Origin of the sequence: Chryseobacterium artocarpi, assembly GCF_001684975.1 — a bacterium.
GTDB lineage: Bacteria > Bacteroidota > Bacteroidia > Flavobacteriales > Weeksellaceae > Chryseobacterium > Chryseobacterium artocarpi.
Genome location: NZ_MAYH01000023.1, coordinates 403,700 through 634,385 on the forward strand (window position 1 = coordinate 403,700; position 230,686 = coordinate 634,385).

A 230,686-nucleotide genomic window follows, 5' to 3' on the forward strand; every position below is an offset into this window, starting at 1 on the left:
CGCTTGTCCCGCTTCCAATCCCATATACTTTAATGCCTTTGCTTCCGATTCATTTTGTGGCGCAGGAATCGTTTCATGAATTGATATCCCCATACCAGGATTAGTTCCGTAAGTAATCATTGGATAGATTTCTGAAGCATCAAAGCTTAATTCTTTATCAAAAACAGCACCTTCATCAGTTTTCAAGGTGTTCCAGTAAGCAACTTTTTCATCCCATTCTTCACCTTTTGGAGCAAACTTTCTACCCTGAACATATTCAAAAGTAACTTCATCAGGAGCAATCATTCCTCCTCTTGCTCCCATTTCGATGCTCATATTACAAACGGTCATTCTTCCTTCCATCGACATTTCTTCGAAAACATTTCCGGCATATTCACAGAAATATCCTGTTCCGCCATCTGTTCCGATCTTTGAAATGATATACAGAATCACATCTTTAGGCTGAACATTTTCATTAAGCTTACCATTCACGGTAATTCTCATAGACTTTGGTTTGTTAAGCAACAAACACTGGCTGGCAAATACCTGAGCTACCTGACTGGTTCCAATTCCAAAAGCGATGGCTCCAAAAGCGCCATGCGTTGAAGTATGGCTATCACCACAAACAATACTCATTCCCGGCTGGGTAATCCCCAATTCCGGAGCAATAATGTGAACGATTCCCTGGTACTGATGTCCCAATCCGAATAATTCTATATTATTTTTCTGACAATTTTCCGTTAATTGCTGAACCTGATTTCTTGATAATTCATCACGGATAGGTTGTTCCTGATGAAGTGTGGGTACATTGTGATCAGCTGTTGCTACAATCTGCTCAGGTCTGAATATTTCAAGGTTTCTGGACTCAAGCTCTGCAAAAGCCTGTGGACTGGTAACTTCGTGAATCAGGTGTTTATCAATATATACGATTTGTGGTCCGTCCGGAACCGTGTCTACAACATGAGCGTCCCAAACTTTATCAAAAAGTGTTTTTTTATCGTTGTTCATTTTTACTTTTACTTGAATTATATCAAACTCTATCCTATTTTTCGGCTACAAACTTCCATGATCAGAGCCAAATCATCGTTTCCTACTTCTTTCTTCAGGTCTGCTATTTTTAGAAACTCCTGATACAAATAATCCAGTTCATTCTTCGTAACATCAAAACCGATATGTTTAAATCTATAGGCAAGTGCAGAACGTCCGCTTCTTGCCGTAAGAATAATAGATGATTCATTCACTCCTACCTCAGACGGATCAATGATCTCATAAGTTTCCCTGTTTTTGATCACGCCATCCTGATGAATTCCTGAGCTGTGGGCAAATGCATTAGCTCCTACAATAGCTTTATTCGGCTGTACAGACATTCCCATCAGATCAGAAACCATTGCACTCATTTCATTTAGCATTCTTGAGTTTACGTCGGTATACAGATTTAAATCTTTATGTTGTTTTAAGATCATTACAAATTCTTCTAACGCTGTATTTCCGGCTCTTTCACCTAAACCGTTGATTGTACATTCAATCTGGCGTGCCCCGTTGATGGCTCCGGAAATTGAATTCGCAGTTGCTAACCCCAAATCGTTGTGGCAATGACATGATAAAACAGCTTTTTCAATACCTTTTACATTCTCTCTCAGATATTTTATCTTCTGTCCGTATTCTTCCGGAAGGCAATATCCTGTAGTATCCGGAATATTTAAAACGGTCGCTCCGGCTTTGATGACTGCTTCACAAACCCTTGCCAGATACTCATTATCTGTTCTTCCCGCATCTTCCGCATAGAATTCAACGTCTTCTACATAGCTCTTTGCATATCTTACAGCTTCTGCTGCGCGTTCAATGATATTTTCCCTTGTTGAGTTGAATTTATATTTAATATGAGAATCAGACGTTCCGATTCCGGTATGTATCCTTGGTCTTTTTGCATATCTTAAAGCTTCAGCTGCGGCATCAATATCTTTTTTATTGGCTCTTGTGAGTCCGCAGACCTTTGCATTTCTTACGAGTTTTGAAATTTCAGAAACAGATTCAAAATCTCCAGGGCTGGAAATCGGAAAACCTGCTTCAATGATATCAACTCCCAATTCATCAAGCTTTTCAGCTATAATAAGTTTTTGTTCCGTGTTTAGTTTACACCCAGGAACCTGTTCTCCATCTCGCAGCGTGGTATCAAAAATTTCAATTTTTTCGGAATTCATAAATGAAGTTTTTTACTTAATTTTGATCCAAAACTACAGCTTGCAATATTTTTTGATTTTTATTTTTCCTGAAAATTACAATATTCAATAGCTAAAGAATTCATTTTATCACACTGATATTTAATTATTTAAACCTTATAAATTTACAATGGCAGAATTGCAGAAAGATTTTTTGTTTGTATTGGTAAAGTCATTGACCACCTCTGAAAAAAGACAGTTTAAGTTGTATGTAAACCGTCTCGGAATTAATGTAGATGCAAAATTTTTACTTCTCTTTTCCGAAATGGATAAGATGAAGGAATATGATGAAACCGTCATTATTGAAAAGAAAATCTCTACGAAACAGCAACTTTCTAACCTAAAAGCACATCTTTACAAGCAAATTCTTGTAAGTCTCCGCATGAACCCAAGTCATCAGAACTATCGTATACAGCTTAGGGAACAGTTGGATTTTGCCAATATTTTATATCAGAAAGGGCTTTATAAACAGGCATTAAAAATCTTAGATAAAACCAAACAAACCGCTTTGGAACTGGATGAAAAAAGCATTGCTTCTGAGGTTATAGATCTTGAAAAGGTTATTGAATCACAGTTCATTACCCGAAGTATTGAAGGACGTGCTGAAGAACTAATCAGACAATCTCAAGAGTTAAGTAAACAGAACCGATACACTACCAAACTTTCCAACCTTTCATTGAAATTATACAGTGAAATGCTGACACATGGCTATGTGAAAAATAATACCGACCGTGAGGAAGTTATGGAGTTTTTTAATGCACAGATTAAAAATATCAGTTTTGACAAATTGAATTTCACGGAGAAACTTTGGTATTTCAAAGCACATGTCTGGAAAAATCAGTTGTTACAGGATTATAAATATACTTTAAAATACGCCTATCAATGGGTTGATCTCTTTCATAAAAGCCCGGAGATGATTTACAGCCATCCGGTTTGGTATATTAAAGGAAACACTTATTTACTGAAAATTCTTTTCCTGTATGGAAATATTGATATTCTGGAAGAACATTTTGCAGATTTCAATAAGATGGTAAATGCTGAAAACTTCGCTCAGAATGAAAATTTACAGTCACTTATCTTCCTTACCCATTACAATACACTGATGAATATTCACTTTGTGAAGGGTGAGTTTTTTACCGGAACAAAGCTTATTCCTGAGATTGAATTAAAAATGGAAAAACTCAGAGAAAGAATTGACGAACACCACTTTATGATCCTTTATCTTAAAATGGCAGCCATGTTCTTTGGAAGTAAAATGTACAAAAAAGCCATTGAATACTCTATGAGAGTGATTGAATCTAAAGGAAATGTACAGGAAGATCTTTTATTCCATACCCGAATTCTTATTTTGATGTCAAAATATGAGTCAGGAAATGATGAGGATTATGATGAATTCATTGCTTCTACGCTGAAATTTGCCAAAAAGATGAAAAAACCGGAAGATTTTCACTTTGAAAGTATTCAATTTTTTAAGAACCTGAATAATCAAGTTTTGTATCAAAGACAGAAAGCTTTTGAAGCATTTGATAAAAAGTTAGAAGAATTTTCTCACAACGAATATTACAGACGGTCTTTATTTTATATAGATATTCATGGTTGGATTCAGTCTAAAGTGAGGAATGTGGATGTGATTGAAATTATCAAAAAGAAGGTAAAGTATAAAAGGAAAGGTTGATTAGAATTCCTGTAATATTTTGGATATAAAAAAAACTTCAATAAAAGCCTTCCAACAATATAAAAAACAGAAATTTACATAAAGTTATTTAACGCAAAGATTCATAATAAAAATTTGCGTTAAATAATAAATTAAATAAGTTATTTATAAATACTTTCAATAAATCTTAAAGCATTTTCATGGCTGATCTTTTCCATCAATTCAGAAGAGAATCTTGTTTCAATTTCCTGATTAATGGCAGGGTAAACTGATGCGTTCGAATGCTCTTCAAAGAAGAAAGGGTGACGAGAAATGTCCGGATGATCTTTCCAGTAGAAATAATCTGCACCGTAAGCAAGGCTGTCTTCACCTCCAAGATCCAAGCCATATTGAATATGTTCATACAATCTTTTAGGATCTTCAAGATCAACATAGTCTTTGATGAAATTTAGTCCGATTAAGCCTTTTCTGCTGATAACTTCTTTTGCCAGCTCATCAGGAAGATTTCTATTGTTTTTATAGACAGACCTGAAGTTGGAATGACTTGCCAAAATAGGAATAGAATAGTTTCTCTGATCCACATAATTGAAAATATCATGCGCCAATTGATCACTTGTATGCGCCAGGTCGATTGCTATTTTTTTATCCGAGATATAATCAATCAGCACTTTTCCATCATCCTTTAGTCCTGTTGTAGCATTATTCCCGCCTCCGAAACGGTTTTCCAAATGATGGGTAATTCCAATATAAAAAACTTTGTGGGTGTTTTCTATAATGGTTTCCAGCTTTTTAAATCCAGAATCCAGACTTTCATTTTCATCACAGAAAGAAGAAGCATTTTCTATGGAAGCAATGACTCCAACCCGGTTTTTATTCTCAGAAGATTTATAATTTTCAGGATTAAACAGGAAGAAATTTTCGTTTTTTATCAAATCTGAAAACAATTTACTCTGTTCCAAACCGTGAACAGTACTGTTTGCACCCGTTCCTGAGTAAATAGCCATTACCTGCAGCTTTACATTCCCTTCTTGTAAATAAGGTAAAGAGCTGCCTAATTCTTTATCATCAATAGTTGAGTTCGATCTTAATAAATAGTATAATAAATCGCAGTGTAAATCAATGTTTATTGTATTCATAGTGGATGACAATTTATAGCTTTTATTACTTGTTTTGTGCCAACATATTATTGATAGATTCAATATCTGTATTTTCAAAAACTTCTAACAATTGAGGTACAAAACCTCCGAAAGTTTTGTATTTTTTCCTGTTCGAATTATATTCTTTAATCTTTTCTTCCAGCTGCGGAAGGAAAATAAAGTTCTCCTTCAGGTGATAGGCTTCCAGTCTTTTTGCTCTTTCAAAATCTTTTTGAAGCCTTGCAGTCTGAATTTCGCCCAGCCTTACAAGATGTTCAGCCACACAGGTCTGGTAATCTCCATAACCTCCGGTTTTGATCATTGCTTCCTTTAATTCTGAGTTTTCAAACAGATCTTTAAACTTTTTAAGGTTATCTTTATACTTGTACACTTCTTTATTCACAAAGGAATGTCCAAACTCATGAACACTTAAAAATCTAGCCTGAAATTGATTATCATAACCAAACTGTCCTTGCTTCTCAACCTTTACAAAGGGGCTTGCAATCTCATAAATATTCTTTTTTCCTGTTTTTAAAAGAACATCGGCACCTATTCCCCTTCCTTCATTATTGTCAATAGGCCACATCATTATTGGAGAGATAAGAATGGTATATGTATTAAAACTTTCACCATAAAACTGCTCCATTGCGTTGGTAAAACCCGCCGGGATCTGTTTGCTGTATTCATTTATTCCACCAGCATAAAAGTCTTTGTTTTCCTTAAAAAACTGTTCAAGATTCTCCTGTTTGTAGAATTTTGAGAGTTCTGAAAGATAATTTCTAATTAAATCGGTGGCTTCTTTGTTCTGTCCTTTGGTTAAATTATTGTTGTCAAATTGATATTCGTTGATCCAGCCCGTTGCCGGAAATTCTTTATGATACATCAATGGTTTCATCAGAAAATCATTTCCTGAACCGAATTTTTCGATCAAAGCATCATTTAATTTTGCTGTTAAAATAGCAATATCAGAATTTTTCAAATGGTTGTATTTAGCCAAAGCATTTTTTACAATTGGCTGATATACTGAACATTCTTTTATTTTATAAAGTTCAAAGTCTTTATTTGTTTTTCGGTGTTCTGCTGAAAGAATTTCGGCAAGAAAATAGGTTTCTACATTTTTGTTGTAAGTAACGGAAAACTTAGAGGTATTTTTCTGTGAAAAGGCAAATGTAGAAGCCAGTGAAACAAAAACTACGAATATCTTTTTCATCTATAATATTAATTATCATTCTAAATATATGCTAATATAGTATTTTATCTAAAAAATGCGTATTTTTGCATCTTAAAATTTCTTAGTAAACAATGATAAAAATTACACTTCCAGACAATAGTGTCAAAGAATTCGAAGGAGCAGTGACTCCTCTAGATGTGGCAAAATCTATAAGCGAGGGATTGGCTAGAAATACCATTTCCGCAATTGTTAATGACAAACAAGTAGAAACGACCACACCTATAACCACGGATTCTACGGTACAGCTTTTGACCTGGAATGATGACATGGGTAAGAAAGCTTTCTGGCATTCTTCTGCTCACCTTTTGGCGCAGGCAATCCTTGAGTTTTATCCAAATGCTAAGTTGACCATTGGTCCGGCAATTGAAAGCGGATTCTACTATGATGTAGATTTCGGTGATGAAAGCTTATCTGAAAAGGATTTTGAGAAGATTGAGAAGAAAATTCTTGAGAACGCTAAAAAAGGTTCTACTTTCTCTTTATACCCGGTTTCTAAAGAAGATGCTTTAAAAACATATGCAGATAATCCTTACAAAGTAGAATTGATCTCTAATCTTAATGATGGAGAAATCACTTTTGTAACTCATGATAACTTCACAGATTTATGTCGTGGAGGACACATTCCTAACACGGGAATTGTAAAAGCGGTTAAGATTTTAAATGCAGCAGGAGCTTACTGGAGAGGAAACGAAAAAAATCCTCAGCTGACAAGAGTATATGGTATTTCTTTCCCTAAACAGAAAGAGCTTACTGAATACCTTGAAAGATTAGAAGAAGCTAAAAGAAGAGACCACAGAAAACTTGGTAAAGAGCTTGGAATTTTTGCATTCTCTGAAAAAGTAGGTGCAGGTTTACCTTTATGGTTACCAAAAGGAACTGCTTTAAGAAGAAAACTAGAAAATTTCCTTTCTGATGCTCAGAAAAAAGGAGGTTATGAATTTGTAATGTCTCCACACATCGGGGCAAAAGAATTGTATGTAACTTCAGGACACTGGGATAAATATGGGGAAGACAGCTTCCAGCCGATTAAAACTCCAAATGAAGGAGAAGAATTCTTATTGAAGCCAATGAACTGTCCGCACCACTGTGAGATCTACAAGACTTCACAATGGAGCTACAGAGACCTTCCAAAAAGATATGCTGAATTTGGTACGGTATACAGATATGAGCAAAGTGGAGAACTTCACGGATTAACAAGAGTTCGTGGGTTTACTCAGGATGATGCTCACCTTTTCTGTACTCCGGATCAGCTTTCAGAAGAATTCGAAAAAGTAATTGATCTTACGCTTTATGTATTCAAATCTTTAGGGTTTGAAGATTTTGTAACTCAGGTATCATTAAGAGACCCTGAAAATAAGCAGAAGTATATCGGTACTGACGAAAATTGGGAGAAAGCGGAAAGTGCTATCATCAATGCCGCTCAGAAGAAAGGCTTAAAAACAGTTGTAGAATATGGTGAAGCAGCATTCTATGGTCCTAAGCTTGACTTCATGGTGAAAGATGCTTTAGGAAGAAAATGGCAGCTTGGAACTATCCAGGTGGATTACAACTTACCGGAAAGATTTGATCTTCACTATATCGGAAGTGATAATGAGAAGCATAGACCGGTAATGATTCACAGAGCACCTTTCGGTTCTATGGAGCGTTTTATTGCTATTTTATTAGAGAATACGGCAGGTGATTTCCCATTATGGCTGAGTCCTGATCAGTTTATTATTCTACCGATCAGTGAAAAGTATGTAGATTATTCAAAAAAAGTTTCACAATTTTTAGAAAATCACGATATTAGCGGTCAGATTGATGACAGAAACGAGAAGACTGGTAAAAAGATCCGTGATGCTGAATTAAAGAAGATTCCTTTCATGCTTGTAGTAGGAGAAAACGAAGAGAAAGAAGGTACAATTTCTGTAAGAAGACGTGGTGAAGGAGATCTTGGAGTAATGAAAATGGAAGATTTTGTGACTTACTTCAAAAAGGAAGCAGCGATCTAATTAGAATAAGAAAATAAGGTATTGAGAGATTAATATGTCTAATGCTCTCAATCCTTTATATAAAAAATAAGTAGTTAACCAATAAAATTATAATACAATAGCACAAAGATTTAACAACAGGGGCCCACAAAGACGTCCGGTACAAGAGGACTTACACTTGATCAACGATAAAATTCGTGTGAGAGAGCTTCGTTTGGTGGGCGATAACGTAGAGCCAGGAATTTATCCAATTGACAAAGCAAGACAGATTGCTGCGGAACAAGAATTGGATCTAGTAGTAATTTCTGACAAGGCAGAACCTTTCATTGCAAGAATATTAGAATATAAGAAATTCTTATATGAGCAAAAGAAAAAACAAAAGGAACTTAAAGCTAAGCAAGTAAAAGTGGTTGTAAAAGAGATCCGTTTCGGACCTCAGACTGATGATCACGATTATGAATTCAAAAAGAAACATGCTGAGAAATTCCTTGAAGAAGGTTCTAAATTAAAAACCTACGTATTTTTTAAAGGACGTTCGATTATCTTTAAAGACCAGGGAGAAATTTTGCTTTTAAAACTTGCTCAGGAACTAGAGCACGTAGGAAAAGTAGACCAGCTTCCTAAGCTTGAAGGAAAGAGAATGATTATGATGATGAGTCCTAAAAAACCAGCAAAATAATTCAATTATTTAAATATAAAAACCTCAAAATATTTTGAGGTTTTTTTTTGTTTAAGTTTTCACGGAAAAAGTTAAAAGATAATTAAAGTTGATTTAGCATAAAAGTTGGGGAGATTGCAATATTGCAAATATTATTATGTCCTTAGCTTATTTACAGATAAAATGACTATATATTATTTTGTGTTTTTTATATAAGTCAATCATTTTAAATGTAGAAGATCCTCCCCTAACTTTTAAGACTACTCTGTTGTTTTAATTAGTTTTTCATGGTGTCTGCAATAGATTTATAGGACTATTCTACCCTTCAAAATCCCCGCAGTCGTGTTCTGTAAAAAGAGGTAAAGCTTTTTGAGTTGTAAAATACTTCGATACTCTTTTATTTTTTAATTCTAGTTTATTTCCTTCTATACTGAGTTCGTAAACAGGAGCTTTATCTATTTGTTTTAAAATATAAGTTCTTTCCGTAGTTTTTATAGTTGTCTGGCTACCTTCGTTAGTAAATGAAAAATCATTAATTTTAAAAGTATCTTTTTCATCACACACATTCGTCCATACCATGGTATTGTTTGTTATAGATATACTTGCCAAATCACATGAATAACAGTTTCCTGAGAATTCTATTCCATATTTTTCATGTACGTTTGTACTTTTGGGGTTCAATACATCAATAGGAACCAAGGCTAAAAAATCGCCTGGCATCTCGGGCTTGGTGATCTCATTTTTTGCAGAACTCTGTGTAGCCACAGTATCTGCTTTTTTTGCTTCTGTAGAATCTGCCGTATTCACTTTTTTGTCTGTAGCAGGCGAACAGGAAGCCAACATAGTTATTAAAAATGAGCAATTGATTATTATGTTTTTCATCTATATAAAACGGTTTACAATACCTTTAATTTAGCTTTTGTAAAATTCCCTAAAATAGATCATTTATTATATCCCTGTTTTCAGCCATTTTCTATGATTTTATTTGCTGCGTGCCCGATTACCGATACTTTTGCAGAAAAAAATGAAAATCTTATATCCCTTATTTATATCCTCAATGGTAACCATAACAGGATGTAATTCTAAAAATAATACTTCTGAAATAAACAAGTCTGAAACTGAAGTCACAAAAAAAATCATAACTTTTACCGATTTCAAAAAAGTAAAAGGTGTAGATAATGTGCTTAATGTACCTTTTGAATTATTTACCAAACTTGATTCTGTACAGTTCTTTGTATCTCCAAATAAAGATGCACCCCGTCTTAAAGTGGCTTACAATAAACTTGATAACTATTATGGCTTTGAAGAGTTTGATGACTTCTACTCTATTCATTACAGCATCAATAACAATATTTCCAATAGTATTGAGGCGTTTGTTCTAAAATCAGAATTCACTCCGGCATCTGAGCTTACACTGAAAGGAATAGATCTTTATGAGATCCGAAGCAGTAAACTGAAAGGGAATGTAGATTTAAAAAATAAATCATTCAATACATACGGAACAATAACCGAAGTTTCTGAACAGGAATTTAAAACAGCTTCAAAAAACAGAATTGATGAAGTTTTTGTTAAAAATCCTTCTGTAAAACTTAAAGATAATAACTGGATCTTTACTGGGAATGGTAAGGAAACTATCATTACTCAACATGAAAATGTATCTACTGAAGATGGTTTGTTATCAAATGAATATATAGGAAAGTCTCCATCCTTGAATTTGGAGATCTTCAAAGAAAACTCAGCAGAGGTTTTAGATACATATTATACTTTTTATAATGTAAAGTCAACGGCGGATTTTGCACTCTTTACAGGTGGATTTCCTCATATCCTGCCTGGTAAAAACTGGATTTCTTATATTGGTTCCAATGACGATGTAGGAAGTAATTTTGAGATCAGTAAATACCCGGGACAGGGCTCTGGTCAGGAAAGTCTTTTCTATGTAAACTTCACTACCTTCAAAATTGCAGAGGAAACAAAAGCTTTTTGGGCAGATCAGGAAACGTTCTATGCTGAAGTATATCCTGTAAATTCTGCGGCTTCAAAAGGTAAGAAACAAAAGACTGCTTTTATAAAGATTAAATTGAAACCTAATTTGTTTTAGGTAAAAGCCAGAATGATAAATTGTTAAAGGGTAAAAAAGGAGTTATTGTTACTAATCTAAGCTTGGAAAAATAAAAAACCCCTGAAATCAGCCAGTGTTTATGGGGATAAAGTCCAATATCTTTGCAGCAGTTATTTAAAGATCAACCATGAAAAAAATAAGTTTAACCCTTCTCTTTTCTTTACTTGGTATCGTCACTTTTGCACAGTCATTAAAAGTGGTAATCAAACAGGATGGAAAAATAATTGAGCCTGTAAATGATGTTTATGTATTGAAAAAAACACCATTCCAATTTGAATTTACTTCGAATAATCTGGAAGGTTTTTTAATCGGGGCAACGACGGATAAAGATATTTATGCAGCTGCTTTGGGAGTTTACAATGCTGAAGTTCCATGGTTTCAGAATACAGGAATGGCTGAGGAATTATACAACAAGGATAAAGAAATGTTTTTGATGGATCAGGCACCATCGTATTGGTATTATACGGATGCAAAAGATCACAGATTTGATAAAAATCCTAAAGGGAATTTAAAGCAATGGACAGCTACCCGTACTGTTACCCGATTTTATGATGTAATGATTGCACAGCCAATCAATTTAAAGGATTTTAACGGAAATGTTTTTGTTTTGATGTATGAGCCTGTATATAATGATGATTATGATTTAACAGGAAAAAAAGATCTGTTTAAGGCTGCGCTGAGATTCAGAGATTAAATAATTGAACACCTAATTTTAAATTATATAGAAAAGGTCTGCTTTTACGATGTAAGCAGACCTTTTTGCTGGTTATATAAAAATTTTATGGTTTAAATTTATAAATGCTAAGTTTTATTTTTATTGATGCTTTATTTTAGGTAGGCTAAGAATTGAATCGATTGGTATCGATTCTGATGAAGCTTAAATTACTCCCTGCTTCTTTATTTTTAACCACATAGGTTTATAGATTTTAATGCATCTATAAATAAAATTCACAATATCATCTGTGAAATTGGTGTAATGTTTTTACAATCAAATATTATTCGATAATCAAACCATATTCGATTGCCAGCTTAATTGCTGAACTAAGATTAGCGGTTTGAAATTTCTCAATAAGATTTTTTCTGTGACTTTCTACGGTATGAGGGCTGATAAAAAGTTTTTCCGCCATTTGGTTTGTCGTAAGACCTTTTGCGGCTTCTGCTAAAATCTCTTTTTCTCTTCTCGTCAGCTTCGGAACCTGATGTAATCCTTCCGGTGATTTTTTCTCTAAAACAGAAGTAGTTTGTGAACATAAAAACCGATTACCTGTATATACGGTATTAATTCCTTCCAAAATCTCAGAAACCGAAGCATTCTTCTGGATGTATCCCAACGCTCCTTCTGCAAGAGTACTATTGATCACAGGCAGTTCATTGTGAACGCTAAGCATAATAATCTGGAGATTTTCATACTTTTTCTTTAAAGGTTTTATGAGTTCAATACTGTTGATATCTGCCAGATTAATGTCCAGCAATAAAATATCGATACTGTGTTTTGCCAAGCCTTCATTCATTTCTGAAACGCTTTTGAAACAGTCTACCACATCAATGGTATCGCTGCTTCCTAAAATGTTTTTCAGCCCTTCCAGCAAAAGTGGATGGTCATCTGTTATGGCTACTTTTATCATGTTTAATTAATAGGGATTTGAAGTTCTATACTGGTACCAATATTCTGTTCGGATCTGATATTCATCGTTCCTTTTAAAAATTGGACTCTTGATTCTATATTATGAAAACCTGCTGTTTTGCGTTTGTCTAATTGTGTCGGATCAAAGCCTTTCCCGTTGTCTTCTACAGTAAGATTCAATACGTTTTCCTCTTCACTGATCTGAATAATGATTTCGGAAGTATCGGCATGTTTTATCGCGTTATTGACCAATTCCTGAATGATTCTATACATAATCAATTGCTTTTCTTCCGGCATAGAATTGCTGTAATTGATAAATTCAGTATGAATGTCTAATGCACTGCTTGACATACGGGATGCAAACTCCTGAATAGCTGCTTCCAAACCATATTTTATTAATAGATCCGGCATTAAATTATGCGCAACACGTCTAAGTTCTTCCACAGCACCATCAATCTGATTAATAGATTTTGAAATTCCGTCTTCTATATTTCCGTCTTGCTGAGGATTTAAAGAGGATAACTGAAGTTTCGTTCCTGAAAGTAAACCTCCCAATCCATCATGAAGATCACGTGCCAGACGACCACGCTCCTGCTCCTGTCCTTCAAGCAAAGCGGTAAGCGTGGATATCTTAGAGTTCTGCTTTTCTTTTTCTAATGCCAAAGCATGAAGCTCATCTCTTTGTTTCATTGATTTTACACGCTGTTTATAAGCATATAACAATAAGATAATCAAAACAATGAAAATGAAAATAAAAGTAATATAATAAGTATTGATCTTTTCCTTGAAGGTCAATAGCTTTTTATAGCTGTTAATATCATTATTTTTCTGTTGGGTTTCCAGTTTTGCCAAACGAAGCTGCTGTTCTTTTTTCTCTGATTCGAGTTCTGAAAACTTGAGTCTTTCCCGTTGATTTTCTTCAACAAGTTTTAAGTTATTATAAACCTGTTCACGTTGTGCCCTAAGGATATTGATCAGCTTAATCTGTTGTGCTTTTTTATCACTTTCAAGCTGTAGCTTTATGTACTTTTGTTCCTGTCTTTCTTTCTCAAACTGAGATTCCAGTCTTTTGGTTATATCCAGTTTTTCCTGATCATAAATGCTTTTGTATTTATCTACATAGCTTTTGTAATACGTGAGTGCTTCTTTATAATTACCTTGTTCTTCACTGATTTCGGATAGGGATTCAAGGATGGATAATTCAATATTATGATCTCTTACCGGACCTCTCCCGATTTCCATAGAGGCTTTTAAAAAGTAAGATTTTGCCAGTTCATAATTTTTATCCTGTGTTGCAAGTTCTGCAAGAATTCCAAAGGAGGAAGCAATATGAATAGGATCTCCTGTTTCCAGACTTACCTTGTTGGCTATCTGGGCATATTTCATCGCCTTTTCCCGATCAAAGCTAATGTATAAATTGGCAAGATTAATCGCAGCATAAGAAAGGTTACTCTTATTAAGCATCGCATCCTGACTTTTATTGAAAGTAGTGATCGCCAACACATAATATTGTTCTGCCTTATTTCTCCAGTTTATATCTGTGGGATTTTGAATGTATTTTTGTTCATACACATACCCCATTCGCATGTAGGCATCAAAGGTAAGGTTGGGATCATTCTGCTTGGAAGCCAATAGCATGAACTGTTTGCTATATTTTTCTTCTAGCTGATATTCATTCAGGTTGGAGTAAATGGTGGATAATTCTTTAGCTACGTTTCCAAATCTTCCGTACAGTGTAGAAGTTGTGGGTGAATTTTCATAATAATCAATCGCTTTAAGATAAGCTGCAACGGCATCTGTCGTTTTGTTATTTCTTACCAGAATCCATCCCTTTGCATATTCAAAATAGCCTTTAGCTTCATTACTGTTTGTTTTTAAGCTGTATATCTTTGCTTTTTCCAGACTTTTTGAAGATTCGGACTCTTTATTATCCAATCGATAATTCATTGCCTGAACAGCATACAAAATGGTAGCATATTTTCCGTCAGCCTGCTTTGTGGCAGTAGGAATATTGGCTTCCAAAACCTGATAAGATTTTGATTTTAAGTTTTGTAGGAATAATGCTTTCGCATATTTGGGAGCCAGATTTAGCTGCTCTATTGTTTTGTCTGAAGCATTGTTATATTCCTTTTCTAATCTGCTTAAAGCATCTTGTGCCTGAGCAAAAAACGGACAAACACATAAAATGAATATAAATAATAATCTGTATATCAAACCTTTATATCTATTGAATTTTATTACCTTAAAGAACGTAAATATAGGAAAAATACCTCTGATGCGTTGAAGCTGGAAACTGGAAGAAAGAGGCTGGAAGTTAATTTTAATGATCAATTATACGAGTAGTTCTATTCTTATATTTTCCTTCTTGTGTCTATTTATTTCTTACCAATATGAGTTGCTTTCCATCTTTTGCAATATTAAATGACATCTCTTTTACGGGTTTAAAAATTTGTTTAGGCTCATCACAAGTTCCCCAATGGGTAATGCTATCAACCTGCATATCTATCCTATTGCTTTCTGTAAAATAGTATTTTCCATGGACTTCTGTAAAGCAGTCATTTCCACATTCCCAGCTATCATAACTTTTAAATTTCTCAGCATCCAGAAAATCTATAGCATGAAAATTTAAAATAAATGCAGTATCTATCCTCTTAGAAAGGTAATAGTCTTTTTCTCCATCTGGCTTGATCAATCCGCCAGCCTCAATAATCCAATGGGTATTTTTCAGGGTATTCGGGAAATTTGTTTTTTTTCTTTCAGGATCTTTACAACTGAGAACCGTTACCAAAGCGGCACTTAAAAACGAGAAAGCAAACTTACTTTTCATAGTCTTATTTTATTAAAGATAGCTGTATTATTTAGACAGGTTTTCTGAATATTTCAGGTATTTCCCAAGCAATTTTTTTCTTTTTGTAATCTACTTTTTCATCAGACTGAGGGTTGTAGCTTAATATTTCAGGATACCTATTGTTTAGGATATTATTAATAATTTCTTTCAGCTTGTCGTTTGTATCTGTATATAGAGAACATTCGGTATACAATCGCCAGAATGTCAGCACTGCAATTCCTTTATCACATAGCGGATGCTGTAATATCAGATCTGCATGTTCAGGTTCATTTATAAAATAAGCTATATTGAATAACTCTATCGAGGTTTCAGCACGGTTGATATTCTTTTTCCAATCTTCTTCAAACCAATAGTCTATATCATCTTCTTCATAATAAACATAGCTTTCCTCCCCCTTTGTTTTCTGAAAAATCCAATCGGGAATTATTAATTGGCTTTCATACAATGGTTTGGGATCAAATACAATAGTTGTTTTTGGGTAAAAGCCTTTCGGATAATTGACAAGAAGTGTTTTTAAAAGAGTAAAAACCTCGTTTTGAAATGCATTTTTTAAGGTTGAATCTAATTTATACTCCTCAAAATCTTGTGGTTGAGCCAACCAAAATAATTCTAAAGCTGTCGCCTCACTGCAAACCGGACTTTCCGCAATCCATTGTAAAACTTTTACTCCATGATCCCAATTGTGCTGAGTAGCAAGATAATGTAATTCTTCGGAAGTCTTTAATTCTTTAAATTTTGACTCATTCAACTCTCTTTTCGGAATGTTTTCATGGAAATTAGTATTAATAAAATTTTGTTGTTCTGAAGTAAGACTCATATTTGATAAATAGGATTTTTATATTCTGAAATCAGACATGTTTATTTAATGATTTACAATTTCATCATTCCCAAAATCGTTTTCCATCCATCCATGGAATCCCATGCACATTCCATCGCCATCAAGAGTATTGAGTTCTTCAATCACTTCTCCATCTTCATATAAAACAATAGTGGTTTGTAATGCTAAGTGATAGTTTTCATTTTCCAGAGGATCAAAAATTCCGTCCATTTGCATCATCATTCCGTAAATAGTATTGTCAATAGTTTTTAAATGAGCTTCACGGAGGTTTTCGTCAATCTCTGCTGGCAGTCTATCAATGGCATACTTCCTAATGTTTTCGAAAATAATATACCCTGCCCCATGCTGCATCCACAATTCGCGGTCACGTTCATTTGAAGGCGGGTTTGCTAATTCTTTCTTCATATATTCTAATTTAACTGAGCATCATTTTCCGCAGTGTATATATCAAAAGCCAAGGCAGCATCGCCAATCTCAACCACTCGATCTTTATGGATCATAAAACCCAGATCATGTTCATTATCCCATGAACAATTAAAGCTAAAACCGATGTATGGATAATCATCTTTCACCACTGATGTTACATAGAATACCGTTGGTGATAATAAACCGGAAAAACCTTTAATCGTTTTTAGATCAGGCATGAAATCTTTTTTGTAATCTTCCGAATAATCATAAGCCTTCTGTAATTCAGGATAAATCTTTAAAAGTTCTCCCAGCATATTTTGCAATATCCGCTCCTGATTCTCTTGCAGGTATTCAATGCCGTTTTCCTGTAAAGAGGTTGCTTTTTCCGTGATTTCACTATCATCATCTAAAAAACTATAGCAAAGTTCTCCCTCTTCTTCAAAGAATTTTTCCCAGTACTCTAATTGAATATAGAAATCTATTTCAGGTTCGTAATCTTCTGTTTTGGAGTTTAGATCTCTTGGATTTTCAAGATGCTTATTAAAAAACTCATAGCAAAAAGGAGCTCTTTCAAAAATATAGTCAGGATTTTCGGCATACGAAAGATTGAAAAACTCTAAAGCTTTTTCTTCATTTCCACACTCTAAACAACATTGTCCTTTATAATAATTAATGATATAAGGCTCATGTTTTTGAGAAGAGGTATGTTTTTCGTCTTCTGCCAGCCAGCGCATCATATTATCAAAATCTTTTGCCCAAATGTATTCGTTGGTCATCCTTCCAATATAAATATTTGCCTGATGAATATTGTATTTTTCATCATCTGCTTCCGCCCATTTTTCTTCAATTCTTCTTTGGTAATTTTTGATTTTTTGAAACTTGATTTTTCTAAATACAACCCAATTTCTTCTATTACTTTATCAGCATTTGACATTGATTACTAATTTAATTTTTTAGATGGCTCTACTTTAAACACTAAGATGGGGTTCAAAACAGTTAGATTTTCGCAAAGAAATTAAAGGTTTGCTTAGCAATAAGCTTAGGAGTCATATCAGATGTATTAATTTGGTTTTCATACAGTTCAATATTTATGATCTTAACATCTTTCGGTATTTTGTAATTTTCATCTTTTACATAATTATACCCCGTTACATTTGCATTTTCTTTGCCAGGCTTTCTCTTTATTTCAACATAATATCTTAATGTTATACTATTCCCAACTTGTGCTCCTTTTTCAAAACGAATTTTTTTAATTTGATGAATAGTATGCCCACCAGAGCTGATATTTCCTTGGATTCTAAATTTTAAGTTGTCCGCATTTTTAGACCGCATAAAAATTCTGGGATCAAGACGTTCCGTAATTTCCGTTGTCGTTGTGAGAGTATGGGTGGAATCTGTTCCCGGAACTTCTCTTGTAACCTTAGTCGGTTCCGTATAAATAGTAGATACCTCTAATTTCTGAGCATCAGTTTTACAACCAAAAAGAGTTAAGAATGAAGTTAAAATTATGAAGTCTTTCACTACCTTATTTTTAAATTAAAGATAATGAAAGGTTCCTGATGAAAATATCCCTGATAATAGTGGTTTTTTATGCTTTTTGATAAAACGTTGTCAATGATAAAAACATTTTAGTTTAGTCCTTTTTTAGCAGCCTTTAAGATCTTTTCCGCTTTCATTTTTATTGCATTGGGCAACAATTTGAAATTTTCATCTTTTTCTTCTCGATATTGATCTTCTTCCTGAAAAGGGATCCAGCCTGTAATTTTAGATTTCGAGAATTCTTTTTTACTCATACTTGTATATACGATCACCTTTAAAGGTTTAGCATCTAACCCGTCTGATTCTTCAAAATAAGTAAGATAAAACTCAGGAAAACCATCGTTATTGGCATCTCCAATCTCACAAAAATTAATGAGGTATCTGGGCTGTGACAACCCTTTTGCAAAGTCTTTAAAAGTAATTTGCTGAATTAATCCACCATGATCTTCCAGAAAAATACCTGAATGCAAATCTTTTGGTTTATTGTCTAAATAACCTTCATTTTTAGCTTTGCTTTCGTTCAGATACCAGACATAGCTTCCATGATTAGGAACAAATGTCTGTACAATCATCACAGCCTTTCCCGGTAATGGATTTCCTATGTCTTCAATAATTTCGCTGTATTTTTTATCTGAAGAAAAATATACTCCCGTTCTCATTTGTGCAAAAGATGAAAGACTTACGGCACAGGCAAGAACAGGTAATAACTTTCTGAAAGTCATAATTTATAGTATTTTGAAGTTGTTTTTAATTCTCTTTATATTCTTTTCCGGAGTAAATATCGATATAATAGTACATATTTTCACCAGAATTTTGCTTAACATTGACCAAACCATCAGAATTGACAGAAATATAAGCTTTGGAACCAATACTCTTTTTATTCTTATTGTCATACAATATGTACAAGCCGTCTTTCTCTTTTTGAAGTGCATAAATCTGCTTTTCTGTATCCAGTACTGAAATAGCATAATATTCAGGTTTGATTTCCCACACATTCTTATCACTATCCCACAATCCCATCGTTCTCAGTTGGTTTTTATCTTCAATAGGAATAATATACAGATCATTCATCCCACTATAAGAAGTAATCTTTCCGAACTTCCAGCTTTTATCTACAAATTGAGTAGGTATAATCATTTTTCGATCAGGCCAGACTATATTTCCAATCTGATCCAAAACCTTAAAATTATACTTATCAATAGAATCTGTAACGTTTCCTTTTGTATCAATATAAAGCCAATCGAATGCCCATACGTCATGATCATAATTAAAAACGCCAAGTAAAAAGTAAGGTGAATTGGTTATAGAATATACAAGTGATGTCTTTTTAATGAAATCAATCTGAGCAGCAGTTGCCTTTGTTATCTCTTTGGGAAATACCTTTTCATATTGTGGAAAAGGGTAAATATCATTGGTATTGTTATCTGTTAAAAGCTTAGGAACTTCCGGCTCATAACGTTCTTTATTAATTTCTTTCAAAATAATATCTTCCTTCCCAAACTTGATTGAAAGTGTTTCTGTACCTTTTAATCCGTTGTGAAGAGTTTTTTTTTGATCCAAACCATAGATTGAAAAAGAGTTCCCTGAAGTTTTGATATAACGTTTGTTTTCCAATAATTCAGCAATGTTATTTTCTGCTTTGCTTAAATGTCCTTTTTTGATTTGATAAAGAGTTCCGTTCCAAAAAACATGATTTTCATCTACGGAAACAAAATTCAGAGAATAATTGTCCTCCAGATAAGGAACATCCTTTTGAAGTAAAACCTGTTTGGTTTCTAAAACGCCAATCTCAAATTTATGATAGGTTTGCTCTTTTTTAATATCGCCTCCTAAAATATTCCAATCCCACTTCCATACAGGCATTTTCTTTTCATGTTCAATATCCTTTTTATAGAATGTAAGTCCATTGATTACATCCAAGCTGATTGGGCTTGCAGAAAAATCTAATACTACTTTTCCTGTTTCATCTATAACGGCATATTCATTTTTATCATTTTCAACTACTGCAAAACCTGTCGGAGTCAATACGGAAGCATTTCGGAATTTTTGATTATTAACAGGTTTCAAGCTGATTTTATCTACATATATAAAATCATTTTGCTTCGTTAAAAACGGAACTGTATAGATTGTCTTTGCTTTTGAAGGAATCCATGGAGAATTATCTTTTTTTTCTTGTGTACAAGCTGTAACGGAAGTCAACACACATAAGATACTGAATGCTATTATTTTCATACTTCAAAAATTCTATTCGTCTTATTAAGCAATATTAAAAAGATACATTACTTGAAACAATCCCCGCTATCAGCCATATTTTATCTGGCAAACAGCTTTTACGACTTCTAAATACTTTCACAAAAGACTGTATTATAAATTGTTATATTTTAAACTCTGCTGTTAAATTATCGTTAATGTATCTCTCGTTTCTTTTACAACTTAATCAATTATATTATCTTAGATCAACGGATAGGGAAGATTTTCCATCTACATTTGTGAATATAAAAAGAACAAACAAACTATTTTATTAATCGTAAAAAAAGAACCTATGAGCAAACTTACATTAAAAGACGGCACAGAAATTTATTATAAAGACTGGGGAAAAGGTCAAACTATATTTTTCCATCATGGATGGCCATTATCAAGCGATGATTGGGATGCTCAGATGTTTTTCTTTCTGGAAAAAGGATATAGAGTGATTGCCCATGACAGAAGAGGTCACGGAAGATCTGAACAGACCCCTTACGGGCATGATATGGATACTTATGCTTCCGATGTTGCTGAGATTGTAGCCGCTTTGGATTTAAAAGATGTTATCCACGTCGGACATTCCACTGGTGGTGGTGAAGTGATAAGATATGTTGCAAAACATGGTAAAGGAAGAGTTGCCAAAGCTGTATTGGTAAGCGCGGTAACTCCCATCATGGTTCAGAATGAAAATAATCCAAATGGAGTTCCTATTTCTGTTTTCGATGATATCCGAAATAATACAGCTAACAACAGACAGCAGTTTTTTATTGATATCACTTTCCCTTTTTACGGATATAACAGAGAAGGGGCAAAAGTGTCTGAAGGAATTCAGAGAAATTGGTGGCGTCAGGGAATGAACGGCTCCATCAAAGCCCATTATGATTGTGTGAAAGCCTTCTCTGAAACCGATTTTACTGAAGATCTTAAGAGTGTAGATGTTCCGGTATTGGTAATGCATGGCGAAGATGATCAGATTGTACCTTTTGAAACGACAGGTAAAATAGCTGCTACTCTACTTAAAAACGGAAAATTAATTTCTTACCCGGGCTTTCCACACGGGATGCCAACTACAGAAGCAGAAACGATAAACAGAGATCTTTTAGAGTTTATTAAGTCATAGATTCTTTACAGATATAAAGAAAAGCTACAGATAAAATGGTCTGTAGCTTTTTTTATTTTCGTTATTTTGCATCTGCTATTCCTAAAAAGCTTAGGAAGCCTCAGTATAAATATATATTAACCATGAGATTAGGATATTTATCCTTTTTTTTACTTGCAGCCATCATTTTTTGTCTTGGATGTTATTATTACTTTCCTTTTTTTTCCGATGACAGCTTAATATCACTTCGTTACGCGCAACGTTTCATAGAAGGAAAAGGTCTTACCTGGAACGAAGGTCATCCCGTGGAAGGTTATTCTAATCTACTTTGGGTTCTGGCAGTTTCAGCGTTGGGAAAATTAGGAATGGATCTTATTCTTGCCGCAAGAGTTCTGGGTATTCTGTGTTCTGTGGGAACTTTGGGAAGTATTCTTTACTATTTTAAAGATAAAAATATAAAAAAGGAATATGTTTTTCTTGGAGTAGCCTTATTGGCAACTACTCCATGTTTTCCAATTTGGGCAATCGGTGGTCTTGAACAGCCTTTATATGCTTTTCTGCTTACTTTGATAGTTATTGAAGTATCGAAAATCATTAATGATAAAAGCTTTAAAACAATCTATCTTTTATCCTTATGGCTTGGTCTTTTAGCACTTACCCGACCTGACGGATTCTTGTTTACAATCTTAACATCCGGATTTTTACTGTTGCGTTTTGGAAGAAACAGAAAGCAATTGATTACAATAGGCTTAGCGACAGCTATCATTCCTGCCCTATTTTTATTGGGACAGCTTGCATTCCGTTATAGTTTTTATGGAGAATTGGTTCCTAATACAGCTTTGGTAAAGGTAAAAGTGACTTTCCATCATATTCTGAGAGGTGGTTTTTATAATTTCAAGGCTTTCTTTGGAACTTTACTATTATCAGGATTGGGATTGGCTTCCCTTTATTTCCTTGTGAGAAAAAAACACCCTTTCGGATATTATTTATTATTGATTACTGCTGCATGGGTGGGCTATGTAACGATGGTTGGCGGTGATATTTTCCCTGCGTTCAGACATTATTATGTTGTACTGATTGCATTTACGTTCTCTATTATTTTCGGACTATCATACATTAAAAAGATCAATCTGAAATCAAAAAAGGTAAGTATTACTTTCATTTTCCTGGTAATTGTCAACGCTTTGGTTCAATCTAAAATACCTGACAATGATCGTGCTATTGATGAAAGATGGGAGTTTAGAGGAATGAATCTTGGAAAAACATTAAAGACAAAATTCCCTAATCAAACACTGGTTGCAGTAACTGCGGCAGGATGCATTCCTTATGCTTCTGAGCTTCCTACGCTGGATATGCTTGGGTTAAATGATTATTATATTCCAAGGCATCCGCCTAAAAACTTTGGAAACGGAGCGTTAGCCCATGAATTGGGTGATGCCAACTATGTCATGAAACGAAATCCGGATATTATCATTTTTCATATTGGTGGTGAACTTAACTTTAATATAGGGGATCAACTGAAAGCTAATAAGACTTTTAACAATGACTATGTTAAAGTGAAAACAAAGGAAAAAGATCAGGAGTATACTTTATTCTTTAATAAATATGGTAAGAATACAGGAGTTCAACAAAACGGAAAAAACCTGTCAATCCCTGCATATCTTTTCGATTCTTCTTCGAAAGATGTAAGTGTATTTTCGGAAAATAAACTTTTAAAAGAGATGGATAAAGGAAAAAAACACACTCTATCTCTTCATAATATACCTCAAGGAAACTGGTCTTTAGGAAAAACAACAGGTGAAAATTTAGATTTTGATGCTGATATTGCATACAAAAACGGTGAATTAACCATTATAATCACCCCAAAAAGTAAGATATTTTTAGAAAGTCTTGTTTTAGAAAGGAAAGATTGATATTTTTTTCGTACTTTTGTACACTATTATTCCTGGTGTCTTCAGGGATAACCAAAAACAGATATTGATAACAAAAACAATAAAAAAGCAGAACAATGCCAAAATTAAAAACGAAATCAGGTGCTAAGAAACGTTTTGCTCTTACCGGATCTGGTAAGATCAAAAGAAAAAACGCTTACAAAAGCCACATCTTAACTAAGAAAGAAACTAAGCAGAAGAGAAATCTTACTACTACTTCTTACGTAGCTAAAGTGGACGAGAAAAGCGTTCAACGTCAATTAGCAATTAAGTAGTTTTTATAAATCTATATTCGGTTTATAAGAATTCAAAAACAAATTCAACAATTTAACCCTGAAACGGTGCAAATAAGAGTAACATCAGTTGCCGCCCTTTTCAAAAAAACAATTTAAATTATGCCAAGATCAGTAAATGCAGTAGCTTCAAGAGCTCGCAGAAAGAAAATTTTTAAGCAAGCTAAAGGTTTCTTCGGAAGAAGAAAGAACGTTTGGACTGTAGCTAAAAACGCGGTAGAAAAAGCAATGCAATATGCTTACCGTGGTAGAAAAGAGAAAAAGAGAAACTTCAGAGCACTTTGGATCACTCGTATCAACGCGGGAACTAGAGAGCACGGAATGTCTTACTCTCAATTTATGGGAGCTCTTAAAAAGAACAACATCGAGCTTAACAGAAAAGTTTTAGCAGATTTAGCAATGAATCACCCTGAAGCTTTCAAAGCAGTTGTAGATCAAGTAAAATAATGTAGAATACTATTTTTGTTATCAATATAAGTCCCGGAATTTTCCGGGATTTTTTTTGTTTAATAGTGGATCAGTATAATTAAAAGTATTTCATTGGTAATAAGTATTTTTAAAACAAAATAATTATTAATTCACAAATCAAACAAAATAATACAGACAGAATATCCACGGAAAACAGTGATTAATTACTATATTAGCACCCGAAAAAGAGATAAATTATAAAATGAAAAAAATCGCTGTATTTTTGTTTACATCAATCGCAATGCAAAGTATTGGGGCTCAAAGTTTTATTCAAGCTTATAAAGACAGAGCTGAAGCGGTCTCCCAATCGGATATCATTACAAACTTACAGCAGTTTGCCGCTCTTGGAATAAAAACCACCGGTTCTCAGGAAAACGCAAACGCCTTAAACTGGCTGAAAGAAAAATATCTTTCCTACGGATACACTGCTGATCAGATTGTAGAAGATCCTTTTAGCTTTTCAGTAACTAATTCAAAAAACCTAGTTATTACCAAGCAAGGAACCTTATATCCTAATAAATATGTAATTATTTGCGGGCATTTTGACAGCCTTAACGGACCCGGTGTCAATGATAATGGTAGTGGAACTTCCATTATGCTTGAAGCGGCAAGAATTCTGAGAACGGTTTCTACAGAATACTCAATAAAATTTATTCATTTTTCTGGTGAAGAGCAAGGATTAAAAGGCAGTTATCATTATGCCAATAATGTAGCTTATCAGGGAAGTAATCGTGTTCTTGATATTAAACTGGTTTTCAATCTTGATCAAGTGGGAGGAAAAATGATTAACAGTGCCAGTAATAATGTAGTTTATTGTGATGAAGATCAGGGCGGGCTTTCCAGTAATAACGCAGCATCTACTGCTGTAACACAACAGCTTAGAAATTGTACGGCATTATACTCTCCTTTGCAGACAGAGGTAGATCCTGCTGAAAATACTGATTATATTCCTTTTGAACAGAAAGGAGAAGTCATTACCGGTTTTTTTGAAAGAATCAGAAGTAACTATCCTCATTCTTCCAATGATACTTTTGCCAATACAGATCCGGTGTATATATATAAGATCGGGAAAGCTTCTGTAGGCGCTCTACAACATTTTGCCGTAGCTCTGGAAACCTTAGGAACTCATGAGACAATTTCCAAGAATTCTCTGGAAGCTTTACAAATTTATCCTAATCCTGTAAAAAATACAGTTAATATCGAACTCCCAGACACCAAAATAAAGAATTTTAGTTTTGAGGTTACAGATTTTCAGGGACGATCAATGCTTAAAACTGAAAATAAGACAAAAGTAGATGTTTCAAATCTGGAAAACGGTGCTTATGTAGGAATTTTTAAATCAGGAGATCAAACTGTGGTTAGAAAAGTTCTTATAGCCAGATAGTTTTATTTAAAAATCATCTTTTATTGAAAATATTTTAACCCTTTGAATCCGATCAAGGGGTTTTGTTTTATAGCAATATATTGTTTATCAAAATATTAAATGACACTTTCTATTTTTTCTGTAAAATAATTATGGAATCCATAAAATTTTAAACACTTTATTGTGATTTATTTACTACATTCGCAATACCAAAACAAATAAATTATATGAAAAGAATTACCACATTTGCATGCGCTGCATTGATGATGCAGAGTCTTGCTGCACAAAATTTTATTCAGGCTTATAAAGACAGAGCTGATATGGTGACCCAAGCCAATATTACGGCAAACCTTCAGGATTTTGGAAATCTTGGAATCAAAAAAACAGGAACCCAAGCTAATACAAATGCTTTAAACTGGATCAAAAACAAGTATCTTTCTTATGGATACACAGCAAGTCAAATGGTAGAAAGCTCTTTTACCTACGGGTCGGCAACTTCCAAAAACCTCATCATCACTAAGACCGGAACACTTTATCCGAACAAATATGTGATTATTTGTGGACATTATGATACCATTAATGGTCCGGGAGTGAATGACAATGGAAGCGGAACCTCTATTATTCTGGAAGCGGCAAGAATATTAAAGGATGTACCTACCGATTATTCTATTAAATTCATCCATTTTTCTGGAGAAGAACAAGGATTAATAGGGAGTTCCCACTATGTAAATAATGTGGTTTACCAAGGAGGAGTACGTAAACTGGATATAAAACTTGTTTTTAATCTGGATCAAGTAGGTGGTGTAAAAGGTAATACTAACAATACCGTATACTGTGATGAAGATCAGGGCGGGCTTTCCAGTAATAATGCAGCATCTGCGGCTGTGACCCAACAACTTAGAAACTGTACAGCGCTTTATTCTCCTCTTCAGACTGCTGTAGATCCTGCGGAAGATACAGATTATATCCCTTTTGAACAGAAAGGTGAAGTTATTACAGGATTCTTTGAGAGAATACGAAGCAGCTATCCACATACTTCCAAGGATACTTTTGCTAATGTGGATCCGGTATATGTTTACAATATAGGAAAAGCAACTGTAGGAGCCTTACAGCATTTTGCAACAGCTTCCACTACTCTGCTAATGAATAAAACAGCAGCTAATAACTCTTTGGAAACAGCAAAAATATACCCCAATCCGGCAAGCAGTGTTTTAAATATTGAATTACCGGAAAAAAACGATAAATTCAGCTTTGAACTGACCAATTTGGCAGGAAGGTCTTTGCTTAAGGTAAACGATCAAACCAGCATCAATGTTTCAACGCTGGAAAAAGGTTTGTATATCGGGATTTTAAAAGTAGGTGATCAAACACTTGTCAAAAATATTCTGATTGACAGATAAGTATTTTGAGCTTTATAAAAAAGCAGAACAGAAATCAATCCTGTTCTGCTTTTCATTTATTAAAATCAGATTAAAGTTGTTCAATAATCTGTTCTTCTGTTTTATCATTTAAATCAATGATTTTTGTAGGAATAAGTTTATTCGGGGTAATATTTCCTGCTGGTCTTATCCATTCTTTAACACCAAAACGGAAATCAAGTTTCGTATTGGGTGTCTGGAATTCAATAAGTTCACCAAAATGGTTAGGATGTCCTTTTTCAGGGATCTCTCCTACTACTTCCGCCAGTTTATTATCCAAAACGATTGCACCAAACATCATTGCACTTGAAAACGTATTTTTCCCTACAATCACATAGGTCTTTTTATTAAATATTAATGGATTTTTTGAAGCTTTTACTGAATGTGACTTCATTGGATAATAGTCTCCGTTCTTAAGTTTTTCATAATCTGGTACGCTTTCATTGTCTTTTTTCAAATAGTCTACATACTCCTGGCTTTTCTTCCATCTTCCCTGATAAGTGTTATAAGATTTACCTGAAAAATAACTGATCAAAAGATTACCTATCGCAGAATTTCCGCCAGAATTGTTGTGCACATCAATAACTATTTTTTTTACGTTATCTTTTCTAATTTGGGTAAAAATGCTGTCGAATTTTATTTTCCATTCTTCAATAGGATATGTTTGTCTGTCATTGAAGGTATTCACAGCCAGATAGCCAACATCTTTAATTTCCTTATAATCAATAGGCTTAAACTTTTCCTGCTTTTTCTGTGGTGCATTTGAAGCGTTTTTCCTTAACTGTTCCAAAGAAATACTTTTGACAACCGTTTGATATCCGCTTTTGAATTTCAGATCATAATTATCTTTGATGAAATAGCAGAATTTATTGATCATAATCCAGAACTTGTCAACAGCCATCGAAATTCTTTCGTCTTTATCTCCGGGAATAGTCTGAGCACAGGTTTTCAATACTTCATTGATGGGAATGTTATTTAAAGAAGTTAATTCATCTCCAATATCCAGCTGGTTATCAGAATAATTTTCCGTCAAAATCATTTTACCACTACCATACTTAAATTTCAGTGGTAAAACCTTCATATTGTTTTTAATACTGTCTGTAACGCAATAATCAGATAGGCTGCTGTGTTCATCGTTTAATGTCACAATCAACGGTTTGGCAAGGTAATAGAAATCCTTTTGGGTCATTCCATCTTTCATGAACTTTCGGATATCTGTATATTTTTTCTCAAACTCTTCTTTTGAAATTTCCGTAAAAGGATTTACATGAGCATTCACAATCTTTTCTTTTATAAAATCCACATCCTGCTCCAATTGTTTCTGAGTAAATTTTTGATGATAAAACTCATTACATACTTTCTGAGCAAAAACGGAATTGGCAAGGAGAAGTAATAATAGCGTAGATTTTATTTTCATTTGACTTAGTTTTTGATGGTATTAGTGGGATGTTGGGGTGAATTTGTTACATTTTGGAGTATCTTAAATTTGGTCCTGTATTTTTCAAATGATTTTTATGGAGCTTAGAATAATAAAAACCACTGCAATGTTGCAATGGTTATTATTGTGTTAAAAAGCTTATTTATTTTATTTAAAATATTGAGCGACTATTTAATTTTTTAAAATCATATCTTTGATTTCGTCACAAAGCAAAATAACGTCCCTCCATTTTTCATTAGTTTTTATTAAATCTATTTTCCATAAATCTAATTCTTGTAGTTCTAATACTTGCTTTCTTAATAATAAACATTTATTATATACATCAAAAGTAATGAATTTTGAATCTAACAACTGCTTCAATGAATTTTCATGTAAAAAAGAAATAATTCCAATATCAAATTCTTCAAAAATTTGATATTCAATATCCTCTTTATTGGAATCAAGAATAAATGTACCACAATGGGATAAAGTATCTAAAAAATAATCATATAGTTTTTTTGTCTCCATGATATTTTTTTATAATATAGATAAGTGTCTTTTTTTAAATAAATTTTATATCTGGATAATCTTCATTTTCTCCAAGATCTTTTAAAACTTCACTTGCAAAAGTTTTAATTCTTATATTCTTTTAAATCATCATATTCTTTTATTATATATGATTCGCATAATTCATTTAATATCTTTAGACTATTATACTGCTTTTTAGATACTAAATTTTCTCGGAAAATTTGGGGAACTAATTCATAATCTGACATGTAATTCATTAATACATCAAATCTGATATCAATTTCAAAATCTACTTTTTGTTTATAGATTTCCTTTTGTATGTAAAAATCTAATGCAAGTAATTTAATACTCTGTATTAATCTATATTTATATCTTATAATATCATTTTCTAAATTCATAGTTTAAATTTTAATAAGCTGAAGCAGGAAATTATCCACTTGCATGATTACTTTTATTCATTGTCCCATTTTTTCAGAATTAACACTATTCCAAACATTCCAATTAAACCATAATATAGGGATTAGCAAAAAGGCTATCAGGAGTACATTTAGCAATTAATTATTGAATGGAAGGCAATAAGTTCTTACTTTTAATAATAGCATTATCTTCTTCAATCTTTTTTAATTTCATAGTAAGATTATTTTCATTTGATATTTCTATAGTTCCATCACAATCATTTCTCCTTAATTTAGTTATCATATTTGGCTTTATCATATAAATGTAGTTTTTATTGTTACATAATACCAGAAGACTTCCTGTGGTATGAGTTATATTTAATGATATACTATACATTCCATTAGCACCTTTGAATTTTGTATTATCCTGAAGATTTTCAATAGAAACAAGCTCACTAAACTCTTTTATAATCATTTCCTTTTGATTTAATGTAATTTCTTTATTATCATAGTAATAATCAGCAATTATTTGATTTAGATGACTCCTCGAAACAATTTGTCTTTTTTTAGAAATACAGCTACAAAATAGTAAGATTATAAGACTGTTCAGTAAATACAATTTTCTTTTATTCATTTCTTTGTTTAATAGATTGTTCCATTATTTCTTTTTCCTTCTGATCTGGGACCACTTCACTTTCAGGTCCTTTTAAATCTTGGTTAGCTTTGTCTACACTGATCTGAATAATCATTTTCTAATTTAACAAAAAAACCATTGTGATCACAATGGTTTTTATTTAAAGAGACTTTGTGTATTAATTCTTTTTACAGAAAAGATTTTGCATTGTTTGTATATTCAATCTTATAATGATTTTTGTCTTTATCTACATATATAAATTTATATTTTGGTAATTGTTTTTTATTTAATTTTATTGTTTGTTTATGATCAATTATAATTGTCGCCTCTTTATTATTTAAAATAAATGTAGAGGTTCTCTAATGTCTAAAATCTTATTTTTCTTCTGTTTTGGTTTTGGTTTTCTGGCTTCTGCACAGGAAAAGAAACAAGATTCTGGAGTTTACGAATATAAACGCCGCATTTTCTATCCTTATGACTGTTCTTGTCTGGGAAAAGTAATTTATAAAGAACTATCAGTATTTTTAGTCGACTGTGGTCCAACTTAAGTTCCTTTATTTGAAAAACCATCTCTTTCATCAGGAGCAATAATAGTAACGTCTTTCATTTCTTTAGAGCCTGACATTTTTTCTGCTACAGATTCTGTAAGATTTCCATTTTTATCAACTGTGGTTCTTCCTGTTCTGCAAGAATGCAATACAACGGTAAAACCTTCTTTGCTTTCAGAGTTTTTCAAAGTCACAAACTTTACGCGTCAAAAAACTTCTTATTTGTTCAAAGGCGGAAGATTATATGGAGAAAATAATTGTTTAATATAGCAAAGACTTTTTAAATTATCTGAAGTATAAATATTATCCATTCCTCGTTCTCTACACATTTGAGTTTGTTCATCCAACTTGATGCAATCGGGAACAAAAGACAAAGGACTTGCTGTATCAATATTTTTGGGTATATAGTCTTCAGGTCTAATCATTCTTTTTAAATTAAAAACATTGTATATGTCTCCAACTTTAATAGATTTGCATTTAATTGATGCATCTTTTTTTGAAACAATTTTATAATTTCTATCCTTAAAATTTAAGTAAACCAAATAATAATTATTAATCGAATCGATTTTATAAACAGTATATCCATCTACACTATCTTTTTCAAAATACACATTTTTATTTGTCTTGCAACTAATCAATGTTCCGATACATAAAATAAAAAAGAAGAAGATAAACAGATAATTTTTTAATTTAATATGTTGTAAATGTTCCATCTGGATATTTTGTAAAAATTGTTCTACCACTTGAATTAAACATAATTTTCTTAACATCTGTACCATTGGTACCTGTTGTTAGACCTGTTGGATTTTTAAGAATCAATCCATCATTTGTCATATATTGAAGTTCCATATTTCCGCCTGGTTGCTTAACGGCTGCATTATGAGCTCTATAATAAACACTATTTGAATCTAGGGCATCACTTTGTGTAGCTGCACCAACATAATTATTTTCTTTTCTGGAAATTAAAGCCCCCTCATAGGATTCTGAAATCTCATGTAGAACACCTTCTCCAGGTTTACCTGCAAAATCACCTAGTCTTCCCAATATTTCTGGATTAATTGCTTGTTCTCCTGTAACGATTTTTGTGGATGCATCTAAAGAATTTCCTAAAAACGCCCCTCCATTATGGGTCAAACCACTACTCGTAGTAAGTTTATTTTCGGCGCTTACATTAACTACAACTGAGTGATCATTAATAATTTTAGCTACATCTGCTGAATTACCCGATAAACTTCCTTTTGTATTTTGTACATAAGTTATATTTCCACTTTTAGTATCTCTTGATAACGTTATGTCACTTCCTACTGATTTTTGTAATTCTTTTAATGCATTATCTGACTCCGTCCCATTTATACGAATGTCAGCAACCCCACGTCCATCTGGATCAATAAACCTAATTGGGTTATTCATAGCATAATTATAAGGAGACCACCTTCTATATTTCTCCGCCAATGGATCCACCACACCCCATCTTCCTAGATCTGACATATACAACCTCGCTCCATAATCATACATCCCCGTCTCTTGCAATTCCTTCCCGTTGTATTTATAATTCTTATAATTCCCCTGTCCAAAGAAAGCATTTCCGGTTTTTAGGTGGTTCATTCCAAATGGATAATAATCATTGGCATCCGTAATTTCAAGAGCGCCTGCGCTGGTTCTGCCAAAGCTTATTCTTACGTTTCCAAGGTGATCCTTGTACTGGTAAATATACTGGTTTTTCTTGTAATCATAAAACCCTTCTGCGGTTGGAAAAAATTGCAGATCAGGCATTTTGTATTCAACATTTCCACCATCACCGCTTCCAAAAGGCGGATCAATATCAGGATCTGTTGGATTGACAGGGCCCTGCAGCGTAAAAGCCTGCCTTTCCATCGCCACAGAAGTTTCAGAAAGAGACTCCGTACTTCCCCCTCCACCCGGGCTTGTAGCTTCAGACTTCAGATACTGAAAACCATCCAGATAATCAGTGGTCTTTTTTGTAGTGGAAACCCCTGCAATGCCTACAATGGAAGATGTAAACTCTTTTTTAAGTTTTACCCCTGTAGCGGTGTATTTTGTCTTGACAGTGGTGGTTTCGATGTCACTTTTTTCAATCAGGATATCATTGGGCAAATTAAGATAATTATAGCCGATCCTTGATATGTTTTTATCCAGCATATCGGTCATATTTCCATTCACATCATAATTGATAGGTTTTCCGCCTCCTTCATAACCTGCCTTATTCGTGGAATTATCCCTGACATCCAAGAGGCGGTTTCCTATATTGCCGGGCGTTCCGTAATTATAGACCAGATTATCAATGACCATGGCTGTAGTTCCGTTCATCACAGATGTCCTGTACAGATTGGTAATGTTGCCATTCAGATCATAACTTAAAGATTCCGTATGCTCCTTACTGTTGGGATTCTGCGGGTTCTGATAATAGCCAGCTGTCAGTCTGTTCAGAGAATCATAAGCGTAGCCATATCGTTTTGGAGTAAGTGATGGGTTAGCGCCCAAAGATTCTACTGCTCGCCAATCTACTTCTGCTATATTTCCATTGTATTTAGGTTTTACATCTTTTCCGGGAAATAAAGCGGAATCCGGATTGGTAATTCCAGTTTTCTGATTGTATTTAATTTTGTAAGAAAATAGTTTTCCTCCAAGATCCGCAACTCCCATCTGATCTTTATTGATATCAGTCATCCAGCCTCTAATATTATAAGCGTAATCGATACTTTGAAGATTATTACCTACTTTTTTATTCTTAAGCTGTGACAGTTCATTGTATGTGTTCTCTGCCAGCAACTGCTCTGGTTTGCTATCCACTTTATGCCAATGCTGCAACAACCTGTTCTGGGAATCATACACAAAACGTTCCGCGATGGTAATCCCGTCATCACTGTCATATCTTCTATGGGTGGTAACGGTATTTAAAGGCAGCCCCACAAAATCAAGCCTGGATTCCGTTCGGGTATATCCTCCCAAGTGATTGATGGAATGGGTACCAATAACCCTTCCCTTCATATCGTAATAAGTATAATTCTTGGTCCAACGGTCATCTTCAATGTTTTTAATCAAAGTCATGACGGGAAGTCCTTTTGTACTTTTACCTTCTGGTGATGAAGAGTCCGTTAGAACAGGTTCTCCCTGAATATTAGACGGAAAAGGAGGTCTGAAACCATAGAACGGATAATTATCATAATAATTAATACTCAAAATATTTAGAAAGTTAAAATTCGGATAGGTACCCGTATGATCATAATAAATATCCATTCCACTATAATTCCAAAATACAACTCTTGACCTTTTTACGTTGTTTATTCCGAAACCAGTAGCAAGAGACTGTTCATCTAATCTATTTCCTCCAATGTTCGTTCCTGTATAAGCAACTCTTCCAAACTGATCATATTTTGTGTAGATCCACTGTCCTTTTGCCCGAAGGTTAGCGTCCTGAATTGCTACCGGACGATCCTGTATATCATATACCATATATTCCCAACCTTTGCCGGGAAGTTTCTTTTCTACGAGCCTTCCTCTGCCATCATAACGGTATTGATAATACAGTTTTTCTTTGGTTGAGTCCACTATTGTTGGCGCTGATGCTAAAGGAGGAATAACAAAAGCAAGCTGTCCATATTCGTTATAAACATAATAGGTATCCGCATTTTCTGAAGCATTTAGAACTTTTCTGGATAAAATAAGCTGCCCTTTTGTATTTTTAAATTCTATGGTCTTATTCCCATCTTCATCGGTAATGGTATTTTTGTATAACTGTGAAGGAAAAAAATACTGATTGAGCGCAATAGCTGTTTCAGTTCTGCCTTCAACCCATGTTGTGGTTGGTTCGTACATTCTTACATAATCTTCATGAAGATTGGCATCGTATTCAAACTTCACAGGTTTCCCCGTCCAGTCATTACCGACCTGATACTGTTCCTGAACTCTATTCAATGGAGAACTTTCCAATATTTTCTCACTGTGGATCTTTTCACCTGCATAGACTCCCGTGGGATCTCCCACAGGATATCCTGAAAATCCGGAGGTTTGCGTATAAATACCTCCATTTTGGGTTCCATTTTGAGGTACAGGAAGGTAATCCCAGGTCTGTCTTCCAAACGGATCATATATTACCGAGCTCACGACATCCCTTCCTAATGGAGAAGCTTTTACATTCACGGTTTGTTTGGGTCTGCCTAAACCGTCAAAATATTGAACTGTTTCTGAAACTTTGGTAGCCTGACCTGAGGCATTATAATCAAGATAAGTTTTGGTTTGCACATAGTTTTCTTCCTGCGTAAGCTGCCCGTATGCAGAATGGGCAATCAGCAACATACCTATAGGAATTATTATTTTTTTCATCAGTTATTAGTTTTTGTAATGGTAGTTGAATTCTTTTAATACTTTTCCGGCTTGATTGTTTTCTCTGATTTCTTTCAGCCTGTTACTTTCGTCATAGATATATACTTCCCTGATTCCTGAAGGCGGAGTTATACTTCTGACCCCGATTAATGGATCATAACTATAAGTAGTAATCTGAGAATTAATCAGGCTACTCTTAAAAAGTCTAAAAGCTTCCAACAAATTCGTTTCGTCATTATTTCTACCTGCGGCGGCATCCAGATTGGAAGCATCTACAATAGAAGTAATATATGACTGATCAATATCAGACAGTTTTGCATTTTCTATTTTAGCAATGGGCAGTGTACCATTATACCCCCAGATAATTACAGTAGAAGCACCATCTTTTGTGGTATATTGCTGGAGATTTCCTTTGGCATCATACAAATCGTACTTTAAAGCATTTTCCATCGTATTGGACTGAACATTTAATGCATTCACCGCATCAGGGAAGATCCCTGTAGGATAATTATAGGTAATTTCTGATTTTGATGTTATTTTTCCGGCATCAGCACTATTCTTCTTTTCCACAACTTTTGTTTCCAATGGAATACCGATCATATTGGCATTGATCAGCTTCTGGTTGTTCTTTTCTGTAGCATACTGATAACTCGTGATCGAAGAAACTTCACCGGGATGAACCTGAGTGGTTGAAGATGGATAATCATTAACATTATAAGTGCTGTTCGTGGTGGTAGTTACCGAATTCTGAACTCCGTTTCTGTAGAAGTAAGAGGTTTCTGTTTTCTTGGTGGGGAGTGTGATACCATATTTAGCAAAATGCTTATAAGGAGTAACCAAAATAGTTTGAGGATATGAGCCTTGGAAAGCAGTATAGGTTTTATATTTATATCTTTCAGGATCAATATTGTTATAATAAGCATCTTTCAATTTTACACTTTCCATTTTCTCAAAAACCTGGGAAGCGTATTCATTATTGACCTCAGAAAGTATTTTTCCGGCAGCATCATATTTCTTCTCAAAAATAGTCTGTCCTCTTAAATAATCATGGTTCGTTATAGGAAGTATAGGCATTTCCAGAAGGAAAACCTCCGGATTTGGAAAATCAATCGGAGATCTGAATTTGTAAACAGTCTTCCCTAAATCATCTGTAATATTATTGTTATTATCACGAATAACCTGCTTTATCGTAACATATTTATATCCCACATCTGATCCCTGGGTCTTTTCTGATGGAATAATATTAAAATTGGTTGTTGTATCTGAATCACAATGATAATATATATTAGCATCGGACAAAGAGGGATGATAATTATACGTAATGCTTTCACTATAATTAAAAACAGGAGGTGGAAAAACCAATGCTCCGCTGCTTTTTTGTGGATTCTCAATATCTCGGTAATCGTAGATCAGCTCTTTAGCTGATTTTCCTGTATTATCAATATACTTAATGCCGTTAACCCTTATCCCACCACCATTTTGAGTAATATAATTATTAAAATAACGCTCTTTAGTCTGTGCTGTAAAATAAAATGAAATTGGTCTATGAGTTACTCCATACTCCCCTTCTAATGAAACATAATATTCTCCTGGCGATAACTCTTCAGTCTCCATAAAAGACTCAGTTATTAGTTCGCCTCCAGGTCCTGGATTAAGGTCTGGGCATTGGAAGCTACTTGTGCTTATACAGGATTGCCATGACCTTCCAAAATTACTAATCACCGATGGTGAGTAAGTATTTTCACCTGTTTTTTTATAAACCTTAAATTCCCATGTTGAATAAATCAAATTCCCAAGATCAAGATTCAGTTTTACTGTTTGTGGTGATTGAAGTGTAAAAAATGGCTTTTTAATATCAGAGTTAAAAACATTTAAACCGGTTGCTTCAAAAAGATTATTCTGATCTACCCAATGCCCTGTCAATGCTTCCATGGGCTGAGTAAATCCTGCAAAATGGCTATATATATTTTGTCCAAAATCAAAAACTACTTTTCCCTTTGTTGGGTACGTAATGGACTTAACCACATCCTGAATAATATCAGCCGGATTATCTCCCTTATAATACCCCCAAGGGTCTTTTTCAAATGTTTTGGGAAGGTTATTATAATCTATTGTATAGACATTTAAATTATTTCCGGTATTCAACTTTGTAACCTTCTTCAGTAAGAGTTTTTTTAGGTTTTCAACAGGAGAATTCGGTTTTAGATAATTAGAACTTGTATAATCATAATCAAAAGAATACTTATCAATGTATTCTCCTGTATTCTGCCCGATAATATTACTTTGTACAGATTTAAGTTTATATAATTCTGAAGAATTTGAATAATTGGAGTCACTTCTCCCTTTTTCATATGTAAAATTGACACTCCCTTTATCCGTAATGGAAATACTGGTAAGAAGTTTGGTATAGGCTGTGTTAAAAACATACTGCGTCTCTATGGCTCCAGGCATCTGGCTGTCCGGATTCATCGTGGTATTGACATGATCATACAAGATATTTTTGGCAAGTCTGGTGGTCTTTATTTCAGGGTCTTGATATTTAACTTCTGAAGCCTGCTCATAATTAAAAGTAAGTAATACATTATTATTTTGATCCTGAACTTTTTCTAAATGATAAGCAGAAAAATACGGAGCTCCACCTGAGTTTCCTGATGGATTTCCAGAATTGTTAATCAAACCTATTTTTATATTAGACACATCCTTAGATGAGTTCTCCATCCCTTTGAACAGATATTGAATCCCTTTATCATCTGTAATGGTTATCGTCTGTACTTCACCTCCTGTATCGTGGGTACTGGTAATCTTCAAATTATTTCTATCCAGTTTTTCTGCTACATAATTTCCACTGAGATTCCTTTTAATAATAAATCTTCCCGATTGTCCCATAAAGTTGTATTGATACAAATCATATTCTGAATCATACTTACCAATTCCGGCATAAAAAGAATATTCATTGATATTCCAATTGGTCATATCATCAAATATCAGTTTATAGGTAGGGTTAAAATCATGTTTATAAATACCGTATTTTGAGGCGGGAGGTGAAGACATAAAAGTCGATTCCGTTCTTCCATCAGGCACGCCTCCTCTTACCGTTCTGGTAATAGTTCCTCCGGCAATCAAACTCCAACCCAGACCAGTTTCGCTGGCTCTGTCTTCTGGCTTGGCACTTAAAGGATGATATTTTAACTGAATATTCAGATTGACATTGGAGTTATTAGTAGGAATATTGAAAAGCGGAATATTAATATCTGGAATTCCTGTATAATAACTTACCGGCACTTCTTCAAACTTCATCAAGTTATTTGCTGTAGGAGCTGCAGGAAACATTTTATTGATATTGTCTACATCTTTATTAAAGTCAGTAGAGCCTTGTGCCTGTAAAAAATTAAAAAATGTGAACAGAAAATATGCGGTTATAATTTTTTTTCTCATGGTTATTTCTTAATCAGCTTCGCATTCGCTGTTTTGTTATCATTAGTTTTTATAGTAATCAGATAAGCTCCCTGAACCAATGCCTGGGTATTAATCTTAGTCACTCTATTCTTTGTTTTCAGGTTTTGTAACTGCCTTCCACCCATATCATACAGCATAATTTCAGCTTCTTTAAAATCAAAACCGATTTCTACATAAGCGTAATCTGTGACTGGATTTGGATAAATTTTGATGTCATATTTTTCAATCAGATCACTCACCTGTTTATCACCAAGCTTTACAATTTTCCAGTTCTCTTTGCCTAATTCCTCAGCACTGGTTCCGGCAAGAATAATAGAGCCGTCTCTGTTTAATTTTAAATCTGAAAGTCTTTCTTCTCTTTTTCTGGATTCGCCTTTCACATGTTTTCGCCACTGTTCATTGCCGTTTCCATCAAGATACAGCATCCAGAAAGTTTCATCATCCGTTTCTATTCTTCCTTCTGCTTGAGTATAACCACCTAATAAAATGCCTTTTGAAGACTTATCATCAGCGGAATGAATCACGCTCATTCCCATTAAAACATCACGGTTTTTAAAGCTGTAGGACTTTTGCCACTGCTCATCGCCTTTTTCGTTCAAAGCTACTAGCCAAAGGTCTGTCCCTTCTTCAATTCCTACTGTTTTATTTCCAGAACGATCAGATCTGGACTCTCCACCAATAACATACCCATTGGACGTTAAAGCAAGGGTTCTGAGGCGATCATCTTCTTTTCCGCCATAGTTTTTCTCCCATTCTACTTTTCCATTTTTATCCAATTTAACGATCCAATAATCACCCTCTCCGTAATTTTCTGTTTTTTTATGACCATTATTTCCGCTTCGTGAGTAGATTCCCAGTAAAGCTCCACCATCTCTGGTCGGAATCATTTTCTCTACTTCATCTAAACCTTTCCCGCCAAGGATAATTTGTGAGATTTCTTTACCGTCTTTATCAAGCTTAATGATCAATACATCTTTAGAGCCATAACCTTTTAATGAGTTTTGGACATTACCAGCAACAATAAAGCCCTGATCCATAGTTTGGATAACCGATCTCGCTTCTTCATCAGAAGAGCTTCCCAAGGTTTTCTGCCATAATTCATCCCCAAATTCATTAATCCTGATCAGCCAGATATCCGATCCTCCTTTTGCTTCATCTTTTTTATCCAGTCCTTTTCCTGAATAAGAAGTTCCAGCCAAAAGGAATCCTCCATCTTGCGTCGTGACGGTTGCTGATAAATAATCGTGATTTTGTCCTGAGAAATACTTTTCCCATGCCTGCTCGCCTTGCTGATTTAGTTTAACCAAATGAAAATCATAGCCATTATTCTGCTTACTGTCTGTAGCCTGAAGCTTATCGCTTTGTATAGAACTTCCTGTGATAAGATATTGCTGATCGATGGTGGTCGTTACCTGGCTTAAGAAATCCTGAGTAGAAGATTTGATGTCTTTCTGCCAGAGAACTTCCTGTGCAGACACACTTAAGACTGTGCATAATGTATATGCACCGAGATAGATTCTTCTCATATCATGGTTTTTTGAGTTTAATGATTAGTTTTTTAAGTTTGCGCAAATTTAATTTTTTTCACCACATTTACTACATTTAATAGAAGTTTTAATCGAAATAAAATATTTATTAAATAATTAATACTACTAAGCAAAAATATCACAGCAAAACGACAAAACCTGACGCATCATTTTATCGCACAAAAAAACCTTTGAAAAATTTCAAAGGTTCATTTATTTCTGGTTTGAAGAATCTCCTCAATGTCTTGCAGTGAAAATCCTTTTGTTTTCAGTAAAATCAAAAAATGATAAAGTAAATCTGCGGCTTCATTTTTAAAGAGCTCATCATTATTATCTTTAGCTTCAATCACGAGTTCTACAGCTTCTTCTCCTACTTTTTGTGCCACTTTATTGATCCCGCGCTGATAAAGTGAGCATGTATAGGACTCCTCTACTTTGTCATCTATTCTTTGAGAAATTTTCTCTTCCAATTCGTATAAAAAACCTTTGTCACTTTTTCCACTGAAGCAACTGAAACTTCCTGTATGACAAACAACATTCTTTGGGATAACTTTAATTAAAATCGTATCCTGATCACAGTCTATATCTATACTTTTAACCGTAAGAAAATTACCAGATTCTTCTCCTTTTGTCCATAATCTGTTTTTGGAACGACTGAAAAAAGTTACTATTTCTTCTCGTTTTGTTTTCTCAAAAGCTTCTTCGTTCATATAGCCCAACATGAGAATCTGCAACGTTCTGTTATCCTGAATTATTACAGGAACAAGCCCGTTATCTTTACTAAAATTAATCTTCATCGTACACTTATTTTTTGTTGTTTTAACTGTTGTTTTAAATTCTGAATATCAATTTCATTAAAATGGAAAATACTGGCTGCCAATGCACCTGTAGCTTTTGTTTCATTAAATACTTTAACAAAGTCTTCCACACTTCCCGCACCCCCAGACGCTATGACCGGAATTGTAATATTCTCTGAAACCAATTTTGTAATTCTCAGATCAAAACCTTTTTTAGTCCCGTCACCATCCATTGAAGTTAAAAGAATCTCACCGGCACCCAATGCTTCTGCTTGTTTTGCCCATTCCACCGTAGTAAGTTCTGTGGCTTCTCTTCCGCCTTTGATGTGGACAAGATCAGTTTGTCCAATTTGTTTTGTATCAATCGCAACAACGACGCACTGGCTTCCAAATTCATTGGCTAAGTCTGAAATCAATTTCGGATCTTTTACTGCGGAAGAATTGATGCTTATTTTATCTGCTCCTGCTTCCAGAAGTTTTCTGACATCTTCAATAGAGCTTATTCCGCCTCCTACGGTAAATGGAATGCTCAGCTCTTTGGAAATATCTTTCACCAGTTCTACAAATGTCTTTCTGTTTTCCAGTGTTGCGGTAATATCAAGGAAAACAAGTTCATCGGCACCTTCCTGTTCATATTTCTTAGCCAGTTCTATAGGATCTCCGGCATTTTTAAGACCTTCAAAGTTGATTCCCTTTACCGTATTTCCATCTTTAATATCCAAACATGGAATAATTCTTTTTTTAAGCATTTTCAATAAAATTTTGAAGTTGTTGGAGGCTTATTTTCCCCTCATAAATTGCTTTCCCGATAATAGTCCCGGAACATCCGATATCTTTCATTTTATAGACATCTTTGATCCCTGAGATCCCTCCACTGGCAATCAGTTGAACTGAAGTTTTAAATAAAATTTCAATATATAAGCCCGTTGAAGGTCCTTCCAGCATTCCGTCTTTGGCAATATCTGTGCAGATTGTTGTTTGAATACCGTTTTTTTGATAATCCAGAATAAAATCAATTACATCCTGATTACTTTCTTCCAGCCAGCCCGAAGTTTTAATCTTTCTATGATCACAATCCGATCCCAGAATAATCTTTTCTGAACCATATCTTTTAATTATATCATAACAAAACTGAGGGTCCTGAACAGCAATACTTCCCAACGTAATCTGCTTTGCTCCAGAACTGAAAGCCGTTTCTATATCCTCCTGAGTCTTCAGTCCGCCTCCAAAATCAATATTCAACGAAGTGGATTGCGCAATATTCTCCAATACCTTCTGATTCACAATATGTTTTGATTTTGCCCCGTCAAGATCTACCAAATGAAGAAACTGAACTCCATAATCCTCAAATTCCTTTGCAACTTCCACAGGATCTTCATTGTATATTTTCTTTGTGCTGTAATCTCCTTTTGATAAACGCACACATTTACCCTCAATAATATCAATAGCCGGAATGATTTTCATGATGATAAGTTTATAAAATTATTTAGTATCTGGCTTCCTATACGTCCCGATTTTTCAGGGTGAAACTGCATGGCATAAAAATTTTCCTTTTGCAAAGAAGCACTGAACGGCAAAATATAATCACATACAGAAGTTGTAAATTCTGATAACTCACAGTAATAGCTATGCACAAAATACACATCGTCATCAGGCTCAATGCCGGAAAACATTAAGTTTTCATTTACTGAAACAGTATTCCAACCCATATGAGGAACAAGATCTAAAGGAGGAAATTTTTTAACATTAATATCAAAAATCCCCAGTCCTTCTGTATTTCCTTCTTCGTTTCCTTTACACATCAGCTGCATTCCAAGACATATTCCCAAGACAGGCTGTTTTAGGGTAGGAATAAGTACATCAAGCCCTTTTTCCTTTAAAAGTTTCATCGTAGAAGAAGCTTCACCTACTCCGGGAAAGATTACTTTTTCAGCGTTTAAGATCTGTTCCGGATCATCTGTAATCACAGACTTTACATTGAGCTTGTTCAGTGCATTTTGTACTGAGTTCACATTACCGCCGTTATATTTTATTATGGCAATCATACATTTTAAAAGTTGTTATAAATGGTTAAGAATTACCGATTTCCTTACAAACTTCCTTTTGTTGAAGGTAAATTATAGTTCGCATCTGATTGATTAACTGCCATTTTAACAGCTTTTGCAAATGCTTTGAAAACAGACTCTATTTTATGGTGCTCGTTATCACCTTCTGCTTTAATATTTACATTAGACTTTGAAGAATCTGTAAAGGATTTGAAGAAATGAAAGAACATTTCCGTCGGCATATCTCCTATTTTCTCTCTTTTAAACTCAGCATCCCACACCAGCCATGATCTTCCTCCAAAATCGATCGCAACCTGTGACAAACAATCATCCATCGGAAGTAAAAAACCATATCTTTCAATTCCTTTTTTCTTACCTAATGCTTTTACAATAGCTTCTCCCAGTACAATTCCCGTATCTTCAATCGTGTGGTGCTCATCAACCTTAAGATCGCCATTTACTTTGACCTTCAAATCTATGTTTCCGTGTCTTGCAATCTGATCAAGCATATGATCAAAAAAGTGAAGTCCTGTTGAGATCTCGGATCTTCCTTTTCCATCAAGATTTACTTCAACTTCTATTTCTGTTTCGTTGGTCTTTCTGTAGACTTTAGCTTTTCTCATTCCGGCTTTTAGAAACTGGTAAATTTCATTCCAGCTGGTTGTTACAAGATCTGCCTCTTCATTAAAGTTTTTGTTTAGGAAAATAGATTTAGTCCCCAAGTTTTTAGCAAGTTGAACATCTGTATCTCGATCTCCGATTACATATGAATTTTCCAGATCATAGTTACCGTACATATATTTTCCCATCATTCCTGTTCCCGGTTTTCTGGTGGATAAATTTTCATGTTCAAAGCTTTTATCAATCAAAATATCACTAAAAATGACACCTTCATTTTCAAATGCTTTAATCATTTTTTCATGAGGTTTGATAAAATCTTCAAAAGGAAAACTATCCGTCCCCAAACCATCCTGATTGGTCACCATAACCAGTTCATAATCCAGCTCATTTGCTATTTTTGAAAGATTTCCGAAGACTCCAGGATAAAACTCAAGCTTCTCCAATGAATCTACCTGAAAATCTGTAGGTGGCTCGATAATCAAAGTTCCGTCTCTGTCTATAAACAATACTTTTTTCATAGGATTACGTTTTGTAAAAGATTAATTAATTTTTCATTTTCCTGACGGTTCCCAATATTGATTCTGATACACCCTGAAATGGCTGGATCTCTTCTGCTTGTTAAGATTTCCTGCACCAACATCTTTTCATATACCTTGTTTACGTCTTTCATTTTGATTAAAAAGAAGTTAGCATCTGTTGGAAATACCTTCTCAATACAATCAATTGTCTTAAGCTGATCCTGAAGCCATGCTCTTTCTACTAAGATTTTGTTTACATTTTCTTCAAGTTTATTTTCATTAAGACTGTTAAGAATCAATTCCTGACTTAATACATTCACATTATAAGGTGCTTTTACGGTATTAATCAGCTTGATAATTTCCTCAGAAGCATAAGCCATTCCTACTCTAGCTCCTGCAATTCCCCAAGCTTTTGAAAAGGTTTGAAGGACAATCAGATTAGGATACTGATCCAGAAGTTCTAAGCTTGATTTTTTACCTGAAAACTCGATATAAGCTTCGTCTACTACTACAATTCCATTAAAGTTCTGTAAATAAAACTCAATATCTTCCGTGCTGTTTCCCGTAGGGTTATTGGGAGAACATAAGAAGAAAACTTTTGGTAAATTTTCTTGGGTAATTTTTAAGAAATCATCCTTTACAATCTCAAAGTTTTCATCTAAATTTATTTGCAATACCTTGTTTTCATTGATAGTAGCGTAAAATCCGTACATCGCAAAAGAAGGATTCATCATCAGGATAGAGTCTTTTTTAGGCTCGCAGAATATTTTAATGATCAGATCAATCAGCTCATCGCTTCCGTTTCCTACTGCAATCTGCTTGGGAGATACATTTTTAAGGTCTGCCAGTTTGTTTTTAAGTGTTTTCTGAGTAGAATCCGGGTAACGGTTACATTCACCGAAAGGATTTTCATTGGCGTCCAAAAATGTAGGTGTATTGAACTCATTATGATCCCTGAAACTGATATAAGGCTGTAATTTCAGAATATTTTCTCTTACTAAACTATTGATATTAATTGTTGTATTGTTCATTATATTGATATTCATTTTAAATAATGTTTTGAATTTAAGATTTCAGGCGTATTGATACTGCATTTTTGTGAGCCAGCAGCCCTTCTGCTTCTGCCATGATTTCTATTGTTTTACCTAAATTCTGTAACCCTTCTTTTGATAAATGCTGGAATGTAATTTTCTTCACAAAACTGTCCAGAGAAACTCCGCTGTAATTTTTTGCATAAGCATTGGTAGGAAGTGTGTGATTGGTTCCGCTGGCATAATCTCCGGCACTCTCACAGGAATAGTTTCCGAGGAAAACGGACCCTGCATTCTGAACCATCGGAATATATTTTTCAAAATCACTGATCGCTAAAATAAGGTGTTCCGGAGCATACAGATTACTGAATTCCAAAGCTTCCTCAAGACTGTTCAACACTATAAAATTGCTATTCTCAAGTGATTTCCCTGCCATTTCATTTCTAGGTAAGTCTTTGATTTGTTGATCGACAGCACTAATTGTCTCATTAAGTACTTTAAGACTTGTGGTAAGAAATACAACCTGGCTATCACTTCCGTGTTCTGCCTGTGAAAGAAGGTCTGCCGCGCAAAATTCTGGGATGGCATTTTCATCAGCTATCACAAGAACTTCACTCGGTCCTGCAGGCATATCGATAGCAACTCCATAACGCTGGGCATATTCTTTTGCTGCCACCACAAACTGATTTCCCGGACCGAAAATTTTATAAACTCTTGGAACACTTTCTGTGCCTAAAGTCATGGCTGCGATAGCTTGAGCTCCGCCTGTTTTAAATATTTTCGTAATTCCGCAAAGCTTTGCCGTATACAAAATAGCTGGATTAATATTCCCATTTTTATCCGGTGGTGTGCAAAGAACAATCTCTTTACATCCTGCCAGATTCGCGGGTACAGCCAGCATTAATACTGTTGAAAATAAAGGAGCTGTTCCACCAGGAATATAGATTCCCACACTTTCTACTGCTCGATTTTCTCTCCAGCAAACCACTCCTTTTGTTGTTTCAATTTTAGAAATATCCGAAATCTGGGAACTGTGAAATTTGGAAATATTCTCTTTCGCTTCCTGAATTGCTTTTTTAAGATCATCACTAATTTGATTTTCAGCAATTTCAATTTCTGCTTCGGTAATTTTAATACTTTGAGTATCTGCTTTATCAAACTTTTTATTGAATTCTATTAAAGCCTGATCTCCATTAGATTGAACTTCTTTAAAAATCCCGGCAATCAATGCTGAGATTTCCTGTTGTTCTAACACTGGACGTTTTACAAGATCGAACCAAGTGTCTTTTGTGGGATATCTGTATATTTTCATTCTATTATTATTTTTCTAAATAACCATTTTATCGATTGGAATGATGAGAATATCCTGAGCACCGTTTTCCTTCAGTTCATCAATAACTTCCCAGAATCGCTCCTGATCAATCACAGAATGAATACTGCTCCAGCCTTCTTCTGCCAATGGAATAACGGTAGGACTTTTTAGCACAGGAAGTACATTCGCTACTTTTTGAATCTTGTCATTGGGAACATTCATCAGGATATATTTTGAATTCTTTGCTTTTAAAACAGCCTTAATTCTAAAAAGAAATTTATCCAGAATAGCCGCTTTTTCAGGGGACAATTGTGGATTTTGAGCAAGAACTGCTTCTGATTTCAGCAAGGTAACCGTTTCTCTTAATCCGTTTTTAAATAAGGTGCTTCCTGAGCTTACAATATCACAAATTCCGTCTGCTAATCCTATGTTGGGAGCAATTTCCACAGAGCCTGAAATAACGTGAATATCAGCTTCAATGTCTTTTTGATTTAAGAAATTTCTAAGTGTATTTGGGTAGGAAGTCGCAATCTTTTTTCCTTGGAAATAAGCCGGATCATCGGTCTCAATTTCTTTTGGAACCGCAATGGATACGCGACATTTTGAAAAACCAAGCTTCTCAACAGTCTGAATATTTTTTTGTTTTTCGATTAAGAGATTTTCGCCAACAATGGCAACATCTACCACTCCATCTTCCAGATACTGCGGAATATCTGAATTTCTAAGATACATGATTTCCATCGGAAAGTTGTCTACGGAAACTTTCAGTTGGTCTTTTCCGTTATTGACCAATATTCCGCAATCTTTGAGAAGTTGTAGAGATTCTTCGTAAAGTCGTCCGCTTTTTTGAATCGCAATTTTTAATTTACTCATTTCGTCTTTTTTGAGCCCGAGTAAATTAAAACTGATCTATTGAAAATTCTGAGGTGGATTCAGGAAACAAAAAAACCGTCTATTTACTCAGACGGTTTTTAATTATTTTTGATTTTAGCACAAACTTATATCAATCAATTCCGCCTAACAGAGATGATGATAATAATGATGTAATGCTAAAAAAATTGGTTTCATTGTATTGAATTATGATGCAAATGTAGGATTTATTTTTAAAATGCAAAGTTTTTTCAGATAATTTTTTGATAAAGATTCATCAATTCTTTGGCAATCGGTTCATCATTAAACTTCTGAACAAACTCGAAACCCTTTTCCTCACGGCGTTTTCTCTCAGATTCATTTTCCCAAAGAAATTTGATCTTAGCTCTGATGTCAAGTTCGTTTTTCGGATCGATATAAACAGAATCATTTCCTCCTGCTTCCGGCAGACAGCTTGTATTGCTGGTAACCACTACCGTTTTCGAGAAAAGTGCTTCAATAATAGGAATTCCGAAGCCTTCAAAGAAGCTTGGATACACAAAAATATCAGCCAGTTTATAGATGGCAGCCAGCTCATCCATGGAGACTCCTTCCAGAAAGAACACTTGCTTTTCTATCTTATTCTTTTTCAGAAAACTTTCTATTTTTTGGTAATATTTGGTTTTTCTTCCTACTACCACCAAAGGAATATTTGTTCCGTTGATTGCCTTCACAACGTTCAAAAGATTCTTACGATCTTCAATGGTTCCTACATTCAGAATAAATCTTTCCGGAAGATTGAATTTCTTTTTAGTTTCCTTAATCAATTCTTGAGACTGTTCTTCTTTAAAAGCCTTGTGACAACCTTGATAAATAACTTCAATCTTAGTTTCAGGAACTTTTAAATAGTCAATAATATCTCTTTTGGTCTGTTCTGAAATAGCGATGATTTTATCTGCCATATCAGCTGCTTTTTTAAACTTCCAAAAGTGTATTTTTCTGTCAAAAAAAGAATAATACTGCGGATATCTGACAAAGATCAGATCGTGGATGGTAACGATCTTTTTAATAGGTTTTTTGTCCCATTTTAAAGGTAATTCACCAGATAAACCATGGAAAATATCTGCATTTTGCTTCTGAGCATCTTTTCCCATCTTAAACTGACGGGAGAACTTTCCTTTTGAAGTTGGAATAAATTTAACATTGGAACGGTCAAGAATATCTTTACCACGCTCAGATTTGTTCTTATTGAGCAACAGATATTCATTCTCCGGTTCATACTCGGAAAGGATTCTTACCAGGTCTCTTGAATAATTGCCCAATCCAGATGTATTATGGAAAAAACGTTTGGCATCAAAGGCTATCTTCATCGTTGTACCTGTTTTTGAAATTCCTGAAATGTCCCGAAAGTATGTCCTTTGCTTTTCAGCCAGCCTACAAAAGAATCAAATCTTTCCACCATATCTTTTCCTGAGTTTTTTACAGTAAAACCAGGTAATTTGAATGCTTCGTCTTTAATCTCTGCAAATTCCCAGGGATGGAAATAGATATTAAGATATTTATCCTTTTTCAGGACATCGGAAGCTAGTTTTTTATAGATTGATAAAGGGAAATTATGAAAACTTAACCAAAATAAAGGAACTCTGAAATTCGGAGACACAGATGCCGGAATTTGCGTTACATTTCCTTCTTTGAAATAAGTTCTTGATACTTTTAAATTATTATATCTTCCCGGTAAAAATGTAGGATTGATGGATGAATTGTAAGAATAGCCTGCTTTTTCAACTTCTTTTTCGTTGACGGGCATCATTCTCGGCATTCTCAATCCGGTTACTTTGGTGGAAAATAATTCTTCCAGTTTTTCTCTTGATTCTTTCAGGTGTTTTTCTTCAAATTCTGAATGAAACCAAGTATGGGAAGCCAGCTCATGCCCCTCATTCAACAGCCTTTCAATAAGATTTTTGCTGTTTTCTGCAAAAATTACTGTTGAAAAAAAGGTAGCTTTTGCGCTATGTTTTTTAAGGATATCAAGAATTCTCTCTAATCCTGTTTGTGAAATTGAAATTTGCTTTTCAAAGGGGATTTCACCCTTATATTCTAATGGCATATCAAATTCTTCTATGTCAAAACTTAATAAAACCATTCTAAAAATTTTTGTTTTTAATAATATAATTAGGTCTGTCCTTCACTTGTTTAAATATTTTACCTAAATAGATTCCCATGATCCCTAAAATGATCAGTTGTAGTCCTCCAAAGAATACAATGGTCATAATTAATGATGCCCAACCTGAGATCTCTGTTTTTGCAATAAACGAATGGATAACATATGCTCCATATCCGATTACTGAAAGCGCTGAGAATAAAAAGCCCAGATAAGCTGCCAGATATAAAGGTTTCACACTGAATGCTGTAATTCCTGTAAAGGCAAAGGTAAACATCTTTTTAAGGTTATAGCTGCTTTGTCCAGACATTCTTTCTGCAGCAGTAAAATCAATTCCGATCTGCTTGAATCCCATCCAACTGGTTAACCCTCTGAGAAACAAGTCGTCTTCATTGAATTTCCGCATAACTTCAACAGCATTGGCATCCATTAATCTAAAGTCGGAACCTCCTCCTTTTGTTAGGTTTACATCCGATAAGCTTGATAAAAGCTGATAGAAAAGGTCTGAGGTTTTTCTTTTAAAGTAAGAGATCTCTTTTGGGTACGTTCTTACAGTAAATACGACATCATACCCTTCTTCCCATTTTTTTATCATTTCGGGAATAAGTTCTGGCGGATGCTGAAGATCGCCATCCATAGAGATGACTGCATTTCCTTCTGCACTATCCATTCCCGCTTTTACAGCGGGTTGATGTCCAAAATTTCTTGAGAATTCGATGAATTTTACTTCATCATAGATATTGGAAAGTTCTTCTAATTTTTGTTGTGTATTGTCTCGGCTACCGTCATTCACAAATATGATTTCAAAGTCATAGTTACTTAATCCGTCAAAAACCTCTTTGATTTTCTGATGGATCATAGCAACGTTTCCTTCTTCGTTATAGGCGGGAATTACGATTGAAATTTTTTTCATATTTATTATTTCAGGCTGTAATTTTTTTCAAAATCTTTGGTTAAAAGCTCATATGTTACCCTAAGCCAAATTACAATGCAAGGGACCGCTTTTAAAGAATATTTGATAATATAGTTCTCTTTTACAAATTTCGGGAATAAATCCGAGGTTGAAAAACAGGTGAAGATAATCACGAAAACTAACAATCCGATAATGAAAGGTGTTCTTTCCTTTTGCAGGAAAAACCACACCACAACTCCTACAACAGCAATGATATACGTTGGAGATTCTGAACTTGAACTGAACAATACTAAAAATAATAGTGTTGATGCCAGGATCATCAGTTGAAAAGCATAATGCTTGTATTGCTTAATTCTTACATAAGGCAACGCAAACAATGGTAATCCAAATGCTAAAAACACAAGGTTGGAAATAGAAGCATCTCCTAAAATTCTTCTTACAAAGCCCATCAATGAAATATCCTGCATGTTTCCAAGCACCTGATTTTCATTATTTTTTTCTACGATAGATTGAAACCAATCTGAGTAACATTGAATAACAAATTTCGGACTTGAATACGCCATTGGAAGCGCAAAAAATACAGCAGCAATAACGATTCCTGAAAGAATGAATTTTGTTTTATTTTTGATAAAGAAAAACTGTGTAAGACCTACAATTCCATAGATTTTAACAAATATCCCGATTAAGATTGCTGTTACTGACTTTACTTCTTTTCTTTCATAAATGTATACGGCTGATAAGAGTAAAAGCCCTGTAAGGGCTACATTAAACTGTAGACTCAATGCTGCTGTAATGTATTCCTGAAGGCAAAGCAATCCGAAAATAGCTTTCTTGGAATCTGAAAAAGGGAGTTTGTAGATTCCGTAAATAAAAATAAAGGTATTGGCAACATTCCAAAGGGAAATTCCTAACCAGTCAGGCATCATGGCAAATGGAGCAATCAATGCACTGAAAAATACTCCATAATGATTTAAATCAAAATAGAGATCCGGATAATGGATAAACAGGTTTTTCTGATCGATGGTATTAAAGAATACATTTTTAAAGATCAGATAATTATTGATCGCGTAATCTCCTCTCAGGTATTTGGAAATAGCGGTAACAACCGATATAATAAGATAAACCCCAAATATATATTTAGGGTTTAATAGTATTTTAAGAAATTTTTCTTTCAAGATTGTGGTATTAGCTTAAAAATTTAATCTTAAACAGCTACATTATTATCTCTCAAAGCATCATTCAGAGAAGTTTTCTTATCTGTAGATTCTTTTCTCTGTCCGATAATCAATGCACATGGAACCTGGTATTCTCCAGCTGGATACTGTTTTGTATAGCTTCCCGGAATTACCACAGAACGTGCAGGAACTCTTCCTTTAATTTCGATTGGTTCAGCACCTGTTACATCGATAATTTTTGTTGAAGCTGTTAAAACAACATTCGCACCTAATACAGCTTCTTTTTCTACGTGAACTCCTTCTACTACGATACATCTTGAACCGATGAAACAATCGTCTTCAATGATTACCGGAGCTGCCTGTAATGGCTCCAATACTCCACCGATCCCAACACCACCACTCAGGTGAACGTTTTTACCGATCTGTGCACAGCTTCCTACTGTAGCCCAAGTATCTACCATTGTTCCTGAATCTACGTAAGCACCAATGTTTACGTAAGAAGGCATCATAATAACCCCTGGAGCAACGAAAGAACCTTCTCTAGCAATAGCATGAGGTACTACTCTAACTCCTTTTTCCGCATAATTTTTCTTTAAAGGAATTTTGTCATGAAATTCAAACGGACCTACTTCAATAGTTTCCATCTTTTGGATCGGGAAATACATTACTACTGCTTTCTTCACCCATTCATTTACCTGCCATCCGTTTTCTGTAGGTTCAGCTACACGAAGTTCCCCAGAATCTAATAAAGATACTACCTCTCTAATCGCTTTCTGGCTGTCTTCATTTTGTAATAGATCTCTATTATCCCAAATGTTTTCAATAGTTTGTTGTAACGACATGTTTCTTATTTAAATTAGTTTGAAAAATTATACCCGCCAAAGATACAAAAAAGTTCAGCAAAACGATTTTTAAGTTTATGCTTTTAATAAAGGCTTAGCATACGCCCAACCCTCTTTTTATAAGTAAGATAAACAGAACCGTGCTGCTTCAGTAAATGTTCTTCTTCGAGACGGATCTGAATCTGCATCAGAATGCTTCCGATCAATAAAAAAAAGAATGCAATCACCGTGGGAGAAGTAAAGAAGAAACCTATTAAGCTAATGGTCATTCCCAGAAATATAGGATTTCTTGAAAATTGAAATAGCCCCGAAGTAACAAGATTTGTTTTCATTGTATGATCAATTCCTATTCTCCATGAATTTTTCATCTGAATCTGAGCTATTACCACTAAAATAAAGGCAAAGACCATAAGAGTAATGCCAATATATTTTAAAAGATTACGATCTAATATATCAATTCTGAAAATAATGGGAACGGTAGCAGGAAATAGTAATGACAGCATTGTATAAATAAACAAAGCAGCTAAAATTGTTTTAAAATAGCTTCCAATTAAAGCATAAGCGGAACCATCTCTCGGCAATACATTGGGGGTTTTGCCAATCTTTTTAGCTACTACCAGACTAATCCCAAGAAATGAAACAGTGAAAAAAAGTATAAAATAAATAGGAAGAAAGAATCTGATGAAATCTGTCATGATGTAATGTTTTTTGACAAATTTCAGAGATTTTGAGATGCAACGTTATTGCAATCTTTTTCTTTTTATTATGTTTTGGGTAAAGCCAACGGAAGGTGTATTTATTTTGTAAATGGGCTAAAGCCTTCTTTTATTGAATATATCAATTAATAAATACTGACTATAAATAATATACATTTTTCATTTAAACTTAAGATTTAACATTTGATTTTACTTTTTTAAATTCTGTCAGACTCATTTTATGCTGTTTTTTAAAGAACTTATTCAGGTGACTTTCATCTGAAAACCCAAATTCTGTGACAATCTCATTGATCCTCATATCACTGAAAAGAAGCCGATGTTCAATCAGTCTCATTTTATAATTCAAGATATAATGGGTAATCGTTTCACCAGACTGATTTTTGAAATAGCTTCCAAGATAAGTTTCAGAAAGCCCGAATTTTTGAGCAATTACAGAGACTTTTAATAAAGTCGGATCATGGATGTTTCCCTGAATATAATTGATAATTTCCAATATTCTTTTATCAGTATTGGAAGCAATATTCTCTGTTCGCATCTTTGAAATGTTTCGTGCAGCGATGACAATCAAGGCGTTCACATAATGCAGAGTCAGTTCTTCTTGATAAAGATCCGGATGATTGATACCGTGTAAAAGCGAATTTACAATAGAATCAACTAAAACAACATCAGGCTTATTCTGAAGTATACAACCGGAAAGATAGGATGCTCCATACAATAAACATCCTATGGAATTAATGCTGTTCCATTTATAATCTTTAATATAACGTTCACTGAACTTCACAAGCAAAAGTTCAGTCTTTTCTTTAATTTCCAAAAAATGCTGATCATTCGGTGTTAATAGAATAAGACTGCCCTTACCATAAGTAGCGAGATTATCATTTATCGTAAAAGATCCTTTTCCCGAAATAACATATACGATCTGAAAAAAGGATAACTGAGTACCTTTTAACGGGCATTCATCCGCCTGATGATATTCTACCTTTACCAATTGATCTATATTCTCTCTTTTCATAGGGTAAAAATACTTATTTATCATTAAAATATACTGATTTTTTACATTTTTTCTGTTCAAATTTGCTACATCAAAATTTTTAGAATCAATGAAAAGATCAATCTATGTACTGGCGTTGGGTGCATTCGGTATTATTACCACTGAATTTGGAGTTGTGGGAATTCTTCCTACGATCAGTCGTCAATTTGGAGTATCTATTGATGCGGCAGGATGGCTGCTGAGTGCTTTTGCAATAACAGTGGCTGTTTCTTCACCTTTTATTACGTCATTTACCTCCAAAATAAACCGTAAGTTCCTGCTGTGTCTTGTGATGAGCATATTTGTACTTTCAAATCTTATATCTGCTTTTTCTACTAACTTCACTATACTGATGATAGCCCGTATATTGCCGGCAATATTGCATCCGCTGTTCTGGAATATTTCCATTGCCATTGCATTTAAAGAAAAAGGCGCCAAAGGAGTATCTACTGTAATGCTTGGATTAAGCCTGGCTACCGTTCTCGGTATTCCAATGACAACCTATGCGGCTGATCTTTTTCATGATTGGAAAGCATCCTTTTTTCTGAGCAGCGCCATCAGTTTAATTGCATTTATGGGATTATTGCTTTTCATTCCCTCTATACCCGCAGAAAAAGAAAAATCTGAGCAAAGCCAGCTAGCCATATTGAGAAACCCTCTTTTATGGATTAACCTGATTTCTACCATTGGGACATTGGCAGCCATGTTCTCCAGCTATACGTATCTTACTGCTTATCTTGAAGAAATTACCAGAATGAATGGTGCTCAAATTAGTATTATGCTACTTCTTTTCGGAGGTATGGGAACTCTTGGGAATTGGTTGATGGGAATTGCCTTAAACCGAAATGTAAAACTAACAACACGATTGTTTTTACTATTATTAATTACAGTACAAATTCTGGCTTACTTACTGGGAGGAGCTTTTATTCCTATGGTCATTATTGTATCTTTTTGGGGAATGATTCATACAGGTGGTTTTCTGGTATCAAATATCAGAACTACACAAAACATTCCTCATCATGCACTGGAGTTTGTAAACAGCTTGCTTACATCATCTTTTAATATTGGAATTTCATTAGGTGCATTTCTTGGCGGAATTGTAAGTTCCTATTATGGAGTACAGCATATTCTTTCTGTAAGTGTTTTGCTCCTTATCGCCACTTTTGTTCTGAGTTTCTTTTCTTTTCCAAAAAGTATTGCCGCTAATGAAGAAAATGACGATGAAAAGGAACTTGCAGTACCTGCTTGTGAGCACATTTAATCAATACATTATATAGTAATTATATTTTAAATGAAAGCAATCCATCTCATAAAGATGGATTGCTTTGTTTGGTTATTATTAATTATGTTTTGGCTAAAGCCAATGGAATGTTTGATCTTTTTTGTCAACGGGCTTTAGCCCGTTGCTATTGAATACAATATTGAAGCTTTTTCAAATAAAGATAAAAATACGATTTTATGTATTGTGATTATCCATGAAAAGAATTTGAGTCATTAGCGTTTACATCAATAATGAATTCCATTGTTTTACCGATATGCTTTTCCTCGATAATACCTATTGCATATTTACTGTTATCGCCAAAGTTATATTTTTTAAGATATGCTTTATTGATTTCATCAGTGATTTGATCCAGATCATCAGGAATCAAAGCCTTTATATTGTAAATAGTACTTCCACACTCAATCTGCCCTTCTGAGTTCTCCAAAAAGGTGTTATACCAGCTCTTTTCTGCAAGTCCCCATGATCGGGCAAAAATTCTGTTTTCTACAACTACCATCCAGATGTTCAGGAAGTGTGGTCTTTGTAGTCCAGCTTTTATCCCGATGAGGTTCTTTTCTCTGATATAGTCTAATGCATTATTTATATTCATTCTGATAAGTTTTGGGTAAAACTAAAACAAGAAAAACTGAATGAAAACTTTTTTATACAGATGATCAGAAATAATATGCAGATGGATATTTTGTGAATGCGGATGATCTAAAGCATCATTTTACTAAGACTTTCCAGAAGGCAATCTTTATAACTCTTAGCAACCGTTATTTTTAAATCACCACATAAAAGCTGATTATCTTCAAAGTATTGAATATTGGTCAGATTGATAATATAAGAGTTGTGAACCCGCATAAATTCTTCCGGCAGGGTTTCAATCAAATCTTTGAGTGTTTTGTAGTAAATATATCTTTTCTGATCTGTGGTATGAACTTCCACATAATTTCCAAGCCCTTTGATGAAATTGATGTCTTTAAAGAAAATTTTCACCAATTTTTTGTCTGTTTTAATAAAAGCAAATGTTCTGTTCTTCATCAGACTTTAAATCATGGGTTGGTTATTGTTTATTTATAAAACTCTTTGAGCGTGAAGATAGGCTTTATTCCAGTATTTTTCGTTTAATGAGGAAATAATAACACCTTTAGATGTAGAGGCGTGGATAAATTTCACTTCTCCATCCGGACCGATATCATGTACAATTCCTACATGAGAGACTCTGCTTCCTCCTGCCGTTGCAAAGAATAATAAGTCTCCTGGCTTTACATCTGTAATATCAATATTCTTACCGGCACCAGCCTGATCTGAAGATCTTCTGGGAAGGTCAAGAGAGTTTTCTTCAAATACTTTTACTGTAAATCCGGAACAATCGAAACCTGATGAGGTGTTCCCTCCGAATTTATAAGGTGTGCCCAGATATTTTTCAGCATCCTTTAAAATATCATTAATTGATCTTGAAACTTTACCATCAAATCTTGAATCAAGTTTTCGGAGGTTTTCAGATTTTGTCACCGTCTTATTCCCTGATTTTTTATTGGATGAAACCTTCTTGGATGTTCCGCAAGACACTACAAAAGCAGATGCAATCAGTAAAACAGAAAGCTGCTTTATACTTATTTTATTTTTCAATAATCCCGATCTCATATTCCTCTGATTTTTACCTTATTAACGATTGATGTACAAATATACATTTTATATTTTAAATATAATAAAACTATACTACAACTATATGATAAATATATGTTAAAATTTTGATTTACATTATTTATTGCTATATTTGAATTCAATTTTGCAATATGGCAACATATGAAAGTATAATTAAGATCAAAGGAGCTGTAGGCGACCTTGTTTTTTATAATCTGAATGGAAAAAATGTTGTTCGGAAGAAAAGCGGGTTCAATAAAGCAGCTTTTAAAAAAAATCCTTCCTATGAAAAAGTAAGACAAAACAGTTCGGAATTCGGACATTGCTCCAAAGTGGGAAAAATTATACGAAACAGTCTTTCTGCATATATTAAAAAAGCTGGTGATCCTCTACTCTATCAGAAATTCGCAAAGCTAATGACGGAAATAAAGGATTTGGATACTGTTTCTGAGCGAGGAAAACGAACTGTTGAAAATGGATTACAAACCGAAGCTGGAAAAAAACTTCTGAGAGAGTTTCAGTTTGGAGAAGTAGAAAATTTGGTAAATGTTCTTGAAATTCAGAATCAGTTTCTTATGCTAAAAAAGAGTGATATTGCAGCTACTGTTTTCTTTTCTACAATAAAACTGAATTGGGAAACTTATACTACTGAATATACTGAAGAGAAAATTATTCTGGATCAGCAATATAATCCTTTTAAAATACAATTTGTAAGCAAAGGTTTACTGCATTTTGCTGTACTAAAAGATGATAATAATGAAATTACCCATATGGGATTTTTATAAAAAAGAAAAGTCTGCAATTCTGCAGACTTTTCTTTTTTATTTCTTGTCACCTTTCCAGGTACCATATTGAGCAGGTGTCGGAAGTGAATTGGACCAGCTTCCGTTTCCTTTTTTATCTGGATTCAGTTTTCCTTTGAACTCTCCTTTTGATGGTAATCCTACTGTTCCATTAAGATCTCCTGTATTATTTAAAGTTCCGGAAATATTATAGTTTTCATTACTAACCTCGGAATGCATTGTTCCTGACACTTTACCTGTATTGTCTACCACAAAGTTCCAGACTCCTTTATCAGCACCTTCATAAGTTCCTGACCATGTTCCTATATAATCATAAATCGTTTCATCGTCAGAGCTGCAACCGATAAATAAAAATCCTGTTAATAAAAGTAAAAAAAGTTTCTTCATAGTTTCAGTAGTTTTATAACTAAAAATCCTGTTATCTCCTGTTACAGAGAATGAGTTTAATAAGTATTTATTTTTTGTTCCGTGCAAATCTACTAATTTTTTAATTCAAATTATCTGAATTTTAATTAGTCGTCAATATATTTATTAAAAACAAACATATTCCAGCTAAAATACAAATATTTCCTAAACAAATTCGTCAATTTTAAAACACTAATAATACTTTTAAACATTTAGTGAAAATTTTTCATTATTTAATTCAATTTGCAATATCACTCAACAGCATTAAGTATATTTAATACTGATATTTTACGCTATCAACAATATTTCTTACCTTAGTGAAAAATTAATCGTATTCAAAATTTCACCATGAAAACAAAGACTTTTTTGTTATCAGCGCTTACTTTTTGTAGTTGTGTAAGCGCACAAGTGGGGATTAATACCTCCACTCCTACTAAAACCTTAGATGTAAATGGCTCTGTAAGAGTAAGAGACTTATCAAACCCTGATAAAATGATTGTTGTAGCAGATACACAAGGGGAACTCTCATTAATCTCACCTTCTGAAGTTTTATCTCCAAAAGCAATATTAAACAATTCTTCATCTGCTGCTGAGCAAAGGGCAGTAATATATGAAGGAAAATGTTTCCAGCCTGGCGATAATTCTTCTTCCTGTACTGTTTCTCTAAATCATTACACCTCATGTACAAACTTTGAAACTCCTATCCATACACAAATTGTAATAGGACAGGAAATTCTTTCAGGTAATGGTAATTTCTCCGGGATATGGAGAGCTAATTACATTGATAATAAAGGATATACGAATACAACGCCTATTCTTAATCAGGTTGCTCCTAGTTATCCAATCATTCATCATCCAAGTCCTAATTTAGCACGTTATCAGGGAAGTGGAGATTTTGCAGGACAATGTACTGCTGATCTTGTAACTACCATTACTCCAGCCACAGGTAATGTAAAGATAGAGTCTGTAAAACGCAGTATGTATTCGCACTTAGTGTATCTACTTTCAGTTGCACGATCAAGAAGTTTATAATAAAAATATTTACAAAAGAGCCACAATGATTTGTGGCTCTTTTATTATGGAGTTTAAAGATTTATTTTTTTTCAATAAGTAGTCTTTTTAATCTTTATTAGGAAAGTTTCTGCTATACTCTTTTGGGTTTTTACACCAATTCTTATATTAGTATCATTAAAACTATTTGTATAACCATGGTCATAGAAAGTCTTACATCTCTTTACCAACGCGATTTGGATAGATTAAAGAATGAAATAGAAGCTTATCAACAGGAAAATAATCTTTGGAAAACAGATCAAAAAGTTACCAACTCAGCCGGAAATCTTTGTCTTCATTTAATTGGTAATCTTAATCAATTTATTGGAGCTCAGCTTGGAAACACAAACTATGTCCGACAAAGAGAATTGGAATTTTCAACAAAAGATGTTCCCAGAATTGAACTTATAGAAAAGATTAAAGAAACTGCAATTGTTGTGGATAATGTTCTCAATCATCTTACTGAAGAGGATCTGAATAAAGAATATTCACGGGCTCCGGGTGAAGAGAAAATGTCAACTACTTATTTTCTGATTCATTATTTAGCACATCTGGATTATCATTTAGGGCAGATTAATTTCCATAGAAGATTGCTTGATATTTAAATGCTATTTTAAAATAAATATGATAATGAAAATAGGAATATCTTTAATTGCTGTGCTTTTTACCACCAGCTTTATATCCGGACAAAAAACAGAGGTTGTAAGTCCACATTTGGATAAATTTCAGAATATACGTGAATTTTATATCACTCCTGATGAGAATGAAGCCTATTTTACAGTACAAAGTCCTGGACAGGACCTTTCACAAATTGTATATGTAAAAAACAAAAAGTGGAAAGACCCGATATTATTGCCATTTTGTGATGGTTATTCTTATTTGGAACCTTTTTTATCAAACGATGGGAAAAGACTTTATTTTGCCTCAGACCGACCAAAATATGAATCAGAAATGAAGAAAAGTGATTTTGACATCTGGTATGTGGAACGGGAAAACAGGAATGAAAAGTGGTCCAAACCAATAAATATGGGACCCAATGTAAATAGTGAAAATAATGAGTTCTATCCTACTCTTTCTGATAATAATAATCTATATTTTACAATGGAAGCAAAAAGTGGGTTGGGAAAAGATGATATCTATTATTGTAAATGGAATGGTAAAGAATATTCTCAACCTGTTTTACTCAATAATAATATTAACAGTGATGGGTACGAGTTCAATGCATTTATTTCTAAAGATGAAAATATACTGATCTATACAAAATATAATGCTAAAGACGGATTAGGAAGCGGCGATTTATATCTTGCTAAAAAAGATAATTCAGGTGAATGGCAAAAAGCACAAAATATGGGAAATAGTATCAATACAAAATATATGGAATACTGCCCTTTTTACAATAATCAAACGGGAACCCTTTATTTTACCAGCAGAAGAAATAGTCTTACTCCAAACAAATTTAAAAGTCTGGAAGATTTTCAAGGATATATTTCATCCGGAGAAAATGGATTGAGTAAAATATACAAAACCGTTATAAAACTATAACAATCTAAAATAGCCATGCGCTTTTACATGGCTATTTTTATTGAAAATATTCTTTTATTTTTTCTTACCAATATTCAAGCTCACCAGCCAAAATTGTTGTTCCGCTAATCCTTTCATGGGATCTGAACCATAATTAAAGCTGCCTCCGATAGAGATATTTACAGGCTCATTAACAATGAAAATATCAGCTCCAGCTTTGAAAAGATCTGTATAATCTTCTTTATACTCTGAAGTGTTTACAGCATCTACCCTTCCTGTATAATCTAAACTCAATCGGATAAAAGGTTTTCCGGAATCATTCATGAATTGGTATTGTGCTCCCAATATATAAAGAGGTCTTATAATAAAACCTTTGGCATCTTTATCTTTTGCATTGAAAATTCCCTGAATCTGCGTACCTCCGTAAAGGGTCAGCAACAATTCTCTTTTTCCTTTATTGAATTTTGTTTCAGTATTCAGGTTCAACCCTTCTTCACCTCGTTTATACCAGCTGAAAAGTACTGTTGATGTTAAAGAGTTTTTTGTTCCCACAGCGTCATAAACATATCTTCCATCAGCATTGATATACAAAGCACTGTTTGCATTCGGAGTCAATTTTTCTACCATCCCGTAGCCTACCTGAAGATTATCCTGTTTTTTTTCGGTTAACGTATTTTTATGATATTCCAACATAATCTTTGAGATCCCGGTTTCTGAAGAGTCCCATTTGTAACCTAATCCCAGATTGATCAACCATGATGATGGTGCATTTTTAGGAAATGTGAGCATAAACTGAGCTGGTTTCTCTTTCTTTTCAGCTGTTTCCATTGATTCACTGATCAGGATATGCTTCCAAAATGCTGATTCACTCGTTTTTTTCTCTTCCGGTTCTTCCTGTGCCTGTAATGAAGTGCAAAACATGAGTGCAAATATTGTAATGGGTAACTTTTTCATTTCACATTAACTTTAGTGGGTGAAACATCGCTAACTTTTCTTACAAGCTCAACACAGTTTTTTACTTTTGCACATGCTCTTACTTCTTTCCGTAACAGCTTACGGGCAGACGCATTGTGACCCTTTGCAATTTTATTAAAGGAAGCGGTAAGATCATTATAATTCTCAGGATCACTAAAGCCATAAGCAGACATATCAATGTTATCATCAACTGTCAACGGATCTGTGTCTCTGTCTCCATATACCAACAGAATAGCTCTTTTTACCTGATAGGCAATTGTTGCTGTACTATTCTGATAATCGGAAACTTCAACCAAAAATTTACTCAGCTTCATATTCTTAACTTTTATGGCTGGATTGGTCTTCTCAAATTTCTTGACCGCTTTCATAAGGTTATCAAATGACTGCGGATGTACTTTAATAAATTGATTTTTTCTACTCATGATTTTTGTTTTTATGGTTAATGAAATATCAAATCAGTACTATGACATTGTAATACTTAAACAAGCTGATACAACTAAAAAATGAAAAATCATTTTAGCTCTTTATTTTCGTTACGGCACAATTGATGTAAAAAAAGATGAGGTAATGTAACAAAGCGTATGACTGACTATATCGTACACTCTATATTTATCCGGTGTTGACATAATTCGGTTACTAGTTTTGGATGCCTACTCTATTTAATACGGTTTTCGGCATTCCCGATATAGAAAAAAGCGAAGTTTTTGAATTCGTTTAGATATTAATAATCTTAAATAGAATGTAGAAAACAACTTAATTCTATGTAATAAATCTACGACTTTTTCTACTTTGGTGAAAAAGTTTCAACAATTATTTGTTAAATAAAACAGCCCCTGAAACGGGGCTGTTTTTATATTAATCTCTATCATATTTTACCAAAGTATCTCTATGAAATTCACCTATTTGCAAAATTTCTTGAGAAAACCAAATACATTCTAAATATTCTGGACCTCTCATTCCGATGTCATTGATGGTCATTATGGTTCTTGCATCTGATTTTAAGTAGACCGTATCTCCTATTTTTAATTCCATTCGTATTGAGTTTAAAAGTTAATATCAAATATAGGAAAATTGGGACTTATTTTATACTCAATTGTTTATAAAACTGCTGAAAATAAAATTTAAACAAAACATTTGCATATATCATATAAATACTTACTTTTGTACCGCTTCATATGGGGGATTGGCGCAGTTGGCTAGCGCGTTTGACTGGCAGTCAAAAGGTCACGGGTTCGAATCCCGTATTCTCCACTGGTGTAATTGAATGGTAGTTTTGGAGGGCCTAACTTAGATTTACTTGCGGCATTACTATAATCCGTAGTATAATTAGCATTTTGTTTTGTTCAGCTATTGCCCAAGGTTTAGTATCCAAAGGATTTCTTAAAGATTTGTTCCAATCTTCTACAAATTTAGCCTCAATAGCTACATTTTTTCCATTAATAACAGCAACATTATCAGCAACACCGTTTACTAATAGCCCATCAACTATCGCAGTATATTGTCTTGAATTAAAATTTGCAGCTCCCCCATATAAATCTTGAATATCATCTTCGTATTGCTGTGCTTTATCTATAGCTCTATATCTACCATTATGCACCAGAATCCCATCCTCGGTTAAATAATAGTTTTCATTATCCTCAATATCAAAATTATAAACTTCTTTAGCAAGAAATATTAGGAAAAAAAGCTATTCACATGAACAGCTTTGATAAGGACAACAATTTGTATTCAATAAGATTTTATACTATATTTTTAAATTTATCTATTGGTGGTAAACCTACTTTCTTTCTTTTCATATTAATTTGTTCGAGCTCATCATCTGAAAGAGGTATTTCATCGGAATCGTCATCTACTTTGATGAAAAAATTATCAATAAAATCATGCAATGTGTCCGCTAAAAAGTAATCATCCTCTTCATTATCACTTTCATGGTACCAATAATATATATTTCCGAAAGAATCTTCTTCTAAAGAATAATAAATAATATCACCTGGATATCCTTCAAATAAGGGAAAAAACCTAGCAGTAATCTGGTTTGGTGAAAAATATTGATTTATTATTGAGCCTACACCTTTATTTGAATCATCCCATCCGAATATTGTTCCAATTTCTATCTCTCCTGATTGTAAAAACCCCGACTTAATATCGTTTTTTGCATAAACATCGTTATTAAACCTACTGTTGCCAAATTTGGAAACAAATTCAATAATCTCAAGATCAGGAATTTTACCCATTATTGAATTTACAATAGATAAAGATTTATCTATTGATGATTCTAAATCTTCATTGCTTATATATTTAACACCACCTAAATCTTCAATTTTATCAAATAAGTTGTTCATGACTTTAATTTACACAATTACGGCACTATACGCCAGACAGCATCCTAACTATTATCAATTACTTTATGATTGGAGGAAGCCCCTTTTTAATAAGCCGTTTATTAACTTGCGTAATTGTCTCATCATCAAATTCTTTTAATTTCTCAACAGAAAGGAAATCTTCCCAAATAACCTCATCTAGCTTTTTTTCTTTTATTACATCTCCGTAAAGATTTGTTAGAACTTCAGTAAAACTATCTGCTACATAATCTAAGTAATAATAGTCGAATTCGTTTTCATGATCTTCAATAACGAGTTCTTTATCCTCAATAATGAATTTCTGTTCATGGTCCCACCTTAAAACTTTGGGATCGTTTTTACTTTCTCTATAGTCGAAACAGAGGAAATTACCACCAGGATCCATCGTTATAGGAAAAACATCAGTTGGTATTTTGTTTTTTATCTCCTCATATAGCGAAATGATATTTTCATCTGCATCGAGATTGAAGTTTAAAATTTCACCAAATGCCTTTGCTTTCTCCCTAGATGTATCAATAGTATTTGGAGTTGGCATCGCAGCATTGTGTTCCAGAACTATTTTTTTGTAATCTTCAGGAAATTTAATTCCAAAGCTATTCTCTACCTCTGAAATTGACATAGGATTTTTTAATTGTTTTTCGTAAAGCCAATTCATGTTTTATTAAATCAAAATTACGTCACTTTCCACTGCATGGAGTGCATCATCTTTAATGTAGCCCCTCCAGTACTAATTTATTAAAAAATTTAATTTGTTGCTTATTTGAAATTTATATCAATTTTTTTTGGATTAGTGTTGCTTTCTATTATTTTTTCTAAAGTTCCAGATTGTTGTTTAATAATTATAGCTCGCAACGCATTAAAAGAAGAGAACAAAACACCACTTTCGCTTCCGTAATCAATTACAGGTTTATTAAAAAATATAGATTTCTTGTTTGTATCAAGAATCCAGTTTCCTCCATAGATGTGCCTAAACAATTCCCCCAAATAACATGCCCCATCATAATAATCATTATCTTCAACTTTAATGTTATTCTCCAAAATATACTTTTCAAATTTTTCAATAGAGTTTTTTTCAAAATCAATATCGTATCCTTTTGAATTTATTCTTTTTATAAAATTCTGCACTATTTCGTCTAAATGAAATATGAAATTTTCAAACTTTTCGTTATCTGTAGTCTTCATTTAATGTAATTTTATGGTATTTGACTTCCTATTTTATATTTTATTCCAAGTTCGTCTAATTTATCTAAAAAAGGTTTGGAAGCCCCTCCTTCTAATATATATTCAACAGTATATTGTTGTTCAACAAGCCAGGCATCCTTTTCCAAATCTATCTTTGCTTGTTCACAATGATAAACCTTACCTGTTTTGAGTTGTCCTATATACATATCATCACCTTTATAAATGTCGATCTGTCTATTACTGGTAGGAGTTTTAAAAACTTTATTCTCTCCGTTCATTGCATCTCGATATTCAGCTTCTCTCTTTAAGCCATAAGAATTATTTTGTATACAAACATCATATTTTTTACTCCATGCGTTATAATCCAGATCTCCTTTATAATCTTCCCATCTTTGAGCTTTATGTTCTGGTGAACCAGGTATTAAGTAATCAGTTGTATACCCATTATGTACCAGAATTCCATTTTCGGTAACATAATAGTTCTCATTATCCTCAATATCAGAATTATAAACTTTTTCGTAATGAGGTAAAAAATTAGACTGTCATAACAGACAGTCTAATTTTTATAATATTTTTTCTTTTTCTACAGGAGTGTTGGACTTTATTAAATTACCTGTTTCATCATAAAAATTATAACGTTCAAACTGACAATCTTCTAATTTATATTTTTCTCCATTAAGTATAGAAAAATATTTTCCATCCTTAATTTCCCCTATATTTAGATCAAGTATTACTATCCCTTTTTCAATCTGTTGCCTCCATCCAATTAAATCTTTTGAATAGGATAACCCATAAAAGTGCTTGTTATCCGGAGTAATTATAATAAAATTCTCACTTAAAACACCACCTGTTTTGGGGATTAAAGGTGAATTGGCAGATGCAATTATATTAACAAAATTATCTTTTGTAATTTTTCCATTACCACTTTGAATATAAATGTATCTGTACTCTCTAAAATCAAATTCTTCTTTTCCTGGAAGAATCACATTTTCTATTTTCATAATAATTAAGGTGTTATTTCAAATCTTACGTTAGTAATACCATTTTGACTAAAGACCTGTGAATAATGATCTGCCAATTCTTGGCTATTTGTGTGATATATAACTTCATCAAAAGCATTAGAATATTTTTTTGCTTGGTCAAGCATTTTGTTTTGTTCAGCTATTGCCCAAGGTTTAGTATCCAAAGGGTTTCTTAAAGACTTGTTCCAATCTTCTACAAATTTAGCCTCAATAGCTACATTTTTTCCATTAATAATAGCAACATTATCAGCAACACCGTTTACTAATTGCCCATCAACTATCGCAGTATATTGTCTTGAATTAAAATTTGCAGCTCCCCCATATAAATCTTGAATATCATCTTCGTATTGCTGTGCTTTATCTATAGCTCTATATCTACCATTATGTACCAGAATCCCATCCTCGGTTACATAATAATTTTCATTATCCTCAATATCAAAATTATAAACTTTTTCGTAATGAGGCAAGACTTCCACGCTGATAACTGTTGTATAATCTCCACCTTTTAAATGCAATAGATCTCCGGCTTTAAGGCTTCCGGCTTCTATCCATTCATCATTACAGAAGAAGCGGTGTTCAGGTGTTACACGTACGAATTCTCCGGTAGGTAACTCAATAGTAAGCATTTGCTGGGTAAATCTTTCATGTTTTACCAGAATTGGTTTATATTCCTGTTGTTTGGTCGTTTCATTGTACGTTAGTACAAAATCCCCTTCATTAAGATTTTCGATGTTCTGTACTCCATCTGGTGTATGAACTTTTGTTCCTGCAGGAAAACACGATTTTGTTGCCCCATGAGCCGCAAAAATTCCTAAAACAAGACTTATTCCGCTTTCTTTAAGTTTATCAAGTACATCTTTATCGCTGCTCCAGATGTTATATTGGTCATAATAAGCTCCACCGATTCCCAAGCCCCGCAACCATTTGCACGCTGTAGGAAGGTTTTTAAAGCCCTTAAAAGTAAACTGTTCAATCAATTCCTTTTTGGCTGCATTTCCAAAGCTCTGCAGAGCAGCTTGTCCTCCTGCCCTTAGCGCCGCCATCCCGCCTCCTTCAGCCGCCGCAGCCGCCATTGCTCCTTCTCCTGCTATTGCCCCCATACCTCTTCCGGCAAGAAAACCAAATGCAAAGTTGGCTGCATGACCTAGATTGGTGAGAGCTGCGCTTCCCCATGCTTCCCAAACTGTTTCTTTTGGTGTAACCTGACCGCCCTCTTGGGGACAATCCATTATAGAATTAAGGGTAAGTGTTTTTTTATTTTCTATGGTAAACCTTTCTGCGGTTTGGGTCCATACACGACTATCCGCTGCCATTTTACACTTTATAATTCCGGCCACAACTGCTAATGCAAGAGCCGCTGCAATTATCAACGCCATTGCCCAGCCAGGTCCAGGAACCAAACAGCAACAGACCAGACCTGCAATTAGCCCTGCTGTAAAAGCAGTATTTCCGAGACAGACAAAGTTGTTGCCTTTCTGGGTATCTTTTTCAGTAGCGGCTTTGCTACCGCTAAACTTAACAAAATTCTGACTGCTTACTTTCACTTGCATTGGGGCAACTCCCTTAGTGCAGACTAGATAATGTTGTTCCGTAAGGTACTGTTCTTCTTCCATACTTTTACAGTTCTAAATGAGTATCCATATAGCAATGATAGTAGAAAAACTCTCCCAGCTTCTCAGTAATGGTAAAATCTGATTTTAGCATTATCCTATCATCATACAGATATTTACCTTTTACCTGATATTCGGGATGCATATAATTGTCTTTCGCAAACTCACGGAGTCTTCGGATGATTTTTTCATCACGGATCATTTTTCCCTCCGCATTCCATTCATCAAATCCCTGTTCTGTTTCTTTCTCAGACACGGAAAGATTAATGGGAATAACAACTCCAGCTCCGAATCTATCCATATCTTCTCTTTTGAGATAGCTTTTGGAACCTTCCTGTATAGGCTCCTTTCCGAAAATATAGAAGAACTGATAGATAAAATGGATATAACGTATGCTTTTTATTTCCATTTCTTCATTGGTCAATTCATATTCCTTAGCCCTAATAATTTCGTAAGCTTCAATAGGATGTGCATTATTGAGCCATTCTTTTACACCTTTCCACTTTTCACGGATCATATCTCCGTTATAGATCTTGGCAATTTCTCCCTTTTTATTAATACCAACCTCCAGAGTACTGTAGATACTACATACTTTATTGGTCATTTCAGTAATCTGAACAATTAAAGGATCTTCATACATTTCCAAATCATAATCTGTTTCCGTAATCTCAAAAATATGATAGTCTTCATCCGGATCTTTTCCTTTATATATCACGGACGTTTTAATATTAATCTTATAATCACTATCCAGACTATGTACTTTAGTTTTCCCGATTATAGCAGTATTGTACTGATATTCTTTTCCAATGTCCATCCTCCTACTTATTAATATTAACTTTTTTACCGTTTATCTGAACTTCTGTTCCTCCCGATATCTGGACTTCTTTTCCACCTATTTTATTACTGTTTTTCCCTGAAAGAGCAAGGCTGTCTTTGGCGTCTACCTTAATTTCTTTACCGTTTATAGTAATCTTGCCTTCCTTATCAATGATTACAGTACTGGCTCCAACTACAATTTTAAATTCAGTATTCGCAGTTAGAGAAACTTTTCCGTTTTTATCCATCTGAAGAACAGAAGCATCTCCTACATTGATCATATTGGTATTTCCTGCTCTTACTGTATTATCATTCCCTACATTTACTTCTTTGTTCTTATTGGCGTTAGTGGTTGCATTTCCTGCTCCGTCAAAGAACATGCTTGCACCCCCTTGATCTTTAAGGTTCATAGATCCGGCTCCATTGTCATACTTTAGCTCGGCACCGCTTCTTCCACTAAAGCTCATGATATTATTTCCTGTCCCGCCACCGGATCCAATACCACCATGGTACATTCCGCCCATAACAAAAGGTCGGTCAGGATGAAGATGAACAAAATTGACAATTACCTGATCTTCAACCTCGGGAACAGACATAAATCCTCTGTTTTTACCTACTTTTTCACTGCTTCCAGCATCGGGAGACATTACACGGATAAATTCTGTGGTATCCTGCCCACCTTGCCAGTCAAGCTGAACCTGCACTCGTCCCTGATTTTCCGGATCTGTATTGGAAATTACTTTTCCGAATTGAGGTTCTGCCACCGGAACCACAAACTCAGGTCTTGGAATAAACCCTGTATCGGATGCAATTGCCTGAAAAGAACCATCATAATATCCTCTGGCATCCACTTCATGAGTTACTTCTATCAGCATGAGTTTTGTAAAATACTCGGTCTCATTAGTATCTGTTTTCCGCATTTCTATATCTGCAATACAACCAGGATAAAGAAACGGAACTGTTGTATTTCCTGATGTAATGAAAACTTGTGATGCGTTACTTCCCGCGGTTCCTTTTTGGGAAGCATCAATATCCATAAATGATGATGCTTTAATAGGTGCTATTCTTAATGAGGGGGTTTGAAAGGTTTTTTCTGAAATTTCATAAGCCCGTTTGGCTATATCTGAAGTATGATTGATCTTTGAACTTCCTCCTTTAAATTTTTCATTTTTACTGCTATTGTATCCATAAAATGAAGGAGTAACATGCTGAGCCTTCATTTTGATTTTCACATCAGTCAGGTTACTTCCATAAGTAAGCATTATAGGCTTCTCCTGTGGTGGTAATTGTCCGAAATGTAAAACTTCTCCATCGTAAAAGAATTGTTCACCGTAAGCTTCAGCTATTCTGGCAAGGTAATTATAATGTGTTTCTTCGTATTGACAACTGTAGGAAACATTTCCGTGTCTTGCATCCACTCTGAAATCAAATTTACCTTGTCCCAATCCTTCTTTAATAACTTCCGAAGCAATACTGTTTAAGCTCATAGGCTGCCCGCCACCAAAACTTTGAATATGAGGAGCTGCATCTAATAAGACCGTTGGACTACATCCCGAAAGTACAAGGTTTCCAAGACTTCCTTTTTCCTGACTGAAACCAACTTCGGTAATTACTCCTACAAAGTTTCGTTCAGGACCTTCTTCCACATCTTTATATTTAAATACAACAGTAATTCTTTTGCCTAAGAAATTCTGTATCGTTTCAAGATTATGGTTTTCTGCCTTTCCCAGAGTATCGTGGGCTAGTATTAACTCAAATTCATGATGCTTTGTTGCACTTTGTGTGAGCTTGAAATGCTTAAAATACTTTATTGGAGTGCCTTCAACATGAATGTCCAGCTTCACAACACGATTGATCCCAGCAATTGCGTTCGATGGAATCGTCTCTGCTTTATAAATTTTTGAAGTAGGCTGCTTTGACCAAACCTTTTCTTTAATAATAGTGGACTCATTGGGTAATAATGGCTGATTGAGGATTTGTTTACCTGTATTAGCTATATTTTTTACCTGTGAAGTAACATGCTGAACATCCGGAATGTTCACTTTTTCTTTTATAGAGTCTACAAAATCTGGTTTGTCTGAATGTATTCCCGTTTTGGGAAGCTTTTTATCATCTTTAAACATGATATAATTTTTTCAGTTGTGTAAAATATGGTAATGATTGAGACCAGCTGGCTTAAATAACAGACAATAGTTTACCGGTCTCATGGTAAGGCTAATAATTAACTGTTATGAGCTAGGCATTATTAAATTTCTCTGAGAAAGAAATTATGCATTAAGTACAAGGATGTACTTCTTCAGAAGTTGGGTTCTGTTTTTTTTCATAAGTTTTTTTAGTGATTTGGTACTTGCAATATATATCGTTTAGAATTCACGACAAAATGAAATAGAAATTATTTTAAAAAGTGTCGTAGTTCTACGACTCTAAGTTTAAAAATAAAATAAACAACTACTTATCAGACATTTATATTATTGCAATATTGTTTATAATACTTCCTTTAACGTTATTGATAGAAAAAAATTAAGAGATATCAAAATAAATAATATTATTAAATATAAGCCAGATATAAAACTGAATCCGATGAAGAAAGATTAAATATAAAAGCGTCTTCATTGGTGTTTCTTTACTTTAATATCTATATATTCAATGAAATTTACCCGTTTTGACTTCTAATAAACTTTGTGTTTCAGTTATATTATTTTCATAGATATGTGCATTTCCTAAAAATGAAGTTATAGTTTTTACTTTTTTAGATATCCTAAGTAGAAAAGAGCGCTACGCTTTAAATGATCTAAGAACGATAACTAAAGAAGCTGAAGAGTTATTAAAACTAGTTAAAATGAGTAAAACAGTGGGTTAATACCTGATTTTGTGGTAAAAGCAAAAACAACGATATGAAAACTTCAATATCTTTCAGAAAAACAGTAATGTTAAGAACATATCATATAATGGAAGAAACAGGTAAGAATTGGGCTGATTGCATTCGTAAAGTCAGAATTAATAAAGCGATGCATCGGGGTGAGGTAACGTTTTATTTCGAGAAAGCTGGGGCGAAATTAGAAAGGCTACTGACAATTTGAAAATTGATTACGAATTTAAGACCCAAAAACCACCAAACCCAAAAGTATTTACGTATTTTTATGTAGATATAAATGACTTTAGATGTTTCAAAATCGCTAACTTTATCGGTCTGGCAGCTGGTGTAGCAGCGCACCCGGGAGACGGTGGTATGGCAGCATTGGGGAATGTGATATTTAATTCGCTTGGATTATAGATTTAAAAATTTCATTAGAAATATTTAGCATTCCGGTATTTCCTGGGTGTGCCGACACACCAGCAACGGTCCATTTTGATCTATCAGATCTATTGGGATCTTTAGCAGCTGTATTGGCTTTGTTCTTGGAAATACTGGAAATGTTTATGAATATTGAATTTGATTTTAAAGCAATTTTTTCTGACAACTAAATACAAAAGTGACTAACAGTACAATTAAAAGTTTTTTCATAGAATAAAATAAAATCTCCGGTTACAACTTCTTAAAATTTATTTTATTTGTTACAGTGATTACTGTTTACCATAATTTTCGTCAACGTTATTAGCTTATATTTACATTTCAATAATTATAATAAACCAACTTTTCTTGATGTAGATCATTGTTTTAAAGCAGTAAAAAAAGGAAATTTGATGATCTTTTCAATAACAGAAAGTGAAAAGACTAAATCAATTAGTATGGAAATAGGAATAGACAGTTTTATTGCTACCGGTGCGTATGATGGCGGATTGCGCCCGGAAGAAAATATGGTAGCCATGGAGAATTTGTTGTCAAAGATAGAATTTGCAGATCAGGTCGGATTGCATGTCTTTGGGCTAGGAGAACATCATAGAAAAGAATTTTTAGATGAATCTCCTGCAGTAATATTGGCAGCCGCTGCAGCCAGAACTAAAAATATTCGGCTGACAAGTGCTGTTACTGTACTCAGTGCTGCTGATCCTGTAAGAGTATTTCAGGAATATGCAACATTAGATATTATTTCTAAAGGTCGGGCTGAGATCGTAGCCGGAAGAGGATCATTTATTGATGCATTTCCTTTATTTGGATTCAATACTAAGGACTATGATGCACTTTTCGAGGAAAAAATCAAATTGCTTCTTGAAATCCGTGATAATGAAACTGTGAGCTGGAGCGGTAAATTCCGTCCTGAACTGAAACAACAGGCAGTATATCCGAGACCAGTACAAGACCAGTTGCCAGTTTGGATAGGAGCGGGAGGAACTCCCCAATCTTTTATAAGGGCTGGAATTCTCGGAGTTCCATTGATGGTAGCCGTTATCGGAGGCGAAACCCATCGCTTTCGCCCATTAATAGATTTGTATTATGAAGCTGGAGAAAAAGCCGGACATCCCCGGGAAAAGCTTAAAGTCGGATTACATTCACTGGGTTTTGTGGCAGATACGACTTCTAAAGCAAAAAACATTTATTTTCCGGGGTATCAGGAAATGATGGGGAAAATTGGTAAGGAGAGAGGGTGGGCTACACCTACACGGGAAATGTTTGAAGTTCAGGCCGAGCCGACTGGTGCTTATGTTATTGGGGATCCGGATGAAGTTGCAGAAAAGATTCTACGACATAGTGAAGCATTAGGTGGTATCTCAAGATTTACTTTTCAGATGGATAATCCGGGCTTAAGCAAAGAGGATATATTCAGAGCCATTGAGTTAATAGGAACAAAGGTTATTCCTATTGTGAACCGATTCTGATTATTTTATGATTGCCCGGATCGGATTCTACTCAGGGTTCCCTGGGTAATATCTAAAAAGGATGCAATCAGGAGTTGTGGAAATCATGCATCTCTGTTATTCTAGTAAATATGCGGCGACATCATAAAAAGAAAGGCTTATGAGAATGTAAAACTCATAAGCCCTTTTAATTTTTCTACTGAAGATAATCTTTATGTATTTTTTTCATATTGGTAATGCTGTAATTAGTAACAATAATAACATTACAATTAAAAAACCAGGTAAAGCACCAAAAACAAAATATCCAGAAGGTTGTATAGGATTTGATACTACGAAAGCTAATTATATTGGTCATTTAATGGATTATTTCTCCGTAAGAATAGATAAAATGCCCGAATTAGAAGGAGGGGTTGTGCAATTGTACAAACTTTTAAAACAAAACTTTTTAACATTATCAGCTGGTTCTATAGATTTTAAAGGACATGGAGCAGGGCCAAGATCAATAGATATGACAGTAAATGGCCTTTGGAAATTTAGGCCTTATCCCAAAGAAGATGATCCTAAATATGAAAAAGAACAGGTTAGAAAATGGAATAGTGAGACAGGCAACCCAATTTTTTATATTGAAGCAGGTTCTAATGATTGGCATGCAGAGCCAATTGTAGATCATGGAGCAGTAATTGTAAGTGAGTTTAGTGATACATGTTGGTTATTTACAACGATATACACATATGAAAGTGAAACTCAACCATTTTCAGGACACAGACAATTTGGTATTCACCAAGACGAAGAAGGTTGCTATCGTATATTTACAAGAGCTCTCGATAGAGTTTGACCAGATGAGAGTATCATAGGTTCTAAAAACGCAAACTTTGGTAATGTTAACGATACAGTAAAAGATTATTTCACCATAGCAAACGGCACATGGAATTCTTATATGAAAAATGTTTTGAATTTTATTATTAAGCTTGGAGGTACAGCAAAAATAATGGAGCCTGAAATTATCCGAACAAAATTTGCAGACTTTAATGCTAATTTTACAACATCACCTACAATACAAATTGGAAATATTCCGCAATACAAAGAAGATGAAAAAATAAGCTATTTCTCTTAAATATTATCTCCTTTATTATATTGTATTATATTGTATTATATTGTATATGAAATTATTTTTCATTTCTTTAATTATAGTGATAACCCAACTCCTTTAGGCTTTTTAATTTTTAATTTTAAAAATACCTCGAAAGATAGATTAGATCTTTTATTCATAACGATCAGTTTTATTATTAATATTTCACTAAGTCTGTTTTTTTGGAGATATATTTATAAATGGTATGGAAAGATAGCTTCTACAACATTAACTTTTAAGCTTTTACTTGTTTTTTTGATTATTAGCTTATTACTATTGATCTTATTTCTCTTATTAATGTATTTTACTAAGGGTTTAATTTTCATTATTCTTTACACGCTCTATTTACCAATGGGTATAATGATAATGCTAATGGTTCCTCTTTTTAAATTTAATAAAATGATATTGGGAGATAAAAATTAATTAATCATAAGAAATCGCAGTTGGAAGCATTTCAGAATGCAATAAAATTATATTATAAGACGAATTTGGTAATGAATAATATAAAAAATAACTCAAATTATTCAGTTTTAATCTATTGCTTAAAGTGAATTAGTCAACACTTAATCTGACAGTTATAATCAAATTAAATAACTTTCAAAAAGATATTTTATGGAATTTTCAATGTAAAAGAACAATGGTAAATAAACGATTCTGGACACGATTTAGAAGTTTTCGAAGCTTATGTCGACTGTGTTGGGATAATGGATTTTCAAAGTATTTATAAAGGTGTAGTAGATTGTTATATGGGATAGTATTCAGACAATGAAGTATTTGGGTACAAAAACAAAAAAGAGAAAATGTAATTATTTAAAGTTCAATAATTTACAAACTCTCTAATTTGAAAAGTGGAGAATACGGGATTCGAACCCGTGACCTTTTGACTGCCAGTCAAACGCGCTAGCCAACTGCGCCAATCCCCCGTATGAAGCGGCACAAAAGTAAGTATTTATATGAGATATGTATATCTTCTTAATAAAAGACTCAGCTTTAAAATGGCTAAACTATAAAATTTCCTTAATATTATTTCAAAGATTTCTATTTGTATTTATTATACAATTTTTCTTAGATTTAAAGATTATGAGAGTATATTTATTATTACTTAGCTTTTTCGGGATGGTTTCATGTGATTCACAGAAAAATAATCTTCTATCCATACCGTTTGATCAGCCAGTTACAGGACTTATTCACACAAATAAGCTACAAGAAACTCAGGATGTAAATTATGGGATTTATTCCTACCAGACGGATCAATTGGATAAATTCAGAATAGGTAGTATAAACTTGAAATCTTATGCTTATCCAAATAGCGCAGCAGCAGATTATAACAGTCTTCAAATATATGTGGATAATCGTAAATCTCAAAAGTATCTCGGTTTTCGGTATACTTCAGTAAAACAAGATGAAATAACATCATTAGTTGAACAACTAAAAAAACAATACCCTGAATTTGAACGCAGAAAAGACTCTTTTGGAGAAACTTATTTCTGGGATATTAAGTCATTAAATGCCTGGTTATTCTATTACCCGAGCTTTTCCACGGATAAAAATGATAAAAACTTTTTAAATTCCAATTTTCTATTTGTGAAAAAAGGAACTCGTGTAGAGAATTCAAAAGATGCTTCTGTTTTTACCATCTGGCAATTGATGGAGGCTCAATACCCTAAATAAAAAATCCCTCAGATAGAGGGATTTATATCTTGAAAATAAAATATTGTAAAACTAGTTACCATTCTTTTTAAACACTCTCTTTCGTGTCTCCACTACCCCAGCCTTGCTCAATTTAATAACAGAATACTTTCCATCGGCATCTTTAATAAACTCTACAGTTCTGTTATCATCATCTGATCTGAAGAATTTATTGTCTGACTCGGGAAACAATTCAATATCCAGATCATTATAATAAAGTTTTCCCTTGTTTTCAAAAATTTTAATATCTGCATAAGTTCCTGTGAAAAACTTGTAAAGTAAAATATTGTTTTTAACAATCTTATGGTGATACGGAAGTTCGACTTCTTTACCAAAGCATATCGCAGCTAATCCATAAGCAAGCATATAAGAAGGAGACTGATTATTAGAAAGAACGGTAATCAACAAATCATCATTTACATAACGATTAAAAGATGTCATTGCTCCAAAAAAACCACCATCATGGGCAATTAATTGATGCCCCTGACTATAGAAAGGATTAACCAGAACACCATATCCGAAATTTTGATCATTATAAGATGTGAACATCAATTTCTTCATCTTTTCACTTAAAATAGCAGTACCATATAATGCTTTATCCCATTTCAAAAGATCATTAACCGTTGAGTAAATTCCATCATGTCCTATATTGAATGTCCAATTGATATATGGATTCTTATGATAACTTTTTTCATTTCTGATATATCGGTCTGCCATATTATCAACGACTTCATCATTGGTCATAACTCCGGTTTCATTCATTTTTAATGGAGCAAAAATATTCTCTCTTAAATATTCAGAATAGCTTTTACCACTCGTTTTTTCTACAATACGTGCCAGCAAATAATAACCAATATTACTATAAGCGGTCTGCTGCCCTGGTGTAAATAAGAATTCTTTTTGAACAATATGCTTCAATACCTGATCCTCTGTTAAAGAAGCCTGATTAAGATAAAGTTCGTCAAAATCCATCTGAAGCCCAGACATATGGGAAAGCAGCATATGGAGTGTGATCTGGTCACCTTTTGGAAATTCCGGAAAATATTTATTTAATTGATCATCAATAGATAGAAGCTTACGCTCTGCCAACTGGAGAATAGCCATAGCCGTAAACTGCTTGCTTACAGAAGCCAAACTGTATTTTGTATTGATGGTTGTTTTTATTTTCCATTCATAATTTGCATAACCATAAGCATCCCTCAAAAGCATAGAATCTTTTCTGGCAATCAGAACCGTACCACTGAACCCATTTACGCCTGCCTGAGCTTTCATATATTGTGATAGTTTATCAGAAAGGCTGATTGGGTTCTTCGTTGATATGACATCTCCTGCAATTGCTTTGGTTTGTGAAAAACTTTTGATTGGGAGCAAACCAACTCCTAAAAAGAATATTAATCCTACTTTTTTCATCTTTTTGAAATTTAAGTATTTAAGACATTTTTAAATTAGGAAATTTATCCTGTACTATTTTCACAAACTTTTCACCTACTACCTGATATTTTGCTCTTGATTCTAATTGTTTTTTTAAATTAAGCATATCTCCGGGATCAACTGCATAGTGAAGTCTATCGTGAATTTCAAGAGATAGCGAACTTCCGTCAATTTCAAAAGTAATAATATATGTTTGAGGTAAATATTCTTCTGATGACTTTGTATACACTCCCAACTGTGACTTCAGAATCCCTCCATATTGAAGACTGGCTCTTTCTATTTTCAAATTATCAAATACAATCTGTTCGTCTAATTCTCCTACTGTATTGGTAGTGAAAAAGTGCAAATTGTTTCCACTTAAAACCCAAAAACAATCTGTTTCGATTCGGTTCAACTTTACGCCTATTGCAGATAAGGCTATGTTCTTTATTCCGTCAGTTACAATTTCCTGCACCTTACTTGCTGTTGATTGAGGAACAGATGCAGAAGTAAAAGCATCAATGGGATTGCCATTCATCCATTGTTTTAATTTTAAAAAATCCTGAGCTAAAAGTTCTTGCTTATATTGGTAATATTTCAATCTTTCAGCATCTAAATCAATTTCGGATTTCGCTATTTTGTGTTTCTTATTCATGATAATCATAAAAAATACACCTGCAATTATTACTGCGACTGGAATTAAAAATAATGGATTCATTCTGTTGTAGTTTAAGTTTTTCTATTTCAGGACTGTATCATAAATCTTATTCAGCAGATCCTGTCTCATTTTTGAATTTCTCTGATCAAGAAGTATGATAATTCCCCATTTTTTATTCCTGTTGTAGCAAATGATGGAAGACTGTCCCATAGAATCTCCGGACTTCATATAAATGGTATTTTTATCATCCGTTACAATATTCAGCCCTAGCCCCATTTCTCTTTTTTCATCTTTATACACAATTTTTTCTGTGATAATCGCCGCCTTGCCTATTGTAGTTTCTTTATTCAGAACTGCTTTTAAAAAAGTCACCATATCGGAAGCATTAGATTTCACCAATCCTGCAGGTGCTGTAATATTCCATTTGAAAAACTCCTGAATACCTCCATTTGGATTATGAGCAGTTGTTATATTTTTTACATTAAAATCCTTAGTTAAAGTGTCGTTCATGTGTAAAGATTTTATCATTTTAGCTCTGATAATTTCGTCATAGCTTTTCCCATACACTTTCTCTAATATCTGCCCCAGTAAAGTATATCCAATCGTAGAATATCTGTATTTACCATAATCTTTGAGCTCACTACAATTATTAATTATCGAAGTCAATGTACCTTGTGTCACATTACTTACAGGTTGCTGCGGATCTATTTCTATTAATTTTGCAAAATCTATATCCGGCAAACCAGACTGATGTGATGCCAGATCTGAAATCTTAATTTTGTTTCTAAGATTTTGCTGCAATACATATTCTTTGGGAAGAAATCCGTCTATATAATCATCTAACTTAAGTTTATGCTCCAAAACTGCCTGAGCAATCAAATTAGAGGTCAGGATTTTTGTAATTGATGCGATTTCAAAAATGGAATTTTTATTAATTTTCACTTGACTTTCCGCATTCAAATTGCCATAAGCCGTATAATATTCTTCATTGTTATTAATAAAGCCAACACTGATTCCTACTTCAGGATTTTTTTTATAATTATCGCTGATGATAGAATCAATCTTTTTAGTAATATTTTGCCCAAAAGAAAAGCTGCTTATGAATAACAGTGCTGCTAAAAGTTTTGATGAAATTTTCATTGTATCGTTTTTTTTGTGTTAAAAAATTATTTCGATACAAAGATGTGTGAGAAAACAGAAATAGGCGACCGAATAAAAGTATTCAATCCCTTTTGTTCAAAAAAATAAGTATGAATCTTTACACAAAAGAGTACGAATAATTACAAACCACTTATTTTCAAACTCTTACGGAAATCAGTTGGCGTACTGCCTGTATGTTTTTTAAAAGCGGTATTAAAAGAAGATTTTGAATTAAAACCCACTTCATATAGAATTTCAAGAATAGTTACCTTACTTTTTGTAGTATCTTTTAAAATATCCATAGCATTTTCTATACGGTATGTATTTACAAAATCGTAAAAATGCTGCCCTATCTGATGGTTGATTAAAAGAGACAAATCCCGAACCGGAATTTCAATATCACGGGAAACATCCTGAATGGTAAGCGAAGAATTGAGAAAGGGCTTTTTCTCCGCCATATATTTTTTTAGCTTCAAAAGATCTTCATTATATTCTCGTTCATCTGCTACTGGTAGTCCACTACTTTTTTCTTCAGAAACAAGCTCAGAAACAAGCTTTAATTTTGAGTCTATATTTCTAAAAAGCCCCGGATTATTTAACGCTTTGAATAGATACCAACAAAAAATAAAAAGAGAAGATACTAAAAGTACAATCTTAATTACCTCAGAAACATGTGGATAATCTGAGAATTTAAGAATATTTTTTAAAAGGGCAACCATGTATAAAACGGACAGAACAACAGTAAACTGAAACAGCCAATTATAAGAAGCAATACTTTTCCCTGCATAGTTTTCAACATAAAGTTTCTTTGATTTCCTAAGCACTCTAAATACAGCAATAATGTAGACAATAATCTGAAGATGTATTAAAATATGATTGAACTGGAATTCCACCATACTTTGACGATTCTGAATAAAACTTATTTTTGATGCGGTATCTACACCATAAAAACGTGGGAGTAAAGCCAAATTAGCAATTAAAAATGGAAGTAAATGCAGTAAATATTTTGGTTTAAGCTTGAAATCAGAGTAGCAAACTGATATGATATAGAGATAGAAAACCGGTATTTGAAGGAAAGCAAAAGAAGCTCTGAACATTCCCAGATTTGATGGACCATCAACAATCATATTAAATAAAGGTTCACTAATATCTATTGCATTTAATACCAGAAAAGCAGCAAACAAACCGTTACTGACTTTGTACTTTGTTTTGACGGTAATCAGAAAAAAAGCGAGAAACAATGAAATGAATAAAGAAATTATAGTTACAATGACTAACAAGTTAACATTATCCATTTTTTATTTTTATTGTTTTATGATTATTATATTTTTAATAGTATTTTGGACTTTCACATATATCTCCATATTTAAAATCCAACATATACAAATATAAAAATTAGATTAATGTTATTGGCTTTTTTTAATGTAAAGTATTTCTACAAACAAGTCAACCGCAATAATCCATTGATAAAAACCATATAAGACACTGATAATGAATTAATAAATTTTACTAAAATTATTATACAATTTTATAATCAAATAGGTAATGACATAAAAAATCCCTCGAATAGAGGGATCATTTTTATAATTCTGGACAAGCCATTTGATTATCGTGTGGAATACATACTTTGTCATCGCCCCAAGGCATAGGGCAATCACGGAAGCCTGGAGGGCATCCTCTTCCTCCATTGATGCTTTTTAATCTCTCTTTAGAAATTCTCTTTAAATTTTTCATGGTTTTAAATTTAGTTTTGTTGTCTACCAAATATAATAACTATTCTCCAAACAGGGATTTAACATGAAAAAATAATCATCTCTAAAATCACTAATGTAATAACATAATCTAATCATCTAGTTCTTTGTAAATTTTTCACTTTGAGTTTTTAAGTTGTAAAGCTCTTTGATAAAATGATTGATTGGCAATCTTCTCTTCCGCTTCATTAAGAGCAGCCAAAAGATTATTTTGATTGTCTGCAATATCTCCCAATACCTGAGACATCAGTTCCCATACCGGCTTCATATTATCTATAAGCTCATTTCCCTTGGAAGTAAGCTGAAACAGTCGTTTGCGCTCATCCTGCTTATCTTTTTTCCATTCTATAAGATTCAGTTTTTCCAATTCTTTGAGTAAAGTAATTGTTGAAGGATGGGTATACCCTATTTCGTTGGCAATTTCTACCACACTTGCCACGTCTTTTTTATAAATGGTAAAAATTACAGGAAACCATTTAAGCTCAAAATCAATCCCAAAAGCTTTATAGATCATGGCACCATCTTTTCTCAGCTGTTCACTGAGACGGTGCATTCTTGTAGATATGGCAAGGATTCCTGCTTCGTTGATTACATTCATGTTCAGTCAATATGTAAATGATAAAAAATATCGTCAGCACTCATTAAAGGAAAACGTATCGGAAGCTTTTCTTTTTTGATTTTTATAAAATTATTTCTTTCATAAAAACGTTGTGCAGCCTTTAAAACGCTTACTGTTCCCAAATATAAATCGTCAATTTCTTTTTCCCGACAGAAAGAGATTAATATTTCAAGCAGGATCTGCGCAATATTCAATTCCTTTCCTCTGAATTCTTTTTTTACAAACATTTTTCTGACCGCTCCTGCCCTTTCATCAAACTTTACTAAAGCAATAGAACCCACCAGTTCTCCATCAATAAAAGCTCCCCAAAAATTACCTCCGGCTTCATGATAAAAGCTTTCTATCTGCATCAGATCAGGCTGGTCCTCTATGGTTATAGGAACATTAAATTCCTTTTGCTGAATCGTCAGAATCAGATCAATCGCCTGTTCTGAATGTGAATTATCCAAAGACTGAATTTGTAGTTTCATCGTTTTTTATTTTTAAATGGAAAGAATTTAATCAATTGAAAATCAAAAAGTATTATATTTTTTTTCAATCATTATATTATTAAAGTACAAAACTACGTAGTTAAATACATATATACAAATTATCAATTCTTTTTTTTGAATTTTAACAGAAATTAAAAAGATGATTCCAAATAAAAACCGCGCATCATTTACTGATACACGGTTTTATTTTTATCCTGAAATATGGTTACTTCCAGCCTCCACCGAGAGCCTGATAAAGCTCAACGGCAGCTTTCATTTTACTGTATTGTGCATTAGAAATATTAAGTTCAGCATTCAATGAATTCACACTTGCATTCAATACTTCAAGATAGTTTGCCATCCCATAGTTGACCAATTCCTGGGAATAGTCAACTGATTTTTTGTAGGCATCCAGTTCTTTTTGTTTTAAATCAATAAATGAATCCTGAACGGAGAAAACTCTGATGGCATCAGAAACTTCTTTTCCTGCTGTAAGAACAGTTTTTCTAAAGTTTAAATAAGCTGTTTCCTGATTGGCAAGACTCACATCGTAGTTCGTCTTAATTGTTCTTTTGTTTAAGATCGGTTGTGCCAATCCTGCCACTACGTTTGCAAATAATGAATTAACGCTGAATAAGTGGTCAATATCCACAGACTGAAGCCCTCCTGTTCCGGTAAGCTTCAAAGTAGGATAAAACTGAGCTTTTGCTGCATTGGTTAATTCAAAGGCATTCATAAGGTTATATTCAGCTCTCATTACGTCCGGACGGTTGGCAAGCAATTGAGATGGGTATCCTAATTTAAGATCGATTGGAAGATTTTGTCCTTCTAAAGTAGATCTCTCAATAGTGTGTGACGATTCCCCCATTAAAAGGCTCATTGTATTTTCAAGCAGTTGAATTTGGGTATCGATATCAATCAATAAAGATTTTGCATTGAAAACAAGCGCTTCACTTTGCTGTACTGCTACTTCTGTAAGAGTTCCTGAAGCTTTTAATGCTTTTGTAGTCTCTAAGTTTTTCTCACGTACGGCAATAGTCTCTGTAATGATCTTTTTCTGAGCATCAAATGTCAGCAATTGATAATAAGCAGAAGCAATGGACGCTACAAGGCTACTTTTTACCGCTTTATGAGCTGCAACAGTTCCAAGATATGTAGCAAGCTGCGCTTTTTCCTGTGCTCTTAATTTACCCCAGATATCTGCTTCCCAGGTAATACTTCCTGTAATGTCAAACTGATTCACATATCGTCTTTCTCCAATGATCTGACCAAACTGAGTATTGATAGACTGGGTTTGGAAAGTATAATTAGGACCTATGGAAAGTGTCGGCTGATAGGCTGCTTTACTTTGTTTCAGATAAGCTTCTGCGGAATTAATGCTTTCTAATGCAATTCTGATATCAAGGTTGTTTTCCAAAGCCTTAGAAATATGCCCCTGAAGTATGGGATCTGTGAAGATCTCTTTCCAGGAAACATTCGCAATAGTAGCACTGTCTGAAGGAAGCATATCGGTACGGAAAAGCTTTTCGTCAACAACGTTCTTTGGTCTTTCATATTCTTTTCTTGCCATACAGGATGTAATGGCTCCCAATATGATCGCTGAGAAAGTTATTCCTTTTATGATGTTTAATAAACTCTTCATTGTTTAAAATTAGAAGTTAGAAATTTGAGGCTGGAAGTTGAATAATAAATGTTTACTCAACTTCCAATCCCCGAATTTTTAATTTTTACTCGGCTAAATTGATCTCTTCTTTTTTAATAGGCTTGATCTTTTCCTGTATGGTTTCAAAAATCACATACAATACCGGAATTACAAAAAGTCCTAAGATGGTTCCTATCAATAATCCAATAGCGGCACCAGTTGCAATAGACCTGTTACCTACAGCTCCAATTCCGCTCGCCAATACCAATGGCAATAGACCAAAGATAAAAGCGAATGATGTCATTAGAATAGGTCTTACCCTAGCTTTAGCTGCATTGATAGCTGACATAACGATCGTTTCACCATGATGTCTTCTCTGAACAGCAAATTCTACAATAAGGATCGCATTTTTTGCCAGTAGTCCTACCAACATGATCAGAGCGATCTGGAAGTAAATATTATTTTCCAAGCCCATCACTTTCTGTCCTAAATAAGCTCCCATTACCCCTAAAGGAAGAGAAATTACAACAACCAGCGGAAGGATATAACTTTCATACTGTGCGGAAAGAATAAAGTATACAAAGATCAAACTTAATGCGAAGATCAACAGGGTTTGAGATCCTGAATTTAATTCTTCTCTCGTCAATCCGGTAAATTCTACTGCATAGTTTTGGTTCAAGGTTTCGTTGGCTACCTGCTGTACAGCGGTAATAGCATCCCCGGAACTATATCCTTCAGAGTTTGCTCCCGTTACTTTCACGGATGTAAATAAGTTATAACGGCTTACAGATTGTGGTCCGTATGCTTTTGTTAATGTTACAAACTGTGAAATTGGTGACATGATTCCTGAACCTGTTCTTATATAAAGTTCGTTTAGGTTTTCAATATTCTTTCTGTTCTCAGGAAGAGCCTGAACCATAACTCTGAACTGTTTACCATACTTAGTAAAGTCGGCAGTATAAATACCTCCAATATACCCCTGCATAGTAGCTAAAATATCATTTACAGAAACCCCAAGCTGTTTAGCTAACGGAACATTAATTTCCATCTGATACTGAGGGTATCTTGTATTGAATGATGTTTGTGCAAACTGAATTTCCGGTCTCTGCATCAGCTTGCCGATAAATTCATTTGTTTTATTATCCAGATCAGCATAGTCTCCACCTGATTTGTCCAGCAATACCATTTCAAAACCTGCACTACTACCAAAACCTGGTACACTTGGCGGTTGGAAGAATACTACTTTAGCATCAGGAACTGCTCCTACAATTCCGAATAATTTTTTGGTGATATCTTCAGAAGTCTGTCCGTCTTTTTTTCTTTCTTCGAAAGGTTTTAGTTTCACAAAGGCAAGACCGTTGTTACTTCCGTTTCCTGATAAAAATCCTCTACCAGTAGAAATAGTCACGTTTTGTACTCCCGGAACTTTCATAGCTTTAGCCTGAAGAGTTTTCAAGGCATTGTAAGTTCTTTCCATAGAAGCCCCCGGAGGAAGCTGAACATCTGTAAAGATAATTCCTCTGTCTTCTGTAGGTACAAATCCTTTCTTCATACTGCTGCTAGCCCAGAATAAAATACCTCCGGTAACCGCGAAAATAATCAGCGTTACCCATTTATGTCTTAAAAGAAATACAAATCCTCTTCCGTAACGTTCAGTAGTTGTTTTAAAAGCAATATTGAACTTATAGAAAAACTTCTGTAGAATGTTTAAGTTTTGATACTCTTTATGATGCTCTGCGTGCGGTTTTAAGAATAATGAACATAAAACCGGGCTCAGCGTTAATGCATTAATCGCAGAAATAATGATAGCAATGATCAGCGTAATACCAAACTGCTGATAGAATACCCCTGTAGGTCCCGTAATGAAAGTCACTGGGATAAATACAGCCGCCATTACCAAAGTAATAGAGATAATAGCCCCTGTAATCTCGTCCATTGCTTCTACCGTTGCTTTTTTCGCATCAGAAATACCATGCTCCATCTTCGCATGGACTGCCTCGACGACTACAATCGCGTCATCCACCACAATACCAATGGCAAGTACCAATGCAAATAATGTTAAGAGGTTCAATGAATATCCGAAAAGATTCAGGAAGAAGAATGCCCCGACAATAGATACCGGAACCGCAATCGCCGGAATCAGAGTAGATCTGAAATCCTGAAGGAATATATATACTACGATAAATACCAGAATAAAGGCTTCAATCAGGGTATGTACTACCTTTTCAATAGATGCCTCAAGGAATTCATTGGTATCAAAGTTAAAAGTATACTTGATTCCCTGTGGAAAAGTACCCTCTGCTGACTTTAGATAAGCTTTGATATTTTTAATAATCTCCTGTGCGTTGGATCCAGGAGTCTGGAAGATCCCCATACTGATGGAAGGACTGTTTCCGTTTTCACCGATTCCTGTGTAAGACTGACCGGCAAGCTCTACTTTGGCAACATCTTTCAGCATCAGGTTTTGTCCGTTTGCCAGAGCTTTGATGATGATATTATCGTACTGTTCTTTATCGTTAAATTTACCTACATATTTGATAATATATTCAAAAGAACTACCACTGTTTTGTCCGATAGAACCAGCTGCAGCTTCCCTACTTTGTTCATTAATAGCATTAGTAACATCTGTAGGAGTTACACTGTAGGCAGCCATTTTAGCTGGATCCAGCCAGATTCTCATTGAGTAATTTTTACCTCCGAAAACGTTGGCATCTCCTACACCATTTACCCTTTTAAGGTTTGGAATAATGTTGATATTCAAAAAGTTCTGAAGATATACATCATCAAGATCTTTATTTTCAGAATAGAAAGACATATACATCAGGGCACTGGTCTGCTGCTTCTGAGTTACAACCCCTGAACGCGTTACCTCGGATGGTAAAAGAGGCGTAGCTCTTGCCACACGGTTCTGAACGTTTACCGCGGCAATATCCGGGTCTATTCCTTGCTTAAAGAAAACCTGAATCTGAGCAGAACCATCGTTTCCGGCACTGGAAGTAATATAATCCATACCTTCCACCCCGTTGATCTGTTCTTCCAAAGGTACTACTACACTCTTCATCACCGTTTCAGCATTGGCTCCCGTATAGTTTGCGGAAACACTCACTGTAGGCGGTGCAATATCCGGATACTGTGTAACCGGTAACGAGATCAGTCCTAGCACACCGAGAATCACAATCAAAATTGAGATTACGGTAGATAAAACCGGTCTGTTAATAAAGTTTTTTATCATTAGAATTTCGGTTTTATTGATTGAACAAGACTATCCATTTTAATTGGCTTCGGTTTTACTGCTGTTCCAGGTTTAAGACCTCCGATTCCGGCTGCAATAACTTTTTCACCTTTATTAACTCCTGATTTGATAAGAGCTAAATTGTCAATTCTGTCAATAACATTGACAACAACATTTCTGGCAGTATCTCCTTTTTCTACTTTGTAAACGTAAACAATACCTTGTTGTTCATAAGTAGCACTTTCCGGAACTACCAATACATTATCATAATGCTGAGGGAATCTGATCGTACCACTGTTACCGTTACTCAATAATTTTTGAGCATTAGGGAATGCAACTCTGAACTGAATAGTTCCAGTAGTTGGATCTATCTGACCTGTAATCGCTTCAATTCTTCCTTTTTCAGGATAAAGGCTTCCGTTGGCTAACTGAAGCTCTACCATTGGTAAGTTTTTGATTTTCTCAGGCATAGAAGCTCCCGGAGCTTTTTCAAGGAAATTGAAATATTCTTTTTCATTCATGGCAAAATAGGCAAAGATCTCAGAAGTATCCGAAATCGTTGTCAGTGGTGTCTGATCAGACGGTCCCACCAAACTTCCTACTTTTAATGGAAGTCTTCCAATCACCCCAGAAATAGGAGCTCGGATGATAGAATATTCAATATTCGCTTCTACTCCTTTATAATTGGCTTCAGCTTGCCTTTTTGCAGCATGTGCCTGTTGTAATTGAGCCTGAGCTTGAGCTAACTGAGCCTGAGCCGATTGTAACTGTACGTTACTGATAATGTTTTTCTGAACCAGCGGTTTTAGTTTATTCACTTCTACCTGTGCAGCATTTACAGAAGCCTGCGCAGCAGCAATACTGGATTCAGCAGCACCAATTCCTGCTTTGGAAGCAGCAGCATTTTCGGTAAGGATATTGGTTTCCAGACGGAACAATGGTTGTCCTTTGGTAACATATTGTCCTTCATCTACCAATAGCTGGGTGATATATCCCTGTATTTTAGCACGTACATCATTGTTTACCCTACCTTGAATGGTTGCCGGGAAAGTCTGATAACCTACTATATTTTTTGACTCCACAGAAACAACAGGATATGGCTTGGCACCATCCTGTTTTGGAGCTTCTTTTTTGCAGGCTGTGAGTGAGAGCGCTGCAATCGAAAGTATAACTAGCTTATTATTCATTTTATAGTTTATTAAGAGATTCCTGAATATTTTCTATGTTTTTATTTAAGAGTGCTTTGTAAACTTCTATTCTTTCATTGTATCCATCGTCTTTACTTTTTTTAAAATTGTTTAAATCATCTAATAGTTTTAATTCGTCCTGCATTTTCTGGACAATCTTCTCGAATCGAATTTTCTTGTATTCATCATTGATGAAAAAATATCGTTTCCGCTCATCCATCTTATTGTGATCTACGATGAGCTGCGCATTTAGCAATAATGAAATACTTGTGGAAACGGAACTTTTGCTTGCGGAGAGCACTTCAACAAACTCGTCAAAAGTAATTCCTACTTTCTCATAATCAAAAAGAAGGTAGGAATAGATTTTTGAAGCTAAAGGAGGTAAGCTGAACACGGTGCCATAAAACTTTACGGCATCCTGAAAAATTTTTTCATCAATTTCTATACTTTGGTGCATAATATAAAAATTTGAACAAATGTAAAAATTAGTTCAGAACCAAACGAACAAAGCTGATAGACATTATAAATACACGGCGTTTTAAAAATTCAATGAAAGTTGATTTAACTTTTTGCCTAAATAATAATCTTCTCAAAAGCCTTTCTCATTCCGTCCTTTAAAAGAACCTCTCCACAATAGGAATATCCTTTACCTTCCAGAATCTTCAGCATAGCAATATTGTCATGGTTAGTGTCTACCTTTACACTCTGAATTCCATGTGATTTCGTAAAATCTTCAATGTGATCAAATAGTTTTTTTACCATTCCCTGCCCGGCAAATTTTTCATCTATAGCGACTCTGTGAACAACTACAAATTCTCCGTTGCTCAGCCATGCCCCTTCTATTTTACTATATGCCGGTTCGTCATTCAGGATAAGAGCTGCATATACAGCAATTTCTCCATCTACTGTCAGAACGTATCCAAATTCTTTAGCAATATCACTTTCTACCGTATCAAGATTGGGATAACCATTTTGCCATTGTGTACTTCCATCTTGCCTTCTTCTTTCAATAGACTGCTGAATGATTCCCCAAATAATGTTTCTGTCTTCAATTTCCGCTTTTCTTAGTTTGATTTCTGGATTCATGTTCTAGATTTTGATTAAAAAAATAAAGTTTAAAGAATAGTTCTTCAAGTCATCTTTTAAACATTTATTTTTTTAATAATTTAATGATTAATTTAATTAAAAAACCGAAAATTAATTAAAATTAATTTTCGGTTCGAAGTAGTAAAATTTAAAATTATGAAATTGTTTTATTAATTTTCATTTTGTTGAAGATAAGCATCAATAATTTCAAATGCTTTCTTCTCATCTTCCAGATCTACCATTACCTTTAGCGATGTCGCAGTAGGGGTTGTAGTAAATGTCAGATAGTTATTTTCAACGGTATTTGTAATTTGTGCGTCATCCAATTTAGACTTAACCAACTGAATTTCTGAAGGGTTATCACTTTCATATACTGATACTCTCGTACTTCTTTCCATATTCTAATTGTTTGAGTATCTAAATTTACAATGTTTTTTTGAAAATTACAAATCTTTGGTTTTAAATTTTATTAATATTATTTTCGATTTTGTCTAATGCCAGCTGAATTTCTTCTTTGGTAACGTTCAGGTGTGGTCTGAAACGTAAAGACTGATCTCCACATGGAAGAATGATCAATCCGTCATTGAATAATTCGGTCATCATCTTATTTCTATCTTCACCTGATGGCAGGTCGATAGCACACATCAATCCTCTACCTCTTGCATTAGAAATTTTCTCAGGATACTTTTCAGCAAGTCCTTTTAAGCTTTCTAATAAGAAATCTCCTACTACTCTTGCATTTTCAACAAGGTTTTCTTTTTCGATCACTTCCATTACCAATTGGAAACGAAGCATATCAATAAAGTTACCTCCGAATGTAGAGTTGATTCTTGAGCTTTCTCTGAAAACGTTGTTTGGAACTTCGTCAAATTTCTCTTTATTGGCTAATACACCACAAACCTGAGCTTTTTTACCGAAAGAAATAATATCCGGTTTAGCTGTAAAGTGTTGGAACGCCCACATTTTTCCTGTAATCGCGATTCCGGTCTGAACTTCATCAAAAATTAGTAAGATTTCATTGTCGTCACAGATTCTTCTTAATCCTAATAGGAATTCATCTCTGAAATGGTTGTCACCACCTTCTGCCTGAATAGGTTCGATGATGATACAAGCTACTTTATCAGGGTTCATTAAGATCGCTTCTTCAATCTGTACTAAAGCTAATTGCTCGTTTTTGATTGTTTCTGCAAGATTCTCTTCTGTAATCGGGAACGATAATTTCGGATTTAAGATTCTAGGCCATTTGAACATTGGAAAATATTGGTATTTCCTTGGATCTGAAGTATTTGTTAAACTTAAAGTATAACCACTTCTTCCGTGGAAAGCCTGCTTGAAGTGAATACAGATTCCTGCTTCAGTTTCAATTCCTTTTGCAAAATTCTTGCGAGTTTTCCAGTCGAAGCAAGCTTTCATAGCGTTTTCAACTCCTAAAGTTCCACCTTCAATAAAGAAAGCATATTGTAATTCTTCAGGAATAACTACTCTTTCGAATACTTCTAAAAACTGAGCATATTCTTCTGAATAAACGTCAGCAAGGGTTGGCTTATTAACAGCCATTCTTCCCAACCATTCTGATCTTTCTACAAGATACGGGTGGTTGTACCCGATGGAAGCTGATGCAAACATAGAGAACATATCCAGATACTCTCTGTCTGTAAGTTTATCATAAAGCCATGACCCGTGAGATTTTTCAATATCCATCACGAAATCAAAACCGTCTGCCAACACATGTTTTCCAACTGTTTCTTTAACTTTATTTGCTTGTATATCTAATGTGTGTTCCATAATAAATTGTTGTGTGATTTAATAAGTGAATGATTAAACGATCAAAAGCTGAGCATTCAATCATTCAGGTTATTAAGTTTTGTAGTTTTTTTAATGCTTTAAGTAAAGCTTTTATAAATCAAATTTAATTCCTTGTGCTAAAGGAAGTTGTGCGGTGTAATTTATAGTATTAGTTTGTCTTCTCATATAATACTTCCAGGCATCAGATCCTGACTCTCTACCACCTCCGGTTTCTTTCTCACCTCCGAAAGCTCCACCGATCTCAGCTCCTGAAGTACCAATATTTACGTTGGCAATACCACAATCTGAACCTGCATGAGAAAGGAATAATTCAGCTTCTCTAAGGTTTTGCGTCATGATTGCTGAAGAAAGTCCTTGAGGAACATCATTCTGAATAGCGATAGCTTCCTCCAACGTTTTGTATTTGATTAAATATAAGATAGGTGCAAATGTTTCATGCTGAACAATCTCGTAAGAGTTCTTTACTTCTGCAACGCATGGTTTAACATAGCATCCTGATTCGTATTCTTTTCCAGTTAAAACTCCGCCTTCAACAGCGAATTTACCACCTTCTTTTTTACATTTCTTGATAGATTCTTCATACTGGTTTACAGCATCAACATCGATAAGTGGTCCTACGTGGTTGGCTTCATCTAATGGATTTCCGATCTTTAATTGTCCGTAAGCTTTTACTAATCTTGACTTCACTTCATCATAAACATCTTCGTGAATGATCAGTCTTCTTGTAGAAGTACATCTTTGCCCAGCAGTTCCTACCGCTCCGAAAACGGCTCCGATAATAGACATGTTAAGGTCTGCTTCTTTTGTAATGATGATCGCGTTGTTTCCTCCTAATTCAAGGATTGATTTTCCGAATCTTTCTGCTACTTTAGAAGAAACCATTCTTCCTACTCTTGTAGAACCTGTGAAAGATACTAATGCTACTCTCTTATCATCTACTAGTTTCTGTCCGATCTCATGATCTGCAACCAATACACTTGAAATTCCTTCTGAAAGGTTATTTTCTTTCAAAACTTCATTCATGATGTTCTGACATGCAATTGCACAAAGCGGAGTTTTCTCTGATGGTTTCCAAATGGTAACGTTACCACAGATCCACGCTAAAGCTGTATTCCAAGACCATACTGCTACCGGGAAGTTGAACGCTGTAATAATACCTACCACTCCAAGCGGGTGATATTGTTCGTACATTCTGTGACCTGGTCTTTCTGAGTGCATTGTATACCCCTGAAGCTGTCTTGAAAGACCTACTGCAAAATCGCAGATATCAATCATTTCCTGAACTTCTCCAAGACCTTCTTGTAATGATTTACCCATTTCGTAAGAAACAAGTTTTCCAAGATCATCCTTATATTCTCTTAATTTTAAACCAAGCTGTCTTACGATTTCTCCTCTTTTAGGAGCCGGAATCAGCCTGAATTCCTGAAATGCTTTTTGAGCTGTTTCAATTACTTTGTCATAATCACTTTCTCCGGAAGTCTTTACTTTTGCGATTAGCTTTCCGTCCACAGGAGAGATACTTTCTATCGTCTTTCCTGAAGCGAAATATTTACCGCCCACTGAAGTCCCTTTATTCTCTTCTTTAATACCAAGGTTTTTGAGTGTCTTTTCGATTCCGAAATCCTTTACTTTTTTTGACATAAAATCTTACTTTTCGTTCTCTCTAAAGATAAAAATATTATGCGAACCTCAAAACTTTAATTTTTATCTTGTTTTTTATTTGGACTAATTATAAACATGCTTATCTTTGTAGGGTAATAATTTTGACATTCACCAATGGAAAATTCACAAGAAAATAACTCAAAGTTTAAAAAATGGTTCAAGCGTGTAGGATGGGCAGGGTTTGCTTTCTTTACCATTAAAGGCTTGATTTGGCTCGTAATATTCTACTTTGGAGCAGATACTCTTCAAAGTTGTATGAAATAAAAAAAGCAGAGAAAAATTTCTCTGCTTTCTTTTTTGGTAAGGTTAATTGAATTGTTATTTATTCATTGAAGCGTTCAAAATTCACCTCTTTTTTGCATTTTATATAATTTGAAATTTGGTAAAAACAAATTATTTTGATGTCTGAATCTTCCGAAAACGCCTTTTAATCCTTAAAATTTGTCTTCCTAATCACTCTTTCTTTTTTCTTCCTGAATTGACAAGGCTCTGATGCAGCAGGTATTCAATCTGACCGTTTACACTTCTGAACTCATCATTTGCCCATTTTTCGAGGAGTTTATAGGTAGACTCATCTATCCTTATAACAAAGGATTTCTTCCCTTTGTTTTCCGAAGTGTTCTGAGCTTTTTCTGATTTCATCTTTTAAGTTTAAAAATTTAAATACGTTTACTTTCGCATTCAAATATTGATTATTATTCTTAATTATAAAGTGTTCCGGCATTCAATATTGGTGTCGCAGCTTTTTCACCACAAAGAACCACCATTAGATTGCTCACCATTGCTGCTTTTCTTTCGTCATCAAGTTCTACAATGTTTTCTTCAGAAAGTTTTTTCAGCGCAAGGTCTACCATTCCTACAGCTCCCTCAACAATTTTTGTTCTCGCTGCTACAATTGCGGTAGCCTGTTGTCTCTGAAGCATCGCTCCTGCAATCTCTGATGCATATGCCAGATGAGAGATTCTTGCCTCCTGAATAACAATTCCAGCTTTAGAAAGACGGTCTGTAAGCTCCTGTTCCAAAATAGAATTGATCTTATCACCTCCTTCTCTCAAAGTAATCGGTGCATGATCGTCTTCCAGGTTATCGTAAGGAAAACTCATTGCCAAATGACGTACCGCAGCTTCACTCTGCATTCTTACAAAGTCTGAATAGCGCTCTACATCAAAAGCAGCTTTATAAGTATCTCCTACTTTCCATACCATTACTACGGCAATTTCGATCGGATTTCCCATTTTATCATTTACTTTCAAGGTCTGTCCCTGTAAGTTTTCTGAACGTAAAGACATTTTCTGAGATGAATACAATGGGTTGATAAAAAACAATCCGTTATCTTTTACAGTACCTACATACTTTCCGAAGAAGTTCAATACTCTTGAATGATTAGGCTGAATAATCATTAAGCCTTTTAAGAAGAAGCATGAAAGTAAAAAGCAAAGCATAGCTAATACAACAAACGTAACGCTTTGGTCAACTCCTGAAATGAAGAAGTATACTGCAGCAACAAAGAGAACCAGGCAAATTACTAAGGTAAGATAACCTGACATAGGTTTTAATGTTTTTTCCATGATTGAATTTTTAATTTGATATTATTTTGATATCATAAAGATAATAGTAAATTTTGGATTTTGAATGATAAATTTTGATTTTTTGATGAAGCTGAATTTTGGAATTTGTGCAACAAGGTCTATGATTTTAATTCTTTACAGTGATTACGAGTTGAGATTAAAAGTTATAAACGCTATGTTCGCTAAGAATTTATGGATTATAATGAAAAAGATCGCAGAGGCGTTTCACTCAGCTAGGAAGAATATACGTTGCTGAACGAAAATTAAAAGCATATCATTTCCCTTGCGAACCTACCGTTAAAAATAACCTCATAAATACACCTTTATTATTCCATTATTCTCTCTAATTGGCATAAATAATCTTTCACTTTTGGCAAAAAAAATCCCGGAAGTGAATTCCGGGATTTTGATTTATATGTATAACGTTTTATTTCTTCGTTAAAGTTTTAAACTTGAAATAAGAAACGGCTGCTAACGTAATCATTGTAGCAATTCCGATGTATACCCAAGCTGGTACTGGTACCGGATCTCCTGCTGCATAAGAGTGAAGTCCGCTCAGGTAGTAGTTTACCCCAAAATAGGTCATTACCATTGAACAGAAAGCGAACATTGTTGCTACGTGGAACGCCCATCTGCTTCTTAATCCCGGAACTAATCTCATGTGTAAAACAAAAGCATATACCATGATGGAGATGAAAGCCCAAGTTTCTTTTGGATCCCAGCTCCAGTATCTACCCCAAGATTCGTTTGCCCAGATACCTCCAAGGAAGTTACCTACCGTTAAGGCAAAAAGACCGATTGTCAAAGACATTTCAGAAACAATAACTAATTCCTTCAAAGTAGTATCGTGGTGAATCTTATAAGTATCCTTGTTGGAAATAATATAGAACACTAATGATAATACAGCTATAATCATTGATAATGCAAAGAATCCATAACTTGATGTGATAATTGCTACGTGAACAATTAACCAGTAAGATTTCAATACAGGAACAAGCGGCGTAATCTGTGGATCAAGCGCTGAACCTCCGTGTGCAAATCCCATCATGATAACAGCTACCATAAATCCTGATGCAGGAATTAATGCGTTTGAGTTTTTATAAAGAACCAAACCTGCTGTAATACCTACCCAAGAGATAAAGATAATCGCTTCATAACCGTTACTCCAAGGAGCGTGTCCTGAAATATACCATCTTGCTACAAGACCAAGGAAGTGGAATAAATATCCTACTAAACCGATTGCAATAATTACTTTAATAGCTTTATTTAATGCTTTCTTCGGTTTGAATAATTCTACAAAACCTAAAAGTAAAATAAGACCTCCGATAATAGTATAGAAAATCAATAGTTTAAAATTGATATCCGCCTTATTCATGAATACTTCAAGATCTATTTTAGATTGATCAGGAACTACTGCTTTCCCCCATTTTCTCTGATATTCTGAAAGCTTTGCCAATTCAGCATCAGCTTTACTCCAATCACCAGATCTTTGTGCACCGATAACATTGGCAAAATAAGGTCCCATTACTTGCTGAGATTCCATGTCCGGTTCAAATTTTTGATCCAGCCAAGAGTGCCAAGTGTGGTTCGCATCATTTTTCACAGGAACAATTCTCAGGAACTGACCGCTGAAAAACTCATTGAAAATCTGAACTCTTTCATTCAGTTTAATTACCTGTTTGTCATACTCAGACTGATCTGCTGGTTTTTTAGCAAAAGCAGCATTGTAATCTCTTTCCAGAACATAAGTTAACATTCCTGTTTTCTTATCAACCGGGAAAAGATTTAATAAAGAAGTATACCCTTCCTCATTAGCTTTGGTTTTTTCAAGAAGTGCTTTTCCTCCTTTTTCGCCAACACTGATTAAAGGAACGGATGTCCAGCTTTCAGTATCTGTATTGATAGAAAGGAACCACTGGTTAGCATCCAGAGATTTTCCATCTGTACCTTTGAAACGATCGTGCTTATAAAGTTTTCTTAAAACCTCTAAAGCCTGAGTATTCATTGGAACAATTCTTCCTTCAAAGTTCTGAACTAAAAGGTATCCGAATTTCTCTGCGTGTTCCTTATTAATTTTATTTCTTGCAATAATTTCATCTGGTGAAATAGTTCTCATTTTCCCCATTGGAGAAGCTAATGAGTTCTGTCTTATCTCACTATCCTGATTTGTCTGAGCTGCGGGAGCTGGGGCTGCGTGTGTATGCCCGTCACCTTCTACATGTACATGTTCTCTGCTTCCGTCTGTTGTTCCGTGAGTTTCAATTTTTTGTGCATTTAACCCTAAGCTTAAAAACACTAAAAGTACTGCAGCCGCTTTCTTTTTATTAGCGTCTTTCAACATTTTATTTAACTTCCAGAAGTGTGTTCCTTTCCAGAAGAAAATCACAAACATTCCTAAGAATAATAGTCCGTATCCGATATAAGAGATCAAAGTTCCCCAATAGTCATGGTTTACAGATAATACAGTACCCATTCTGTCCGGATCAAAGCTTGACTGGAAGAAACGGTATCCTTTATAGTTTAGAACGTGGTTCATATAGATTTTATAAGGAGTTTCTTTCCCTTCGTCAACGATTTTTACGTGACTTTCATAAGCACTTGGAGAGTTACTTCCCGGATAAGTTTCCATAACGAAATCATCCAGTTTTAATGCAAATGGTGTATTGTAAACCTTTGGTCCGTATCCAACCATAATGTTTAATCCGTCCATTGTAATTTGCTTGTAAGCATTTGGGTTTCCTCTTTCAACAGAAAGATCTACCAATTGCTTTGTTTTTGGACCTTGCAGCTCAATCTGAAGCATATCCGGCACGTTAGCGTCTTTCTTTCTGTCGCCTTCAATTGCCATCAATTTTCCTTTTTTAAGCCCTTCAGGAATTACAAGCTTTAATTCATTGATTGTATATAAACTTCTCAATGCCAAAGGTTGGAATTCATCTTTCACAGTACTTCCCGTAGCCTGAGTTGCCATGGTCATGTAACTTGCATCTACCGGAGTTTTGATGAATAGTTTACCCCCTTCGTTTTTGAATTCAACAGCACCATCGATAGCTCTGTTGAAAGTTACCAAAGTTCCGTTGATTGATTTTGTCTCTCCGGCTTTGATGTAAATGTTTTGTCTTCCGGTTTTTCCTGTTGAAACCAGGTGAAGATATTCAGTTCCGTTAGATTCAGCCAACAAGCTGTCTTTTTTTCTCTGAATATATTCCTTCGCGAAAATTTTCACTTCTTTCCCGTGAAAGTCGTAAGTAGCATTCAGGTCTTTATGCAACGGAGACATTAGATAAGGAATATCCTGATAATTAAGAACATCACCCTTTTCTTCGATCTGAATTTTAAGGAAATTTTTATCAGTTACAATCTCGTTAGACGTCTCACCTTCTCTGATATGCATCTGTCCTTCAAAACTGATGTATCTTGTGATGGCACCACCGATAAAAATAAAAATAAAGGCAAGGTGAAAAACTAAAACTGGCCACTTTTCTTTTTTCCAAAGTCTATATCTTCCGATATTTCCTATGAAGTTGATAATAAGCAGCACCATGATGAGTTCAAACCATTTTGCCTCATAAATTAATGCTTTTGCTGTAGGAGTTCCGTAGTCGTTTTCTAAGAACGTTGCATAAGCCATTGCAAATGCGTACACCAGCAACAATACAGCCATTGTCCTGGTTGAGATAATAATATCTTGGAGCTTCTTCATGATATGATATATACTTGACATGCAAAAATAAGGATGATAAACCACAAAGTGCTGAAAAAAAGCTGTTTTTTGTCATTTTGGAGCCCGTTTCAGTTATTTTGAATCATTCTTAATAACATTAGAGTTATTGGGAAAAATTCAATTTTTAAAACCGGGAAAATACAGATTTATAATACCTATATTGGTGATTGAGAACTTCTATTTCAAAAATCCAATTTAATTTAAAACAAATTGAAAATCAACAAAATAAAAACAAGTGTTTAATTTTAGAATAGAAAAAAAATTTTGATATTATTTTATCTCGTTTAAAAAAACAACTTTTGAGTAGTTTAAATATACAACCAACTGCTTTTTAGTGATTGAAAAAAAGACAGATAAAATGTATTTCATCCTGTAAATTTCACTCATCAACAAAAACTAATGAACAAATTCAATCACAAAAAACAAATCAATAAACATTTTACTTAAAAATAATTCTAGTTCAAGCCTTTAAAAGCGTAAAACTTTAATCAATATGCGTAAAAATTAGTTTATTATCGTAACGACATCTTTTTCCTTATCTTACTTAAAAACTCATGGGTAATCCCAAGATAAGAAGCAACCTGCTGCTGGGTAAGTTTCTGTTCTAATCCGGGATATTTCTGAAGAAATTCCAAATAGCGTTTATCAGCTGTTTTACCCGTCAAGGATAAAACTCTTCTCTGTAATGCTACCGACGATTGTTGGTTCATGATTCTGAAAAGCTTTTCAATCTGTGGCATTGTTCCGTACAGATTTTCTTTATCTTTTTTTGAAATCATTAATACCTCACTGTCGTAAAGTGCTTCAATATTCAATATGCTTGGAACATGATTGATGAGGCTGTCTATATCCGTGATCCACCACCCTTCAACCGCAAAGTAAAGAGTTTGCTCAAAACCATTTTCATTAAGATAATAAACTTTGAAACATCCGCTCAAAACAAACCCTTCAAAAAGACAATAATCTCCTTCTTTAAGAACAGTCTCTTTTTTTCCAAAGCTTTTCAACTGAAACGGAACGGTAAACTTTCTGAATTCCTCTTCTGAAAGATCAATATATCTGCTGATGTTTTTGTAAAGTAGTTCGAACATGATTTCATTTAACAAAATAAAGATACCAATATTACTGATATCTTTATTTTTGATGATGTTGTATTACTCTTATTGTCTGTTTAAAAATTCGGACGTACTTACAATATTTGCGTAAAGATTCCCCAATGCTGATATTCCTGCTAAAAAAGATTTCTGTACATCAGCAGCTTTCACAATTTTTCCATCAAACTCTCTGTCTCTTGTAGCAGTAGCATCTCCGATAATTGTGTTATTGAAACCGAAATCAAAAGCTGCTCTTGTAGTAGATTCTACACAAACATCAGTCATCATTCCCGTAATGACCAGGTTTTTAATATTCATGGATTGAAGATATTTCAAAAGCTCAGTTTCCCTAAAACTATTGGGAAAATGTTTTACGATAACTTTTTCGTCTCCAACAGGTGAAACTAAAGGATGAATTTCTGCTCCCGAAGTTTCAGGTAAAAAGAAAGCAGCTCCTTCATTAGCTGAAATATGCTTGACATGAACAACAGGTAATTTATTTCTTCTAAAATACTCCAATATCTGCTGAACATTTTTGCCTGCTTTTTCGGATCCTTCCAAGATCATTTTCCCTCCCGGAAAGTAATCATTTTGTACATCGATAATTAATAATGCTGTGTTTTCCATTTTCTTTTTTTGTTGTGCGTTGATTTGTACCATTGATAATAAAATAAGAACTAAAGTCAGAATGCGTCTAAATATATTTTTCATTGATTAAACTTTATGAGACAAAATTATAAAGCATCCTATTCTTAACCTTTGAACTAGTTCAAAAAATCATCACCAATAAAAAAACCGAAGAATATGTCTTCGGTTTCAATTTTATAGTATTTATTTCCAATAGCTCCATTTTAATCCATCAAATACAGCCATCGTTTTGCTTACTGTATCATAACAGATCATACCCGGATATGGACTTTTAACGTTAATGTGAGGATTTGCTATTTTAGGTAATATTAAAGCTTTATCAGGTGACTCCAACACTAACACACCAGGAACTGTTGTCGCGGAATTCCCAATAATGACTCTATTGGGTCCGGATACTTCAGCATTGGTATTGAAAGTAGCATTATTAATAGAACCCGAATCACTAAGGGCTACCCAGCCAGAATTATCTTTCACCTTTATTATTTTATCGTTTTTATCCATAAGAATAGTTCCAGCTACTGCATCATTAGACAGCGTTTCTACTATCGGAAGCATAATTCCATTAGTAGTATTAGGCGCAAAATCAAGAATTCCATCTCCATCTATAGATTCTTTTCCTATACCAACTTGAGCACAAACAAGTCCTGATGAAAGAAATCCTATAAGTAATATTATATTTTTCATTGTCTTATTTTTTAATGTAAACAGTTAATCATTGCAAGATCTCACAATGCAATTCCATGAAGTTCCATTATAAAGTTTGATACAATTATCGGCAGTATCAAAGATCAACATCCCTTCTACAGGAAGCGCTATATTAGCTTCTGTAGTTCTTGTAATAACAAATCCTTTATTGGTAGATTCAAGAGCAATGAATCCATTTGGGATAATTGCCGGCCAATTGGGCTGTAATCCTGTATGACCTGTAATTCCGAATTTTGTTATGCTATTAGGTGTTCCTGTCGCAGGATCTTTAGTACAATACGTCTGAAGATTGTTTCCAAAGGTAAAATACTGATTGTTTGGAAATGAATAATTAAATATAGCTTTGCCATTTACAAAACTTGTGGCAGGAATCATCTGTACATTTTGTGTAAAACCAGAATCATCCGCTACCATCATAAATATTTTATCTGTAGGTAGTATTTCAGTATATCTTGAAAGATCGGCTTGCAACCATAATAAACCTGTATCATTTGTTTTCTGAGCGAACCATTTTCTTTGAATTATTTTCCCGGAAGTACCATAATTAACCAAAGGAAGTGCCTGTTCATTATTATCTCCCGTTACCAGAAAAGTTTTATCCTGAGCAAAAGGAGTTCTGCCAGCATCAGCGTTTGGTGAGATGAAATTATTAGTCGTAGCCAATGTAAGCATAATATTATTTTCATCATTAATACTATTACTTACTTTTTGGTTTAAAACCGACATATCATCTCGCGCTATCCCAAAGATATTATTGTTGAAAGTAATATTCAAACTGGAATCCCATGTTGCTACCTCTTCTGAGTTCAGGTAATTCTGAGGTTGCTGCAAAGTGATTCCATACTTAATAGCCAGATAAGAATTCACCCGCTGCCGTTCCACAGGAGTCTGTATTTCCGAATATAGAATAAACTCTCCTATTCTGTCTCCTGCAAGAGAAGTGGAACCTGATCCTCCGTCATTATCCATCAAAAGAACCATTCCCGGATAATTATTAAGGGAAGACACATTATTCGAAGGACCACCATAAACAAGACCATTATTATCAAAAAAATATTTTACATCAGCACCCACTATAGAGTTATAGTATGATTGAATACTGGGAACATCACTTCCTACCGTATTCATGATATCTGTTCCAAAAAAAACATCCCCAAATTCTTTTTCATTATAAAATTCAGGGCGATTTGTTCTCGTTCCAAAAAAAGGAGATTGCCATACTCCGGCAACATCGGTAGGATTTGAGCTCTGAGCAGTTCCGTTCATAACAAAAACAGTTCTATAGGTAGCGGATGCTGTTCTGGTAAGATGAGTATATGAGGTAAGTGACTTTGTCGTATTATCAGGAAAACCTGAAGGAAATTTATATCCGGATCTATATCCATTAGTACTTACAATTTCTATGGCTGGATTAAAATTGAAACTAGGGATGGATGTTGCAGAACGATAAATAGGTTTTGCCCCCACTCCCGGATCAGCATAATAGCCTGGCATTCCCTGATTGGCAATTCCGTTTACGCCTCCTGTTTTTTGATTTTCCCATATCGAAACCTGTGTATTGTCTGTTGAAGTACCTGTACCGGCATCGGCTTTCACCCATATCTGCAGATTGCCGGAAACACCACCCGGAGATTGTGCCCATAGTGTACAATTACCCAACAAGAACACAAAGAATAGCTGTTTTCTCATTGATGTATTTTTAATGTTTATAATCCGTTTCAACTTAGGCAATTCAAATAAAGAAATGCCAAATTGCAAAGAAAAGTGGAATATGGAAATTGATTAAAAAAGCAAAATGAATAAAGTTCTTTCATATAATGTACAATACCTGCCAAAATGGTAGAAAAGCACAATTAAAAACGATATTCACTTTATTATGAATTACAAAGATATAATATATTTATTTAATCCAATTACAACAATACACTCAATAACGTTAATATTTTTCACTTTTTTAATCAAAAACAGAATTAATCATCAACAACAAGCAAAATCAAATTTTATAGTATTAACCCCAACACCCAAATAAGATAATTTTATTTCTTTTAAATATATTTTAATCTAAAAATTATTCACCTTACTAAACTATATATTAAAAAAATAAAAGCCAATTAATATAAATTAACAGCACAGTATTTGGATAAACAAAAAAAATAACCTTATTTTTATTTCAGCCAATAGTATAAGACAAAATATTCTTTAATTAGTTCTAAATAATTGTAGTAAAAAGCGGCGATTATAAAATGTTTTTTGAGAAAAAAAGATTCCTTTTGGTATCGAAAAAACATTAAATTTGCCACATTGATATTTATGGATAAAAAGACACAAAAAAAAACGACTGAATCGCCTGAAAAAGGCAGAATTTTATCTAAGCCACGTATATTTTTCGGGCTTACTTTAATACTTTTCTCTGCTGTACTTGCCCTCTCTTTTATTTCCTATCTAATGAATTGGAAAGCTGATCAAAGCCAGGCAGGAACTATGCTGGATAAGACTATCAAATCCTCAAACATTTTCGGTAAAGCCGGAGACTGGTTTGGGAATATCTTCATATTCGAAAGCATCGGTATTGCCTCATTTATTATCGCATTTCTGTTTTTAGTAGTAGGAACTCTAGTTCTTAAGAAGAAAACCTTCAAGCCATGGAAAACAATTGGACATTCCCTGTTTTTCATTTGCTGGTTTCCTATTTTCATGGGCGCTCTTACAAAAGGACAAGGTGTACTTGGAGGAGTTTACGGATATCAGATCATGGATTATCTGAATGCTATTATCGGAACAGCAGGTTTATGGACGGTATTAGCAGCAAGCATCCTTTTATATTTTATTCTTGAATTCAATCTTCGTCCAAGCTCTATCAAGGCAAAGCTGGATAAAATCAACGAAAGCACTATCGGAAAAGTAAAATCCATGATGCCGGATTCCAATGAAGATTTTGAAGCAGATGAAGAATTAAAAGAAGAAGCAGAAGAAACGGAAACAGAGGACGAAACTATTCCTAATGTTACAGTAAGTGAAGTTACCAATACGCCTTCCAATACTACAATTAATAAAGTTAAAGAACCTGAAGCGGTAAATATTCCAAAAGGATTCCCTGAGGTACAGGCATCAACTAATATAGAAACAATTACAACTCCTAATCACACTTCATTTGATGATGAGCCTAAAGAAGTTTCTCAGCCTGTAAGCCTGAATCTTTCAACAAAGCCAATTGTTCCGGTTTCTACTCCTGAAGAAGCATTCGACATCAGACCTTCCACTCCGGCTCCCGTAGCTCCGGCTGCATCTGCGGTGAAGGAAGAAATCAAATTTAATGTAGAAGTAGCTCCGGTAATTGATATTTTAGATGATTCAGATAAGAAGTCTCAGGAATTGGTTGAAAAACACGGTTTATACGATCACAAACTAGATCTTGCCAATTTCCAGATGCCGCCTGTTGAGCTTCTTAAAGATTACGGTAGTGAAGAAATTTCTATTAACAAGGAAGAATTAGAAGAAAATAAAAACAAAATCGTTGGATTACTAAAGAATTTCAATGTAGGAATTGCAGAGATCAAAGCAACCATTGGTCCTACAGTTACTTTATATGAAATTGTTCCGGAAGCAGGAATCAGAGTGGCTGCCATCAAAAAATTACAGGATGACATTGCTTTGAACCTTTCAGCTTTAGGAATCAGAATTATTGCACCAATGCCAGGGAAAGGAACCATTGGTATTGAAGTTCCGAGAAAAAATCCTACCATGGTTTCTATGCGTTCTGTAATTGCTTCACAGAAATTCCAGAATACAGATATGGATCTTCCGGTAGTTTTCGGAAAAACAATTTCCAATGAAATCTTCATGGCAGACCTTTCAAAAATGCCTCACTTGCTGATGGCAGGAGCAACGGGACAAGGTAAATCTGTAGGGATTAATGCCATCCTTACTTCCCTACTCTACAAGAAACACCCAAGCGAATTAAAATTCGTAATGGTGGATCCGAAAAAAGTAGAACTTTCTTTATATTCAAAAATTGAAAGACATTATTTAGCTAAATTACCAGATGCTGAAGAAGCAATCATCACAGATACCAACAAAGTAATCAATACACTGAACTCATTGTGTATTGAGATGGATACCAGATATGACCTTCTTAAAAATGCATTCTGTAAAAACCTGAAAGAATACAACAAAAAGTTTGCAGAAAGAAAATTAAATCCTGAGAACGGACATCGTTTTCTTCCTTATATTGTATTGGTAGTAGACGAATTTGCAGATTTGATCATGACCGCAGGAAAAGAAGTTGAATTACCAATTGCCAGACTGGCACAGCTGGCAAGAGCCGTAGGAATTCACTTAATTGTTGCTACACAAAGACCATCTGTAAACGTAATCACAGGTATGATTAAAGCAAACTTCCCTGCAAGAGCTGCCTTTAGAGTAATTTCAAGTGTAGACTCAAGAACAATCCTTGATTCTCCTGGAGCAGATCAACTTATTGGTAAAGGAGATATGCTTTATTTCAACGGTAATGAGATTCTAAGACTTCAGTGTGCTTTTGTGGATACCCCGGAAGTGGAAAGGCTTGCAGAATTCATCGGAGAACAAAAAGGATATTCTTCAGCGTTCATCCTACCTGAATATGTTTCGGAAGACGCCAACAGTTCTTCTGTAGGTGCTTTTGATCCTAATGAAAAGGACGCATTATTTGAAGAAGCTGCAAGAATCATTGTTTCTACACAACAAGGGTCTACTTCAATGCTTCAGAGACAATTGAAATTAGGATATAACAGAGCTGGAAGAATCATGGATCAGCTGGAAGCTAGTGGTATTGTGGGAGGATTTAATGGAGCTAAAGCAAGAGAGGTTCTGATCAGCGATTTACATTCTTTGGAACAGTTTCTTGAAGATTTAAGAGGCTAATCCAGCATAAAAAATTATTAATATAAAAAATCCCGGGCATATTTCTTCAAATATGCCCGAGTAATATAAAATCATATTCAATTCAAAAATAATCATGAAAATTTCAACGATAACTAATATTCTTCCAGAAAACTTTGATGAGTATATTGAAAGAACGGAAGTAAGATAATTCATAAAACAATAACCATAAAACTTATATGAGAAAATTATTATTGGGGTTATTCCTCACTTCAGTTACTGTTTGCCTCTCAGCTCAGAATTCCTCTTCAAAAAGCATTAATAAGGACTATTATAAAGATAAAACACTCATTTTTAATTATAATACCTCAAGTGTTGAAAATTTTAATGTAGAAGGTCCTCATGCAGGAATGTTTATTCAGCCCGATGTAAAAAAAACATTTGAAGAAGCAGTTTCTGAAATGGCAAAAGAAACCAAAATCAATTTAATTAATAGTGTTGATTCAGGTTCAGATCATATAGATTCAAAAATACTGGATATTACATGGCAGTTCCAACTTTTTAGTGCGGAGCTAACCACCAAAGTAAATTTTAATGTCAACAACCAGAATTATATGAGTACCGGAAGTTTTAAAAACATGGGTGGAGGTTCTGAAAGAAAAAATCTCAAAAAAGCTTTAAAAAATTCAATTTATAATTTTTTACTTGAGTATCAAAAATAAGTTTTTTTTGGAACACTTTTTGGAAGAACAGCATTAATAAAGGGAAAAGCTCGATTGCTTTAACCTTGAAAGTTTAAAATTATCTAAAGATTATTAAATAAGAAAAATGAAAAATATTATTTCAAAAGTTATATTAGGAAGTTTTGTTGTAGGTGCAGTAGGAATGACAAGTGCGCAGAAAATAGATGCAAAAGCGAAAAAGATATTGGATGATATTACCGCTAACTACAAATCCAAAAAGAATTCCTACTTCAAATTTTCTTTTGGAAGCGGGCTGAACGGGCAGGTAAACAAAACAGAACCTGGTATTTATTATACGGCAGGAGAAAAGTATAAACTAAAGATCATGGATACAGAACAGATCTTTGACGGTAATAAAATATACAACATCAACGCTGATGACATGGAAGTTACCATTGCAAAACCTAACGGAAGTGCAACTATGTTCTCCCCTATCAATTATCTTTCCACTTACAGAAATGAGTATAATGTAACGTATAATGGTAAGAAAACAGTAAATGGTGTAAACGCTGATTTTATTAAATTGACTCCGGTAAAAGCCAACGGAATCCAATATGTTTATATTTTCGTAGACTCTGCGAAGAAACAAATGGTAAAGCTTGAGCAGCATGGAAGTAACAAAGATGTTGCTGTAATTGCTATTAAAGAATACAAGGAAAATCAGGACTTAGATCCTAATATGTTTGTTTTTGATAAAAATAAGTTTAAAAACTACGTAATTACTGAACTTTAAAAGCTGTAAATCAAAAAGGTAAATCTGCCTTTCTTTGATTTCGCTTCAGAATAAAAATAAGAAAATATAAAAGCCGCAAGTTTGCGGCTTTTTGATTAATTTTGGCGCATGTTAAAAATACTAGATCGATATATCATAAAAACCTTCTTTGGACCGTTTTTCTTTATATTCAGCGTATTGTTTTTCATTTTTATTGTAAACATTATCTGGGTTCAAATGGGACAGTTTATGGGAAAAGGATTGAGCTATTGGCAAATCCTTAAACTTCTTTTTTACCTTGGGGTAAATGTTATCAGTATGGTTCTTCCGCTTACAATCCTTTTGGCGAGCATTATGTCATTCGGAGAATTCGGAGAGCGTTATGAACTCGCAGCTATGAAAGCAGCAGGTATTCCTTTAACCAGAGTAATGACTCCTTTATTGGGAATTGCTACGGCACTTGCTATCATGTTGTTTTTCTTCTCCAATAATATCATCCCGGACTTTCAGAAAAAGGCAAAAAACATGTTATTCAACATTGCCCAGACGAAGCCGGCAATTAACTTTACCCCTGGACAGTTCATTGATCAGATTCCGGGATATATGGTAAAGTTTGATAAAATTTATGGAGAAAACGGTGAAAATATTGAAGGAGTATTTGTTCACAGAAAAGCCAGCATTTATGAAAACCAACGAACTGTTGTAGCTGAAAAAGGAAAATTCGTGCCTGCAGCCAACAAGAACTTTCTTAAGCTTGTTTTACATAACGGTTATGTATTTGAAGATGCCATCGAAGGTAAGGGTGATAATGTAAGACAAAAACAGCCTGACCAATCTATTAAATTTGATACTCTAGTGAATCACTTTGACATCAGTGAAATCATTAATAAAGCTATCGAGAAGGAACAGATTACGGACGATTTCCGTTTTGAAACCTATAATCAGCTGAACAAAACAATTGACAGAAGTAAAAAAGAAAACGAACTCTTTTTTAAAAATGTAGGAAACGAAGTTTTAAGCCAGACAAGTTCTACCATTCCTTATATGGATACGCCTAACAAACCTAAGGTAGCAGCAAAACAACAAATAAAACTGGATACAGTAAAAGGTGATAAAAAGCTTGAGCTTATTTACAATTCTTACAACAGGCTGGAGACAATGAAAAGCACGTTGGAATCTAAAAAGAATGAGTTCAGTTCTAATGTAAAGTATTTTAGTAAAGTTGTCATTCACCAGCAGAGAATGATTTCCTATTCTGTAACCTGTATTATTTTCTTCCTGATCGGAGCAAGTTTAGGTTCCATCATCAGAAAAGGAGGAATGGGTCTTCCGGTAATTATAGCAATCGTTATTTTCATCATCTTCTATGTAATGAATGTAGCAGTAGAAAACATGTCATGGAGCGGAAAAATGAACCCGTATCTGGCAGCATGGGCACCTAACTTCATTCTCTTCCCTTTTGGAGTATGGATGACGTATAAAGCACTTACAGACTCACAATTGTTTGATGCGGAAAAATACAAAACACTATTCAAGCCTATTACAAAAAGATTCTCAAAAAGTAAAGAACACAAGAGATATCAGTAATTACACAATAAAGAAAGCCTCCAGATTTGGAGGCTTTTATTTTTATTTAAACAAATATGATTAAAACTGATAAACAAAGGCATTGATATTCATTCCCGCACCTACAGAAGCAAACAGAGCGATATCACCCTTATTAATCTCATGATGCTCCAATTCACCCTTTAAAATCATAGCTAATAAAGAAGGGATTGTGGCAACACTACTGTTACCAAGCTTATGGATTACCATCGGCATAATGTTTTCAGGAACCGGAGTATTATACAACTGATAAAACCTATTGACAATCGCCTCATCCATCTTTTCATTTGCCTGATGAATGATAATTTTATTTAATTGTTCTATAGAATAGCCGCTATTATCCAAACATTTCTTCATGGCGTCGGGAACATTCAGTAAAGCAAACTCGTAGATCTTTCTTCCATCCATCTTAATATATCGGGTATCCGGGCATCTTTCATTATTGTAAGATTTCCCAAAATACAAGTAGTCTTTTTCTGTGAATGTATAAGAAGCAGACAAATGAGATTTTATTCCAGCCCCATCATCATTACTCACTTCCAGAACTGCCGCCCCTGCTCCATCCGCATAGATCATACTATCCCTGTCATGAATATCTACAACCCGCGAAAGAGTTTCTGCACCTACTACCAGACAACGCTTAGCAATACCAGATTTGATAAATGCATTCGCCTGTATTACGCCTTCAATCCAGCCGGGACATCCAAATAAAACATCGTATGCCACACAAAAATTATTACGAATTCCCAATAAATACTTTACTCTTGCAGCAAGGCTGGGAACCATATCAGACTGAACAGTTCCAAAACGAACATCTCCAAAGTTGTGTGCAAATATAATATAGTCCAACGTTTCAGGATCTATTCCTGCATTATCTATTGCTGCCTTAGCCGCAATCAATCCTAAATCTGAAGTAACCTGCGTATTCTGAGCGTATCTTCTTTCCTCAATACCTGTTATTTTCTTTAATTTTTCTGTAATAGAAGCATTATTTTCTTTTAATAAAACGCCTTGCTCATTCAGGAAGACATGTTGATCAAAAAACAGATTTGTTATCGTTTCTGACGGGATGTAATTTCCTACACCAATAATTTTAGTTATCATTTTTATGCTTTTTCCCTGTTCTTACATTTTGCAGGAATAATTGATAAATATAACGATAATACACATCAATATATTATAACAAACAGACTTAATACGGTAATTTTTTAAACAATTTCTCCAATTTATCTTTTATACAAAAAAAAGAGGACTCCAAAATAGGAATCCTCTTTTTAATATTTTCAAAAAACTGAAAATTATACTTTCATAATTTCAGCCTCTTTTGTCTTAAGATGCTCGTCGCAAAGCTTTACATACTTATCTGTATAAGTCTGGATTTCTTCTTCCACTCCTTTTACAACATCTTCAGAAACTCCGTCAAGTTTTTTAAGTTCTTTCAAACCATCCTGTCTCGCGTTTCTTACTACGATTTTAGTTTGTTCAGTTTCACTTTTAGCTTGTTTTGCTAAATCTCTTCTTCTTTCCTCTGTTAAAGGTGGTACATTAAGAATAATATTTTCCCCATTATTAGAAGGTGCAAAACCTAAGTTTGAGTTGATGATCGCTTTTTCAATAGCATTAATCGCTGTTCTGTCCCAAGGTTGAATAGAGATGGTCATTGCATCTGGAATAGAAACGTTCGCAACCTGATTAATAGGAGTCATCGCTCCGTAGTATTCAACCATTACATCCTGAACCATTGATGTAGAGGCACGCCCCGCTCTGATTCTTTGAAATGCATGATCAAGGTGCTTTACAGCTGCGTCCATGTCCTGTTTTACAGATTCTAATATTAAATCTAATTCTTCCATTATTATAGTATAGTTTGATAAATTACACATTAGTTATAAATGATGATTGATAAACAATAAATGATGAGTAATCATATAAGCAATGAGTCATATTAAACTCTTTTTAGCCATTATATTTTACTTATCATCGATGATCTATAAATCAACCAGAGTACCTACATTTTCCCCTTCTACGATTTTCACTAAATTCCCGTCTTTATTCATATCGAATACAATAATCGGTAATTTATTCTCGTGGCTCAAAGTAAATGCAGTCATATCCATTACCTTAAGGTTTTTCTCAAATACTTCATCGAAAGATAATGAATTATATTTTACTGCATTAGCATTCTTTTCAGGATCACTGTCATAGATTCCGTCTACTCTTGTCCCTTTAAGAATTACATCTGCTCCTATTTCGATTGCTCTAAGAGTAGCAGCCGTATCTGTAGTAAAATAAGGGTTTCCTGTTCCCGCACCGAAGATCACTACTCTACCTTTTTCAAGGTGTCTTACTGCTCTTCTTTTGATGAATGGCTCAGCTACTTTATCCATTTCGATTGCAGATTGAAGTCTTGTTTTGATTCCTGCATCTTCCAATGCACCTTGCAACGCCATTCCATTGATTACAGTTGCTAACATTCCCATGTAGTCTCCCTGCACTCTGTCCATTCCTTTTGCAGCACCTGCCACACCACGGAAAATGTTTCCTCCTCCAATGACGATCGCAACTTCACAGCCTTTTTCAACTACTTTTTTGATCTCAGCAGCATATTCCTGCAGTCTTTCGTTGTCAATACCGTATTGTCTGTTTCCCATTAACGCCTCACCGCTTAGTTTCAGAAGGATTCTTTTATATTTCATCTTTTATTTTTAATAACTTTTTACTAGAGTTGTTTTCTCAAAAATTTGATTTTGCAAATATAATCATTAAAAATATTGATATGAGAAAAATATTTAATTACAAATAATGTCAGAAATATTTTGAAAAGTACGAAAAAGGATTATTTTTGCATTAATTATAAATTGAGTTGAAGAAAATTATCATTTTTTCATTATTTCTATCAGGAATTGTTTCTTATGCGCAAACAGGAACAAATGTGTATCCGTTCTTAAACGTACCTGTATCTGCAAGACAGGCTGCTTTGGGTGGAGATGCAATTTCGATAAGAGATTATGATGTTTCCTTTGCTATTGCAAACCCAGCCCTGTTAAATAAAGATTCAGACAAACAACTTTCTGTAAATGCTACTGCTTATCTTGCCGATTCCAAATACGGAACCATTGCGTATGCCAAAGACTTTGATAATGGTCACATGGCAACAATCAATGCCAGGTATATGAGCTATGGAAGCATTCCCAGAACAGATGAAAGCGGTTTTCAGGATGGAGAGTTTAAAGCATCAGATGTTGCCATCGGTGCTGGATACGCCTATCAGTTTGAAGAAGACTGGACAATTGGTGGAGGATTAAACTTCGTTACCTCAAAAATAGACAACTATACTTCTTCCGCGATCTCAGGAACTGCGGGGATTACTTACCATAATAAAAAGAATAAAGAAGTTCTTTCCCTTGTACTAAGAAACTTTGGTTTTCAGCTGAAATCTTTCAACGGAACCCGTGAAAATCTTCCTTTCAGAGTAGATGTGGGATATACCAAAATTTTAAAGAACTTCCCTCTTGCCATTACCATTACAGCGCATGACCTTCAGCAATTCAATATTTCCTCGGAATATAATTCAGAAGGACAAAAAGTAAATGCCGGAAGAAAAATTGCAGACCATTTCTCTTTAGGAGCAGAATTGTTCCCGGAAAAAAACTTCAATATCAGATTAGGGTATAATGTAAAAAGAGGAAATGATATGGCTGTGGCAGATCAGAGAAACTTTTCAGGACTTTCGGGAGGATTCGGAATCAAGGTTTCAAGATTCCGTATAGATTACGCTCACATAAGATATCACAACTCTTCGAACGTCAACCAGATAGGAGTTTCTATGGACCTTTCAAGCCACAGAGGAGAATAGAAAAAATCTTAAATCCTTCTTAAAATTTTTTATTATTCCTTGATTTTCTAAAAAAAATCTTGAAATTTGCAGTATGAAAAAACCTGTAATAGCTATCGATGGGTACTCGTCTACCGGAAAAAGTTCTATCTCTAAAATCATTGCTGATAAGTTAGGACTTATTCATATGGATACAGGAGCGCTTTACAGAGGAGTTACCTGGTTTGCCTTACAACACTGTTTGAATAATGGCGGCGAGATTGATTTGAATACCTTATTCTCATCTTTTGATCAGATTCATCTTGAGTTTAAAAATAATGACGGAACTTTAGTTCTTTATCTTAATAATACTGATATTTCAAAAGAAATTCGTACCAATGCAGTGTCCGATAATGTAAGCCTTGTTGCCAAACAAAAAGAAGTGAGAGACTTTTTACTACAGTCTCAGCGCACTTTGGCAGAAAAAGGAGGTGTCATTATGGACGGACGTGACATAGGGACAGTAGTTCTGCCAAATGCGGACTATAAATTCTTTCTTACAGCAAGCATTGATGAAAGAACCAACAGAAGGTTTCTTGAGCTAAAAGGACTAGGAATAGAAGCTGATAAAGAGCAGGTAAAACAGAACCTCATTGAGAGAGATAAGATCGACAGTGAGCGTGAAATAGCCCCTTTAAGACAAGCTGATGACGCTACCGTTATCGATAATTCCAACCTTACCAAAGAAGAAACTATAGAACTTATTCTTTCTTACATCGAAAAGATTTAACAATTTTTAATAGGCATACAGCCTCCTTTGGTATACAAATTGTAAGTTTTATTAGTATAAAAAACTAATCTATTATTAACTATTAAAAAGCTTAAAATGTCTAAAAACGGAAAAAATACAGCAGGTATATTGGCGGGACTTCTTGCAGGTGCTGCAGCAGGTGTAATCTTAGGAATGTTATATGCACCTGAAGAAGGAAAAGAAACGAGAAAGAAAATCAAAAACAAAGCTAATGATCTTAAAGATCAGGCGAAAAACAAATACGGAGAAGTTTCTGAAAAAGTAAAAGACCAATATGGCAACATTTCTTCTACTTTTAAAGAAACAGCTAATAACGTCGCTCATACTATGAAAGACGGATATGATAAATACAAAGATCAGATTGTATCAAAAACTGCAGACGTCGTAAAAGATGTAGAGGCTGAATTGAACGATCTAAAAAAATAAGTAATTTATCTTTTTAAGTAAATTACAGAAAGGAACTTTTGTGCGAAAGTTCCTTTTTTTGTAACTTTAAAAAAAAACAATGATAGAAACTATTAAAGAATACGCATCAAAGAGAATAGATCTTCTGAAAATTGAAGCTACTGAAAAGTCGTCTCTTTCTGCCGGGCTCATTACCTACTTTGTAGTACTGCTTGTTGCTTTTGCTTTTTTTATTATCCTTTTCAATTTCGGGATCGCTTTTCTTATCGGTAAAGCACTGGATAATTATTCCTACGGATTCTTAATTGTTGCTGCATTCTATGCTTTAGTAATGGCTTTTGTCATTGCCTTCAAACATAAGATTGTGAATACTGTTGCAGACCAGGTTATTAAATTTTTAAACCATTCAAGCCATGAGTAGAAAATATGAAAGCATAGAAGAATTAAGAAGAAAGAAAAAACTGCTTCAGGGAGAAATAAACGATCTGGAAAACCTTCTTACTTTTAAAAATACAAAAGAGAGTCTCAGCGCTTTCACCAACGGCTTAAGTGATCAGTATCTTCAGGAAAAAGTAGACGAAGATGGTGATGAAAAGGTTGTTCTGAGAAAAGATGTCATTGCCAAACAACTTACTTCTGAGGTTAAGGATCTTCTTATTAGTAAAAATACAGCAGTTGGATTTGCAAGTTCTGCATTTAAAGGAAATATTACAGATAGTCTGGTAAAACTTGGAGTTACCGCTATCGTTGGAAATTATGCCAAGAAGAACATGAAAAGTTCTAATTGGAAAAATAAACTTGTAGGAGCAGCATTAATCTACCTCGCTCCTATTGCACTGAAATACGTCAGAAAAAAACTGGAAGTTTATCAGAAAAACAAAAGTGTTTCCAGTATGGAACAATTGATATAAATAGCTAAGGCTTAGAATGTGAAAATAGATTATTTCTCAAATTCTAAGCCTTAATTATTATATATTTTATTTTGAAAACAACTGTCCCAGAATAATACCTGCAGCCATCGATACATTAAGGCTTTCAGTAGACTGAGATTTTCCAAACCTTGGAATCGTGATGCATTTCTGGAGAAGCTTTTCTGTTTCCGGCCTCATTCCGTTTCCTTCGTTTCCAAGAATCAAATTAATTTTTGCAGGTTTATCAAAAGTATAGATGTTCTCTCCATCCATATCTGTTCCGATATTTATATTTTCAGTTTTTGACAGATATTCTACAAGGTCAGTATAAACCACGTTTACTCTTGTGAATGACCCCATCGTAGCCTGAATCACCTTAGGATTATAAAAATCAACAGTATCTTCACTACAGATGATCTGTTCTATTCCAAACCAATCTGCCAATCGGATAATTGTTCCTAAATTTCCCGGATCCTGAATTCCATCCAAAACCAGCTGGATATTTTTATCCTCCATCTTTTGTTCTTCTGCCAGATAACATACGGCAACGGAATCTTTCGGAGTTTTAAGGAAGCTGATTTTTTTTAACTCATTTTCAGAGATATGAGTCACAGGGATATCACTACGGTCCAATTTTTGCGGATCGGTTGATAATATTTCTTTAACTTTAAAGTTAGAATTGGAAAGTTCACAAATGATTTTATTACCTTCAACCAAAAACAAATTGTATTTTTGTCTGAACTTCTTTTTATCTAAAGATTGTAAAACTTTTATTGTATGAGCTGTAAGCATTATAAGAATTCTCCTCAAAAATATTATAAAATTATCTCATTTGCAACATTTGTTGGTCTCCTTTATGCTTGTAGTACAACAAAAAAAGTTCCGGAAGGCGAATATCTCCTTACTAAGAACAGCTTTGAGTTCGAGGATAAGAAAGAATTCTTCGATGAAGAACTGAAAGAATACGTTCAGCAAAAACCTAACAAAAAACAGGTTCTCTTTATGCCTTTGGGACTTATGTTCTACAATATGGCAAATCCGAAATATGATACTATTCTTAATGAATATATGACGTACCCCGGTGAAATGAGAAATCAGAAGCTGAGAGATTCATTATTCATTAAATATAATATGAAAAACAGTGTCGGGAAAAATCTTTTCTTTGACCGTTTGCTACATAGCTGGGGTTCTCCGCCTGTCATTCTGGATCAGACAAGAAGTGAAAAAAGTGCAGAGTCTATCAAAAAAAGGCTTACTTACAGAGGTTTTTGGGATGCTGAAGTAAAATACAGACATGATATTGATTCGGCATCAAAAAAAGCTGCTGTGAAATATTTCATAAAGCATAATGAGCCTACCTATATCAAAGATTATTATTACAATATTACTGATCCTGGTATTAAAGGATATTATACTTACAACCTTAATAAAACTTTTGTAAGATCTGGACAGATTCTTGATCAAACGGTTCTTGAAAAAGAAGTTACAAGAATTACAGATATGATGAGAGAACTTGGATATTATAAATTTAATGCATCCAATGATGAAGTTTACTTTGTCGCTGACTCCCTGAAAAGCAAAAAAAATGTCCCTTTAACATTAGAAATTCACAAAGATTCTCTTGACAGTCGTTATAAAGTGGCTACTTTTGGGAATATCGATGTTGCTATTGTAGATGAACCCGGAGATTATCCTAAGAATACCAAGAAAGACAGCTTAAGAAGAATCCGCTTCCATAAGATGAATGAAAATTATAAATCATCATCTATATGGAGAACCATTATTGCAGACAGTAAGCAGGTTTTTGATCAGAAAAAACTAGACGTGACAAAAAGAAATATTTTGTCTATGAACAACTTTAGTATTGTAAAAGCAAGAGACTCTCTGAGACAAGGCGGTATGTCTTCTCCTAATGACAGTATTGTAGATATTTTATATGTATTAAAGCCCCTTCCTAAATATGAACTTAAAGTAGGTACGGATATTAATTATTCTCAGGTATTAAACCTGGGAGTCTCTCCTTCTGTAGACCTTACAACAAGAAATGTCTTCAGAGGTGCAGAAAACCTTTTCACCAGTATTTCAGGGACATTTGGATCTATCAGAAGTACAAAGGATATTGACAAGAGAACGACGGCTTATGAAATTTCTGCTCAGGCATCACTGAACTTTCCAAGACTGTTATTGCCTTTTAATTATTATAAATTCTTACCTAAAAGATATACTCCTACATCATCTATTTTGCTGGGAGCATCTATACAGAATAATATCGGTTTGGGTAGAGTCAACTTTAATACAGGATTGAATTATCAGGCTAATATTAATGATCAGGTATACCATAAGTTGACCTTATTCAATACACAGGTCAGTTTAACGAAAAATAAAGATGCTTATTATTCTTATTTCCCTAATGATGAGAAAATCAGGGAGGATATTTTTTCAGATTATTTCGTTACTCATGACCAGCTTGGTAAAGACTTCAAAGACGGTAAAGTAGATATCGATTATGTTTCTAAAAAAATTGTAGAAGATGAAACATACCGACAATCCCTTAACCAAAGCGGAACCGATCTTTTAACGGCATTCAGAGGTGCGTTGGTGAATAAAGACAGACAGACTCAGGATGTTTTGATTTCTTCAATGATCTACAACTTCGTTTATAATGAAATTGGTAAAAAAGAATATCCTAATGCCTTCTATTTTAACGGAAAAGTTGAACTTGCAGGTAATATATTAAGCTTATTCAATAAAAAAGATGACGGCGGTGGAGTTCTAGCCTCACCACAGAGAACAATTTTTGGAATTCCATATGCACAGTTTGTAAAGTTTGATATTGATGCAAGAAAGTATTTCAAATTTAATGGTAATCAGACTTTAGTTCTTCGCCAGTTTATTGGTGTGGGTGTTCCTTATGGAAATTCTGAAGATATGCCAATTATCAAGTCATACTTTAACGGAGGTTCAAATGATATCAGAGCTTGGGTAGCCTTTGGTGGATTAGGTCCTGCAGACTCTCAGGTAGATGAAAGAGTGCGTACCTATATGACCGACAACGTAAAGCTTACCACCAATATTGAATATAGAATTCCATTCAACAAAATGTACGAGGGAGCTCTATTTACGGATATTGGTAATACTTGGAGCCTTCGTGACCATAATGATGGCTATGGTGATGAATTTAAATTCAATAAGTTCTTAGGACAAGTGGGTGTAGGTAGTGGATTCGGATTAAGAGTAAATATTGCTTATATCACCCTGAGACTGGATCTTGCCTATAAGATTTATGACCCGAACAAGCCGGAAGGTGACAGATGGAGATTCAAAACCTTCCAGCCTTTCAAACCTACTGTGAATTTCGCATTCGGATATCCTTTCTAATCCGGAGAAACTCCTAAAATAAAATATACTACAGCTATAACACGGGCGAGGATTTCCCTCGCCTGATTTCTGTAGAAACTTTCAGGTTTTGTGACATCCTGCGCATCAAACCCCAGTGCATTCATATCATTATTCCTTGCAAAAAACAGAGCACGAAGATTATGATATCCCTGAGAAACAATAATTACATTTTTCTTTTTATAAACATCCTTACAGCGAAGAATACTTTTATAGGTATTAAAGCCTTTCGGGTCTTCAATAATAATATCTTCTGGAACGCCTTCCTGATATACCAGATAATTCTTCATGGCAGCAGGTTCATTATAGCCTTTGCTTTTTTCACCACTTACCAGAATTTTTTTAATTTTTCCATGGTGATAAAGAAGAGCTGCGGCGTCCATTCTTTTAGTAAAATAAGGATTAGAAAGCCCCGATCTCATCTTTGGAGATGTTCCAAGTACTAACGCAATCTCTCTTGGGGGAATTTTAGAAATTTTAGTATAAGTACGTCCATTTGTAAGTCCAAAAACCCAGACATTACAAAAGCAGATCATTAAAATTCCTAATTCTAATGATACAAATCCCAGATTAAATATGTTCTTAATAATTCTCAACTAAGATCAAAGTTAAGCTTTATTTTTTGACTTTTCACTATTGACATACATGCTAATATATGCCCTTGACTTTCTTCTTTTTCAGTAAGATATTCATTTTCAATCAACTCTACTTCTCCTTCTTCCAATGAACATTCACAGCTTCCACAAATTCCGGACTTACATGAGTATGGTACAGGAAACTTTTGAATCAAAAGCTGCTGTAATATTTTATCCTTGTTATCAGGGAGTTGGGTCGTATATTTTTTTCCAAGCATGGTAAATTCCACCTCTATATTTTCAATAAGTGGAAATTCTTTTTCTACAGGATAAATATCATCATTAAATTCTTCAAAAAGTTCAAAGTGAATATTTCTTTTCGGAATTCCGTGATGATAGCAGGCATTAGCAAGTGTCTTGATCATCTCTCCTTTTCCACAGATAAGAACTTCATCCACTGCATCCCAAATAGTAGATTCTTCATCAGTATCATCAAGGTGAAGAATCTGATTAATGATTAAGTTTAATTTCTTTTCATCCAATCTGCCATAGAAAAACTGGTCTGCTGTTTTTTCCTGTGAAAAGAAATAAAAAATCTGAAGCCTGTCACCACAAGTTCTGGCAAGGTTATCCAGTTGATCCCGATACACAAGTTCGTCCGAGCTTTTATTTCCAAAAAACAGAAACAATCTCGTTCTTGGCTCATTGTGAAGAATATTTTTGAAATGGCTTAAGATAGGAGTAATCCCTATTCCTGCCGCAAAAGCAACAATGGTTCTGAATTCACTCGGTTTTGATACCAACGTGAATCTGCCAGCTGGTTCACTGATCCAAAGTTCATCTTCTTTATTATAATTTTGAAATAGCTGCGCGGTAGCTCCATCAGGAGAATTTACCTTTATTCCCAAACATATTTTCCCTTCATAAGGTGCAGAAGTCATTGAGTAATCATTAATAACCTCTTTTCCATGTGATTGAAATTTTACACTTACATATTGTCCAGCTTCGAACTTAAAATTTGCTTTCAAATTCTCAGGAATATCAAACTCCAGAGAAAAAGTATTTTTGGTCAGCTGTACCTTTTTCGCTATTTTTAACGGATGAAACTTTATAAGTTTCCCTTTATAGATTTGTTGTTCCATACTTCAATTCAAAAATAGATAAAAAATAATTTATGAAGAAGATAATTTTGTCAACGTTACTCCTAACTGCTCTTTACAGCTGCAAAAAAGAAGGTCAGAAAACCGAAGAAACAGCTACCGCAGATTCACTTTCTGTAACTCAAAACACAACAGCACAAGCGGGTACGTATATTCCTAAAGAACTTTCTCCTGAAAATGTAAGTTTACACCTTGCAAAAAATAATGATACTTTATATGTCACTAATTTTTTTGCAACATGGTGCGGTCCATGCATGAAGGAAATCCCTAGCTTTAAAAACAAAATGCAGGAATTAAAAGGTAAGCCTGTTAAATTTACCTTTGTAAACCTTGATGATAAAGCAGATTGGGATGGCGCCGTAAAAGATTTTGTTGTAGAAAACAATCTGGGTGGAAGCGTAATTTTATTGGACGGTCAGAAATTGGATCAGAATTTCTTTTCCAATAATTTCAAGCAATGGGATGGTGGCTCAATTCCGTTTACTTTCATGAGAAAAGGGGAACAAACTGATGAATACCTGGGAATGATGACAGAAGAAGTATTGAATTCAAAAATCGATTCTTTCTTAAAGTAAAACATACAGAACTCTTTCTGAATAATGTCAAAAAGATTTAAAATCCTGTGTTTATTATTGTCAATTGCAATTATTGCAGTTGCTATCATTAATCTGAACACAGGATTTTTGAGTTTAAGCCTTCAGGATTTTTTCCAGGACACAGATCAAAGTCAGATAGCGGAAATCCGTATCAACCGTGTATTGGTCATGTTATTGGCGGGGGTCTCTATTCCTACTTCAGGATTTCTGATGCAGGAATATTTTCAAAATCCTTTAGCCGGTCCTGATATTTTGGGAATTACATCAGTAGCCAGTTTATCAGTAGCCTTTTACATATTCTTTTCACATAATATTCTCCTCCCTGAATTTTTACAAAACAGTTTTCTCAGCTTATCTGCAATTGGAGGAAGCTTAGTTCTGATGTTGATTCTACTATCAATGTCTAATAGATTTCAGGACAAATCTTATCTTATTATTTTCGGTTTTCTCGTATCTGCTTTTGCAGGAGCAATTGTTTCATTACTACAATTTTATGCAGAAAATCAAAGTTTAAAAAATTATATTTTATGGTCTTTTGGCGCCAATAATATGGTAACAAGAAACCAGATCTATGTTTTATCAGGATTATTACTGATTGGATTATTTTTCTGTTTCAAATCTATAAAACCATTGATTGGAAATTCTTTAGGAACATCTTATGCTCAGAGTTTAGGCGTTAATTTAAGGACCCTAAAATTGTTAATTATCGCATCCTCTTCCCTACTTTCCGCATCCATAACCGCATTTTTGGGACCTATTCTGTTCATTGGAATCATTGTTCCTCACTTTTGCAGGTTGATTTATAACCCATCAAAATTATGGCAGCAATGGATATTAAATATGTTTCTGGGAATGCTGATTATGATGTTTTTCTCTGTCATTGCTGAAAAAACACATATTCCATTGAATGTAATAAGTTCTGTTTTTGGAATTCCTGTGATCTTGCTTATGCTTTTGAAGCAGAATAAAGTATAGTTTTTTCTGTTGGAAAACGCAAAGACGTAAGTTTTTTAAGTATTCACCTGCTTTAAGACGCAAAGGTTTTATCTCCGATAAAATTTAACAATACATAAATAAAACTCACACTTGCTGAAAATCTTCGATTTTCTTGCGCCTTAAAAATATTTACAATGTATAATAAATCTTTGCGTCTTTGCGATATAAAACAATTTAATCTAGTTCTCTTAAATAAGAACTGAATATTATTTTTTATTTTGTTGAAAAAACGCAATGACGCAAGGTTTTTAAGCATTCACTCTGCTTTAAGGCGCAAAGATTTTATCTCCGATAAAATTTAATAATATATTAGATAAAACCTTACACTTGCTGAAAATCTTCGATTTTCTTGCACTCTAAAAATAAATACAACAAAAAAACTTTCACCTCTGTGTTTATACAAACAATCCTTATATTTATAAGTATAAAAACACAACAAATGACAGAAAATGAAATATCAAAAATTGTTTTTGAGACTGGATTAAAGATTCATAAAAAGCTTGGAGCAGGATTATTTGAACACGTTTATGAAGAATGTCTATTTTATGAGTTAACAAAATCAGGGCTTTTTATAGAAAAGCAAAAACTACTTCCAATAATATATGAAGATTTAAGAATAGAAAATGCTTTCAGACTTGATATCATTATAGAGAACAAAGTTATTTTAGAAATAAAAACGGTAGATTATATCAGTTCTAATCATAAAGCACAACTTTTAACTTATTTAAAAATGACCAATTGCAAACTAGGCATGCTTCTCAACTTTCAATCTGATGTTTTCAAAAATGGAGTTACAAGAATGGCTAATCATTTATAATTAAAAAGAATTATTTTTATCTCCATTCCATTCTTTGCCTGATAAAACAGTATTTTTGTACAACATTTTAAAGCCTTACGGTTTAGTCAATACCAATCATGCACTTACAAATCAAACGAGCCAATATCGGATACAACAAAACTTTAATTTCAAATGCCAACGCAGGTTTGAATCTTGGAGATGTTTGCTTATTGATTGGAAATAATGGTGTAGGGAAAACTACCTTAATCAAATCTATACTTCATCAGATTCCTTTATTAAATGGTGATATATTGATCAATGATAAAAATGTAAAAAATCTTTCTGTAAAAGAAATTGCTGAGAATATTGCTATTGTCTTTTCAAAATCGGTAATTCCGCAACATTACACGGTTGAGGATCTTATTTCACTGGGAAAATACATTTACTATCCTTTTTATTTTGAACTAAAAAAAGAAGACCGTGAAGAAGTAGCGCATATCATTGACGAACTGGATTTAACTCAATACAGATATACCCTTCTCAAAAATCTTTCGGACGGGAATCTTCAAAAAGCTTTTATTGGTCGTGCTATAACCCAGAACTCTCCTATTATTATTCTGGATGAACCCACCACTCATCTGGATGAGAAAAATAAGATCATTATCCTTAAAACATTAAGAAGACTTGCCAAAGAACAGAATAAGCTGATTCTATTTTCCTCACATGACTGGCGACTTGCCAAGGAATTCGCTGATAAAATATGGTACGTCAAAAATATACAACTGCATACGGGAATTGTGGAGGACATTTTACTTCAGCATGATGAACTTACCAATGCTTCTTTATTTCAGATGCATGAAAATTTTGTTCCGCCTCATATTTCTGCACCTCCAGTTCAGAAAGAAATGTTGTATTCTTTACTACAAAAAAACTTCTCAAAAGACCTTTCAGCACTTAATTTTGAGTTTCAGAACAACTTTTGGGTAATTTCTAACGATTCCACGAAATACGAATGTGAATCTTTTGAAGAAATCATTAAATCACTCGTAAACATTTATTAATCTGCCATTTTCTTTGATTATTCCACATACTATGCATGCATAGTATTATGCAAATCATACAATTTAATCTGTTTATTTTCAATCTATTAACAAAATTTAACGTTAATAAATACTATGCATGCATAATATTTACTAAATTTGGGTAAAACCATTAGCGCAAAAATGATGGATAATAATAAGGAAAAAATAGAAAACGTAGACTTAATTTTAAAACAGACCTGGTTGGCTGTTTCTAAAATGTACACAGAATTGGCTCAGGAGCATGACTCCACAGCTGTACAAGCCCTCACCCTTCTTAAAATTGATCCCAAAGAAGGAACAAGAAGCACAAATCTTGGACCTAAGATGGCTATTGAACCCACTTCCCTCACGAGAATCATTAAACTTCTGGAAGACAACGGATATATCTATAAAGAGAAAACCACTACTGATAAAAGAGAAGTGATTATCAAACTTACAGATAAAGGATTAAACTCCAGAAATATGTCTAAAGAAGTCGTGGTTAACTTTAATAAGAAGGTAATGGAAAAGATTTCTCAGGAGAAGATGGATACATTTAAGGATGTGATGACAGAGATCATGAAAATAGCCAATGAGCTCTTAAATAATAGGAAATAATTACAATGAAACCGTAAGGTTACATAACCTTTCAAATAATTAAAATTTACATATGAAAAGAAGAATCAAACATGTAACGGTTCTTGGTTCAGGAATTATGGGTAGCGGTATTGCGGCTCACTTCGCCAATATTGGTGTGGAAGTGTCACTTTTAGATATTGTACCTTTTGAACTGACTGAAGCTGAACAGAAAAAAGGTTTGACCAAAGAAGATAAGGCAGTAAGAAACAGAATTGCTACCGAAAACTTTGAAAAACTTAAGAAATCAAGCCCTGCACTTCTTTACTCTCCAAAGTTTGCAGACAGAATCAAAGTCGGAAATTTCGATGATGATTTACAGAAAATAAAAAATACAGACTGGATCATTGAAGTAGTAGTAGAAAGACTTGACATTAAAAAGTCCGTATACGAAAAAATTGAACAGTTCAGAAAACCGGGAACATTAATTTCTTCTAATACATCCGGTATTCCAATCCATTTATTGACAGAAGGAAGAAGCGAAGATTTCAAAAAATACTTTGCAGGAACTCACTTCTTCAATCCGGTAAGATATCTTCCTCTTCTTGAGATCATTCCAACTAACGATACAGATCCTGAGATCATAGACTTCTATATGAACTATGGAGCTAAATTCTTAGGCAAAACGACCGTTTTAGCAAAAGACACTCCTGCTTTCATCGCAAACAGAATTGGGGTATTTTCTATGATGGATCTTCTTCATAATGTACAGAAATTAGGACTTACAGTTTCTGAGGTTGATAAATTAACAGGTCCTGTTATCGGTCGTCCAAAATCTGCTACATTCAGAACAGCTGATGTTGTAGGTCTTGATACCTTGGTAATGGTGGCTAACGGAGTTCGTCAAAGCGGTGCTGAAGCGAATGACTTTAATGATGTATTTGCTCTTCCTGACTATATCCAAAAAATGATGGATAATAAATGGTTAGGTTCAAAAACAGAACAAGGATTTTACAAAAAAGTGAAAAATGCGGAAGGAAAATCTGAAATTCACGGATTGAATCTTGATACACTAGAATATGAACTTCAAGGAAAATCGTCATTCCCTACTCTTGAATTAACTAAAGCTATTGATAAACCTATCGACAGATTCAAAGTACTGATTGGAGGTAAAGATAAAGCAGGTGAACTATACAGAAAGTCTTTAGGAGCATTATTCGCTTATGTTTCTCATAAAGTTCCTGAAATTTCTGATGAAGTTTACAAAATTGACGATGCCATGAGAGCTGGTTTCGGATGGGAAAACGGTCCGTTTGAAATCTGGGACGCTGTAGGTGTTCAGAAAGGTATCGAATTAGCTAAAGATGCTGGTTACGAAGTTTCAGACTGGGTAAAAAATGTAGAGACTTTCTATAAAGTTAATGAAGAAGGACAAAGCATTTACGTTGATAAAAATTCAGGAGAATACAACAAAATTCCTGGACAGGATGCTTTCATTATCCTTGATAATATCAGAAAAAATAAAACACTTTGGAGCAATTCAGGTGCTGCAATTCTTGATTTAGGTGATGGTATCATCAACTTCGAGATCCGTTCAAAAATGAACTCTCTTGGAGGCGAAGTTCTTGATGGATTAAACCGAGCAATTGATTTAGCTGAAAAAGAATATGATGGGCTTGTAGTAGGAAACCAAGGAGCGAACTTCTCTGTAGGTGCCAACCTTGCTATGATCCTTATGATGGCTATTGAGCAAGATTGGGATGATCTGAATATGGCTATTGCTTACTTCCAGAAATCTATGATGAGGGTTCGTTACTCTTCTATTCCTGTAGTAGTTGCTCCACACGGAATGACTTTAGGTGGTGGTTGCGAAATGACCATGCACGCAGACAGAGTGGTTGCAGCAGCAGAAACTTATATCGGACTGGTAGAAACCGGAGTAGGTGTAATCCCTGGTGGTGGTGGAACTAAAGAACTTACCCTAAGAACTTCCAGAGAATTCCACAGTGATGACGTTAAGAACAACAGACTTCGTGATGCTTTCATGAACATTGCAATGGGTAAAGTAGCCACTTCAGCATATGAAGCTTACGACATGGGAATCCTTGAAAAAGGTAAAGACATTGTTTCTGTAAGCAAAAACAGACAGATTGCTGAAGCTAAAAAAGTAGCAAAACTATTAGCAGAACAAGGATATACTCAGCCTATCGAGCAAAAAGTAAAAGTTCTTGGTAAAGATGCATTAGGAATGTTCTACGTAGGAACAGATCAGATGCTTACCGGAAACTATATTTCAGCACATGATAAAAAGATTGCAGACAAACTAGCCAACGTAATGGTAGGTGGAAACTTATCTGAGCCAACAGTAGTTACTGAACAATATTTATTGAACCTTGAAAGAGAAACATTCCTTCAGCTTTGTGGTGAAAGAAAAACTTTAGAGAGAATTCAGTATATGCTACAGAATGGTAAGCCGCTAAGAAACTAGCAGAAAGCTCCGTAGGAGCGAATCAATTGGCAGGAAGGATATGAAGCTTTTTCTTACTCTAAAAGCAGTGTTGATTCGGTATATTTATTTGAATGGATCGAAGATTAACAGGTCGCTCTTACGGAGCTCCCCAAAAAAGCATAAACAATCAGCGATGAACAGTTTACCTCTCCGAGGCAAAATCTTTCAAAAACAATTTAATTAAACAAAAAAATGAAAACAGCATATATTGTAAAAGGATTCAGATCAGCAGTAGGAAAAGCACCAAAAGGTTCCCTACGCTTCACTCGTCCTGACGTCATGGCAGCTACAGTGATTGAAAAATTAATGGCTGAGCTTCCGCAATTAGACAAAAATAGAATTGATGACCTTATTGTAGGAAATGCAATGCCTGAGGCTGAGCAAGGTTTGAACGTAGCACGTTTGATTTCCTTAATGGGTTTAAATACAGATAAAGTTCCAGGAGTTACCGTAAACAGATATTGTGCTTCAGGAAGTGAGGCAATTGCTATTGCTTCTGCAAAAATTCAGGCTGGTATGGCAGATTGTATCATTGCTGGTGGTACAGAATCTATGTCGTATATTCCTATGGGAGGTTATAAGCCAGTTCCGGAAACAGATATTGCAAAGACAAACCCTGATTATTACTGGGGAATGGGTTATACTGCTGAAGAAGTAGCAAAACAATACAATATTACAAGAGAAGAACAGGATCAATTCGCTTTTGAATCTCATATGAAAGCTTTAAAAGCCAATCAGGAAGGTAAATTTGCCAACCAGATTGTTCCGATCCCTGTAGAATATAACTTCCTTGACGAAAATCAAAAGCTTCAGACTAAGAAATTTGATTTCTCTGTAGATGAAGGTCCAAGAGCTGACACATCTTTAGCAGGTTTAGCTAAACTTAGACCAGTATTTGCTAACGGAGGAAGTGTAACTGCCGGAAACTCTTCTCAAATGAGTGACGGAGCAGCTTTCGTAATGGTAATGAGTGAAGAAATGGTAAAAGAATTAGGACTTGAGCCTGAAGCAAGATTAGTTGCTTATGCCGCAGCAGGACTTGAACCAAGAATTATGGGAATGGGACCTGTTTACGCTATTCCAAAAGCTTTAAAACAAGCAGGACTTGAATTAAAAGACATCGACTTAATCGAACTTAATGAAGCTTTCGCATCTCAATCTGTTGCAATTAAGAAAGAATTAGGTTTAAACCCGGATATCTTAAACGTAAACGGAGGAGCTATTGCTCTTGGTCACCCACTTGGATGTACCGGAACCAAACTTACTGTTCAGCTTCTTGATGAAATGAGAAGACGTGGTAACAAATACGGAATGGTTTCAATGTGCGTTGGAACCGGACAGGGAGCTGCTTCAATTTTTGAACTGCTTTAAGAAATTTTGAATTATGGATTTTAAATTTTGGATTAATGCAAAAAGAAAATTTAATCAAAGAAAAGACATTCAATTTTGCTTTAGCAATTATCGAGCTGTATAAAATCTGTAAATCTCAAAATGAATTTATCCTTTCAAAACAGTTATTAAGAAGTGGAACTTCTATTGGAGCGAATGTTCAGGAGGCTTTAGCTGGATTTTCAGAAAAAGATTTTCTCCACAAAATGTCAATTGCAAGTAAAGAAGCCAGAGAAACACAATATTGGATTGATTTATTATCACAATCTCAATTAGTGAAGTTTGATGAAATTAAATATAAAAAAGAAATACAAAGTATTGTAAATATTTTAACATCAATTGTTAAAACACTTCAAGATAAAGTAAAACTGAAAGCATAATTCAAAATCCATAATCAAGAATTCAAAATTAAATAACTAAAAATTTAAAATATAACATATGAGCAACATAGTTAAAGGCGGGGAATTCCTAATCAAACAAATTCCTGCAAACGAAATTTTCAGTATTGAAGAACTGAATGAAGAGCAAAAAATGCTTCGTGATTCTGCGAAAGAATTTATAGATAGAGAAGTCGTACCTCAAAGAGAACGTTTTGAGAAAAAAGATTATGCATTTACAGAAGAGACCATGCGTAAACTTGGTGAAATGGGAATGCTTGGAATCGCAGTTCCTGAAGAGTACGGAGGTCTTGGAATGGGCTTTGTGACAACAATGCTTGCTTGTGACTACCTTTCCGGAACTACAGGTTCATTGGCAACAGCTTATGGAGCGCATACCGGAATCGGAACTTTACCAATCGTTCTTTACGGAACTGAAGAGCAAAAGAAAAAATACCTTCCGGACTTGGCAACAGGGACAAAATTCGGTGCTTACTGCTTAACGGAACCGGATGCTGGATCTGATGCAAATTCAGGAAAAACTAAAGCAAAACTTTCCGAAGACGGAAAACATTATATCATCAATGGACAAAAAATGTGGATCTCTAATGCTGGATTTGCAGATACATTCACTCTATTTGCTAAAATTGATGATGATAAAAACATTACAGGTTTCGTAATCAACAGATCTGAACTTGAAAATCCTGAAAGCTTAACTTTCGGTGAGGAAGAGCACAAATTAGGTATTCGTGCCTCTTCTACCCGTCAGGTTTTCTTCAATGATATGAAAGTTCCTGTAGAAAATCTTTTAGGAGAAAGAAACAATGGTTTCAAAATCGCTTTAAATGCATTGAACGTAGGTCGTATCAAACTAGCGGCAGCTTGTTTGGATGCACAGAGAAGAATCCTAAACCACTCTATCCAGTATTCTAACGAAAGAAAACAATTTGGAGTTTCTATCGCTACTTTCGGGGCAATCAGAAAGAAGCTTGCTGAAATGGCAACAGGTGTTTTCGTAAGTGAGGCTGGTTCTTACAGAGCTGCGAAAAACGTTCAGGATAAAATTGACGAATTGGTAGCAGGTGGAATGGATCACCAGGCTGCTGAACTTAAGGGTGTTGAAGAATTTGCTGTAGAATGTTCAATCCTAAAAGTATTCGTTTCTGATCTTGCTCAGCACACAGCTGATGAAGGAATCCAGGTGTACGGAGGTATGGGATTCTCTGAAGATACTCCGATGGAAGCAGCATGGAGAGATTCAAGAATTTCAAGAATCTACGAAGGTACCAACGAAATCAACAGACTATTAGCGGTAGGAATGCTTATTAAGAGAGCAATGAAAGGTGAATTAGACCTTTTATCTCCTGCAATGGCTATCAGCAAAGAATTGATGGGAATTCCTTCGTTTGAAGTTCCTGATTATTCAGAGTTCATGAGTGAAGAGAAAGCAATCATTGCAAATCTTAAGAAAGTATTCTTAATGGTTTCAGGGGCTGCTCTTCAAAAATACATGATGGATATTGAAAAGCAACAACATTTATTGTTAAACGCTTCTGAAATCCTTAACCAGATTTATATGGCGGAATCTGCTGTATTAAGAGCTGAGAAACATTTCTCTCCTGATTCTGTAGAAGCTGCAATGGCTCAATTAAACCTTTACAAAGCTGTTGAAAAAATCACTGTAGCTGCTAAAGAAGGAATTATTTCTTTCGCTGAAGGTGATGAGCAGAGAATGATGCTTTCAGGATTAAGAAGATTTACAAAATATACCAACAACCCGAATGTAGTGGCATTAACTGAAAAAGTAGCTGCTCACTATATTGACAAAGGAGCTTATTAGTCTTTTAATAACATAAATTTGATTCAAAGGCACCCCACAATGGGGTGTTTTTTTTATGTCCTTAACTTTTGAATCAATACGACATTAAAGAGTTTTAGATTTAATTATTTTTTCTTAATTTTATTATATCTAAAAACTTTTAACTTAAAAAGTATTTCAAATAAACTATTCACAAAAATATAACGAAGGCAGGTCCTTTAAATAATAACCAAAAAACAATCTAAGACTATTTACTATGGGAAAATTTGTTATTTCAAAAAGAACAAACGGTGATTTTCAATTCAACCTTAAAGCTGCAAACGGGCAAGTAATTCTTACAAGTCAGGGATACAGTACAAAGCCATCTTGTGAAAACGGAATCAGCTCTGTAAAAACTAATTCTCAGGAAGATTCAAAATTTGAAAGAAACACTGCTAAAGACGGCAGATGTTACTTTAACCTTAAAGCCGGAAACGGGCAGATTGTAGGAACCAGCCAAATGTATGAATCTGATAACGGTATGGAAAACGGAATTGAATCTGTAAAAAACAATGCTCCGAACGCTTCTGTAGAGGATGAAACAAATATGTAAAATCATCTGAAATAATCTTGATAAAAATGCCTTATTTTTTAAGGCATTTTTTATTTTTGTACTCTATTTTCTTAGAAAAATGACAAAAGAAGAATTACTGAATAAAGCAATCAAAATCGCTGATAAGGCACATAAAGGACAAACGGATAAATATCACGCTCCATATATAGGACATGTAATGCGTGTAATGGAATACGGAAAGACAATTGATGAAAAAATTGTTGGTGTTTTACATGATGTTGTAGAAGATCATCCGTTGGAGTTCAGCCTGGATTATTTAAGGTCTGAAGGTTTTCCTGAATATATGATTTTTGCCATCAGCTGCCTGACAAAGTTTGATCCTGAAGAAGACTATGATGATTTTATTAAAAGAACAGAGAGATCTCTTCTGTCTGTTGCTGTAAAAATCAATGATCTTCGTGATAATATGGATCTTAGGAGAGTAAACAGAGAGCTTACTCCCAAAGACATTAAAAGGTTTAATAAATATCTTAAAGCCTATCGCTATCTAGTAGAAAAATATTAACAAAAACACAATGACTAATAACCTGCCTAAAATTTCAAAAGCTTATCAATCTAAGCTTATTTCCGCTATTGTATCAGTATCAGTTTTTTTTCTGATGTACTTAATACTTATTGTAGCTTCTCTTTTCATGGTCTTTCTCTTAGGCTATGGTGCTATAAAGCTGTTAAGTATTAACACAAATTATTTTACTCTTTTCGGGGCGGCAGGATTATTTAGTGTTGGGATTTTTGTGTTTATATTCCTTGTCAGGTTTATTTTCAGGAAAAATAATTACAGTACTCGTCATTTGATAGAAGTAACACGTACTCATCAACCGCAACTCTTCACCATGATTGATGAAATTGTAGCGGAAACAAAAGTACAATCTCCCAAAAAGGTATTTCTGTCTCCTGATGTAAATGCCAGTGTCAGTTATAACTCTGTATTCTGGAGTATGTTTTTACCTGTAAAAAAGAATCTGACCATCGGAATTGGGCTAATCAATACTACCAGTGTTGGAGAACTGAGAACGATCCTAGCTCATGAGTTTGGGCATTTCTCACAAAGAAGTATGAAAATCGGAGGTTACGTTAATCAGGCTGAAAAAATTATTTTTGAAACGGTATACAACAACAAGGAGTACGAAAATTTCATTATGGAATTTGCCGGAGGAAATCTTATTTTTAAGTTTTTCGGGCACATTTCAGTAGGCTTTATCAGTGCATTTCAATCTATCCTCAAAGGAATTTCCACTTTTCTTTTCAGAAACCATGCTTCTCTTCAAAGAGAAATGGAATATCATGCTGATGCTATTGCTACCTTTGTTACCAACCCTGAAGAACAGGCATCATCATTACTAAGACTGGAACTAAGTGATGCTGCCTTGAACTACTCTATCAATTTTTATATTGAAAGCAATCAAAAATATCAACCTCAAAACCTTTATCAGAATCAGGATTCACTGATGAAAATTTTCAGTGAAAGAAATAATCATCCATACATAAACGGGCTTCCTAAGATAGATCTGGAGGATACTACCCGTTATAATAAATCAAGGATAGAAATTGAAGATCAATGGGCATCTCACCCGGATATCGCTAAAAGAATTGAAAAAATAAAAACAAACCCATCTAAAAATACAATTCCTGATCCGAGACTGGCACGAGAAATTATTCAAGGATTTGACAGTATTTCTGCAACCATGACCAAAAAGTATCTGACGCTCTTACAAATAAAAAATGTTGGGGAATTTATTGATGATGAAAGCTTTGTTCAATATTATCTGAGCCAAAGTTCTTATCATGATTCAAACTCCAGTTTCAATGGATATTATGACAGATACAACCCTGTTTTAGAAAATATTGATGATCTTGTTCTGGTAACCGGTTCTTATGATAAAACAGCTCTTTTCAGTGATAAAAAAGTTTCATTAGTGTATGAAAAAATAGGAATAGAAAATGATTTGCAGACTTTAAACTATCTGATGTCCCATCCAAAAGAAATAAAAACATTTAGGTTTGATGGCAGCTTATATCGGTCACAGGATGCCAAAAGTCTTATACCCAAACTTGAAGAAGAATTAAAAAAACTAAAGGATGAGCTCAATGAAAATGACAAAGCCATTTTTCAGCATTATTATAAAGAATCAGATGAAAACAATAAGGTAAATCTTATCAATAAATATAAAAAATTTGCAGCGATAGATCGTGAGTTTGATGACTTTTATAGCAGTCTTAATGAATTTATGACCTATGTACAGTTTATGACTGTAACACTGCCTTTTGAGGAAATTCGTACACACAGAGCTAAATTACTGAAGGCAGAAAAACCCTTTAAACAAAAAATAAGAAGTCTTCTTGAAAATTCAGTTTATGGAGAATCTTTAACAACTGAGGACAGAACTCTTTTTCAGCAGTATGCAGATGCCGAATACATATATTTTAATAATGATCACTATCTTGAGGATGAAGTTAAAGTTCTTTCATCTCTTATTGAAAGATACCAGGCATTATTGAACGAATACTATTTAAGCTCTAAACAGGAATTATTAAATCTACAGATAGAACTGGATAAGGTTTCTTAATCTGCCCCAGGGAAATCATACGTCTTCACGTGATGATCTGTGCCATCGATATTGATGTTTAAGGCTAGATAAATGAAATGTAAGTTCTTGTTTCCTTTTGCTTCAAATTCACGCTGCCAAAGGTAACCGCTCACAATACCAAAGTAGTCATCGATCTGATAGCCGAAACCGCCATATACTCTATTTCTGGCAAAAGTAGGCTTCATTGGGCTTACAAGGAATATTTCATCATAAGCATTCGCGAAGATCGTTCCTTTCTGAATGGTTTTTGAATTCAGAGGAACACTCACATTCAAACGATAACGATAACGCATTCTTTGGGAAGTCTTGTCAATTTGTGGTTCATAAAACCAGCTTTTTTCTGCACGGAAACGGTTTTCAAATTTTACGATTCCTTTTTTGATATCAATAACATCCTGAAGCCATACCCTGAACTCTTCCCTGCTTAATTGGTGGTCTTTATAATTAACATATCTTCCAAGACCTACAAAAGGTTTATGATTTTTAGTAAGGTTATATCCCAATCCCCCCTTTATCTCATAATAATCCGGATAAGTGTAATCTTCATTACCTCGTAATTGACCTTCTCCATAAATGAAAAATTTTGGATGAAACTTGTAAGTTAAAGTCACGGCATTGAAGCTGGAGATGTGCTCTTGTGCTTTAAATAAAGATAAACTTAAAAGTAGACTTATTCCTAAAAGACGTTTCATACAAAATTTTTGCAAATGTAGATTTTTTAATGTTTTTTTAATATTTTTTTAATATTAACTTTCATTAATATCAAGTTAACAATTATTTAATATCAATAGTATAAGAAAACCCAATATGGAACCATCTTTGAGGCATTTGTACGCCAAATGCTTCCGTATATTTTGTATTGGTAACATTATTAATTAAAACATAGACAGAATAATCTTTTTTAGTGAAGCTTAACTTCTCATCCAGCAGCTGATAAGTCCCTAAATTTACCCTCTCATTATATCTGTACGCAACTTCATTGGTGAAATGTTTAAGAAACTTAAGTTCCAGTTTTGTAATGAACTGATGTCTCAGATTGTCCAGAATATACCTTGAAACAGACTCATTCGGCTCGTTATATTTGCTGTCGATATAAGTATATCCAACAGTATATTTAAGCCAATCCAATACTCTGTGATTAACTTCAGCTTCTACTCCTTTCACCTTGATGTCTCCCACATTTCCGGCAAACCAAGTAGTATCATTAATATCATTTTTAATCCAGTCAATAGAGTTTTTTGAATCTCTTAAAAACCCACTCACTTTCGCTAAAAGGTTTTTATTCTGATATTGATATCCTATTTCTGATGAGATTGCATTCTCAGGTCGTAAATTCGGATTTCCATGCTCGGTTGGACTTATATAATAAAGTTCTGTAAAGGTAGGAACACGATGCACTTTGGCAATATTTCCGTAGATTTTACTATTAGGAGTAAAGTTGTATCCTACATCTAGCCCCGGATAGAAAAAGTTTCCTTCTTTGGAATAATTTGCCCACGAAATCCCCGGACTGATGTTTAATTTTTTATCAAATAATGAGAAATGGTGCTCGAAGAAAACCTGAGAAACAAAACGATTCGGATTTCCAAGGTTGCTGCTCACCAAAAGTTCTTTTCTCAATTCCACACCTACTCCGGTTGTTCCCAATCCCCATTGATAGCTGGAATTTACTTCTCCACCTACATTATTTCCGATGTGCATATTTCTGTACCCATTAGGATTTTGTCTGGTATAAAGGTACATATCCTGTCCTCTTCTCCAGTACACATTGGAATTAAGCTTTAGCTTCCCAAAAGTCTGCTGATGTGCCACACTCACAATGGAAGCCTGCATTTCTTCATATTGGTCTCTTGCCTTACTTGATGCATAAAAACCATTTGCCCCGAATTTCTTCTCAGAAAAGCCTGCCTGAATTCTAACATCACCATCTTTAATATTCAGCTTTCCCTGGTAGAATACATTTCTGATCTCATAATCTGTATTATACATATATCCTTGTGATGCAGAAGAATTTGCCTGAAGCGTATTAGAAAATTTTTCATTTCCCATCTGCGCATTGAAGCCCAATCCGTAAGAGCCGTTATCACCACCTTCAGCGCTTATCTTTACTCTTTTTCCAATATGTGCTCTTGTAATAACATTGATTACACCGGCATAGGCATTCTGTCCGAAACGTCGAGCTGCAGGACCTTTTATGATTTCTATTTTTTCTACATCTTCTAGATCCACGGGAAGGTTCATAGAATTATGTCCTGTCTGGGAATCATTCATTCTAACCCCGTTCAATAGTAATAAAACCTGTTCAAAAGAACTTCCACGGAATCCGATATCACTCTGTACTCCATTCGCTCCTCTCCTTCTGATATCCATTCCCGGAACCTGCTGAAGGATCTCATCAATACTTTTGGAAGGAGAATTTGCTATTTCTTCTTTAGTAATTACCGTAATATTCTGATTGGCACTTTTATATGGTGTAGAAATAAATTTCCCCTGAAATTCAATGCTTTCTATATCCGTTGTCTTTTCCTGTGCATTTACCCAAAGTAAAGATCCCAGAAAAAAAGCACTTCCTATCTTTTTGATCATAATCGTTTCCGTAGTTTTCTTTTAACAGGATTCAAAAGTAAGGGAGTTCACCAAGACAGGCAAATGATACTTGTCATAAAAAAGACACAGCATTCGGGCTGTGTCAAGTTTTTTTCTGAGGGAGTAATTTTATCTTTTTCTCATTAAATGTGTAACTAGATCTCTGAATAATTTTCTCATTTCTATATTACATATTTATGAATGCAATTTTAAATAATTTTAAAACATAAAACAATACCTTAATAAAAAAACACAAACACATTCTCTGAGCTATTTATAGCAAGAACAATTAACAAAATAAGTCCACTAAATTCGATTATATTTTGCTTTTTCAGACACAATATTTTACACTTTACATCTTATTTTTCTATTCAACATATATAATTTTAGAAATATGACAAGCATAAAATTTTCACTAAAAATTTCGTAATTTTGTGGGTCTTAATTTTACGATGAAAGCATTCTTTTTCAATTGTATTTTCGGATAACATTTTTTTATATGTTGTCTCTAATCATATGATTCAGAAGTTGATTTACAAGTTCAATTGATGACACGCCCGGATAATTCCCAGGCAAAGCACCATTAAACTGACGGCAATATTGCTGCACAGTTACTTTTATGAATAAACAAAATATGGCTAATACTACAGAAATAGACATAAAAAAACAGATTTTCGTTAAGAACGCGCATCTTAACAATCTGAAACATATAGATGTACTGATTCCTAAAAACAAACTGATTGTTATTACAGGAGTTTCAGGAAGTGGGAAATCATCTCTTGCTTTTGATACTATTTATGCAGAAGGACAAAGAAGATACGTAGAAAGTTTGAGTTCCTATGCCCGTCAGTTCTTGGGTAAATTAGAAAAGCCTAAAGTTGATGACATTAAAGGTCTTGCTCCATCCATTGCAATTCAACAAAAAGTAATTTCATCCAATCCGCGTTCTACGGTGGGAACTTCTACCGAGATTTATGATTATATGAAACTTTTGTTTGCAAGGATCGGAAAAACTTTTTCTCCGGTTTCTGGAGAAGAAGTGAAGAAAGATTCAGTTTCTGATGTGGTTGATTTTATCAAGGCTTCAAAAAAGGATACTTCTTTTCTATTGACAGCACCATTAGAATATGATCTTGACAATTTTAAAGAAACTTTAAATATTTTAAAACTTGCAGGTTTTACAAGGCTTGAGATCAATGGAAATGTAGCAGGAATTGAAGATCTTGAAAGTTTCGGTTTTGCTCCGGAAAAAGGGATGACAATTAATCTTGTTATTGACCGTTTTTCCTATGAAGAAGACGAAAGTTTTTTACAACGACTTGCCGACTCTATTCAAATGGCATTTTATGAAGGACGAGGATATTGTTCTTTAAAAAATACAGACACTGAAAAAGTAAAAGAATTCTCCAATAAGTTTGAGCTGGATGGAATTGAGTTTCTTGAACCTAATGTACATTTTTTCAGTTTCAATAATCCTTACGGAGCTTGTCCGGCTTGCGAGGGCTACGGAAAAGTAATAGGAATTGATGAAGATCTTGTGATTCCTAATAAAACTTTATCTATTTATGAAGATGCCGTTGTATCCTGGAGAGGTGAAACGATGAGTGAATGGAAAAAAGACTTTATAAAGAAAGCAGGAGACTTCCCTATTCATAAACCTTACCACCAATTAACCAAGGAACAAAAGAATTTCCTTTGGAAAGGTGACGGTAAAAGTACTTTCCCAAGCATCAATAATTTCTTCAAGATGCTTGAAGAAAACCTTTATAAGATTCAATATAGAGTAATGCTTTCCCGTTACAGAGGAAAAACTCTTTGCCCTACATGTGAAGGTTTAAGATTACGTGAAGAAACAAGCTGGGTAAAAGTTGACGGACATAACATTCAATCTATGATTGAACTTCCGCTTGATGAACTGGCTCCAATGATCAACAACTTACAATTATCAGATCACGATAAAGAAGTTGCGAAAAGACTTTTATACGAAATCACAACCCGTCTGGAATTTTTATTAAAGGTTGGTTTAGGATATTTAACATTAAACAGAACATCCAATACCCTTTCCGGAGGAGAAAGTCAGAGAATTAATCTGGCAACAAGCTTAGGAAGTTCTTTGGTAGGTTCCATTTATATATTAGATGAACCTTCCATCGGATTACACTCTAAAGACACAGAAAACCTCATCGGAGTCCTTAAAAGCCTTCGTGACCTTGGAAATACAGTTATTGTTGTAGAACACGATGAAGATGTGATGCATGCAGCCGATTATATCATCGATATTGGTCCGGAAGCGGGTTACCTTGGTGGAGAACTGGTATTTGCCGGAGATTATAAAGATCTGAAAAAAGCAAATACTTTAACATCAGAATATCTTACAGGAAGATTGGAAATAGAAGTTCCGAAGAAACGTAGGAAAGCAAAAGAATGGATTCATATTAAAGGTGCTCGTCAGAATAACCTTAAAAATATAGATGTAGACGTTCCTTTAGAAAGTCTGACCGTAATTTCGGGAGTTTCAGGAAGTGGAAAATCTACTTTGATGAAAGAAATTCTTACCAATGATATTCAAATTCAATTGGGAATGGGTGGTAAGAAAGGAGACTATGATTCTGTAGAATTCCCGAAAAAACTCATCAAAAATATTGAACTGATTGACCAGAATCCTATTGGAAAATCTTCTCGTTCAAATCCTGTAACCTATCTGAAAGCTTATGATGACATCCGTGATCTTTTTGCAAAGCAGAAGGTTGCCAAAATGATGGGCTACAAACCCAAACATTTCTCTTTCAACGTAGATGGCGGAAGATGTGATGAATGTAAAGGTGAAGGAGTCATCAATGTTTCAATGCAGTTCATGGCTGATATTGAGCTTGAATGTGAGGTTTGTAAAGGAACACGATTCAAAAGTGAAATCCTTGAAGTGAAATTTGATGAGAAAAGCATCTCTGATATCCTTCACATGACTGTGGATGAAGCATTGGCATTCTTTAAAGATAATAATGAAGAAAAGATTGTTACCAAACTGAGACCTTTACAGGAAGTTGGTTTAGGATATTTACAGTTAGGACAAAGCTCTTCTACCCTTTCCGGCGGTGAAGCACAACGTGTAAAGCTTGCCTCATTCCTTGTAAAAGGAGTGACGACGGATAAAACATTATTTATCTTTGATGAACCTTCTACAGGTCTACATTTCCATGATATTCAGAAATTACTGAAGTCATTACAGGCATTGATTGATCTGGGACATTCCGTAATTGTTATTGAACATCAGCCTGATATTATCAAATGTGCCGATTATATTATTGATATTGGTCCGGAGGCAGGAAAATATGGTGGTGAAGTTGTTTTTGCAGGAACACCTGAAGATTTAACGAAAAATAAAAAGTCTTACACCGCAAAATACATCAAGGAAAAACTTGAAAAATAAATACAGACAGGGAGCCAATGAGCTCTCTGTTTTCATTTTAGCCAAGCTGATTTAATTTTTAATTTTTTACCACGAAGGCATGTGTTTCTTTTATTAGTCGTGTATCTGTCCAATAATAAAGTTTGTATATTAGGATTAGATTAAAACTTATCTTGGTACAACTTATAACCCGTGTAAATATGAGATATATCCAAACACTCATTCCTTTTTCTTCTTTTTTATTTCTTATCAATTGTTCTGTCAAGAAAAATATCAGTTCAGATAAAGACTATGAAGTTAAACGAGACACTTTAACCTTTTTTGACCAAAGCAGAAACAGGAAGATTCCCGTTGCTTATTATTTACCTAAAACCAGTAAGAAAATCCAGAATCAACAGATTATTATCTTTAATCATGGTTATGGATTCAACAAAGGCGGAGATTATTTTGTCTATTCTTACCTGACTGAAAAGCTGGCTTCAAAAGGATATTTTACGGTAAGCATTCAACATGAACAAAGCACGGATCAACTTTTACCAACGGAAGGAAACCTGCAAATTGTAAGAAGACCTTTCTGGCAAAACGGTTCTGATAATCTACTTTTTGTATTAAACGAACTCAAGAAATCAAACCCGGAACTTGATTACAAACATCTTACTTTGATTGGACATTCTAATGGCGGTGATATGGTGGCTTTATTCGGAAATCAATACCCTAATTTAGTATATAAGATCATCACAATGGATAACCGAAGAATGTTTCTTCCCAGAACCTCTGTTCCTAAGATATATTCTTTACGTTCCAATGACTATCCTGCTGATGAAGGAGTTCTTCCGACTCAAACTGAACAGGAAAAATACAAGATGATCATACAGCCTACCTCAATCAATCATAGTCATATGGACAATAAAGGAAATGATGAGGAAAAGAAAGTATTAAGTGAATTTATCTTGAAATATCTTGATGAACAAGACCTTAGCAAAGGATAACCGCAAAGAAGTGGATCATAGAATAAATTCAGATATTTTCAATAAAAGTAGAAAACTTGTAAATTTTAACATTAAATTCATATATTGTATTAAAAATATCACTACATTTACTATGTAATAAACATCGAAGTGGAAACTTTATTTGCTTTTCTTACTACTATTGAAATTGCAATTAAATTTGAAATAAAAATTTAAGCACAGCATTGTCGGCTGTGCTTTTTATTGTTGTCTAATTAAAAAAATGAGATGTCTTATCTACTGAATCTACTCCTAAAGAGTAGATTCTTTTATTTTAATCATCCTGTTTGCTCGGAAATCGCTAGAGTAATATTAAACTTTGAATAAGATTCACGATCTTTGCCCGAAAATTAATGTACAGAAGCCTGAAGAATGGAAGAATTTGAATTACCTGTAACTTATAAAGGGCAAGATTTGCTTTTCAATGTAAGACTAGCCACATTCACCTATGGTTATAAATTCTATGTAGAAATAGATGATAATGAAGTGGTTTTTGAACGGGATGATGAAGGGAATCTACGAGCAATAGTTCCGGAAGTGACTTCTAGTACAACAATAGAAAAAGGACTTATTGAAGCTATTATTGAAGTTTTCAGCAACTCATTGTAAGCCTGAAAGCTTTAAGAGTTTTACCAATAATAGCTTCCTAAATACGTTGGAAATCATCCAAACCTTTTGGCAATAAATTCTACCTTTAAATACGTTCTATACATGAAAGGAGATCACTAAGACCTCCTTTACTTTTATACTTATTTGCTTTTAATGAAGCTCAACAAAAAGTTCTTCGTTCGATCTTCTTACTTTCTTCAGTTTTCCCCACCAGTCACTGTCTTCATCTTTATATCCTAATGCCAACATTACGGAACTTTTTAGCCCCTGTTCCGGCAGATTAAGTAATTCATCCACAGCAGCATTATCAAAACCTTCAATAGGGGTTGCATCAATTTTAAGATCTGCTGCCGCCAGCAAACCAAATCCCAACGCAATATAAGTCTGTTGTGATGAATTGAGGAAATGATCTGCTTTTGTTTTCTTACTTAACATACCCAATAAATTCAGACGGTAATCATCTGTAGCTTCAGAAGGTAAATTTCTTTCTTTGTTACTGAACTCAAAAAAAGAATCTACTCTTTCCTGGGTATATTCGTCCCATGCAGCAAAAACCAGAATATGAGACGCCTGAACAATCTGCTGTTGCTGACAGGATATCGGCTGTAGTTTTTCCCTCAGGTCTTTGTTCGTAATCACAAACACTTTAAAAGGTTGCAACCCCGAACTTGACGGAGCTAAGCGGATGGCATTTAACACTTGTTCTATTTTATCTTTCTCAATAACATTTCCGTTGTAACTTTTTGTAGCAGACCGCCAATGTAATGCTTCCTGTAATGACATAATTTAAAATTTTACTTATTGTACTCTGAAAGACGACCATTATTTTTGTGTTCCTCTTCCCTATTTCTACTCTGCAAAGTTAGTCTGTTTCCAGTTGCAATAAGATACCTGTTACCTTTTAGTAACCAGTTACCCAGAAGTAACCAAGTAGCTTTTTGGGGTATTCTGTCAAATCAAATTTGTAAATTTGAAATATAATTCTCAAAGCATGAAAAAAGAAAAGATAGAGCTGGATACTGAATGTAAAAGCCACATCCGTGGCGTAAGAGACACTATCTATTTACTTGATGGAAAATGGAAAACTATTATCATCAGTCATTTGTATTATACTGGAAAAATGCGTTTTATGGATCTGAAAAGACAAATTGATGGTATCGCTGCCAAAACTCTGTCAAAAGAATTGAAAGTTTTAGAAATGAACAATCTAGTAAAACGCACCCAAAATAATACAATGCCAGTAACCGTTGATTACGAGCTCACAGAATTTGGGAAAAGTCTGCAGGGCATCATTGACACTATGGGAGAATGGGGAATAAAATACAGAAAAGAGTTGCTACAGAATGAATAATATTTACGTAAACATTTTCCTTAATCAAAAATCACATAGTTTACCTTATCTACACCTGTATTTCCTGTTTTTGCATGATAAGCATATAAAATAAGTTCATAATTTCCAGCTGTAGTAATAACATCACTTCCTTCAAATAGATTAGTGGAAACCCATGACATATCAACATTCTTAATAAACTTTCCGTCTTTCTTCAAGATCCCTTTCACTTCAATCTCATCAGAATTCCAGACACCTCCTTTTTCGATCACACAACCGCACATCATCACAACATTTGCCTGAAACAGGAATGGTTTATTTTTGATCGTATTCAATCCGATATATTGATGAGTTCTGGGCTTCAGAATATCAATAATGTATCCAGGGATTTCAAGAATAATCCCTTCTCCTACGATATTTTTTCCGGGGATCAGCCACATTTCTGTGCTTACAACAGCTTGCGCTTGTTTATTATTTAGTGGAGAAATCGCTTCTATGGTTACAAATGTAGGCTCATCAATGTCTACGGTTGCCAAAAAACCTCCCGTTTGCTCATCAGCAATTGAGTTTCCTCTTACCTTAGGCGTTTTCATGATCAAATCTGTGTTTCCTGTACTTCCGGTAGTATTTCCTTCTGCCAAAATCTGTTGATTCAGCTTATTTCTGATAATGATATGAGCTCCACCAAGAGAACTTCCAATAAACTTAGCATCCTTTGCTTTTGCTCTGATCATCACCTTCGTCTCTGTAGCAGAAACCATAAGACTGGAAAACAATAATGCAGTAGCAAGAAAAAGTGTTTTCATATTATATTGATTTTAAATATTCATTTTTAAAACGATGATGGAAAGATTCATTTTTCAGCTCCTGATCTATAGCATCCAAATAAGAAAAAACAGACAGGTCCTCTGCTAATAATTTTAAAATAGCTTTTTCACAACTATCCCAGATCTTTTCCAGCTGAGGAAGCATTTCTATAGCTTTGGGAGAAAGTGAAATCATCTGCTTTCGTTTATCTGTCTTATCTTTTGTGATCATGAGATAGCCTTTCTCTGTCATTTTCTTTATTATCACCACCACAGACGGATGAGAATATCCCAATGGTTCAGCAATATCTGTAATAGAGATTTCTCCTCTTTTTTGCAGTAACATAAAAACGAGATACCAGTTCGGTTCTACATCTACACCAAACTCCTTATAGAATTTCCTTACATCGTGTGACATCCGGTCGCTGATCCTTTTTAGTCTGCTATCCAATGCTTTGTATCCTAATTCTTTAATAAAGTCAAAATCCATCTTAAAAATATTTAATGTAAATATATAAAAAATACATAGTCAACTATATAGTTAATTATATTATTTACCAATTAATTTAAAATCATAAAAATCAACAGCTTATAAAAACAAAAAAAGAATAGCTTTTACAACTACTCTTTTATTTATTTCTCTTTCTGAATTCTCCGGGTGTAATCCCTCTATATTTCTTAAAAAGCTTGGAAAGATGGCTTTCATCACTGAACTGGAGCTCATAAGCAATCTCACTAAGCCGAACACTGCTGTATTTCAGATATGTTTCTACCAGCTTCATTCTATAATCCAACAAGTAATCTTGATAGGAAACACCTGTTTGCTGCTTAAAATATTCCCCGAAATAATTCCCTGAAATTCCAAAATGATCTGCAATAGTCTGAATTCCTGTCTTTTCTCTATCCTTTATATTTTGTTGAATATAAGTGATAATCTTCATAATAGAGAAAGCCTTTCTATTTTCCTGTAAATCTGAAGTTTCGCTTTGAATGATATTTCGCGCAATGAGGTTAAGAAGAATAGAAATACAATTTCGGATAATAAGATAATCCTCTGCTCTATTTTTAAACTCTCTGGAAATCTGAAGAATAAGCGTCTCTGCAAAATCTTCATCATTCTTGTTTCTGAAAACACATCCGGCACGGGCGTGGTAATTATTGCTGATGTATTGTAGTTTATATAGATTTTCACAACTTTCAATGCGGTCTGCTTCCAAACGGATTTTATCAATAAACTCAATAGGACATTCAATGCTGATCAAAGCGGCATCTTCACTTTCAAAACAATAAGACTGCTGCTGCGGAATAATAAAAAGCTTTCTTTCTGTAAACTCAATATTCCTTTCGTCATACAGCAATTCACCTTTACCTTTAACAATATAGACAAATGAAAGAAATGACTTTGTATTGAAGACAATTTTTTCTCCTGCAAGCTCTATTTCCTTCACTTTTATCCCTTCAAGATGTAATCCTTTCATATGAACACTATATTTTCCTCCAAAAGTACAATTTTACCAGAATGTACAGAGGTTAATTTTGCATAAAAAAATTATGAACACTTATCCAAAACGATGGCAGGCGCTCAATTTCTTAATTGCCGGAGCTTTTCTTTCACCATTGGATTATTTTATTGTGAATATGGCACTCCCTTCTATCAAGAATGCTTTCAAAGCAAATGATCATCAGTTGCAAATGGTAGTTGCTATCTATGGGCTTACTTATGCCGCGCTTGTGGTCTGTGGCGGAAGACTTGGGGATCTTTACGGACGGAAAAAAATTTTCACATTAGGGCTTTACACTTTCTTATTTTCCTCTCTTGCATGTGCTTTCTCTCCTACAGTTACATGGTTTATCATAGCGAGAATGTTTCAGGGAATCGGAGCATCATTACTTGCCCCTCAGGTTTTGGCATCTATAAAGGTTCTTTTCAATAGTCAGGAACAGCCTAAAGCGGTAAGTCTTTTCAGCTCTGTATTTGGACTTGCTTCTGTAATTGGGCAACTTCTTGGTGGGTTACTTCTCAGTATGCATTGGGGAAGTTTTTCATGGGAAATGGTATTCCTTGTGAATGTTCCTGTTACGATTCTCTGCATCACAGGAATTCACTTTACTATGGATAACAATCATAAGGAAAGGAATTCAGGAATTGATCTTAAAGGCTCTTTACTACTAATTATTTCATTATTAATGCTGATATTCCCAATTATTTTCGGACAGAAATACCATTGGACATTGTGGTTATTTGGTATTATGCTGATGGGTGCATTTTTATTGACTATCTTTTTAAGATATGAAATGAATCTGTTGAAAAATAATCAACCGATACTCGTGGATCCGACATTATTACAACATAAGCCCTTTGCATTATGTCTTTTAATCCTCTTTTTTTACAATTTTACGGCAGGTTTGTTTATTTGTTATCCTTATTATTTACAACAGTTTTTACATCAAACCTCTATGCAGACAGGACTTGCTATTATCCCTTATGGGCTTGCCTTTTTCCTGGGACCTTTGATTGTTTCTAAAGTAAAACTTTCACCTCATAAACTGATCTATATTGGTCTTTTACTCTTAATGGGGGGCTTTATTTTTACAGCATTGATCTTTCACTTTCAGGGAAAACCGTCTTTCATAAGTCATCTTACTTTATTCATGGCAGGATTAGGACATGGAACCATTATGCCGGTCATGATGCGTACAGCAATCACTTTTACCACAAAAGAAAAGGCAGGACAGGCATCTGGTCTGGTAAGCATCGGAATGCAGATAGGAAGTGTAACGGGAGGTGTTTTAGCAGGAACCTTATTCTTCAATCTGATTGAAACCCTTGGTTTTTCACAAGCTTTTGCATTCGCAATTGGATTTATTGGGGTTATTCAGATTATTGGAATATGGGGAAACAGCAAACTGGGAAAATATATTAACGGCTAATCTTTACAAACAATAAAAAATACTATAATTTTTAAATCTATGAACAACACAGAAAAAATCACCAAAGAATTAAATGAATTTTGTGAGAATATTGAAAAATGGTTTCGCGGTAATGAAAAGGATCAGGAAGCTTTATTTAAAAAAATTCTTTCAGGATTCTCTCCTGATTTCAAAATGATAAATGGAGACGGAAATACAGCAACTTTATCAATGTTTTCAGAATGGCTTCCCACTGTATTCGGAAAGTTCCCTGAACGAAGTGTACAAATTGAAAACATCCAGATTCATCACTCTGAACATCATGGATTGGCAACCTATACTGAAATTCAGACTACAGAAGACGTGACAAACAGACGAAAATCTTCAGCTGTTTTTGTTTTAAATGCAGAAAAAGCATTGTGGTTCCATCTTGTAGAAAACTGGATATAATACAATACGGACTGTTTTTAGAGCATCAAAATTCTAAAAACAGTCCGTTTATTTCTAATTTACTATTTATTTCTAAAAACAGCCATCTTTCCAGCCATAAAGGTCAATAAAATTCCGAAACAGGCAAAAAGTCCATAAGAATATCTAAGATCAAAAGCTTCCGCAATATATCCAATTAACGGAGGACCTATCAAAAAGCCTAAGAACGAAATACTGGATACAAATGATAATGCAATACTCGGCGCTACTGTATTTACTTTTCCAATAGTACTGTAAACTGAAGGTACGCTTAAAGATCCTCCCAACCCGACAATCATAAATGCAATAACACAAATCCATAGTTCAGGAAAGAAAATACTCAGGAAAAGTCCTGCGCTCATCATCATACCACAACACTGTAAAACCGTTCTTTTCCCATATTTTTCAATAATACGATTCCCAACGAATCTACCTAAAGTCATCATTAAAATAAAACTTGTATATCCCAATATAACAAGATTTTCCGGGGCTTTCACTATCGTTTGAAAATAGACACCGCTCCAGTCAAACATCGCACCTTCAATAGCCATACTCAAAAAACCAATGATTCCCAATCCTACCAATGTAGGGTTTACCGATTTAAAAATAGATCGCGTATTCGGCTCGGTTTTATGAATAATATTTGTCAGATGATTTCTACTGTATAACCAGATCAGCGTAACGAGGATAAAAATAAGTACAAAATGAGGAAATGTTTCCATTTTTAAGTTGATCACGAGCAAACCTACAACCGCACCAATCAATCCAGCGAAACACCAGGCACCATGATAAGATGAAAGCAATGTCCTTTTAGTTATTGATTCTATTTCGATTGCCTGCGTATTGACCGCAATATTGCAAAGATTTCCAAAAACACCGAAGAAGAATAAGACAACGCCCAAAATCCAGTAAGAAGGAGCAAGCCCAATCAATAAAAGAAAAGCAGGATACAGTAAAAAACAATATTTAATAACCCTACTGCTTCCATATTTACTGATCATTTTCCCTGACAAAACCATTGTGGACAACTGCCCAATAGGCATCAGAAGAAGAAGTGTTCCTAACTCTGCTTCATTGATGGAAAGAGCATTTTTAATGATAGGAATACGGCTTGCCCAGGAAGAAAAAACAAGTCCGTGAGCAAAAAAAAGTAAAAAACAAGCGCTAGGCATTTTGGCATTAAATGATTCTTTATCGTGCATGACAACAGTATATGATTAAAATTTCCGCTGCGAAGTTAGGCACACTCTTCCAATAAAAGATATTCCATTTTTGCTATTTTATATTCCATTTTAAACAACGCTTTTAAAAAGAAAAATTAACTGCTTACATTTGTCCGAAAGTTGATGAGGAAATATTATTATCAAACTTTAAACGCCCACCAAGAAGCCATCCACCTGTGAAATGATAGATATTAAGCCAAAATTTGAAGGATTATATATTGAAAAATATAAAGCTGATGAAATTGCAGAATTTCAAAAAAGAAGCACTAAGCTTAATAAACTCTTGCTTTGTTTCGTATCAGCAGGCAAACTGAATCTGCACATCAACGGACTTCCTTTTCACATAGATGATTATGCTGTGATCATGCTTCTCCCGGATACAGATCTGGAAAACGTTTCCTGTAGTGACGATCTGGAACTTTCGGTTTTCTATATTTCCCTGGACTTTATCAGCACCTACAGTTTTCTAACAGTTCTTTTGGCGAGTGACGAAATTAAATTCAACCCAGCAATACAGGTAGAAAACGCAGCAAAAAAACTTATCTGGTCTACCGTGAAACTCATACAGGATTACAACTCAAGAATTAAAGAAGAAAGCACTCCGGAATCTGTACAATATCTTCTTTATGCTCTTCTTGAACTTGTTTCAAAACTTTATCTCCCGGTCATTAAGAACAATAGTCTCTTACAAACCAGAAGTCAGGATATTATTGAACGTTTTTTTGAATTACTCAATGAACATGGACATCTTCAGAGAAGCGTATTATTCTATTCTAACCAGTTACATCTTTCACCGCAATATTTAAGCAGCCTTATCAAAAAAGAAACCGGAAAACCGATCAAGCAATGGATCAGCTATATCGTTATAAAGTATGCCAAGGAACTTCTCAAAACAACCTCGCTTTCTATCAAGGAAGTCAGTAATCAGTTACAATTTGTAGATTCTTCCCTTTTTTGCCGTTATTTCAGACGCTGTACAGGAATCACTGCCAATACATACAGAGAAAATTATAAGATCAGAAAATAAGCAGAAGACCATAGGTTAAAGATAGAGTCTTAGTGAGTTTTTTGTAATTTTGAGTACAGAAAAAACTATTTATGCCAAGAAAAACACTTTTGTTGTCTACTGTTTGCTTATTATTTTTACATTGCAAAAAGCAAGAAACACTCCCGAAAAATATCATTCAAGACACTATAAAACAACAAAATACCAATAACTCTCATCAAGAAACACAAGATAATTCCCAAATTGAAACAGTAAAATCTTTCTTGAAATGGTACAGAGATAATGAGGAAAAACTATACAATTTCAATACGATAAAAGGTGGAATTCTTGAAGAAAATGAAGCTCCGGAAAATTATTATGTAGATTTTGACGCGGTAGAAAAAGAAATCAGATTCATGGAAAGAAGCAATCTGTTTTCCCAAAAATTCCTGTCAGATTACAAACAAAATTATGTAAAAGGTGACGACCATTTCAAAAAAGACCCTGCTAACGACGGACCTCCATTCGGTTTTGATTATGATTATTTCTTTAAAACTCAGGAAGATTACCAATCTGATCTGAAAAATATTGAAAATATAAAGTTCACTGTAAAACAGATCAACAGTCAGCAATGTTTCGTAGAATTCCATTTGAAAAACTGCGGCATGACATACAGGTACACCCTGAGTAAAAAAAATCAATGGCAAATTGATTCTATTGAAAACATAAGCTAAATATTCTAAAATTAGAATAAAAAAATCAGGCGGAGAAGTTGAATAACCTTACGCCTGATCATAACATTCACACATATTCTGTGAAAAACCACTACAGAAACATGTTTTTTGTGTTTCTGTACAAACCCACCTATTTTTTTATAATTTTCTTTGATACAGAGGTTCCATCTTTTAATTCTCCCTGAAGCAGATATACTCCTTTAGGCAGCTTTGAAATATCAATATTTCTGGAATTCTCAACCGTTAAAACAACTTTCCCTTCCAAAGTCGTGATCAAAACCTTTTTAACAGCTTCTTTTGACGATAAAGTAACAATATCTGAACTTGGGTTAGGATACAGTGAAATCGTCGATTTTTGATTACTCAAATCAACTGTTGACAACACATCGGAATCTAAATAAGAGATCGTTTTCGCAACATTTGTATTTCCCTGAAGAACAAAAGTGTTAATAGCAAAGCTAAATACAGTGCCTGCCGATTGGCTTACCCACTGATAAGATTCATTCGTATAAGTTGCCGTCATAGGTATAGGAGTACTGAAAATCGTTTGAGTTGCCGTTCTCATTCTTTTTATCCTCAAAACATTTGGATACGTTCCTTTAGGCGTTATTACCGTTCCATAGCCATCTACGGTATAGCTTACCTGCCCCGTTTCATTGGTGTTTCCTATTGCCGTTGAAACGCTGTTAAACTCATATGTATCATCAAACTGTTGCATATAAGTAATTGGAAATTTGTATTCAATCAGGGGATTAACATAAGTTACCGTCACATCTCCCAATGCCGGTCCGGAATAAGATCCTATCATTGTAGCCTCAGTATCTGTCATGATATTAAAATCATGTGTATCCATAGAATTTGGTTTCGTGATTCTGTTCGCTCCCGGAAACCTGAAACAATTAGCTTGTCCCGGGCACATATTGGTTACAAAATCCATAGCATTAGTTCCTGTGTATGCTGAGAAATCCCAGGTAATATTCGCTCCGGAAGGACCGGCTGTGATAGAAGTTCCGGTCACATCCTCTGACTTTAATGAAATCGTGGTATTAATATGGTCTACACCAGATCTTGGTATCGAAGGCTGTCCATAAGCCATTTTTCCGACCATCAGGAATACAATAAAGTTTAACTTTTTCATATTATTTTGGTTTAAGGTTTGGTTCAAATTTTCATATTAAAATTAAGAATTCTCCATCAAAGGAAATATCTTTTATCTACCGAATGCGTTGTTTACTCTACGAACAGCCTTTACCTACAAAATCATGTATCATTCACTTGTTTTTCGTAGTTTTGCCTCTATCAATTTTTATGGCAGAATACATCCTTGAAAACATCAATATCAGCACACTTTCCGTATATGATCTGTTAAAGCATACTACAGAAAGTTCATTTGTTGCTGTCAAGGACTTTCGTGATATTTATCCGGTTAATATTGAAATCAATACAGGAATATTTACCAAAAATTCTTTACAGGAATTTCCGATGGTTACCATCAGCCGAATAAATAATACTCTGCTTTGCTCATGCACCTGTAATCATCCTAAAGACAAGCTTTGCTCGCATCAGGCAGAAATCATTCACTGCATTCTTGAGGACAAAAATTTTCTGATCTTTTTTGATGATACACTTCGCCGGAAAATGTTGATTCCTAAGGCAAAAGCTTATGGTCTGGAAAACGAACCTGATTTAGATACTTATTTCCAACTGGAATGGGTAAATCAAAAGCTTGAAATTTCACCAAGAATCAAAGAAATGCTGCCTATGGATGATCTTATGCTTAAAAGAGATCTCCTTCCCCAGCTTCCCTCTAAACTGGATGAACTTGCAGCTCTTGAAACCGGAAAAAAACAGATTTTGGTTATCGGAAAACACCGTTATTATAATCATCTTGTCTTTTCTCTCATGGAAGCGGAAATCACTCAAACCGGTAAGATTAAAAATCCGGTAAACGCTGTAGATGCCATGCAACTGATCTGGAAAGCAGAAATGCCTCAGGAGATCAAATTCTACACAGCAATTACTTCTTTTCAGAACAATTATAATGAAGATTATAACGCTGCAGAGCTGGAAGCATTAAAGCTTATTGCAAAAAATCCTTTGGGACTGGATGTCTATTATCACGACCGGGATATTGCAGAAACAGCCTCTTCTAAGTCATTACTCCCCATTACACTTAACACTTTAGATGCAGAGATACAACTATCTGTATTTAAGAAAGATCCATTTTATGAAATAACAGGAGAACTACTATTTAACGATACTTCTGTCCCCTTTAAAAATATAATTATCAGAAATGAATATTTTGTATATAACTCAAACACTTTCAGCCTTGTAGATCACCCTAACCTACTTAGAATAATTAAATTCTTTAAGTCAAATAATGAAATCTTATTGGTTCATTCGTCCAAATATGAAGATTTCATGACCAATATTTTAGCTAATATTGAAGAACATATTCACATCAATTACAGCTACATACAACCCGCAACGAAAGCACAACTTAAAGACAAGAATTATCAGGTTGAAAATGTGATTTACCTTCGTCAGCAGGAAAATTATATTGGAATTACACCCGTCATGAAATACGGAGAAGTTGAAGTTCCCGTATATTCCAGAAAGCAAATTTTTGATACAGACCAGAACGGAAATGTATTCAAAATAGAAAGAAATGATGCCGCAGAAGCACGCTTCACTTCTCTGGTGATGAAACAGCATCCTGATTTTGAAGAGCAAATGGATGGCTATCAATATTTTTATCTTCACAGAGATAAGTTTCTGGATAACAATTGGTTTCTTGAAGCATTTGAAACATGGAGAAACGAAGGAATTGTCATCCTTGGGTTTAATGAACTTAAAAACAATAAGCTAAACTCTCATCGTGCTAAAATCAATATTCAGATTACCAGCGGATTGGACTGGTTTAATGCTAAACTAAAAGTAAGTTTCGGACAAAAGGATGCTACTCTTAAACAACTGCACAGAACGATAAGAAACAAGAGTAAGTTCATACAATTGGACGACGGAACCCTTGGAATCCTTCCTGAAGAGTGGATAGATAAGATTTCTGCTTATTTCCAGGCTGGAGAAATAGATGAAGAACTATTAAAAATTCCAAAGATCAACTTTACTGAGGTTTCTTCGCTTTTCGAGAAAGAAGTATTGAGCACTGAAATACAGAATGAAATATCAACGTATTCCTCAGCGTTTTCCACAGACAAAAAAATTTCTGAAGTAAATATTCCGACTGAGTTACATGCAGAACTAAGAGATTACCAACATGAAGGACTCAATTGGCTTAATTTTCTTGATGATTATAACTTCGGAGGTTGTCTTGCAGATGATATGGGATTAGGAAAAACATTACAAATCATAGCTTTTATCCTTTCTCAGAGGGAGAAACGAGGATATACAACCAATCTTGTTGTAGTTCCTACTTCCCTTCTTTTCAACTGGCAGGATGAGGTCAGCAGGTTCGCTCCGTCTATCAAAGTATTATTGCATTATGGTGCAGATCGTCTAAAGTCGGCAGCTCATTTCGGAGATTATGAAGTGGTTATTACCAGCTATGGAATGCTTCTTTCGGATATTAAATTCCTAAAAACATTCCACTTCAATTATGTTTTCCTTGATGAATCTCAAACCATTAAAAATCCAAATTCAGAAAGATATAAAGCGGCACGTCTCCTTCAATCAAGAAACAGATTTGTATTAACAGGAACGCCTATAGAAAACAGCACATTTGACCTTTATAGCCAGCTTTCATTTGCCTGTCCCGGGTTATTAGGAAGCAAACAGTCTTTTAAAGATATTTATGCCATTCCTATTGATAAGTTTGAGTACAGCAAACGCGCAATGGAACTTCAGCAAAAAATAAAACCATTTATCCTTCGAAGAACCAAAAAGCAGGTTGCCAAAGAACTTCCGGAAAAAACGGAAACTGTGATTTACTGTGAAATGAATTCCGAACAGCGCAAAATATACGACGCTTATGAAAAGGAACTTCGTGAATTTATTGCTGCTAATGACGACGATGATCTTAACAAAAACAGTATGCACGTTCTTACAGGGCTTACAAGGCTTAGACAGATCTGTAACTCACCTGCACTGATTAAAGAGGGATATTCAGGGGAAAACGCTGTAAAAATTGAAATTCTAATGGAGCAGATCCTCGGAAAATCCAAAGATCATAAAATTCTGGTATTTTCACAGTTTGTGGGGATGCTTGATTTGTTGAAACCGGAACTTGAACGCCACGGAATTCCTTTTGAATATCTCACAGGACAAACTAAAGACAGGGGTGAAAAGGTTGCTAATTTTCAGAACAATGAAAATATCCGTGTGTTTTTAATAAGCTTAAAAGCCGGAGGTGTAGGGCTTAATCTTACTCAGGCAGATTATATTTACCTGATCGATCCCTGGTGGAATCCTGCCACAGAAAATCAAGCTATTGACCGTAGCTATCGTATCGGACAAACTAAGAATGTGATTGCTGTCCGCATGATTTGTTCTAATACAGTGGAAGAAAAAATTCTTACATTGCAGAAAAAGAAAACCCAACTGGCTCAGAATCTGCTTAAAACGGATGGAGGCAAATTTCAGGGAATATCTAAACAGGATCTTCTGAACATTCTTGAATCTAACTAATATTCAATATTTTACAAAACAAAACCGACAGATAAAATCTGCCGGTCAAAAAAAAACAAAAATTGATATGGATATGATTCGATATGTGTTTTACTTTTTGATCACCTTTTCAGTGGTCAGTTTCTTATCTTTTGTAAGAATTTTTATCAGATAAGTTCCGGGAACAAAATTGTTCATATTTACAATTTCAGAATTCCCTTCCGAAAGCTTTTGCCCCGAGATGTTATAGATTTCGTACTTCTCCAGTCCTTCTTTCATTTTGATCGTTACAGCTCCTGTAGTAGGATTTGGATATACTTTTACTTTCACTGAAGAATCTTTAGCCACCTCTGATGTTGAAAGACTTTCCGGCTGAATATTGATTGTATAATCTTCTGCCTGTCCAATAAACCAACCGGAAGGACATGGAAGATTTTCCAAAGTTCCCATCCAGGAATTTGATTCATAAGCTTTTACTACTCTTAAACGTGTATTTCCTAATAAGGCATTGGCAGGAATTGTAATCATTCCGGAAGTAATCCCGGATTGATGTCCTGAAACCGGATCTGAATTATCCAGATATCCCAGATTGAATTTTTCATCAGCATCAAACTGATTATTATGATTAAAATCAATATAAGCATATGCAGAAACCGTTGTCTGCCCATGAGTTCCTCCCGTTACCGAAACAGGATAAGTATTTCCTCTGTTTGCGTTAAAAACGGTACCTGTAAAGTCTTCAATAGTCTCAGCATTTCCATCAATAGAGCTGTCATTGCTTAATCCGTTAAAATCTACACGGGTTATTTCACTTACTGTAAGGCTTGTTACATTTTCAGCTCCGCAATAAGGGGATGGGAAACCAACCGTATTTCCAGTGATATTCACGGTATAATCTTCTGTTTGCCCTGTTCTTAAATTATCACATGCTGTATTGATTGAACTTGGAGCATTCGGATCTGAGTATGCTGCCAGATTACTATTTTTAAGCACTCTCATTCTTGTAAGACCTGAAGAAGCATTGACAGGTACGTTAATGGTACCATTGATGGTAAAAGCATTTGCAGGAGTTGCCGCATTCAGCTTTCCTATGTAAAAACTCTCTCCAGCATCATCAAAGTTTCCGTTTCTGTTGAAGTCTATAAAAACAACAACATCACTTGGAAACGAGCTGGATGGTCCTTTTACAGAGATCTGGTAGCTATTACCAGCCAATAAGTCTGTAGATATCGAAGTAAAGTCTTCATAGTCGGGCGTAATCCCGGATTGGAATGGTGAGGTATTATTGATGTTTCCAAAAGTGACATTGGTGATCATGTTGCTATCAGCTCCGTATTGAAAAGTCGGCGTACAATATTGTGCCTCCATCAATGAGCAGAGAATGACAGCAGAAAAGGTAGATAGTTTTTTCATTGAGTTCTTAATTTGATTGAGGCAAATTTATATTTATTTAGAATCAATAAAAATAAGAATGTAATGATTTTTGTCAGTTTAATAAAATTTAAAACATTTTACAATTTAATAACCTAAAACAAAATCCATTTAAATTAATAAATATTAATAGCTTAACTGAATACTATCCGGTAATAAAAATTTTCATGGAAAACATAAGTAAAACTACCATTCAAGAGTATTCATCAAAGAATTTTATGAATAGTTATAACAACAGGGCTTTAATTCATATGAATTAAGACACATATATACAATAATTTAAAGCAACTAATCTAATTGATTGCTTCAAGTAAAATAAAAAAAATAAATTGAAATAAAATAATAGAAAAGTATCAATGTTCACTTACTCCCTACTCAGCTGATCAAGCTTTTTCAGTAAGGTAGGAATTCTAAAAGGTCCGTGCATTTTTTCTACATTAAGACTAGCATGATCTACATTCATTCCTTTAGCTGTAACAAATAATGGTGTTTTACTTTCTCCACGCAGCACATTTCTCCTTTCAGAATCTGGAGTGGTAAATTCATTCTTAGCAATTCCGATTACAGGATATTTTCCATCCAAAGCTTCATAAAGATATCCTCCTAAACCTATTTTGCCCTCATTATTAAGAGTTACATAGCCATCCACAATGATAATATCTCCTTCTTTTAAAACAATCTTTTGCAGTAAACTCAAGATACAAGGCAATTCTCTTTTATAAAAAGCACCACTTTCATATTCTGAACTCACAGGAATTTGTTCTGTAAAAGTTTCTATTTCCTGATGAGACATCCAGTCTTCAAATGCAATGCAAACAGTATTCGCGTAGTCTTCGTAATAATAACTATCAAATGCGTAGATCATTAATAACTAATTTAAGTAGCAAAAATAAGGTTAAAGAACATAAACACTTCTATAATTAACTATAAAATGCCACAAATACACTAAAATAAATCGCGTATCTGTGGCATTAAATATCTTTATAGGCTTAATTAAAATTGCGCAGATTATTTTCTATCTACAACTATTCTTTCAGCTCTGTTGGCAATATCCCATGCTGTCGTAAAAATCAGCTGAGTTCTCTTTTCCAACAGGTTATAATCAATCTTTTCAGGATCATCCGTAGGTTTATGGTAATCTTCATGGATACCATCAAAGAAAAATGCTACAGGAACATTATTTTTAGCAAAATTATAGTGATCTGAACGGTAATACAATTGTTCAGGATCATTAAGATCGTCATATTTATAATTCAGTTCAAGGTTATTGGTTCTTTTATTGGCTGCTTCGTTGATTACTTTAAGCTGAGTACTTAGCATATCGGAACCAATCACATAAACATATTGTTTACCTCTGTTTGCGGGATCATCACGTCCAATCATATCAATATTAAGGTCTACAACCGTATTTGCCAATGGAAAAACAGGATTATCAGTATAATATTCAGAACCAAATAAGCCATGCTCTTCACCGGTTACATGAAGGAACAAAACAGATCTTTTAGGACCTTTTCCTTTATTTTTTGCTTCCTGGAACGCCTTTGCCATTTCCATTACAGCTACGGTTCCACTTCCGTCGTCATCAGCACCGTTATATACTACTCCGCCTCTTGTTCCCACGTGGTCATAGTGTGCAGAAACTACAACGATTTCTTCCGGTTTTTCACTTCCTTCAATGAAAGCAAGGATATTTTCCGAATCAGGAAGATTTCCGCCACCTCTTTTCTTCATAAAGTCAGACGGAACTTTCTGATAATATGAGCCCAATGCTTTTGGATATGAAATTCCAAGATTTTTATAATAGTTAACAATATATTCCCCAGCTTTTTTCTGTCCTTTACTTCCTGTATCTCTACCTTCCATCTCATCAGAAGCAATTACATAAAGATTTTTCTTCAGATCCTCTGCTTTAATCATTTTGTAAGCGTGGGTAAAGCCTTTGTCGTGTTTGGTAGAAATAGGATGAGAAGCTCCGTCAGAAACCTGAGCTGTACCACAACTCGTCATTAGAGTGATAGCAAATAGCGGAATAAGTAGTTTTTTCATACAGAATAAATTTCTTAAAAATAACAATTTTTATTGACTCCTGAGTCTTAAAATAAAAAACTTAAAGAATAGCGAATGCTTATCCATCATGGTTTTAAAATAAATAAAAACTTCATCATCTCCACATTGCATGATCATTGAACAGTAATAAGAAAACTCAAATCCACACTAAAGAAAATAAACAATTCATCAACAAACCAGACTAAACCTATCAAATCGTTATTGATTTTTTATTACATTTGACACAAATGCAAAATTGATGAAAAAAATTCATGAATTCACTCATTATTCTTTTTTCACAGAAATGTCTGAGTTGGCTGTAAAGAATAGAAGCTATGATCTTTCTCTGGGACTTCCGGATTTTGACATCGATGAACGTTTAAAAACTTTCTTAAAAGAATCGGCAGACCTTGATACACACAATTATGAGCCTCTCGCCGGTAACGCATTATTAATTAATAACATCATTAATTTTAATGTAAAACGAAAAAACAGCATTTCTTTAAAGACAAATGAAATAACGATTGTTCCCTGTGCTACTTTTGCTTTATATACAGCACTTAAATCGATTCTAAATCAAGATGATGAAGTGATTGTCATTCAACCTTCATACTATACTTATGCACCTGCCGTGGTCATGAACGGAGGAAAGCCGGTCTATTATGATCTCGAATTTGATTTTACGATTAACTGGGACTTGTTTAAACAATGTATTTCTGATAAAACAAAGGCTATCATTGTCAATTCACCACAAAATCCTACCGGAAAAATATGGAAACAAGAAGACTGGAATCAATTGTATGAGCTTATCAAAGACCGTGAAATTTACTTGATTTCGGAAGAGATCTACGACACTTATTGCTATGACGGGACTGAACATTACAGCTCGTTTATTCATCCTGAACTGAAAAACAGGACTTTCTGTATTTTTTCTTTTGGCAAAATGTTTCATACCTCAGGATGGAAAGTTAGCTATATGATTGCTTCCGAAGAATTAACCGCTTTATTCAGATGTCATCAGCAATATATTTCCTACAGTGCTAATGCTCCTGCTCAGTATGCTCTGGCAAAGTATCTGGAAATATTTGATCCTGAAACCAATCAAAAAATAATGCAACGGAAAAGAGATATCTTCAATGAATTACTGAAAGATACCCCATTACAGATCGAAAAACCAGCAGAAGGCAGTGTTTTTCAGGTGGTGAACTTCAGAAATGTATCAAAATCGATGACGGATATTGAGTTTTCAAAATGGTTGACAATTGATAAGAAAGTGGCTTGTCTTCCACTGTCTGCGTTTTATAACTCCCGACAAAACTCTGATTATATTCGGTTCAGCTTTGCTAAAAAGGATGAATTGATTATTCAGGCATTGGAATATTTGAGAAAGAATTTATAATGAAATCAAGTTCTTTTTTAGGTTGGAAATCGCAAAGTTTTTAAAGAATACTTTGTTTTAAGGCGCAGTAAAATCAAAGATTTTCAGCTAGGATCGTATTATGATATGCCACTAATGCACGAATGAATAATTTATTGATATTATAGAATTCAAAATAATGTGTTTTGCTTACATATTAGAATTTTATTTGTGTATTTGTGCGATAAAATCTTTGTCCTTTAAAAACATAATTACAATCTCTAAAATTTTCTAGTGTCCTTTATGTTCCCCAACAATATATACAGAAAAAGCACCGCCAATGCGATGCTTTAGTATTATTAATATTATTTATTAAAGAGTAAGAACTCTTACATCAATTCTACGGTTTTTAGCTTTACATTCTTCAGTATCATTCGCTTCACAGACTGGATGTTGTGATCCGTATCCTTCAGCTTCTACTCTATCTGCAACTATTCCAAGTTCCAATAATTTAAGTTTTGCAGTTTGTGCTCTAAGATTAGATAATTGTTGATTCCCTTCTTCATTACCGCTATTATCGGTATAGCCACCTAGCTTTACCTTAAGGTCAGGATAAGCATTTAAAATTTCGGCAAGATTATTCAATTGTACTTCATAACCAGCTTTCAGATCGCTTGATCCTGTTTCAAAATAAAGATTTTCAATCGTATACCATTTGTTGGTATCCAAAATAGATTTATCTTTTTTATCAACAGCATTATAAAGTTGATACAATTGGCTTGTTTCTCCTAATTCTATTGTTTTTCCGCCTTTCAGCTTTACTTTTCGAAGATTTCCAGTTTCATAAACAAAATCTCCACTTTCATTAAGATGTCCTTTTATTTCACCGGGAACAACTGGAAGTATCACAGCATTTGCTCCTCCTGAAGTATCTGTACTTGTAATACCTGTTAAACTTTCTATTTTAGCCTTTCTGTTCGCTTCTATTTTATCTTTGTGTAAAACGGCTAAAGTAGGTGCTATAACTAAAGAAACAATTGACATTAATTTGATCAGGATATTCATTGATGGTCCTGAAGTATCTTTAAACGGATCTCCCACTGTATCTCCTGTTACAGATGCTTTATGAGGTTCCGAACCTTTATAATACGTCTGCCCGTTAATATCTACACCCTTTTCAAATGATTTTTTAGCATTATCCCAAGCTCCACCAGCATTGTTCTGAAACATTCCCATTAATACTCCGCAAACGGTAGCTCCGGCAAGAAATCCACCAAGTACTTCCGGACCAAAAATAAATCCGATTAATAGTGGTGAAATAATTGCTATTGCTCCTGGCATCATCATTTTTCGGATTGATGCATCTGTAGAAATAGCGACACACTTTTCATATTCCGGAGTGGCTTTCCCTTCTAATATCCCCGGAATTTCGCGGAACTGTCTTCTTACTTCTTCTACCATTGCCATTGCCGCCTGCCCTACCGCTGTAATAGCTAATGAAGAGAATATAAACGGAATCATTCCTCCAACAAATAATCCTGCTAATACATCAGCTCTGTAAATATCAATCCCGTCAATTCCTGCAATTCCTACGAAAGCAGCAAAGAGAGCAAGTGCAGTTAACGCAGCAGAAGCAATCGCAAAACCTTTCCCTGTGGCTGCTGTTGTATTTCCCACAGCGTCCAGAATATCTGTTTTCTCACGAACTTCTTTGGGTAATTCACTCATTTCAGCAATACCTCCTGCATTATCTGCAATAGGTCCGAAAGCATCAATTGCAAGCTGCATTGCTGTAGTCGCCATCATTCCGGCAGCTGCAATGGCAACACCGTATAATCCGGCACACAAATAAGATCCGTAGATCCCTCCTGCCAACACAATTATCGGAAGTAAGGTAGATTCCATCCCAACGGAAAGTCCTCCAATAATATTGGTTGCATGCCCCGTTGAAGACTGTCTCACAATACTGGAAACCGGTCTTTTTCCCATCGCTGTATAATATTCTGTAATAATACTCATTAAAGTACCTACAACGAGTCCTACCATGATTGCTCCAAACACACCCATTTTGGTAAACTCATGTCCTCGAAGAATCATTTTATCAGGAAGAATATAAGTGACCAGGAAATAAGAAGCTATTGCTGTAATGACTATGCTTCCCCAGTTTCCTAGATTCAGGGCGTTTTGTACGCTGGATGTAGAAGAACCTTCATTATCATTAATTTTCACAAATAAAGTACCTATCATTGAAAAGATGATTCCGGTTCCGGCTATCAGCATTGGTAAAAGAATAGGTGCAAAACCTCCGAATGAATCATCCGAAATAGTTTCTCTTCCCAATACCATGGTTGCTAAAACTGTTGCCACGTAAGATCCAAAAAGATCGGCACCCATTCCGGCAACATCTCCCACATTATCACCAACATTATCAGCGATTGTGGCTGGATTTCTTGGATCATCCTCAGGAATTCCTGCTTCTACTTTCCCTACAAGATCAGCACCTACGTCCGCAGCTTTCGTATAAATTCCGCCTCCTACTCTTGCAAAAAGAGCAATAGATTCAGCTCCGAGAGAGAATCCGGTAAGAATTTCAATGGTTTTTTCCATTTCGTGGGAATCTACAGTAGCATCAGGGGCAAAAATCTGCTTAATAATGATAAAAAGTGCTCCCAAGCCTAGCACAGCTAATCCTGCAACTCCCATTCCCATCACGGAACCTCCGGTAAAGGAAACTTTAAGAGCTTTTGACAGTGATGTTCTTGCGGCTTCTGCTGTTCTTACATTCGCTTTTGTTGCGATCTTCATCCCAATAAAACCTGCTGAAGCTGAAAATATAGCTCCCATCACAAAGGCAATGCCTATACTCCAATGGGAATTGGCATTAGTTGATCCCATCACAGCCAACAGAATGGCTACCACTACTACAAAGTAGGTTAATATTTTATACTCAGCTTTTAAAAAAGCCATGGCACCGTCAGCGATATAGCCACTAATGGTCTTCATTTTTTCATTCCCGGCATTCTGTTTATTAACCCAGTTGCTTTGAAGAAATGTATAAAGCAAAGCTATGACACCAAAAATTGGCACTAACATAAATAGATCCATAGTTTATTATTTTATATTAAAAAATTAAGATTAGCCTTATAAATATAATAAAATTATAAATACATAGTAAAATTCACCAATAATAATATATTATTTTGTAAATTAGTTTTTCACTATGATTTGAATTAATTATTTATGAAAAGATTATTGTACATCCTTACTTTACCTGCAATCATAAGCAGCTGTCAAAATAAGATTCCAAAAGAAAAAGCTGAAATACTTTATTTTGGAGGACCTATTATAACAATGGAAAATATATCTTCCCTAGTAGAAGCAGTAGCAGTAAAAGACGGAAAAATACTTTTTGCCGGAACAAAATCAGATGCAGAACGTTATTCAGAACCTGCTACTAAAATGATTAACCTGAATGGAAAAACGCTTCTTCCTGGTTTCATAGATGTACATGGGCACCTTACTTCAAGAGCCGGAATGATGGATCCTGTAGAGCTAGCACCTGAACCTTATGGCACAGTAAATTCAATTAAGGATTTACAGATCGCTATTAAAAACTATATCAAAGACAATAAAGTTACAGCTCAACAACCCATTATTGGAAATGGGTACGATGATGCCATTATCGTAGAGCATCGCCATCCTACAAAAACAGAACTGGATGCCATCAGCAAAACCAACCCTATCATTGTTATTCACGCTTCGGGTCATGCCAGCGTAGCAAACAGTGCAATGCTAAAACTTCTTGGTATAACAGAATCATCAAAAGACTCTAAAGGGGGGCATATCGGTAGGGATAAAAAAACAGGGAAACTGAACGGAAAATTAGAAGAGAATGCAAGCTTCACTGCATTATTAACTCTAACGGAAAAGATGAATAAAGGTAAAGATACCCAGGCTGAAGCTATGGAAAATCTGATGAAAGCCCAGAATGAATGGCTCAGCTATGGGCAAACTACTATTTGTGATGGAAGAATTATGGGAGAAAGTGTTTCTTTATTAGAAAAAGCAGCATCTCAACAACTTCTTAAAGCTGATGTTGTTTACTTTCCAGATTATGAATATTTCAAAAAGGATCTCAACAGTTTCAAGCCCAAGTATATGAAATATGAAAATCACCTGAAATTAGCCGGATTCAAATTTTCTGATGATGGCTCTCCTCAAGGTAAAACAGCATGGCTTACTCAACCTTATTTAGTTCCACCCGACGGTCAGTCTAAAGATTACAAAGGATTTCCCATCTTCACGGATGAAACATTATATAACGATCTGAGAACACTTTTTCAAAATAACATCACTGCACAGCTTCATGTGAATGGAGATGCTGCGATAGATCAGGCTATACGTGTTATTAAAAGGCTAAAAGATGAAAATATTTACAAGCCGGAATTGCGGGCAACACTCATTCATGTACAAAACAGCCGCCCCGATCATATTCAAAAGATAAAAGAATTAGGAGTAATTCCTTCGTACTTTTCTACACATACTTATTTATGGGGAGACTGGCATTATTCAAGTGTTTTTGGTCCCGAAAGAGCTTCTTTTATAAGTCCGGCTAACTCAGCATTAAAGGCAGGAATTACTTTTACCATTCACCATGATGCTCCCGTAACACCTCCTGATCTGATTACAGCAGTATACGCGGCAGTGAATAGAAAGACACGATCAGGAATGATCTTAGGTCCCAACGAAAGAATCACTCCGCTTGAGGCTTTGAAAGCGATTACCATTAACGGAGCCTATCAATTGCAGGAAGAAAATAGAAAAGGTTCTATTAAAGCAGGTAAAATAGCCGACTTTGTTATTCTGGATCAGAATCCTTTAACGATAGCTCCTGAAAATCTCAGAAATATTAAGGTTCTTGAAACGATAAAAGAAGGAAATTCAGTATACAAAAGAGACTAAACCTATTTTATTGACTTATTTAGAAAATTATACAGGATTTATATACACAAAAAAGCAGATGAAAATTCATCTGCTTTTTTGTATACTGAGGAAGAAAATCTTATCCTCCGAATTTATCTGCATAGTCAGTTTGAGAAGCTTTAATCACTTTTCTTGCATGCTCAGCACCGTAAACCTCCTGAATTCTACATTTCGCAGGCTCGTCCGGTAAGTTTTTGTATGTTAAGAAGTAGTGCATCAATCTTTTAACTTCTGCTTCTGGTAATTCAGTAATATCTCTGAAGTGCCCGAAAGCATGGTCATTGATCATTACTGCTACAATTTTATCATCCGCTTCACCACCATCGATCATTTTAAAACCTCCGATTGGAATAGCTTCCATTAATAAACCTCCAGCGTGGATATTGTGAGAACTTAAAACACAGATATCAAGAGGATCATGATCTCCCATTGTTACATCTGTAGCACCTGCTTCAATAGCAAGCTTCATCACTTCCTGATCACAGTATGTTCTTGGAACAAAACCATACAAAGCAGGGATAATGTTAGAAAACTTCTGAGGTCTGTCTACTTTTAAATATCCTGTTTCTTTATCTACTTCATATTTAATAGTATCTGAAGGAACAATTTCTACAAATACGTTTACAACATTTGGCGCATCTTCTCCTGCAGAAACTCCGTGCCATGGATGTGCTTTAAAATTTGGAATCATTATTTTATCTCTTATTTTTTAAGTTATTATTAAAATTTCTTTTCTTAAATCCTCTATAGTTTCAGCAATATAATCGTTGCTTTCCATATAATTCATGATGAAAAGGGTCTTGAATTCATCAAGTTGTACTTCTCCTTTCAATCCGTCATATGTTTTATGAAGCAATTCGATGATTGCATTTTTGGAATCAACAATATTCTTCCACGAGTGCTTCGTTACATAAAGCTGTTGTGAAGAGTTGTATTCAAATTCTTCATTGATTGCTTTTTCAGTAAGGAAAATAAATTCATGAACGGCTAATCCCCTATCAAATCTTTGAATTAGATTGGATGGTTTTATCCTGTCAAGAAACAAGGTCATTCTTTCATAAGAATGTGCTTTATTCTCTGAATTTGACTTCACAGTAAGCAATTTGATTTCCTGATTTTTAAGAGTAATATACGAGTGTACAAATTGTCTTAGCAAAACCAAAAAAGGAATTGCAATGATTAATGCAAATGCATACGGCAGATATCCTGAAAAACTCGTCATAATTTTAGGATGCAAAATTACTAATATTTTCTGATATTACAGTTCAAATAGCGCAGGTCTTTGCGTAACTTCATGATAGCAAACACTGTTTTCATCAAAAAAATGGTATACCAGGCTTTTTCGGGTTCTGTTTTTGTCTGTATGAGGCTCTCCTCCATGAAGGATATTGGCATGCCAGATCAGCATATCTCCTTTTTTTGCTCTGAAAATTTCTTTTTTCAGCCCAAGTTCTTTCACTTTATTTTCAAGAAATTCTTCATAAGCTTTATAACTTTTCTTCCCGATTTTAAGAGAAGTACCTTCATTATCATAATCAGAATTAAGGAAATAAGGCAGTTTATGGCTTCCCGGAATATAATGTAAAGCCCCATTATTCTCATCTACATCTTCCAGAGCAATCCATACTCCTAAAAGTCCGCCTAAAGGATAAGTCGTCATGTGAATACTGTCTGAATGGGTCTTTTGTTGGCTTCCATTAATGAAGTTTATACTCTGAAATAACTTAGCATTACCATCTAATAAGACAGACAAAAAATCCAGTAATTTCTTATCATTTCCAATATTTCGGAGTATTTCTGAATGATGAATAGCAAAAACCAGCTTTCCTCCGTAGCGGAATTTTAATGTTCTGTCATTGACAAGTTTATCAATCTCCACATTGATTTTGTCAGCAGTATCAGGGCTGATAAAATTCCTTAGGATCATGTAACCATTGTCATCGTACTGAAGTGCACTTTCCTTATTTTCCTCTGATAAATTTTTAAAAAAATCTGTAGATGAAAGTTTGCCCTGTGCAATGCTTCTTTCCGTTTGAGGAAGATGAGCAAAGTCTTTACTGGAGATGCTTGAGAAATAACTTTTATTGATTCCGTATTTTTTATATAATGGAATGTTATGCTTTAATTTATTCTTTTTGAAAAAGTTATAAAGCATATATGATAATTTATAGCGACGAATTTGCTCTAACATAACGGTTATTATAAGTGTTTATAAAGGTACGGAATAATAGTTTAATTAGAACCAATCTAAACAACAGTTTTTATGATTAAAATACCTTTCCTTTAGCTAAAAGAACCCCAAATTTCTTAAAGAGTTCTTTCTTTGAACTTTCAATGATTCCATAGGGTTTTAATTCTGGACGAAATCCTCTGAAAAATTCTTCGATATTAGGAATATCTCCTCCTTCAAAATCAAAAGAATTAGTTTCAATAGTTTCTTTAATCTTTGTATCAATCAATACTGACGCTCCGGATAACTTTACATATTCTTTATCACTGAAAGTACCCAAAAGAGCAACTGTGGCGCAATCCGAATAGGTTGCAATAACGTTGATGATTTTTCCATGATAAAAGAATGCAAGAAATTTAAGATAATTTTTACGGTAGGAAGTTTGGAAAATCTCTAAAAAACTTGATAGATCTGTTTCTTTTCCTAAACCAATGATATTGGCTTCTATAAATGGTTTAACTTCCTGAAAAGAAACCTCCTTAATTTCCGAGTGATCTAAGACTTCCTGATCCAGTCGTAATTTTCTCTTTCTTTTTGGAGAATATCTTGCAAATACTTTCTCATAAGGCTCAGGATAAATTAAAAAATTTTTCTTTGTTCTAAAGCCTTCTTTTAATTTATTACCATCATTAAATGAGTAGATTCTTATTAGGTAATTATTTTCTAAATAGTTTAAAAATTGTGTATTAAGCTCCAGATCATCTTTTTTTGAAAAAACACCTAACTGTTGACAAAGTTTGGGATTATGAACAATTTTAACACCATATTTCCTTACAAAAGGTATAGGCATTACTGCTTCATAGTCTTTATACACTAATATTTCCCACTGTTCTTTTGCAGTAATATCTAAAAAATCTCTGGTTGCAGAGTACTTTCTCTGTTCGGAGTTCTCCAGACATTGAGTATATTTTTCAAAATCAATTTCATTGTATTTCAATCTTCTAATCATAATAATCCTGCGTCAGAAAAGCTAAAATATGAGTTTTGTGTAATAATAATATGATCGAGAAGCTGGATGCTTAATACATTCCCCGCTTCTTTTATTTTTTTGGTGATATTAATATCTTCTTTGCTGGGGTTAAGACTTCCTGAAGGGTGATTATGGGCAATAATGATTCCCGTTGAAAAATGTTCCAGAGCGGTTTTAAACAAAACTCTTACATCTACAATGGATTGACTTATCCCTCCCTGCGTCAGCTGTGAACTATGGATGACTTTATTGCTGTTATTAAGAAAAATTGCCCAAAATTCTTCAGTTCTTAAATCTGACAATTGATTTTTAAGTATAGCATATGCATCGTGGCTATTACCTATTGTTGGTTTTTCAGGAATTTCCTGCCCGGCTCTTCTTCGCCCAATCTCAAGTGCTGTAATTATTGAAATAGCCTTTGCTTCGCCTATTCCTTTGAATTTCATTAAGTCTTTTACAGAAAGAAGGCTTAGCTGATGCCAATTATTATTTACAGAAGCTAAAATCTTTCTTGCCAATTCCACTACACTTTCTTCCCTGCTTCCACTTCCCATAATAATGGCAAGAAGCTCAGAATCGGAAAGGGCATTCTTACCTTTTTGTAAGAATTTTTCTCGGGGTCTGTCATCTTCGGCAAGAAATTTTAGAGACATTTATGTATTTAAATCGTTAAAAGCCGTCTATTTTAGGGGTAATGGTAAAAGTAGCCTTTCCTCCTCCTATCTGTACAGGCATATTTCTTTCAGCCGAAATTAAAGTTTTTGTTTTACTATCAAAAATATATTTCCCTTCAATATCGGAATCTTTCATCATGCCACCACCACTCAATTTTGAATTGACTGAAATTTCAATCTTATTATCTTTTGTTCCTTTATAAGTATAATTATTGGTAACAGACATCGTCTTTACAATTGGATTCGGAGTAGTATCCTGCCATTTAAAACCATTTTCTACCGTTTCTTTAGGAAAAGCCACAGGGATAATATTATATTGATCTAAATGTAAATCTTTGGGCACCTCTTTAGTAAACTTTTGTTTTTCAATGATTTTTCCATATTTATCAATCTTAAATGTAAAAGGATTGTTGAGTATTGGCTTAAATTCCTCTCCCATTCCATCATCTGAACTGGAGCTTTCTCTAGAATCATAATGAATTTCTTCTCCAAACATTTTTTGATTATAAGTCATTCTTACAATTTCTCCCGTCACATAATAATTTGAATCTCTATCTACAGAATCTATAGTATATTTAACTTCTGTAGCATCATTCATTCCCCCGTTTCCGTTTCCTTCAGTAGAAGTAGAATAAATTAATGTTTGTTCAAAACCTTTTTGAAGATTAAGTGATAGGTTTTCTTTTTGAGTTTCCTTTTTCCCGCATGACACAATCATCATCAAAGAAATGGAAAGGATAAATATTTTTTTCATAGTTATTAGTTTCTAATAGAAGGCATATAAAATAATAGGCTGATCTGATTTATCAATATATTTTGCTGATTCCTTAAAAGCATTTATCGATAGCATTGGACAACCTAAGCTCAAACATGCCGGATTTTGAGATTCTATATCAGGAACACACTTTAATGAATGAAGAACAATTGCTCTTTGCATAGCTTTGCTATTGGTCGTATCTAAACCTTGTAAACGATAAGATTTACCGAATTGTCCAATATAACTCTTCCCAATTGCATATTTCCCTAAAGATGACTGATATGAGCCTTCAATATTACTGAATTTTAAAGATGCTGACCCTGGAACTACAGAACCTGAGCCATGAGATACAATAGCTTTGTACACTGTTTTCCCATTTTTCAGATCATAAATGAAATAACGATATTTTCCGGATGAAATCTTAAAATTGATGAAAATCGCAAGATCCCGATTATATCCTTTATCTTTTATATAATTTTTAACTTCTGAAATTTTTGTTTGAGGAATTTCCTCAACATTTGCCTGCTGAGACTCTGCTTTTGAACAGGAAATTAAAAGGATAAAAAGAAAAATAAAGTGTTTCATCATCTGTGTAAGTACTGCTATTCTATGATCATTCCGTCTTTCATAACAAGTTTACGGTCTGTAATTTCAGCAAGATTCGGGTTATGGGTTACAATCACAAATGTCTGATTGTATTTATCTCTCAGATCAAAAAATAATCTGTGAAGATCATCTGCATTTTTTGAATCCAGATTTCCCGTAGGTTCATCAGCAAAGATGATTTTTGGTGAATTGATTAAAGCTCTTGCTACCGCTACCCTTTGCGCTTCTCCACCAGAAAGTTGATTAGGCTTATGATTAAGTCTCTGCTCGATTTTTAGGTCTTCAAATAAAGCATATGCTTTTTCAATTGCCTCTTTTTCATTAGCACCGGCAATTCTTGTAGGAAGCAATACATTTTCCAAAGCGGTGAATTCGGGAAGAAGCTGATGAAACTGAAATACAAATCCAATATTCTGATTTCTGAACTTAGATAACTGCTTATCACTCATGTTAATAAATGATTCTCCTGCAATTTCAATTTCGGTATCATATTTTCCAGACTGAGTAGGATGATCCAATGTGCCTAAGATCTGTAGTAATGTAGATTTACCAGCTCCGGATTCTCCAACAATAGAAACAACTTCTCCTACTTTGATATGAATATCAACTCCTTTCAGTACTTCTAAATTCCCATAAGATTTATGGATATTTCTTGCTTTAATCATGAGTCAAAAATAGTAACATATTGTCGATTTTACAACAAATTGTAATAACATTATTTGTATTAAAATAAAAAACCTCCCGATTTGGGAGGTTTTATTATTTTTATTCTAGAAATTACAGTAACAGTGTTAATGGATTTTCTAAATATGTTCTTAAAGTTTGAAGGAACTGAGCACCTGTAGCACCGTCTACAACTCTGTGGTCACATGCTAATGAAAGTTTCATTGTGTTTCCTACTACAATCTGACCATTCTTAACGATTGGTTTCTCGATAATAGCTCCTACTGAAAGGATTGCAGAGTTTGGTTGGTTGATGATACTTGTAAATGTTTCAATTCCAAACATTCCAAGGTTGGAAATAGAGAATGTAGATCCTTCCATTTCGTTAGCTTTAAGACCTTTGTTCTTAGCTCTTGAAGCCATATCTTTTACAGCTGCAGAGATCTGAGTGTAAGACATTTGGTCTGTATTTTTCAATACAGGAACTACTAATCCGTCAGGAATAGCTACTGCTACACCAACGTTGATATTTCCTCTGTGAATGATCTTATCTCCAGCCCAGCTTGAATTTACCTGTGGGTGCTTTTTTAAAGCAATTGCTGTTGCTTTAATGATCATATCATTGAATGAAATCTTTGTATCCGGAATAGAATTGATCTCTTTTCTAGCTTCAATTGCTTTATCCATGTTGATTTCCACCATCAGATAGTAGTGAGGTGCAGAGAATTTACTTTCAGAAAGACGTTTTGCGATAACGTTTCTTACCTGTGAGTTTGGAGTCTCTGTATCTTCTCCCTGTACAAAGCTTACAGCAACCTGAGCAGCAGCACTTGCAGCCGGAGCTGAAGCAGCTGGTTTTGCCTGAGATGGCTGATAGTTTTCAATATCTTTTTTAACGATTCTTCCGTTTTCACCAGAACCTTGAACAGCATTGATATCAACTCCTTTGTCCTGAGCCATTTTCTTAGCTAATGGAGAAATTGCCACTCTGTCAGAAGATGAAGTATTTGCAGCCGGAGCAGCTTTTTCTTCAGTTTTAACTTCTGCTTTTTGTTCAGCAGGTTTTTCAGTTGATTGAGCAGCAGCTTTCGGAGCACCTACGGCTGAAACGTCAGTTCCTGCAGGACCGATGATAGCTAATACAGAATCAACCGGAGCAGCACCTCCTTCTTCTACACCTTGCTTCAATAGTACACCATTGAATTCTGATTCAAAGTCTTGAACTGCTTTATCTGTTTCGATTTCAGCAAGAAGATCACCTTCTTTTACTGTATCGCCTACATTCTTGTGCCATTTCGCCACTTTACCTTCTGTCATTGTATCAGAAAGTCTTGGCATTGTGATTACTTCTACTCCTGCCGGAACTTCTGCTGAAGCAGTTTCCACAGTTTCTGTTTTAGGCTGTTCTTCTGATTTTTTTTCTTCAGAACCTGCACTGGGAGCAGCAGCCCCGCCTGTTAATCCTGAAATATCTTCTCCTTCATTACCGATAATTGCTAAAACTGAATCCACAGCAGCAGCAGCACCTTCTTCTACACCTACGTATAAAAGGGTACCTTCTACTTCAGATTCGAAATCCTGAACAGCTTTGTCAGTTTCAATTTCAGCTAAAATATCTCCTTCCTTTACTTTATCTCCTACTTTTTTATGCCATTTCGCCACTTTACCTTCCGTCATAGTATCGGAAAGGCGGGGCATCGTAATTACTTCTGCCATAATTTATTTTAATTTGAAAATTTAGCAATCTGAAAATTTGAAAATTAAAAAAGGACATACTCTATCACATTTTCAAATTCTCAAATTGTCAAATTAACTCATTATCTTTTTAGTTTTCTAATTTGTCTAAGAATGGATAATTCTCCTGAGCATATACATACTCATAGATTTTCTCAGCATCCGGATATGGAGAATTTTCCATAAATTCGATGCACTCTTCAACAAAATCTCTGGATTTGTTATCTGTAGCTTCCAATTCCTGTTCGGTAGCCCATCCGTTTTCAAGGATTCTTTGTTTTACCAACTCGATTGGATCATCATTTTTATGAACAGCTACTTCTTCTTTAGATCTGTAAGGCTCAGCATCAGACATAGAGTGTCCTCTGTAACGGTAAGTTCTTGCCTCAATGAACGTTGGACCATCTCCTCTTCTGGCTCTTTCAATAGCCTCGTAAGCAGCTTCAGCTACTTTTACAGGGTCCATTGCATCTACAGCAAGACAAGGCATTTCATATCCTAATCCTAATTTATAGATATCTTCATGGTTTGCAGTTCTTTTCACAGAAGTTCCCATTGCATATTGGTTGTTTTCTACAACGAATACTACAGGAAGTTTCCAGTTCATTGCCATGTTGAAAGTTTCGTGTAATGAACCTTGTCTTGCAGCTCCGTCTCCGAAGAAACAGATATTTACAGCTTTTCTGTCAAAATATTTATCTGCAAAAGCAATACCTGCTCCCAAAGGAATTTGTCCTCCAACAATACCATGACCTCCGTAGAAACGGTGTTCTTTGCTGAAAATGTGCATAGATCCACCCATACCTCCGGATGTACCTGTAGCTTTACCACAAAGTTCAGCCATGATTCTCTTAGGATCTACTCCCATCGCCATTGGATGGATGTGACATCTGTAAGCAGTAATCATACTATCCTTTGTAAGATCCATTGCATGTGTAAACCCGGCTGGAATAGCTTCCTGCCCGTTATACAAATGTAAAAATCCTCTGATCTTTTGTTTTAGGTAAAGAGAACGGCATTTGTCTTCAAACCTTCTCCACATTGTCATATCTTCATACCACTTCAGGTATACCTCTTTAGAAAATTCTTTCATGTGTTAGCTCTTGCTTTTTTATGATGAAATAGTTGAGCAAAATTATGAAAAAAACTTTGTTTTTATTGTATGCATACATAACTTTTCGTTTTTTCTCTAAAATCTATTTGCAGGCGGAATGGATTATTCTTAATTTTCGAGCCTTGGAAATGCTTTTGGAACGGTATCTCAACTATTATTTTCTTGTTGCAATATCTAAGAAATCAGCCTGTCAGCATAGCCTTTCTTATATAATCAATAAGGTAGATTATGAAAAAAAATTACGTTTTGTTCTTATTTTTCTTTCATCTTTAATTATTGTTAACATACCTTTTGGTTATTTCAAGAACTCCTTTTCTGGTAAAAATTCTGCATTTTTTTAATTTTCGTGTTCTATATTAATATAAAAGGTATCAATAATATTATCATTTGAATCTCAATCTCTGATCTTTCTTTGCTGTAATAAAAATCCAAACCTTATTTATTATTGTCACATAGCAAGGCATCTGTCAGTGCTCATTTGTTTTTTGAGCTTATAATCTTATATTTGACTTTTAAACTTTTATATGGAAGAAAAACAATCCTCGCTTCTTTACAAAGTATCAAAGGTTATCTCTGACTTCTTCAATCCCCTGGTGTCACTGATCATCTTTTTTGTATATATGAGCGTCAGACAATACACAACTAAGGAGTCTTTCCTCTATTTTCTTCCTATATTATTAATGATCATCATCCCTGTCATTATCTGGCTGGTATGGAATGTGAAAACAGGAAGATACACCAATATGGATGTTTCCAACCGGGTTCAGAGAAAAACGCTATACATTTTCATTGCTGCCTGTGTGGTCACATATCTTATATTTAATTATATCAGAAACGGATACCTTGACCTCGTAATGCTGTTTATTTTAATATTACTTTTTGTATTACAGATCAGCAATTTCTTTATTAAAAGTTCTATGCATACTTCTTTTAATATTTTTGTAGCAGCCTTGTTTTTCACACTAGACTGGAAACTGGGGCTTGTCTGGCTGGGAATCGCTATTTTGGTGGGAGTTACCAGAGTTATCTTAAAAAGACATACCGTAAAAGAAGTATTTATGGGTGCAGGAATAGCTTTTATGGTATCTTTTATTTATCTTTATTGCAATATACAATTTCAACATTAGAAGAATACATGAAAATTAATCATCTTACTGCCGCAGAAGAAAACTTTATGAAGCTGTTTTGGAAAATGGAATCTTTCTATCTGAAGGACGTTATGGAACAGCATCCGGAACCCAAACCACACCAGAATACTGTTTCTACATATTTAAAAATATTAGTTGAAAAGGGATATTTATCTACAGTAAAAGAAGGGAGAATATTCAAGTACACGGTACTTGTTCCGTTCGAAGAATATAAAAGATTTTTGTTAACAGAACTTTCACACAACTTTTTTAATAATTCAGGAAAGGAAATTCTTGAGTTTTTATTTAAAGAGAATTTAATATCACAGGATGATCTTAAAGGTTATTTTGATCTTAAGATTGAAATCAAACCGACAAAAGTAAAAGTGGAAGATCCGAAGTTTGAGTTTGCTGATGAAATATTAAATCCCAAAAAGGATAAGAAAATCAAACCAGGGAAAGAAAAGGAAAAAGACAAAAAGAAGAAGAAAAAGAAACAATAAAAAAAGCGGCTTAAAAAAGCCGCTTTATTATTTTTTACCAACGATTTCCACCGCCGTTTCCACCACGGTTACCACCGCCGTAGCCACCACCATTTCCACGGTTGTTACCACCGTAACCTCCGCCTCTGTTGTTGTCGAAGCTTCTTCTTGGCTTCTCTTCTCTTGGCTTAGCTTCAGATACGTTTAATGTTTTTCCGTTGAATTCCTTCTGGTTAAGAGCTTCAATAGCTTGCTTTCCCTCTTCATCACCCATTTCTACAAAACCGAAACCTCTTGATCTTCCAGTTTCTCTGTCTGTAACGATTTTAGCTGATGATACATCACCAAATTCTGCAAATAGATCATGCAACTCATACTCTTTAGTTGCGTAATTGATGTTTGAAACAAAAATGTTCATTTTAAATAAATTAAAAAATTAATAAAAATTTGGTATATAAAAGAAAAACAACATAAATTAATGAACAAATATTGATTCCAAATATAAACGTATGCAAGATACAATTAAAAATTTCAAATCAAAGCTTTTTTTTAGATGTTTCTCACATTAGTTTGAATTTGATGTTACATCAATAATCATACAACAAAATAAATAACTAATTATCAAATAGTTAACATGAAAACAACTAAAAAAGTTAAAGTTAGTTAACATAATAAATTTATATTAACAGCATATCAAATACTTCCCTTTAATGATCAATCAGAAGTTATTTGAAAAACATTAAGAATAATATTACTTTTATAGATTGCTAATATTAAGCCTATTAGACTTTAAACTATTATTCATCATGAAACAACATACCACCAATTATATTAATACATTCATTCAAATTGCGGAAGACTGTCCTGTCTCTCAATCACAAATTCCACCTGAAAAGAAAGAGAAAACGCTCGCCAACCTTCAATACGAACAAATCAGCAAGAATCCTTACCAATACTCCTCCGATGATATTATTTTTGAATGTTACGTCTTCAAAAACGACATTCCGGAAAGCGAAAAACAGAATGAAAGAAATATATTTTTTTCTAAAGGACAAGCTTGCCTCCGATCTTCTCCTCTGGCAAAAAGATACGGTTTCGGAATCCATCATAATAAAGAAGGCAAAGTTGCAATATACCCTGTAGAAAGTAAAGAATATCAAAATTTACTAAACGATTCTTCCATCACGAAAACAAAAGCAATGCGCTCCAAAAGAAAATGATTGAGAAAATGAATAGTCCTGTTTTGATCAATAAATATTATTCTTTTGTCACGAAAGGCTTTTAATACTAAATTTGTAATGCAAATTATTAAGAACATGAACTACCATACAAGAAAATGGGTAAAACCCGAAGATTTAAATCCTAACCACTCTCTTTTTGGAGGAAGATTATTACAATGGATTGATGAAGAAGCTGCTTTATATGCTATTATCCAGCTGGAGAACACTAAGGTGGTTACCAAATTTATTTCTGAAATCAATTTTGTAAGCTCAGCAAAACAAGGAGATATCATAGAAATTGGAATTGAAGCAATTCATTTTGGTTCTTCATCTATTACGTTAAGATGCGATGTAAGAAACAAGATGACTCATCAAACGATCATCACTGTTGATAAAATTGTAATGGTAAACCTTGACAGCGAAGGAAATCCTGCACCACACGGTAAAACTCAAATAGAATTTGTAAAAGACAGGCTAAATAACGGATTATGAAAATCTTCATAAAGAACATGGTCTGCAGCAGGTGTATCTCTGCTGTGGAAACAATCTTCAATGATGCCAATATAAAAACAAGCTCCGTTATTCTGGGAGAGGTTGAAACAGAATCAGCAGTTCCAGCCACCATCATGCAATCCATTGAGGATAAACTTATTCAAACCGGTTTTGAAAGAATCATGGATTCTGCTCATCAGCTTGTGGAAAAAATTAAAAACCTCATTATTGTAAAAGTGGGTGAACTTGACATTGATGAAGATTTTCTTCTTTCTGAATTTTTAAGTTCAAAATTGCATAAAGACTATAGTTCCCTTTCGAAAACTTTCTCACAGAACGAGAACATCACCCTTGAACAGTTTTTTATTCTTCAAAAAATTGAAAAAGTAAAGGAACTTCTTTTATATAACGAATTCAACCTGACTGAAATCGCAGGAAAACTTGGATATAAAAGTGTACAGCATCTTTCTACCCAATTCCGTAATGTCACAGGATTTACGCCTACTGAGTTCAAGAAATTAAAAGATCATCACAGAAAACCTTTGGACAACCTTTAATTAAGATTGAGAGTATTTGAGTTTTAAAGCTTGATAGATCCTGCACTCTAATACTCTCAACCCCTTCACTCTCCTACCCTAAAACATCCCCACCTAAATTCTATAACTATTATCCTTAAATTTATAACAGCTTTAGATTTTCATTTTGGAAATTTGTAGTATAAATTTAAGAGTCATGGAACAACAGTATAAAATACTCGGAATGACCTGTTCGGGTTGCCAGAAAAAAATATCCAATCAATTGAACAGCATTGACGGAGTTTCAGCTGATGTAAATCTGGAAAACAATACCGCAACAATCACTTCTGACCACGAGGTTACACTTGCCGCTTTAAATGATGCATTAGCAGAGATAGGAAAATACAGACTTGAAGATCCTAATAATCCTGAAAAAACATTCATCAAGCCACAAGATCGCGTATCTCCCTCTTCCGTATATTATTGCCCAATGGAATGCGAAGGTGAAAAAGTATATTTCAAGCAGGGAGAAAGATGTCCGGTTTGTAATATGTACCTTGTTCCCATTGAAGAAAAATTAGCTAAAGACCCTAACCATAAGCCTACTTATTCGGCAACAAATCTGCCGGCAAACTTCAAAGACAGTATTGGCAAATATTACTGTCCGATGTTTTGCGAAGGAGACAAAACCTACGATGAAAAAGGAGATTGCCCTGTATGCCATATGCATTTAGAGGAAATCACAGAAGATCTTGCTAAAAATTCAGAATCACATTCTCATTCTCATTCTCATTCTCATTCTCATTCTCATTCTCATTCTCATTCTCATTCTCATTCACATTCACACACACATCATCATAATCATCACCATGAAGCGCCTAAAGTAACAGATGAAATGGCTGGCAGATATTATTGTCCGATGTACTGTGAAGGAGACAAAACTTATGATTCAAATGTAGGATGCCCTGTTTGTGGAATGGATCTTGTAAAATACCCAGAAAAGAAAACAGCAAAATACACATGTCCAATGCATCCGGAAATCATCAGTGATGAACCCGGAAACTGCCCGATCTGCGGTATGGATCTTGTAAGAATGCCTGACAGTGGAGCTGATGATGAAGATGAAACTTATACTATTTTAAAAAAGAAGTTTATTACATCGTTAATATTCACCGTTCCTGTTTTCATACTTTCTATGGGCGGAATGTTTATTAATTTTCCTTTCTCTCATAAAATCCAAGGCTTTATTGAACTTGCCCTCACCCTTCCGGTCATGTTTTATTCCGGCTGGTTTCTCTTAAAAAGAGGTTGGGTTTCATTCAAAACCTGGAATCTGAATATGTTCAGCCTTATTGCACTTGGAGTAGCGGCAGCATTTATATTCAGCATTGCAGCATTACTTTTTCCTGATATTATTCCACATGAAATCCGTGGACACAATCATGAAATTCCATTATATTTTGAGGCAGTCTGTGTAATCCTGACACTGGTTATTTTAGGACAGTTAATGGAAGCTGCTGCTCACAAAAAAACAGGAAATGCCATCAAAGAACTGATGAATCTTTCTCCTGATGAAGCCAATCTTATAGTGAATGGAGAAGAAAAAAAGGTATTACTTTCTCAGGTAAAAATTGGGGATTTATTAAAAGTAAAACCGGGTGAAAAAATTCCTGTTGATGGAAAAATCATAGAAGGAAATTCTATTGTTAACGAAAGTATGATCACAGGAGAACCCGTTCCTGTTGAAAAAAACATAGATGATAAAGTTTCTTCTGGAACCATCAATGGAAATCAGGTATTCATTATGAAAGCTGAAAAAGTAGGTGATGAAACCTTACTTTCTCAAATCATTAAAATGGTAAACGAAGCAAGCCGAAGCAGAGCTCCTATTCAAAAGCTTACAGATAAAGTTTCTAAGGTATTTGTTCCTGTAGTAATCCTTATTGCTACTCTCACCTTCGTTGCATGGCAGTTTTTTGGTCCTGAAGGAAAAAGAAGCTTATTTGCTTTCGTAAATGCTGTTGCTGTTTTAATCGTAGCATGTCCGTGTGCCCTTGGATTAGCCACTCCAATGTCATTAATGGTAGGAATTGGAAAAGGAGCTAAAAACGGTATTCTGATCAAAAACGCAGAAGCTCTTGAACAAATGAACAAAGTGAATGTTTTAATCACAGATAAAACAGGAACTTTAACAGAAGGAAAACCATCTGTAGAATATATAGAAACAGTAAACAACGAGGATAAAAATCAGATTTTAAAACTTGCATTTTCATTGAATCAAAACTCTGAGCATCCGCTTTCCAATGCCGTGATCAAAAGAGCAAAAGATGAACATATTTCCGCTGAAAAAGTAGATAAGTTCGAAAACATTTCAGGAAAAGGAGTGAAGGGAAATATCAATGGAAAAACAGCATACTTAGGAAATGAAAGTCTTTTAACCACCCACCAGATACAGGTCCCGGATGCATTAAAACAGAAAGCCATAGAAGTACAATCGAAAGCACATACCATTTCTTATATAGCACAGGATCAAAATGTACTGGGATTCATTAGTTTTACAGATAAAATCAAATCAAGCTCCAAAAAAGCTGTTGAAAGATTAATGAGTGAAGGCGTTGACATTATCATGATGACCGGAGACAACGAACACACTGCTAAAGCAGTTGCAGAAGAATTAGGCATCAAACATTTCAAAGCCAACTGTCTTCCTGAAGACAAACTTAATGAGGTTAAGAAACTACAACAACAAGGTAAAATTGTAGCCATGACCGGTGACGGAATTAACGACTCCCCTGCCCTTGCTCAATCAGACATAGGAATAGCAATGGGAACCGGTACAGATGTTGCCATTGAAAGCGCTGAAATCACTTTATTAAAAGGAGATATTTTAGGTGTAGCGAAAGCCAAACTTTTAAGTGAAAAACTTCTTAAAAACATTAAGGAAAACTTATTCTTTGCATTCATCTACAATGTGTTAGGAATTCCTGTTGCAGCAGGATTACTGTATCCTTTCTTTGGAATATTATTATCACCAATGATCGCAGCAGCAGCCATGAGTGTTAGTTCATTATCTGTCATACTGAATTCGTTGAGGTTAAACTCAGTAGATCTGGATATAAAATAGTATTAGAACAATAAATATAAGGAGACCCTTTTCATTATTTTGGAAAGGGTTTTCCTATTTCTTACAGTTAATTTTTACATTATCATTTAATTGATATTTTGTTATAATAAAAAATTTCCCTTTAAAAGAAATATTAAAAATTCATAATTAAAATTAATTCTCCAACATATGAAGAATATTAAAACCCTAACATAAATAGAGAAAAACTATCGTTTTTACATTTATAAATGTTAAGAATTATCAATAAACAAACCATTCCCTAACTATCAAACATTTAGCAAAAATCACCTTTAAAATAAAGTTCTTAAAATAACCTTAAAAACATATTCCCCCTCAATAAATGGCATATAATTTGTTAACATTTACAAGTTATTTTTAACGATTTTTAACATTTTAATTTCCATTATCTTTATGAGAAAAATTTTTGCGGGAAAGTCAAAAAATATGACTTTTCTCGGGATGGTTGTATTGATGAGTGCAACTTCGGTTTTATTGAACAGCTGTAATTTCAAGAATGAAGTGAATGACCAGGTCAATTCACAGGAACATCCTGCCGCAGAAAATGTCGTCACAACAGACGATGAAAGCGTAGATCCGGATAAAAGAGTGATCTATTTAACCTTCGATGATGGTCCCAACCAGGGCACCGAAAATCTTTTAAAAATTCTAGACAAAAGAAATGTTTGTGCCACTGCTTTTCTGGTGGGAAAACATGCCTATGGGAGCAACAGACAAAAAAAGGATTTTGAACTTTTAAAGCAAAGTCCATTGATTGAACTGGCAAATCATAGTTTTACCCATGCCCACAATAAATATACAGACTTTTATAAGAATGCAAATTCAGTGGTACGAGACTTTGATATCGCAAAAGACAGTCTTAAACTTCGTGATATGATCGCAAGAACTCCGGGAAGAAATATCTGGAGACTTAATAATATTAATGTAACTGATATTAAAAGTTCTACTGCAGCTGCAGACGGACTGAAAAGAGCAGGATATAAAGTAATCGGCTGGGATCTTGAATGGAGACCTTCCCAAAAAATGACTTTAAAAGGAAGCCATGAAGCGATGCTGAAAAAAGTAGACAGTATTTTCCTGAATGATCTTGAGAAAACGTCAAGACATCTTGTGTTTTTAACTCATGACCAATATCTTAGAGATACAGATTCTATTAATGAGCTGGACCTTTTTATTGAAAAACTACAGAAAAGTAACAAGTTTGTTTTCAGAAAAATCTCTCAGTACCCGAAGATCAATGAAGTTTTAAACTAATATTTTTTTGTAAAAAGTATTCATCACTGGGAACTGTCGTGGAATTTTCGGAAATTTGCATTTATGAGTATTAAGGAAAATTATAAAGCTATAAAGGATCAACTTCCGTCAGATGTACAACTGGTTGCCGTTTCAAAAACGCATCCAGTTTCTGCTATTCAGGAAGTATACGATCTGGGACAAAGAGTTTTTGGAGAAAATAAGGTCCAGGAACTGATGGAAAAATCTCCACTCCTACCGAATGACATTCAGTGGCATTTGATTGGGCATTTACAGACCAATAAGGTTAAATATATAGCTCCGTTTATAGACACCATACAAAGTGTAGATTCCGGAAAACTACTAGCTGAAATCAATAAAGAGGCAGGCAAGAACAACAGAACGATCAAGGTTTTACTTCAGGTAAAAATTGCTGCAGAAGACACGAAGTTCGGACTTGAAATCGTGGAAGCAAAAGATTTGTTTCAGCAATATATTGACGGGAATTTTCCAAATGTTGACATTACAGGTTTGATGGGGATGGCAACTTTTACAGATGATGAGCAACAAGTCAGAAAAGAGTTTTTAACTTTAAAAGGTCTTTTTGATGAATTAAATCAACTAAAAACAATAAATACCTTATCAATGGGTATGAGCGATGATTTCCCTGTAGCTATTGAGTGTGGAGCCAACTCAGTGAGGGTTGGATCTGCAATTTTTGGGAGAAGAGACTACTCTCAATAGAATTTTTAGGTACAGTTTTTGCTAATAATTGAAACAAAAAATTTAAATTTGCGACTATGCAAAAAATCCTTATAGTAGAAGACGAAAAAGCAATCTCGGGAGTACTTCACAGTATTCTGTCTGATGAACTTACAGATTATGAATTTGTTATCGCCGAAGACGGCCTTGAAGGTTACAAACAGGTAGAAAAAGAAGATTTCGCACTGGTGATTTCTGATATCAAAATGCCTAAACTTTCAGGAACTGAACTTTTAAAACAAAGTCTTGTCTTAAAGCCTGAAACAACTTTTATCATGATCTCAGGTCACGCAGACATTGATTCTGCCGTTTCCTGCTTGAAAGAGGGTGCATATGATTTCATTTCTAAACCAATTGACATCAACAGACTGATTACCAGTGTGAAAAATGCTTTGGTTAAAGAAACTTTGAAAAAAGAAAACAAAAATCTTCAGACTGAAAATAAAACTCTAAAGAAAAAAGTAAACAAAAAATACCAAATGATCGGTGAATCTGCAGGTCTGAAAAAGATTCAGGATATGATCGAAAAGGTAGCTGTTTCTGATGCAAGAGTTTTGATTACAGGACCAAATGGTGCAGGAAAAGAGCTGGTAGCGCATGCTATTCACAACCAAAGTGATCGCGCAAGAGGTCCAATGGTAGAGGTAAACTGTGCCGCTATCCCATCTGAACTTATTGAATCTGAACTTTTCGGACACGTAAAAGGGTCTTTTACTGGTGCTATCAAGGATAAGCAGGGAAAATTTGAACAGGCTAACGGAGGAACTATTTTCCTTGACGAGATTGGTGATATGAGTCTTATCGCTCAGGCTAAAGTATTAAGAGCGCTTCAGGAAAGCAAAGTTTCTCCTGTAGGAAGTGATAAAGAAATCAAAGTTGATGTAAGAGTAATTGCAGCAACTAATAAAAATATGCAGAAGGAGATTGAGGAAGGTAAATTCAGAGAAGACCTTTACCACAGGCTTTCTGTAATTGAAATCTATGTTCCACCATTGGATGAAAGAAAAGAAGACATTAAATTATTGGTTGAGCATTTTTCAGGTATGATTGCTGATGAGCATGGTACTGCTATGAAAAAGTTTGATGATAAGGCTATTGATGCTTTAAAAGCTCTTTCATGGACTGGAAATATCAGAGAATTAAGGAATGTTGTTGAAAGATTAATTATTCTTGGTGGAAATACTGTTTCTGCTGATGACGTTGCAAGTTTTGTAAGGAAATAATAAACCTATTATTTACAATATATAAGATTTGCAGTAACTACACTGCAAATCTTTTTTTTTGAACTATTTTGAATTATAAACTATATGAATCTTAAAATATTATGAATTTTTTAAACAAAAACTACACAAAAGAATGCCTGACTTTGGCTCTGCCTGTGATGCTCACCCAGGTAGGGCAAGTTTCAGTAAATTTATTTGACAATATTATTGTCGGAAAACTTTTAGGTGCTGACGCGTTAGCATCTGTCTCATTGGGGAATGCCGTATTTTTCTCCATTTTCGTACTTGCACTTGGATTTTCATTTGCAATACCTCCATTAGTTTCGGAGGCACACTCAAAACAGGATCACGATACTATTAATTCAGTATTCAGTCATGGTTTTGTTATTAATATGCTGGTAGGGATTATTCTTATGGTAGTCTTATTTTTAGGGATGCCACTACTCTATCATTCCGGACAACCAGCTAAGATCATTCCTGATACGGTAGACTTTTTAAGTATAATGGTAGTCAGTATGATTCCAATTATGGCTTTCCAGACGCTTCGTGAAGTTTCAGAAGGATTATCTTACACTATTGGGGTTACCAAAGCTACTATTATTGCGAATATTATCAATATCGCTTTAAACTATGTTTTCATAAAAGGACTTTGGGGAATTCCGCCAATGGGGGTAAAAGGGTCTGCATTAGCAACTCTGATTTCCAGAATTTTCATGGTGGTTTTCCTTTATTTTGTATTGCTTAAAGAAAAAAGAACAAGACGATATATCAAGGATTTCTCATTGAAAGTTCAAAATTTTTCAAAAGCAATGTTTGATAAAATGGTAAAATTAGGATTACCTACAGCTTTACAAATGTTCTTTGAGGTAACTGCTTTTGCCGGAGCTGCATTTATCTGCGGATTGATCTCTGCACATGATATTGCCTCTCACCAGATCGCATTAAGTATGGCTTCCTTTACCTTCAACCTTTGCGTTGGGTTCAGTGTAGCTTCTACGGTAATGATTGGAAGAAAACTAGGTGAGCAAAACTTTGTTGAATTAAGAAAAGTCGGGATCAATAATTTAAAGATAGCTTTTATCTTTATGTGTATCTGCGGATTGATCTTTATTCTTGGAAGAAATATACTTCCTACATTTTTCACAAAAAAGGAAGAAGTAGAAGTCATTGCTCTTGCTTCAAAACTGATGATTATTGCTGCTTTATTCCAGCTTTCTGACGGAATTCAGGTAACAGCTTTAGGAATGCTAAGAGGTTTACAGGATGTTAAAATTCCATCTATTTATACCTTTATTGCATATTGGGTTATAACCATTCCTTTGGGATATTTCTTCTGTGTAACATTAGAAATGGGCGCTTTCGGAATGTGGATAGCTCTCGGATTAGGATTAACAGTCTCTGCTGTTTTCCTGGTTAAACGATTCCTGAATATGTCTGCAAAGCGAATTAAGCAGAATGTATAATATTCAAAAGGCTGTTTCTATGGAGGCAGCCTTTTATTTTTCTCACAGATTTAGCAGATTACGCAGATTTTAATACAAGTTATGAATGGGCTAAAGCCTATTCATATTGAATTCTATATACTTAGACTTTATAAGAATTCATACTTACATAAATCTACATTCATCATAAGCATCTGCGTAATCTGCTCAATCTGCGAGAGACTTTTAAGCAACTGTAAAGAAAAAGGCTATTCAAAACGAGATAACCTTTTATATTTTATTTAATTCTTTTCCCTAAAATCTTCAGACTTCGTTCAATACCATCCAAAACAGCTACATCCGGAAGCGTCCCCCAATCTTCAAACCCAAAATGTCTGAATAATTTCAAACTCGGTTCGTTATGAAGAAAAATAAGGGCTACCAGATTATTGACTCCAAATTTTCCGGCATTCTCAATGCAATATTGAAGGATTGTTTTACCATAGCCTTTACCTCTGGAGCTTTCATCCAGATAAATACTCACTTCCACCGTTCCACTGTAAGCAGGTCTTTCATGGAATGAACTGAAGCTTACCCATCCTACAATCTCTCTATCAGAATCTTCTACTATCCAAAGTGGTCTTGTTTGTGGATTATGCTCATGAAACCATTTTTCCTTGCTTTCTACAGAAACTTCTTCTACGTCTGCAGTCACCATTCTTGAAGCAATGGTTGAATTGTAGATGGCTACAATTTTATTTAAATCGGCTAATTCTGCGTTCCTGAATTTTAAATTTCCCATGTAGATCAAGTTCAATATTTACAATGCAAAAATAATAAATTTCTAAAACACCCTATTTATTTTATGTAAATTATATCATTTTTAAAACAAAACTCAAACGCACCCCAGTAAAATAACACTAAAACACAAAAAAAACAAACAATTCCATGTATATTGGAATACGCAAAGGCGCAATTGTATTTTAGGAGTGGATATTTTTAAGGCGCAAAGATTTTATCTACGATAAAATTGAATACTGGATATTATTGTGCATGAATTCACGAATAATATATTAATGGCTAAAACCTATGTTGCTATGTGGTTTATATCAGTTTAATTTTTATCACATAGAATATATTATAGAATATATTATAGATAAATAAATTGCAGATATTTTTTGCATCTTAGTGTTTTCCAACAATCCTCATTGTAGATCCTTCAGAATCCTGTTTAAACTTCTTACCGCAATTCCAAGGTATGCAGCCATATCTTCTTTTGAAATCTGGATATTCTGTTTAGACTGCATTTTAAGCAATTGTGTAAGGGTATGTTCTACTGTATACAACTGTTGATAAGAAGCTCTGCTAGAAGTATTGATAATACGTTCTGCAAAGGAGTTTAACAATAAGTTATTGAGGATAAGATCTTTTTGAATCAACTCATTAAAATATGATAAACTTATAGTATAGACAACAACTTCGGTAAGCGCTTCAATGCCACACAAACAAGGAATATTTTTAATTAATTCTACTTCACCAAGGATTTCGCCGCTTCCTAGAAACTCAACGATATATTCTTTTCCGTTTTCTTCTTCAAAGTAGCATTTCGTAATTCCTTCTTTAATCAGCATCACTTTAGAAACAGAGTGATCCTGAATCAATAGCTTTTGTCCTTTAGAAAATGATTCCAGGATAATATTTTTTCCGTTTTGTTGATGATAAAGCTCTTCAAGATAGGTTAAAAATGATTGGTTGGTCCTTAACATATATATTCGGGACAATTGTCCTTTTCTGTTTTATTTATTATGTTGAAATTTGAATCAGAAATTTACAAAACTAAAATGAATAATCATATTACTACTCTTGCTTTTGATGCAGATGATACACTTTGGATTAACGAACCTTACTTCCAGGAAGCCGAAAAAGAATTTTGTAAACTCCTTGAAGATTATCTTCCACAGCATTCCGTATCTCAGGAATTGTTTAAGACAGAAATGCAAAACCTTCATTTATATGGTTATGGCGTAAAAGGATTCATGCTTTGTATGATTGAAACCATAAGCAGAGTTACCAACAATACTGCATCTTTACAACTGGTGAATAAAGCAATTGAACTAGGACAGGAACTTCTTCAGAAGCCTATTGAGTTACTGGATGGGGTTACTGAAACACTGGAAAGCTTAAAAGGAAAATACAGGCTGGTTGTAGCCACAAAAGGCGATTTGCTGGATCAGGAACGTAAGCTGAAGAATTCTGGTTTGCAGGAGTATTTCCATCATATTGAAATTATGAGCGACAAAAAGGAAAATGATTACAAGAAGTTATTAAAACATCTGGATTGCCAGCCGGAGAACTTCCTGATGCTTGGAAATTCCATTAAATCAGATATTTTACCCGTATTAGAAATCGGAGGATCAGCAGCTCATATTCCCTACCATGTTACCTGGAGCCATGAACAGCATGATGTAAATCTGGAGCATGAAAATTTTATGGAACTGAAAAGTATTGATGAAATTTTAAAATTTCTTTAATCATTCAAGTTGAATCAAATTTCAACACTAATTCTATAAAAAAAGGCTGCTTCAAATGTGAGACAGCCTTTCAAATTTATTTCTTTAAACATTTTTCAAGGAACTGATCCTGCTCCCATAAAACGTGGAAAATATTCTCTTTCGCCTGATATCCATGTGATTCTTTTGGAAGAAGAACCATTCTTACAGGGGCACCAAGGTTTTTCAAAGCCTGGAAATATCTCTCAGTCTGTAGGGTGAAAGTTCCCGGATTGTTATCTGCATCACCATGAATAAGTAGTAATGGAGTTTTCATTTTGTCCGCATTCATAAACGGAGACATTGTATTATAAATCTCCGGCACGTCCCAATAGTTTCTTTGCTCAGTCTGGAATCCAAATGGCGTCAAAGTTCTGTTATAAGCACCACTTCTTGCAATACCACACGCAAAAAGGTTGGAGTGTGTCAAAAGATTAGCGGTCATAAATGCACCATAAGAGTGCCCACCTACAGCCACTTTCTTTTTATTAATGTATCCCAGCTGATCTACCGCGTTAATAGCAGCATCTGCATTGGCTACCAATTGAGTGATGAATGTATCATTCGGCTCTGTTTTTCCTTCACCAATAATCGGGAATGCGGCATGATCTAATACGGCATATCCTTTAGTCGTCCAGTATACGAAAGATCCATAAGACGGGAAAGTAAAGTCGTTGTCATTCTGCGTATTCTGTCCCGCTGTATTTTTATCTTTATATTCTCTAGGGTAAGCCCAGATCAGAAGCGGAAGCTTTTCACTCTTTGCTTTTCTGTCATATCCAGCAGGTAAATAAAGTGTTCCGGAAAGGGTAACGCCATCATTTCTTTTATAGGTAATTACTTCTTTATAAACATCCTTAATACTTTCGAAAGGATTCGCAAAATGAGTTACCGCTTCAGCTTTATTAGATTTTATATTCTTTTTATAGAAGTTCGGGTATTGGCTTGAAGACTCCTGCGTTGTTAGGATCTCTCCTTTTGCAGGATTTAAAATATCTACGATACTTTCTTTAGCCCCTTTAAGATTGGAAGTATATAGTCTTTTTTTCTTTAAAGATTTAATATCCATCTCATCAATAAACGGATGCTGACCATCTTTTGTAAATCCATCTCCTATCAGATAGGCTTTCCCTCCCTTTAAGTCGATAACAGATTTTCCGTATTGGTTTTTCACTTTATTAAAATTTCCTGGATCGCTATAAACATCCTGAGAATTTCTGTCATCAATTATCTTTGACTCTCCATTGTTAAGATCAATCAGGAATGATTTTGTATTTCTGGTATCATACCATTCTTCGGAAACTACAGCATAATGATCATTCGTCCAATTCACATCATCAAATCTTTGTTTTGTTTTGAAGAAAGATTTTGGTGCAGCAGTAAACGGTGCATCCCAAGTGAAAATTTCATCTCTGTATTCTGCAGGCTTATACTGATCTCCACCATCAAGAGCTTCAGCAAAGACTAAAGTTGACGGCGCATCACTTCTCCACATCATATCTCTCTTTCCATTTCTTACTGATGAAAAACCTTTCGGCATAACTTCCGTTAAAGGAACTTCATTTACAACTTTTACAACATTTCCTTTTGTATCATAAACCGTTGTTGTTATAGGAAATCTATTCAATGGAACAATATATGAAAATGGTTTTTTGATTACAGATGCCATCAGATAATTTCCATCCGGAGAGAAGCTTAAACCTGCATACATATCCTGATTCATTACTTTTTTAAGGCTTCCGTTCAGATCAACATTATAAACCTCAGAAGTAATTAAAGTTTCGAAATTCTTTTCATCCTGTGGATTTTTCAAAAGATCCTGATAAGTTCTGTTTTGAGAAACTTTTCCATCCGCCGTAGAGACAATAGGTCCTGTCGGAAGATCTTTACTGGAATCTATTAATGCCGGTCTGTTTTTGGGAAGAGTCCTGATCAATAGACTCTGTGAATCATTATACCAGATATATGGAGTTCCCATGTTAGCATTCAGGAAATCTTCTGTAATTTTTTTTGCAGCAGCAGTTTCCATGTCTACAATCCATAGCTCTACTCCTTTATCTGTTGTATTGGTAAAAGCAAGTTTCTTTTCGTCAGGTGAAAACAAAAGCTGAGCAATCTTAGCATTTGCTGGTAAATTTTTAACCTGAACTTCATTCTTATCAGAAATCTTTCTTACTTTAAGATTATTAAAATAAATGGTTGTACTGGCTATGTTGGTTACCGGGTTGATTCTTAATCCACCAAGTTTCATTTCCTGCTGGTTAAGATCATCCAGTGTTTTATAGGTTGGTCGATAGGTAAAAACTACCCAATCTTTTTTATTGTTCATTAGAACAGATGGTGGTCTTTCATAATCTGCCAGTTTCAGGATTTCAGCAGAAGGTTTTTGATAAGTAATATTTTCCTGTGCATCATAAAAATTGAGAAAAGCCAAAAGGCAAATTGTCAGTTTTATCTTCATATAAATTCATTTTCTACGAAAGTAGTGAATTTTAAAAGATTTATAAAATTAAAAAAATAACACACTATTAAGTGTCATAATATCTTTTTTTATTACTTTTATCTTACAAATTAAAAATAATATGAAAAATTTAAGAAAATTATCAAAAAAGAACATGAAAACGATTAATGGAGGAAGTGCTCCGCTATGTGAATCAGGATATATGGCTTGCAGAGTAGGTAAAGACCAAAATGGTTCTCCAATCTGGGAATGTTTACCTCATTGTAATTATTAATAACAGAAAACGACACCTTTGAGGTGTCGTTCTATTTTATATCTATTTATATTTTACCAGTCTGAAGCTCTTTTCCTTCTCTCAATCATATGATCTACGGAAACTTTTCCCGCTCCCATCACCATCAGAAGTAGATACACAGAAAGATAGATAAGACTCATTTCTCTTTTTTCAAAAGGATCTGCGCCATGAACTACAAATCCGGCAATAACCATTGTAAAGATCAGAAAACCTAGAGAAACCCTGGTAAAAAGTCCTAATATCAGTAAGATTGAACAAACAAATTCAGCAAGTACTGTAAGAATAAGCGTAACCTGGGGACCCATTCCTAAAAAATCAAAAAATTCAATTTTTCCGCCAGCCAATAACATCTGGAATTTTGGATAACCATGAGAAAGCATTGCAAAACCTACAAATACCCTCACTGCTAATAAAATAATATCTTTAGGTATTGAGCTTGAATTTGAATTGTTATAGTTCATTTACTAAAAAATTTAGACTAAGGTAATAAAAATCTTTTAATACAACGGGATTCCAGCCTTTTTAGTTTATCTGTATCCAAAATTTTTCAGGTCTCTGTCATTCTTTCTCCAGTCTTTTTTCACCTTTACAAATAAATTGAGGTGAATCTTCTTTGAAAAGAATTTCTCAAGGTCTAATCTTGCATCTGTCCCAACCTTTTTGATAGCTTCTCCTTTATGCCCGATGATAATCCCCTTCTGAGTATCTCTTTCTACATAAATAATAGAATCGATGAAAATAATCCCTTCTTTTTCTTTAAACTGCTCAGTCACCACCTCTACAGAATATGGAATTTCCTTATCGTAATTTAAAAGAATTTTCTCACGAATTGCTTCATTTACAAAGAATCTTTCAGGCTTATCTGTGAATTGATCCTTATCGTAGTATGGTGGGCTTTCAGGTAATAAAGATTTTATTTTAGGTAAGATAATCTCTGTATTAAAAGCATTTAGAGCAGAGATAGGTAGGATTTCCGCTTTTGGAATCCTATTATGCCATGTTTCTACCAATGTTTCAAGACCTGCCTGATCAGTCTGATCTACTTTATTTAATAATAAAAGTACAGGAACAGGAATTTTATTTAATTTATCAATTAAGAATTCTGATGGTTCAGCTTTATCTGTTACATCTACAATAAAAAGAAAAACATCGGCATCCTGAAGAGAATCCTTTACAAAATCCATCATTTTTTCCTGCAGCCCATATTTTGGATCCAATACTCCCGGAGTATCAGAAAATACGATCTGAAGGTCTTCTTCATTATAAATACCAAAAATTCTGTGACGGGTTGTCTGAGCTTTCTGCGTTACAATCGCCAACTTCTCACCCATCAATTGGTTAAGAAGTGTTGATTTCCCGGCATTGGGCTTTCCAACTATATTTACAAATCCAGCTTTGTGCATAAAAATAATATTACGAACTGCAAAGTTAGTAAAACAAAATTGGTCTTCACGGTTAATCTAGATATTTAAAAGAAAAAAGAGAGTTATTTTTCTTTATAGAAGATTTCAGAGGAAGTTTTAAACTTATATTTTTTAACCAGAAAATTACAAAACTTTTTAATACTTAGGCTCACTTTAGAAAGTCTATAATGATGTTATAGAAAAGTACACTTAAGTTGTTTTAAAACCTAATTTTTTATGAGTAAGTAAAAGAATGTCAAAAACTTAATATGCTCTTCATTTAATAAACTCACCCATCGATCGATAATTCTCTTTCTTCCTTTCTCGCAAAAACCATAAAATAATTTTGTATTGCATTACCTAAAACTAATATTTTTGAATCTTAGAATTCATCTTTTATGAATATAGACCAGATTCTTGACCACATTTACATTCTTCCGGAAGCCTCTAAAAATAGCTTAAAAGCGTATATTACAGAGGTTTCTCATCCTAAAGGCTATTGTCTTATGGAAGCAGAGAAAGTTGTTCCTTATGTTTATTTTATCCGCAAGGGAATTGCACGTGCCTATTCTTCTACTTCAGACAATGATATCACATTTTGGTTTGGAAGTGAAGGTCAGTGCGTACTTTCAATGAAAAGCTATGTAGAAGATAAACCTGGCTATGAAAGCATAGAATTGCTCGAAGATTGTGAATTGTACAGATTGGAAACAGTAAATCTCAAAAGACTCTTTAATGAAGATATACATATTGCCAATTGGGGGAGAAAACTTGCTGAAGCAGAAATGATAAAATCTGAGGAGCTTATTATTTCAAGACAATTCAAAACCTCTCTGGAACGATATAAAGATATTATACAATTTCAGCCGGACTTACTTAAAAGAGTTCAGCTGGGGCATATTGCCTCTTATCTTGGGATTACTCAGGTGAGTTTGAGCAGAATCCGTGCAGAGATAAAATAATGTTGTGTTTTATGTATAGTAAATGGAGGATGAAATTACTTTTATCCCTAATACTAACCTTCAATATCTATATTTTTTAGGTTTTGGCTAAAGCCAATGGAATAAATATTTATTTTGAAAGCGGACTAAAGTCCGCTCCTATTGATATTACAATCTATACCATGTTTATATTGATGATGGCTTCTTTAAAGAAAAGTAAATAGACAACAGCTCCCAGTCTAAATATTCATTGATAAAAAAATTATTCGGACTACCACAACTTTCCTCTTCCAGCCTCCGACTTCCTTACTAAAATATCATTTTTTAACAATTGTAAAATTTTTTCTCCTTTGAAATTCTGAAATTTGCAGTAGAAAAATTTAACAATGAATTGGATCATATTAGTTATCGCAGGACTATTTGAAGTTGCCTTCGCATCGTGCCTGGGAAAGGCAAAAGAAACATCAGGAACTGAAATGTACTTATGGTATACAGGTTTCCTGATCACTATGACAATCAGTATGCTTCTTCTGATAAAAGCAACACAAACGTTACCTATTGGTACTGCTTATGCAGTATGGACAGGAATCGGAGCTGTAGGAACTGCTTTAATGGGAATTATCTTTTTTAAAGATCCTGTAAGCTTTTGGAGAGTTTTCTTTATTGTAACTCTTATTGGCTCTGTTGTAGGATTAAAAGCTGTGTCTTCATCCCACTAACAAGCGCATAAACTTCTATCTATATTAAAAAAAAGAAACCGCCTTCGTAATGAAGACGGTTTTGTTTTATATATTTTCAGCTCTTTTGGCTTATTATTTCTTAAAAACTAAAGGTAAGATTTCGTTGCTTCTTAGCCCATACTTTTTAATATCTTCTTGTGAAAATTTCTGTGAATAGAAATTCACGTCAGTTTCAAAACCTGCTTTTTTCAAACGGTCAAAATAATCCATTCCGTACCAACGAACATGGTCGTATTGCCCGAAATGTTTCTGACGTTCTTTAGGATCTGTGATTGTAAAATCTTCATAGGTTTTTTCTAATGAATTTTTCATCGGAACCTGAAGAATTCCCCATCCGCCGGGTTTCATTACTCTAAACAGCTCACTCATTGCTTTTGCATCATCCTGAATATGTTCCAGAACGTGATTACAAAAGATAATATCAAAGCTTTCATCTTCGAAAGGTAAATTAAGAATATCAGCTTTAACATCAACAATGGGAGAATAAAGATCTGCTGAAATATAATTCAGGTTGCTCATTCTCTTGAATTTCCTTAAAAATTCCTGTTCAGGAGCAATGTGCAGTACTTTATAATTCTTAATAAAAAAATCAGTTTCGTTCTGAAGATACAACCACATCTGACGGTGTCTTTCGAGACTTAAAGTTCCTGGAGAAAGGGCATTTTCCCTTTGTTTTCCGTACCCATAAGGCAGGAATTTCCTGTATGATCTTCCATCAATCGGGTCAAAGAATTGATCTCCTTTAAAGAACTGATAAATAAGGGGTCTCGCCCAAATACTCATTTTAATAAGCATTGGACGTGGAATTTTATTCAGTAAAAGTTTCGTTAACTTCTTCATTAAAAGTCCAGTTGGAAAGCTTTTTCTTCATCACTTACGATTCCTAAAGCTTCGTAAACATAGTCAAATGTTGAAAGCAATACCGGTTTTCCATTGATTACTGCTACATCATGTTCAAAGTGAGCAGATGGAAGGTTATCCAAAGTAGTTACTGTCCATCCATCATTATGGAATTTCACTTTTTCAGTACCTAAGTTGATCATCGGCTCAATAGCAATTGCTAATCCGTCTTTGATCACTTTTCCGCTTCCTTGTCTTCCGTAGTTTGGTACTTGTGGATCTTCGTGCATCTGTCTTCCCAAACCGTGTCCTACAAGTTCTCTTACTACTCCATATCCTTCTTTTTCACAATGCGCTTGGATAGCATGAGAAATATCCCCAATTCTTTTTCCTCTGATACATTGCTCGATACCTTTGTAAAGAGATTCTTTAGCAACCTTTAATAATTTTTTCACCTCAGGTTTTACTTCTCCGATCTCGAAAGTATAGGCGTGATCTCCTACGAATCCGTTAAGAATAACCCCACAGTCAACAGAAAGAACGTCTCCTTCTTTTACCACTTCATTATTCGGGAAACCATGAACTACCTGTTCATTCGGAGAAATACATAAAGAGTTTGGGAAACCTCCGTATCCTAAGAATGCAGGTTCAGCTCCATGATCTTTAATAAAATCGTGAGCTAATTTATCCAGATATATAGTAGTAATTCCCGGTTTAATTTCTTTTGCCAACATTCCCAATGTTTTAGAAACCAATCGGGCGCTCTCCTTCATCAGACGCAGTTCGTCTATTGTTTTTAATTGAATCATTGTATTAATTTACCAATGTATTAATGTATCAGTGTAACAATATAGATTGATAAATTGGTACACTGTTAAATTGTTATATTTTTATTCTACCAGAAAAGTCCTTTTTTCTTTTCTTTTTTCAGTTTTGAATAAGGAAGAACTTCTTTTCCTTCTACACGGAATTCTATTCTTTCCTGAATAATATTGTAGATCTCACCCCATCCAGGGAATCCACCAATATTCCTGTCATCAATGAACCAGTCTGCATCTAACTTTCTTGATTGATTTTCAGAATCGAAAACTTCTCCTTCAAAACTTGAGTTTACAGCATAAAATTCAATGCCGTTCTTTTTACAGAATTCTACTGCTTCATCTAACGTTTTTCCGTGTCTGTATGTCCAAAGAATAAGCCTGTACCCTTCTGCCTGTAATCTTTTCAAGGTCTCGAAAGCGAAGATCTTTGCCTTTCCGATTCCCGGGTAAGCATCATCAACAATAGTTCCGTCAAAGTCAACAGCAATCTTTTTATTATTTAACATTTTGTTCTTTTTTTAGCTTTGCAAAGATAAGAAATAAAAAAGAGTGCCAAAAAGAAAGGCACTCAATACTTTTATAATTTAAAATAATAATATGGGCTACTAGCTCTTAACCCAGCTAAACTGGAACTGAAGATCCGGAGTAGAAACTCTGTCTGTGATCTTCTGTAGTCTTGCAGGAAGTTTCATCAGATATTCCTGAGCTTTTTCTGCTTTTTCTGTAAGACCTTTTACGTGCTCAATCTTCCATTCATCCAACAGATCTTTCATGATATTGATATAATCCTGACCTGTATACACCATACATCTTTGCGCTGCATCTGAAAAATGCCCCCAAAGTTCCCCTGCTTTCTGACCTGACTGTCTCATCAGGTGAGCCGGCATTACGATCTTTTTACGCATCATATCTTCGAATGCAAGAATCATTTCTGATGGGTCTATTTCAAGGATTTTAGCTACGAAATGCTTATAAGCTTTTGCGTGCCTTGCTTCATCAGCCGCAATTACACCACACATTTTAGCTAATTTTCCGTTTCCTGATTGTTTTGCCAATGTTCCTACTCTTCTGTGAGAGATATTGGTAGCCGTTTCCTGGAAACTTGTATAGATAAAGTTTCTGTAAGGATCCATACTTGTTCCAAGATCGAAACCATCATTGATCAGATATTGAGTAGTGATCTCCACTTCTCTCATATTTACTCTACCGCACAGATAAAGATATTTGTTTAATAAATCTCCGTGTCTGTTTTCTTCTGCTGTCCAGGCTCTCACCCAGTTAGCCCAACCTACTTTTTCTTCCTGATTAATTCCGTCAACTCCCATTAACCAAGACTCATAAGAAGGAAGTGCTTCTTCAGTGATACAGTCTCCGATCAATGTTACAAACAGATCATAAGGCATTTCACGGGCAAAAGTCTGAATTTCTTCTAAATCATGTTTAAATTCTTCGCTTGAAGGATCTGGTAGATAATCTGAAGGCTGCCAAATTTTTTCAATAGGCGTTAAAAATTTATCAAGAAAAGAACCTACTTCCTTTTCCAATATTCCCATTACTTCTTTCCTAACAAGCTTTTGATACATTTTTATATTCAGTTTTTAATTAGCAAAGATATGATTTATTTATTATTTAACGCATAATAAAGTATGCAACTCATACCTTATCTGACATAAATCATAAAAAAATGCCGATATATAACTATAACGGCATTTTTTTAACAATATTATTGAATTTTAGTTAACTAAAATATCTCCTGTCATTGCATTTGGTATTTCAACGCCCATTACACTAAGGATTGTAGGGGCTACATCGCCCAGTTTTCCTGGTTTTAAGTTCCATGTATGGTCTTTATCCATTACGATGAAAGGAACTAAATTTGTTGAGTGCTGAGTATTCGGTGTTCCATCAGGATTCAGCATGACATCCGAATTTCCGTGGTCAGCAAGAATGAATACAGCATATCCGTTTTCATAGGCTGCAGTAGCTACTTTTTCGATACATGCATCTACAGTTTCTGCGGCTTTCACTGCGGCTTCAAATACTCCTGTATGCCCCACCATATCTGTATTCGCAAAGTTTAAGCATACAAAATCAGCTGTTCCGTTCTCCAATTCCGGTACAATGGCATTAGTGATATCGTATGCTGACATTTCAGGTTTTAAATCGTAGGTAGGAACATCTTTTGGACTTGGGCATAAAAGCCTTTTCTCTCCGTTGAATTCTTCTTCTCTACCACCCGAAAAGAAGAAAGTAACATGGGGATATTTTTCAGTTTCAGCAATTCTGATCTGAGTTTTTCCATTCTTTTCAAGAACTTCACCCATTGTTTCCGTTAATACATTTTCGTCAAAAACAACCTGAACATTCTGGAATGTCTTGTCATAATTGGTTAATGTAATATAGTTAAGGTTCAGTTTCTTCATAGAATACTCAGGGAAATCTTTCTGAGAAAGAACTTCTGTAATTTCTCTACCTCTGTCTGTACGGAAATTGAAACAGATCACCACATCATTGTCAATGATTTTTGCTACCGGTACAACATTCCCTGTAGCCGTGGTATTTACTAAAATAATTGGCTTAAGGAATTCATCCGTTACATTATTATCATATGAATCTTTAATGGCAGCTAAAGCATCTGTGGTTTCAAGCCCTACTCCTTCTACAAGAGCATCATAAGCTAGTTTTACACGTTCCCATCTTTTATCTCTGTCCATCGCGTAGTATCTGCCTACAACAGTAGCAAGTTTTCCGGTAGTTGCTTCCATATGATTCTGAAGCTCTTCAATGAAACCTAATCCTGAATGTGGATCACAGTCTCTTCCGTCTGTAAATGCGTGTACAAAAACGTTTTCATCTAAACCGAATTCTTTAGCAGCGGTTAATAAACCTTTTAAGTGATTGATATGGGAGTGAACTCCTCCATTGGAAACCAATCCGATGAAATGGACTTTTTTATTTTCTCTTTTAGCGTATTCAAAAGCGTCCTGAATTACTTTTTCCTGCCCCAAGGTTCCGTTTTCAACTGCCATATTCAGTTTTACCAGGTTTTGGTAAACTACTCTTCCGGCTCCAAGGTTCATGTGTCCTACTTCAGAGTTCCCCATCTGTCCTGCCGGAAGACCTACAGCTAATCCGCTTGCTTCAAGGGTAGTGTGTGGAAATTTTTGATAACAGCTATCTATAAATGGTGTATTGGCTTTGTCTATTGCAGAAACTTCAGGGTTTGTTCCCAGTCCCCATCCGTCAAGGATTGCTAATATTGCTTTTTTTGACATTTTGTAAAACTTTAGTATACAAATTTATCGAATTTCCGATGAATAGACGAATTTGAAGTTCTGATTTTTATGTATTCAACATAAAATGAAAAAATCTGCGTCATCTGCATAATCTGTGAGTTATATTTCTCCCACAGATCTTGCTGATTTCGCAGACTTATAAACTGTCTAACATTATTTAAAAGACTATTCTATCCTTTAAAAAAATCGTCAAATTTCATATTATTTTTCTTTGTGTACTCTTTTATATAGGTATCTAAGAAACCACTTTCTTTTAAGAATAATAAAGGATCGGAAATGTTTAAAATATCGTGGATGGCTTTATGTTTATCTGTCTGTTTATTGAAATAGGCTTCTGTAATTTTATATCCCATCCAATACCCTAAGTCATTAGGACGGTCATCTTTTTTGCTGGTTCCGTAAAGCCAGTCTATAGAATCAGCCGTTTTCAATGCCGTTACAAATTCTCTGTATAATTTATCAGAATGAGCTGCGCCATATTGGTAGTATGGTGTACTTGTATTTGTAGTATCTCCTGAAATCAGTTCACTGATAAAATCGGCACTTCCTTCTTTTAAAACATATTTTATCAGAATATCCTTCCCTACATTTTCTTGCTGGAAATGGATCAGCTCATGAGCAATAAGGGGCACAATCCCATCAAGATTTGCCAGTTTTTCTGTTCCGATAATGATTCCGTCTTTAGAAATAGTTCCACCTGAATTAAATCTTCCGTATACAAAATATACAGGCGGAAATTTGGCTTCAGGATACCAATATTTTAAAGCAGTGTAACTTGCTCTTGTTCTTTTTTCCTTTTGATTGATTCCAGCTAATACATTACGGCTTTTAAGGTAATCTTCTTTTCTTCTTTTTACTACTGAGTATAATGAATCTGCATTGATGATTCTGTTTTTCATAAACCCCTGAACTCCGGCAGTTCCATCTTTCACATAATCTGCAAAAGGGTTTTGCTTTGAAGTTTCCATTTTATCGAATGCTTTCCAGAAGCTGTCTGAGTCTTTTGTTTCAAAGACTGCATGAAGCGGGTCTCCAGAAAAACCTGTTTGAGCATTTGTAATTCCGAAAGCCAGAAATAAGGCTGGTAGAATAATTTTGGTTTTCATATCAGTTTTAAAAATTAGCGAGCTAAAATATGAAAAACAGGGATATAATTTAAGTTTAAAAAAAATATTTTTAACTAAAAGAAAAGTCTGTTATATAATAAGTAAATGAAAGGGTTGTATAATTTTGAAAGTATTTATTCTATAATTCCATAATTCTTTTTTAATTTTGCTCTATGGACTTACGTGATCAATTGAAGAATCTTTTTCCTGAACATGAAGAACAGGATTTTGAAATGCCTGAAGAAGAATTCAAGCAGAAAGAGCCATTGGTGTGCAAATTTGAAAAAAAAGGAAGAAATGGTAAACCTGTAACTATTGTTGAAGGTTGGGAAGGGAGTGAAGAGGACCTTAAAAAAATATCAAAGAAAATAAAAACCACCTTAGGGATAGGCGGTTCTGAGAAGGATGGAACGATTATCATTCAGGGGGATAACCGTGATAAAATAATGACTATCCTTAAAGATATGGGTTATAAAACCAAACGTGTTGGCGGATAGGACTAGAAATAGACCCGGGCTTCCGGCAACAAAGTTTTTAATTTTTCAATTTTAGATTTTTCTATAGGATTTCCTGTAAGAATCAAGGTTTTGAGATTTTTCAACTGACTGATTTCTACAGGAATATCTTTTATATTATTGTTAGCAAGGTTGATACTGACTATATTTTTCAATCCTTTTATTCCGGATGAAATTTCTGCGATATTATTATCACTTACATTAAGGAATTCAAGCTGCTGAGCTTTGAAAAGGTTTTCAGGAAGCTTTGTAATGGCGTTCTGTTGTAATTCAAGATATTTTATATTTTTGGGAAATGACAGGTTTCCAATGTCATTGATCTGGTTGTTGGAAAGATTTAAAAATTTCAGATTTTTGATCTTCTCTAATCGGTCTGCAATGAAACTGATCTGATTACCCTGCAAATTGATTTCTTCTAATGCGGGAATTTCCATTAATGCTTCTGGAAAGGTATTCAGATTGTTGGCATCAAAAAGGGCTACCTTTAAGTTCTGAAGTTTTGAAAAATTTGGATTAATGCTTGTCAAACTATTCAGATTCATGGAAAAAGAGGTTAGTTTGGTAAGCTTACTTATTTCATCAGGTATGTATTTGATACTGTTTTCGTTTACATTTAAATACTCAAGTTCTTTTAATTCAAATAACTCACGATCCATTTTCTCGAGTTTATTTGCCATAATATTTAAGAAGAACAAAGAATCCAGCTTTACAATCTTAGGAGGCAGGTTAAATAATCCTTTTTCTCTGAAACTCATACTGTAAACGGCTTTTTTACTATTCAAAGCGTCTTCAATATTTGTAAATGTAGGATATTTAACGGGATCAATCTGCGCGTTAACCTCAGCCAGCGCCACCATGGAAATCAGCAGGAAAAGTTTTTTCATATGAAAATGTTTAACGTTTTTAAAAGGTTATATGTAATTGCAACCTCTTAATGAGTATTAGTATTTGCCAATGATGGCAACTTCATCAATAGAAAATGTCTGCCGATAACAAAAGCTACCGACAGACTGAATTATAAATAGTTTATTTCTTTAAAAGTTTTACGGTCTTCTGGAAACCTCCTTCTGCTTCAATATTTAATATTAAGGCACGAGATCCTTCCAATTGTTGCGTAAAATCAAGATCCAAAGCTTTGTTTGTACCATTGAATTTTTTAGTAAACACGATTTTTCCGTCCATACTGTAAGCAGTTACTGAAATATCTTTCAATCCTTTTGCAGAATTGATTTTCACAATTCCTGAAGTAGGGTTTGGAGCTACAGTTACTGTATTTTCTGCTGCTTTGTTTTCAATAGTTCCAAGAGAACTTTCTGTTCCAAGATTTGATTTAAGAGCAATAACTATCGTTGCTGATTTTCCTCTGTAATCAATTGTATTTCCTGTAGCATCAACATCTGTAGAAATTGTAGCATCAGGGTGCTGAATAGAGAAGAATCCAAATTTATGATCTGGAGTAAATGTCAAACCTGTAGGTTCAGATCCTGCCGGCATAGAAGCAAATAATCTTACTTTAGGGTTTGCCTGTGTGTGATCCGGAGCAATTACCCAGATATAGTTTTTACCACCATCCTGAAGTACCCAAAGGTTTCCAAGCTCATCAAACGTAAGGTTATCATTTCCATCTCCCCAAGCTTCTGTTTTAGCTCCCTGAGGGGTATTGAATGAATATACCGTAGAACCTACACCTACGAAAGTTTCTACCTGTGAAGCTGTTGTTCCGTCATCTTTTAAACGGTAAACTCTGTCTAATCCTTTTGCTGTAAAGTAAATTTTCCCGTCCAATGGGCTTATATCCACATCTTCTACTCCATTGAATTTTGTACCTCCTCTAGAAAAGGCTAGGTTGGCTGTATTATTTTGATCTGCTTTTTCTTTATTCGGAACTTCAATCCATGTTGCAGTAGTCCCAGCCGGATCACCTGCAGGTGTTAATCCCTGATCCAATTTTAATACATAAAGGGTTCCTGAAGAAAGATTGTTTGGAGTATCCATTACATATTTGTATACCATATGAGTACCTCCATCTTCACCGTAATATGCTACAGTTCCTGTGCTGTTAATCACTACGTTCTCATGGTTCATGATTCCCATCTGCCAAAGTTTACCTTTAGAACCGTCAGGGTTTTTAGAAACAACCTGAGCTGTAGCAGGATCAATTTCTACAAGCCATCCGTAATCTTTATATCCGTCACCATTTATATCGTTAGAAGTAACAGATTCTTCTGCCGTCACTATAGTTCCCCAAGGAGTAATTCCTCCTGAACAGTTTCTGATTGTCTGCACCAAGCTAGGATCTGAAAAACTTACTGCTCTTGATTTTGTCAATTGCCAAAGTTTTGAAGACGGGTTATAATTGATCTCCGCCATCGTAACTCCGCCAGGATTGGTTTCGTGGTTTACAGAAAGATATCCGTTTGTGCTGCTTCCTGCTTTTCCTACGTATCCTGTGAAATCGTTTTGCCCTCCTACTAAGCCTCCTCCTTCTGTATAATTATCTCCTTCTTTTAAGATAAGCTGATATTTATGTTCCGCAGGGATGATCAGTTTATTTGTTTGTGCAGTAGGAACAATTGAAGTAAAGCAGCTGATATGAGTTCCGTTACAGTTTACGATTGGTGGCGTTACATTGGAAGGTGTCTTCAGATACGCATCAATTCTAAGGTCTGAACTGGTTAAACTTCTGTTATGTAATTCGATAGAAATTCGGTTCGTTCCGTTTACGAATTTTGATTTTGGAATAGAGAAAGTATTGTATACATTTTCTGCCGCACCATCAACAATAGTACTTGAGAATGTGTTAAAAGTAATGTTACCCGCAGGCATATTATCTCTTACCACTTCTTCCCCGTTTAGATATACTACGATACCATCATCTCTCATTACTCCAAGTTCCATATTATCAGAAAGAGTGGCAAGGTCTACGTTGATGTCTTTAGCGAAATAAGCAGCATAAAGCCCTGAATTAATAGTAGTAGTTACAGGATCTCCGTATCCTAATGGTCCGTTTCCAACCGCCCAGGTTGAAATATCGTAGGTTTTTGTTTTCCAGGCATCCGGTTCTGCCTGATTGTTGTCTTTGTAGCTCCAAGATGCACCTTTATCAAATAAGATAGTTTGCTGCGCCTTGATACCAGAAGTTGCAAGCAGAGCCAAAGCTCCAATTGTTAGTAGTTTTTTCTTCATTTTAATTTTGATTTATTAGACTTTGCAAATCTATTTTTTTAAGGCTTTTCGTCTGTTAATAGGATTTTAATTATAATTATGGAAATATTAATTAATTTAAAACCGAATGTTAAGGGGATTAACTTTATGTTAAATGATTGAGAGTTCGGGATACGAGTTGCGGGATGCGATATTTTGAGGAAGAGAAAGTGTAATTATTTTATATTTCTCTTTGTACTCATCTTTATTATATCTGATGATGATTCAAAACCAATCACACCCACTAAGGCAAAAGAAATTTCATTCGTAAATTAGTGGCTATTACATAATCTCTGAGTGTATCCTTAATACAACTTCAGGCTCAATTCTACAAGTAATGTAAATTTGATCTACGTTACTTGCAGAATTGAGCCTGTTTTTATTGAAACTATATATGGTTCCTACTGAATTTCTCGCACACAAAAAACCGCAGTAACTCAGAACCCTGAATCTCGTACCTCGTATCCTGATCCTTTACTTCCCTTTACTCACATCTGTAAGAGCATTCAAAAAGGCGATAATCTGATTCATTTCAGTCTGTGTAAGGTTTAATTTATCAGGGGCAAGCGTTTGGTTTTTCATTTTTAATCCTAAGCCTTCTCCTCCACCTTCATTGTAGAAATCAAGAACCTCTTCTAGTGTATTAAAAGCTCCGTTATGGAAATAAGGTTTTGTAAGCGCTATATTCCTAACCGTCACCGTTTTAAATGAGTAATCGTAGATCCATGATTTTTCTTTTTTCACTGGGCTGTTTCCTCTTCCAAGATCCTGATCAAGTTCTACTGGAAGCTGTCTGATTGGCTTTGTTGTCACTCCCAACACTTCAGATTCATTTTCATTAAAAAAAGGAGGTACCAGACCTGAAAAATGAGGTGCAAAATGGCAGGTTGCACAATTCGCTTTTCCCATAAACAGATTGAACCCTTTTTTCACCTCATCGGAAACATTCTTTTCATTTCTCATGAAACGGTCAAAATCACTCTCAAAAGAATATAATGAAGCTACATATGAACTTAAAGCTTTTGAAAAATTCTCTTTACTGATTTTTCCGTCTTTAAAGGCAGTACGGAATGCTTTTTTATATTCAGGTTTTGTTTTCAATTTCTGAATAATGCTTTCGTAGCTTGTATTAAACTCTTCTTCATTATAAATAACATGTTCAGCCTGCTGTTCAAGGTAAAAAGCGCGGAGATCATAGAAAAATCTTTTGGCAAAAACAGCATTATACAAAGATGGAGAGTTTCTCAAAACAGTTTTTCCCTCCACATTACTCTGTGATTTCGCTTTAAGGTCGGTAAAAGCATTCTCAGGCAGATGGCAGGTAGCACAACTCATTTTTCCGTTACCACTTAAATTCTGATCATAAAAAATTGATTTCCCAAGGTTACGAAGATCTGGGTTATCCTCTGAAGATTTCAGTAAAGTATAGAAATACGGATCCAGAAAATCGCTGCTGAAAAAATCTTTGTTATTCACATTCCAACCTGAAAATTCTTTCAGATCATCAGGTCTTCCATCCCATTTCCCCAATTCTTCATATAAAGGCTGAATGTATTTTTTATAAAATTCAATTCGGTCGAAAGATTCAAAATCTTTGTTCTTTGAAAGATAATCAATAGATTCCGTTAAGATCTGATTTGCTTTTTGGGTATTATAATTTTTAAAATAGGAATCATCATTAATGTACTTTCTCATCCCTGAAAGAGCATGACTGGCTTCTTCTGAGATGTTAAGAGAACCCGGAGTATCAAAACCTGTTACTCCAAGACTGTATATTCTGATCAGCTCTATTCGCAGTGGTAATGTTTTATTATTTCCTTTGCTTAATCCGTTTTTTATCGCACTTAAATAAAACCCTGAATAGCTGTTATATAAAAAGTCTGTAATGGTTTTTATCTTTTCTTTTTCATCGGCAGCTTCTTCTGAGAAGATCAATTCATCCAATACCTGTAATCCTTCCGGGGGAAGTGTGTAAGCCGAGGTTCCTGCCGCTTCAATATGAAATAAAGGAGCCGCGTTAAGATGAGTTTTAGTAAATTCAGGATAATGATAGGCTATATAAAACTCTATTTCTTTAAAGGATTTTCTGGTATTGCTGAGTGATTTTTGTAATTCTTCAAGAGAGATACGGTCTTCGGAAAACTGATGTACATCTGATTTTAATTGTTCAAGCTTTGTTTTAAAGTCAGATAAACCTTTATTAATAAATGTATTCTCACTTTCTTTTCCTTTATAAACAGGATTAAAAGACATTACTGCAAATCCTATAAGAAGGGCAACAATAAGCAGTGGATAAGATCTCATGAATTTTTAGCGGCAAAACTATTAATCAAATATTATCCTAATTTTAATAGCAGATTAAATAATGTTTATATTTCCTGTACAATAATTTTTCACTAATTTTAAACCCCGAAATCAAATTCATTATTCTTAGAAGAACGGTTTATTCTGAAATACCAGTAAAATAATGGGGAAAGGTTATTGGGAGAGGATTATTTTAATTAAATTCAACACATCAAACTAAAATAGTATTATGAAAATAAAGTTATTATTTGCTGTTAAGGCAGGTTTTCTTCCTTTTATTGAATTTATTCAACAGAAAAATAGAAGTCAGGAATAATTTTGGAATTTAATCAATAGTCATTTCCAAGAAATCACATCGCCAATAAAAAATCATTAAATCAGCTTTGGTTTCTCCTTATAGAGAGATAATTTTCATTAATTAAAAACAATAAAAATATAAATTATGCTAAACAAACTTGCTGCTTCAGAACTTGTTCTGAATGAAGACGGAAGTGTATATCACTTGAATCTTTTACCTGAAGATATTGCTGACAAAATCATCCTTGTGGGTGACCCGGACAGAGTGGCAAAGGTTTCAAAATATTTTGATACTGTAGAAATTAAAAAGAATAAAAGAGAGTTTTACACTCACACAGGAACTCTTCGTGGAGAAAGAATTACAGTAATGTCAACAGGTATCGGAACAGAGAACATTGATATCGTAATGAACGAGCTGGATGCTTTGGTAAACATTGATCTTCAAAACAAAGAGTTTAAAACGGAACACAAAGCCCTTGAATTATTCCGTATGGGAACTTGTGGCAGTGTAAATCCGGACGTACAGGTTGACAATATGCTTGTCACTCAAAACGTAGTAGGATTAGACGGTTTAATGCATTTCTATCAGGATTATAACTTCGAGAATGATTTCTCAAGAAGTTTTATGGAAAAATTCCCTTACGAAAAAATCAAACCAATGCTTTATTTCGCAGACTGGGCTGAAGAAATGGGTGAATATTATAAGGATGCAAAATACCACGGAAATACAGCTACTTTCCCAGGATTCTATGCTCCACAGGGAAGACAGCTTCGTCTAAAGGCTGTGGATGATAAATTCCTGGAAACATTGAACGATCTTGGAGTAACCAACTTCGAAATGGAAACGTCTGCAATCTATGCTCTTTCAAAATTATTAGGTCACAAAGCGATTACTGTAAATAATGTAATTGCTAACAGAAGACGTGGAGAATTCTCTGCAGACCACCATAATTCTGAGAAAAAACTTATTGAATGGGTACTTGACAGAATCATCAAGTAATTACAGAAAACAGTATACAATAAAAGCTATTCTCTTAGATGAGGATAGCTTTTTTATTTGGCTAAAGCCAATGGGTTTTTATTTTTCTTTTGAGCGGGCTAAAGCCCACTCCTAGTGAATATTGTCTCACGTGGATTTTGCGGATACCGCAGATTCTTTTTTTGTCATTGATGATATAGAATCTTCATTCATGCAATTTATAAAACCTCATGAAACTTCCGTGGATCAGGATGCTGAAAAACATACTCCAGTTCTTCGATAAGCTTTGAAGATAGAATTGTCTTTCCTTTCATTTCCGATATTTCTACTGAATCTTCTATATTTTTCTGGGCATTAATCACCTGAGATTTTATAGGATGAATCGGGGCTGTTACGTTATACAATTTTGACAAGCTTTCCTGGTCAATCATTTTTGAGATAATACCAACGATATCTTCATAATGGATATGATTTACAACATGATCAGGATTGCTTATTTTATAGTTCTTCAGGAGTCTGTTATCCCCCATCAGTCCGCCTAATCTTAAAATATTAATCTGTGGATATTTATTCCTCATCATTCTTTCTCCTGAAACTTGTTCTACCGAAACATCTTCCTCTGTAAAGCTCTTTGAAAGATCCGGATAGACGCCCGTAGAACTCATTAAAAACATTTGTCCTTTAAAATCACCAACGAATCCTGATAAGTTTTGAATCCTGTTGTATAAAGAACTTACACAACAGCTTTTCCCAGAGATCGGAATAGTAATAATCAACACATCAAGTTCTTCCAAAGCATCCCATCTTGAAATTGGCTCAGGAAGCTGATAATCTGGGAAACTTGCAACTATTGCCCTCAATCCTTTTATATTAAGTTGATCAACTTTTTCCTGAGTAGTTGTAGTAGCATATATTGAGCATTTACCGGACATAGAGTTCGCAATCCTCTCTCCTAACCATCCGTATCCTATGATCCCTATTTTTTTCATATTGCTGATTGATTTTGCGCTAATAATATTTCATCCAAAGCATTCATTAATTCCTTTTTCTTTTCTTCATTGAGATGAAAACAACTTTGTACTGCTTCTGGAATATGTTTTGCCTGTTCTTTCAGCATTTTACCATCCTCTGTCAAATTGATGAGTACTACTCTTTCATCATCCATACTTCGGGTTCTGCTAAGTAGTCTATTTTTTTCCATTCTTTTCAGCAAAGGTGTTAATGTTCCGTTATCCAGATGAAGGTATTCACCAATTTTACTTATATTCATTTCTCCGTTTTCCCATAATACCAGCATAACCAGGTATTGAGGATAGGTAAGAGAAATTTCATCCAGATAAGGTTTGTATAATCCTGTAATATACCTTGAAACAGCATAGGTTTTAAAGCATAAATGTTCTGAGAAGGCTATCATAATTTATTTTAAAAGAACAAAAATACTTAAATTATTTTGCACACAATATATTTGCTTCAAATATTAATTAATAATTCCTCACTATCATCACTTCAAAAAATACTACACTTAAGGGTGTTTTTTCTATTATTATCCTATTTTTTTAATCAATCACGTATATTAATTTCACTTTTTGATTAATTTAGTCAAAACGAATTCTTAAAAACTAACCTCGAATATGAAAACCACTAAACTATCAGAACTATCCTATGATGAGTTGCTAAAAGAAGAAAAGAAACGAAAAGCTATATTTATTTTCTATAGCATTTTATGGGGAATTATGATATTGGCTTCTCTTTATACCACTATAAAAAAGGGAACAACTGCCATCACCTTTTTACCGGTCTCATTCTTACCTATCTTTCTTTTTTTCTGGAAAAGTCAAAAAGATGTGTGTAACGAAATTAAGTCTCGTAAGTCTAACTAAGAAATCTTCAAAAGTGAACCATACATGTTTAAACTGTAACCAGCCTGTCACTACTAATTATTGTGGCAGCTGCGGACAAAAATCCAGCACTCACAGATATTCTTTAAGACATTTCATAGAACATGATCTTATCCACGGGGTATGGCATGTAGATAGAGGAATTTTGTACACGATAAAAGAGTTATTCACAAGACCAGGAAACAGTGTCAGGGAATATATCCTTGGAAAAAGAGCCAATTATTTCAACGTCATCACGCTTTTACTATTAACAGCTACCATTTCATCGATACTTTCACATTATTCAAATCTGGAATATAGTGTTTTAGTATCTGATACGATTAAGGATAAAATGGTTTCCATACAGGAATTAATGACTTCTTATCTGAAAATTTTTCTATTGCTTATGATCCCTTTCAACGCTATTTTCAGTTATATTTGGTTTCGAAAAGCTGGCTTTAATTATTCTGAACATCTTGTTCTCAATGCCTATAAAACAGCCGCTGAAATGGTAGCTACAGTAGTTTTAACACTAGTTACTTTATTCTTTGATAAATCTGCAGCCCTTGTCAGTTCGTATCTTATGGTATTCTTTATATTCAGTCTTATCTATGGAATATGGTTTTATTCTCAGTTTTTCTCCCCATCAGGATATTCTAAAGCAGGTCTGGTTTTCAGAAGTCTTATGATTCCTTTTTCCTTTATGATCTTCCAATCTTGTGTCGGCTATATCTGGGGGCTTATTTCCTCTATTTTAAATACATAAACTTATTTAATAAAAAAGGCTTCCCAATCAGGAAGCCTTTAACACCATATCAACTATAATAAAACTTATTATCAAATTAAAACTCATTGATCATCACATAAAAATGATTTGAGTACAGACTGTTTGCATTCCCTGAAATATTGGTAAGGTTAATGGCAATACTCGAAGTAGATGTCAGCCTTGGATTAGAGATGGAAAATGTTGAATTTCCTGCAAAATCTCCTGCCGGAGAAACCACAACTACAGCTCTTGTAGAACCTGGTTGAAACCCTACCGGTACAGCAATATCCAATGTTTTAGATTTTCCCGGAGGCAAATTATTAATAGATACATCAGCCCATACTTCAAAAGTAATCTGATTTTTCTGTATGCTTCCTTTCTCACCAAGTTTATATTGTCCGTTTACATCCAGCTTTGCAGAAGTATTCGGAGCACCAGTACCAATACCTACATTCGCATTATTATTTCCCAAAACAATGGCATTGGCTTGTGAGGTGGTGGCTCCATATCCTATAGCTGTAGAATATTGCCCCAAAGCATTAGCTTCTGAACCTAAAGCAGTTGAATTTTCTTTATTAGTTAAAGCATTATACCCTAACGCTGTTTCACTATTTGTATTTGTTTTCGCATTATATCCCAATGCGATAGATTGAAATCCTCCCGCAGAAGCATTATTTCCAATTGCAGTAGATTCATTTTTACTCGTTTGGGCATTATATCCGATAGCTGTTGACTTAAAAGCTCCTGCAGTCGATTTATTCCCGATTGCCAAAGCATCATTTGCAGAAACAGCAGCTGCACTACCAATAGAAATCCCTTGAAATGCGGAACTTGAACTTCCGATGGCAATACCATTCTGACCGGCATTTGCTCCCAATCCAAAGCTTACAGAGTTATCTACTCCTAATCTTCCTGCGATGGAAGCATTTACTTTAAAGATAAGATCATCCATTGTTTTTGTTCCCAATGACAATGCTGTATTGGCACCGCTATAGTTTCCACTGTTTTCTCCCGTCGTATTCCAGCCTGTCCCGTTATCAGTTTTATTCATTGTACTGGAATCTGTAGATATTTTATTCCATTTTGATTCATACCAATAATAAAATCCGACTTCTGTAAGACCGGCTTTTCCGTTATTCCATACGATAAGTCCGTCAGCCGGAGAAGGGATAGTAATGTTATCTGTACTAGATGCTAAAGCTATACTTGGTAAAAGCACTCCTTTATCTTTAGAATCTACATGAAGCATTGCAGAACGATCCGGACTAGGTAATCCAATCCCAATCTGAGCACTCGCAATCATAGTAAAAAATAAAAAAAGAAGGCTTAAGGTATGTTTATATTTTCTCTGCATCACATGTGTTTTTTGAGGATGCAAATATACAAACTTTTTAACAAATCAACTATTTTATTGAAAATTCAATAATTTAAAACACTTTAAAGTGACTAAATAAGACACTACTCACCAAAAGATGAAAAATACTAATTTACAATAACTTAAAAACCCTTTTAATGATAAGCATTTGAAAACAGCCACCGCTATACATTTAATAATCAACAATTATATAATCATTAAAAAAATCACCATAAAAAGAATAAAACACAATTCATTATTCTCTTATAAAACAACTTTCAATGTGATCATTTATCATACCTGTAGCCTGCATATGAGCATAAACAACCGTGGAACCAACAAATTTTAATCCTCTTTTCTTAAGATCTTTTGAAATTGCATCAGATATTTCAGTAGTAGCCGGAATATCTTGCAATGTATTGGGTCTGCTGTCTAATGGTTTTCCTCCTATAAAACCCCAGATATATTTTGAGAAGCTTCCAAATTCTTTTTGAACCTCAATGAACTTTTGTGCGTTTGTGACAGTTGCTAAAATTTTAAGTCTGTTTCTGATAATTCCTGCATTGTTCATGAGTTCTTCAATTTTTTGATCTGAATAAGCCGCGATTTTTTGATAATCAAAATGATCAAATGCTTCTCTGAAGTTCTCTCTTTTAGATAATATAGTATACCAGCTCAGTCCAGCCTGGAAACTTTCGAGAACAAGGAACTCAAATATGGTTTCATCATCATATACGGGTCTTCCCCACTCTTCATCATGATATTTTCTATAAAGGTCATCTTTCTCACACCAGCCGCAACGTATTTTTTCCATAATTATCAGATTTATTAAATAAAGGTAAGATGATTTAGAAAAAGATAACAAAAGATTATGAAAAATTTAACAAAGCACCCCGGTTTTAGGAATGGTTATTGTTTAATCAATACTACCAAACCTAATTTATAGTATTATGAACAATTCAGATTACAACAAAGCGGAAAATGCAGTAAACAATGTAGAAAATTCTTTACAGAATGCAGCGGACAATACGAAATGGAAAATCAATGAATTGGCAGACAAAGCCAAGGATTATATCAATGAAAAACGAAATAATGACCAGGAAGCAAGTCAGGAGGATTGGCTGGACAGGGTAAAAGCTAATGTATCAGATGCCTGGGAAGATATTAAGGACAAAGCTGATGAGGCATGGGAAAAAACCAAAGATGCGGCAGAGGATGTAAAGGCAGAATGGAATAAGAAAACCAATTAAAATTTCAGTCATATAAATATTTTCAAGATAAATGGAGTCTTATAATCGATAAGGCTCCATTTTTATTATGTCATAACTACAATTATTGCTACATTTGTAGTTCAATAAACATTAAAAAATTATGTCATACGGTTTACTTAAAGGCAAAAAGGGAATTATATTTGGAGCTCTTAATGAACAATCTATCGCATGGAAAGTTGCTGAAAGATGTCATGAAGAAGGTGCGGAATTCATCTTATCGAATGCTCCTATCGCTATGAGAATGGGAGAGCTTAATGCTTTAGCTGAAAAAACAGGATCTGAAGTAATAGGTGCTGATGCTACTTCTATAGAAGATCTTGAAAAGCTTTTTGATGCTGCTGTTGCTAAATTTGGTAAAATAGACTTTATTCTTCACTCTATAGGAATGTCCGTAAATGTAAGAAAAGGGAAACATTATACAGAAATGAACTACGACTGGTTAGAAAAAGGCTGGGACGTTTCTGCTGTATCATTCCATAAAGTAATGCGTGTGGCTTGGGAAAAAGACTGTATGAATGAATGGGGAAGCATCCTTGCTCTTACTTATATTGCAGCTCAGAGAACTTTCCCTGACTATAATGATATGTCTGATAACAAGGCGTATCTTGAAAGTATTGCAAGAACTTTTGGTAACTACTGGGGTGAAAGAAAAGTACGTGTAAACACAGTTTCTCAGTCTCCTACTCCTACTACAGCCGGTAGCGGTGTAAAAGGTTTCGGAGGTTTCTTAGGATATGCTGACGATATGTCTCCACTAGGAAATGCTACAGCTTTAGACTGTGCCAACTACTGTGTGACTTTATTCTCTGATCTTACTAAGAAAGTAACAATGCAGAATCTTTTCCATGATGGAGGTTTCAGCAGTACAGGTGTTACTCAGAAGGTGATCAGTAAATACGACGCTGAATAATAATATTTCAATATATTACATAAATTAAAAACCGCAATACATTTTAATAATGTGTTGCGGTTTTGTTTTATGGAATCCGATAGTATTAAAATTATTTTATTTTTCTGAATCGATACTCTTTATCAATTTCAAAAATTTCAGATACTTCGATAGGTATACTATTATCTCCCTCCATTCCATCTTTAAAATTTCTTCCATATGAACTTGTTATTGAAATATGCTTACCGTCAAAATAATTAATCTTTTTTTCAGTAGATTCATTCCAACTTGCAATTACTAGATTTGATTTTATTACTTTATTCCGGGAATCATAAATTGTCCAAAGCAATTCTTCACTATGTAAATCAAAATGATGTAAATAACAAAGTATCCAAATGTTATTAGAAACTTTTATTTTATAACCTGCATAGTATTTACTTTTTAAATAAGATTTTTCATATATAGTTTCATTTACAGGATATAGAAAAACATTAGAAATAACATCATAGGGAATTAATATTGATCGATAAATTTTAGAAAGATCATCAGTACAATTGTCTGTTTTCTCTATGAAATTATTTTCAATATTAATAATATCAAAATCTTTTGATTCATAATTTTCCATTTTTTCATTTACTATGTTGTTTAAAGCTTTCTTCTGGTCATTGTTTGAACATGACACTATAATTAATAAAATAAAAATAAATGCTTTCATACTAATTAAGGATGTATTTCCTAAGGTTTTAAAGGAATTTTAGTTACTATACTATATTCTAAAACTTTGTATCCCTTAGACTCTAATTCCTTAACATAATAATCACAACCTAAAATTGTTACATTATATCTGTTATGAAAAGATTTAATAATCTGCTCGTACTTATTCGAATTACTATATTTATAAACAGCTCGATTGTTTTTATCGAAGATTATTGAATGATTTATTGTTTGAAATGGATTTAAAATAATCAAATCTTCACGACATGATGTATCGTTTCTAGAATAATACCCATTTTTAAAATACAAATATGGATCTAATATTTTCCCATTTTCCAGAACAAAAGATTTACCATAAAAACCTAAAGGATCAATAATATAGGTATTATTAGTATTATTTTTTATAATCTCCTCTATGACCTCTGTGGATTGGGAATCAATGTGGGTTAATGGAAATATAATATCAACATCTTTTCCTTTATTCAATTTAATTTGATTCGAGCAATAAATAAACAAAAGACAAAAAGGTAATATAACAATTTTTTTCATAATTTAAATTTAATGATTGTAGGTTGTGCTATAGGTTTAGCTTTTCCGAAATTAAGTTTTAAAAATATTCTTAAATATTTTATCTTTAAGAGAGGACTTAGTTCTCAAAAAAAGCTCCAACAGTTTATAATAGGAGCTTTTATAATTATAGATAATCGCTATTTATTGGCATCATTCTGAGAGATACTTAAAAATAAACTATCTTCTATCACAGGTTGCGCCACAAATTTTGTTTTACCAAAATTTAACTTTGAAAACCTTCTTAAATATTCTCCTTCAGGATATTTACCTTTCAATATTTTACTATAAGGATAATAATTTTGCTTAAATTTCGAAGAATAATTATGAATTGGAGGAGTTTGTTTAATAATTAATTTATACTTTATTTTCATTTTTTCATTTTTTTGTAAATAAAATATAGAATCTCCATCACCTGGCATTATTTGATTTATTACATCAGTCATACCTCTATTTGACAAATCGGCAATTCTAATACTGTCTAATTTTCTTTGATAAAATTTAGAAAACTGATCATTCTGTATTATTGCATGTACATTTATGGGAAAGTCTTTCTCTTTTCCACCCTGAGTAGAAAAATCTTTGAAGTTCTTATCACCAAATTCAAGTGTATTTGGAGCAGGAAAAATAATATCATAAGAAGTATTATTTTCAAAGATAAGAGTCAATTCATTTTTATTTTTGCTATACTTTAAGGTCAAAACACTATCTTTTTTTGATTCCTGTTTACAAGAAATCACACAGAATATTGTTAATAAAATTAATGTGATTTTTTTCATTTTAAAGTACTTTTAAATATTTTTTATATCCAATTGTAATGAATCCGCCTCACAGCTGAGACAGATTCATTCAAGTTATAATGTTCTTATTTTAATAATTTGTATTCTTTTCGGAAACTTTTATAAATAAGCTATCTTCTATTACTGGTTGTAATACAAATTTTGCTTTACCAAAATTAAGCTTAGAAAATTTCGTTATATAATCTCTTTCTAAATAATTTTCTTGAATGCCTCTTGGATAAGGGTAATAAATTTGTTTATATTTTGAAGGAATAGCTGTTCGCTGAATTTTTAGTTTATATAATACTTTTAAATAACTATTCTTTTTTAAATAAAACACAGAGTGTCCATCAGAAGGACGTTTTAAATCAATAAGAACCTGCATTTTTTCATCTATTAATGTTTTGATATAAAGACTATCTAATATTTTCTGGTAATATTTATCAGATTGATTAGGCTCTATTACTCCATAAACATTTTGGTAATCTTTATTATTAAGACTTTCAAATTCTATAGCATTAGGTGCTAAAAATATGATATCAGTATTTGTATTATTTTTAAAATTGAGTATTATATCTTTAATATTTCTTGCATAAGATAAATTAAATGTATTTGTTTTACTCTTTTCTTTATTACAGGACAATAGAAAAAAGGAAGAAAAAAATATTAAAACTAAAAGATTTTTCATTTTAAAATATTTTGAATTTTGAAGAAAAGGCTGCCTTTTTTGACAGCCCTCATTTTACTCTTTAATAAATTTTGAAAGTTCATCCGGTATTGGAGGTAGTTTTCTCAAATCTTTAACAAAAGTTGTTTTATCCCTTTTTACAACTAAAATATTAGTTTCTTGATAATCTGTATTATAGAACCATAATCTACCTTGATTGTCAATATAAATAGTCCATTTCATATAATTACTAATTGGAACATTAATATTTCTCTGATATAATAAATTATTGTAATAGTCGAAAACCCCATAAATAATTGTATCATCCTTGAATTCTTTTACAACAATACTAAAATCCCTGAAATAATATATTCCAGGCGAGCTAATAAATGTATTTTCCTTAACAAATACGCCTAAATTTTTATCATTTTTTGCATAACTATTACTCCTATCGCAACTAATTATTAGAAATAGCATTAAAATTATTGTAATTTTTCCCATTCTTTATTTTTTATGATAATTGTTTGAATCCATTTAATAGTAATCCAGTAGTCTTTGGGCTTAGCAACAGCTCTTGTAATTCCATTGAAAATTCTATCCATTAAAAAATGTTTATTATAATTTATCTGATCGGTCCATTTCAAATTAAATTGAAAAATATATGAATCATTTTTTATATCATAATTCCCTCTCATATCATAACTAAAATATTGAGTTCCATGTAGCATTCCATAACCTGTATTATAAGAGTTATCTATTTCGAACCAGAAGTTACCTGAAGTCTCAGAATGTTTAGTTTTTTTCTCAGAATACATAGTATAACTTCGTGCTATAGCTCTTTTACGAAGTTCATACTGTAAAAATCCATTTTTACTCATATATGTAGTCCAGCCTTTATCATAACTAAAATTTAATTTTTTCCCAGAGCCTCCTAACCAATGATTCAATAGCTCTTCACCCTTTTCGTCAAAAAACCAAGGTGCGACTGGATTTTCTTGTTCAAAGTTATTTAATCCACTTCCTTCATCATTATGGTTTGGAGAAATAATATATTTATACCCGGTATTTATCCCAGATCCAGGAGTAATCCTATTATCAAATACATCAGCACTATAAGATAAACCTCCAATAGCACCACCTAGGAAATTCCCTCCACTAAAAGCAGAATTTAATCCTCCTGAAACAATTCCTGGTAAATAATTCTTAATAGCTCCTACATTATTGGATATGTTACCTATAGTACCTCCAATTGCCGCCCCACCAATAGCGCCTCCCACTACTGCACTCCATGACTTCTGCCAATTCCATTTTGTAGGATTCCAGTTACCGTTATTGGCAGCTACACCATTTAAATACCCTCCTACTAATGCGCCTGCTAACCACATCCAAAATTCTCCATCAGGATCGTTGTACATTAACGGATTATTCATCACATATCCGTACTTATTATAGTTCTGGGTATTGGTAGGGTCTTGTATATTCTCATCTGCATTTAGGAATCTTCTTAATAATGGATCATACAACCTGCCATTCATGTGAATAATCCCTACCTCGGCAAAGTGTTCATGACCGGTATAGCCACGGTCAACTAACAATAAGGTATTGTCAATAACATTTTTATCCATGATAACGGGGGTGTTTCCGCACTGTAAATGTGTAAGATTTCCCCAGGCATCGAAATGTCTCTGCTCAAGCCTATTCCCTGATTCATCACTTATAGCGAGGATACTTCCTAAATAGTCTTTGTGAAGAAATTTATAAGATCCTTCTGTCTGACCAAAGTCCTTCAAATATACGATGTTTGATTCATAAGGGCTTCCCTCGATATATAGAATGTGCTTTTCTTCGTTGCTTGCTTGATTTATAATTACTTCAAAACTTCCATCTTCACTATAAAGCTTTGTTATAGTATTTTTCCATATCGGAGCATTAGGATCTACAATATCCGTTCTACTGGTGCTCAATGCAAATTCGATTGAACTACTGTTTTGTTTAAGTTTTAAAATATCCACTTTCTGTCTCATATTGCCAAGACCGTATCTAAATTTAATCTGATTTTTTTCTCCATTTATCTGTACTGGATCGTTATTTTCATTATAAGTAATGGTTTGAATCAAATCACCATTATAATTTTGCGTTCCTGCCGTATTTAAAGTCATACCCGTTGGTTGGTAAATTTTATCAGAATTTTCAAACTTAATATTTCCTATCTGATCATTTTGGGTAATTCTCCCTTTACTATCATAAACATTTCTATCTGAAGATGGCTTAATTCCGGTTATTGGGTTACTCCAGTTGATAAGGCGATTATTATCATCATAATCAAAAGATTCAGTAATATTAAAGTCTCCGCTTGTTGTTCTGGCTCTCAACTCGTTCTTTATAGCATCAAAAGAATAGGACAATTGAAGAATAGAAGGCTTAATAGCTGATGAGTGATTAGTATTAGTTAAGAAACCATTTACATCATAAGAATTCTTAATTTCCGCTTCTCCTAATTTTGTTTTTAATGCCTGACCTTTAACATTAGTTTCTTTAAGCTCCCATAAGACTTTACCAGAGTTTTTATCTTTGGTCTGATAAAGCTCTCCGTTCCATGCGCTGTAAACATTTTCTATAGCAACCTTGGTAGTTATCCCACCCTGCAATTCTTTTTCAAAGGAAACTATCCTTCCTTTATCATCATAGGTGATTCCTTTTTGGGTATAATTTCTTCCATAGCTACTTTCTGAATTTGATAATAATCTTCCCTGAGGATCATATGTAAAATCAGAACTAAACTCCTGTCCCTGTGCAATACCAGATTTTTTAATAAGCAGACCTTTAGCATTATATATAAAAGAAATATTTTTATTGGTTGCTTGTCCTGCGTCTGTTATTGAAAGTTCTTTTTGAGAAATTAACTGTCCTGATTTGTTATAGATATATTCTTTAGTTCCTTTAGGACTTATAATCTTGGTGGGCTGCCCAAACCCATTATACTGATATTTGTATAGCCCATTTGAAGGATCATTAAACTCAGATTTCCTTCCCCATTTATCATATTTGGTAGTCACTATATTTTCTCCATATTTAGCCTGAATTTGCTTTCCAATGGCATTATAGGAAAACTGTATTGTTCCTCCTTTATCTGTAGTGGCAATGATATTACCTAAAGCATCTGCTGTTTTGGAAGTTGTTCTCTGGTATCCATTAATATTAAGCTCTTTAACAGTTGTTGTCAAACCTGAGACCATCGTTTCTGTTTGTTTACCATTGAAAGCGGTAGTCGTAACTTTGGCAGGAAATACAGAATCATCATAAATAATAGTATTCCATTGGTTTGCGCTCTGTCCTTCGAAATAGGGTTCAGATTCTTTTGTTTTTCTTCCTAATATATCATACTGAATATCTTTAGATACAAATTTCCCTTGTTCAAAAGCTTTTGTAGAAGTCCGATACTCCTGCCCCAGTTTATTAGTAAATACTTTCGTAATATTTCCATCCGATTCATTCTGGGTAATAGTAACATTATAATTGGTATCCTTATCATAAGCATAAGTAGTCTTTCCTATTAAATTATTGGCTGAGGTTAAGAGCTTACCCCAATTATCGTACGTATTTGTAATGATATTCCCCAATGGATCTGTTTGTGTTAATATCTGCCCTAAATCATTATAAGTAAAATTTGTTTCCAGTCCTAAATTATCAGTTTTCTTTATAACAAATCTACCAGTAGAATCAAATTCTGAGCTTTCAGTTTGTTTAGGTCCATCATTTACATTAATAGCACTATTATTACCTATTTTGATTGTCTTTTTAATAATATTTCCAAATCCATCATACATAAACTCATTCACTATGCCATTATTTAGATTATGAATATCTGCTCCTGGAATAATTCCAATCATTTTTACAAGATTATTTTCGTAAATGTATAATTCCATTGTTTTATGATTATCAGAATATGCATTGTTCTCATTTACTTTAACAGTAACTCTTCCTATATAATAATCTTTTCCTTGTCCGGAAGGGTTATTAGCATATGTAAATTGCTGGCTTGATACACCTATATTTCCATTAACAGATGTTTTTGAAATAGAAGGCAAATAATACTGACCGTAAGTAATTGTATTTTCAGTAACAACATTAGTCAAAAAGTCTTTATTTCTACTTGTTTTTGGAAGAAGAGATGTAACTATTTTAGCTTTGTCTGCGTCTGATATGTTTGCCACTGTCTGACCGTTTAAAAGTTTATCTTTTTGATAGGTTATGGTGGAAAGGCTCAATAATTGTAAGTTATTTTCAGAAAGGTCTTCCGGAAATATTTTGGATTCTTCATTGGTCTTGATTTTCCATTCTTTAACGGGAACACCATCATTAGCAGGATCAATCTCTACTCCAGACCATACTTTTGTATTTTCAAATCCTTCTGCATACCATGATGAGCGTGCTGTTTTTCTAAATCCTATCATTCCTCTTCCAAGAATATTAGACGTAAGCCCTCTGTATCTGAAATCCTGTTTCAGTTTCTTATCTGAAGTAGTAGATTGACTAAGCTCTGAAACAACATACATTCCTGTTGATTGATTAATTTCAACATAAGGATAGCTTTCAGTTTTAACCCCGTCATATAATCCCGGATTCTTGATTTTATCTAATTGCTTGTAGGTAATATCAGTAGTTACCCCTCCTTGTATGATACTCTTAATACGTCCCTCCATTGAAATATCAAAGAAATTGCATGACTTTGTATATTGCCCTTTACCGTAATCAAGATCAACTTCTCCAATAGATCCCATCACAATTTTTTTTAACATCGCTCCTGTCCACAGATCAGCAGGAACTCCTATAAAGTCTGATTTACCAACAGCTAATTGCCCAGTATGGTTATTAGCAGTAAAATACGTGATATAATCACTATTATATCCATAAATATCATTTACAGTACTGTAATCACCTTCAAAAATTGAAAAAACCTTAAAGGTGAACCTTATTTCTTCTTTATAAGCTGCTCCAAAAGTGCTGTCTCCTGCCCAATATCTGTAATAAAATCTTTGAGATTGAAGGTTAACTAAATCTGTTTTTCCATCATTGTTAATATCGTAAGCTACAAATGTTCGGGGATTGTACACTTTAATGTTTTCATTCAATTCTGTAAGTATCTGACGAGTTTTTGCCTGTCGTTCAAAAGCTATCATTTCTTCTTTAAAGCCATTTCCTTTTGATGTATAGATATACCACAAGGCAGAAGTAACATCAGCTGTCATCATAAGATCACTAAGTCCATCGCCATTAAAATCACCAACTAAACTGTCTTCCCATACTCCTTTAATGATTTCATTGTTGGAAGGATTAAAAGGAGATAAACTAGAAATATACTTTCCTGAGGTATTTTTCTGAAAAGTGATCAAAAATGGTTTTTTATTTGAATCTATTCTTAGAAAATCAAACAAACCATCTCCATTGAAATCTCCAGTTTTATAAATTTCAAATATATCCTGATCTCTTTTATCATAATCAAAAGAAAGATGCAAGGGATAAAACCAGTTATTCCCCTGAATAGTTTCATCTAGATCAATTACATAATAACGTTTATGTTCATCACATTTTGTTGGTCTTTTATTCGGTCCTTCTAAAATTTCACAAGATTTATCATTAAGCATTAATACTAACTCACTTAAGCCATCCCCATTGAAATCTATATTTTTTAGATTATTAATAGTCGTAACTGTCCCATCTATTGAAATTCCATAAGTATTGTCATAATCAGAATTTGCTATAACTTTTCTATGGTTTAAAACCAATTGATTATTTTCTCCAATACTATAAAATAATAGCTCAAGATCAAATTTGGACGTAGTTGAATTTTTAACTTTTTGATATATGACAAATCCTTGCCTATTATGGATTAAATTTTCTTTTTTTAAGTTCACAGCTACTGCTTCTTTTAAACCTAATAAAGTACTCTCTATAAATTGTGGAATATTATTAGAAACATCAAGGGTAAGTGAATAGAAGTTTTTATAGAGATATAAGCCTTTTTGTGGTATTTTATCAGATATTACAGAGTGATACCTTAATAAATCAAGATTGCCATCTCCATCAAAATCCCCTATTACATCAGTATCACTATTAGGCTTTAATGTTGTCCCTGCTTTCCAATCATGCCGATTTGCAGTATATGGATTATATGATTTTTCGTAAATGAAATGAGCTGGGGTAGTTTCTTCATCATCACTGTTTAAAACGGTTATTTTTTCCAGATACCTATAAAGAGTTTTCTGGTAATCTGTTTTATAGATTAGCTTATACTTTTTATGTTGTTTTCCTTTTGTAGTAACAGTAATAGATTCAAGTAATTTAGATTGAGAAAATTCACTCCCTTTTATATAGGCTGTCTCTGACTTAGGTCTTGCTTGGAAAGTGAACATCATTTTATTAATAGACGGAGTATTTTGAGTTTCATTTCCTCCCCATTCAATATTATTGATAACAGCAACATTATTTTCCAGTATATAATCATAAGTAATATAGTTACCGTTGGTATCTTTTGATTTTACAATGTAATAATCTAAAGGAGTTCTTGCATTACTATTTCCCGAAGAGATTGCACCATACCATACCTGAGAACCATTTTCAAGAGTAACCTCCCAATATTCAGGACCCTGCCATGGCTGCCCTGCAATAGCCCCTACTGACTTAATCTTTATATTGGAGTATTTTTCAGTTATATATTCTGCACCATCCTTGCCATATTCTCCCGATTTTAAAATGAGCCTTTGCCCACCGAAGCTGTAGTAATCTGAATAATCTAATTGTACTCCCTTCATGACTCCATCTTTTTCAAGACTTTTACCCGTTCTTGAAATAGATGCTATTCCGGAAATATTCCATCCATAACCGGCAAGTCCGTTTCCGGCACCACTTACATAGGTAAGATTAACATCGGGCACCAAATTTTTTATACCGGGTGGAGTTTCAATAGCTAATGTATACTGAAGCTGTCCTGCTGAGGTAACCTCTATATTTCCTTTGGTATCATGGAATTTTTGTGTTTGTGTATTCTGTGAAAATCCCAGTATCGAAATACAGGATAACAGAAAGCTCGAAAATAATTTTATTTTCCTTCTATTAGAATTCATTAATTTGTGTTTTAGAATTATCTTTTGGTAATATTTTTACTCAAAGTTCTTCCGTCTTTTAAAGTAAAACGAAGCACATACACTCCCCAGCTATATCCCGTCATATTAATCTTCAGCTGATTATTAAGCTCCGGAATGTTCTGTTGTTGAAATTTCCAATGTACTGTACTGTGCTGATATAATGAAACAGATTCTATGAGCTCATTTACTTCATCTGTCCAATCGATAGTCAGCACATCATTAACAGGCACGGGATACAAACGGATCTGCTTCCAGAATGCTTTTTCATCCATGACTAATAGAGAGTTAGTGTCAACTGTTTTTACCAAAGATTCAGGTTCTTGTCTTGCACTAGCATTTAAGCCGCGGTACCTTTGATTACCTGCTTCATCATATTTAAAATAGACTTCTGTTTGTTGGGCTGATACGCCTAAAGAAGTGCATAAGAATAATGCACCGAAATAGTTTTTTTTCATTGTTGTTTTGAAATATTGTTTTTTTTGACGTTAATTTAAATATTTATCAACAATTAAAAACACAGTATTTTCACAAAACCTTCAATAAAAACTATGCAAAAACATCACGAAACAAACATTAAATCTATCAAAATCAATCAAATAGACAATTAGAAAAAATATTAAAAATGAAAAAACAAAAAATAAAAGGATTATAAAATGTTTAAATTTAACACAAAATCATTATACTTTTCACAACAAAAATAAAATTCATTTAATTTTTGCAGTATACGTTAAGCTAATCATTCGTTAAAACAATCATTCTTTTCACATTATTTTTGAGATAAAATCTATTTCGAAAGAATTAGAGAAAAAAGATCATAAGAAAATAGGAAAACAAGATATGTATCCGAAAACAAAAATAAGTGAATTCAACTGATTTTAACTTGTTCACAAAAAATAATCGGCGGGCTTTTTAGAGCCCGCCGATCCCACTTAAAATAATATTAATATGATGTTATAAAATTACGGTCTGTATAGAATGTGCCGGAGCATTTAATTTTGCAGCCATCCCTTCAATCCAAAGATTGGTTTCAATATCATTATCAGAATCGTTCATAATTACGGTTACCAATTGTCCGTTTTCATTCATGAAGGCTGAAGATGTTAAAGCAGCTCTGTTTGAAGAAGAGCCAATTCTTTGGGCATTCGGTTTAATGAATTTTGAAACATGTCCTATATAATAATACTCATAAGTATAGAACACCTCTCCTGTTGTAGTATCTGCAATGATGGGTGCAAAGCAGAAGTTTCCTTTGTGATTGGGTCCACCGGTTTCATCCAATAAGATATTCCAGTCTGTCCACATAGCGTTTCCTTTATTGAAATCGTTCAGCATATTTTTACCATAAAGTTCTCCAAGGCTTACATCGTAGATTCTGTCCATCGCAAACTGTTCTTTACAGCCTTCGGTAAATGCAAGGAATTTATCTGGAAAAGCTCTGTGTGTTTCTGCAAGGTTATCAAAAAGCTGGGTTTTGTTATTCCATGTTTCATACCAGTGATACCCGATTCCGTGGGCATATTTTGAAGTTTCCGGATCGCTGAGCGTAGTGGTTGCTCTTTGGTAGATCAAATCTCTGTTGTGATCCCAGATCATTACTTTTTTATCTTTATATCCGTTTTTCCAAAGAGTTGGACCAAGATTATTCTTCAAAAATTCACCTTCTTCCTCCGCAGTATAAATACAGGATTCCCAAGATTGAGTCGCCATCGGTTCGTTCTGAACTGTTAATCCCCAAACATTGATTCCTCTTTTTTCGTATTCTTTGATGAATTTAATATAATAATCTGCCCAGGTTTGGTAATATTGATTTTCAAGTCGACCTCCTTTGTAAAGGCTTTTGTTTGATTTCATCCAGGCTGGCGGGCTCCATGGCGAGAAATAAAAGGTAAAATTATTTCCAATTGCCTTCTGAGCTTCCTTGATCATCGGGATTTTATACTTTTCATCGTGAGCAAGGTTGAATGTCTTTAAAGACGTATCATTATCCTGCACATACGTATAAGAATCACTGGAAAAGTCGCAGGAGTTCATATTAGTACGAACTACTGTATATCCCAGACCATTTTTCCCAAAATAAGCATCCAGAATTTCTTTTTGCTTGTTCTTTGGCATCTTGTAGAATGTTTCTGCGGATGCATCTGTAATAGCTCCTCCAATACCTATCAGCTTTTGATATTTAAAATCAGGAGCTACAAAAATACATGCTTCCGTTTCTTTTGGCTGTCCGAACTGTTCAAATTTCACAGAACCTTTATCCGTCATTCTTTCATTTACCTTAGAATTGGTAAGGATCACTTTAGCTGTTTTTCCTGCATTTTTTTTCCAATAACTCTGTTGGGCACTGACACTTACGGCAATTCCCATTACAAAACAACTTACAATTAGTTTTCTCATGATTTTAATTTAAAAAATATATGTGGCTGCTGAACTTCCGGGAATGGTTACAGCAGCGGTTTTCCCGGCAAATTTAATATTAAAATTTTCAACAGCTTTATGATCATTCTGAACAATTACTACAGTTTTTCCAGATGGTGTTTTAAAAGCTGCTGTTGATAAATATTTTGTTTGTGTTGATGCAATACGTTGTGACCCTGATGGAATAAACTTAGAAGCGTGTGCTACAATATAATAGGCAACATTTCGGGTGAAATCTCCACTATCTGAAATAGTAATGGCTCCTTTACATTCTGTACAACCTCCGTCTGTGTGAGGACCATACTTCAGATCATTGGCAAGATTCCATTCTAAAGCAGTTTTGCTCCAGTTTCTCATGGAACCGATAATCACATTTTTCATATGCCAGTTCAGATCTTCATTGAAAGTTCCTTTGGACCCCGTCCACTGCTCGGTAAAATAAAGGTTTTTATCGGGGAAAGCATTATGAACCGTACTTAAAGCGGAAATATCACCTTCATACAAATGAAACGTGGAACCGTCTATATATTGATAGGCTTCCGGATCTTTCAGAATATCGAGGGCATATTCAGGTTTATTGCAATTATGATCGTATACAACGATTTTGGTTTTAAGATTATTGTTTTTAAAAGCAGGACCTAAATAGTTCTTGATAAAGTCTCTCTGCTGATCGGACGGCATATACAAACTCGGATTATTTCCAGGGTGTAAAGGTTCATTCTGAGGTGTCACAGCATCAATAGTGATCCCTTCTTTTTTCATACCCTGAATATATTTTACAAAGTAATCAGCGTAAGTTCTGTAAAATTCAGGTTTCAGGCTTCCTCCTTTTGATTTTCCGTTATCTTTCATCCAGACTGGTGGTGACCAGGGAGCTGCAATGATTTTAATGTCAGGATTTATTGCTAAAATATCTTTCAGTATTGCAATGAGTGCTTTATCTTTTTCTAAACTGAATTTTGAAAGAGAAACATCAGTCTGCCCTTCAGGAAGATCATTATAAGAGAAAACTTCACCGTCAAGATCGGATGCTCCGATACTCAGTCTCAAGTAGCTGATTGAAATAGAATTTTTATTATTTCCAAAAAGTTCATTCAATAATGCCTTTCTATTGGAAGATGACAGATGATTAATTACCTCAACACTTCCTCCCGTCAATGTATAACCAAAACCGTCAATATATTGAAACTTCTGAGTGTCATCAATTTCAATATTCTGAAAGTTATTGGTAGTATTTACAAATCTTATGGATACCTGTTGTTGCAACTTTACGCTTTCATCTCCTTTTGTAAGCCAATACTGAACTTCATTTCCTTTATTTTGAGTAACGGATGTGCAGGATAATGGAAAAAGTACTACACCGCATAGCAGTGCAGTACCTTTAAAGAAACTATATAAGTTGTGAAACTCCATATTTAATACCCAGGATTTTGGTGCATTGCTGTATTCGGCAATTCGTTGTAAGGAATTGGCAGAATCTCATTTTTATTAGCTTTAAATCCTTTGAATGCAAGCTTGGCAGGAGCATCCCCCCATCTTACAAGATCAAACCAACGGTGTCCTTCACCCGCCAGTTCTCTTCTTCTTTCATCTTTAATTGCCTGTAAAGAAACAGGAACCGGAGATAAACCTACCCTTTTTCTTACGGCATCCAGCAACGCCTGAGCTCTTCCTCCCGCTGCTCCCAAAGCTTCAGCTTCCATAAGATAAGTATCAGCAAGTCTTATGGCAACGTAATTCTGTCTGAAATTCAGTTCCGTTGATCCCGGAAGTGAACTTTTCAGATCGTTTGTAGGTAAATATTTATTCAGGAAATAACCGGTGTCTGCATATGCTGGGCTATAGGCAATTTTGCCTTCTGCTTCAAATTTTTTTGCATTGAAAACAGTCGTTTTTAATCTCGGATCTCCCTGCATAAAGTTAACAAGATCTTCTGTTACAGTATTAAATGCCCATCCTGCATAAAGGTCTGGTGCATCATTCTGAGGAAAATTTTTATCCAGAGTATAGGAACGTGGTCCCAGCATGGCGTTGATAGAATTTCCTTCATCTTTGCCCTGTCCCCAGAATCCCCAATCGGAATTTCCTTTGTTAGTGTGCATTACTTCAAGGATAGATTCTGTTGAGAACTTATAAGGGTCGCTCGTTTCCGGTCCTACTTTGAAAAGGTCTTCATAATCTTTGACAAGTTTATACCCATATTGACTTGCCTCACCGGGTGTACCGTTTACTTCTGCAAACTGAGCTGCCGCTTCAGGCATTTTTTTATCATAAAGATAAATCTTACCCAAAATTGCTCTCGCTGTTCCCTGAGTAATTCTCCCTTTGTCATTACCCGTTGCTACAAGCATCAGATCAGGAATTGCGGCATTAATATCACTTTCTATCTGTGCATATACTTCGCTTGGCTTTACCTGTGGTATATTCCAATAATCATCATCATATTTTACTGTCTTAAGAACTAAAGGAATATTTCCAAACATTCTTACAAGTTCAAAATAATACAGTGAACGCAAAACTTTTGCTTCGGCAATGTATCTTTTTTTAAGATTTTCATCCATGGAAGCTCCCGGAACTCTTTCTATTAAAAGAGTGGCGCGTGCTATTCCCTGATAATAGTCTCTCCAGTAACTTGCTGGCATTGTATTAGGATTCAATGAATAATTATTAATTCCCTGGATCCCTGCTCCGTCATTAGAATGTCCGCCTCCGGAATAGAAATCATCGGATCCCGCGTTGAAAAAAGTAACAGTATTCTCAAAACCTCCTGAATATTTTCTTAAAACATCATATACAGAAACCAATGCACTGAATGATTGCTGCTGATTTTTAAAATAATCTTCTGTTTTAAAAGCCCCGGAATTTTCTACCTCATCAAGATAAGAACCACTACATGCAACATTTCCTAAACTTAAACCTGCCAATAATGTAACAGCAAGTCCTTTATATATTAATCTTTTATTTTTCATGTTATTACGTATTAAAATTGAATATTGGCACCAAGCAGGAATGTTCTTGCCTGTGGATAGTAAGCTCTGTCAACCCCTACAATATCCTGTTCGGAATTGTTTCTTCCTGCAATTTCAGGATCATAACCTGTGTATTTCGTGAAAGTAAATAAGTTTTCTCCTGTAATGTACAGTCTCACTTTGCTCATCCCGAAACGGCTCGTCACATCTTTAGGAAGTGTGTATCCTAACTGAACAAGCTTTACACGTATATAATCTCCCTTCTGAAGATAATAACTGGACATCCAGGAATAATTATGGTTAGGGTCATTTCGAGTTATTCTCGGATTATCATTGGTAGAACCTTCACCTGTCCAACGGTCTAGAACTTTTGTCTGATAGTTTGCATCAAGCAAATCCAGCCTTCTTAATCCCTGGAATATTTTATTTCCTGCCTGACCTTGGGCAAACACCATAAAATCGAAGTTCTTGTAATTTAAGTTTACGGTAAGCCCGAAAGTATATTTTGGAATAGAATTTCCTAAGTTTACTTTATCTTCTTCATCAATCTTACCGTCACCATTATTATCTTGCCAGATAAAATCTCCCGGTCTTGCATTAGGTAATAATCTGTCTCCGTTTGCATTTACATAACTGTCAATCTGTGCCTGGTTCTGGAAAACACCGCTATACGTCTGTCCATAGAATGATCCGTAAGGCTGTCCCACCGCCACTCTTGAGATAGGTCCCATAGTCTGGAAAGAAGCAAGATTGAAATAATCAATATCATCTTCTAATCGTAAAACTTTGTTCTTGATTGTTGCAAAGTTCCCGTTTACTGATATACTGAAGTCGTTCCAGTTCTTTTTGTAGCCTAATTCTAGTTCCAAACCGGAATTTTCCATATCTCCAACGTTTGACCAAGGCAAATTCGGCATCCCTACATACCCCGGAATATTGATCTGTCTTAAAATATCAGTGGTTTTCTTTTTGTACCAATCTGCGGTAAATGTGAAATTATTGAACAATTTAAAATCAGCAGCAATATTCAGCTGGCTGGTCTGCTCCCATTTCAGGTGTGGATTTGCCAGTGTACTCGGAGCATAACCAATGATGATATTGTTTCCTGAATTCGTATAGTTACTTCCTGAAACCATAAAATTTGCAAACCTGAAGTTTTCCATTTCATCATTTCCTAAAACACCATACCCTCCTCTCAGCTTTAAACTATTGACTACTTTATTGTCTAGCCAGAAGTCTTCTTTATGAACATTCCATCCTAAGGACATAGACGGGAAAGTTCCCCAGTGCTGATTTGTCGCGAATTTCGAAGAACCATCTCTACGAATTGTTCCTGTAAACAAATATTTATCTGCATAATCATAAATAATTCTACCAAAGTAGGAAGCTTTACGGGTCTGAATTCCGTCCCAGCCTTTTGCGGTAATATCATCCTGAGGAATATCAAAATTGAAGGATGCATCATACCAATGATCAATAGGCAAATTACTATAAGTCAGACTAGCTCCTCCTGATATATTGTATCGGTACACTCCCTGTCCTACCATGATGTTTATGCTGTGATTCCCAAACTTATTCTGATAAGTCAGCGTATTTTCCATACTCCATTCGAACTTATTCTCATCAACTTTGTTTAAGCTGTTGAAACCTGTATTGCTGAAATTCGGACTTAAATAATATTTCGGAGTAAAAGAACGACTTCCCCAATAGGATTTTTTACCGTTCAGACTTGTTTTGAATGTAAAATGTTCAAGAAACTTAAGTTCTGCAAACACGTTTCCTACAAAATCATCAGACCAGCTATAGTTTCCTCGTTGAATTTCACGGAAAGCTCTTGGATTGGTCATTTCATTGTTTACATAGCGTGATATTCCGTAAGGATTACCATAAGGATCACGGATGATATAAGGATTTGTATAACCACTTGGATCTACCATTGACCAATCTGTCACCACTTCTGGTGTAATCGGATCCAGGTTAACTGCAGAAGCAAGAGGACCTCCAAACTCTTCGTTAGCACTTACCCCTTGAGATTTTGTATGTGTATAAGCAAAAGTTTGTCCCAAGGTCAGGTAATCCGTAACCTTATGAGTAGAATTGAATCGGGCATTAATTCTTTTGTAATACGATATATCACTCATTACAATACCTGTCTGATCAAAATAACCAAACGATGTATAGTAGCTTGATTTATCATTTCCTCCCGTAATACTTATCTCATGTGAAGATTTTTCACCTGTTCCGAAAATAGTATTCTGCCAGTTGGTTCCCTTTCCGAATGAATCAGGGTTGGCAAATTTCGGAGCCTGCCCGTCATTGGTAAAACCTTCGTTGATAATCTTTGCGTATTGTGATGCATCTAAAAGATCAAGTTTTTTCGCTGTATTTGAGAAACCATAAAAACCATTGTAAGAAAGAGTAAGTTTCCCTTTTTTCCCTTTTTTCGTGGTTACCAGAATTACACCTTTTGCAGCAGAAACACCATAGATTGCGGATGAAGCTCCATCTTTCAGTACTTCAATACTTTCTATATCAGACTGATTAAGCCATCCGATATTATCTACCACAATACCATCCACTACCCATAAAGGGCTGTTACTTCCGGCACCAAAGCTGGTAATTCCCCTCACGCGCACCGTTGCCGCAGCACCCGGCTGCCCGGAATTCGTGACTACAGAAACACCCGCTGCTCTACCTTGCAATACCTGTTCAGGTTTACCCGTCGGAATATTTTCTATATCACTGGCTTTAATACTTGCAATAGCTCCGGTTACATTACTCTTTTTCTGAGTACCATACCCGATGACTACAATCTCGTCAATCTTATTTTCTTTAGAAAGTGTATCTTTCTTTGTCTGGGCATTGAAATTAGCCGTGAAATAAAGGGCGGCTATTACTCCCAAGCTTGTTGGTATTCTTATGTTCATATACAGTCATTGTTTTAATTCTCAAATTGAGACAATAAAAATATATTTTTTTTCAATTAATTAACATTAGATTAATAAATATTTTAAAATTTCGTTTATTTCTGAGGGTTAAAAGCTATATCTTCGCACCAATAATTCATAAAAAATTATAAAAATTCAATAAAGACCATCCCGAAAATGACCGCTAAGCTTTCAAAAATTTCTCTTCCGCTCAAATTGACCTTTCTTATTTTTTCGATGGTACTGAACTGTATGGGACTTATCATCCTTCAGCTTGCAGACGACAATATCACATATGGAGAACTGGGATTTCTGGAGTCTTTTAAAGATCTTCCCATTGCTTTCATCTCTCTTTTTGCGGTAGGTTTCATTAATAAAACGGGTTCAAAGAAAGCTTTGATCTTAGCATTGACAATTGTAGGGTTCTGTTCATGTCTTCTTCCTTTTATGGCAGATTTCTGGTTTTATAAATTGTGGTTTGCCATTATCGGAGCCTGCTTTGCTATTGGTAAAATCTGTGTATTTGGAATCATAAGGAATAATATTTCTGATGAAAAATCACTTGCTAAAACCATGAACAGTGTGGAGGCTTCCTTTATGATAGGAATTTTTGTCGTCAATACAGGTTTTGGATGGTTAATCTCCAGTCAATACTCCGAATTCTGGAAATTTGGCTTTTTAATGATTGCCGTTTTATCTGCAATTACCATATTTCTCCTTTCAAAAGCTGATATCTCAGAATCGAAGCCTCTGGAAAATAAGAACGTATTTTCCGAACTATCAGGCTTTACCACACCTTCTATTGCGTTGTTTCTAGGCGTAGTATTTTTTATTGTTTTTGTGGAACAGGGTTTCAATTCCTGGCTGCCGTCTTTTTATAAAAACCACCTGAATGTCAATTCATTTTTTGCACTTCAGGCAAC

At 34.4% G+C, this 230,686-nt stretch carries 211 protein-coding genes, 2 tRNA genes and 3 pseudogenes (2 of these 216 cut by a window edge); 78 read left to right on the plus strand and 138 right to left on the minus strand.

Translation table 11 applies throughout. The features are described 5' to 3' along the window. Positions 1 to 987 carry the 5' portion of a 3-isopropylmalate dehydratase large subunit gene (gene leuC, locus BBI01_RS09840; RefSeq protein WP_065394498.1) on the minus strand. Its footprint begins 402 nt before the window's first position, so the window shows 987 of its 1,389 coding nt (coding positions 1–987); the start codon lies at positions 985 to 987; its stop codon lies off the left edge, out of view. A 29-nt stretch (positions 988 to 1,016) separates the two neighbouring features. Continuing rightward, positions 1,017 to 2,180 (minus strand): 2-isopropylmalate synthase, encoded by a 1,164-nt coding sequence (locus tag BBI01_RS09845; protein ID WP_083190064.1) that lies wholly within the window; start codon positions 2,178 to 2,180, stop codon positions 1,017 to 1,019. A gap of 148 nt (positions 2,181 to 2,328) precedes the next feature. Between BBI01_RS09845 and BBI01_RS09850 the strand changes: the two genes are divergently transcribed. Beyond that, positions 2,329 to 3,873, plus strand: coding sequence for a hypothetical protein (locus BBI01_RS09850; RefSeq protein ID WP_065394499.1), 1,545 nt, complete (start codon positions 2,329 to 2,331; stop codon positions 3,871 to 3,873). A 140-nt stretch (positions 3,874 to 4,013) separates the two neighbouring features. Here BBI01_RS09850 and BBI01_RS09855 read toward each other — a convergent pair whose 3' ends face one another. Then, a complete protein-coding gene (locus tag BBI01_RS09855; RefSeq protein WP_065394500.1) occupies positions 4,014 to 4,988 on the minus strand; it encodes a dipeptidase in 975 nt (324 codons plus the stop codon). Positions 4,989 to 5,013: 25 nt separating this feature from the next. Then, positions 5,014 to 6,198, minus strand: coding sequence for a DUF4932 domain-containing protein (locus tag BBI01_RS09860; protein WP_065394501.1), 1,185 nt, complete (start codon positions 6,196 to 6,198; stop codon positions 5,014 to 5,016). Between the two features lie 92 nt (positions 6,199 to 6,290). On the opposite strand from BBI01_RS09860, the gene thrS reads away from it, so the two are divergent. Beyond that, complete coding sequence (gene thrS, locus BBI01_RS09865; protein ID WP_065394502.1) at positions 6,291 to 8,210, plus strand: threonine--tRNA ligase; 1,920 nt, start codon at positions 6,291 to 6,293, stop codon at positions 8,208 to 8,210. Positions 8,211 to 8,367: 157 nt separating this feature from the next. Beyond that, entirely contained in the window at positions 8,368 to 8,868 is a 501-nt protein-coding gene (gene infC, locus BBI01_RS09870) for a translation initiation factor IF-3 (protein WP_172625635.1), read from the plus strand. A 297-nt stretch (positions 8,869 to 9,165) separates the two neighbouring features. On the opposite strand, the gene BBI01_RS09875 is transcribed toward infC, so the two are convergent. Then, positions 9,166 to 9,729: a hypothetical protein gene (locus BBI01_RS09875; RefSeq protein ID WP_123862127.1), complete on the minus strand. Its 564-nt coding sequence runs from the start codon at positions 9,727 to 9,729 to the stop codon at positions 9,166 to 9,168. Between the two features lie 142 nt (positions 9,730 to 9,871). On the opposite strand from BBI01_RS09875, the gene BBI01_RS09880 reads away from it, so the two are divergent. Then, positions 9,872 to 10,945 (plus strand): resolvase, encoded by a 1,074-nt coding sequence (locus BBI01_RS09880; protein ID WP_065394504.1) that lies wholly within the window; start codon positions 9,872 to 9,874, stop codon positions 10,943 to 10,945. Between the two features lie 148 nt (positions 10,946 to 11,093). Then, positions 11,094 to 11,660, plus strand: a complete 567-nt coding sequence (locus tag BBI01_RS09885) for a hypothetical protein (RefSeq protein WP_065394505.1) — start codon at positions 11,094 to 11,096, stop codon at positions 11,658 to 11,660. Between the two features lie 301 nt (positions 11,661 to 11,961). Here the strand turns inward: BBI01_RS09885 and BBI01_RS09890 are convergent, their stop codons facing one another. From BBI01_RS09890 to BBI01_RS09930, 9 genes are all read right to left on the minus strand, one after another. Then, positions 11,962 to 12,591 (minus strand): response regulator, encoded by a 630-nt coding sequence (locus BBI01_RS09890; protein WP_065394506.1) that lies wholly within the window; start codon positions 12,589 to 12,591, stop codon positions 11,962 to 11,964. A gap of 2 nt (positions 12,592 to 12,593) precedes the next feature. Next, positions 12,594 to 14,804, minus strand: coding sequence for a tetratricopeptide repeat-containing sensor histidine kinase (locus BBI01_RS09895; protein WP_228393976.1), 2,211 nt, complete (start codon positions 14,802 to 14,804; stop codon positions 12,594 to 12,596). 157 nt (positions 14,805 to 14,961) lie between these two features. Beyond that, positions 14,962 to 15,417 carry a hypothetical protein gene (locus tag BBI01_RS09900; protein ID WP_065394507.1) on the minus strand — a complete coding sequence of 152 codons (456 nt, stop codon included), beginning with the start codon at positions 15,415 to 15,417 and terminating at the stop codon, positions 14,962 to 14,964. Between the two features lie 31 nt (positions 15,418 to 15,448). Further along, entirely contained in the window at positions 15,449 to 16,255 is an 807-nt protein-coding gene (locus tag BBI01_RS09905) for a DUF4274 domain-containing protein (RefSeq protein WP_065394508.1), read from the minus strand. A 45-nt stretch (positions 16,256 to 16,300) separates the two neighbouring features. Continuing rightward, complete coding sequence (locus BBI01_RS09910) at positions 16,301 to 16,681, minus strand: hypothetical protein (protein WP_065394509.1); 381 nt, start codon at positions 16,679 to 16,681, stop codon at positions 16,301 to 16,303. 5 nt (positions 16,682 to 16,686) lie between these two features. Beyond that, positions 16,687 to 17,460 (minus strand): DUF6985 domain-containing protein, encoded by a 774-nt coding sequence (locus BBI01_RS09915; RefSeq protein ID WP_083190065.1) that lies wholly within the window; start codon positions 17,458 to 17,460, stop codon positions 16,687 to 16,689. Positions 17,461 to 17,680: 220 nt separating this feature from the next. Beyond that, the gene (locus BBI01_RS09920; RefSeq protein ID WP_228393977.1) at positions 17,681 to 18,205 is read right to left on the minus strand and encodes a hypothetical protein; all 525 of its coding nucleotides are present in this window, start codon (positions 18,203 to 18,205) and stop codon (positions 17,681 to 17,683) included. A 107-nt stretch (positions 18,206 to 18,312) separates the two neighbouring features. Beyond that, positions 18,313 to 18,945 (minus strand): hypothetical protein, encoded by a 633-nt coding sequence (locus BBI01_RS09925; RefSeq protein WP_065394510.1) that lies wholly within the window; start codon positions 18,943 to 18,945, stop codon positions 18,313 to 18,315. A gap of 25 nt (positions 18,946 to 18,970) precedes the next feature. After that, on the minus strand, positions 18,971 to 20,455 hold the full coding sequence (locus BBI01_RS09930; RefSeq protein WP_065394511.1) for a hypothetical protein: 1,485 nt from the start codon (positions 20,453 to 20,455) through the stop codon (positions 18,971 to 18,973). A gap of 310 nt (positions 20,456 to 20,765) precedes the next feature. Between BBI01_RS09930 and BBI01_RS09935 the strand changes: the two genes are divergently transcribed. The 6 genes from BBI01_RS09935 to BBI01_RS09960 all read left to right on the plus strand — a co-directional run bounded on the left by BBI01_RS09935 (position 20,766) and on the right by BBI01_RS09960 (position 27,021). Beyond that, complete coding sequence (locus BBI01_RS09935; RefSeq protein ID WP_065394512.1) at positions 20,766 to 21,587, plus strand: alpha/beta fold hydrolase; 822 nt, start codon at positions 20,766 to 20,768, stop codon at positions 21,585 to 21,587. Between the two features lie 122 nt (positions 21,588 to 21,709). Then, positions 21,710 to 23,479 (plus strand): DUF8728 domain-containing protein, encoded by a 1,770-nt coding sequence (locus BBI01_RS09940; RefSeq protein ID WP_123862128.1) that lies wholly within the window; start codon positions 21,710 to 21,712, stop codon positions 23,477 to 23,479. Between the two features lie 95 nt (positions 23,480 to 23,574). After that, positions 23,575 to 23,772 carry a 50S ribosomal protein L35 gene (gene rpmI / locus BBI01_RS09945; RefSeq protein WP_002979658.1) on the plus strand — a complete coding sequence of 66 codons (198 nt, stop codon included), beginning with the start codon at positions 23,575 to 23,577 and terminating at the stop codon, positions 23,770 to 23,772. A 120-nt stretch (positions 23,773 to 23,892) separates the two neighbouring features. After that, positions 23,893 to 24,237, plus strand: coding sequence for a 50S ribosomal protein L20 (gene rplT, locus BBI01_RS09950; protein WP_034694451.1), 345 nt, complete (start codon positions 23,893 to 23,895; stop codon positions 24,235 to 24,237). Between the two features lie 223 nt (positions 24,238 to 24,460). Further along, entirely contained in the window at positions 24,461 to 25,642 is a 1,182-nt protein-coding gene (locus BBI01_RS09955; protein ID WP_065394514.1) for a M28 family peptidase, read from the plus strand. Positions 25,643 to 25,848: 206 nt separating this feature from the next. Beyond that, positions 25,849 to 27,021 carry a M28 family peptidase gene (locus BBI01_RS09960; RefSeq protein ID WP_065394515.1) on the plus strand — a complete coding sequence of 391 codons (1,173 nt, stop codon included), beginning with the start codon at positions 25,849 to 25,851 and terminating at the stop codon, positions 27,019 to 27,021. 70 nt (positions 27,022 to 27,091) lie between these two features. Here the strand turns inward: BBI01_RS09960 and BBI01_RS09965 are convergent, their stop codons facing one another. From BBI01_RS09965 to BBI01_RS23140, 5 genes are all read right to left on the minus strand, one after another. Beyond that, complete coding sequence (locus BBI01_RS09965) at positions 27,092 to 28,456, minus strand: S41 family peptidase (RefSeq protein ID WP_065394516.1); 1,365 nt, start codon at positions 28,454 to 28,456, stop codon at positions 27,092 to 27,094. Between the two features lie 192 nt (positions 28,457 to 28,648). Further along, positions 28,649 to 28,984 carry a hypothetical protein gene (locus BBI01_RS09970; RefSeq protein ID WP_065394517.1) on the minus strand — a complete coding sequence of 112 codons (336 nt, stop codon included), beginning with the start codon at positions 28,982 to 28,984 and terminating at the stop codon, positions 28,649 to 28,651. A gap of 104 nt (positions 28,985 to 29,088) precedes the next feature. Further along, positions 29,089 to 29,382 carry a hypothetical protein gene (locus BBI01_RS09975; protein WP_065394518.1) on the minus strand — a complete coding sequence of 98 codons (294 nt, stop codon included), beginning with the start codon at positions 29,380 to 29,382 and terminating at the stop codon, positions 29,089 to 29,091. Positions 29,383 to 29,542: 160 nt separating this feature from the next. Then, positions 29,543 to 30,013, minus strand: coding sequence for a hypothetical protein (locus BBI01_RS09980; protein WP_065394519.1), 471 nt, complete (start codon positions 30,011 to 30,013; stop codon positions 29,543 to 29,545). Continuing rightward, the gene (locus tag BBI01_RS23140) at positions 30,006 to 30,128 is read right to left on the minus strand and encodes a hypothetical protein (RefSeq protein WP_262487289.1); all 123 of its coding nucleotides are present in this window, start codon (positions 30,126 to 30,128) and stop codon (positions 30,006 to 30,008) included. The genes BBI01_RS09980 and BBI01_RS23140 overlap by 8 nt, the downstream gene beginning before the upstream one ends. 247 nt (positions 30,129 to 30,375) lie before the next feature. On the opposite strand from BBI01_RS23140, the gene BBI01_RS09985 reads away from it, so the two are divergent. After that, on the plus strand, positions 30,376 to 30,561 hold the full coding sequence (locus tag BBI01_RS09985) for a hypothetical protein (RefSeq protein WP_065394520.1): 186 nt from the start codon (positions 30,376 to 30,378) through the stop codon (positions 30,559 to 30,561). Here the strand turns inward: BBI01_RS09985 and BBI01_RS09990 are convergent. The 20 genes from BBI01_RS09990 to BBI01_RS10085 all read right to left on the minus strand — a co-directional run bounded on the left by BBI01_RS09990 (position 30,558) and on the right by BBI01_RS10085 (position 53,879). Beyond that, positions 30,558 to 30,749, minus strand: coding sequence for a hypothetical protein (locus BBI01_RS09990; protein WP_123862129.1), 192 nt, complete (start codon positions 30,747 to 30,749; stop codon positions 30,558 to 30,560). The two genes, BBI01_RS09985 and BBI01_RS09990, sit on opposite strands and share 4 nt — an antisense overlap. 30 nt (positions 30,750 to 30,779) lie before the next feature. Next, positions 30,780 to 31,274 (minus strand): hypothetical protein, encoded by a 495-nt coding sequence (locus BBI01_RS09995; protein ID WP_065394522.1) that lies wholly within the window; start codon positions 31,272 to 31,274, stop codon positions 30,780 to 30,782. Continuing rightward, positions 31,252 to 34,905: a DUF6443 domain-containing protein gene (locus tag BBI01_RS10000; RefSeq protein WP_065394523.1), complete on the minus strand. Its 3,654-nt coding sequence runs from the start codon at positions 34,903 to 34,905 to the stop codon at positions 31,252 to 31,254. The genes BBI01_RS09995 and BBI01_RS10000 overlap by 23 nt, the downstream gene beginning before the upstream one ends. A 6-nt stretch (positions 34,906 to 34,911) precedes the next feature. Next, complete coding sequence (locus tag BBI01_RS10005; RefSeq protein WP_065394524.1) at positions 34,912 to 38,340, minus strand: hypothetical protein; 3,429 nt, start codon at positions 38,338 to 38,340, stop codon at positions 34,912 to 34,914. 2 nt (positions 38,341 to 38,342) lie between these two features. Continuing rightward, positions 38,343 to 39,887: a T9SS type A sorting domain-containing protein gene (locus BBI01_RS10010; protein ID WP_065394525.1), complete on the minus strand. Its 1,545-nt coding sequence runs from the start codon at positions 39,885 to 39,887 to the stop codon at positions 38,343 to 38,345. A 209-nt stretch (positions 39,888 to 40,096) separates the two neighbouring features. Continuing rightward, entirely contained in the window at positions 40,097 to 40,684 is a 588-nt protein-coding gene (gene hisIE, locus BBI01_RS10015; RefSeq protein WP_065394526.1) for a bifunctional phosphoribosyl-AMP cyclohydrolase/phosphoribosyl-ATP diphosphatase HisIE, read from the minus strand. After that, on the minus strand, positions 40,681 to 41,433 hold the full coding sequence (gene hisF / locus BBI01_RS10020) for an imidazole glycerol phosphate synthase subunit HisF (protein WP_065394527.1): 753 nt from the start codon (positions 41,431 to 41,433) through the stop codon (positions 40,681 to 40,683). The genes hisIE and hisF overlap by 4 nt, the downstream gene beginning before the upstream one ends. Next, positions 41,426 to 42,148, minus strand: coding sequence for a 1-(5-phosphoribosyl)-5-[(5-phosphoribosylamino)methylideneamino]imidazole-4-carboxamide isomerase (gene hisA, locus BBI01_RS10025; RefSeq protein ID WP_065394528.1), 723 nt, complete (start codon positions 42,146 to 42,148; stop codon positions 41,426 to 41,428). The genes hisF and hisA overlap by 8 nt, the downstream gene beginning before the upstream one ends. Beyond that, positions 42,145 to 42,729, minus strand: coding sequence for an imidazole glycerol phosphate synthase subunit HisH (hisH, locus tag BBI01_RS10030; protein WP_065394529.1), 585 nt, complete (start codon positions 42,727 to 42,729; stop codon positions 42,145 to 42,147). The genes hisA and hisH overlap by 4 nt, the downstream gene beginning before the upstream one ends. A gap of 44 nt (positions 42,730 to 42,773) precedes the next feature. Further along, on the minus strand, positions 42,774 to 43,868 hold the full coding sequence (gene hisB, locus BBI01_RS10035; RefSeq protein WP_065394530.1) for a bifunctional histidinol-phosphatase/imidazoleglycerol-phosphate dehydratase HisB: 1,095 nt from the start codon (positions 43,866 to 43,868) through the stop codon (positions 42,774 to 42,776). Further along, on the minus strand, positions 43,865 to 44,914 hold the full coding sequence (gene hisC, locus BBI01_RS10040) for a histidinol-phosphate transaminase (RefSeq protein WP_228393978.1): 1,050 nt from the start codon (positions 44,912 to 44,914) through the stop codon (positions 43,865 to 43,867). The genes hisB and hisC overlap by 4 nt, the downstream gene beginning before the upstream one ends. Positions 44,915 to 44,933: 19 nt before the next feature. Continuing rightward, the gene (gene hisD, locus BBI01_RS10045; protein ID WP_065394531.1) at positions 44,934 to 46,211 is read right to left on the minus strand and encodes a histidinol dehydrogenase; all 1,278 of its coding nucleotides are present in this window, start codon (positions 46,209 to 46,211) and stop codon (positions 44,934 to 44,936) included. Between the two features lie 15 nt (positions 46,212 to 46,226). Beyond that, positions 46,227 to 47,084: an ATP phosphoribosyltransferase gene (gene hisG / locus BBI01_RS10050; RefSeq protein WP_065394532.1), complete on the minus strand. Its 858-nt coding sequence runs from the start codon at positions 47,082 to 47,084 to the stop codon at positions 46,227 to 46,229. A gap of 248 nt (positions 47,085 to 47,332) precedes the next feature. Beyond that, positions 47,333 to 48,430, minus strand: a complete 1,098-nt coding sequence (locus BBI01_RS10055) for a glycosyltransferase family 4 protein (protein ID WP_065394533.1) — start codon at positions 48,428 to 48,430, stop codon at positions 47,333 to 47,335. Beyond that, complete coding sequence (locus BBI01_RS10060; protein ID WP_065394534.1) at positions 48,427 to 49,203, minus strand: polysaccharide deacetylase family protein; 777 nt, start codon at positions 49,201 to 49,203, stop codon at positions 48,427 to 48,429. Before BBI01_RS10060 ends, BBI01_RS10055 begins: the two co-directional genes overlap by 4 nt. Position 49,204: 1 nt before the next feature. Further along, positions 49,205 to 50,134, minus strand: coding sequence for a glycosyltransferase family 2 protein (locus BBI01_RS10065; RefSeq protein ID WP_065394535.1), 930 nt, complete (start codon positions 50,132 to 50,134; stop codon positions 49,205 to 49,207). 5 nt (positions 50,135 to 50,139) lie between these two features. Then, entirely contained in the window at positions 50,140 to 51,309 is a 1,170-nt protein-coding gene (locus BBI01_RS10070) for a glycosyltransferase family 87 protein (RefSeq protein ID WP_065394536.1), read from the minus strand. Positions 51,310 to 51,338: 29 nt separating this feature from the next. Beyond that, positions 51,339 to 52,151 carry a 2,3,4,5-tetrahydropyridine-2,6-dicarboxylate N-succinyltransferase gene (locus BBI01_RS10075; RefSeq protein WP_065394537.1) on the minus strand — a complete coding sequence of 271 codons (813 nt, stop codon included), beginning with the start codon at positions 52,149 to 52,151 and terminating at the stop codon, positions 51,339 to 51,341. Positions 52,152 to 52,234: 83 nt separating this feature from the next. After that, entirely contained in the window at positions 52,235 to 52,846 is a 612-nt protein-coding gene (locus BBI01_RS10080; protein WP_065394538.1) for a methyltransferase family protein, read from the minus strand. Between the two features lie 190 nt (positions 52,847 to 53,036). Beyond that, on the minus strand, positions 53,037 to 53,879 hold the full coding sequence (locus BBI01_RS10085) for an AraC family transcriptional regulator (RefSeq protein ID WP_065394825.1): 843 nt from the start codon (positions 53,877 to 53,879) through the stop codon (positions 53,037 to 53,039). A gap of 88 nt (positions 53,880 to 53,967) precedes the next feature. On the opposite strand from BBI01_RS10085, the gene BBI01_RS10090 reads away from it, so the two are divergent. Next, positions 53,968 to 55,158 (plus strand): MFS transporter, encoded by a 1,191-nt coding sequence (locus BBI01_RS10090; RefSeq protein ID WP_065394539.1) that lies wholly within the window; start codon positions 53,968 to 53,970, stop codon positions 55,156 to 55,158. A 208-nt stretch (positions 55,159 to 55,366) separates the two neighbouring features. Here the strand turns inward: BBI01_RS10090 and BBI01_RS10095 are convergent, their stop codons facing one another. The 3 genes from BBI01_RS10095 to BBI01_RS10105 all read right to left on the minus strand — a co-directional run bounded on the left by BBI01_RS10095 (position 55,367) and on the right by BBI01_RS10105 (position 56,808). Next, positions 55,367 to 55,768, minus strand: a complete 402-nt coding sequence (locus BBI01_RS10095) for a DUF2255 family protein (RefSeq protein WP_065394540.1) — start codon at positions 55,766 to 55,768, stop codon at positions 55,367 to 55,369. Between the two features lie 107 nt (positions 55,769 to 55,875). Next, positions 55,876 to 56,202, minus strand: coding sequence for a LytR/AlgR family response regulator transcription factor (locus BBI01_RS10100; protein WP_065394541.1), 327 nt, complete (start codon positions 56,200 to 56,202; stop codon positions 55,876 to 55,878). Positions 56,203 to 56,235: 33 nt separating this feature from the next. Continuing rightward, entirely contained in the window at positions 56,236 to 56,808 is a 573-nt protein-coding gene (locus BBI01_RS10105; RefSeq protein ID WP_123862130.1) for a C40 family peptidase, read from the minus strand. A gap of 152 nt (positions 56,809 to 56,960) precedes the next feature. Between BBI01_RS10105 and BBI01_RS10110 the strand changes: the two genes are divergently transcribed. After that, positions 56,961 to 57,593, plus strand: a complete 633-nt coding sequence (locus BBI01_RS10110) for a hypothetical protein (RefSeq protein ID WP_065394542.1) — start codon at positions 56,961 to 56,963, stop codon at positions 57,591 to 57,593. 36 nt (positions 57,594 to 57,629) lie between these two features. Here BBI01_RS10110 and BBI01_RS10115 read toward each other — a convergent pair whose 3' ends face one another. Then, on the minus strand, positions 57,630 to 57,998 hold the full coding sequence (locus BBI01_RS10115; protein ID WP_065394827.1) for a hypothetical protein: 369 nt from the start codon (positions 57,996 to 57,998) through the stop codon (positions 57,630 to 57,632). Between the two features lie 366 nt (positions 57,999 to 58,364). On the opposite strand from BBI01_RS10115, the gene BBI01_RS10120 reads away from it, so the two are divergent. The 3 genes from BBI01_RS10120 (at position 58,365) to BBI01_RS10130 (ending at position 60,608) form a co-directional block, all read left to right on the plus strand. Beyond that, positions 58,365 to 59,048: a hypothetical protein gene (locus tag BBI01_RS10120; RefSeq protein ID WP_123862131.1), complete on the plus strand. Its 684-nt coding sequence runs from the start codon at positions 58,365 to 58,367 to the stop codon at positions 59,046 to 59,048. Between the two features lie 176 nt (positions 59,049 to 59,224). Then, positions 59,225 to 59,671 carry a DinB family protein gene (locus BBI01_RS10125; RefSeq protein ID WP_065394544.1) on the plus strand — a complete coding sequence of 149 codons (447 nt, stop codon included), beginning with the start codon at positions 59,225 to 59,227 and terminating at the stop codon, positions 59,669 to 59,671. Between the two features lie 25 nt (positions 59,672 to 59,696). Beyond that, positions 59,697 to 60,608 carry a TolB family protein gene (locus BBI01_RS10130; protein ID WP_065394545.1) on the plus strand — a complete coding sequence of 304 codons (912 nt, stop codon included), beginning with the start codon at positions 59,697 to 59,699 and terminating at the stop codon, positions 60,606 to 60,608. Between the two features lie 54 nt (positions 60,609 to 60,662). Here the strand turns inward: BBI01_RS10130 and BBI01_RS10135 are convergent, their stop codons facing one another. The 3 genes from BBI01_RS10135 to BBI01_RS22520 form a co-directional block, all read right to left on the minus strand. Continuing rightward, positions 60,663 to 61,541 carry a hypothetical protein gene (locus BBI01_RS10135; RefSeq protein WP_123862132.1) on the minus strand — a complete coding sequence of 293 codons (879 nt, stop codon included), beginning with the start codon at positions 61,539 to 61,541 and terminating at the stop codon, positions 60,663 to 60,665. Further along, on the minus strand, positions 61,538 to 61,984 hold the full coding sequence (locus BBI01_RS10140; RefSeq protein ID WP_065394547.1) for a hypothetical protein: 447 nt from the start codon (positions 61,982 to 61,984) through the stop codon (positions 61,538 to 61,540). Before BBI01_RS10140 ends, BBI01_RS10135 begins: the two co-directional genes overlap by 4 nt. A 433-nt stretch (positions 61,985 to 62,417) precedes the next feature. Continuing rightward, positions 62,418 to 62,594: a YodC family protein gene (locus tag BBI01_RS22520; RefSeq protein WP_123862133.1), complete on the minus strand. Its 177-nt coding sequence runs from the start codon at positions 62,592 to 62,594 to the stop codon at positions 62,418 to 62,420. Positions 62,595 to 62,739: 145 nt separating this feature from the next. Here BBI01_RS22520 and BBI01_RS10145 point away from each other — a divergent pair. After that, positions 62,740 to 62,813, plus strand: a tRNA-Ala gene (locus tag BBI01_RS10145). Positions 62,814 to 62,844: 31 nt separating this feature from the next. On the opposite strand, the gene BBI01_RS22990 is transcribed toward BBI01_RS10145, so the two are convergent. The 11 genes and pseudogenes from BBI01_RS22990 to BBI01_RS10190 form a co-directional block, all read right to left on the minus strand. Beyond that, the gene (locus BBI01_RS22990; RefSeq protein ID WP_065394548.1) at positions 62,845 to 63,159 is read right to left on the minus strand and encodes a hypothetical protein; all 315 of its coding nucleotides are present in this window, start codon (positions 63,157 to 63,159) and stop codon (positions 62,845 to 62,847) included. A gap of 21 nt (positions 63,160 to 63,180) precedes the next feature. Beyond that, a pseudogene (locus tag BBI01_RS23220) lies at positions 63,181 to 63,237 on the minus strand (hypothetical protein); the annotation flags it as partial. Positions 63,238 to 63,301: 64 nt separating this feature from the next. After that, complete coding sequence (locus tag BBI01_RS10155; RefSeq protein ID WP_065394549.1) at positions 63,302 to 63,904, minus strand: SMI1/KNR4 family protein; 603 nt, start codon at positions 63,902 to 63,904, stop codon at positions 63,302 to 63,304. Positions 63,905 to 63,962: 58 nt separating this feature from the next. Next, on the minus strand, positions 63,963 to 64,577 hold the full coding sequence (locus BBI01_RS10160; RefSeq protein ID WP_065394550.1) for an SMI1/KNR4 family protein: 615 nt from the start codon (positions 64,575 to 64,577) through the stop codon (positions 63,963 to 63,965). Positions 64,578 to 64,678: 101 nt separating this feature from the next. Further along, a complete protein-coding gene (locus BBI01_RS10165; protein WP_065394551.1) occupies positions 64,679 to 65,104 on the minus strand; it encodes a hypothetical protein in 426 nt (141 codons plus the stop codon). 11 nt (positions 65,105 to 65,115) lie between these two features. Further along, positions 65,116 to 65,382: a hypothetical protein gene (locus tag BBI01_RS22530; RefSeq protein WP_065394552.1), complete on the minus strand. Its 267-nt coding sequence runs from the start codon at positions 65,380 to 65,382 to the stop codon at positions 65,116 to 65,118. Positions 65,383 to 65,553: 171 nt separating this feature from the next. Next, positions 65,554 to 65,613 (minus strand): annotated as a pseudogene (locus BBI01_RS23070) (hypothetical protein); the annotation flags it as partial. A 54-nt stretch (positions 65,614 to 65,667) separates the two neighbouring features. Beyond that, positions 65,668 to 66,105, minus strand: a complete 438-nt coding sequence (locus BBI01_RS10175; protein ID WP_065394553.1) for a hypothetical protein — start codon at positions 66,103 to 66,105, stop codon at positions 65,668 to 65,670. A 5-nt stretch (positions 66,106 to 66,110) separates the two neighbouring features. Next, positions 66,111 to 67,739: a Hint domain-containing protein gene (locus BBI01_RS10180; RefSeq protein WP_083190069.1), complete on the minus strand. Its 1,629-nt coding sequence runs from the start codon at positions 67,737 to 67,739 to the stop codon at positions 66,111 to 66,113. Positions 67,740 to 67,743: 4 nt separating this feature from the next. After that, the gene (locus BBI01_RS10185) at positions 67,744 to 68,550 is read right to left on the minus strand and encodes a hypothetical protein (RefSeq protein WP_065394554.1); all 807 of its coding nucleotides are present in this window, start codon (positions 68,548 to 68,550) and stop codon (positions 67,744 to 67,746) included. 4 nt (positions 68,551 to 68,554) lie between these two features. Continuing rightward, positions 68,555 to 70,675, minus strand: a complete 2,121-nt coding sequence (locus BBI01_RS10190) for a type VI secretion system Vgr family protein (RefSeq protein ID WP_083190070.1) — start codon at positions 70,673 to 70,675, stop codon at positions 68,555 to 68,557. A gap of 929 nt (positions 70,676 to 71,604) precedes the next feature. On the opposite strand from BBI01_RS10190, the pseudogene BBI01_RS23195 reads away from it, so the two are divergent. The 4 genes and pseudogenes from BBI01_RS23195 to BBI01_RS22790 all read left to right on the plus strand — a co-directional run. Next, a pseudogene (locus BBI01_RS23195) lies at positions 71,605 to 71,826 on the plus strand (hypothetical protein); the annotation flags it as partial. 455 nt (positions 71,827 to 72,281) lie between these two features. Continuing rightward, entirely contained in the window at positions 72,282 to 73,310 is a 1,029-nt protein-coding gene (locus BBI01_RS10210) for an LLM class flavin-dependent oxidoreductase (RefSeq protein ID WP_065394558.1), read from the plus strand. A gap of 193 nt (positions 73,311 to 73,503) precedes the next feature. After that, entirely contained in the window at positions 73,504 to 74,124 is a 621-nt protein-coding gene (locus tag BBI01_RS10215) for a hypothetical protein (RefSeq protein WP_065394559.1), read from the plus strand. Between the two features lie 114 nt (positions 74,125 to 74,238). After that, positions 74,239 to 74,403, plus strand: coding sequence for a hypothetical protein (locus tag BBI01_RS22790; protein WP_228393979.1), 165 nt, complete (start codon positions 74,239 to 74,241; stop codon positions 74,401 to 74,403). An 864-nt stretch (positions 74,404 to 75,267) separates the two neighbouring features. Here BBI01_RS22790 and BBI01_RS10225 read toward each other — a convergent pair. Further along, positions 75,268 to 75,341 (minus strand) — tRNA-Ala (locus BBI01_RS10225). Between the two features lie 157 nt (positions 75,342 to 75,498). Here BBI01_RS10225 and BBI01_RS10230 point away from each other — a divergent pair. After that, entirely contained in the window at positions 75,499 to 76,089 is a 591-nt protein-coding gene (locus BBI01_RS10230) for a hypothetical protein (protein WP_065394561.1), read from the plus strand. 51 nt (positions 76,090 to 76,140) lie between these two features. On the opposite strand, the gene BBI01_RS10235 is transcribed toward BBI01_RS10230, so the two are convergent. The 15 genes from BBI01_RS10235 to amaB all read right to left on the minus strand — a co-directional run bounded on the left by BBI01_RS10235 (position 76,141) and on the right by amaB (position 92,749). Further along, positions 76,141 to 77,517 (minus strand): serine hydrolase domain-containing protein, encoded by a 1,377-nt coding sequence (locus tag BBI01_RS10235; protein WP_083190071.1) that lies wholly within the window; start codon positions 77,515 to 77,517, stop codon positions 76,141 to 76,143. 19 nt (positions 77,518 to 77,536) lie between these two features. Next, positions 77,537 to 78,235, minus strand: a complete 699-nt coding sequence (locus BBI01_RS10240) for a hypothetical protein (protein WP_065394562.1) — start codon at positions 78,233 to 78,235, stop codon at positions 77,537 to 77,539. A gap of 21 nt (positions 78,236 to 78,256) precedes the next feature. Next, positions 78,257 to 79,315, minus strand: a complete 1,059-nt coding sequence (locus BBI01_RS10245) for a serine hydrolase domain-containing protein (RefSeq protein WP_065394563.1) — start codon at positions 79,313 to 79,315, stop codon at positions 78,257 to 78,259. Positions 79,316 to 79,455: 140 nt separating this feature from the next. Beyond that, positions 79,456 to 80,610: a helix-turn-helix domain-containing protein gene (locus tag BBI01_RS10250; protein WP_065394564.1), complete on the minus strand. Its 1,155-nt coding sequence runs from the start codon at positions 80,608 to 80,610 to the stop codon at positions 79,456 to 79,458. Between the two features lie 286 nt (positions 80,611 to 80,896). Next, positions 80,897 to 81,049, minus strand: coding sequence for a bacteriocin-like protein (locus BBI01_RS22795; RefSeq protein WP_165602236.1), 153 nt, complete (start codon positions 81,047 to 81,049; stop codon positions 80,897 to 80,899). A 135-nt stretch (positions 81,050 to 81,184) separates the two neighbouring features. Next, positions 81,185 to 81,664 carry a MarR family winged helix-turn-helix transcriptional regulator gene (locus BBI01_RS10260; protein ID WP_065394566.1) on the minus strand — a complete coding sequence of 160 codons (480 nt, stop codon included), beginning with the start codon at positions 81,662 to 81,664 and terminating at the stop codon, positions 81,185 to 81,187. 2 nt (positions 81,665 to 81,666) lie between these two features. After that, on the minus strand, positions 81,667 to 82,155 hold the full coding sequence (locus tag BBI01_RS10265; RefSeq protein WP_065394567.1) for a GNAT family N-acetyltransferase: 489 nt from the start codon (positions 82,153 to 82,155) through the stop codon (positions 81,667 to 81,669). Between the two features lie 226 nt (positions 82,156 to 82,381). Further along, the gene (locus tag BBI01_RS10270) at positions 82,382 to 83,797 is read right to left on the minus strand and encodes an efflux transporter outer membrane subunit (protein ID WP_065394568.1); all 1,416 of its coding nucleotides are present in this window, start codon (positions 83,795 to 83,797) and stop codon (positions 82,382 to 82,384) included. A gap of 85 nt (positions 83,798 to 83,882) precedes the next feature. Beyond that, positions 83,883 to 87,029: an efflux RND transporter permease subunit gene (locus BBI01_RS10275; protein WP_065394569.1), complete on the minus strand. Its 3,147-nt coding sequence runs from the start codon at positions 87,027 to 87,029 to the stop codon at positions 83,883 to 83,885. Then, entirely contained in the window at positions 87,029 to 88,216 is a 1,188-nt protein-coding gene (locus tag BBI01_RS10280) for an efflux RND transporter periplasmic adaptor subunit (protein ID WP_065394570.1), read from the minus strand. The genes BBI01_RS10275 and BBI01_RS10280 overlap by 1 nt, the downstream gene beginning before the upstream one ends. 1 nt (position 88,217) lies before the next feature. Then, positions 88,218 to 88,673, minus strand: a complete 456-nt coding sequence (locus BBI01_RS10285; protein ID WP_065394571.1) for a transcriptional regulator — start codon at positions 88,671 to 88,673, stop codon at positions 88,218 to 88,220. Positions 88,674 to 88,789: 116 nt separating this feature from the next. After that, positions 88,790 to 89,302 (minus strand): GNAT family N-acetyltransferase, encoded by a 513-nt coding sequence (locus BBI01_RS10290; protein ID WP_065394572.1) that lies wholly within the window; start codon positions 89,300 to 89,302, stop codon positions 88,790 to 88,792. A 170-nt stretch (positions 89,303 to 89,472) separates the two neighbouring features. Continuing rightward, positions 89,473 to 89,700: a DUF2007 domain-containing protein gene (locus BBI01_RS10295; RefSeq protein ID WP_065394573.1), complete on the minus strand. Its 228-nt coding sequence runs from the start codon at positions 89,698 to 89,700 to the stop codon at positions 89,473 to 89,475. 61 nt (positions 89,701 to 89,761) lie between these two features. Next, positions 89,762 to 91,087, minus strand: coding sequence for an L-lysine 6-transaminase (gene lat / locus BBI01_RS10300; protein ID WP_065394574.1), 1,326 nt, complete (start codon positions 91,085 to 91,087; stop codon positions 89,762 to 89,764). A 111-nt stretch (positions 91,088 to 91,198) separates the two neighbouring features. Next, positions 91,199 to 92,749 carry an L-piperidine-6-carboxylate dehydrogenase gene (gene amaB / locus BBI01_RS10305; protein ID WP_065394575.1) on the minus strand — a complete coding sequence of 517 codons (1,551 nt, stop codon included), beginning with the start codon at positions 92,747 to 92,749 and terminating at the stop codon, positions 91,199 to 91,201. A gap of 135 nt (positions 92,750 to 92,884) precedes the next feature. On the opposite strand from amaB, the gene BBI01_RS10310 reads away from it, so the two are divergent. After that, on the plus strand, positions 92,885 to 93,034 hold the full coding sequence (locus BBI01_RS10310; protein ID WP_065394576.1) for a histidine kinase: 150 nt from the start codon (positions 92,885 to 92,887) through the stop codon (positions 93,032 to 93,034). 189 nt (positions 93,035 to 93,223) lie between these two features. Here BBI01_RS10310 and BBI01_RS10315 read toward each other — a convergent pair whose 3' ends face one another. The 7 genes from BBI01_RS10315 to BBI01_RS10350 form a co-directional block, all read right to left on the minus strand. Further along, positions 93,224 to 93,412 (minus strand): type II toxin-antitoxin system antitoxin, encoded by a 189-nt coding sequence (locus tag BBI01_RS10315; protein ID WP_065394577.1) that lies wholly within the window; start codon positions 93,410 to 93,412, stop codon positions 93,224 to 93,226. A 59-nt stretch (positions 93,413 to 93,471) separates the two neighbouring features. Then, a complete protein-coding gene (locus tag BBI01_RS10320) occupies positions 93,472 to 94,338 on the minus strand; it encodes an SPFH domain-containing protein (protein ID WP_065394578.1) in 867 nt (288 codons plus the stop codon). A 427-nt stretch (positions 94,339 to 94,765) separates the two neighbouring features. Continuing rightward, positions 94,766 to 98,041 (minus strand): cytochrome c biogenesis protein CcsA, encoded by a 3,276-nt coding sequence (locus BBI01_RS10330; RefSeq protein ID WP_065394580.1) that lies wholly within the window; start codon positions 98,039 to 98,041, stop codon positions 94,766 to 94,768. 533 nt (positions 98,042 to 98,574) lie between these two features. Beyond that, positions 98,575 to 99,153 (minus strand): Crp/Fnr family transcriptional regulator, encoded by a 579-nt coding sequence (locus BBI01_RS10335; protein WP_065394581.1) that lies wholly within the window; start codon positions 99,151 to 99,153, stop codon positions 98,575 to 98,577. Between the two features lie 69 nt (positions 99,154 to 99,222). After that, positions 99,223 to 99,867, minus strand: a complete 645-nt coding sequence (locus BBI01_RS10340) for a cysteine hydrolase family protein (protein WP_083190072.1) — start codon at positions 99,865 to 99,867, stop codon at positions 99,223 to 99,225. Positions 99,868 to 99,987: 120 nt separating this feature from the next. Next, positions 99,988 to 100,488, minus strand: a complete 501-nt coding sequence (locus BBI01_RS10345) for a hypothetical protein (protein ID WP_065394582.1) — start codon at positions 100,486 to 100,488, stop codon at positions 99,988 to 99,990. A gap of 24 nt (positions 100,489 to 100,512) precedes the next feature. Then, entirely contained in the window at positions 100,513 to 102,198 is a 1,686-nt protein-coding gene (locus BBI01_RS10350; RefSeq protein ID WP_065394583.1) for a DUF8202 domain-containing protein, read from the minus strand. Positions 102,199 to 102,819: 621 nt separating this feature from the next. Between BBI01_RS10350 and BBI01_RS10355 the strand changes: the two genes are divergently transcribed. From BBI01_RS10355 to BBI01_RS10370, 4 genes are all read left to right on the plus strand, one after another. Then, a complete protein-coding gene (locus BBI01_RS10355) occupies positions 102,820 to 105,411 on the plus strand; it encodes an FtsK/SpoIIIE family DNA translocase (RefSeq protein ID WP_065394584.1) in 2,592 nt (863 codons plus the stop codon). Positions 105,412 to 105,608: 197 nt separating this feature from the next. Further along, entirely contained in the window at positions 105,609 to 106,091 is a 483-nt protein-coding gene (locus BBI01_RS10360; RefSeq protein WP_065394585.1) for a hypothetical protein, read from the plus strand. A 106-nt stretch (positions 106,092 to 106,197) separates the two neighbouring features. Continuing rightward, entirely contained in the window at positions 106,198 to 106,845 is a 648-nt protein-coding gene (gene lolA1, locus BBI01_RS10365) for an outer membrane lipoprotein periplasmic chaperone LolA1 (RefSeq protein WP_065394586.1), read from the plus strand. Positions 106,846 to 106,953: 108 nt separating this feature from the next. Further along, positions 106,954 to 108,411: an LptF/LptG family permease gene (locus tag BBI01_RS10370; protein WP_065394587.1), complete on the plus strand. Its 1,458-nt coding sequence runs from the start codon at positions 106,954 to 106,956 to the stop codon at positions 108,409 to 108,411. A 60-nt stretch (positions 108,412 to 108,471) separates the two neighbouring features. On the opposite strand, the gene BBI01_RS10375 is transcribed toward BBI01_RS10370, so the two are convergent. The 3 genes from BBI01_RS10375 to pyrH all read right to left on the minus strand — a co-directional run bounded on the left by BBI01_RS10375 (position 108,472) and on the right by pyrH (position 111,125). Beyond that, positions 108,472 to 109,533 carry a 3-oxoacyl-ACP synthase III family protein gene (locus BBI01_RS10375; protein ID WP_065394588.1) on the minus strand — a complete coding sequence of 354 codons (1,062 nt, stop codon included), beginning with the start codon at positions 109,531 to 109,533 and terminating at the stop codon, positions 108,472 to 108,474. A 194-nt stretch (positions 109,534 to 109,727) separates the two neighbouring features. Next, positions 109,728 to 110,282, minus strand: a complete 555-nt coding sequence (gene frr / locus BBI01_RS10380; RefSeq protein WP_065394589.1) for a ribosome recycling factor — start codon at positions 110,280 to 110,282, stop codon at positions 109,728 to 109,730. Positions 110,283 to 110,417: 135 nt separating this feature from the next. Next, positions 110,418 to 111,125, minus strand: a complete 708-nt coding sequence (pyrH, locus tag BBI01_RS10385; RefSeq protein ID WP_065394590.1) for a UMP kinase — start codon at positions 111,123 to 111,125, stop codon at positions 110,418 to 110,420. Positions 111,126 to 111,292: 167 nt separating this feature from the next. On the opposite strand from pyrH, the gene porQ reads away from it, so the two are divergent. The 5 genes from porQ to BBI01_RS10410 all read left to right on the plus strand — a co-directional run bounded on the left by porQ (position 111,293) and on the right by BBI01_RS10410 (position 114,370). Then, complete coding sequence (gene porQ / locus BBI01_RS10390) at positions 111,293 to 112,285, plus strand: type IX secretion system protein PorQ (RefSeq protein WP_065394591.1); 993 nt, start codon at positions 111,293 to 111,295, stop codon at positions 112,283 to 112,285. A gap of 73 nt (positions 112,286 to 112,358) precedes the next feature. Next, positions 112,359 to 113,033 carry a (d)CMP kinase gene (gene cmk / locus BBI01_RS10395; RefSeq protein WP_065394592.1) on the plus strand — a complete coding sequence of 225 codons (675 nt, stop codon included), beginning with the start codon at positions 112,359 to 112,361 and terminating at the stop codon, positions 113,031 to 113,033. Positions 113,034 to 113,129: 96 nt separating this feature from the next. Further along, the gene (locus tag BBI01_RS10400) at positions 113,130 to 113,480 is read left to right on the plus strand and encodes a YtxH domain-containing protein (RefSeq protein WP_065394593.1); all 351 of its coding nucleotides are present in this window, start codon (positions 113,130 to 113,132) and stop codon (positions 113,478 to 113,480) included. A gap of 79 nt (positions 113,481 to 113,559) precedes the next feature. Continuing rightward, positions 113,560 to 113,880: a phage holin family protein gene (locus tag BBI01_RS10405; protein ID WP_065394594.1), complete on the plus strand. Its 321-nt coding sequence runs from the start codon at positions 113,560 to 113,562 to the stop codon at positions 113,878 to 113,880. Beyond that, entirely contained in the window at positions 113,873 to 114,370 is a 498-nt protein-coding gene (locus BBI01_RS10410; protein WP_065394595.1) for a phosphoribosyl-ATP pyrophosphatase, read from the plus strand. The genes BBI01_RS10405 and BBI01_RS10410 overlap by 8 nt, the downstream gene beginning before the upstream one ends. A 66-nt stretch (positions 114,371 to 114,436) precedes the next feature. Here the strand turns inward: BBI01_RS10410 and BBI01_RS10415 are convergent, their stop codons facing one another. Beyond that, positions 114,437 to 115,162, minus strand: coding sequence for a TrmH family RNA methyltransferase (locus tag BBI01_RS10415; RefSeq protein ID WP_065394596.1), 726 nt, complete (start codon positions 115,160 to 115,162; stop codon positions 114,437 to 114,439). Here BBI01_RS10415 and tamL point away from each other — a divergent pair. Further along, a complete protein-coding gene (gene tamL, locus BBI01_RS10420; RefSeq protein ID WP_065394597.1) occupies positions 115,148 to 117,748 on the plus strand; it encodes a translocation and assembly module lipoprotein TamL in 2,601 nt (866 codons plus the stop codon). The two genes, BBI01_RS10415 and tamL, sit on opposite strands and share 15 nt — an antisense overlap. On the opposite strand, the gene BBI01_RS10425 is transcribed toward tamL, so the two are convergent. Together BBI01_RS10425 and BBI01_RS10430 are read right to left on the minus strand one after the other, a co-directional pair. Beyond that, positions 117,745 to 118,362 carry a SanA/YdcF family protein gene (locus BBI01_RS10425; RefSeq protein ID WP_065394598.1) on the minus strand — a complete coding sequence of 206 codons (618 nt, stop codon included), beginning with the start codon at positions 118,360 to 118,362 and terminating at the stop codon, positions 117,745 to 117,747. The two genes, tamL and BBI01_RS10425, sit on opposite strands and share 4 nt — an antisense overlap. Next, positions 118,359 to 119,483 (minus strand): flavin reductase family protein, encoded by a 1,125-nt coding sequence (locus BBI01_RS10430; protein ID WP_065394599.1) that lies wholly within the window; start codon positions 119,481 to 119,483, stop codon positions 118,359 to 118,361. The genes BBI01_RS10425 and BBI01_RS10430 overlap by 4 nt, the downstream gene beginning before the upstream one ends. A 32-nt stretch (positions 119,484 to 119,515) precedes the next feature. Between BBI01_RS10430 and BBI01_RS10435 the strand changes: the two genes are divergently transcribed. From BBI01_RS10435 to BBI01_RS10490, 12 genes are all read left to right on the plus strand, one after another. Next, complete coding sequence (locus BBI01_RS10435) at positions 119,516 to 120,076, plus strand: TlpA family protein disulfide reductase (RefSeq protein ID WP_065394600.1); 561 nt, start codon at positions 119,516 to 119,518, stop codon at positions 120,074 to 120,076. A gap of 24 nt (positions 120,077 to 120,100) precedes the next feature. After that, complete coding sequence (locus BBI01_RS10440; RefSeq protein WP_065394601.1) at positions 120,101 to 121,072, plus strand: iron chelate uptake ABC transporter family permease subunit; 972 nt, start codon at positions 120,101 to 120,103, stop codon at positions 121,070 to 121,072. A 460-nt stretch (positions 121,073 to 121,532) separates the two neighbouring features. Beyond that, positions 121,533 to 121,910, plus strand: a complete 378-nt coding sequence (locus tag BBI01_RS10445; protein WP_065394602.1) for a GxxExxY protein — start codon at positions 121,533 to 121,535, stop codon at positions 121,908 to 121,910. A gap of 98 nt (positions 121,911 to 122,008) precedes the next feature. Continuing rightward, entirely contained in the window at positions 122,009 to 122,932 is a 924-nt protein-coding gene (locus BBI01_RS10450; RefSeq protein ID WP_065394603.1) for an ABC transporter ATP-binding protein, read from the plus strand. Positions 122,933 to 123,097: 165 nt separating this feature from the next. Continuing rightward, a complete protein-coding gene (locus BBI01_RS10455; RefSeq protein ID WP_065394831.1) occupies positions 123,098 to 123,550 on the plus strand; it encodes a MarR family winged helix-turn-helix transcriptional regulator in 453 nt (150 codons plus the stop codon). Positions 123,551 to 123,602: 52 nt separating this feature from the next. Further along, complete coding sequence (locus BBI01_RS10460) at positions 123,603 to 125,996, plus strand: 3-hydroxyacyl-CoA dehydrogenase/enoyl-CoA hydratase family protein (RefSeq protein WP_065394604.1); 2,394 nt, start codon at positions 123,603 to 123,605, stop codon at positions 125,994 to 125,996. 213 nt (positions 125,997 to 126,209) lie between these two features. After that, positions 126,210 to 127,388: a thiolase family protein gene (locus BBI01_RS10465; RefSeq protein WP_065394605.1), complete on the plus strand. Its 1,179-nt coding sequence runs from the start codon at positions 126,210 to 126,212 to the stop codon at positions 127,386 to 127,388. A 35-nt stretch (positions 127,389 to 127,423) separates the two neighbouring features. Then, positions 127,424 to 127,786 (plus strand): four helix bundle protein, encoded by a 363-nt coding sequence (locus BBI01_RS10470; RefSeq protein WP_065394606.1) that lies wholly within the window; start codon positions 127,424 to 127,426, stop codon positions 127,784 to 127,786. A 58-nt stretch (positions 127,787 to 127,844) separates the two neighbouring features. Then, a complete protein-coding gene (locus BBI01_RS10475) occupies positions 127,845 to 129,623 on the plus strand; it encodes an acyl-CoA dehydrogenase FadE (RefSeq protein WP_065394607.1) in 1,779 nt (592 codons plus the stop codon). A gap of 235 nt (positions 129,624 to 129,858) precedes the next feature. Beyond that, the gene (locus BBI01_RS10480; RefSeq protein WP_065394608.1) at positions 129,859 to 130,194 is read left to right on the plus strand and encodes a YegP family protein; all 336 of its coding nucleotides are present in this window, start codon (positions 129,859 to 129,861) and stop codon (positions 130,192 to 130,194) included. Between the two features lie 79 nt (positions 130,195 to 130,273). Continuing rightward, the gene (locus BBI01_RS10485; protein ID WP_065394609.1) at positions 130,274 to 130,720 is read left to right on the plus strand and encodes a phosphohydrolase; all 447 of its coding nucleotides are present in this window, start codon (positions 130,274 to 130,276) and stop codon (positions 130,718 to 130,720) included. A 10-nt stretch (positions 130,721 to 130,730) separates the two neighbouring features. Then, the gene (locus BBI01_RS10490; protein ID WP_065394610.1) at positions 130,731 to 132,782 is read left to right on the plus strand and encodes a M48 family metalloprotease; all 2,052 of its coding nucleotides are present in this window, start codon (positions 130,731 to 130,733) and stop codon (positions 132,780 to 132,782) included. Here the strand turns inward: BBI01_RS10490 and BBI01_RS10495 are convergent. Both BBI01_RS10495 and BBI01_RS10500 read right to left on the minus strand, forming a co-directional pair. Beyond that, positions 132,779 to 133,495, minus strand: a complete 717-nt coding sequence (locus BBI01_RS10495; protein WP_065394611.1) for a DUF2490 domain-containing protein — start codon at positions 133,493 to 133,495, stop codon at positions 132,779 to 132,781. The two genes, BBI01_RS10490 and BBI01_RS10495, sit on opposite strands and share 4 nt — an antisense overlap. An 82-nt stretch (positions 133,496 to 133,577) precedes the next feature. Continuing rightward, the gene (locus BBI01_RS10500; protein ID WP_065394612.1) at positions 133,578 to 135,389 is read right to left on the minus strand and encodes a TonB-dependent receptor plug domain-containing protein; all 1,812 of its coding nucleotides are present in this window, start codon (positions 135,387 to 135,389) and stop codon (positions 133,578 to 133,580) included. A 634-nt stretch (positions 135,390 to 136,023) separates the two neighbouring features. Between BBI01_RS10500 and uvrA the strand changes: the two genes are divergently transcribed. The 3 genes from uvrA to BBI01_RS10515 all read left to right on the plus strand — a co-directional run bounded on the left by uvrA (position 136,024) and on the right by BBI01_RS10515 (position 140,411). Further along, positions 136,024 to 138,816 (plus strand): excinuclease ABC subunit UvrA, encoded by a 2,793-nt coding sequence (gene uvrA / locus BBI01_RS10505; protein ID WP_065394832.1) that lies wholly within the window; start codon positions 136,024 to 136,026, stop codon positions 138,814 to 138,816. A 179-nt stretch (positions 138,817 to 138,995) separates the two neighbouring features. After that, a complete protein-coding gene (locus BBI01_RS10510) occupies positions 138,996 to 139,784 on the plus strand; it encodes an alpha/beta hydrolase family protein (RefSeq protein WP_065394833.1) in 789 nt (262 codons plus the stop codon). A 390-nt stretch (positions 139,785 to 140,174) separates the two neighbouring features. Next, positions 140,175 to 140,411 (plus strand): hypothetical protein, encoded by a 237-nt coding sequence (locus tag BBI01_RS10515; protein WP_065394613.1) that lies wholly within the window; start codon positions 140,175 to 140,177, stop codon positions 140,409 to 140,411. Positions 140,412 to 140,561: 150 nt separating this feature from the next. Here the strand turns inward: BBI01_RS10515 and BBI01_RS10520 are convergent, their stop codons facing one another. Next, positions 140,562 to 141,194 (minus strand): NAD(P)H-dependent oxidoreductase, encoded by a 633-nt coding sequence (locus BBI01_RS10520; protein ID WP_065394614.1) that lies wholly within the window; start codon positions 141,192 to 141,194, stop codon positions 140,562 to 140,564. Between the two features lie 187 nt (positions 141,195 to 141,381). On the opposite strand from BBI01_RS10520, the gene BBI01_RS10525 reads away from it, so the two are divergent. Further along, a complete protein-coding gene (locus BBI01_RS10525) occupies positions 141,382 to 141,762 on the plus strand; it encodes a winged helix-turn-helix transcriptional regulator (protein WP_228393980.1) in 381 nt (126 codons plus the stop codon). A gap of 20 nt (positions 141,763 to 141,782) precedes the next feature. On the opposite strand, the gene BBI01_RS10530 is transcribed toward BBI01_RS10525, so the two are convergent. The 3 genes from BBI01_RS10530 to BBI01_RS10540 all read right to left on the minus strand — a co-directional run bounded on the left by BBI01_RS10530 (position 141,783) and on the right by BBI01_RS10540 (position 144,025). After that, entirely contained in the window at positions 141,783 to 142,547 is a 765-nt protein-coding gene (locus BBI01_RS10530; RefSeq protein ID WP_065394616.1) for a hypothetical protein, read from the minus strand. Position 142,548: 1 nt separating this feature from the next. Next, positions 142,549 to 143,037, minus strand: a complete 489-nt coding sequence (locus tag BBI01_RS10535) for a MarR family winged helix-turn-helix transcriptional regulator (RefSeq protein ID WP_065394617.1) — start codon at positions 143,035 to 143,037, stop codon at positions 142,549 to 142,551. A gap of 139 nt (positions 143,038 to 143,176) precedes the next feature. Next, positions 143,177 to 144,025, minus strand: a complete 849-nt coding sequence (locus BBI01_RS10540; RefSeq protein ID WP_065394618.1) for an AraC family transcriptional regulator — start codon at positions 144,023 to 144,025, stop codon at positions 143,177 to 143,179. A gap of 73 nt (positions 144,026 to 144,098) precedes the next feature. Between BBI01_RS10540 and BBI01_RS10545 the strand changes: the two genes are divergently transcribed. Next, on the plus strand, positions 144,099 to 145,478 hold the full coding sequence (locus tag BBI01_RS10545; RefSeq protein WP_065394619.1) for an MFS transporter: 1,380 nt from the start codon (positions 144,099 to 144,101) through the stop codon (positions 145,476 to 145,478). A 39-nt stretch (positions 145,479 to 145,517) separates the two neighbouring features. After that, positions 145,518 to 145,907: a hypothetical protein gene (locus tag BBI01_RS10550; RefSeq protein WP_065394620.1), complete on the plus strand. Its 390-nt coding sequence runs from the start codon at positions 145,518 to 145,520 to the stop codon at positions 145,905 to 145,907. Between the two features lie 62 nt (positions 145,908 to 145,969). On the opposite strand, the gene BBI01_RS10555 is transcribed toward BBI01_RS10550, so the two are convergent. Then, complete coding sequence (locus tag BBI01_RS10555) at positions 145,970 to 147,127, minus strand: MFS transporter (RefSeq protein ID WP_065394621.1); 1,158 nt, start codon at positions 147,125 to 147,127, stop codon at positions 145,970 to 145,972. Between the two features lie 202 nt (positions 147,128 to 147,329). Between BBI01_RS10555 and BBI01_RS10560 the strand changes: the two genes are divergently transcribed. Next, entirely contained in the window at positions 147,330 to 148,175 is an 846-nt protein-coding gene (locus tag BBI01_RS10560; RefSeq protein ID WP_228393981.1) for a helix-turn-helix domain-containing protein, read from the plus strand. Between the two features lie 71 nt (positions 148,176 to 148,246). After that, the gene (locus BBI01_RS10565; RefSeq protein ID WP_065394622.1) at positions 148,247 to 148,867 is read left to right on the plus strand and encodes a hypothetical protein; all 621 of its coding nucleotides are present in this window, start codon (positions 148,247 to 148,249) and stop codon (positions 148,865 to 148,867) included. A gap of 130 nt (positions 148,868 to 148,997) precedes the next feature. On the opposite strand, the gene BBI01_RS10570 is transcribed toward BBI01_RS10565, so the two are convergent. Continuing rightward, positions 148,998 to 150,005 carry a T9SS type A sorting domain-containing protein gene (locus BBI01_RS10570; protein ID WP_065394623.1) on the minus strand — a complete coding sequence of 336 codons (1,008 nt, stop codon included), beginning with the start codon at positions 150,003 to 150,005 and terminating at the stop codon, positions 148,998 to 149,000. A 170-nt stretch (positions 150,006 to 150,175) separates the two neighbouring features. On the opposite strand from BBI01_RS10570, the gene BBI01_RS10575 reads away from it, so the two are divergent. After that, positions 150,176 to 153,511 (plus strand): DEAD/DEAH box helicase, encoded by a 3,336-nt coding sequence (locus BBI01_RS10575; protein WP_065394624.1) that lies wholly within the window; start codon positions 150,176 to 150,178, stop codon positions 153,509 to 153,511. A 90-nt stretch (positions 153,512 to 153,601) separates the two neighbouring features. On the opposite strand, the gene BBI01_RS10580 is transcribed toward BBI01_RS10575, so the two are convergent. The 3 genes from BBI01_RS10580 to BBI01_RS10590 form a co-directional block, all read right to left on the minus strand. Continuing rightward, positions 153,602 to 154,903, minus strand: a complete 1,302-nt coding sequence (locus BBI01_RS10580) for a T9SS type A sorting domain-containing protein (RefSeq protein WP_083190073.1) — start codon at positions 154,901 to 154,903, stop codon at positions 153,602 to 153,604. Between the two features lie 382 nt (positions 154,904 to 155,285). Continuing rightward, a complete protein-coding gene (locus BBI01_RS10585) occupies positions 155,286 to 155,786 on the minus strand; it encodes an endonuclease V (RefSeq protein ID WP_065394626.1) in 501 nt (166 codons plus the stop codon). A gap of 143 nt (positions 155,787 to 155,929) precedes the next feature. Then, the gene (locus BBI01_RS10590) at positions 155,930 to 156,967 is read right to left on the minus strand and encodes a M28 family metallopeptidase (protein ID WP_065394627.1); all 1,038 of its coding nucleotides are present in this window, start codon (positions 156,965 to 156,967) and stop codon (positions 155,930 to 155,932) included. 259 nt (positions 156,968 to 157,226) lie between these two features. Here BBI01_RS10590 and BBI01_RS10595 point away from each other — a divergent pair, with 259 nt between their 5' ends. Then, a complete protein-coding gene (locus BBI01_RS10595) occupies positions 157,227 to 158,366 on the plus strand; it encodes an aminotransferase class I/II-fold pyridoxal phosphate-dependent enzyme (protein ID WP_065394628.1) in 1,140 nt (379 codons plus the stop codon). Between the two features lie 330 nt (positions 158,367 to 158,696). Here BBI01_RS10595 and BBI01_RS10600 read toward each other — a convergent pair whose 3' ends face one another. Beyond that, a complete protein-coding gene (locus BBI01_RS10600; RefSeq protein WP_065394629.1) occupies positions 158,697 to 161,429 on the minus strand; it encodes a sodium-translocating pyrophosphatase in 2,733 nt (910 codons plus the stop codon). 135 nt (positions 161,430 to 161,564) lie between these two features. Here BBI01_RS10600 and BBI01_RS10605 point away from each other — a divergent pair, with 135 nt between their 5' ends. Next, the gene (locus tag BBI01_RS10605; protein WP_065394630.1) at positions 161,565 to 163,286 is read left to right on the plus strand and encodes an amidohydrolase; all 1,722 of its coding nucleotides are present in this window, start codon (positions 161,565 to 161,567) and stop codon (positions 163,284 to 163,286) included. Between the two features lie 100 nt (positions 163,287 to 163,386). Here BBI01_RS10605 and BBI01_RS10610 read toward each other — a convergent pair whose 3' ends face one another. The 10 genes from BBI01_RS10610 to pdhA form a co-directional block, all read right to left on the minus strand. Next, on the minus strand, positions 163,387 to 163,998 hold the full coding sequence (locus tag BBI01_RS10610) for an inorganic pyrophosphatase (RefSeq protein WP_065394631.1): 612 nt from the start codon (positions 163,996 to 163,998) through the stop codon (positions 163,387 to 163,389). Positions 163,999 to 164,016: 18 nt separating this feature from the next. Then, positions 164,017 to 164,529 (minus strand): DUF7935 family protein, encoded by a 513-nt coding sequence (locus tag BBI01_RS10615; protein ID WP_065394632.1) that lies wholly within the window; start codon positions 164,527 to 164,529, stop codon positions 164,017 to 164,019. 36 nt (positions 164,530 to 164,565) lie between these two features. Beyond that, complete coding sequence (locus tag BBI01_RS10620) at positions 164,566 to 165,462, minus strand: phytanoyl-CoA dioxygenase family protein (RefSeq protein ID WP_228393982.1); 897 nt, start codon at positions 165,460 to 165,462, stop codon at positions 164,566 to 164,568. 112 nt (positions 165,463 to 165,574) lie between these two features. Beyond that, positions 165,575 to 166,486 carry a hypothetical protein gene (locus BBI01_RS10625; protein WP_083190074.1) on the minus strand — a complete coding sequence of 304 codons (912 nt, stop codon included), beginning with the start codon at positions 166,484 to 166,486 and terminating at the stop codon, positions 165,575 to 165,577. After that, the gene (gene radC, locus BBI01_RS10630; RefSeq protein WP_065394635.1) at positions 166,483 to 167,160 is read right to left on the minus strand and encodes a RadC family protein; all 678 of its coding nucleotides are present in this window, start codon (positions 167,158 to 167,160) and stop codon (positions 166,483 to 166,485) included. Before radC ends, BBI01_RS10625 begins: the two co-directional genes overlap by 4 nt. Before the next feature lie 16 nt (positions 167,161 to 167,176). Further along, positions 167,177 to 167,935 carry a DUF6263 family protein gene (locus BBI01_RS10635; protein ID WP_065394636.1) on the minus strand — a complete coding sequence of 253 codons (759 nt, stop codon included), beginning with the start codon at positions 167,933 to 167,935 and terminating at the stop codon, positions 167,177 to 167,179. Between the two features lie 12 nt (positions 167,936 to 167,947). After that, a complete protein-coding gene (locus BBI01_RS10640; protein ID WP_065394637.1) occupies positions 167,948 to 168,526 on the minus strand; it encodes a murein L,D-transpeptidase catalytic domain-containing protein in 579 nt (192 codons plus the stop codon). A 14-nt stretch (positions 168,527 to 168,540) separates the two neighbouring features. After that, the gene (locus tag BBI01_RS10645) at positions 168,541 to 169,209 is read right to left on the minus strand and encodes an ABC transporter ATP-binding protein (RefSeq protein WP_065394638.1); all 669 of its coding nucleotides are present in this window, start codon (positions 169,207 to 169,209) and stop codon (positions 168,541 to 168,543) included. A 112-nt stretch (positions 169,210 to 169,321) separates the two neighbouring features. Next, positions 169,322 to 170,923 carry a dihydrolipoyl dehydrogenase family protein gene (locus BBI01_RS10650; RefSeq protein WP_065394639.1) on the minus strand — a complete coding sequence of 534 codons (1,602 nt, stop codon included), beginning with the start codon at positions 170,921 to 170,923 and terminating at the stop codon, positions 169,322 to 169,324. Between the two features lie 109 nt (positions 170,924 to 171,032). Continuing rightward, entirely contained in the window at positions 171,033 to 172,034 is a 1,002-nt protein-coding gene (gene pdhA, locus BBI01_RS10655) for a pyruvate dehydrogenase (acetyl-transferring) E1 component subunit alpha (RefSeq protein WP_065394640.1), read from the minus strand. A gap of 545 nt (positions 172,035 to 172,579) precedes the next feature. Between pdhA and BBI01_RS10665 the strand changes: the two genes are divergently transcribed. Together BBI01_RS10665 and BBI01_RS10670 are read left to right on the plus strand one after the other, a co-directional pair. Beyond that, on the plus strand, positions 172,580 to 173,182 hold the full coding sequence (locus BBI01_RS10665; protein WP_065394642.1) for a phosphatase PAP2 family protein: 603 nt from the start codon (positions 172,580 to 172,582) through the stop codon (positions 173,180 to 173,182). An 8-nt stretch (positions 173,183 to 173,190) separates the two neighbouring features. Continuing rightward, positions 173,191 to 173,685 carry a BlaI/MecI/CopY family transcriptional regulator gene (locus BBI01_RS10670; protein WP_065394643.1) on the plus strand — a complete coding sequence of 165 codons (495 nt, stop codon included), beginning with the start codon at positions 173,191 to 173,193 and terminating at the stop codon, positions 173,683 to 173,685. A 34-nt stretch (positions 173,686 to 173,719) separates the two neighbouring features. Here the strand turns inward: BBI01_RS10670 and rbp are convergent, their stop codons facing one another. Further along, entirely contained in the window at positions 173,720 to 174,082 is a 363-nt protein-coding gene (gene rbp, locus BBI01_RS10675; RefSeq protein WP_065394644.1) for an RNA-binding regulator, read from the minus strand. Between the two features lie 388 nt (positions 174,083 to 174,470). On the opposite strand from rbp, the gene BBI01_RS10680 reads away from it, so the two are divergent. The 8 genes from BBI01_RS10680 to BBI01_RS10715 all read left to right on the plus strand — a co-directional run bounded on the left by BBI01_RS10680 (position 174,471) and on the right by BBI01_RS10715 (position 183,714). Next, complete coding sequence (locus BBI01_RS10680) at positions 174,471 to 174,884, plus strand: DUF6157 family protein (RefSeq protein WP_065394645.1); 414 nt, start codon at positions 174,471 to 174,473, stop codon at positions 174,882 to 174,884. A 96-nt stretch (positions 174,885 to 174,980) separates the two neighbouring features. Next, positions 174,981 to 175,376, plus strand: a complete 396-nt coding sequence (locus BBI01_RS10685; protein ID WP_065394646.1) for an acyl-CoA thioesterase — start codon at positions 174,981 to 174,983, stop codon at positions 175,374 to 175,376. Then, a complete protein-coding gene (locus tag BBI01_RS10690; RefSeq protein WP_065394647.1) occupies positions 175,373 to 175,933 on the plus strand; it encodes a helix-turn-helix domain-containing protein in 561 nt (186 codons plus the stop codon). Before BBI01_RS10685 ends, BBI01_RS10690 begins: the two co-directional genes overlap by 4 nt. A 175-nt stretch (positions 175,934 to 176,108) precedes the next feature. After that, positions 176,109 to 179,015, plus strand: a complete 2,907-nt coding sequence (locus BBI01_RS10695) for a heavy metal translocating P-type ATPase (RefSeq protein ID WP_065394648.1) — start codon at positions 176,109 to 176,111, stop codon at positions 179,013 to 179,015. 411 nt (positions 179,016 to 179,426) lie between these two features. After that, positions 179,427 to 180,287 (plus strand): polysaccharide deacetylase family protein, encoded by an 861-nt coding sequence (locus tag BBI01_RS10700; RefSeq protein ID WP_065394649.1) that lies wholly within the window; start codon positions 179,427 to 179,429, stop codon positions 180,285 to 180,287. A 63-nt stretch (positions 180,288 to 180,350) separates the two neighbouring features. After that, positions 180,351 to 181,010 (plus strand): YggS family pyridoxal phosphate-dependent enzyme, encoded by a 660-nt coding sequence (locus BBI01_RS10705; RefSeq protein ID WP_065394650.1) that lies wholly within the window; start codon positions 180,351 to 180,353, stop codon positions 181,008 to 181,010. A 56-nt stretch (positions 181,011 to 181,066) separates the two neighbouring features. Continuing rightward, positions 181,067 to 182,251, plus strand: coding sequence for a sigma-54-dependent transcriptional regulator (locus BBI01_RS10710; RefSeq protein WP_065394651.1), 1,185 nt, complete (start codon positions 181,067 to 181,069; stop codon positions 182,249 to 182,251). Positions 182,252 to 182,352: 101 nt separating this feature from the next. Continuing rightward, complete coding sequence (locus tag BBI01_RS10715) at positions 182,353 to 183,714, plus strand: MATE family efflux transporter (RefSeq protein WP_065394652.1); 1,362 nt, start codon at positions 182,353 to 182,355, stop codon at positions 183,712 to 183,714. Positions 183,715 to 183,970: 256 nt separating this feature from the next. On the opposite strand, the gene BBI01_RS10720 is transcribed toward BBI01_RS10715, so the two are convergent. After that, positions 183,971 to 184,474 (minus strand): GNAT family N-acetyltransferase, encoded by a 504-nt coding sequence (locus tag BBI01_RS10720; protein ID WP_065394653.1) that lies wholly within the window; start codon positions 184,472 to 184,474, stop codon positions 183,971 to 183,973. A gap of 403 nt (positions 184,475 to 184,877) precedes the next feature. Further along, positions 184,878 to 185,438 (minus strand): Crp/Fnr family transcriptional regulator, encoded by a 561-nt coding sequence (locus BBI01_RS10725; protein ID WP_065394654.1) that lies wholly within the window; start codon positions 185,436 to 185,438, stop codon positions 184,878 to 184,880. A gap of 75 nt (positions 185,439 to 185,513) precedes the next feature. Between BBI01_RS10725 and BBI01_RS10730 the strand changes: the two genes are divergently transcribed. Further along, positions 185,514 to 186,203: an HAD family hydrolase gene (locus tag BBI01_RS10730; protein WP_065394835.1), complete on the plus strand. Its 690-nt coding sequence runs from the start codon at positions 185,514 to 185,516 to the stop codon at positions 186,201 to 186,203. Positions 186,204 to 186,279: 76 nt separating this feature from the next. Here the strand turns inward: BBI01_RS10730 and BBI01_RS10735 are convergent, their stop codons facing one another. Beyond that, positions 186,280 to 188,682, minus strand: a complete 2,403-nt coding sequence (locus BBI01_RS10735; RefSeq protein WP_185114350.1) for an alpha/beta hydrolase family protein — start codon at positions 188,680 to 188,682, stop codon at positions 186,280 to 186,282. A 121-nt stretch (positions 188,683 to 188,803) separates the two neighbouring features. On the opposite strand from BBI01_RS10735, the gene BBI01_RS22800 reads away from it, so the two are divergent. Then, positions 188,804 to 188,956, plus strand: a complete 153-nt coding sequence (locus tag BBI01_RS22800; protein ID WP_165602237.1) for a bacteriocin-like protein — start codon at positions 188,804 to 188,806, stop codon at positions 188,954 to 188,956. Between the two features lie 53 nt (positions 188,957 to 189,009). On the opposite strand, the gene BBI01_RS10740 is transcribed toward BBI01_RS22800, so the two are convergent. Both BBI01_RS10740 and era read right to left on the minus strand, forming a co-directional pair. Next, a complete protein-coding gene (locus BBI01_RS10740; RefSeq protein ID WP_065394655.1) occupies positions 189,010 to 189,438 on the minus strand; it encodes a DoxX family protein in 429 nt (142 codons plus the stop codon). A 66-nt stretch (positions 189,439 to 189,504) separates the two neighbouring features. Next, entirely contained in the window at positions 189,505 to 190,380 is an 876-nt protein-coding gene (gene era / locus BBI01_RS10745) for a GTPase Era (protein WP_065394656.1), read from the minus strand. 398 nt (positions 190,381 to 190,778) lie between these two features. On the opposite strand from era, the gene BBI01_RS10750 reads away from it, so the two are divergent. After that, positions 190,779 to 191,342, plus strand: a complete 564-nt coding sequence (locus BBI01_RS10750) for a Crp/Fnr family transcriptional regulator (RefSeq protein ID WP_065394657.1) — start codon at positions 190,779 to 190,781, stop codon at positions 191,340 to 191,342. A 365-nt stretch (positions 191,343 to 191,707) separates the two neighbouring features. Beyond that, on the plus strand, positions 191,708 to 192,040 hold the full coding sequence (locus BBI01_RS10755) for a DMT family transporter (protein ID WP_045496196.1): 333 nt from the start codon (positions 191,708 to 191,710) through the stop codon (positions 192,038 to 192,040). 93 nt (positions 192,041 to 192,133) lie between these two features. On the opposite strand, the gene BBI01_RS10760 is transcribed toward BBI01_RS10755, so the two are convergent. The 6 genes from BBI01_RS10760 to BBI01_RS10785 all read right to left on the minus strand — a co-directional run bounded on the left by BBI01_RS10760 (position 192,134) and on the right by BBI01_RS10785 (position 198,124). Further along, positions 192,134 to 192,901 (minus strand): class I SAM-dependent methyltransferase, encoded by a 768-nt coding sequence (locus tag BBI01_RS10760; protein WP_065394658.1) that lies wholly within the window; start codon positions 192,899 to 192,901, stop codon positions 192,134 to 192,136. Beyond that, positions 192,901 to 193,710 (minus strand): type I methionyl aminopeptidase, encoded by an 810-nt coding sequence (map, locus tag BBI01_RS10765; protein ID WP_065394659.1) that lies wholly within the window; start codon positions 193,708 to 193,710, stop codon positions 192,901 to 192,903. Before map ends, BBI01_RS10760 begins: the two co-directional genes overlap by 1 nt. Before the next feature lie 86 nt (positions 193,711 to 193,796). Further along, positions 193,797 to 194,228 carry a BT0820 family HAD-type phosphatase gene (locus BBI01_RS10770; RefSeq protein WP_065394660.1) on the minus strand — a complete coding sequence of 144 codons (432 nt, stop codon included), beginning with the start codon at positions 194,226 to 194,228 and terminating at the stop codon, positions 193,797 to 193,799. Between the two features lie 99 nt (positions 194,229 to 194,327). Then, positions 194,328 to 195,305 (minus strand): acyl-ACP desaturase, encoded by a 978-nt coding sequence (locus tag BBI01_RS10775; RefSeq protein ID WP_065394661.1) that lies wholly within the window; start codon positions 195,303 to 195,305, stop codon positions 194,328 to 194,330. A gap of 150 nt (positions 195,306 to 195,455) precedes the next feature. Beyond that, positions 195,456 to 196,997, minus strand: a complete 1,542-nt coding sequence (gene gpmI, locus BBI01_RS10780; RefSeq protein WP_065394662.1) for a 2,3-bisphosphoglycerate-independent phosphoglycerate mutase — start codon at positions 196,995 to 196,997, stop codon at positions 195,456 to 195,458. 191 nt (positions 196,998 to 197,188) lie between these two features. Continuing rightward, the gene (locus BBI01_RS10785; RefSeq protein ID WP_065394663.1) at positions 197,189 to 198,124 is read right to left on the minus strand and encodes a DUF2268 domain-containing putative Zn-dependent protease; all 936 of its coding nucleotides are present in this window, start codon (positions 198,122 to 198,124) and stop codon (positions 197,189 to 197,191) included. Positions 198,125 to 198,297: 173 nt separating this feature from the next. Here BBI01_RS10785 and BBI01_RS10790 point away from each other — a divergent pair, with 173 nt between their 5' ends. Then, a complete protein-coding gene (locus tag BBI01_RS10790) occupies positions 198,298 to 198,621 on the plus strand; it encodes a translation initiation factor (protein ID WP_047483177.1) in 324 nt (107 codons plus the stop codon). A 2-nt stretch (positions 198,622 to 198,623) separates the two neighbouring features. Here the strand turns inward: BBI01_RS10790 and BBI01_RS10795 are convergent, their stop codons facing one another. The 3 genes from BBI01_RS10795 to BBI01_RS10805 form a co-directional block, all read right to left on the minus strand. Further along, entirely contained in the window at positions 198,624 to 199,523 is a 900-nt protein-coding gene (locus tag BBI01_RS10795) for a leucine-rich repeat domain-containing protein (protein WP_065394664.1), read from the minus strand. 142 nt (positions 199,524 to 199,665) lie between these two features. Beyond that, a complete protein-coding gene (locus BBI01_RS10800) occupies positions 199,666 to 201,825 on the minus strand; it encodes an alkaline phosphatase PhoX (RefSeq protein WP_065394665.1) in 2,160 nt (719 codons plus the stop codon). 492 nt (positions 201,826 to 202,317) lie between these two features. Continuing rightward, positions 202,318 to 204,147, minus strand: coding sequence for a cytochrome-c peroxidase (locus BBI01_RS10805; RefSeq protein WP_065394666.1), 1,830 nt, complete (start codon positions 204,145 to 204,147; stop codon positions 202,318 to 202,320). A gap of 442 nt (positions 204,148 to 204,589) precedes the next feature. Here BBI01_RS10805 and BBI01_RS10810 point away from each other — a divergent pair, with 442 nt between their 5' ends. Beyond that, positions 204,590 to 205,444, plus strand: a complete 855-nt coding sequence (locus BBI01_RS10810) for a nucleoside phosphorylase (RefSeq protein WP_065394667.1) — start codon at positions 204,590 to 204,592, stop codon at positions 205,442 to 205,444. 197 nt (positions 205,445 to 205,641) lie between these two features. Here the strand turns inward: BBI01_RS10810 and BBI01_RS10815 are convergent, their stop codons facing one another. Continuing rightward, positions 205,642 to 206,412: a Rossmann-fold NAD(P)-binding domain-containing protein gene (locus tag BBI01_RS10815; RefSeq protein ID WP_065394668.1), complete on the minus strand. Its 771-nt coding sequence runs from the start codon at positions 206,410 to 206,412 to the stop codon at positions 205,642 to 205,644. Further along, complete coding sequence (locus BBI01_RS10820; protein WP_065394669.1) at positions 206,409 to 206,837, minus strand: MarR family winged helix-turn-helix transcriptional regulator; 429 nt, start codon at positions 206,835 to 206,837, stop codon at positions 206,409 to 206,411. The genes BBI01_RS10815 and BBI01_RS10820 overlap by 4 nt, the downstream gene beginning before the upstream one ends. A 217-nt stretch (positions 206,838 to 207,054) precedes the next feature. On the opposite strand from BBI01_RS10820, the gene BBI01_RS22540 reads away from it, so the two are divergent. Both BBI01_RS22540 and BBI01_RS10825 read left to right on the plus strand, forming a co-directional pair. After that, entirely contained in the window at positions 207,055 to 207,303 is a 249-nt protein-coding gene (locus tag BBI01_RS22540; protein WP_123862135.1) for a hypothetical protein, read from the plus strand. 13 nt (positions 207,304 to 207,316) lie between these two features. Beyond that, complete coding sequence (locus BBI01_RS10825; RefSeq protein ID WP_065394837.1) at positions 207,317 to 208,066, plus strand: DUF3667 domain-containing protein; 750 nt, start codon at positions 207,317 to 207,319, stop codon at positions 208,064 to 208,066. 76 nt (positions 208,067 to 208,142) lie between these two features. Here BBI01_RS10825 and BBI01_RS10830 read toward each other — a convergent pair whose 3' ends face one another. Both BBI01_RS10830 and BBI01_RS10835 read right to left on the minus strand, forming a co-directional pair. Then, a complete protein-coding gene (locus BBI01_RS10830; RefSeq protein WP_065394670.1) occupies positions 208,143 to 209,420 on the minus strand; it encodes a phage tail-like protein in 1,278 nt (425 codons plus the stop codon). Positions 209,421 to 209,676: 256 nt separating this feature from the next. After that, positions 209,677 to 210,234: a DNA-3-methyladenine glycosylase I gene (locus tag BBI01_RS10835; protein ID WP_065394671.1), complete on the minus strand. Its 558-nt coding sequence runs from the start codon at positions 210,232 to 210,234 to the stop codon at positions 209,677 to 209,679. A 136-nt stretch (positions 210,235 to 210,370) separates the two neighbouring features. On the opposite strand from BBI01_RS10835, the gene BBI01_RS10840 reads away from it, so the two are divergent. Both BBI01_RS10840 and BBI01_RS10845 read left to right on the plus strand, forming a co-directional pair. Continuing rightward, complete coding sequence (locus BBI01_RS10840; protein ID WP_076552300.1) at positions 210,371 to 210,670, plus strand: DUF883 domain-containing protein; 300 nt, start codon at positions 210,371 to 210,373, stop codon at positions 210,668 to 210,670. A gap of 121 nt (positions 210,671 to 210,791) precedes the next feature. Continuing rightward, positions 210,792 to 211,601, plus strand: a complete 810-nt coding sequence (locus tag BBI01_RS10845) for an enoyl-ACP reductase FabI (RefSeq protein WP_065394672.1) — start codon at positions 210,792 to 210,794, stop codon at positions 211,599 to 211,601. Positions 211,602 to 211,692: 91 nt separating this feature from the next. Here BBI01_RS10845 and BBI01_RS10850 read toward each other — a convergent pair whose 3' ends face one another. The 11 genes from BBI01_RS10850 to BBI01_RS10900 all read right to left on the minus strand — a co-directional run bounded on the left by BBI01_RS10850 (position 211,693) and on the right by BBI01_RS10900 (position 229,763). Further along, positions 211,693 to 212,295: a hypothetical protein gene (locus BBI01_RS10850; protein ID WP_065394673.1), complete on the minus strand. Its 603-nt coding sequence runs from the start codon at positions 212,293 to 212,295 to the stop codon at positions 211,693 to 211,695. 20 nt (positions 212,296 to 212,315) lie between these two features. Next, positions 212,316 to 212,843, minus strand: coding sequence for a hypothetical protein (locus BBI01_RS10855; protein WP_065394674.1), 528 nt, complete (start codon positions 212,841 to 212,843; stop codon positions 212,316 to 212,318). 158 nt (positions 212,844 to 213,001) lie between these two features. Further along, on the minus strand, positions 213,002 to 213,640 hold the full coding sequence (locus tag BBI01_RS10860; protein ID WP_065394675.1) for a hypothetical protein: 639 nt from the start codon (positions 213,638 to 213,640) through the stop codon (positions 213,002 to 213,004). 91 nt (positions 213,641 to 213,731) lie between these two features. After that, on the minus strand, positions 213,732 to 214,328 hold the full coding sequence (locus BBI01_RS10865) for a hypothetical protein (RefSeq protein ID WP_065394676.1): 597 nt from the start codon (positions 214,326 to 214,328) through the stop codon (positions 213,732 to 213,734). A 54-nt stretch (positions 214,329 to 214,382) separates the two neighbouring features. Next, entirely contained in the window at positions 214,383 to 214,808 is a 426-nt protein-coding gene (locus BBI01_RS10870) for a hypothetical protein (RefSeq protein ID WP_065394677.1), read from the minus strand. After that, complete coding sequence (locus BBI01_RS10875; protein ID WP_065394678.1) at positions 214,790 to 221,431, minus strand: RHS repeat-associated core domain-containing protein; 6,642 nt, start codon at positions 221,429 to 221,431, stop codon at positions 214,790 to 214,792. Before BBI01_RS10875 ends, BBI01_RS10870 begins: the two co-directional genes overlap by 19 nt. Before the next feature lie 17 nt (positions 221,432 to 221,448). Continuing rightward, on the minus strand, positions 221,449 to 221,907 hold the full coding sequence (locus tag BBI01_RS10880; protein WP_065394679.1) for a T9SS type A sorting domain-containing protein: 459 nt from the start codon (positions 221,905 to 221,907) through the stop codon (positions 221,449 to 221,451). A 496-nt stretch (positions 221,908 to 222,403) separates the two neighbouring features. Continuing rightward, positions 222,404 to 223,846: a glycoside hydrolase family 30 protein gene (locus BBI01_RS10885; RefSeq protein ID WP_065394680.1), complete on the minus strand. Its 1,443-nt coding sequence runs from the start codon at positions 223,844 to 223,846 to the stop codon at positions 222,404 to 222,406. Between the two features lie 9 nt (positions 223,847 to 223,855). Next, positions 223,856 to 225,280: a glycoside hydrolase family 30 protein gene (locus BBI01_RS10890; protein ID WP_065394681.1), complete on the minus strand. Its 1,425-nt coding sequence runs from the start codon at positions 225,278 to 225,280 to the stop codon at positions 223,856 to 223,858. A gap of 2 nt (positions 225,281 to 225,282) precedes the next feature. Next, positions 225,283 to 226,836: a RagB/SusD family nutrient uptake outer membrane protein gene (locus BBI01_RS10895; protein WP_065394682.1), complete on the minus strand. Its 1,554-nt coding sequence runs from the start codon at positions 226,834 to 226,836 to the stop codon at positions 225,283 to 225,285. An 11-nt stretch (positions 226,837 to 226,847) separates the two neighbouring features. Next, positions 226,848 to 229,763, minus strand: coding sequence for a SusC/RagA family TonB-linked outer membrane protein (locus tag BBI01_RS10900; RefSeq protein ID WP_065394683.1), 2,916 nt, complete (start codon positions 229,761 to 229,763; stop codon positions 226,848 to 226,850). A gap of 177 nt (positions 229,764 to 229,940) precedes the next feature. On the opposite strand from BBI01_RS10900, the gene BBI01_RS10905 reads away from it, so the two are divergent. Next, positions 229,941 to 230,686, plus strand: the 5' portion of a protein-coding gene (locus BBI01_RS10905; RefSeq protein ID WP_076552310.1) for an MFS transporter. It continues 448 nt past the right edge of the window; only the first 746 of its 1,194 coding nucleotides appear in the window; it begins with the start codon at positions 229,941 to 229,943; its stop codon lies off the right edge, out of view.

Coding starts and splice junctions, on each gene's coding strand:
- BBI01_RS09845 (WP_083190064.1), bottom strand. CDS start 2,180: ATGAATTCCGAAAAAATTGAAATTTTTGATACCACGCTGCGAGATGGA.
- BBI01_RS09850 (WP_065394499.1), top strand. CDS start 2,329: ATGGCAGAATTGCAGAAAGATTTTTTGTTTGTATTGGTAAAGTCATTG.
- BBI01_RS09855 (WP_065394500.1), bottom strand. CDS start 4,988: ATGAATACAATAAACATTGATTTACACTGCGATTTATTATACTATTTA.
- BBI01_RS09860 (WP_065394501.1), bottom strand. CDS start 6,198: ATGAAAAAGATATTCGTAGTTTTTGTTTCACTGGCTTCTACATTTGCC.
- thrS (WP_065394502.1), top strand. CDS start 6,291: ATGATAAAAATTACACTTCCAGACAATAGTGTCAAAGAATTCGAAGGA.
- BBI01_RS09875 (WP_123862127.1), bottom strand. CDS start 9,729: ATGAAAAACATAATAATCAATTGCTCATTTTTAATAACTATGTTGGCT.
- BBI01_RS09880 (WP_065394504.1), top strand. CDS start 9,872: ATGAAAATCTTATATCCCTTATTTATATCCTCAATGGTAACCATAACA.
- BBI01_RS09885 (WP_065394505.1), top strand. CDS start 11,094: ATGAAAAAAATAAGTTTAACCCTTCTCTTTTCTTTACTTGGTATCGTC.
- BBI01_RS09890 (WP_065394506.1), bottom strand. CDS start 12,591: ATGATAAAAGTAGCCATAACAGATGACCATCCACTTTTGCTGGAAGGG.
- BBI01_RS09900 (WP_065394507.1), bottom strand. CDS start 15,417: ATGAAAAGTAAGTTTGCTTTCTCGTTTTTAAGTGCCGCTTTGGTAACG.
- BBI01_RS09905 (WP_065394508.1), bottom strand. CDS start 16,255: ATGAGTCTTACTTCAGAACAACAAAATTTTATTAATACTAATTTCCAT.
- BBI01_RS09910 (WP_065394509.1), bottom strand. CDS start 16,681: ATGAAGAAAGAATTAGCAAACCCGCCTTCAAATGAACGTGACCGCGAA.
- BBI01_RS09915 (WP_083190065.1), bottom strand. CDS start 17,460: ATGACCAACGAATACATTTGGGCAAAAGATTTTGATAATATGATGCGC.
- BBI01_RS09925 (WP_065394510.1), bottom strand. CDS start 18,945: ATGACTTTCAGAAAGTTATTACCTGTTCTTGCCTGTGCCGTAAGTCTT.
- BBI01_RS09930 (WP_065394511.1), bottom strand. CDS start 20,455: ATGAAAATAATAGCATTCAGTATCTTATGTGTGTTGACTTCCGTTACA.
- BBI01_RS09935 (WP_065394512.1), top strand. CDS start 20,766: ATGAGCAAACTTACATTAAAAGACGGCACAGAAATTTATTATAAAGAC.
- BBI01_RS09940 (WP_123862128.1), top strand. CDS start 21,710: ATGAGATTAGGATATTTATCCTTTTTTTTACTTGCAGCCATCATTTTT.
- rpmI (WP_002979658.1), top strand. CDS start 23,575: ATGCCAAAATTAAAAACGAAATCAGGTGCTAAGAAACGTTTTGCTCTT.
- rplT (WP_034694451.1), top strand. CDS start 23,893: ATGCCAAGATCAGTAAATGCAGTAGCTTCAAGAGCTCGCAGAAAGAAA.
- BBI01_RS09955 (WP_065394514.1), top strand. CDS start 24,461: ATGAAAAAAATCGCTGTATTTTTGTTTACATCAATCGCAATGCAAAGT.
- BBI01_RS09960 (WP_065394515.1), top strand. CDS start 25,849: ATGAAAAGAATTACCACATTTGCATGCGCTGCATTGATGATGCAGAGT.
- BBI01_RS09965 (WP_065394516.1), bottom strand. CDS start 28,456: ATGAAAATAAAATCTACGCTATTATTACTTCTCCTTGCCAATTCCGTT.
- BBI01_RS09970 (WP_065394517.1), bottom strand. CDS start 28,984: ATGGAGACAAAAAAACTATATGATTATTTTTTAGATACTTTATCCCAT.
- BBI01_RS09975 (WP_065394518.1), bottom strand. CDS start 29,382: ATGAATTTAGAAAATGATATTATAAGATATAAATATAGATTAATACAG.
- BBI01_RS09980 (WP_065394519.1), bottom strand. CDS start 30,013: ATGAATAAAAGAAAATTGTATTTACTGAACAGTCTTATAATCTTACTA.
- BBI01_RS23140 (WP_262487289.1), bottom strand. CDS start 30,128: ATGATTATTCAGATCAGTGTAGACAAAGCTAACCAAGATTTAAAAGGA.
- BBI01_RS09985 (WP_065394520.1), top strand. CDS start 30,376: ATGTCTAAAATCTTATTTTTCTTCTGTTTTGGTTTTGGTTTTCTGGCT.
- BBI01_RS09995 (WP_065394522.1), bottom strand. CDS start 31,274: ATGGAACATTTACAACATATTAAATTAAAAAATTATCTGTTTATCTTC.
- BBI01_RS10000 (WP_065394523.1), bottom strand. CDS start 34,905: ATGAAAAAAATAATAATTCCTATAGGTATGTTGCTGATTGCCCATTCT.
- BBI01_RS10005 (WP_065394524.1), bottom strand. CDS start 38,340: ATGAGAAAAAAAATTATAACCGCATATTTTCTGTTCACATTTTTTAAT.
- BBI01_RS10010 (WP_065394525.1), bottom strand. CDS start 39,887: ATGAGAAGAATCTATCTCGGTGCATATACATTATGCACAGTCTTAAGT.
- hisIE (WP_065394526.1), bottom strand. CDS start 40,684: ATGAAGATTAATTTTAGTAAAGATAACGGGCTTGTTCCTGTAATAATT.
- hisF (WP_065394527.1), bottom strand. CDS start 41,433: ATGCTTAAAAAAAGAATTATTCCATGTTTGGATATTAAAGATGGAAAT.
- hisA (WP_065394528.1), bottom strand. CDS start 42,148: ATGAAAATCATTCCGGCTATTGATATTATTGAGGGTAAATGTGTGCGT.
- hisH (WP_065394529.1), bottom strand. CDS start 42,729: ATGATTGCCATAATAAAATATAACGGCGGTAATGTGAACTCAGTACAA.
- hisB (WP_065394530.1), bottom strand. CDS start 43,868: ATGAAAAAAGTATTGTTTATAGACAGAGACGGAACTTTGATTATCGAG.
- hisC (WP_228393978.1), bottom strand. CDS start 44,914: ATGAATATCAATATAATGAACAATACAACAATTAATATCAATAGTTTA.
- hisD (WP_065394531.1), bottom strand. CDS start 46,211: ATGAAAATATACAGATATCCCACAAAAGACACTTGGTTCGATCTTGTA.
- hisG (WP_065394532.1), bottom strand. CDS start 47,084: ATGAGTAAATTAAAAATTGCGATTCAAAAAAGCGGACGACTTTACGAA.
- BBI01_RS10055 (WP_065394533.1), bottom strand. CDS start 48,430: ATGAAGATAGCCTTTGATGCCAAACGTTTTTTCCATAATACATCTGGA.
- BBI01_RS10060 (WP_065394534.1), bottom strand. CDS start 49,203: ATGGTTTTATTAAGTTTTGACATAGAAGAATTTGATATGCCATTAGAA.
- BBI01_RS10065 (WP_065394535.1), bottom strand. CDS start 50,134: ATGAAAAAAATTTCAATCGTAATTCCCGCCTATAACGAAGAAGGAAAC.
- BBI01_RS10075 (WP_065394537.1), bottom strand. CDS start 52,151: ATGTCGTTACAACAAACTATTGAAAACATTTGGGATAATAGAGATCTA.
- BBI01_RS10080 (WP_065394538.1), bottom strand. CDS start 52,846: ATGACAGATTTCATCAGATTCTTTCTTCCTATTTATTTTATACTTTTT.
- BBI01_RS10085 (WP_065394825.1), bottom strand. CDS start 53,879: ATGAAAAGAGAGAATATAGATCAATTGGTAAAGGTAGAATATCATCAG.
- BBI01_RS10090 (WP_065394539.1), top strand. CDS start 53,968: ATGAAAAGATCAATCTATGTACTGGCGTTGGGTGCATTCGGTATTATT.
- BBI01_RS10095 (WP_065394540.1), bottom strand. CDS start 55,768: ATGAATATAAATAATGCATTAGACTATATCAGAGAAAAGAACCTCATC.
- BBI01_RS10100 (WP_065394541.1), bottom strand. CDS start 56,202: ATGAAGAACAGAACATTTGCTTTTATTAAAACAGACAAAAAATTGGTG.
- BBI01_RS10105 (WP_123862130.1), bottom strand. CDS start 56,808: ATGAGATCGGGATTATTGAAAAATAAAATAAGTATAAAGCAGCTTTCT.
- BBI01_RS10110 (WP_065394542.1), top strand. CDS start 56,961: ATGGCAACATATGAAAGTATAATTAAGATCAAAGGAGCTGTAGGCGAC.
- BBI01_RS10115 (WP_065394827.1), bottom strand. CDS start 57,998: ATGAAGAAACTTTTTTTACTTTTATTAACAGGATTTTTATTTATCGGT.
- BBI01_RS10120 (WP_123862131.1), top strand. CDS start 58,365: ATGAAAACAAAGACTTTTTTGTTATCAGCGCTTACTTTTTGTAGTTGT.
- BBI01_RS10125 (WP_065394544.1), top strand. CDS start 59,225: ATGGTCATAGAAAGTCTTACATCTCTTTACCAACGCGATTTGGATAGA.
- BBI01_RS10130 (WP_065394545.1), top strand. CDS start 59,697: ATGAAAATAGGAATATCTTTAATTGCTGTGCTTTTTACCACCAGCTTT.
- BBI01_RS10135 (WP_123862132.1), bottom strand. CDS start 61,541: ATGAAAAAGTTACCCATTACAATATTTGCACTCATGTTTTGCACTTCA.
- BBI01_RS10140 (WP_065394547.1), bottom strand. CDS start 61,984: ATGAGTAGAAAAAATCAATTTATTAAAGTACATCCGCAGTCATTTGAT.
- BBI01_RS22520 (WP_123862133.1), bottom strand. CDS start 62,594: ATGGAATTAAAAATAGGAGATACGGTCTACTTAAAATCAGATGCAAGA.
- BBI01_RS10155 (WP_065394549.1), bottom strand. CDS start 63,904: ATGAACAACTTATTTGATAAAATTGAAGATTTAGGTGGTGTTAAATAT.
- BBI01_RS10160 (WP_065394550.1), bottom strand. CDS start 64,577: ATGAATTGGCTTTACGAAAAACAATTAAAAAATCCTATGTCAATTTCA.
- BBI01_RS10165 (WP_065394551.1), bottom strand. CDS start 65,104: ATGAAGACTACAGATAACGAAAAGTTTGAAAATTTCATATTTCATTTA.
- BBI01_RS22530 (WP_065394552.1), bottom strand. CDS start 65,382: ATGAACGGAGAGAATAAAGTTTTTAAAACTCCTACCAGTAATAGACAG.
- BBI01_RS10175 (WP_065394553.1), bottom strand. CDS start 66,105: ATGAAAATAGAAAATGTGATTCTTCCAGGAAAAGAAGAATTTGATTTT.
- BBI01_RS10180 (WP_083190069.1), bottom strand. CDS start 67,739: ATGGAAGAAGAACAGTACCTTACGGAACAACATTATCTAGTCTGCACT.
- BBI01_RS10185 (WP_065394554.1), bottom strand. CDS start 68,550: ATGGACATTGGAAAAGAATATCAGTACAATACTGCTATAATCGGGAAA.
- BBI01_RS10190 (WP_083190070.1), bottom strand. CDS start 70,675: ATGTTTAAAGATGATAAAAAGCTTCCCAAAACGGGAATACATTCAGAC.
- BBI01_RS10210 (WP_065394558.1), top strand. CDS start 72,282: ATGGAAATAGGAATAGACAGTTTTATTGCTACCGGTGCGTATGATGGC.
- BBI01_RS10215 (WP_065394559.1), top strand. CDS start 73,504: ATGTATTTTTTTCATATTGGTAATGCTGTAATTAGTAACAATAATAAC.
- BBI01_RS10230 (WP_065394561.1), top strand. CDS start 75,499: ATGAGAGTATATTTATTATTACTTAGCTTTTTCGGGATGGTTTCATGT.
- BBI01_RS10235 (WP_083190071.1), bottom strand. CDS start 77,517: ATGAAAAAAGTAGGATTAATATTCTTTTTAGGAGTTGGTTTGCTCCCA.
- BBI01_RS10240 (WP_065394562.1), bottom strand. CDS start 78,235: ATGAATCCATTATTTTTAATTCCAGTCGCAGTAATAATTGCAGGTGTA.
- BBI01_RS10245 (WP_065394563.1), bottom strand. CDS start 79,315: ATGAAAATTTCATCAAAACTTTTAGCAGCACTGTTATTCATAAGCAGC.
- BBI01_RS10250 (WP_065394564.1), bottom strand. CDS start 80,610: ATGGATAATGTTAACTTGTTAGTCATTGTAACTATAATTTCTTTATTC.
- BBI01_RS22795 (WP_165602236.1), bottom strand. CDS start 81,049: ATGAAAAATTTAAAGAGAATTTCTAAAGAGAGATTAAAAAGCATCAAT.
- BBI01_RS10260 (WP_065394566.1), bottom strand. CDS start 81,664: ATGAATGTAATCAACGAAGCAGGAATCCTTGCCATATCTACAAGAATG.
- BBI01_RS10265 (WP_065394567.1), bottom strand. CDS start 82,155: ATGAAACTACAAATTCAGTCTTTGGATAATTCACATTCAGAACAGGCG.
- BBI01_RS10270 (WP_065394568.1), bottom strand. CDS start 83,797: ATGAAGAGTTTATTAAACATCATAAAAGGAATAACTTTCTCAGCGATC.
- BBI01_RS10275 (WP_065394569.1), bottom strand. CDS start 87,029: ATGATAAAAAACTTTATTAACAGACCGGTTTTATCTACCGTAATCTCA.
- BBI01_RS10280 (WP_065394570.1), bottom strand. CDS start 88,216: ATGAATAATAAGCTAGTTATACTTTCGATTGCAGCGCTCTCACTCACA.
- BBI01_RS10285 (WP_065394571.1), bottom strand. CDS start 88,673: ATGCACCAAAGTATAGAAATTGATGAAAAAATTTTTCAGGATGCCGTA.
- BBI01_RS10290 (WP_065394572.1), bottom strand. CDS start 89,302: ATGAATCCAGAAATCAAACTAAGAAAAGCGGAAATTGAAGACAGAAAC.
- BBI01_RS10295 (WP_065394573.1), bottom strand. CDS start 89,700: ATGGAAAGAAGTACGAGAGTATCAGTATATGAAAGTGATAACCCTTCA.
- lat (WP_065394574.1), bottom strand. CDS start 91,087: ATGGAACACACATTAGATATACAAGCAAATAAAGTTAAAGAAACAGTT.
- amaB (WP_065394575.1), bottom strand. CDS start 92,749: ATGTCAAAAAAAGTAAAGGATTTCGGAATCGAAAAGACACTCAAAAAC.
- BBI01_RS10310 (WP_065394576.1), top strand. CDS start 92,885: ATGGAAAATTCACAAGAAAATAACTCAAAGTTTAAAAAATGGTTCAAG.
- BBI01_RS10315 (WP_065394577.1), bottom strand. CDS start 93,412: ATGAAATCAGAAAAAGCTCAGAACACTTCGGAAAACAAAGGGAAGAAA.
- BBI01_RS10320 (WP_065394578.1), bottom strand. CDS start 94,338: ATGGAAAAAACATTAAAACCTATGTCAGGTTATCTTACCTTAGTAATT.
- BBI01_RS10330 (WP_065394580.1), bottom strand. CDS start 98,041: ATGAAGAAGCTCCAAGATATTATTATCTCAACCAGGACAATGGCTGTA.
- BBI01_RS10335 (WP_065394581.1), bottom strand. CDS start 99,153: ATGTTCGAACTACTTTACAAAAACATCAGCAGATATATTGATCTTTCA.
- BBI01_RS10340 (WP_083190072.1), bottom strand. CDS start 99,867: ATGAAAAATATATTTAGACGCATTCTGACTTTAGTTCTTATTTTATTA.
- BBI01_RS10345 (WP_065394582.1), bottom strand. CDS start 100,488: ATGAAAAATATAATATTACTTATAGGATTTCTTTCATCAGGACTTGTT.
- BBI01_RS10350 (WP_065394583.1), bottom strand. CDS start 102,198: ATGAGAAAACAGCTATTCTTTGTGTTCTTGTTGGGTAATTGTACACTA.
- BBI01_RS10355 (WP_065394584.1), top strand. CDS start 102,820: ATGGATAAAAAGACACAAAAAAAAACGACTGAATCGCCTGAAAAAGGC.
- BBI01_RS10360 (WP_065394585.1), top strand. CDS start 105,609: ATGAGAAAATTATTATTGGGGTTATTCCTCACTTCAGTTACTGTTTGC.
- lolA1 (WP_065394586.1), top strand. CDS start 106,198: ATGAAAAATATTATTTCAAAAGTTATATTAGGAAGTTTTGTTGTAGGT.
- BBI01_RS10370 (WP_065394587.1), top strand. CDS start 106,954: ATGTTAAAAATACTAGATCGATATATCATAAAAACCTTCTTTGGACCG.
- BBI01_RS10375 (WP_065394588.1), bottom strand. CDS start 109,533: ATGATAACTAAAATTATTGGTGTAGGAAATTACATCCCGTCAGAAACG.
- frr (WP_065394589.1), bottom strand. CDS start 110,282: ATGGAAGAATTAGATTTAATATTAGAATCTGTAAAACAGGACATGGAC.
- pyrH (WP_065394590.1), bottom strand. CDS start 111,125: ATGAAATATAAAAGAATCCTTCTGAAACTAAGCGGTGAGGCGTTAATG.
- cmk (WP_065394592.1), top strand. CDS start 112,359: ATGAAAAAACCTGTAATAGCTATCGATGGGTACTCGTCTACCGGAAAA.
- BBI01_RS10400 (WP_065394593.1), top strand. CDS start 113,130: ATGTCTAAAAACGGAAAAAATACAGCAGGTATATTGGCGGGACTTCTT.
- BBI01_RS10405 (WP_065394594.1), top strand. CDS start 113,560: ATGATAGAAACTATTAAAGAATACGCATCAAAGAGAATAGATCTTCTG.
- BBI01_RS10410 (WP_065394595.1), top strand. CDS start 113,873: ATGAGTAGAAAATATGAAAGCATAGAAGAATTAAGAAGAAAGAAAAAA.
- tamL (WP_065394597.1), top strand. CDS start 115,148: ATGAGCTGTAAGCATTATAAGAATTCTCCTCAAAAATATTATAAAATT.
- BBI01_RS10415 (WP_065394596.1), bottom strand. CDS start 115,162: ATGCTTACAGCTCATACAATAAAAGTTTTACAATCTTTAGATAAAAAG.
- BBI01_RS10430 (WP_065394599.1), bottom strand. CDS start 119,483: ATGGAACAACAAATCTATAAAGGGAAACTTATAAAGTTTCATCCGTTA.
- BBI01_RS10435 (WP_065394600.1), top strand. CDS start 119,516: ATGAAGAAGATAATTTTGTCAACGTTACTCCTAACTGCTCTTTACAGC.
- BBI01_RS10440 (WP_065394601.1), top strand. CDS start 120,101: ATGTCAAAAAGATTTAAAATCCTGTGTTTATTATTGTCAATTGCAATT.
- BBI01_RS10445 (WP_065394602.1), top strand. CDS start 121,533: ATGACAGAAAATGAAATATCAAAAATTGTTTTTGAGACTGGATTAAAG.
- BBI01_RS10450 (WP_065394603.1), top strand. CDS start 122,009: ATGCACTTACAAATCAAACGAGCCAATATCGGATACAACAAAACTTTA.
- BBI01_RS10455 (WP_065394831.1), top strand. CDS start 123,098: ATGGATAATAATAAGGAAAAAATAGAAAACGTAGACTTAATTTTAAAA.
- BBI01_RS10460 (WP_065394604.1), top strand. CDS start 123,603: ATGAAAAGAAGAATCAAACATGTAACGGTTCTTGGTTCAGGAATTATG.
- BBI01_RS10465 (WP_065394605.1), top strand. CDS start 126,210: ATGAAAACAGCATATATTGTAAAAGGATTCAGATCAGCAGTAGGAAAA.
- BBI01_RS10470 (WP_065394606.1), top strand. CDS start 127,424: ATGCAAAAAGAAAATTTAATCAAAGAAAAGACATTCAATTTTGCTTTA.
- BBI01_RS10475 (WP_065394607.1), top strand. CDS start 127,845: ATGAGCAACATAGTTAAAGGCGGGGAATTCCTAATCAAACAAATTCCT.
- BBI01_RS10480 (WP_065394608.1), top strand. CDS start 129,859: ATGGGAAAATTTGTTATTTCAAAAAGAACAAACGGTGATTTTCAATTC.
- BBI01_RS10485 (WP_065394609.1), top strand. CDS start 130,274: ATGACAAAAGAAGAATTACTGAATAAAGCAATCAAAATCGCTGATAAG.
- BBI01_RS10490 (WP_065394610.1), top strand. CDS start 130,731: ATGACTAATAACCTGCCTAAAATTTCAAAAGCTTATCAATCTAAGCTT.
- BBI01_RS10495 (WP_065394611.1), bottom strand. CDS start 133,495: ATGAAACGTCTTTTAGGAATAAGTCTACTTTTAAGTTTATCTTTATTT.
- BBI01_RS10500 (WP_065394612.1), bottom strand. CDS start 135,389: ATGATCAAAAAGATAGGAAGTGCTTTTTTTCTGGGATCTTTACTTTGG.
- uvrA (WP_065394832.1), top strand. CDS start 136,024: ATGGCTAATACTACAGAAATAGACATAAAAAAACAGATTTTCGTTAAG.
- BBI01_RS10510 (WP_065394833.1), top strand. CDS start 138,996: ATGAGATATATCCAAACACTCATTCCTTTTTCTTCTTTTTTATTTCTT.
- BBI01_RS10515 (WP_065394613.1), top strand. CDS start 140,175: ATGGAAGAATTTGAATTACCTGTAACTTATAAAGGGCAAGATTTGCTT.
- BBI01_RS10520 (WP_065394614.1), bottom strand. CDS start 141,194: ATGTCATTACAGGAAGCATTACATTGGCGGTCTGCTACAAAAAGTTAC.
- BBI01_RS10530 (WP_065394616.1), bottom strand. CDS start 142,547: ATGAAAACACTTTTTCTTGCTACTGCATTATTGTTTTCCAGTCTTATG.
- BBI01_RS10535 (WP_065394617.1), bottom strand. CDS start 143,037: ATGGATTTTGACTTTATTAAAGAATTAGGATACAAAGCATTGGATAGC.
- BBI01_RS10540 (WP_065394618.1), bottom strand. CDS start 144,025: ATGAAAGGATTACATCTTGAAGGGATAAAAGTGAAGGAAATAGAGCTT.
- BBI01_RS10545 (WP_065394619.1), top strand. CDS start 144,099: ATGAACACTTATCCAAAACGATGGCAGGCGCTCAATTTCTTAATTGCC.
- BBI01_RS10550 (WP_065394620.1), top strand. CDS start 145,518: ATGAACAACACAGAAAAAATCACCAAAGAATTAAATGAATTTTGTGAG.
- BBI01_RS10555 (WP_065394621.1), bottom strand. CDS start 147,127: ATGCACGATAAAGAATCATTTAATGCCAAAATGCCTAGCGCTTGTTTT.
- BBI01_RS10560 (WP_228393981.1), top strand. CDS start 147,330: ATGATAGATATTAAGCCAAAATTTGAAGGATTATATATTGAAAAATAT.
- BBI01_RS10565 (WP_065394622.1), top strand. CDS start 148,247: ATGCCAAGAAAAACACTTTTGTTGTCTACTGTTTGCTTATTATTTTTA.
- BBI01_RS10570 (WP_065394623.1), bottom strand. CDS start 150,005: ATGAAAAAGTTAAACTTTATTGTATTCCTGATGGTCGGAAAAATGGCT.
- BBI01_RS10575 (WP_065394624.1), top strand. CDS start 150,176: ATGGCAGAATACATCCTTGAAAACATCAATATCAGCACACTTTCCGTA.
- BBI01_RS10580 (WP_083190073.1), bottom strand. CDS start 154,903: ATGAAAAAACTATCTACCTTTTCTGCTGTCATTCTCTGCTCATTGATG.
- BBI01_RS10585 (WP_065394626.1), bottom strand. CDS start 155,786: ATGATCTACGCATTTGATAGTTATTATTACGAAGACTACGCGAATACT.
- BBI01_RS10590 (WP_065394627.1), bottom strand. CDS start 156,967: ATGAAAAAACTACTTATTCCGCTATTTGCTATCACTCTAATGACGAGT.
- BBI01_RS10595 (WP_065394628.1), top strand. CDS start 157,227: ATGAAAAAAATTCATGAATTCACTCATTATTCTTTTTTCACAGAAATG.
- BBI01_RS10600 (WP_065394629.1), bottom strand. CDS start 161,429: ATGGATCTATTTATGTTAGTGCCAATTTTTGGTGTCATAGCTTTGCTT.
- BBI01_RS10605 (WP_065394630.1), top strand. CDS start 161,565: ATGAAAAGATTATTGTACATCCTTACTTTACCTGCAATCATAAGCAGC.
- BBI01_RS10610 (WP_065394631.1), bottom strand. CDS start 163,998: ATGATTCCAAATTTTAAAGCACATCCATGGCACGGAGTTTCTGCAGGA.
- BBI01_RS10615 (WP_065394632.1), bottom strand. CDS start 164,529: ATGACGAGTTTTTCAGGATATCTGCCGTATGCATTTGCATTAATCATT.
- BBI01_RS10620 (WP_228393982.1), bottom strand. CDS start 165,462: ATGCTTTATAACTTTTTCAAAAAGAATAAATTAAAGCATAACATTCCA.
- BBI01_RS10625 (WP_083190074.1), bottom strand. CDS start 166,486: ATGATTAGAAGATTGAAATACAATGAAATTGATTTTGAAAAATATACT.
- radC (WP_065394635.1), bottom strand. CDS start 167,160: ATGTCTCTAAAATTTCTTGCCGAAGATGACAGACCCCGAGAAAAATTC.
- BBI01_RS10635 (WP_065394636.1), bottom strand. CDS start 167,935: ATGAAAAAAATATTTATCCTTTCCATTTCTTTGATGATGATTGTGTCA.
- BBI01_RS10640 (WP_065394637.1), bottom strand. CDS start 168,526: ATGATGAAACACTTTATTTTTCTTTTTATCCTTTTAATTTCCTGTTCA.
- BBI01_RS10645 (WP_065394638.1), bottom strand. CDS start 169,209: ATGATTAAAGCAAGAAATATCCATAAATCTTATGGGAATTTAGAAGTA.
- BBI01_RS10650 (WP_065394639.1), bottom strand. CDS start 170,923: ATGGCAGAAGTAATTACGATGCCCCGCCTTTCCGATACTATGACGGAA.
- pdhA (WP_065394640.1), bottom strand. CDS start 172,034: ATGAAAGAATTTTCTAAAGAGGTATACCTGAAGTGGTATGAAGATATG.
- BBI01_RS10665 (WP_065394642.1), top strand. CDS start 172,580: ATGGAAGAAAAACAATCCTCGCTTCTTTACAAAGTATCAAAGGTTATC.
- BBI01_RS10670 (WP_065394643.1), top strand. CDS start 173,191: ATGAAAATTAATCATCTTACTGCCGCAGAAGAAAACTTTATGAAGCTG.
- rbp (WP_065394644.1), bottom strand. CDS start 174,082: ATGAACATTTTTGTTTCAAACATCAATTACGCAACTAAAGAGTATGAG.
- BBI01_RS10680 (WP_065394645.1), top strand. CDS start 174,471: ATGAAACAACATACCACCAATTATATTAATACATTCATTCAAATTGCG.
- BBI01_RS10685 (WP_065394646.1), top strand. CDS start 174,981: ATGAACTACCATACAAGAAAATGGGTAAAACCCGAAGATTTAAATCCT.
- BBI01_RS10690 (WP_065394647.1), top strand. CDS start 175,373: ATGAAAATCTTCATAAAGAACATGGTCTGCAGCAGGTGTATCTCTGCT.
- BBI01_RS10695 (WP_065394648.1), top strand. CDS start 176,109: ATGGAACAACAGTATAAAATACTCGGAATGACCTGTTCGGGTTGCCAG.
- BBI01_RS10700 (WP_065394649.1), top strand. CDS start 179,427: ATGAGAAAAATTTTTGCGGGAAAGTCAAAAAATATGACTTTTCTCGGG.
- BBI01_RS10705 (WP_065394650.1), top strand. CDS start 180,351: ATGAGTATTAAGGAAAATTATAAAGCTATAAAGGATCAACTTCCGTCA.
- BBI01_RS10710 (WP_065394651.1), top strand. CDS start 181,067: ATGCAAAAAATCCTTATAGTAGAAGACGAAAAAGCAATCTCGGGAGTA.
- BBI01_RS10715 (WP_065394652.1), top strand. CDS start 182,353: ATGAATTTTTTAAACAAAAACTACACAAAAGAATGCCTGACTTTGGCT.
- BBI01_RS10720 (WP_065394653.1), bottom strand. CDS start 184,474: ATGGGAAATTTAAAATTCAGGAACGCAGAATTAGCCGATTTAAATAAA.
- BBI01_RS10725 (WP_065394654.1), bottom strand. CDS start 185,438: ATGTTAAGGACCAACCAATCATTTTTAACCTATCTTGAAGAGCTTTAT.
- BBI01_RS10730 (WP_065394835.1), top strand. CDS start 185,514: ATGAATAATCATATTACTACTCTTGCTTTTGATGCAGATGATACACTT.
- BBI01_RS10735 (WP_185114350.1), bottom strand. CDS start 188,682: ATGAAGATAAAACTGACAATTTGCCTTTTGGCTTTTCTCAATTTTTAT.
- BBI01_RS22800 (WP_165602237.1), top strand. CDS start 188,804: ATGAAAAATTTAAGAAAATTATCAAAAAAGAACATGAAAACGATTAAT.
- BBI01_RS10740 (WP_065394655.1), bottom strand. CDS start 189,438: ATGAACTATAACAATTCAAATTCAAGCTCAATACCTAAAGATATTATT.
- era (WP_065394656.1), bottom strand. CDS start 190,380: ATGCACAAAGCTGGATTTGTAAATATAGTTGGAAAGCCCAATGCCGGG.
- BBI01_RS10750 (WP_065394657.1), top strand. CDS start 190,779: ATGAATATAGACCAGATTCTTGACCACATTTACATTCTTCCGGAAGCC.
- BBI01_RS10755 (WP_045496196.1), top strand. CDS start 191,708: ATGAATTGGATCATATTAGTTATCGCAGGACTATTTGAAGTTGCCTTC.
- BBI01_RS10760 (WP_065394658.1), bottom strand. CDS start 192,901: ATGAAGAAGTTAACGAAACTTTTACTGAATAAAATTCCACGTCCAATG.
- map (WP_065394659.1), bottom strand. CDS start 193,710: ATGATTCAATTAAAAACAATAGACGAACTGCGTCTGATGAAGGAGAGC.
- BBI01_RS10770 (WP_065394660.1), bottom strand. CDS start 194,228: ATGTTAAATAATAAAAAGATTGCTGTTGACTTTGACGGAACTATTGTT.
- BBI01_RS10775 (WP_065394661.1), bottom strand. CDS start 195,305: ATGTATCAAAAGCTTGTTAGGAAAGAAGTAATGGGAATATTGGAAAAG.
- gpmI (WP_065394662.1), bottom strand. CDS start 196,997: ATGTCAAAAAAAGCAATATTAGCAATCCTTGACGGATGGGGACTGGGA.
- BBI01_RS10785 (WP_065394663.1), bottom strand. CDS start 198,124: ATGAAAACCAAAATTATTCTACCAGCCTTATTTCTGGCTTTCGGAATT.
- BBI01_RS10790 (WP_047483177.1), top strand. CDS start 198,298: ATGGACTTACGTGATCAATTGAAGAATCTTTTTCCTGAACATGAAGAA.
- BBI01_RS10795 (WP_065394664.1), bottom strand. CDS start 199,523: ATGAAAAAACTTTTCCTGCTGATTTCCATGGTGGCGCTGGCTGAGGTT.
- BBI01_RS10800 (WP_065394665.1), bottom strand. CDS start 201,825: ATGAAGAAAAAACTACTAACAATTGGAGCTTTGGCTCTGCTTGCAACT.
- BBI01_RS10805 (WP_065394666.1), bottom strand. CDS start 204,147: ATGAGATCTTATCCACTGCTTATTGTTGCCCTTCTTATAGGATTTGCA.
- BBI01_RS10810 (WP_065394667.1), top strand. CDS start 204,590: ATGCTAAACAAACTTGCTGCTTCAGAACTTGTTCTGAATGAAGACGGA.
- BBI01_RS10815 (WP_065394668.1), bottom strand. CDS start 206,412: ATGAAAAAAATAGGGATCATAGGATACGGATGGTTAGGAGAGAGGATT.
- BBI01_RS10820 (WP_065394669.1), bottom strand. CDS start 206,837: ATGATAGCCTTCTCAGAACATTTATGCTTTAAAACCTATGCTGTTTCA.
- BBI01_RS22540 (WP_123862135.1), top strand. CDS start 207,055: ATGAAAACCACTAAACTATCAGAACTATCCTATGATGAGTTGCTAAAA.
- BBI01_RS10830 (WP_065394670.1), bottom strand. CDS start 209,420: ATGCAGAGAAAATATAAACATACCTTAAGCCTTCTTTTTTTATTTTTT.
- BBI01_RS10835 (WP_065394671.1), bottom strand. CDS start 210,234: ATGGAAAAAATACGTTGCGGCTGGTGTGAGAAAGATGACCTTTATAGA.
- BBI01_RS10840 (WP_076552300.1), top strand. CDS start 210,371: ATGAACAATTCAGATTACAACAAAGCGGAAAATGCAGTAAACAATGTA.
- BBI01_RS10845 (WP_065394672.1), top strand. CDS start 210,792: ATGTCATACGGTTTACTTAAAGGCAAAAAGGGAATTATATTTGGAGCT.
- BBI01_RS10850 (WP_065394673.1), bottom strand. CDS start 212,295: ATGAAAGCATTTATTTTTATTTTATTAATTATAGTGTCATGTTCAAAC.
- BBI01_RS10855 (WP_065394674.1), bottom strand. CDS start 212,843: ATGAAAAAAATTGTTATATTACCTTTTTGTCTTTTGTTTATTTATTGC.
- BBI01_RS10860 (WP_065394675.1), bottom strand. CDS start 213,640: ATGAAAAAAATCACATTAATTTTATTAACAATATTCTGTGTGATTTCT.
- BBI01_RS10865 (WP_065394676.1), bottom strand. CDS start 214,328: ATGAAAAATCTTTTAGTTTTAATATTTTTTTCTTCCTTTTTTCTATTG.
- BBI01_RS10870 (WP_065394677.1), bottom strand. CDS start 214,808: ATGGGAAAAATTACAATAATTTTAATGCTATTTCTAATAATTAGTTGC.
- BBI01_RS10875 (WP_065394678.1), bottom strand. CDS start 221,431: ATGAATTCTAATAGAAGGAAAATAAAATTATTTTCGAGCTTTCTGTTA.
- BBI01_RS10880 (WP_065394679.1), bottom strand. CDS start 221,907: ATGAAAAAAAACTATTTCGGTGCATTATTCTTATGCACTTCTTTAGGC.
- BBI01_RS10885 (WP_065394680.1), bottom strand. CDS start 223,846: ATGAGAAAACTAATTGTAAGTTGTTTTGTAATGGGAATTGCCGTAAGT.
- BBI01_RS10890 (WP_065394681.1), bottom strand. CDS start 225,280: ATGGAGTTTCACAACTTATATAGTTTCTTTAAAGGTACTGCACTGCTA.
- BBI01_RS10895 (WP_065394682.1), bottom strand. CDS start 226,836: ATGAAAAATAAAAGATTAATATATAAAGGACTTGCTGTTACATTATTG.
- BBI01_RS10900 (WP_065394683.1), bottom strand. CDS start 229,763: ATGAACATAAGAATACCAACAAGCTTGGGAGTAATAGCCGCCCTTTAT.